General features: G+C 72.5%; 207 protein-coding genes, 2 tRNA genes, 1 rRNA gene, 3 pseudogenes and 1 riboswitch (1 of these 214 only partly in view). Of the genes and pseudogenes, 102 read left to right on the forward strand and 111 right to left on the reverse strand.

All coding sequences use genetic code 11. From position 1 onward, the window contains the following. A 5S ribosomal RNA gene (gene rrf, locus ACGFQC_RS14875) occupies positions 1–87 on the forward strand; the annotation flags it as partial. A 116-nt stretch (positions 88–203) separates the two neighbouring features. Then, complete coding sequence (locus tag ACGFQC_RS14880) at positions 204–758, forward strand: GNAT family N-acetyltransferase (protein WP_363086911.1); 555 nt, start codon at positions 204–206, stop codon at positions 756–758. A 3-nt stretch (positions 759–761) separates the two neighbouring features. On the opposite strand, the gene ACGFQC_RS14885 is transcribed toward ACGFQC_RS14880, so the two are convergent. The 8 genes from ACGFQC_RS14885 to ACGFQC_RS14920 all read right to left on the reverse strand — a co-directional run bounded on the left by ACGFQC_RS14885 (position 762) and on the right by ACGFQC_RS14920 (position 9,390). Beyond that, positions 762–2,246, reverse strand: coding sequence for a type VI secretion protein (locus tag ACGFQC_RS14885; protein ID WP_363086910.1), 1,485 nt, complete (start codon positions 2,244–2,246; stop codon positions 762–764). 14 nt (positions 2,247–2,260) lie between these two features. Then, the gene (locus ACGFQC_RS14890) at positions 2,261–3,685 is read right to left on the reverse strand and encodes an ATP-binding protein (protein ID WP_363086909.1); all 1,425 of its coding nucleotides are present in this window, start codon (positions 3,683–3,685) and stop codon (positions 2,261–2,263) included. A gap of 8 nt (positions 3,686–3,693) precedes the next feature. Then, positions 3,694–5,253: an SCO6880 family protein gene (locus tag ACGFQC_RS14895; RefSeq protein WP_363086908.1), complete on the reverse strand. Its 1,560-nt coding sequence runs from the start codon at positions 5,251–5,253 to the stop codon at positions 3,694–3,696. Then, entirely contained in the window at positions 5,250–6,596 is a 1,347-nt protein-coding gene (locus ACGFQC_RS14900; protein ID WP_363086907.1) for a hypothetical protein, read from the reverse strand. The genes ACGFQC_RS14895 and ACGFQC_RS14900 overlap by 4 nt, the downstream gene beginning before the upstream one ends. Next, positions 6,586–7,410 carry a hypothetical protein gene (locus ACGFQC_RS14905; RefSeq protein WP_363086906.1) on the reverse strand — a complete coding sequence of 275 codons (825 nt, stop codon included), beginning with the start codon at positions 7,408–7,410 and terminating at the stop codon, positions 6,586–6,588. Before ACGFQC_RS14905 ends, ACGFQC_RS14900 begins: the two co-directional genes overlap by 11 nt. A 189-nt stretch (positions 7,411–7,599) precedes the next feature. Further along, entirely contained in the window at positions 7,600–7,908 is a 309-nt protein-coding gene (locus ACGFQC_RS14910; RefSeq protein ID WP_073499096.1) for a hypothetical protein, read from the reverse strand. A 345-nt stretch (positions 7,909–8,253) separates the two neighbouring features. Then, positions 8,254–8,577 (reverse strand): DUF397 domain-containing protein, encoded by a 324-nt coding sequence (locus ACGFQC_RS14915; protein WP_363086905.1) that lies wholly within the window; start codon positions 8,575–8,577, stop codon positions 8,254–8,256. A 66-nt stretch (positions 8,578–8,643) separates the two neighbouring features. Next, the gene (locus ACGFQC_RS14920) at positions 8,644–9,390 is read right to left on the reverse strand and encodes a carbonic anhydrase (RefSeq protein ID WP_393288305.1); all 747 of its coding nucleotides are present in this window, start codon (positions 9,388–9,390) and stop codon (positions 8,644–8,646) included. 274 nt (positions 9,391–9,664) lie between these two features. Here ACGFQC_RS14920 and ACGFQC_RS14925 point away from each other — a divergent pair, with 274 nt between their 5' ends. Both ACGFQC_RS14925 and ACGFQC_RS14930 read left to right on the forward strand, forming a co-directional pair. Then, complete coding sequence (locus ACGFQC_RS14925; protein ID WP_363086903.1) at positions 9,665–10,672, forward strand: bifunctional lytic transglycosylase/C40 family peptidase; 1,008 nt, start codon at positions 9,665–9,667, stop codon at positions 10,670–10,672. 238 nt (positions 10,673–10,910) lie between these two features. Next, complete coding sequence (locus ACGFQC_RS14930) at positions 10,911–11,624, forward strand: phosphatase PAP2 family protein (protein ID WP_363086902.1); 714 nt, start codon at positions 10,911–10,913, stop codon at positions 11,622–11,624. Between the two features lie 103 nt (positions 11,625–11,727). Here the strand turns inward: ACGFQC_RS14930 and ACGFQC_RS14935 are convergent, their stop codons facing one another. Both ACGFQC_RS14935 and ACGFQC_RS14940 read right to left on the reverse strand, forming a co-directional pair. Next, positions 11,728–13,299 (reverse strand): FAD-binding oxidoreductase, encoded by a 1,572-nt coding sequence (locus tag ACGFQC_RS14935; RefSeq protein ID WP_363086901.1) that lies wholly within the window; start codon positions 13,297–13,299, stop codon positions 11,728–11,730. A gap of 87 nt (positions 13,300–13,386) precedes the next feature. Then, positions 13,387–13,560 carry a hypothetical protein gene (locus ACGFQC_RS14940; protein WP_363086900.1) on the reverse strand — a complete coding sequence of 58 codons (174 nt, stop codon included), beginning with the start codon at positions 13,558–13,560 and terminating at the stop codon, positions 13,387–13,389. 144 nt (positions 13,561–13,704) lie between these two features. On the opposite strand from ACGFQC_RS14940, the gene ACGFQC_RS14945 reads away from it, so the two are divergent. Next, entirely contained in the window at positions 13,705–14,544 is an 840-nt protein-coding gene (locus ACGFQC_RS14945; protein WP_363086899.1) for a hypothetical protein, read from the forward strand. A 159-nt stretch (positions 14,545–14,703) separates the two neighbouring features. Further along, on the forward strand, positions 14,704–14,871 hold the full coding sequence (locus ACGFQC_RS14950) for a hypothetical protein (RefSeq protein WP_363086939.1): 168 nt from the start codon (positions 14,704–14,706) through the stop codon (positions 14,869–14,871). Positions 14,872–14,924: 53 nt separating this feature from the next. On the opposite strand, the gene ACGFQC_RS14955 is transcribed toward ACGFQC_RS14950, so the two are convergent. Beyond that, positions 14,925–15,266, reverse strand: a complete 342-nt coding sequence (locus ACGFQC_RS14955) for a metal-sensitive transcriptional regulator (RefSeq protein ID WP_363086898.1) — start codon at positions 15,264–15,266, stop codon at positions 14,925–14,927. 224 nt (positions 15,267–15,490) lie between these two features. Between ACGFQC_RS14955 and ACGFQC_RS14960 the strand changes: the two genes are divergently transcribed. Next, positions 15,491–16,111: a DUF47 domain-containing protein gene (locus ACGFQC_RS14960; RefSeq protein ID WP_073496855.1), complete on the forward strand. Its 621-nt coding sequence runs from the start codon at positions 15,491–15,493 to the stop codon at positions 16,109–16,111. A 7-nt stretch (positions 16,112–16,118) separates the two neighbouring features. After that, on the forward strand, positions 16,119–17,117 hold the full coding sequence (locus ACGFQC_RS14965; RefSeq protein WP_363086897.1) for an inorganic phosphate transporter: 999 nt from the start codon (positions 16,119–16,121) through the stop codon (positions 17,115–17,117). Between the two features lie 160 nt (positions 17,118–17,277). On the opposite strand, the gene pstB is transcribed toward ACGFQC_RS14965, so the two are convergent. The 7 genes from pstB to ACGFQC_RS15000 all read right to left on the reverse strand — a co-directional run bounded on the left by pstB (position 17,278) and on the right by ACGFQC_RS15000 (position 25,683). Beyond that, positions 17,278–18,054, reverse strand: a complete 777-nt coding sequence (gene pstB / locus ACGFQC_RS14970; protein WP_363086896.1) for a phosphate ABC transporter ATP-binding protein PstB — start codon at positions 18,052–18,054, stop codon at positions 17,278–17,280. Positions 18,055–18,125: 71 nt separating this feature from the next. Continuing rightward, positions 18,126–19,190 carry a phosphate ABC transporter permease PstA gene (pstA, locus tag ACGFQC_RS14975; protein WP_363086895.1) on the reverse strand — a complete coding sequence of 355 codons (1,065 nt, stop codon included), beginning with the start codon at positions 19,188–19,190 and terminating at the stop codon, positions 18,126–18,128. Next, entirely contained in the window at positions 19,187–20,200 is a 1,014-nt protein-coding gene (pstC, locus tag ACGFQC_RS14980; protein WP_363086894.1) for a phosphate ABC transporter permease subunit PstC, read from the reverse strand. The genes pstA and pstC overlap by 4 nt, the downstream gene beginning before the upstream one ends. Positions 20,201–20,336: 136 nt before the next feature. Continuing rightward, positions 20,337–21,467: a phosphate ABC transporter substrate-binding protein PstS gene (gene pstS, locus ACGFQC_RS14985; protein ID WP_363086893.1), complete on the reverse strand. Its 1,131-nt coding sequence runs from the start codon at positions 21,465–21,467 to the stop codon at positions 20,337–20,339. Between the two features lie 275 nt (positions 21,468–21,742). Then, positions 21,743–22,177 (reverse strand): NUDIX hydrolase, encoded by a 435-nt coding sequence (locus ACGFQC_RS14990; RefSeq protein WP_363086892.1) that lies wholly within the window; start codon positions 22,175–22,177, stop codon positions 21,743–21,745. 37 nt (positions 22,178–22,214) lie between these two features. Beyond that, positions 22,215–23,345 (reverse strand): CHAD domain-containing protein, encoded by a 1,131-nt coding sequence (locus ACGFQC_RS14995; protein WP_363086891.1) that lies wholly within the window; start codon positions 23,343–23,345, stop codon positions 22,215–22,217. Next, positions 23,326–25,683: an RNA degradosome polyphosphate kinase gene (locus ACGFQC_RS15000; RefSeq protein ID WP_393288231.1), complete on the reverse strand. Its 2,358-nt coding sequence runs from the start codon at positions 25,681–25,683 to the stop codon at positions 23,326–23,328. Before ACGFQC_RS15000 ends, ACGFQC_RS14995 begins: the two co-directional genes overlap by 20 nt. A gap of 418 nt (positions 25,684–26,101) precedes the next feature. Between ACGFQC_RS15000 and ACGFQC_RS15005 the strand changes: the two genes are divergently transcribed. The 5 genes from ACGFQC_RS15005 (at position 26,102) to ACGFQC_RS15025 (ending at position 30,806) form a co-directional block, all read left to right on the forward strand. After that, a complete protein-coding gene (locus ACGFQC_RS15005) occupies positions 26,102–26,650 on the forward strand; it encodes an RNA polymerase sigma factor (RefSeq protein WP_363086889.1) in 549 nt (182 codons plus the stop codon). A 67-nt stretch (positions 26,651–26,717) separates the two neighbouring features. Further along, positions 26,718–27,557, forward strand: a complete 840-nt coding sequence (locus ACGFQC_RS15010; RefSeq protein WP_363086888.1) for a zf-HC2 domain-containing protein — start codon at positions 26,718–26,720, stop codon at positions 27,555–27,557. Positions 27,558–27,604: 47 nt separating this feature from the next. Next, positions 27,605–28,474 carry an ABC transporter ATP-binding protein gene (locus ACGFQC_RS15015; protein ID WP_363086887.1) on the forward strand — a complete coding sequence of 290 codons (870 nt, stop codon included), beginning with the start codon at positions 27,605–27,607 and terminating at the stop codon, positions 28,472–28,474. Next, positions 28,471–30,024 (forward strand): ABC transporter permease, encoded by a 1,554-nt coding sequence (locus tag ACGFQC_RS15020; RefSeq protein ID WP_363086886.1) that lies wholly within the window; start codon positions 28,471–28,473, stop codon positions 30,022–30,024. The genes ACGFQC_RS15015 and ACGFQC_RS15020 overlap by 4 nt, the downstream gene beginning before the upstream one ends. Next, complete coding sequence (locus ACGFQC_RS15025) at positions 30,012–30,806, forward strand: ABC transporter (RefSeq protein ID WP_363086885.1); 795 nt, start codon at positions 30,012–30,014, stop codon at positions 30,804–30,806. The genes ACGFQC_RS15020 and ACGFQC_RS15025 overlap by 13 nt, the downstream gene beginning before the upstream one ends. 7 nt (positions 30,807–30,813) lie before the next feature. Here the strand turns inward: ACGFQC_RS15025 and mshD are convergent, their stop codons facing one another. Continuing rightward, on the reverse strand, positions 30,814–31,740 hold the full coding sequence (gene mshD / locus ACGFQC_RS15030; protein WP_363086884.1) for a mycothiol synthase: 927 nt from the start codon (positions 31,738–31,740) through the stop codon (positions 30,814–30,816). 291 nt (positions 31,741–32,031) lie between these two features. On the opposite strand from mshD, the gene ACGFQC_RS15035 reads away from it, so the two are divergent. The 3 genes from ACGFQC_RS15035 to ACGFQC_RS15045 all read left to right on the forward strand — a co-directional run bounded on the left by ACGFQC_RS15035 (position 32,032) and on the right by ACGFQC_RS15045 (position 36,365). After that, positions 32,032–33,834: a bifunctional metallophosphatase/5'-nucleotidase gene (locus ACGFQC_RS15035; protein WP_363086883.1), complete on the forward strand. Its 1,803-nt coding sequence runs from the start codon at positions 32,032–32,034 to the stop codon at positions 33,832–33,834. A gap of 236 nt (positions 33,835–34,070) precedes the next feature. Then, positions 34,071–34,235 (forward strand): hypothetical protein, encoded by a 165-nt coding sequence (locus tag ACGFQC_RS15040; protein ID WP_363086938.1) that lies wholly within the window; start codon positions 34,071–34,073, stop codon positions 34,233–34,235. Positions 34,236–34,589: 354 nt separating this feature from the next. Next, a complete protein-coding gene (locus ACGFQC_RS15045; protein WP_363086882.1) occupies positions 34,590–36,365 on the forward strand; it encodes an ABC transporter ATP-binding protein in 1,776 nt (591 codons plus the stop codon). Positions 36,366–36,486: 121 nt separating this feature from the next. Here ACGFQC_RS15045 and ACGFQC_RS15050 read toward each other — a convergent pair whose 3' ends face one another. The 7 genes from ACGFQC_RS15050 to ACGFQC_RS15080 form a co-directional block, all read right to left on the reverse strand. Further along, positions 36,487–38,580, reverse strand: coding sequence for a pectinesterase family protein (locus ACGFQC_RS15050; protein WP_363086881.1), 2,094 nt, complete (start codon positions 38,578–38,580; stop codon positions 36,487–36,489). 201 nt (positions 38,581–38,781) lie between these two features. Beyond that, a complete protein-coding gene (locus tag ACGFQC_RS15055; RefSeq protein ID WP_363086880.1) occupies positions 38,782–40,212 on the reverse strand; it encodes a HAMP domain-containing sensor histidine kinase in 1,431 nt (476 codons plus the stop codon). Continuing rightward, positions 40,209–40,943 carry a response regulator transcription factor gene (locus tag ACGFQC_RS15060; protein ID WP_363086879.1) on the reverse strand — a complete coding sequence of 245 codons (735 nt, stop codon included), beginning with the start codon at positions 40,941–40,943 and terminating at the stop codon, positions 40,209–40,211. The genes ACGFQC_RS15055 and ACGFQC_RS15060 overlap by 4 nt, the downstream gene beginning before the upstream one ends. Before the next feature lie 55 nt (positions 40,944–40,998). Further along, complete coding sequence (locus ACGFQC_RS15065; protein WP_363086878.1) at positions 40,999–41,217, reverse strand: hypothetical protein; 219 nt, start codon at positions 41,215–41,217, stop codon at positions 40,999–41,001. Positions 41,218–41,246: 29 nt separating this feature from the next. After that, positions 41,247–42,416 (reverse strand): trypsin-like peptidase domain-containing protein, encoded by a 1,170-nt coding sequence (locus tag ACGFQC_RS15070; RefSeq protein WP_363086877.1) that lies wholly within the window; start codon positions 42,414–42,416, stop codon positions 41,247–41,249. Positions 42,417–42,606: 190 nt separating this feature from the next. Continuing rightward, positions 42,607–43,629, reverse strand: coding sequence for a LacI family DNA-binding transcriptional regulator (locus ACGFQC_RS15075; RefSeq protein WP_363086876.1), 1,023 nt, complete (start codon positions 43,627–43,629; stop codon positions 42,607–42,609). Positions 43,630–43,715: 86 nt separating this feature from the next. Then, on the reverse strand, positions 43,716–44,495 hold the full coding sequence (locus ACGFQC_RS15080; RefSeq protein ID WP_363086875.1) for a response regulator transcription factor: 780 nt from the start codon (positions 44,493–44,495) through the stop codon (positions 43,716–43,718). Positions 44,496–44,669: 174 nt separating this feature from the next. Between ACGFQC_RS15080 and ACGFQC_RS15085 the strand changes: the two genes are divergently transcribed. The 8 genes from ACGFQC_RS15085 to ACGFQC_RS15120 all read left to right on the forward strand — a co-directional run bounded on the left by ACGFQC_RS15085 (position 44,670) and on the right by ACGFQC_RS15120 (position 49,964). Next, complete coding sequence (locus tag ACGFQC_RS15085; RefSeq protein WP_363086874.1) at positions 44,670–45,509, forward strand: alpha/beta fold hydrolase; 840 nt, start codon at positions 44,670–44,672, stop codon at positions 45,507–45,509. Positions 45,510–45,578: 69 nt separating this feature from the next. Further along, positions 45,579–45,833: a MoaD/ThiS family protein gene (locus tag ACGFQC_RS15090; protein WP_363086873.1), complete on the forward strand. Its 255-nt coding sequence runs from the start codon at positions 45,579–45,581 to the stop codon at positions 45,831–45,833. 1 nt (position 45,834) lies between these two features. After that, the gene (locus ACGFQC_RS15095; protein WP_363086872.1) at positions 45,835–47,088 is read left to right on the forward strand and encodes a hypothetical protein; all 1,254 of its coding nucleotides are present in this window, start codon (positions 45,835–45,837) and stop codon (positions 47,086–47,088) included. A gap of 114 nt (positions 47,089–47,202) precedes the next feature. Next, positions 47,203–47,937: a DUF2993 domain-containing protein gene (locus ACGFQC_RS15100; RefSeq protein WP_363086871.1), complete on the forward strand. Its 735-nt coding sequence runs from the start codon at positions 47,203–47,205 to the stop codon at positions 47,935–47,937. A gap of 206 nt (positions 47,938–48,143) precedes the next feature. Then, complete coding sequence (locus tag ACGFQC_RS15105) at positions 48,144–48,227, forward strand: Ms5788A family Cys-rich leader peptide (protein WP_353850233.1); 84 nt, start codon at positions 48,144–48,146, stop codon at positions 48,225–48,227. A 139-nt stretch (positions 48,228–48,366) separates the two neighbouring features. Next, a complete protein-coding gene (locus ACGFQC_RS15110; protein WP_363086870.1) occupies positions 48,367–49,206 on the forward strand; it encodes a sulfurtransferase in 840 nt (279 codons plus the stop codon). Positions 49,207–49,251: 45 nt separating this feature from the next. Next, a complete protein-coding gene (locus tag ACGFQC_RS15115) occupies positions 49,252–49,539 on the forward strand; it encodes a DUF1416 domain-containing protein (RefSeq protein ID WP_004986406.1) in 288 nt (95 codons plus the stop codon). Positions 49,540–49,703: 164 nt separating this feature from the next. After that, on the forward strand, positions 49,704–49,964 hold the full coding sequence (locus ACGFQC_RS15120; RefSeq protein ID WP_363086869.1) for a DUF3099 domain-containing protein: 261 nt from the start codon (positions 49,704–49,706) through the stop codon (positions 49,962–49,964). 23 nt (positions 49,965–49,987) lie between these two features. Here ACGFQC_RS15120 and ACGFQC_RS15125 read toward each other — a convergent pair whose 3' ends face one another. After that, positions 49,988–50,350 carry a DsrE family protein gene (locus ACGFQC_RS15125; RefSeq protein ID WP_086770097.1) on the reverse strand — a complete coding sequence of 121 codons (363 nt, stop codon included), beginning with the start codon at positions 50,348–50,350 and terminating at the stop codon, positions 49,988–49,990. A 377-nt stretch (positions 50,351–50,727) separates the two neighbouring features. Between ACGFQC_RS15125 and ACGFQC_RS15130 the strand changes: the two genes are divergently transcribed. From ACGFQC_RS15130 to ACGFQC_RS15145, 4 genes are all read left to right on the forward strand, one after another. After that, complete coding sequence (locus tag ACGFQC_RS15130; protein ID WP_363086868.1) at positions 50,728–51,303, forward strand: FABP family protein; 576 nt, start codon at positions 50,728–50,730, stop codon at positions 51,301–51,303. Positions 51,304–51,514: 211 nt separating this feature from the next. After that, the gene (locus tag ACGFQC_RS15135; RefSeq protein ID WP_363086867.1) at positions 51,515–51,769 is read left to right on the forward strand and encodes a hypothetical protein; all 255 of its coding nucleotides are present in this window, start codon (positions 51,515–51,517) and stop codon (positions 51,767–51,769) included. A gap of 28 nt (positions 51,770–51,797) precedes the next feature. Further along, the gene (locus tag ACGFQC_RS15140) at positions 51,798–52,259 is read left to right on the forward strand and encodes a Fur family transcriptional regulator (RefSeq protein WP_363086866.1); all 462 of its coding nucleotides are present in this window, start codon (positions 51,798–51,800) and stop codon (positions 52,257–52,259) included. A gap of 10 nt (positions 52,260–52,269) precedes the next feature. Beyond that, positions 52,270–53,235 carry a folate-binding protein gene (locus ACGFQC_RS15145; protein ID WP_363086865.1) on the forward strand — a complete coding sequence of 322 codons (966 nt, stop codon included), beginning with the start codon at positions 52,270–52,272 and terminating at the stop codon, positions 53,233–53,235. Between the two features lie 21 nt (positions 53,236–53,256). Here ACGFQC_RS15145 and dtd read toward each other — a convergent pair whose 3' ends face one another. Next, positions 53,257–53,682: a D-aminoacyl-tRNA deacylase gene (gene dtd, locus ACGFQC_RS15150; protein WP_363086864.1), complete on the reverse strand. Its 426-nt coding sequence runs from the start codon at positions 53,680–53,682 to the stop codon at positions 53,257–53,259. Between the two features lie 157 nt (positions 53,683–53,839). Here dtd and ACGFQC_RS15155 point away from each other — a divergent pair, with 157 nt between their 5' ends. The 3 genes from ACGFQC_RS15155 to ACGFQC_RS15165 all read left to right on the forward strand — a co-directional run bounded on the left by ACGFQC_RS15155 (position 53,840) and on the right by ACGFQC_RS15165 (position 57,073). Next, entirely contained in the window at positions 53,840–54,418 is a 579-nt protein-coding gene (locus ACGFQC_RS15155; protein WP_363086863.1) for an aerial mycelium formation protein, read from the forward strand. Positions 54,419–54,535: 117 nt separating this feature from the next. Further along, positions 54,536–55,792, forward strand: a complete 1,257-nt coding sequence (locus ACGFQC_RS15160; RefSeq protein ID WP_363086862.1) for a GNAT family N-acetyltransferase — start codon at positions 54,536–54,538, stop codon at positions 55,790–55,792. A 396-nt stretch (positions 55,793–56,188) separates the two neighbouring features. After that, a complete protein-coding gene (locus ACGFQC_RS15165; protein WP_363086936.1) occupies positions 56,189–57,073 on the forward strand; it encodes a winged helix-turn-helix domain-containing protein in 885 nt (294 codons plus the stop codon). Here ACGFQC_RS15165 and ACGFQC_RS15170 read toward each other — a convergent pair. After that, positions 57,063–57,245: a hypothetical protein gene (locus tag ACGFQC_RS15170; RefSeq protein WP_363086861.1), complete on the reverse strand. Its 183-nt coding sequence runs from the start codon at positions 57,243–57,245 to the stop codon at positions 57,063–57,065. The two genes, ACGFQC_RS15165 and ACGFQC_RS15170, sit on opposite strands and share 11 nt — an antisense overlap. A 164-nt stretch (positions 57,246–57,409) precedes the next feature. On the opposite strand from ACGFQC_RS15170, the gene ACGFQC_RS15175 reads away from it, so the two are divergent. From ACGFQC_RS15175 to ACGFQC_RS15215, 9 genes are all read left to right on the forward strand, one after another. Continuing rightward, the gene (locus ACGFQC_RS15175) at positions 57,410–58,297 is read left to right on the forward strand and encodes a GntR family transcriptional regulator (protein WP_363086935.1); all 888 of its coding nucleotides are present in this window, start codon (positions 57,410–57,412) and stop codon (positions 58,295–58,297) included. After that, a complete protein-coding gene (locus tag ACGFQC_RS15180) occupies positions 58,297–59,049 on the forward strand; it encodes an HAD family hydrolase (protein WP_393288238.1) in 753 nt (250 codons plus the stop codon). Before ACGFQC_RS15175 ends, ACGFQC_RS15180 begins: the two co-directional genes overlap by 1 nt. Positions 59,050–59,444: 395 nt before the next feature. Further along, positions 59,445–61,616 (forward strand): phosphotransferase family protein, encoded by a 2,172-nt coding sequence (locus tag ACGFQC_RS15185; RefSeq protein ID WP_393288239.1) that lies wholly within the window; start codon positions 59,445–59,447, stop codon positions 61,614–61,616. A gap of 226 nt (positions 61,617–61,842) precedes the next feature. Continuing rightward, a complete protein-coding gene (locus ACGFQC_RS15190) occupies positions 61,843–62,490 on the forward strand; it encodes a TetR family transcriptional regulator (RefSeq protein ID WP_363086859.1) in 648 nt (215 codons plus the stop codon). Positions 62,491–62,531: 41 nt separating this feature from the next. After that, a complete protein-coding gene (locus ACGFQC_RS15195; protein ID WP_363086858.1) occupies positions 62,532–64,574 on the forward strand; it encodes an AAA family ATPase in 2,043 nt (680 codons plus the stop codon). Positions 64,575–64,595: 21 nt separating this feature from the next. Further along, positions 64,596–64,751, forward strand: a complete 156-nt coding sequence (locus tag ACGFQC_RS15200) for a hypothetical protein (protein WP_363086857.1) — start codon at positions 64,596–64,598, stop codon at positions 64,749–64,751. 222 nt (positions 64,752–64,973) lie between these two features. Then, positions 64,974–65,426, forward strand: coding sequence for a helix-turn-helix transcriptional regulator (locus tag ACGFQC_RS15205; protein WP_363086856.1), 453 nt, complete (start codon positions 64,974–64,976; stop codon positions 65,424–65,426). Positions 65,427–65,515: 89 nt separating this feature from the next. After that, positions 65,516–66,205 (forward strand): hypothetical protein, encoded by a 690-nt coding sequence (locus tag ACGFQC_RS15210; protein ID WP_363086855.1) that lies wholly within the window; start codon positions 65,516–65,518, stop codon positions 66,203–66,205. A gap of 155 nt (positions 66,206–66,360) precedes the next feature. After that, entirely contained in the window at positions 66,361–66,699 is a 339-nt protein-coding gene (locus ACGFQC_RS15215; RefSeq protein ID WP_363086854.1) for a DUF2516 family protein, read from the forward strand. Between the two features lie 85 nt (positions 66,700–66,784). Here the strand turns inward: ACGFQC_RS15215 and ACGFQC_RS15220 are convergent, their stop codons facing one another. The 3 genes from ACGFQC_RS15220 to ACGFQC_RS15230 form a co-directional block, all read right to left on the reverse strand. Next, positions 66,785–68,149, reverse strand: a complete 1,365-nt coding sequence (locus ACGFQC_RS15220) for a fused response regulator/phosphatase (RefSeq protein WP_363086853.1) — start codon at positions 68,147–68,149, stop codon at positions 66,785–66,787. Between the two features lie 402 nt (positions 68,150–68,551). Next, positions 68,552–69,640, reverse strand: coding sequence for an NlpC/P60 family protein (locus tag ACGFQC_RS15225; RefSeq protein WP_363086852.1), 1,089 nt, complete (start codon positions 69,638–69,640; stop codon positions 68,552–68,554). Positions 69,641–69,990: 350 nt separating this feature from the next. After that, positions 69,991–70,782 carry a class I SAM-dependent methyltransferase gene (locus ACGFQC_RS15230; protein ID WP_363086851.1) on the reverse strand — a complete coding sequence of 264 codons (792 nt, stop codon included), beginning with the start codon at positions 70,780–70,782 and terminating at the stop codon, positions 69,991–69,993. A gap of 288 nt (positions 70,783–71,070) precedes the next feature. Between ACGFQC_RS15230 and mshA the strand changes: the two genes are divergently transcribed. Together mshA and ACGFQC_RS15240 are read left to right on the forward strand one after the other, a co-directional pair. Next, complete coding sequence (gene mshA / locus ACGFQC_RS15235) at positions 71,071–72,408, forward strand: D-inositol-3-phosphate glycosyltransferase (protein WP_363086850.1); 1,338 nt, start codon at positions 71,071–71,073, stop codon at positions 72,406–72,408. Next, positions 72,401–72,934, forward strand: a complete 534-nt coding sequence (locus ACGFQC_RS15240) for a YbjN domain-containing protein (protein WP_393288243.1) — start codon at positions 72,401–72,403, stop codon at positions 72,932–72,934. Before mshA ends, ACGFQC_RS15240 begins: the two co-directional genes overlap by 8 nt. An 18-nt stretch (positions 72,935–72,952) precedes the next feature. Here the strand turns inward: ACGFQC_RS15240 and ACGFQC_RS15245 are convergent, their stop codons facing one another. After that, positions 72,953–73,213: a hypothetical protein gene (locus tag ACGFQC_RS15245; protein ID WP_363086849.1), complete on the reverse strand. Its 261-nt coding sequence runs from the start codon at positions 73,211–73,213 to the stop codon at positions 72,953–72,955. 69 nt (positions 73,214–73,282) lie between these two features. On the opposite strand from ACGFQC_RS15245, the gene ACGFQC_RS15250 reads away from it, so the two are divergent. After that, the gene (locus tag ACGFQC_RS15250; RefSeq protein ID WP_393288245.1) at positions 73,283–73,882 is read left to right on the forward strand and encodes a hypothetical protein; all 600 of its coding nucleotides are present in this window, start codon (positions 73,283–73,285) and stop codon (positions 73,880–73,882) included. Here ACGFQC_RS15250 and ACGFQC_RS15255 read toward each other — a convergent pair. Beyond that, positions 73,792–74,631, reverse strand: coding sequence for an AraC family transcriptional regulator (locus ACGFQC_RS15255; RefSeq protein WP_363086848.1), 840 nt, complete (start codon positions 74,629–74,631; stop codon positions 73,792–73,794). The genes ACGFQC_RS15250 and ACGFQC_RS15255 overlap by 91 nt on opposite strands. On the opposite strand from ACGFQC_RS15255, the gene ACGFQC_RS15260 reads away from it, so the two are divergent. Further along, positions 74,630–75,106, forward strand: coding sequence for a DUF2000 family protein (locus tag ACGFQC_RS15260; RefSeq protein WP_393288247.1), 477 nt, complete (start codon positions 74,630–74,632; stop codon positions 75,104–75,106). The two genes, ACGFQC_RS15255 and ACGFQC_RS15260, sit on opposite strands and share 2 nt — an antisense overlap. Positions 75,107–75,150: 44 nt before the next feature. Here the strand turns inward: ACGFQC_RS15260 and ACGFQC_RS15265 are convergent, their stop codons facing one another. Then, positions 75,151–76,629: an MFS transporter gene (locus ACGFQC_RS15265; protein ID WP_363086846.1), complete on the reverse strand. Its 1,479-nt coding sequence runs from the start codon at positions 76,627–76,629 to the stop codon at positions 75,151–75,153. Positions 76,630–76,790: 161 nt separating this feature from the next. Between ACGFQC_RS15265 and ACGFQC_RS15270 the strand changes: the two genes are divergently transcribed. Continuing rightward, on the forward strand, positions 76,791–77,552 hold the full coding sequence (locus ACGFQC_RS15270) for a phosphoglyceromutase (protein ID WP_363086845.1): 762 nt from the start codon (positions 76,791–76,793) through the stop codon (positions 77,550–77,552). A gap of 100 nt (positions 77,553–77,652) precedes the next feature. Here ACGFQC_RS15270 and ACGFQC_RS15275 read toward each other — a convergent pair whose 3' ends face one another. The 7 genes and pseudogenes from ACGFQC_RS15275 to phoU all read right to left on the reverse strand — a co-directional run bounded on the left by ACGFQC_RS15275 (position 77,653) and on the right by phoU (position 80,881). Further along, entirely contained in the window at positions 77,653–77,928 is a 276-nt protein-coding gene (locus tag ACGFQC_RS15275; RefSeq protein ID WP_363086844.1) for a ribosomal protein L7/L12, read from the reverse strand. 26 nt (positions 77,929–77,954) lie between these two features. Next, positions 77,955–78,323 (reverse strand): annotated as a pseudogene (locus tag ACGFQC_RS15280) (site-specific integrase); the annotation flags it as partial. A 157-nt stretch (positions 78,324–78,480) separates the two neighbouring features. Further along, a complete protein-coding gene (locus ACGFQC_RS15285) occupies positions 78,481–78,960 on the reverse strand; it encodes a hypothetical protein (RefSeq protein ID WP_363086843.1) in 480 nt (159 codons plus the stop codon). A gap of 223 nt (positions 78,961–79,183) precedes the next feature. Beyond that, the gene (locus tag ACGFQC_RS15290) at positions 79,184–79,504 is read right to left on the reverse strand and encodes a helix-turn-helix transcriptional regulator (protein WP_363086842.1); all 321 of its coding nucleotides are present in this window, start codon (positions 79,502–79,504) and stop codon (positions 79,184–79,186) included. Continuing rightward, on the reverse strand, positions 79,504–79,638 hold the full coding sequence (locus ACGFQC_RS15295) for a DNA-binding protein (RefSeq protein ID WP_393288249.1): 135 nt from the start codon (positions 79,636–79,638) through the stop codon (positions 79,504–79,506). Before ACGFQC_RS15295 ends, ACGFQC_RS15290 begins: the two co-directional genes overlap by 1 nt. 112 nt (positions 79,639–79,750) lie before the next feature. Then, on the reverse strand, positions 79,751–79,903 hold the full coding sequence (locus ACGFQC_RS15300) for a hypothetical protein (RefSeq protein ID WP_363086841.1): 153 nt from the start codon (positions 79,901–79,903) through the stop codon (positions 79,751–79,753). A gap of 276 nt (positions 79,904–80,179) precedes the next feature. Next, positions 80,180–80,881, reverse strand: coding sequence for a phosphate signaling complex protein PhoU (gene phoU / locus ACGFQC_RS15305; RefSeq protein ID WP_363086840.1), 702 nt, complete (start codon positions 80,879–80,881; stop codon positions 80,180–80,182). 223 nt (positions 80,882–81,104) lie between these two features. Here phoU and ACGFQC_RS15310 point away from each other — a divergent pair, with 223 nt between their 5' ends. Both ACGFQC_RS15310 and ACGFQC_RS15315 read left to right on the forward strand, forming a co-directional pair. Further along, entirely contained in the window at positions 81,105–82,460 is a 1,356-nt protein-coding gene (locus ACGFQC_RS15310; RefSeq protein ID WP_363086839.1) for an ATP-binding protein, read from the forward strand. Then, on the forward strand, positions 82,457–83,137 hold the full coding sequence (locus ACGFQC_RS15315; RefSeq protein ID WP_015659563.1) for a response regulator transcription factor: 681 nt from the start codon (positions 82,457–82,459) through the stop codon (positions 83,135–83,137). The genes ACGFQC_RS15310 and ACGFQC_RS15315 overlap by 4 nt, the downstream gene beginning before the upstream one ends. A 132-nt stretch (positions 83,138–83,269) precedes the next feature. Here the strand turns inward: ACGFQC_RS15315 and ACGFQC_RS15320 are convergent, their stop codons facing one another. After that, positions 83,270–83,923, reverse strand: coding sequence for a DUF461 domain-containing protein (locus ACGFQC_RS15320; protein WP_363086838.1), 654 nt, complete (start codon positions 83,921–83,923; stop codon positions 83,270–83,272). 650 nt (positions 83,924–84,573) lie between these two features. On the opposite strand from ACGFQC_RS15320, the gene ACGFQC_RS15325 reads away from it, so the two are divergent. From ACGFQC_RS15325 to ACGFQC_RS15350, 6 genes are all read left to right on the forward strand, one after another. Further along, positions 84,574–85,056, forward strand: a complete 483-nt coding sequence (locus ACGFQC_RS15325) for a CarD family transcriptional regulator (protein WP_003953493.1) — start codon at positions 84,574–84,576, stop codon at positions 85,054–85,056. Between the two features lie 307 nt (positions 85,057–85,363). Beyond that, positions 85,364–86,116: a 2-C-methyl-D-erythritol 4-phosphate cytidylyltransferase gene (gene ispD, locus ACGFQC_RS15330; RefSeq protein WP_363086837.1), complete on the forward strand. Its 753-nt coding sequence runs from the start codon at positions 85,364–85,366 to the stop codon at positions 86,114–86,116. Next, positions 86,106–86,621: a 2-C-methyl-D-erythritol 2,4-cyclodiphosphate synthase gene (ispF, locus tag ACGFQC_RS15335; RefSeq protein WP_363086836.1), complete on the forward strand. Its 516-nt coding sequence runs from the start codon at positions 86,106–86,108 to the stop codon at positions 86,619–86,621. The genes ispD and ispF overlap by 11 nt, the downstream gene beginning before the upstream one ends. Positions 86,622–86,871: 250 nt before the next feature. Then, positions 86,872–88,272, forward strand: a complete 1,401-nt coding sequence (gene cysS, locus ACGFQC_RS15340; RefSeq protein ID WP_363086835.1) for a cysteine--tRNA ligase — start codon at positions 86,872–86,874, stop codon at positions 88,270–88,272. 111 nt (positions 88,273–88,383) lie between these two features. Further along, complete coding sequence (rlmB, locus tag ACGFQC_RS15345) at positions 88,384–89,325, forward strand: 23S rRNA (guanosine(2251)-2'-O)-methyltransferase RlmB (protein WP_363086834.1); 942 nt, start codon at positions 88,384–88,386, stop codon at positions 89,323–89,325. Between the two features lie 216 nt (positions 89,326–89,541). Continuing rightward, positions 89,542–91,236, forward strand: coding sequence for a DoxX family membrane protein (locus ACGFQC_RS15350; RefSeq protein WP_363086833.1), 1,695 nt, complete (start codon positions 89,542–89,544; stop codon positions 91,234–91,236). A gap of 152 nt (positions 91,237–91,388) precedes the next feature. Here ACGFQC_RS15350 and ACGFQC_RS15355 read toward each other — a convergent pair whose 3' ends face one another. From ACGFQC_RS15355 to ACGFQC_RS15365, 3 genes are all read right to left on the reverse strand, one after another. Then, positions 91,389–92,120, reverse strand: coding sequence for a nucleotidyltransferase family protein (locus ACGFQC_RS15355; protein ID WP_363086832.1), 732 nt, complete (start codon positions 92,118–92,120; stop codon positions 91,389–91,391). A 116-nt stretch (positions 92,121–92,236) separates the two neighbouring features. Further along, complete coding sequence (locus tag ACGFQC_RS15360) at positions 92,237–92,704, reverse strand: hypothetical protein (protein WP_363086831.1); 468 nt, start codon at positions 92,702–92,704, stop codon at positions 92,237–92,239. 247 nt (positions 92,705–92,951) lie between these two features. Further along, on the reverse strand, positions 92,952–94,040 hold the full coding sequence (locus ACGFQC_RS15365; RefSeq protein ID WP_363086830.1) for a sn-glycerol-3-phosphate ABC transporter ATP-binding protein UgpC: 1,089 nt from the start codon (positions 94,038–94,040) through the stop codon (positions 92,952–92,954). A 243-nt stretch (positions 94,041–94,283) separates the two neighbouring features. On the opposite strand from ACGFQC_RS15365, the gene ACGFQC_RS15370 reads away from it, so the two are divergent. Both ACGFQC_RS15370 and ACGFQC_RS15375 read left to right on the forward strand, forming a co-directional pair. Then, positions 94,284–94,359, forward strand: a tRNA-Thr gene (locus ACGFQC_RS15370). 65 nt (positions 94,360–94,424) lie between these two features. Continuing rightward, complete coding sequence (locus ACGFQC_RS15375; RefSeq protein WP_363086829.1) at positions 94,425–95,822, forward strand: FAD-dependent oxidoreductase; 1,398 nt, start codon at positions 94,425–94,427, stop codon at positions 95,820–95,822. Positions 95,823–95,914: 92 nt separating this feature from the next. Here the strand turns inward: ACGFQC_RS15375 and ACGFQC_RS15380 are convergent, their stop codons facing one another. Continuing rightward, on the reverse strand, positions 95,915–96,886 hold the full coding sequence (locus tag ACGFQC_RS15380; protein WP_363086828.1) for a zinc-binding dehydrogenase: 972 nt from the start codon (positions 96,884–96,886) through the stop codon (positions 95,915–95,917). Between the two features lie 202 nt (positions 96,887–97,088). Between ACGFQC_RS15380 and ACGFQC_RS15385 the strand changes: the two genes are divergently transcribed. Continuing rightward, on the forward strand, positions 97,089–97,799 hold the full coding sequence (locus tag ACGFQC_RS15385) for a pentapeptide repeat-containing protein (protein ID WP_363086827.1): 711 nt from the start codon (positions 97,089–97,091) through the stop codon (positions 97,797–97,799). A 295-nt stretch (positions 97,800–98,094) separates the two neighbouring features. Here the strand turns inward: ACGFQC_RS15385 and ACGFQC_RS15390 are convergent, their stop codons facing one another. Next, positions 98,095–98,595, reverse strand: a complete 501-nt coding sequence (locus ACGFQC_RS15390) for a hypothetical protein (protein WP_363086826.1) — start codon at positions 98,593–98,595, stop codon at positions 98,095–98,097. A gap of 155 nt (positions 98,596–98,750) precedes the next feature. On the opposite strand from ACGFQC_RS15390, the gene ACGFQC_RS15395 reads away from it, so the two are divergent. Beyond that, entirely contained in the window at positions 98,751–100,166 is a 1,416-nt protein-coding gene (locus ACGFQC_RS15395; RefSeq protein ID WP_363086825.1) for a M1 family metallopeptidase, read from the forward strand. Positions 100,167–100,367: 201 nt separating this feature from the next. Here the strand turns inward: ACGFQC_RS15395 and ACGFQC_RS15400 are convergent, their stop codons facing one another. Next, on the reverse strand, positions 100,368–100,943 hold the full coding sequence (locus tag ACGFQC_RS15400) for a TerD family protein (protein WP_109000378.1): 576 nt from the start codon (positions 100,941–100,943) through the stop codon (positions 100,368–100,370). Positions 100,944–101,090: 147 nt separating this feature from the next. Here ACGFQC_RS15400 and arfB point away from each other — a divergent pair, with 147 nt between their 5' ends. Then, positions 101,091–101,528: an alternative ribosome rescue aminoacyl-tRNA hydrolase ArfB gene (gene arfB / locus ACGFQC_RS15405; RefSeq protein ID WP_363086824.1), complete on the forward strand. Its 438-nt coding sequence runs from the start codon at positions 101,091–101,093 to the stop codon at positions 101,526–101,528. A 40-nt stretch (positions 101,529–101,568) separates the two neighbouring features. Here the strand turns inward: arfB and ACGFQC_RS15410 are convergent, their stop codons facing one another. Next, the gene (locus ACGFQC_RS15410) at positions 101,569–102,060 is read right to left on the reverse strand and encodes a GNAT family N-acetyltransferase (protein WP_363086823.1); all 492 of its coding nucleotides are present in this window, start codon (positions 102,058–102,060) and stop codon (positions 101,569–101,571) included. A gap of 48 nt (positions 102,061–102,108) precedes the next feature. Further along, positions 102,109–102,600 (reverse strand): flavin reductase family protein, encoded by a 492-nt coding sequence (locus tag ACGFQC_RS15415; protein WP_393288308.1) that lies wholly within the window; start codon positions 102,598–102,600, stop codon positions 102,109–102,111. A gap of 443 nt (positions 102,601–103,043) precedes the next feature. Between ACGFQC_RS15415 and cdgB the strand changes: the two genes are divergently transcribed. Beyond that, positions 103,044–104,750 (forward strand): diguanylate cyclase CdgB, encoded by a 1,707-nt coding sequence (gene cdgB / locus ACGFQC_RS15420; RefSeq protein WP_363086822.1) that lies wholly within the window; start codon positions 103,044–103,046, stop codon positions 104,748–104,750. A 153-nt stretch (positions 104,751–104,903) separates the two neighbouring features. Next, a complete protein-coding gene (locus tag ACGFQC_RS15425; RefSeq protein WP_363086821.1) occupies positions 104,904–105,848 on the forward strand; it encodes a carbohydrate-binding protein in 945 nt (314 codons plus the stop codon). A gap of 6 nt (positions 105,849–105,854) precedes the next feature. Here ACGFQC_RS15425 and ACGFQC_RS15430 read toward each other — a convergent pair whose 3' ends face one another. From ACGFQC_RS15430 to ACGFQC_RS15440, 3 genes are all read right to left on the reverse strand, one after another. Beyond that, entirely contained in the window at positions 105,855–106,799 is a 945-nt protein-coding gene (locus ACGFQC_RS15430) for a 1-phosphofructokinase family hexose kinase (RefSeq protein ID WP_363086820.1), read from the reverse strand. A gap of 138 nt (positions 106,800–106,937) precedes the next feature. Then, entirely contained in the window at positions 106,938–108,149 is a 1,212-nt protein-coding gene (gene nagA, locus ACGFQC_RS15435) for an N-acetylglucosamine-6-phosphate deacetylase (RefSeq protein WP_363086819.1), read from the reverse strand. Further along, positions 108,149–109,093: an ROK family protein gene (locus ACGFQC_RS15440; RefSeq protein ID WP_363086818.1), complete on the reverse strand. Its 945-nt coding sequence runs from the start codon at positions 109,091–109,093 to the stop codon at positions 108,149–108,151. Before ACGFQC_RS15440 ends, nagA begins: the two co-directional genes overlap by 1 nt. Positions 109,094–109,298: 205 nt before the next feature. Between ACGFQC_RS15440 and ACGFQC_RS15445 the strand changes: the two genes are divergently transcribed. The 3 genes from ACGFQC_RS15445 (at position 109,299) to otsB (ending at position 111,913) form a co-directional block, all read left to right on the forward strand. Beyond that, entirely contained in the window at positions 109,299–110,522 is a 1,224-nt protein-coding gene (locus ACGFQC_RS15445) for an extracellular solute-binding protein (RefSeq protein ID WP_363086931.1), read from the forward strand. A gap of 34 nt (positions 110,523–110,556) precedes the next feature. Next, entirely contained in the window at positions 110,557–110,838 is a 282-nt protein-coding gene (locus tag ACGFQC_RS15450; RefSeq protein ID WP_363086817.1) for a DUF3263 domain-containing protein, read from the forward strand. A gap of 208 nt (positions 110,839–111,046) precedes the next feature. Then, a complete protein-coding gene (otsB, locus tag ACGFQC_RS15455; protein WP_363086816.1) occupies positions 111,047–111,913 on the forward strand; it encodes a trehalose-phosphatase in 867 nt (288 codons plus the stop codon). Between the two features lie 307 nt (positions 111,914–112,220). On the opposite strand, the gene ACGFQC_RS15460 is transcribed toward otsB, so the two are convergent. Both ACGFQC_RS15460 and ACGFQC_RS15465 read right to left on the reverse strand, forming a co-directional pair. Further along, positions 112,221–113,633, reverse strand: a complete 1,413-nt coding sequence (locus ACGFQC_RS15460; RefSeq protein WP_363086815.1) for a trehalose-6-phosphate synthase — start codon at positions 113,631–113,633, stop codon at positions 112,221–112,223. A 132-nt stretch (positions 113,634–113,765) separates the two neighbouring features. Beyond that, positions 113,766–114,710 (reverse strand): glucosyl-3-phosphoglycerate synthase, encoded by a 945-nt coding sequence (locus ACGFQC_RS15465; protein ID WP_363086814.1) that lies wholly within the window; start codon positions 114,708–114,710, stop codon positions 113,766–113,768. A gap of 169 nt (positions 114,711–114,879) precedes the next feature. Then, a riboswitch (SAM riboswitch) is annotated at positions 114,880–115,050 on the forward strand. 18 nt (positions 115,051–115,068) lie between these two features. Here ACGFQC_RS15465 and thrC point away from each other — a divergent pair. The 5 genes from thrC (at position 115,069) to ACGFQC_RS15490 (ending at position 120,693) form a co-directional block, all read left to right on the forward strand. Then, complete coding sequence (gene thrC / locus ACGFQC_RS15470) at positions 115,069–116,352, forward strand: threonine synthase (RefSeq protein ID WP_363086813.1); 1,284 nt, start codon at positions 115,069–115,071, stop codon at positions 116,350–116,352. Continuing rightward, positions 116,349–116,624 carry a MoaD/ThiS family protein gene (locus tag ACGFQC_RS15475; protein WP_363086812.1) on the forward strand — a complete coding sequence of 92 codons (276 nt, stop codon included), beginning with the start codon at positions 116,349–116,351 and terminating at the stop codon, positions 116,622–116,624. The genes thrC and ACGFQC_RS15475 overlap by 4 nt, the downstream gene beginning before the upstream one ends. 452 nt (positions 116,625–117,076) lie before the next feature. After that, positions 117,077–117,283, forward strand: coding sequence for a cold-shock protein (locus tag ACGFQC_RS15480; RefSeq protein ID WP_007493268.1), 207 nt, complete (start codon positions 117,077–117,079; stop codon positions 117,281–117,283). A 343-nt stretch (positions 117,284–117,626) separates the two neighbouring features. Continuing rightward, positions 117,627–119,249, forward strand: coding sequence for a chaperonin GroEL (groL, locus tag ACGFQC_RS15485; RefSeq protein ID WP_363086811.1), 1,623 nt, complete (start codon positions 117,627–117,629; stop codon positions 119,247–119,249). Positions 119,250–119,568: 319 nt separating this feature from the next. Then, complete coding sequence (locus ACGFQC_RS15490; protein ID WP_363086810.1) at positions 119,569–120,693, forward strand: NADH:flavin oxidoreductase; 1,125 nt, start codon at positions 119,569–119,571, stop codon at positions 120,691–120,693. A gap of 61 nt (positions 120,694–120,754) precedes the next feature. Here the strand turns inward: ACGFQC_RS15490 and ACGFQC_RS15495 are convergent, their stop codons facing one another. Then, on the reverse strand, positions 120,755–121,324 hold the full coding sequence (locus tag ACGFQC_RS15495; RefSeq protein WP_363086809.1) for a hypothetical protein: 570 nt from the start codon (positions 121,322–121,324) through the stop codon (positions 120,755–120,757). Positions 121,325–121,623: 299 nt separating this feature from the next. Here ACGFQC_RS15495 and ACGFQC_RS15500 point away from each other — a divergent pair, with 299 nt between their 5' ends. Continuing rightward, positions 121,624–122,709 (forward strand): hypothetical protein, encoded by a 1,086-nt coding sequence (locus ACGFQC_RS15500; RefSeq protein ID WP_363086808.1) that lies wholly within the window; start codon positions 121,624–121,626, stop codon positions 122,707–122,709. A gap of 42 nt (positions 122,710–122,751) precedes the next feature. Here ACGFQC_RS15500 and ACGFQC_RS15505 read toward each other — a convergent pair whose 3' ends face one another. From ACGFQC_RS15505 to ACGFQC_RS15515, 3 genes are read right to left on the reverse strand one after another with little or no spacing between them, the layout of a single operon-like run. Next, positions 122,752–124,179 (reverse strand): PTS transporter subunit EIIC, encoded by a 1,428-nt coding sequence (locus tag ACGFQC_RS15505; RefSeq protein WP_363086807.1) that lies wholly within the window; start codon positions 124,177–124,179, stop codon positions 122,752–122,754. 16 nt (positions 124,180–124,195) lie between these two features. Next, positions 124,196–125,131 carry an N-acetylmuramic acid 6-phosphate etherase gene (gene murQ, locus ACGFQC_RS15510; RefSeq protein ID WP_363086806.1) on the reverse strand — a complete coding sequence of 312 codons (936 nt, stop codon included), beginning with the start codon at positions 125,129–125,131 and terminating at the stop codon, positions 124,196–124,198. Positions 125,132–125,181: 50 nt separating this feature from the next. Next, the gene (locus tag ACGFQC_RS15515) at positions 125,182–126,066 is read right to left on the reverse strand and encodes a MurR/RpiR family transcriptional regulator (RefSeq protein WP_363086805.1); all 885 of its coding nucleotides are present in this window, start codon (positions 126,064–126,066) and stop codon (positions 125,182–125,184) included. Positions 126,067–126,121: 55 nt separating this feature from the next. Between ACGFQC_RS15515 and ACGFQC_RS15520 the strand changes: the two genes are divergently transcribed. Both ACGFQC_RS15520 and ACGFQC_RS15525 read left to right on the forward strand, forming a co-directional pair. Next, the gene (locus tag ACGFQC_RS15520; RefSeq protein ID WP_363086804.1) at positions 126,122–126,511 is read left to right on the forward strand and encodes a hypothetical protein; all 390 of its coding nucleotides are present in this window, start codon (positions 126,122–126,124) and stop codon (positions 126,509–126,511) included. A 7-nt stretch (positions 126,512–126,518) separates the two neighbouring features. After that, on the forward strand, positions 126,519–126,788 hold the full coding sequence (locus ACGFQC_RS15525; protein ID WP_363086803.1) for a DUF4031 domain-containing protein: 270 nt from the start codon (positions 126,519–126,521) through the stop codon (positions 126,786–126,788). Here ACGFQC_RS15525 and ACGFQC_RS15530 read toward each other — a convergent pair. Then, positions 126,785–127,900: a GNAT family N-acetyltransferase gene (locus ACGFQC_RS15530; RefSeq protein WP_363086802.1), complete on the reverse strand. Its 1,116-nt coding sequence runs from the start codon at positions 127,898–127,900 to the stop codon at positions 126,785–126,787. The two genes, ACGFQC_RS15525 and ACGFQC_RS15530, sit on opposite strands and share 4 nt — an antisense overlap. Before the next feature lie 27 nt (positions 127,901–127,927). Further along, positions 127,928–128,626: a hypothetical protein gene (locus ACGFQC_RS15535; RefSeq protein ID WP_363086801.1), complete on the reverse strand. Its 699-nt coding sequence runs from the start codon at positions 128,624–128,626 to the stop codon at positions 127,928–127,930. A 109-nt stretch (positions 128,627–128,735) separates the two neighbouring features. On the opposite strand from ACGFQC_RS15535, the gene ACGFQC_RS15540 reads away from it, so the two are divergent. After that, a complete protein-coding gene (locus ACGFQC_RS15540) occupies positions 128,736–129,428 on the forward strand; it encodes a copper homeostasis protein CutC (protein WP_363086800.1) in 693 nt (230 codons plus the stop codon). 55 nt (positions 129,429–129,483) lie between these two features. On the opposite strand, the gene ACGFQC_RS15545 is transcribed toward ACGFQC_RS15540, so the two are convergent. Further along, positions 129,484–131,535 (reverse strand): ATP-binding domain-containing protein, encoded by a 2,052-nt coding sequence (locus ACGFQC_RS15545; RefSeq protein ID WP_363086799.1) that lies wholly within the window; start codon positions 131,533–131,535, stop codon positions 129,484–129,486. A 338-nt stretch (positions 131,536–131,873) separates the two neighbouring features. On the opposite strand from ACGFQC_RS15545, the gene ACGFQC_RS15550 reads away from it, so the two are divergent. Next, entirely contained in the window at positions 131,874–132,092 is a 219-nt protein-coding gene (locus tag ACGFQC_RS15550; RefSeq protein ID WP_363086798.1) for a hypothetical protein, read from the forward strand. A 69-nt stretch (positions 132,093–132,161) separates the two neighbouring features. Next, positions 132,162–132,551, forward strand: a complete 390-nt coding sequence (locus ACGFQC_RS15555; protein ID WP_363086797.1) for a hypothetical protein — start codon at positions 132,162–132,164, stop codon at positions 132,549–132,551. A 231-nt stretch (positions 132,552–132,782) separates the two neighbouring features. Here the strand turns inward: ACGFQC_RS15555 and ACGFQC_RS15560 are convergent, their stop codons facing one another. Continuing rightward, positions 132,783–134,429, reverse strand: coding sequence for a DNA repair helicase XPB (locus ACGFQC_RS15560; protein ID WP_363086796.1), 1,647 nt, complete (start codon positions 134,427–134,429; stop codon positions 132,783–132,785). 97 nt (positions 134,430–134,526) lie between these two features. On the opposite strand from ACGFQC_RS15560, the pseudogene ACGFQC_RS15565 reads away from it, so the two are divergent. Beyond that, positions 134,527–135,017 (forward strand): annotated as a pseudogene (locus ACGFQC_RS15565) (NUDIX domain-containing protein). A gap of 20 nt (positions 135,018–135,037) precedes the next feature. On the opposite strand, the gene ACGFQC_RS15570 reads toward ACGFQC_RS15565, so the two are convergent. After that, on the reverse strand, positions 135,038–137,743 hold the full coding sequence (locus ACGFQC_RS15570) for a helicase-associated domain-containing protein (RefSeq protein ID WP_363086795.1): 2,706 nt from the start codon (positions 137,741–137,743) through the stop codon (positions 135,038–135,040). A gap of 273 nt (positions 137,744–138,016) precedes the next feature. Between ACGFQC_RS15570 and ACGFQC_RS15575 the strand changes: the two genes are divergently transcribed. Both ACGFQC_RS15575 and ACGFQC_RS15580 read left to right on the forward strand, forming a co-directional pair. Beyond that, positions 138,017–138,997 carry a hypothetical protein gene (locus tag ACGFQC_RS15575; RefSeq protein WP_363086794.1) on the forward strand — a complete coding sequence of 327 codons (981 nt, stop codon included), beginning with the start codon at positions 138,017–138,019 and terminating at the stop codon, positions 138,995–138,997. A 189-nt stretch (positions 138,998–139,186) separates the two neighbouring features. Then, positions 139,187–139,822 (forward strand): haloacid dehalogenase-like hydrolase, encoded by a 636-nt coding sequence (locus ACGFQC_RS15580; protein ID WP_363086793.1) that lies wholly within the window; start codon positions 139,187–139,189, stop codon positions 139,820–139,822. A gap of 41 nt (positions 139,823–139,863) precedes the next feature. Here the strand turns inward: ACGFQC_RS15580 and ACGFQC_RS15585 are convergent, their stop codons facing one another. Continuing rightward, a complete protein-coding gene (locus ACGFQC_RS15585; RefSeq protein WP_363086792.1) occupies positions 139,864–140,112 on the reverse strand; it encodes a hypothetical protein in 249 nt (82 codons plus the stop codon). A 165-nt stretch (positions 140,113–140,277) separates the two neighbouring features. On the opposite strand from ACGFQC_RS15585, the gene ACGFQC_RS15590 reads away from it, so the two are divergent. Further along, a complete protein-coding gene (locus ACGFQC_RS15590; RefSeq protein ID WP_363086791.1) occupies positions 140,278–140,661 on the forward strand; it encodes a cold-shock protein in 384 nt (127 codons plus the stop codon). A 19-nt stretch (positions 140,662–140,680) separates the two neighbouring features. Here the strand turns inward: ACGFQC_RS15590 and ACGFQC_RS15595 are convergent, their stop codons facing one another. From ACGFQC_RS15595 to ACGFQC_RS15610, 4 genes are all read right to left on the reverse strand, one after another. Continuing rightward, positions 140,681–141,559, reverse strand: a complete 879-nt coding sequence (locus ACGFQC_RS15595; RefSeq protein ID WP_363086790.1) for a 1,4-dihydroxy-6-naphthoate synthase — start codon at positions 141,557–141,559, stop codon at positions 140,681–140,683. Next, positions 141,549–142,298 carry a futalosine hydrolase gene (locus ACGFQC_RS15600; protein ID WP_363086789.1) on the reverse strand — a complete coding sequence of 250 codons (750 nt, stop codon included), beginning with the start codon at positions 142,296–142,298 and terminating at the stop codon, positions 141,549–141,551. Before ACGFQC_RS15600 ends, ACGFQC_RS15595 begins: the two co-directional genes overlap by 11 nt. After that, positions 142,268–142,747, reverse strand: coding sequence for a DUF2771 domain-containing protein (locus ACGFQC_RS15605; protein WP_382785471.1), 480 nt, complete (start codon positions 142,745–142,747; stop codon positions 142,268–142,270). Before ACGFQC_RS15605 ends, ACGFQC_RS15600 begins: the two co-directional genes overlap by 31 nt. A gap of 222 nt (positions 142,748–142,969) precedes the next feature. Next, complete coding sequence (locus ACGFQC_RS15610; RefSeq protein ID WP_363086787.1) at positions 142,970–144,403, reverse strand: MFS transporter; 1,434 nt, start codon at positions 144,401–144,403, stop codon at positions 142,970–142,972. A gap of 401 nt (positions 144,404–144,804) precedes the next feature. Between ACGFQC_RS15610 and ACGFQC_RS15615 the strand changes: the two genes are divergently transcribed. From ACGFQC_RS15615 to ACGFQC_RS15630, 4 genes are all read left to right on the forward strand, one after another. Then, the gene (locus ACGFQC_RS15615) at positions 144,805–145,731 is read left to right on the forward strand and encodes a DUF3027 domain-containing protein (protein ID WP_363086786.1); all 927 of its coding nucleotides are present in this window, start codon (positions 144,805–144,807) and stop codon (positions 145,729–145,731) included. Positions 145,732–146,221: 490 nt separating this feature from the next. Next, entirely contained in the window at positions 146,222–149,350 is a 3,129-nt protein-coding gene (locus ACGFQC_RS15620; protein ID WP_363086785.1) for a sacsin N-terminal ATP-binding-like domain-containing protein, read from the forward strand. Positions 149,351–149,594: 244 nt separating this feature from the next. Beyond that, complete coding sequence (locus ACGFQC_RS15625) at positions 149,595–150,464, forward strand: hypothetical protein (protein ID WP_363086784.1); 870 nt, start codon at positions 149,595–149,597, stop codon at positions 150,462–150,464. A 98-nt stretch (positions 150,465–150,562) separates the two neighbouring features. Then, a complete protein-coding gene (locus ACGFQC_RS15630; RefSeq protein WP_363086783.1) occupies positions 150,563–151,372 on the forward strand; it encodes a hypothetical protein in 810 nt (269 codons plus the stop codon). Between the two features lie 164 nt (positions 151,373–151,536). Here the strand turns inward: ACGFQC_RS15630 and ACGFQC_RS15635 are convergent, their stop codons facing one another. Together ACGFQC_RS15635 and ACGFQC_RS15640 are read right to left on the reverse strand one after the other, a co-directional pair. Then, on the reverse strand, positions 151,537–153,909 hold the full coding sequence (locus ACGFQC_RS15635) for an HAD-IC family P-type ATPase (protein ID WP_363086782.1): 2,373 nt from the start codon (positions 153,907–153,909) through the stop codon (positions 151,537–151,539). A 279-nt stretch (positions 153,910–154,188) separates the two neighbouring features. Beyond that, the gene (locus ACGFQC_RS15640) at positions 154,189–154,443 is read right to left on the reverse strand and encodes a DUF2530 domain-containing protein (RefSeq protein WP_363086781.1); all 255 of its coding nucleotides are present in this window, start codon (positions 154,441–154,443) and stop codon (positions 154,189–154,191) included. 150 nt (positions 154,444–154,593) lie between these two features. On the opposite strand from ACGFQC_RS15640, the gene ACGFQC_RS15645 reads away from it, so the two are divergent. Further along, the gene (locus tag ACGFQC_RS15645; RefSeq protein WP_363086780.1) at positions 154,594–156,045 is read left to right on the forward strand and encodes an NCS2 family permease; all 1,452 of its coding nucleotides are present in this window, start codon (positions 154,594–154,596) and stop codon (positions 156,043–156,045) included. A gap of 106 nt (positions 156,046–156,151) precedes the next feature. Here the strand turns inward: ACGFQC_RS15645 and ACGFQC_RS15650 are convergent, their stop codons facing one another. Further along, entirely contained in the window at positions 156,152–156,334 is a 183-nt protein-coding gene (locus ACGFQC_RS15650) for a ribbon-helix-helix protein, CopG family (protein WP_363086779.1), read from the reverse strand. A gap of 164 nt (positions 156,335–156,498) precedes the next feature. Between ACGFQC_RS15650 and ACGFQC_RS15655 the strand changes: the two genes are divergently transcribed. The 3 genes from ACGFQC_RS15655 (at position 156,499) to thpR (ending at position 158,971) form a co-directional block, all read left to right on the forward strand. After that, positions 156,499–156,936 carry a MarR family transcriptional regulator gene (locus ACGFQC_RS15655; RefSeq protein ID WP_363086778.1) on the forward strand — a complete coding sequence of 146 codons (438 nt, stop codon included), beginning with the start codon at positions 156,499–156,501 and terminating at the stop codon, positions 156,934–156,936. A gap of 24 nt (positions 156,937–156,960) precedes the next feature. After that, the gene (locus tag ACGFQC_RS15660; protein ID WP_363086777.1) at positions 156,961–158,325 is read left to right on the forward strand and encodes an MFS transporter; all 1,365 of its coding nucleotides are present in this window, start codon (positions 156,961–156,963) and stop codon (positions 158,323–158,325) included. A gap of 73 nt (positions 158,326–158,398) precedes the next feature. After that, positions 158,399–158,971, forward strand: coding sequence for an RNA 2',3'-cyclic phosphodiesterase (gene thpR / locus ACGFQC_RS15665; protein WP_363086776.1), 573 nt, complete (start codon positions 158,399–158,401; stop codon positions 158,969–158,971). 327 nt (positions 158,972–159,298) lie between these two features. Here thpR and ACGFQC_RS15670 read toward each other — a convergent pair whose 3' ends face one another. From ACGFQC_RS15670 to ACGFQC_RS15680, 3 genes are all read right to left on the reverse strand, one after another. Continuing rightward, positions 159,299–160,291, reverse strand: a complete 993-nt coding sequence (locus ACGFQC_RS15670) for an aldo/keto reductase (RefSeq protein ID WP_363086775.1) — start codon at positions 160,289–160,291, stop codon at positions 159,299–159,301. Between the two features lie 47 nt (positions 160,292–160,338). Next, positions 160,339–160,926, reverse strand: a complete 588-nt coding sequence (locus tag ACGFQC_RS15675) for a Uma2 family endonuclease (RefSeq protein WP_363086774.1) — start codon at positions 160,924–160,926, stop codon at positions 160,339–160,341. 121 nt (positions 160,927–161,047) lie between these two features. Next, entirely contained in the window at positions 161,048–161,722 is a 675-nt protein-coding gene (locus ACGFQC_RS15680) for a GDSL-type esterase/lipase family protein (RefSeq protein WP_363086773.1), read from the reverse strand. A gap of 190 nt (positions 161,723–161,912) precedes the next feature. Between ACGFQC_RS15680 and ACGFQC_RS15685 the strand changes: the two genes are divergently transcribed. From ACGFQC_RS15685 to ACGFQC_RS15715, 7 genes are all read left to right on the forward strand, one after another. Next, the gene (locus ACGFQC_RS15685) at positions 161,913–162,896 is read left to right on the forward strand and encodes a WD40 repeat domain-containing protein (RefSeq protein ID WP_363086772.1); all 984 of its coding nucleotides are present in this window, start codon (positions 161,913–161,915) and stop codon (positions 162,894–162,896) included. 243 nt (positions 162,897–163,139) lie between these two features. Continuing rightward, a complete protein-coding gene (locus ACGFQC_RS15690; protein ID WP_363086771.1) occupies positions 163,140–164,666 on the forward strand; it encodes a cellulase family glycosylhydrolase in 1,527 nt (508 codons plus the stop codon). A 252-nt stretch (positions 164,667–164,918) separates the two neighbouring features. Beyond that, positions 164,919–164,993, forward strand: coding sequence for a putative leader peptide (locus ACGFQC_RS15695; protein ID WP_350328511.1), 75 nt, complete (start codon positions 164,919–164,921; stop codon positions 164,991–164,993). Between the two features lie 283 nt (positions 164,994–165,276). Beyond that, positions 165,277–166,368: an LLM class flavin-dependent oxidoreductase gene (locus ACGFQC_RS15700; RefSeq protein ID WP_363088791.1), complete on the forward strand. Its 1,092-nt coding sequence runs from the start codon at positions 165,277–165,279 to the stop codon at positions 166,366–166,368. Positions 166,369–166,419: 51 nt separating this feature from the next. Then, positions 166,420–167,721: an extracellular solute-binding protein gene (locus ACGFQC_RS15705; protein WP_363088790.1), complete on the forward strand. Its 1,302-nt coding sequence runs from the start codon at positions 166,420–166,422 to the stop codon at positions 167,719–167,721. Continuing rightward, the gene (locus ACGFQC_RS15710; RefSeq protein ID WP_363088789.1) at positions 167,696–168,592 is read left to right on the forward strand and encodes a sugar ABC transporter permease; all 897 of its coding nucleotides are present in this window, start codon (positions 167,696–167,698) and stop codon (positions 168,590–168,592) included. Before ACGFQC_RS15705 ends, ACGFQC_RS15710 begins: the two co-directional genes overlap by 26 nt. Beyond that, the gene (locus ACGFQC_RS15715; protein ID WP_363088788.1) at positions 168,589–169,401 is read left to right on the forward strand and encodes a carbohydrate ABC transporter permease; all 813 of its coding nucleotides are present in this window, start codon (positions 168,589–168,591) and stop codon (positions 169,399–169,401) included. Before ACGFQC_RS15710 ends, ACGFQC_RS15715 begins: the two co-directional genes overlap by 4 nt. 148 nt (positions 169,402–169,549) lie before the next feature. On the opposite strand, the gene ACGFQC_RS15720 is transcribed toward ACGFQC_RS15715, so the two are convergent. The 5 genes from ACGFQC_RS15720 to ACGFQC_RS15740 all read right to left on the reverse strand — a co-directional run bounded on the left by ACGFQC_RS15720 (position 169,550) and on the right by ACGFQC_RS15740 (position 176,546). Beyond that, positions 169,550–170,560, reverse strand: coding sequence for a LacI family DNA-binding transcriptional regulator (locus tag ACGFQC_RS15720; RefSeq protein WP_363088787.1), 1,011 nt, complete (start codon positions 170,558–170,560; stop codon positions 169,550–169,552). A 301-nt stretch (positions 170,561–170,861) separates the two neighbouring features. Beyond that, the gene (locus tag ACGFQC_RS15725; protein WP_363088786.1) at positions 170,862–172,220 is read right to left on the reverse strand and encodes a GH1 family beta-glucosidase; all 1,359 of its coding nucleotides are present in this window, start codon (positions 172,218–172,220) and stop codon (positions 170,862–170,864) included. Positions 172,221–172,249: 29 nt separating this feature from the next. After that, positions 172,250–173,041, reverse strand: a complete 792-nt coding sequence (locus tag ACGFQC_RS15730) for a carbohydrate ABC transporter permease (RefSeq protein ID WP_363088870.1) — start codon at positions 173,039–173,041, stop codon at positions 172,250–172,252. Positions 173,042–173,421: 380 nt separating this feature from the next. Then, positions 173,422–175,479, reverse strand: a complete 2,058-nt coding sequence (fusA, locus tag ACGFQC_RS15735) for an elongation factor G (RefSeq protein WP_363088785.1) — start codon at positions 175,477–175,479, stop codon at positions 173,422–173,424. A gap of 380 nt (positions 175,480–175,859) precedes the next feature. Beyond that, positions 175,860–176,546, reverse strand: a complete 687-nt coding sequence (locus ACGFQC_RS15740) for a DNA polymerase beta superfamily protein (RefSeq protein WP_363088784.1) — start codon at positions 176,544–176,546, stop codon at positions 175,860–175,862. Between the two features lie 845 nt (positions 176,547–177,391). On the opposite strand from ACGFQC_RS15740, the gene ACGFQC_RS15745 reads away from it, so the two are divergent. After that, a complete protein-coding gene (locus ACGFQC_RS15745; protein WP_363088869.1) occupies positions 177,392–178,231 on the forward strand; it encodes a hypothetical protein in 840 nt (279 codons plus the stop codon). A 69-nt stretch (positions 178,232–178,300) separates the two neighbouring features. Here the strand turns inward: ACGFQC_RS15745 and ACGFQC_RS15750 are convergent, their stop codons facing one another. Further along, positions 178,301–179,797: an alpha/beta hydrolase gene (locus ACGFQC_RS15750; RefSeq protein WP_363088783.1), complete on the reverse strand. Its 1,497-nt coding sequence runs from the start codon at positions 179,795–179,797 to the stop codon at positions 178,301–178,303. A 289-nt stretch (positions 179,798–180,086) separates the two neighbouring features. Between ACGFQC_RS15750 and ACGFQC_RS15755 the strand changes: the two genes are divergently transcribed. Then, the gene (locus ACGFQC_RS15755) at positions 180,087–181,373 is read left to right on the forward strand and encodes an NAD(P)-binding domain-containing protein (protein WP_363088782.1); all 1,287 of its coding nucleotides are present in this window, start codon (positions 180,087–180,089) and stop codon (positions 181,371–181,373) included. A gap of 193 nt (positions 181,374–181,566) precedes the next feature. Here ACGFQC_RS15755 and ACGFQC_RS15760 read toward each other — a convergent pair whose 3' ends face one another. From ACGFQC_RS15760 to ACGFQC_RS15870, 23 genes are all read right to left on the reverse strand, one after another. Then, a complete protein-coding gene (locus ACGFQC_RS15760) occupies positions 181,567–182,733 on the reverse strand; it encodes a tryptophan dimethylallyltransferase family protein (protein WP_363088781.1) in 1,167 nt (388 codons plus the stop codon). 222 nt (positions 182,734–182,955) lie between these two features. Beyond that, positions 182,956–184,299: a cytochrome P450 gene (locus ACGFQC_RS15765; RefSeq protein ID WP_363088780.1), complete on the reverse strand. Its 1,344-nt coding sequence runs from the start codon at positions 184,297–184,299 to the stop codon at positions 182,956–182,958. A gap of 8 nt (positions 184,300–184,307) precedes the next feature. Then, positions 184,308–184,901: an ATP/GTP-binding protein gene (locus ACGFQC_RS15770; protein WP_363088779.1), complete on the reverse strand. Its 594-nt coding sequence runs from the start codon at positions 184,899–184,901 to the stop codon at positions 184,308–184,310. Further along, entirely contained in the window at positions 184,876–185,253 is a 378-nt protein-coding gene (locus ACGFQC_RS15775; RefSeq protein WP_363088778.1) for a DUF742 domain-containing protein, read from the reverse strand. Before ACGFQC_RS15775 ends, ACGFQC_RS15770 begins: the two co-directional genes overlap by 26 nt. Next, positions 185,250–185,651 (reverse strand): roadblock/LC7 domain-containing protein, encoded by a 402-nt coding sequence (locus ACGFQC_RS15780; RefSeq protein WP_356561669.1) that lies wholly within the window; start codon positions 185,649–185,651, stop codon positions 185,250–185,252. The genes ACGFQC_RS15775 and ACGFQC_RS15780 overlap by 4 nt, the downstream gene beginning before the upstream one ends. Continuing rightward, positions 185,648–186,826: an ATP-binding protein gene (locus ACGFQC_RS15785; RefSeq protein ID WP_363088777.1), complete on the reverse strand. Its 1,179-nt coding sequence runs from the start codon at positions 186,824–186,826 to the stop codon at positions 185,648–185,650. The genes ACGFQC_RS15780 and ACGFQC_RS15785 overlap by 4 nt, the downstream gene beginning before the upstream one ends. Before the next feature lie 442 nt (positions 186,827–187,268). Then, a tRNA-Leu gene (locus ACGFQC_RS15790) sits at positions 187,269–187,353 on the reverse strand. 249 nt (positions 187,354–187,602) lie between these two features. Further along, a complete protein-coding gene (locus ACGFQC_RS15795) occupies positions 187,603–188,640 on the reverse strand; it encodes a sugar phosphate isomerase/epimerase (protein WP_363088776.1) in 1,038 nt (345 codons plus the stop codon). 60 nt (positions 188,641–188,700) lie between these two features. After that, positions 188,701–190,080: a nucleotide pyrophosphatase/phosphodiesterase family protein gene (locus ACGFQC_RS15800; protein ID WP_363088775.1), complete on the reverse strand. Its 1,380-nt coding sequence runs from the start codon at positions 190,078–190,080 to the stop codon at positions 188,701–188,703. Next, positions 190,077–191,246, reverse strand: a complete 1,170-nt coding sequence (eboE, locus tag ACGFQC_RS15805) for a metabolite traffic protein EboE (protein WP_363088774.1) — start codon at positions 191,244–191,246, stop codon at positions 190,077–190,079. Before eboE ends, ACGFQC_RS15800 begins: the two co-directional genes overlap by 4 nt. Before the next feature lie 3 nt (positions 191,247–191,249). Beyond that, positions 191,250–192,140 carry a TatD family hydrolase gene (locus ACGFQC_RS15810; RefSeq protein WP_363088773.1) on the reverse strand — a complete coding sequence of 297 codons (891 nt, stop codon included), beginning with the start codon at positions 192,138–192,140 and terminating at the stop codon, positions 191,250–191,252. After that, positions 192,140–192,880, reverse strand: coding sequence for an EboA domain-containing protein (locus ACGFQC_RS15815; RefSeq protein WP_363088772.1), 741 nt, complete (start codon positions 192,878–192,880; stop codon positions 192,140–192,142). Before ACGFQC_RS15815 ends, ACGFQC_RS15810 begins: the two co-directional genes overlap by 1 nt. After that, the gene (locus ACGFQC_RS15820; protein WP_363088868.1) at positions 192,810–193,811 is read right to left on the reverse strand and encodes a sugar phosphate isomerase/epimerase family protein; all 1,002 of its coding nucleotides are present in this window, start codon (positions 193,809–193,811) and stop codon (positions 192,810–192,812) included. Before ACGFQC_RS15820 ends, ACGFQC_RS15815 begins: the two co-directional genes overlap by 71 nt. A gap of 365 nt (positions 193,812–194,176) precedes the next feature. Continuing rightward, a complete protein-coding gene (locus ACGFQC_RS15825) occupies positions 194,177–195,562 on the reverse strand; it encodes an SCO3242 family prenyltransferase (protein ID WP_363088771.1) in 1,386 nt (461 codons plus the stop codon). Beyond that, positions 195,559–196,734: an inositol-3-phosphate synthase gene (locus tag ACGFQC_RS15830; protein WP_363088770.1), complete on the reverse strand. Its 1,176-nt coding sequence runs from the start codon at positions 196,732–196,734 to the stop codon at positions 195,559–195,561. Before ACGFQC_RS15830 ends, ACGFQC_RS15825 begins: the two co-directional genes overlap by 4 nt. Positions 196,735–197,028: 294 nt before the next feature. Then, positions 197,029–200,745, reverse strand: coding sequence for a ThuA domain-containing protein (locus ACGFQC_RS15835; protein ID WP_363088769.1), 3,717 nt, complete (start codon positions 200,743–200,745; stop codon positions 197,029–197,031). A gap of 268 nt (positions 200,746–201,013) precedes the next feature. Further along, positions 201,014–202,012 (reverse strand): sugar phosphate isomerase/epimerase family protein, encoded by a 999-nt coding sequence (locus ACGFQC_RS15840; RefSeq protein ID WP_363088768.1) that lies wholly within the window; start codon positions 202,010–202,012, stop codon positions 201,014–201,016. A 13-nt stretch (positions 202,013–202,025) separates the two neighbouring features. After that, positions 202,026–203,288, reverse strand: a complete 1,263-nt coding sequence (locus ACGFQC_RS15845) for a Gfo/Idh/MocA family oxidoreductase (RefSeq protein WP_363088767.1) — start codon at positions 203,286–203,288, stop codon at positions 202,026–202,028. A gap of 336 nt (positions 203,289–203,624) precedes the next feature. Then, positions 203,625–204,674 carry a substrate-binding domain-containing protein gene (locus ACGFQC_RS15850; RefSeq protein ID WP_393288262.1) on the reverse strand — a complete coding sequence of 350 codons (1,050 nt, stop codon included), beginning with the start codon at positions 204,672–204,674 and terminating at the stop codon, positions 203,625–203,627. A gap of 29 nt (positions 204,675–204,703) precedes the next feature. Continuing rightward, complete coding sequence (locus ACGFQC_RS15855) at positions 204,704–205,720, reverse strand: ABC transporter permease (RefSeq protein WP_363088765.1); 1,017 nt, start codon at positions 205,718–205,720, stop codon at positions 204,704–204,706. After that, positions 205,717–207,243 carry a sugar ABC transporter ATP-binding protein gene (locus ACGFQC_RS15860; protein WP_363088764.1) on the reverse strand — a complete coding sequence of 509 codons (1,527 nt, stop codon included), beginning with the start codon at positions 207,241–207,243 and terminating at the stop codon, positions 205,717–205,719. Before ACGFQC_RS15860 ends, ACGFQC_RS15855 begins: the two co-directional genes overlap by 4 nt. A gap of 185 nt (positions 207,244–207,428) precedes the next feature. Continuing rightward, positions 207,429–208,610 (reverse strand): ROK family transcriptional regulator, encoded by a 1,182-nt coding sequence (locus ACGFQC_RS15865; protein ID WP_363088763.1) that lies wholly within the window; start codon positions 208,608–208,610, stop codon positions 207,429–207,431. Between the two features lie 586 nt (positions 208,611–209,196). Then, positions 209,197–210,144 carry a beta-ketoacyl-ACP synthase III gene (locus tag ACGFQC_RS15870; protein ID WP_363088762.1) on the reverse strand — a complete coding sequence of 316 codons (948 nt, stop codon included), beginning with the start codon at positions 210,142–210,144 and terminating at the stop codon, positions 209,197–209,199. A 125-nt stretch (positions 210,145–210,269) separates the two neighbouring features. Here ACGFQC_RS15870 and ACGFQC_RS15875 point away from each other — a divergent pair. After that, positions 210,270–210,425 (forward strand): annotated as a pseudogene (locus tag ACGFQC_RS15875) (Fe-S-binding domain-containing protein); the annotation flags it as partial. 20 nt (positions 210,426–210,445) lie between these two features. Further along, positions 210,446–211,294, forward strand: coding sequence for a formate dehydrogenase accessory sulfurtransferase FdhD (fdhD, locus tag ACGFQC_RS15880; protein ID WP_363088761.1), 849 nt, complete (start codon positions 210,446–210,448; stop codon positions 211,292–211,294). 211 nt (positions 211,295–211,505) lie between these two features. On the opposite strand, the gene ACGFQC_RS15885 is transcribed toward fdhD, so the two are convergent. Next, entirely contained in the window at positions 211,506–212,585 is a 1,080-nt protein-coding gene (locus ACGFQC_RS15885; RefSeq protein ID WP_363088867.1) for a bile acid:sodium symporter family protein, read from the reverse strand. Positions 212,586–212,752: 167 nt separating this feature from the next. Between ACGFQC_RS15885 and ACGFQC_RS15890 the strand changes: the two genes are divergently transcribed. The 3 genes from ACGFQC_RS15890 to ACGFQC_RS15900 all read left to right on the forward strand — a co-directional run bounded on the left by ACGFQC_RS15890 (position 212,753) and on the right by ACGFQC_RS15900 (position 216,894). Next, positions 212,753–213,658 carry a LysR substrate-binding domain-containing protein gene (locus ACGFQC_RS15890; protein WP_363088760.1) on the forward strand — a complete coding sequence of 302 codons (906 nt, stop codon included), beginning with the start codon at positions 212,753–212,755 and terminating at the stop codon, positions 213,656–213,658. Positions 213,659–214,132: 474 nt separating this feature from the next. Continuing rightward, entirely contained in the window at positions 214,133–215,959 is a 1,827-nt protein-coding gene (locus ACGFQC_RS15895) for an AMP-dependent synthetase/ligase (RefSeq protein WP_363088759.1), read from the forward strand. 98 nt (positions 215,960–216,057) lie between these two features. Continuing rightward, positions 216,058–216,894, forward strand: a complete 837-nt coding sequence (locus tag ACGFQC_RS15900) for an aldo/keto reductase (RefSeq protein WP_363088758.1) — start codon at positions 216,058–216,060, stop codon at positions 216,892–216,894. Positions 216,895–216,982: 88 nt separating this feature from the next. On the opposite strand, the gene ACGFQC_RS15905 is transcribed toward ACGFQC_RS15900, so the two are convergent. From ACGFQC_RS15905 to ACGFQC_RS15925, 5 genes are all read right to left on the reverse strand, one after another. Then, positions 216,983–217,138, reverse strand: a complete 156-nt coding sequence (locus ACGFQC_RS15905) for an oxidoreductase (RefSeq protein WP_363088757.1) — start codon at positions 217,136–217,138, stop codon at positions 216,983–216,985. Further along, on the reverse strand, positions 217,138–218,064 hold the full coding sequence (locus tag ACGFQC_RS15910; protein WP_363088756.1) for a methyltransferase: 927 nt from the start codon (positions 218,062–218,064) through the stop codon (positions 217,138–217,140). Before ACGFQC_RS15910 ends, ACGFQC_RS15905 begins: the two co-directional genes overlap by 1 nt. 199 nt (positions 218,065–218,263) lie before the next feature. Beyond that, on the reverse strand, positions 218,264–219,982 hold the full coding sequence (locus ACGFQC_RS15915; protein WP_363088755.1) for a glycoside hydrolase family 6 protein: 1,719 nt from the start codon (positions 219,980–219,982) through the stop codon (positions 218,264–218,266). Between the two features lie 97 nt (positions 219,983–220,079). Then, on the reverse strand, positions 220,080–220,235 hold the full coding sequence (locus tag ACGFQC_RS15920; RefSeq protein ID WP_363088754.1) for a hypothetical protein: 156 nt from the start codon (positions 220,233–220,235) through the stop codon (positions 220,080–220,082). Further along, complete coding sequence (locus ACGFQC_RS15925) at positions 220,232–220,507, reverse strand: hypothetical protein (RefSeq protein WP_363088753.1); 276 nt, start codon at positions 220,505–220,507, stop codon at positions 220,232–220,234. The genes ACGFQC_RS15920 and ACGFQC_RS15925 overlap by 4 nt, the downstream gene beginning before the upstream one ends. A 345-nt stretch (positions 220,508–220,852) precedes the next feature. Here ACGFQC_RS15925 and ACGFQC_RS15930 point away from each other — a divergent pair, with 345 nt between their 5' ends. Both ACGFQC_RS15930 and ACGFQC_RS15935 read left to right on the forward strand, forming a co-directional pair. Continuing rightward, positions 220,853–223,768, forward strand: coding sequence for a glycoside hydrolase family 48 protein (locus tag ACGFQC_RS15930; protein WP_363088752.1), 2,916 nt, complete (start codon positions 220,853–220,855; stop codon positions 223,766–223,768). A 185-nt stretch (positions 223,769–223,953) separates the two neighbouring features. Continuing rightward, positions 223,954–225,858, forward strand: the 5' portion of a protein-coding gene (locus ACGFQC_RS15935) for a cellulose binding domain-containing protein (protein ID WP_363088751.1). It continues 756 nt past the right edge of the window; the window shows 1,905 of its 2,661 coding nt (coding positions 1–1,905); it begins with the start codon at positions 223,954–223,956; its stop codon lies beyond the right edge, outside the window.

The raw sequence follows: 225,858 nt of genomic DNA on the forward strand, positions 1-225,858 counted from the left end.
GGTCACATTCCGAACCCGGAAGCTAAGCCTCACAGCGCCGATGGTACTGCAGGGGGGACCCTGTGGGAGAGTAGGACGCCGCCGAACAATCATTCCGGGAAACCCCCGTGCCAATGGCACGGGGGTTTCCTGCGTTCACGGGGACTTTTCGGGCACGGATTATTCGGGTGAGTGGGTCGATGCCCGGGCACTACGGTGGCCCCATGAGCTACCTGATCAGGTCCGTGCGTGCCGAGGAGTGGCCGGCGGTGAAGGAGCTGCGGCTCCTGGCGTTGCGGGACCCGGTCGCGCACCTCGCCTTCCTGGAGACGTACGAGCAAGGGCTGGCGCGGCCCGACTCCTTCTGGCAGGAGCGGACGGCGGGAGGGGCCGAGGGGTCCGACCGGGCGCAGCAGATCGTCGCCGAAGGGCCGGACGGGGAGTTGGTGGGGACGCTCACCGTGCTCGTCGAGGAGGCCGGGACCAAGGACTGGGCGGGCTTTCCGATCGAGCAGCGGCAGGGGCACGTCGTCGGGGTGTTCGTGCGGTCCGAGTACCGCGGGATCGGACTGACCGAGGTGCTCTTCGACGCCGGGCTCGAATGGGCGTGGACACGCGGGCTGGAGCGCGTGCGGCTCATCGTGCACGAGGACAACGGCCGGGCCCGGACCTTCTATCGCAGGGCCGGCTTCATACCGAGCGGAGTCGTCGTGTCGCTGGCCGGGAACTCCGGCGGCCGCGAGCTGGAGTACGTCCTTGAGCGGACCGAGCGGACGTAGGTGTCACACCGGCAGTTCGTGGTGGGGCCAGCGCGCTCGGGCCTGCTCGCGGGAGCGGAGCAGGGCCAGGGTGGGAAGACCGATGACGGTGCCCTCGGCCAGCAGATCGGGGAGCTGGGCGAGCGGAGCCACGGCCGCCACGTCGTCCAGGATCAGGGTCAGTGGTGGGTCGAGCCGACCGGAGGATGACCGTTCGGCCATGCGCCGGCCGCGCTCGACCACGCTTGAGACGAGGGCCGTGAGGAAGGGCATCGCGCCGGGACGCGTCCTCGGGTCCTCGATGGATTCACCGACCACATAAAGCGTTCCCCCTTCGTCGACGAAGGAATCCAAGGCGAGGGCGTCAGTTCGATGAGGAGTGCAGGCCTCGCGGACGTTCACCGTGGAGAGGGCGGCCAGGGCCCGGGTCGTCAGTTCCTGGGCGATGTCCCGCCGTTCGGGGTGGGCCGTCAGGGCGGCTTCCAGCTCGCCCGCGGAACCGGCCGCGGCCTTCGGATTCGTGCGCAGGGTGCGGACCGCTTCCTGGAGCCCGGTGCCCTGGGACCAGCGGTGCACGTGGCGGACGGTGCGGCCGTCGACGGCGGCGGCGTGCAGGTAGCTGCGCAGGAGCGTCTCGGCGGTCTCGGCGACCGCCTGGTCCAGGCGGGCGGTGGGCCGGACGGGCGTGAGGAGGGCGCTCGCACGGGCGGCCGCCGTCGCCTTGTCCTCGCAGCCCGCCGTGGGTGACCAGTGCAGGCGGGCCGGGGTGTCGCAGAGGTGGCTGGGGTCGTAGAGAAGGACCGGCCCGAGCTTGGCCCGGGCGTCCTTGGTGTCCTGCCAGAGCGCGGCGTGCGAGGTGAGGACCAGGACGGCGCCCTCGGCGTCGCGTACGGCCCGGGCCGCGGTGGTGTGGCGGGTGTCGGGCGCGGCGTAGAGGACCGTGCCCTCGGGGCGGGAAGCCGCCTCCCAGCCGACGGGCGGCTCGGTCCGGGTGACGGGAAGGGGCTCCACGGCCTGCGGTGCGGGTTCCGTCCGGGGGGTGGGCACCTCGTGCCGGGCCGGGCGGGCCACCGGCTCCGGAACCGGTGCCGGAGCCGGCAGGGGCACCTCCTGGTCGGGCCGCGTCCTGCGACCCGCCCGTACGGCCCGCCATCTCGCCACCGTGCCCAGCGCGAAGACCGTGAGCACCAGAAGGATCATCACCTGGCCGATGAACAGGCCCCAGAACAGGCCGTAGCCGGAGAGGGCCGACGGGTCGGCGGCCGGCCAGGCGCCGGCGACGTCGTGCGGCCGGCCGACGAGGTGGCGCATGGCCAGGGGCGTGCTGGGGAAGGTGACACCGGCCGGCCAGGAGCCGTGGGCGAAGAGGGCCGCGAGGCCCGTCGCCGTCCACACCAGCAGCGTCATGCCGAGCAGGAACGCGAGCAGCCCGACCAGCAGACCGTCGGGGACGCCTCCCTGGCCCTGCCTGCGGTCCTGGCCCTGGCCGCGGTGGTCGCCCGGTCTCATCGCGCCCCCCGCGCCTACGCCACCGTCGACTCGGACGAGCCGTCCAAGTCGGGCAGGTGCTGTTCCACGAAGGCCGCCGCCCGCCGCTCCTGTTCCAGCTCCGCGGCGCGCAGCGCGTCGTCCTCGGCGAGGTCGGCCGACGACTGGGTCATCGCGCGGTCGGTGAAGACCAGCGGGCGTTCCGTCTCGGTGATCAGGTGTTTGACGACCTGGACGTTGCCGTTGACGTCCCACACCGCGATGCCCGGGGTGAGGGTGGGGATGATCTCCACCGCCCAGCGGGGCAGGCCGAGCACGCGGCCCGTCGCCCTCGCCTCGTCGGCCTTCTGGGCGTAGATCGTCCGTGTCGACGCCATTTTGAGGATGGCGGCGGCCTCCTTCGCCGCCGCTCCGTCGACCACGTCGGACAGGTGGTGGACGACCGCGACGAAGGACAGGCCGAGGCGGCGGCCGAACTTCAGCAGCCGCTGGAACAACTGCGCCACGAAGGGGCTGTTGATGATGTGCCAGGCCTCCTCGACCAGGAAGATGCGCTTCTTCCGGTCGGGGCGGATCCAGGTGTGCTCCAGCCACACGCCGACGATCGCCATGAGGATCGGCATGGCGATGGAGTTGCGGTCGATGTGGGACAGGTCGAAGACGATGAGCGGGGCGTCCAGGTCGATGCCGACCGTCGTCGGGCCGTCGAACATGCCGCGCAGGTCACCGTCGACGAGGCGGTCCAGCACCAGCGCCACGTCCAGGCCCCACGCCCGTACGTCGTCTATGGCGACGTTCATCGCCTCGGCCGACTCCGGTTCGGGGTGCCGCAGCTGCTCGACGATGTCGCTGAGCACCGGCTGGCGTTCGACGATCGTCTCGTTGACGTAGGCGTGCGCGACCTTGAGGGCGAAGCCGGAGCGTTCGTCCAGGCCGTGGCCCATCGCGACCTCGATGATGGTGCGCAGCAGTGCCAGCTGGCCCGTCGTCGTGATCGACGGGTCCAGTGGGTTGAGGCGGATGCCGTGGTCCAGGGCGGCCATCGGGTCCAGGCGGATGGGGGTTATGCCGAGCGCCTGCGCGATGAGGTTCCATTCGCCGACGCCGTCCTCGCCCTGGGCGTCCAGGACGCACACCTGGCGGTCCCGGAAGCGCAGCTGGCGCAGGACGTACGTCTTCTCGAGGGCCGACTTGCCGTTGCCGGACTCCCCGAGGACCAGCCAGTGCGGGGCCGGGAGCTGTTGGCCGTACAGCTGGAAGGGGTCGTAGATGTAGCCCTTGCCCGAGTAGACCTCGCGGCCGATGATCACGCCCGAGTCGCCGAGGCCGGGGGCGGCGGTCGGGAGGTAGACCGCCTGGGCCTGGCCAGTGGAGGTGCGGACGGGCAGGCGGGTGGTCTCGACCTTGCCGAAGAGGAAGGACGTGAAGGCGTCGGTGAGGACGGACATCGGGTCCCGCATGTAAAGCCCTACCTTCGGATGCCGGTGGCGAACGGGAGGGTGTTCACGAACGCGCGGTGGTGCTCTCGGTCGCACCACTCCAGCTTGAGGTACGACTTGCCCGCGGACGCCCTGATCGTCCGCTTGTCGCGGGCCAGTGCCTCCGGATTGCGGGAGGAGACGGTGATGTAGCCGACGAGGTTGACGCCGGCCGCGCCGCTCGCGAGGTCCTCGCCGCGCTGGTCGATGCGGGAGTGGGCGGCCACGTCGCGCGGGTCCACCGTACGGTTCATCTTGGCGGCCCGGCTCGCCTCCGCCTCGTCGTTCGTCTTCTCGGTCAGCATGCGTTCGATGGCGACCTCGGTGGGTTCGAGGTCCATCGTCACGGCGACCGTCCGGATGACGTCCGGGGTGTGGACGAGGAGCGGGGCCAGGAAGTTGACGCCGACGGGCGTCATCGGCCACTCCTTCACCCAGGCCGTGGCGTGACACCAGGGGGCCCGGGTGGAGGACTCGCGGGTCTTGGCCTTGAGGTACGTCGGCTCCATGGCGTCCAGCTCGGCCGGCCAGGCGTTGCGCCGGGTCATCGCCTGGATGTGGTCGATCGGGTGGTCCGGGTCGTACATGGAGTGGATGAGCGACGACAGGCGGCCCTGGCCGAGGGGCTGGCGGACCCGGATGTCCGCCTCCTGGAGGCGGGAGCAGATGTCGGTCAGCTCGCGGGCCATGACGACGGCGAGACCGGCGTCGCGGTCCAGCTTGCGGCCGTTCTGCGGGCGGGCGGCACGGGCCATGGCGTTCGCCTCGGCGGCCAGTTCGCGCGTGTAGTGCATGCAAGCGACCAGGTAGGCGCGGTGCTGCTCGCTGCTCGTCGACACCATCGACTGGAGCTGGTCGTACGACGACTGCAGCCACGGCGGGGCCTTGTCGTCGCCGCGCTGGGTGACGTCCTTGGCGTGGGCGTCGGGGTCGGCCGGGAGGGTGCGGGCGAGCATCTGGAGGCGGGTGACGAAGCCGTCGCCGTTGGCCACGTGCTTGAGGAGCGTGCCGAAGCGGTCGACGAGGGCCTCCTGGTCCTCGCTGTCGCGCAGGCCGACGCCGGGCCCCTCGATCTCGATGGCCGCGGTGACCGTACGGCGGTCGGCGTGCAGCAGGACGGCGATCTCGTCGGGGCCGAAGGGGGCGGCCAGCCAGCTGATCCGGCCGATTCCGGGCGGCGGGCCGATCTCGATCTCCTGCCCGTCGATCCGGGTGCCCGCCTCCATGACGGCCGAGCGGTAGACCGTGCCGCGGCGCAGGGTGCGCTTGTAACTGCGGTTGATCTCGAACCACTTGTAGAACGTGCGGTGCTTGTACGGCATGTAGACCGCGGCGATCGCGATCATCGGGAAGCCGGCGAGCAGCACGATCCGCAGGGTCAGGACGGGGACGAGGAGCCCGCACATCATGCCGAGGAACGCGCCGACGACGATGAGCGCGATCTCTCCGGACTCGCGGTTGCGGCCGACGATCGCGTTCGGCCGGGCGCGGCCGATCAGATATGTACGGCGGGGCGTGACCACGTGGGACACGTGGGAATCAGTCGTCAACGCCCTTCACCTCCGGTGCGGTTGGTGCTGCTGTTGCGGTTGTTTCCGGCGTGCGGGGTGTTCACCGGGCTGCCGGCGCGGGGCGCGGGTGCGGCGGAGGGGACGGATCCGCCGCCTCCGTTCGAGGTACGCGAGCTGTGCGCGGCCACGCCGCCGGCGGTCTGGTTGGCCGGGCGCTGGCCACTGGAGGAGGACCCGCCGCCGTTGCTGTCGGCGCGGGTGCTGTGCGTCTTGATGCCCTGGGCGACGAGGGTGGCGGGGGAGCTGATGACGGCCGCGGCCTTGCGCTCGGCGCCCTGCATCATGCGGTTGTTGCGCGAGTTGGCGATCTCGTCGCCGAAGCCGGGCACGAAGCGGTAGATCATCGCGCTGGCGAAGATGGCCAGCAGGATGATGGACAGGCCGGAGACGACCGCGCCGAAGGCGTTCGGGCCGTCGTCGGCGGAGAGCGCGCCGGCCAGGCCGAGGACGATCACGACGACCGGCTTGACCAGGATGACGGCGATCATGATGCCGGCCCAGCGGCGGACGTGGCCCCACAGGTTCTTGTCGACGAGGCCCGCGTAGACGACCGTGCCGAGCAGGGCGCCGACGTAGAGCAGGGCGGCCCGCAGGACAAGCTCCAGCCACAGGACGCCGGCGGCGAGGATGGACACCAGGGAGACCACGATCAGCATGATCGGGCCGCCGCCGATGTCCTCGCCCTTCTCCAGGGCGGCGGAGAAGGTGCCGAAGAAGGTGTCGGTCTGGTTGCCGGTGGTCTTCGCCAGGGCCTCGCTGATGCCGTCGGTGGCCGAGACGACCGTGTACAGGATCAGCGGCGTGAAGGCGGAGGCGAGGACGGTGAGCCACAGGAAGCCGACGGCCTCGCCGATCGCGGTGGTGAGGGGGACTCCCCGGACGGCCCGCTTGGCGACGGCCAGCAGCCACAGCAGGAGGGTCAGGACGGTCGACGCGGCGAAGACGACGGCGTACTGCTGGAGGAACCGGGCGTTGGTGAAGTCGACGTTCGCGGTGTCCTGCACGGCGACGCTGAGCTTGTCGACGGTCCAGGCGGCGGCCTCGGCACAGCCCTTGGCCAGCGAGGAGAGGGGGTCGGCCGTGTCGGAGACGGTGGGGGTGGTGGTGCCGGAGCGGGCGTTGCCCCGCTCGCAGTACTCCTTGGCCTGACCCGGGATGAGGCTGCAGTCGACGCCGTCCGAGGCCGAGGGCGAGGCCGACGGCGAGGGCGACGGGCTGGGGGTGGGCACGGCGGCGGCGCGGGTGGCCAGCAGTACGGCCGACGCCTGGACGGCCGTGACGATCGCGGCGAGCCGGAGCACGCGGGGCGGGTTACCGGGCATACGTGAACCCTCCGTACTCCTCGATGGCCTTGCTGATCTCGTCGGAGGAGGCGGCCCTGTCGTCGCCCGGGACCGGGGCGGGGCCGTCCTGCTGTTCGTCGGCGGCGACCTTCCAGTCGCCCTCGACCCACTGGAGGTCGAAGGTCCAGGTCTTCCACGACGAGGTGACGGGGTCGGTCGACTTCTCCCCGGACATGCCGATCAGACCGAGGTACCAGACGGCGACCTTCGCGGTGGTGTCGGTGTACGCCTGGACCGTGGTGCCCACCGGGACGACGCGTGAGACGAAGGTGTTGCCCGTCGGCGCGTTGCCGTCGGCGTCGAGACCCAGCTTGGCGAGGAAGTCGGCCGAGTAGGCCCGGTCCATCGGGGCCTGGAGCCCGGCCGCCGCGGCGGCGGTGTAGACGGTGCCGACCAGGGCGTGCCGGCTCTCCTTCTGGAACATGCCGGTCGAACCCAGCGCGACGGCGTAGTTGGCGGCGGCGGACTGGGCGCCCTGCTCGGTCCGGGCGAAGCCCGACGGGACGTCGCCGGCTCTCGTCTTCACCGGCTTCGTCCCGCTCGCCGCCGTCGACGAGGTCCTCGGCTTGTCGCCGCTGCCCTCGCCCGTGGCCGCGGTGGAAGAGGAATCGTCTCCTCCACGGTTCGCGAAGGCGATCGCGGCGATCAGGAGGACGACGACGCCGACCACCATGACCAGGCTGCGCGAGGACGAGCGGGCGGGGCGGCGGGCGCCGCCGTAGGGGTCGGCTTCGGGCAGGCGCACACGGGTGCCCGCGGGCTCGCCGTAGTCGTGTTCGTCTCCGGGACTCATGCCGTGTACGCCCCCTCGATGCCGTACCGGAACACGTAGTAGTACGACGGTAGCCGTGCTGGTTCCCGCGCGGGCGCGGTGTGGTGACTCGACATCAGGGAAACGCAACCTCAGCCGGTGGGCACGACGGGTGGGTGGGGTGGAGGGGGCCGGGAGTGCCCGGAGCGGACTGGCGGTGGGCGGCGCCCGCTACACGGCCATGCCGTACACGATCGTGAACAGGGTGCCGAGGGAGCCGATGATGAAGACGCCCGTCAGCCCGGCGATGATGAGGCCCTTGCCCTGTTCCGCGCTGAAGGTGTCGCGCAGGGCCGTCGCGCCGATGCGCTGCTTGGCGGCGCCCCAGATCGCGATGCCGAGGCAGAGGAGGATGGCGATGGCCATCACCACCTCGATCATCACCTTGGCCTCGTTGCCCAGGCTGCCGAAGGGGCCCCAGTCCGGAGCGATCCCGCCGATGATGGTGTTGATGTCGCCCTTGTCGGCCGCAAAGAGCATGTAAGTCACCGCCCCTGGTGGGTAGTTCCGAGATGCCCCTGCGGTGTGCAGAGGTCACGTCTCATTGTCGCCGACAAAGCCGCCTTCGTATGTCGACTTGGCGTCATTGACGGGCGGGATTCGTACGAATGGCACGCACTCGTCACTCTGTGTATCACGGCAGGTCACGCCGGGCAATGAAGTCGGAGCGGAACCTGTCGTGCGGTTCCGTCGTTGACCCACTTCACGGCCGTGCGCCGTTTCTGACGGCTGGTCGGGTGAGCTTCCGTTTTCGATGGTCTCATGACTGAGGGCGAACGGGAGGCGGGGCTGCTGCTCGCCCTCCGCGCGCTCCCCGACCGTGTGTCAGCGGTGCGGACGGGCGGTTGTCTCGGCTTCGCCGTCCGTGTCCGCCGCGCCCGCCGTTCCGTTCACGCCGTCGGCTTCACCGGCTTCGTCCACGCCCTCCACGAAGTGGTCGAACTCCCCTGCCCGTACGCCCAGGACGAACGCGTCCCACTTGCGCCGGTTCGTCGTGACCACGTTGTCCGGGTCGTTGGTCTCCCGGAGATATACGGGGGCCTCTCCGTCGTCGCCCTCGCCGAAGGCGATCTCGATCCAGGGGCCGGGGCCGGTCGCCTCCGGCGGCGCGGCGCGAACCCACGTCAGGTCGGGGGGGATGTCGGTCACGGGAGATTCCTTCCGCACGGGCCTCGGCGACATGAGGACGATAGCCCGGCCCGGCCCGGCTCCGGGTCAGTCGATCCGGTGCACCGCCTGGGTCGTGAGCTCGTAGCGGGCGCCCACGACGGCCAGCTCGCCGGCCGTGATCCTCGCGGCGAGGTCGGGTTCGGCGGCGAGCAGGGAGCGGACGGCCAGGACGTTCGCGTCGACGGTGGCGTCGACGCGGGCGTCACCTTCCTTCGTGCGGTCGATGAAGGGGCGTATCCGGTCGGCCAGGTACTGGATGTGCGCGGGCAGCCGTTCGCCGGAGAGGTCCGCCTCGACCGCCGCGCGCACGGCGCCGCAGGACTGGTGACCGAGAACGACGACCAGCGGTATGCCCAGCTCCAGCACGCCGTAAGCGACGCTGCCGAGGACGGCTTCGTCGAGGACCTCACCGGCCGTGCGGACGGTCATCAGGTCGCCGAGGCCCTGGTCGAAGACCAGCTCGGGCGGGACGCGGGAGTCGATGCAGCCGAGGACGACGGCGAAGGGGTGCTGGCCCTGCGTCAGGCTCTGCCGGACGGAAGGGGTCTCGTCCGGGTGCCGTTCGCGGAAGGTGCGCCAGCGACGGTTGCCGGCGGCCAGTTCCCGCAGGGCCTCCGACGCGGTGGCGGGGCGGGCCGGCTTGCGGGGGGCGGGCGTGGCGGAGGCCGGCGCCGCGGTGAGGGGCGCGCCGCCCACGGTCATCGCACCGACCAGGCCGCCGCGCAGCAGGGTGCGGCGGGCGGGGGCCGGGAGGAGGGCGGCCGGGCGGGGGGAGGTGTCAACGTCAGGGATCACGGAAGGGAACGTATGCGCGAGACCCGGGATCGGTGCGGAGGTTGCCCGAACATGGGAGTCGATGGGGAATCCGCTACCGGACGATGGGCTGTGCTTGGCGTGCACCGGGAGCGGCCTTGACGCGGCCGACCGGGAGGGGCGCATCCGGCGGTGACGGGGCGGCGCCCCGTCGGGGTCGGTCCGGCCGGCGGTGGATGCGCCGGTTGCACGGGATTCCGCGGGGGAAGCTCATACACTGACGCGGGCGGAAAGCCGTACGGGCGAGGGGCGGTTGACGGTGCGTAAGGCGTGGATCCTGGCGGGTGCCGCGACTGCGGCGGGGCTCAGCTTCGTGATGCTGCTCGTCGTCGGCGTGTACGTCATCGCCGGGAACCTCGCGGGCGGCGTGGGCGGCAGGAGCGTCGGGCTGGCCAAGGGTGCCGTGCCCGCCGCCTACCAGGCGCTCGTGCAGAAGTGGGGCAACCTCTGCTCCGCGATCGACCCGGCGCTGCTCGCCGCCCAGCTCTACCAGGAGAGCGGATTCAACCCCAACGCCAAGAGCCCCGCGGCGGCCCAGGGGATAGCGCAGTTCATCCCCGGCACCTGGGCCACCCACGGCATCGACGGCGACGGGGACGGCGACCGTGACGTGTGGGACCCGAATGACGCGATTCCGTCGGCCGCGTCCTACGACTGCGAACTCGCCTCGTACGTCAAGAAGGTGCCGGGCGACCCCACCCACAACATGCTCGCGTCCTACAACGCGGGGGCCTATGCGGTCATCAAGTACGGGGGTGTGCCGCCGTACCGGGAGACCCAGAACTACGTGAAGACGATCACCACGCTGGCGAAGAGCTTCGCCGCGCCGGTCACCCGGGTCGATCCGTCCGAGCAGGCCGCCGGGGCGATCTACTTCGCCCAGAAGAAGCTGGGGACGCCGTATCTGTGGGGTGGCAACGGCACGCCTGAGCAGGGCGGACGGTTCGACTGCTCGGGGCTGACCAAGGCGGCGTACGAGAGTGTCGGGATCACCCTGCCCCGGGTGGCCAACGACCAGTACAACGCGGGGCCGCACCCCTCGCGGGACGAGCTGCTGCCGGGCGACCTGGTGTTCTTCTCGACCGATCCGACCAACTCCCGGGCCATCGACCACGTCGGCATCTACGTCGGCGGCGGGTACATGATCGACGCGCCCCGCACGGGGGCGGTCATCCGGTTCGACCCGATCGACACCCGCAAGTACTTCGGTGCCACGCGGGTCACCGAAGATGGCGCGAAAGCGCTCCCCACGAGGGTCTGAGCCGGACGGGGACCCGTAGCCTGAGCTGCGGTGACGTATCTCTCTTCGATAACGTCTGCGTGATCATTCGGTGGAGAGTGGAACGTATCAACGGGGGTCGTGCGTTCCTGTTGACGTAGCCGAGCAATGCCTGTGACCGACCGACAGAGCGGCGAACGCGGATCTACGACCACGGGGGTGGGTACGAGCGGCGTGCGTGAGGCGCGCCCGGCAGCAACGACGAAGGGGCCGCAGCACCATGGCTGGACTCGCCGCATCCGGGTCGAATCCTGACGTCGACCTGCTCTACGACATCAACGGCCTGGCCAAGGAGGCCCCGCACTGGCTGGACCGGATCGTCGAGTTCGTCGGCGAGTACGGGCTGCTCCTGGCGATGGTGCTGCTCGTGCTCTGGTGCTGGTGGACCGTGCGGCGGCGGCCCGTGTCGGCCGAGGAGGCCGCCTCCTCCGTGGCCGCGCTGGTGTGGGTGCCGTTGGCCGCCGCGGTCGCGGTCCTGGTGAACGTGCCGATACGGGGTTTCGTGGAACGGCCCCGGCCCTTCCTCGACCACCAGGGCCTGGAGGTCCTGGTCGCAGGGAAGACCGACTACTCCTTCGTGAGCGACCACGCGACGATCACCATGGCGATGGGGGTCGCGCTGTTCGTCGCCCACCGCAGGTTCGGAATCGTGGGGATCGGGCTGGGGCTGGTGGAGGGGTTCTGCCGGGTCTACATGGGGGTGCACTACCCGACGGACGTCATCGGGGGGTTCGCGCTCGGTACGGCTGTGGCGCTGCTGCTGTCGCCGGTGGCCTCGATGCTGCTCACCCCCGTGCTGAAGGCGGTGGAGCGGACCGCGTGGCTGGGATGGGCCGTGCGGGCGCGCTCCGTGCGGGGCACGGGGGAGGACGCCGTGGTCCCGGGGGCCAGGGTCGGGGCGGCCTCCGCCGAGGAGCGGGACCTGGCCGCGTAGGCGGTCGCGCGGCCGGCGCCCCGGGGCCGGGGCCGGGGGCCCGTCGGTCCCGGGGCGCCGGCCGCGGTCCGGCGGCGGGTGGTCGCGGTCCGGGCCGGCCTCGTCACAGCGACTGTGCGTACGTGAAGAAGCCGGTCGGGTCGTACTGGCGCTTCACCTCGGTGAGGTGCGGGAGCGCCGGGCCGTAGTACGCCTTCTTCCAGGTCGGCAGGGTGGGGTCGGCGTAGTTCTGGTAGGCGGCGCCCGAGGCGTGCGGTGCCATGGCGCGGTGGGCCGCGGTGAGCCAGGACCGGGCCGTCGTGCCCGTCGTGCCCGCGCGCCACGACACCAGGTACTGGGCCAGCATCCGGGAGCGGCGGTGGACGAACGCCGTGGCCGTGGGGGAGACCCGGTTGATCGCGCCGCCCAGGGCGGTGAGCGCGATGCTGCCGGAGCCGCCCCGGACGGTCCCCAGCTGCCGCAACAGGGTCTGGACGCCCGCTGCCGAGAGGGAGCGGTCGAAGAAGTCCGAGCAGGCCGCGTAGGTCTCGCGGCCCAGGGCGCCCCGCGGGGAGCGGCCGGGGGTCGGACCGGGCAGGTGGCACTGGGCGTCGGTGGCGAAGGAGGAGCATCCGGCGTAGACCTCCATGGCCTCCTCGTAGGAGCGGCGGCGCAGCGACACGGTCGTCGCGGAGGCGCCCACGCGGTCCGCGAGGCGGTCGACGGCGTTCTGCAACTGGCCGTGGGTGCCGATGCAGAAGGCGGACACGGAGATCCTCGGGGTGCCGCCGGGCGTGCCCGCCAGGTGGAGGGCGGACCAGATCTCGTCCGGCTGGGACGGGCCCCATTCCTGCCAGGCCCGCAGCACGGCCGCGGCCTTCGCCCAGGGCCAGGAGAGGCGGCCGGTCACCGCCTGGGGGGCCGGGTGGGTGGTGAAGCGGAGTTCGGTGACGACGCCGAAGTTGCCGTTGCCCGCTCCGCGCAGTGCCCAGAACAGGTCCTTGTGGTGCGTGGCGTCCGCCGTGAGCCGCCTGCCGTCCGCCGTGACGATCGTCGCCTGGGTGAGGCTGTCGCAGGTGAGGCCGTAGGCGCGGGAGACGACGCCGTGGCCGCCGCCCAGGACCAGGCCGGAGACACCGACCGTCGGGCAGGAGCCGGCCGGGATCGTCACGCCCTTGGCGGCGAGCGTGCGGTAGACGTCGATCAGTTTGGCGCCGGCGCCGACGACGGCCGAACCGCCGCTCGCGCGGACCCGGTTCAGCCGGGAGACGTCGAGGACCAGCCGGCCGTCGCCCGAGGACCAGCCGCCGTAGGAGTGGCCGCCGTTGCGGATGGCGACCTTGGTGCCGTGGGCGCGGGCGTACGCCAGGGCGGTACGGATGTCGTCGGGATGGGCGACGTAGGCGACCGCGGCCGGCCGGAGGGTGTCGAAGCGGGTGTTGTACAGCTGCCGGGCCGCCGTCCACGAGGCGTCCGCGGGGCGGATCAGGGGGCCGTCGAGGGAGCGGTCGAGGGCGGCCCAGTCGGCGGCGGCCACGGCGCGCGCGGTCCGTGGCGGGATCTTGCCGTCCGCCGTGCCGGAGAGGGCCTGGGAGACGGGGGCGGTCCCCAAGGAGCCGCCGCCGTCGACGCCCGGCCGGCACGCGGCCGTCGTGACGGCGGCCGTGCCGCCTGCGATGAACGTACGCCGATGCATGTCCGACCGTCCTGTGCCTTCCGTCGTCCCAGGGAGCCAGACGGGGTCCAGGGCCCGGGGGTTCCCCGCGGAGGGGAACGGGACGGGTCAGTCGTGGATGTGGCCGGCGGCGTCCGCTCTGGCCAGGCTTCTCGCCCTGCGCGCCGGGCCGTGCCAGCCGCAGGTGCAGCGGGCCAGGCAGAAGGGGCCGCGTTCGACGGTCGTGGTGGTGTGGGTTTCCCCGTCGCCGGGGGAGGAGACCGAACGGTCCTGCTGGGTCACGGAGTCAACCGTACCCAGTCCCGGCGGAAAGAACGCCCGCGACCGCCGTGAACCCCGCTCGCGCGTGACGGGTGCCGCCCACCCGTCGTTATCGGGAACGACAGGGGACCCGTGACGGACGTACCGGCTGGGGGTAGACAGGCGATGGCTCAGCGGCAGCAGCGGCGGTGGGGTACGGCGGTCGTCGCGGGGCTGGCGGCCGGGGTCTGGGCCGGTGCCGCCGCCGGGTGCGCCGGGCCCGGGAACGCCGCCGAGGACGCGCCGGCCGCCGACCCGGTCGAGACGCTCCGCCGGGCGGCCGACGCGCTGGTGGCGGCGGGCAGTTCGAAGGCCCGGACGTCGATGGAGATGGCCACCGGCGGGACCCGCGTGACGATCCGGGGCGAGGGCGTCTACGACTACCGCCGGCAGCTCGGGCGGCTGAAGGTGGTGCTCCCGCAGGATCCGTCCGGCGTCAGTGGGCACCGGCCCATCGTCGAACTCCTCGCGCCCGGCGCGCTGTTCATGAAGAACCGGGGCGCGGGCGTGCCCGCCGACAAGTGGGTGCGGGTGGACACGGCGACGCTGTCCGACGGGAACCTGGTGACCGGTGGCGCGACCAACCCGTACGCAGCCGCCGAGGTGCTGCGCGGGACGCGCACCGCGACCTATGTGGGGCGGGGCCGGCTGGCGGGGACCGACGTGCGGCACTTCCGCGGCACCGCCGACCTCGCGGTGGCCGCGAGGGGTGCCTCGGCGGGCGGCCGGGACTCGCTGGGGGCGGCGGCGAAGGGGTTCGCCACCGCCCGGGTCCCCTTCGACGTCTACCTCGACGACGAGGGACGCATCCGCAAGGTCCGGCACCGGTTCACCTTCGTCAACGGACGGCAGAAGGAGGCCGTCGCGGTCGCCTCGACGACGCTGCTGTACGACTTCGGGGCGCCCGTCGACGTACGGCTGCCGGTGCCCGCGGACATCTACGCCGGGCGGATCGCGGAGGAGTGAGCCGGGCCGGCGCCGCGGGGCGGGCGGCCGGTGACCGTCCGGTGGGGGCCGGATCCGGCCAGGAAACCGGTATGAGGACTAGCCCGTCCGTGCCATGCGCGGCGTGTGCGCCGCTCCCTACTCTAGGAAGTCGGTGACGGCAGGGACGAGGTGATGCGCGTGGCTCCGGTCGGTGGTACGGCGGTACAGGACCACGTGGCCCTCGCCGAGATCGAACTGTGCGGGGAGCTGATCATCGCGGCCTCCGCCGCCGAGGAGCGGCTCAGCCTGGAGAGCATCGACGAGGTGCTGAGGGTGGCCGAGGAGCGTGAGGCCCGCGCCGGCTGACGCGCGGGCCCCGGTCGGTGCCAGGGGGGACAGGCTCAGGGGCAGGGCCGGGATCAGGTCCGCAGCAGGCGGCCGATGGCCTTCGTGGCCTCCTCGACCTTCGCGTCGATCTCGTCGCCGCCCTTGACGGCCGCGTCGGCGACGCAGTGGCGCAGGTGCTCCTCCAGCAGTTGCAGCGCGAAGGACTGCAGGGCCTTGGTGGAGGCGGACACCTGGGTGAGTATGTCGATGCAGTAGGTGTCCTCCTCGACCATGCGCTGGAGGCCCCGGATCTGCCCCTCGATGCGACGCAGGCGCTTGAGGTGCTCGTCCTTCTGTTTGTGGTAGCCGTGCACACCGCGGTCGTGGTCGGTCACGGCCTCTTCGGTGGCCGCCCCGGCCTCGGTGGTCGTCATGGTGTCCTCCAGACATATACCCCTACTGGGTATATCGTACCGAACTTTGCGGGGTATGGGGCCTGGAGCTGCGGCTGCCGACGGCTCGTGGAACGGACCACCGGGCGGCCCCGCTGCCGGTCGTCGTGGTTCATGGGTGACACTGGTGGGCGGCCCATTAGCCGTGGCCGGATGATGCGCCTAGCATCAGCCTGACCGAAACCGATGCATCCTGAGGACCCCACGTGCGCTTTCGTCTGACCCCCAGGGAGACGAGCTTCTACGACATGTTCGCCGCGTCCGCGGACAACATCGTCACGGGCTCGAAACTCCTCATGGAACTGCTCGGGGCGGACACCGCCGGCCGGGCCGAGATCGCAGAGCGTATGCGGGCCGCGGAACACGCCGGTGACGACGCCACGCACGCGATCTTCCACCAGCTGAACTCCTCCTTCATCACGCCGTTCGACCGCGAGGACATCTACAACCTCGCGTCGTCCCTCGACGACATCATGGACTTCATGGAGGAGGCCGTCGACCTCGTCGTCCTCTACAACGTCGAGGAACTGCCCAAGGGCGTCGAGCAGCAGATCGAGGTGCTGGCGCGGGCGGCGGAGCTGACCGCCGAGGCCATGCCGAACCTGCGGACCATGTCCAACCTCACCGAGTACTGGATCGAGGTCAACCGGCTGGAGAACCAGGCCGACCAGATCCACCGCAAGCTGCTCGCCCACCTCTTCAACGGCAAGTACGAAGCGATCGAGGTGCTGAAGCTCAAGCAGATCGTGGACGTGCTGGAGGAGGCCGCGGACGCCTTCGAGCACGTGGCGAACACGGTGGAGACCATCGCGGTCAAGGAGTCCTGACCCCTTCATGGACACCTTCGCTCTGGTCGCGACCATCGCGGTCGCGCTCTTCTTCACGTACACGAACGGCTTCCACGACTCGGCGAACGCGATCGCGACGTCCGTGTCGACGCGGGCGCTGACGCCGCGGGCGGCGCTGGCGATGGCCGCGGTGATGAACCTCGCCGGCGCCTTCCTCGGCTCCGGGGTCGCCAAGACCGTCAGCGAGGGGCTGATCGAGACGCCCGAGGGGTCGCAGGGGATGGGGATCCTCTTCGCGGCGCTGGTGGGGGCGATCACCTGGAACCTCGTCACCTGGTACTTCGGCCTGCCGTCCTCGTCCTCCCACGCGCTGTTCGGCGGCATGGTGGGCGCGGCGCTGGCCGGCGGGACGCAGGTCTACTGGAGCGGGGTGCTGGAGAAGGTCGTCATCCCGATGTTCGTGTCGCCGGTGGTCGGCCTGCTGGTCGGCTACCTGGTGATGACGGCGATCATGTGGATCTTCCGGCGCGCCAACCCGCACAAGGCCAAGCGGGGCTTCCGCATCGCGCAGACGGTGTCGGCGGCCGGCATGGCGCTCGGGCACGGTCTGCAGGACGCGCAGAAGACGATGGGCATCGTGGTGATGGCGCTGGTCATCGCCGACGTCGAGGACTACGGCGACCCGATCCCGGTGTGGGTCAAGATCGTGTGCGCCGTGATGCTGTCGCTGGGCACCTACGCGGGTGGCTGGCGCATCATGCGCACGCTCGGCCGGAAGATCATCGAGCTGGACCCCCCGCAGGGCTTCGCGGCCGAGACGACCGGCGCCTCGATCATGTTCATCTCCGCGTTCCTCTTCAAGGCGCCGATCTCGACGACGCACGTCATCACCTCGGCGATCATGGGTGTGGGCGCGACCAAGCGGATCAACGCCGTGCGGTGGGGCGTCGCCAAGAACATCGTCCTCGGCTGGTTCATCACCATGCCGGCGGCGGCGGTCGTCGCGGCCTGCGCCTTCTGGCTCGTCAACCTGGCGTTCCTGTAGGGCACGCGGAGCCCGCCCGGCGGGTGGGGCTGCGCGGACGGTGTCCGTCCCTGCCCCCCGGCCCTTTGCGGGCAAACGCGCGAGCCCGCCCCCCGGGAGCCGGGGGGCGGGCTCTTCTGCGTCCTCGCGGTGGCACCGCCATGCAGCACCGCGAGGGGTCCTAGCCGAAGCGGCCCGAGATGTAGTCCTCGGTGGCCTGGACCGACGGGTTGGAGAAGATGCGTTCCGTGTCGTCGATCTCGATCAGCCGGCCGGGCTGCCCGACGGCCGCCAGGTTGAAGAAGGCCGTGCGGTCGGAGACGCGCGCCGCCTGCTGCATGTTGTGCGTGACGATGACGATCGTGAAGCGTTCCTTCAGCTCGCCGATCAGGTCCTCGATGGCGAGGGTGGAGATCGGGTCGAGCGCGGAGCAGGGCTCGTCCATCAGCAGGACGTTCGGCTCCACCGCGATCGCCCGCGCGATGCACAGACGCTGCTGCTGGCCGCCGGAGAGGCCCGAGCCCGGCTTGTTCAGGCGGTCCTTCACCTCGTTCCACAGGTTCGCGCCCTTGAGGGACTTCTCGACGACGTCCTGCAGTTCGCTCTTCTTGTAGTTGCCGTTCAGCCGCAGGCCCGCCGCGACGTTGTCGAAGATCGACATCGTGGGGAAGGGGTTCGGACGCTGGAACACCATGCCGACCTCGCGCCGCACCGACACCGGGTCGATGCCCTGGCCGTACAGGTCCTCGTCGTCGAGCATCACCTTGCCCTCGACGCGGCCACCGGAGGTGACCTCGTGCATGCGGTTCAGCGTGCGCAGGAACGTCGACTTGCCGCAGCCGGAGGGGCCGATGAAGGCCGTCACCGAGCGCGGCTCGACGGTCATCGAGATGTCCTCGATCGCCTTGTGGGAGCCGTAGTACGCGGTCAGTCCGCTTACGTCGATTCGCTTCGCCATGTCTTCTACTTCACTTCCAAAAGTCCGGTGGGTCGCTGTGGTCCCGCGCGGCGGCAGCCGTGTGTCGATGCTCAGCGACCGGTCTTCGGGGCCTTCCAGCGGGCGATGCCGCGGGCCACCAGGTTGAGGATCATCACGAAGGCGATCAGCGTGAGGGACGCCGCCCAGGCGCGGTCGTACGCCGCCTGAGAGCCGGCGCTCTGCGCGTACTGCTGGTAGATGTACAGCGGCAGCGACGCCTGCGCACCCTCGAAGGGGTTCGAGTTGATGAACGGGTTGCCGAAGACGAGGAGGAGGACGGGGGCGGTCTCACCCGCGATGCGGGCCACCGAGAGCATGACGCCGGTGATGATGCCGCCGATGGAGGTCGGGACGACCACCTTCAGGATCGTGCGCCACTTGGGGACGCCCAGGGCGAGGGAGGCCTCGCGCAGCTCGTTGGGGACGAGCTTGAGCATCTCCTCCGTCGAGCGTACGACGACCGGCATCATCAGGATGGCCAGGGCCAGCGAGCCCGCGAAGCCGAAGGGCTGCATGTCGAACATCAGCATGAGGCTGAGGATGAACAGACCCGCGACGATCGACGGGATGCCCGTCATGACGTCCACGAAGAAGGTGACGGCGCGGGCGAGGTTGCCGCGCCCGTACTCCACCAGGTAGATCGCGGTGAGGATGCCGATCGGGGCGCCGATCAGGGTGGCGAGGCCGACCTGCTCCAGGCTGCCGAGGATGGCGTGGTAGATGCCGCCGCCGGCCTCGGAGTCGGCGACGATGCCCATCGAGTGGGTCAGGAAGTAGACGTCCAGGACCTTGACGCCGCGCTCCACGGTCGCCCAGATCAGCGAGGCGAGCGGCACGACGGCGATCAGGAAGGCGACCCAGACGAGGGCGGTGGCGATGCGGTCCTTGGCCTGGCGGCGGCCCTCCACGCGGGCGGCGATGCCGTAGGTGGCCAGCAGGAAGAGGAGGCCGGCGATCAGGCCCCACTGCACGCGGCTGTCGAGGCCCCCGGCCAGACCGATGACCACGGCCAGGGCGATCGAACCGCCCGCGATGGCCCACGGGGACCACTTCGGCAGGGAGGCGCCGCGCAGGGTGCTGCCGGGGCGCTTGTCGTTGAGGACGGCGTGGCTCATGCGTTGGCCCCCGAGTACTCCTTGCGGCGGGCGATGATCGCGCGGGCCGCGCCGTTGACCAGCAGCGTGATGACGAACAGGACCAGGCCGGAGGCGATGAGCGCGTCCCGGCCGAACTCGTTCGCCTCGTTGAACTTGCTGGCGATGTTCTGGGCGAAGGTGCCGCCGCCCGCGTTGAGCAGGCTGGCGTGGATGTCGAAGTCGGGGGAGAGGACCGTGGCGACGGCCATCGTCTCGCCGAGGGCGCGGCCGAGGCCGAGCATCGACGCGGAGATCACACCGGAGCGGCCGAACGGCAGCACGGACATCCGCACGACCTCCCAGCGCGTGGCGCCGAGGGCCAGGGCGGCCTCCTCGTGCATCTGCGGCACCTGGCGGAAGACCTCGCGGCTGACGTTGGTGATGATCGGCAGGATCATGATCGCCAGCAGGATGCCGACGGTGAGCATCGAGCGCGGGGGGCCCTGGTCCCAGGAGAAGGCCCCCGTCCAGCCCAGGTACTCGTCCAGCCAGCTGAAGAGGCCGTTCATGTGCGGGACGAGGATCAGGGCGCCCCACAGGCCGTACACGATGGACGGCACGGCGGCGAGCAGGTCGATCACGTACGAGATCGGGTTGCGCAGCTTGCGCGGGGCGTAGTGGGTGAGGAACAGCGCGATGGCGACGGCGATCGGGACCGCGAGGACCATGGCGACGATCGAGGAGACCACCGTGCCGAAGGCGAGGACGGCGATGCCGAACTTCGGCGGCACCAGCCCGGTGTTCCACTCGAAGGTGGTGAGGAAGTTCGCTTCGTCCTCGCTGATGGCCAGCGAGGCCCGGTACGTGAGGAAGACCGCGATGGCGGCCATGATCGCGAGCAGCAGGATGCCCGACCCGCGGGAGAGACCGAGGAAGATCCGGTCACCGGGTCGGGTGGCGCCGCGCGCCGCGCGCTTCTGCTCGGCAGTGGCCGGCGACGGGGCCGTGGGTGGAGGTGCTTCGTCTGTCTTCTGCGTCGATATGTCCATGGGGTTCTCCGGTCTGCGGAGCCGCTCGTGGGTGGGCGGCTCGGGCGGGGCCGGGTATGCGTGCGGCCCCTGGCGGCGGTGCACCGGACGGTGCGGTCCGGGCCGGGCGGACCCGGCGCCGGACCGCACCTTCAGATCAGCTCAGGCCCTCGACGGTGGTGCGGACCTTGGTGATGATGGAGTCGGGGATCGGCGCGTAGTCGATGCCCGAGAGGATGCCCTGGCCCTGCTCGCTGGCCAGGTAGCGCAGGAAGGCCTTGGTGGCCGGCAGGGTGGCTGCCTTGTTGCCCTTGTCGCAGACGATCTCGTACGTCACCAGGGTGATCGGGTACGCGCCCTCGGCCTTGGAGGTGTAGTCGATCTTCAGCGCCAGGTCGTTGCCCGTGCCGACGACCTTGGCGGCCGCGACGGCCTTGGTGGCGCCCTCGGAGGAGGCCTTGACCGGGGCGGCGGCGCCCGTGTTCAGGGCGACGGTGCCGAGACCGTCCTTGGCGTACGACAGCTCCATGTAACCGATGGCGCCGTTGGTCTGCTTGACGCCCTGCGCGACGCCGGAGGAGCCGGAGGCGGACTGGCCGCCCTTGGCCTGCCAGGCCTTGCCGCCCTCGTACTTCCAGTCGTTCGGGGCGGCGGCGATCAGGTACTTGGTGAAGTTGTCCGTGGTGCCGGACTCGTCCGAGCGGTGGTACGGCTGGATCTGGAGGTCGGGAAGCTTCGCGTCGGGGTTCAGCTTCGCGATGGCCGCGTCGTTCCAGTTCTTGATCTTGCCGTCGAAGATCTTCGCCAGGGTCGGCGCGTCCAGGACGAGGTTCTCGACACCGGAGAGGTTGTACGCGACGGCGATCGGGCCGGCCACCATCGGCAGGTCGATGCCCTGGCCGCCGGTGCAGACCTCCTTGGAGGCGGTGACCTCTTCGGGCTTCAGCGCGGAGTCGGAGCCGGCGAAGGCGACCGTGCCCTGCGTGAACGCGGTGATGCCGGCGCCGGAACCGGAGCCCTTGTAGTTGACCTGGACCCCGTTGCAGGCCTGGGTGAAGTTCTTGACCCAGGCGTCGATCGCGTTCTTCTGCGCGGAGGAGCCGTCGGCGAGGAGCTGGCCCTTGGCGTCGTCGCACTTGATGTCACTGGCGCCCGCGGCGGCGGAGCTGCTGCCGCCGCCGCTCTTGGAGCCGGTGTCGTCGGAGCCGCACGCCGTGAGGGCCAGGGCGCCGGAGACGGCGAGAGCACCGAGGGTGAGGGCCCGCCGGTTCATGCGCTGAAGCTTCACTTGAGGGAGATCCTTCCGAGAGCCGCCGTCCTGAATCCGGCGGCGTGCGAAGACTGGGCGGCACGAGCGCTTCCCTGGAGTCGCGCACCGCACCGGGTAAGGCCGAAATTAGGCAGAACAGGTGAAGCCGCCTACGGGCCCAAATGAACGCGGGGTGAACCCCTGAAGGCGGTGCGGTTAGGTCACGGAACGCTCACGCCGAGGACACAGGGTGATTCCGGCCGGGCGGGGGCCGCGCCCGGTACGGGGCGGTGAGCGACGCGCCGGGCCCGGGGCTACGCCCGGTGCAGGGCGGTGAGCAGCGCGTCCACGAGGGCGCGGTCCCTCGGCTCCGTGAGGCGGGCGCGGGCGGCCGCCGGGGGCAGCCAGAGCACCCGGTCCACCTCGTCGTTCGGCGTGAAACGACCGGCGCCGGCCTCGGCCGCCCAGTAGCGGACCTCCTTCGGGCGGCCCTGGGCCAGGTAGCGGGCCGTGGGCAGCCGGGGCCCCGGGTGCGCCGTGTGGCCGGTCTCCTCGGCCACCTCGCGGACGGCGCACGCCAGCCAGTCCTCGCCGTGCTTGAGCTTCCCCTTGGGATGCGACCAGTCGTCGTACTTCGGTCGGTGGACCAGGCATACCTCCAGCTCACCGTCGATCGGCGACCGCCGCCACAGGACGCAGCCGGCTGCCCGCACGGGAACCTCTTCGGACGTGCCGTCGGGATGGCTCACCGGTCACCGCCTCCTGGACGAGTGGGGCCCTCGCGGGCTACGACGTGATCGTGCCGACGGTCTGCTTCTGCCACGAACGCTGGAAGGCGTACCGTGCCGCCTCCACCTCGTGCCGCTGGTCCGCGTGCAGCACCCCCAGCGCGTACGCCGTCGCCGGGGCGATGCGGGGCGTACGGGCCGCCTGGGCCGCGGCGGCCGCCGCCTCCGAGGCGTCGCGGTGGCGGTCGAGGGCCTGGCCGGCCGAGAGCAGCCGGACGTCGGACGGGCCGTCGTCGCCGTGCAGGACCTCCAGGGCGTACCGGTGCAGGCGCAGCAGGAGGCGGACCTGGTGCCAGGGCGCGTCCTGCGGGTGCGGGGCGGGGTCCGGGGACAGGCCGTGGATCAGCGCCTCCGCGTTGTACGGATGACCGGCGGTCACCAGGGGCAACGCGGTGACCGCGTCCGCGAGGCGCTCCTTAGCCGCGGCGGCCAGGGGCCACGGGTCGGCGGTGGCGGCGTGCGGCGCGAGGGGGACCTCGCTGGCCAGGACGGCGACCTTGTCCGCGACGGCGTGGAAGCGGGAGGAACCGAGGGCCTGGAGGGCGGTGGAGTGGGCCCGGGTGCGGGCGAGGGTGAGCTGGCGGTCCAGGAGAGCGCCCGCCTTGGCCGCGCCCACGGTCAGGTTGCCGCGGTCGGGGGCGGTGCCCGCCGCTCTCGGCGGGGCGCCCTTCCGGGAGCCGGCCACGGGCACGGCCGTCACGGTGGCCGCGCCCGTCCCCGACGCCAGGGCCTGGGGCGGTATCACCGTCGCCCCCGACAGCCGCTGCAGCGCGAGCAGCAGCCGCTCCAGGCGGGACGCGCAGGCGTGTTCCAGGGCCAGCGTGCCCGACACCCAGGCCAGTTCGGGGCGTATCTCCTCCGACCAGCCGGGGTCGAGCAGCGGGCGGAACGTGTGCAGGCTGCCGCTGATCCGGCGGGCCGAGCGGCGCAGGGCGCGCGCCGCGTCGACGGCGTCCGCCGTGCCGCCGCCCGAGCCGTTCTGCCCGCCGCCGGTCTCCCGGTGCAGGCGCAGAGCGCGGAGGAAATCGGTGGCCTGGCCCCGGAGGTAGCCGGCCAGGACCTCCCCGGTCACGGGCGGGGCGGCACGCCCGGCCGTGGAATCCGTCAGGTCATGGTGTCGCTGTGCCACGCCGGCGCCTCCGGGCGTCTATGAGCATCTCCTGGACGTTGCGCAGGGGCTGGCCGTCCGCGTCGGTCGCGTGTCGTGTCCACTCGCCGTCCGGGCCGAGGTGCCAGGACGCGGTGGAGTCCGACATGCCGGTCTCCAGAAGCCGGTTCAGGGCCGCCCGGTGGGCCGGGTCGACGACCCTGACCAGGGCTTCGATACGACGGTCGAGGTTGCGGTGCATCATGTCGGCGCTGCCGATCCACACCTCGGGTTCACCGCCGTTGCCGAAACCGAACACCCGGGAGTGCTCCAGGAAGCGGCCGAGGATCGAACGGACCCGGATGTTCTCCGACAGGCCCGGCACGCCCGGGCGCACGGCGCAGATGCCGCGCACCCAGACGTCGACCGGGACACCGGCCTGGGACGCCCGGTAGAGGGCGTCGATGAGCGCCTCGTCCACCATGGAGTTGACCTTGATGCGGACGTGGGCGGGGCGCCCGGCGCGGTGGTGCTGGACCTCCTTGTCGATGCGCGAGATCAGGCCGTCGCGCAGGGACTTGGGGGCGACCAGCAGCCGGCGGTAGGTCTCGCGGCGGGAGTAGCCGGAGAGCCGGTTGAAGAGGTCGGAGAGGTCCGCGCCGACCTGGGGGTCCGCGGTGAGCAGGCCGAGGTCCTCGTACAGCCGGGCCGTCTTCGGGTGGTAGTTGCCGGTGCCGACGTGGCTGTAACGCCGCAGGGTCTCGCCCTCCTGGCGGACCACCAGGGACAGCTTGCAGTGGGTCTTCAGGCCGACCAGGCCGTAGACGACGTGGCAGCCGGCCTCCTCCAGTTTGCGCGCCCACTTGATGTTGGCGTGCTCGTCGAAGCGGGCCTTGATCTCGACCAGCACGAGGACCTGCTTGCCGGACTCGGCGGCGTCGATGAGCGCGTCGACTATCGGGGAGTCGCCGGAGGTCCGGTACAGGGTCTGCTTGATGGCGAGGACGTCCGGGTCGGAGGCCGCCTGCTCCAGGAAGGCCTGCACGGAGGTGGAGAAGCTGTCGTACGGGTGGTGCAGCAGCACGTCCCGGTTGCGCAGGGCCGCGAAGATGTCGGGCGCGGACGCCGACTCGACCTCGGCCAGGTCGCGGTGGACGCCCGCGATGAACTTGCGGTACTTCAGCTCGGGCCGGTCCAGGCCGTGGATGCGGAACAGGCCGGTGAGGTCCAGGGGGCCCGGCAGCGGGTACACCTCGGCCTCGCCGATCTTCAGCTCGCGCACCAGCAGGTCGAGCACCTCGCGGTCGATGGACTCCTCGACCTCCAGGCGCACCGGCGGTCCGAAGCGGCGCCGCATGAGTTCCTTCTCCAGGGCCTGGAGGAGGTTCTCGGCGTCGTCCTCCTCGACCTCGAGGTCCTCGTTGCGGGTGAGGCGGAAGGCGTGGCTCTCCAGCACCTCCATGCCCGGGAACAGCTCCTCCAGGTGGGCGGCGATGACGTCCTCGACGGGGACGAACCGGCCCGGGGAGCATTCCAGGAAGCGGGACAGCAGCGGCGGCACCTTCACGCGCGCGAAGTGCTTGTGCCCGCTGACCGGGTTGCGCACGATCACCGCGAGGTTCAGGGAGAGCCCCGAGATGTACGGGAAGGGGTGTGCCGGGTCGACCGCCAGGGGCGTCAGGACGGGGAAGATCTGGTGCCGGAACAGCGTGAAGAGGCGGGCCTGCTCCTTCTCCGTCAGCTCGTTCCAGCGGACCAGGTGGATGCCCTCCTCCGCGAGTGCGGGGGCGACGTCCTCGTGGTAGCAGGCGGCGTGCCGGGCCATCAGCTCGCGGGATCGGGCCCAGATCATCTCCAGCACCTCGCGCGGCTGGAGGCCGGAGGCGGAGCGGGTGGCCACGCCGGTGGCGATGCGGCGCTTGAGTCCGGCCACCCGGACCATGAAGAACTCGTCGAGGTTGCTCGCGAAGATGGCGAGGAAGTTGGCCCGCTCGAGCAGGGGCGTGTTCGGGTCCTCGGCGAGTTCGAGGACCCGCTCGTTGAACGCCAGCCAGCTGCGCTCCCGGTCGAGGAAGCGGCCCTGCGGCAGTTGGGGCCCGTCGTACGGCGACTCCTCGTACCCGTCGAGGTCGGCGTCGATGTCGGGTTCCAGATCGGATACCGCGGCGGCCACCGTGTGCGGGCGGTGCGCGGCTATGGAGCCCACGGAGGGCTGCTCGTGCTGGACCTTGGCCTGGGCGTTCGACTGGCTCATGGACCCATTCTTCCGCGCCGACGGCGAGACAGGCGCGTCGGATCGTGCGCGGGGGAGCGCGGCAACGTTCCCGTCGAGGAGTCTGTCCTCGGGGGGCGGCGAGGGCTCGGGCACGGCGGGGTTCATTGGCTGAGCGTCGCAAGGTCGTCTGAACCAGTGGTTACGGAGACATGGCGTGCGGGATATCGGGCGGCGGCTCGCGGGGGTGAGGGGCGCGGGGGAGGGCCGGGGCGGGCGCTTCGCGGGTGGTCGGGGCGGGGTCCCGCACGGCTGTGGGTCCTTTGTGGGTGCGGGGTCTGTGCGGGTGCGGGTCCCGCAAGGTCGCGGGTCCTGCACGGCCAGGGGTCCCGCAAGGTCGTGGGTCCTGCACGGCCACGGGTCCCGTACGTCTCTGCCGGTGGGGAGGAGCGGAAGCGGGACGCGGGGTGGTACGGGGCGTGGCGGCCGGTGACACACCGCGCAGGGCCGGGGCCGCGGAGGCGGGTGGGAGGAATTCGGGTGCCGGATCGTGAACCGATCGGCGGGGCTCGTCCGATGAGGGGATGTGAGCGAAACGAGAAGCGACGGGGAGCTGCTGCGGGCCATCGCGGCAGACGGGGACCGTCACGCCTTCGAGGAGCTGTACCGGCGATACGCGCCGTGGCTGACCGCGCGCATGCGCAGCCGCTGCGCCGACGCCGCGATAGTCGACGACGTCGTCCAGGAGACGTTCCTCGCGGTGTGGCGCGGCACCGCCCGCTTCCAGGAGGGCTACTCCGAGGACGCGGCCGGCTGGCTGTGGCGCATCGGTGCCCGCCGCCTCGTCGACGCCGTGCGCGGTGACGGCGCGCGGGGGCGGCTGCGCCAGGCCCTGGCCCGGCTGCGCCATCGCGACGAGGCCTCCGCGGAGGAGCGCGTGCTCGCGGGAGTGGAGCACGGGGATCTGGCCGGTGCCCTCACCCGTCTCTCCCCGGAGCTGCGGGCGGTCCTCCAGGCCACCGTCATCGACGGACTCACCACCCGGGAGGCCGCCGTCCTGCTCGGCATCCCCGCGGGCACGGTCAAGACGCGGGCCCAGCGGGCCCGCAAGCAACTGCGGGAGGCGCTGGCATGAGGCGGCACGTGACGGAAGGGCGCCTGCGCGGACGCGCGGAGGCCGGCAGAGTGAAGGAGGCCCTGGCATGACGTGGCACGTACCGGAGGAGGACCTGCGCGCCTACGCGCGGGGCGAGCTGGTGGCGCCCCTGCTGTGGTCCGCCGACACGCATCTCACGGGGTGTGCCCCGTGCCGGTCCCGGCTCGCGGGGGCGGTCGACCCGGTCGCGCTGGACGCCGGCTGGGAGCGGCTGGACGCCGAACTGGACGCGCCGCGGCCGAGCCCGGTCGAGCGGCTGCTGGTGCGGCTCGGCGTCGCCGACCACACCGCCCGGCTGCTGACGGCCACCCCGGTGCTGCGCCGGTCGTGGCTGCTGGCGGTGGCGTCCCTGCTGGTCATGACCGTGCTGGCGGTTCACCTGGTGGACCGGCCCGCGCTGTTCCTCGCCCTCGCCCCGCTGCTCCCGCTCGGCGGGGTCGCCCTGTCGTACGGACCGGCCCTCGACCCGTCGTACGAGATGGCCGTCGTCGCCCCGATGCACGGTTTCCGCCTGCTGATGATCCGGACGGTCGCGGTGCTGACCGCGGGTCTCGCCTTCAACGGCCTGGCCACCCTCGCCCTGCCGGAGTACGGGCTGCTGGCCCTGGCCTGGCTGCTGCCCGCGCTCGCCCTGACCGCGACCGGACTGGCGCTGACCCCCCGGCTCGGCCCGGTCCTCGCGCCCGCCCTGGTGGGCGGGGCCTGGCTGACGCTGCTGGGGGTGGCGCAGTCGCAGGCGCACTCCACCACGCTCGTGCCCTTCACGGCGGCCGGGCAGTCGGCCGCGGCGGTCGTCGCGGCCCTCGCCACCGTGCTGCTCTACCAGACCCGGGACCGCTTCGACGCGCGTCCCGTGGGCGGCTTCCCGGACGGCGGGGCCGTATGACACCCGCGCCCGCCCCCGCCCACCGACCGGAATCCCAGGAGTCCCGCATGATCACCCCGCCCACCACCGTGACGGCCACCGGCCTGTCCCTGCGCTACGGCGGCACCCACGCCCTGGACGGCGTCTCACTGAGCCTGACGCGGGGCGTGACCGGCCTGCTCGGCCCCAACGGTGCCGGAAAGACCACCCTGCTGCGGGTGCTGGCCACGGCCGTGCCGCCGGACCGGGGCGAGTTCACCGCCCTGGGCCACGACCCCGGCACGCCGGCCGGCCGCCTGGCCCTGCGCCGAACGCTCGGCTATCTGCCGCAGACGCCCGGCTTCCACCCCGACTTCACGGCCTTCGAGTTCGTCGACTACGTGGCGATCCTGAAGGAACTGACCGACCGCACCGCCCGGCGCCGCGAGGTGCGGCGCGTGCTGGACGCCGTCGACCTCGCCGACGTGCGGGGCAAGCGGATCAAGCGGCTGTCCGGCGGGATGCGGCAGCGCGTGGCGCTGGCCGCCGCGCTCGTCGGCGACCCCGGTTTCCTCGTCCTGGACGAGCCGACCGTCGGCCTCGACCCCGAGCAGCGCATGCGCTTCCGCGGGCTGATCGCCGAGGCCGGTGAGGCGCGCACGGTCCTGCTGTCCACCCACCAGACCGAGGACGTGGCGATGCTCTGCCACCGGGTCGTGGTCCTCGCCCGGGGCCGCGTCCGCTTCGAGGGCACCCCCGCGGAGCTGACCGCCCGCGCGGCCGGCCGGGTCTGGAGCAGCTCGGAGCGGGACCCCGCCGCCCTGGCCGGCTGGCGTACCGGTACCGGCACCTTCCGCAATGTCGGCGATCCGCCGGAAGGCGCCGACCTTCTCGAACCCACCCTGGAGGACGGCTATCTGCTCACCCTCGACAGCGACGACCGGACGGTGACCGCATGAGCACCACGATCACGACGGTGAGGGAACCCGCCCCCGCCCTTCCGGAACCACCGGAGTCCGGCCCCCGCACCGGCGCCGTGCTCGCCCTGGCCCGCTTCGAGGCCCGCGAACTCCTCCTCCAGGTCCCGATACTGGTCTTCCTGCTCCTCTACGTCGGTCTCACCACCGCACGGCTGATGTTCCAGGACGGCATGAGCGACCACCCCGTCCTCAACACGGTCGACCGCGACACCCAGACGTCCCCCCTGCTCCTCGCCATCGCCCTGCTCGTCTGCACCAACGCCGCCGCCCTGCGGTCGCGCAAGCACGGCACGGTCCAGCAGTTCGACGTCATGGCGATGGAACCCTGGCGGCGCGTCCTCGCGCACGTCCTGTCCGCGGTGCCGTTCGCGGCGCTCACCGCGGTCGTCGTCGCGGCCGCGTTCGTCCGGGAGGCCCTGAAGCCGGGGGCGATCGGCCACGGCTCCGTCGCCGAACTGGCCGTCGGGCCGCTGGTCGTCCTGATGGCGGGGATCACCGGTGTCCTGCTGACACGGCTCCTCCCCGTGCCCTTCGCGCCCATACTCTTCGTGGTCGCCGCGTATCTGCTCATGGTCCTCGCCACCGACGCCACCGAGTCGGACGACTCACGACTGGGCTGGCTCTCCCCCGTGGTCTTCTCCGGGATCTCCGGCGGCGATCCCGTCCCCAGCGACCTCCTCGGCCGCCCGGCCGCCTGGCACGCGCTCTATCTGCTGGGTCTGTGCGCCGTGCTGACCTGCGCGGCCCTGCTGCTGTCCGGCGGCCGCACCCGCGCCGTCAAGGCGGCGACCGCCCTCGCCCTCGCGTTCACCGCGGCCGGCGCGGTCGGCCAGCTCCAGCGTGACACCGACGCCTTGGAGGCGGCACGGAAGACGGCGTCCACGGCCCCGCAGAAGGTCCAGTCGTGCACGGAGCACGGCGGGTCGACCTACTGCTCCTTCCCCGAGTGGAAGGGGGTGCGGGACGACTGGGCGGCGGTCGTCGACCGGATCCGGTCCGCGGCCGGCGGCAGCGCGGCGACGGCACCTTTGACGGTCCGCCAGCGCATCGACACCAGCGGCGGCATCGAGGTCGACTCCGCGCTGACCCCCTCCGCCGTCCCGGGCCAGGTGACGGTCGGTACCCGCTGGGGCGGCAACCGCGTCCCCGAGTTCGCGGTGGGAGCCGCCACCGTCCTCGTGGCGGGCACGGAGGACGCCACCACCCGGGACATGTGCGACGCCCGCGCGGTGACGATCATGTGGCTGGTGCTGGGAACCGACCCCACCCCGATGGCCACGTTCGAGGACGTGCGGCTGGACGACAGCACCACCGGCTCCGGCCAGGTCCTGGCCCCCACGAACGGACTGAGCCTGACGGCCCACCAGACGAAGGTCGTCGTCGAACTGCTCGCGCGGCCCCGGGCGGAGATCACCGCGCGGGTCAAGGCGCACTGGTCGGAACTGACGTCCGCGCAGACCTCGACGGCCGAGGCGGCGGAACTGCTGGGCGTCGCGGTGCCGCAGGGGGTGGAGTCGTGCGACGAATAGGAGACGCGGACGGGGCGGGGAACCCCGCCCCGGACCGCTCGGGGCACTCCGTCCCCGGCCCCGCCCCGACACCGCCCCCCGGCCACGGCCCGACCCCCCGCCTCCGCACCCTGCTCAGGTCCCTCGCCCCGCCGGTGTGGCGGTCCCTGCCCTGGGCGGCGCTGACCGCGACGGCCGGCTCGGGACTGCTGCTCGCGGCGAGTACGCGGCTGCCGGACCAGGCACCGGGGACGGCCTGGGGACTGGTGGTGCTGCGGCTGACCGCGCTGGCCGGCGGGGTGGGCCTGGCCTTCCTGCTCGACGACCCGGCCCGGCACACCACCGTCACCAGCCCGCTCGGCCGTCCCCTCCGCGCCGGCCTGCGCCTGGCGATGGCCGCACCCCTGATGGTCCTGTGGTGGACGGCGGTCCTGCTTGTGCTGCCCGGGCCGACCCGCCCGCCCCTGGGTCCGGTCACCCTGGAGGCCCTTGCCACGGCCGCCTGCGCCATCGCCCTGGCGACCACCGCCGTGCGCTTCACGGGCGGTGCGGAGGTGGGCAAGGGGACGGCGGCACGGCTCGGCGCGCTGGCGGCGGTGGCGGTGCTCGTCCCGGCACGGTGGGGACTGCTGACCCTGCCGGGTGACCGCTGGTGGGAGGAGACCCACGTGCGGTGGGCGGTGCTCCTGGCGCTGACGCTGGTGTCGACAGCACTGTGCACACCCGAACCGCTGAGACGCACTCGGGTGCGCCCCGGCCCCTCCGACGGCGCCCTCGGCGGCGCCCCCGCCGGGCGGGGGTGAGGGGCGGTCAGGTCTCCGTGCGGTACATCAGGTCCGTCTCGTACGTGACGAACCCCAGCCGTTCGTACACCGACACCGCCGCCTTGTTGTCCGCGTCGACGTAGAGCATGGCGGTGGGCAGTCGCTGGGCCGCGAGGTGCCGCAGGCCGATCGTGGTCAGGGACTTGCCGAGGCCGCCGCCCTGCGCGCCGGGGGCGACACCGAGGACGTACACCTCGCCGAGGCCCTCCTCGGCGTGGACCTTCGTCCAGTGGAAGCCGACGAGCCGGTCACCGCGGAAGGCGAGGAAGAAGCCTGCGGGGTCGAACCAGGGCTGGGCCTTGCGGTCGTCGAGGTCGCGCTGGGTGAGGGAGCCCTGTTCGGGATGGTGGGCGAAGGCGGCGGCGTTGACGGCCAGCCAGGCGACGTCGTCCTGCCCGGGGACGAAGGCCCGGACGGTCACCCCCTCGGGGAGCACCGGCTCGGGCAGGTCCAGATCGGTCAACGGCCGGCGCATCTGGCGCAGTTCGCGGAACAGCGACAGACCGAGCACCTGGGCGAGGTGCCGGGCGGCGGCGTGGCCGCCGTGGGCCCACACCCGCAGGCGTTTGCCGGAGGCGGCGAGCAGGGCGGAGCCGAGTGCCCGGCCGTGTCCGTGCCCGCGGTGCGCGGGATGGACGACCAGTTCGGCGGCCGGGGCCTCGACGGGGTCGGTGTCCTCCAGCTGTGCGTAGGCGACGAGTTCGTCGGCCACGGAGAGCAGGAGGTGGGAGACGCCCTCGCGGGGGCCGCCCCGCAGTTGCAGCCGGCCCTGTTCGGACACCGCCTGCCGGCCGTCGCTGCGGGCGGCTTCCGCGAGCAGGTCGAGGACGGCCTCGGTCTCTGCGGGGGAGAGCGCGGAGAGGGTCTCGATGGATCGCTGGCCGGGGGCCGATGCCGGGTCGTCGCTGGTCATGCGTACGAGGGTAAGGGGCGAGCCCGGCAAAGTGGCGGCATCGGGGAGGGGGACGCGGATCCATCCGGAACGGGGGTGCCGGAGCACCGGGAACCGCGAGGCGGCACGGGCGGGAGCTGGGCGGACGACCGGCGGACGGCAAAGGGAAACCAGGATGTAACCATGAACCCCCTGTCGCGCTACGCGCGTTGACTCTAGGCTGCGGCCCGACGGGGCCACCAGCTCAGACGCCTCGCAGGGCCTTCAGGCCCCGAGGACGTCGACACCACAGCAGACACCACAGGGGGGCGCATGCCAGCCACTTCCCACTCGCATCCGAGCCGCAGACGCCGCACGTACGGGCTGCTCGCGGCGGCCGCCGGTCTGGCCACCGCCGGCGCACTGGTCGCCGCCCTGCCGGCGGGTGCGCAGGACGCCCGGCACGGAAAGCCGCTGCCGAGCCGTTACCAGGACGTGCAGCTGCTGTCGTTCAACGACCTGCACGGCAACCTCGAGCCGCCGAGCGGTTCCTCCGGCCGGGTCACCGAGATCCAGGCCGACGGCACGACGAAGACGATCGACGCGGGCGGTGTGGAGTACCTGGCCACGCACCTGCGCCAGGCCCGCGAGGGCAACAAGTACTCCATCACCGCGGCCGGCGGTGACATGGTCGGCGCCTCCCCGCTGATCTCCGGCCTCTTCCACGACGAGCCCACCATCGAGGCGCTCAACAAGCTGGACCTGGACGTCACCTCGGTCGGCAACCACGAGTTCGACGAGGGTGCCAGGGAGCTGTCGCGTCTTCAGAAGGGCGGCTGCCACCCGACGGACGGCTGCTACACGGACGAGGAGTTCGGCGGCGCCGACTTCCCGTACCTCGCGGCGAACGTCCTGAACGAGGAGTCCGGCAAGCCGATCCTGAAGCCGTACTGGGTCTGGAAGAAGAAGGACGTCAAGGTCGGCTTCATCGGCGTGACCCTGGAGAACACGCCGGGCATCGTCTCCGCGGAGGGCGTCAAGGGCCTGAAGTTCAAGGACGAGGTCGAGACGATCAACAAGTACGCCAAGGAGCTCCAGCGCCAGGGCGTGAAGTCGATCGTGGCGCTGATCCACGAGGGCGGCCTGCCGGCCTCCACCTCCTACAACTACGACTGCGACGCGCCGGGCGCGGGCGACGGCATCTCGGGTCCGATCGTCGACATCGCGAAGAACGTCTCGCCGTCGGTGGACGCCCTGGTCACGGGTCACACGCACGCCGCGTACGCCTGCACGGTCAACGACCCGGCGGGCAAGCCGCGCACGGTGACCTCGGCCGCCTCGTTCGGCCGCCTCTACACGGACACCACGCTGACGTACGACCGCTTCACGGGGGACATCGCCCGTACGGCGGTGAAGTCGGCGAACCACGTGGTCACCCGGACCGTCCCCAAGGCGACGGACATGACCGAGCTCATCAGCAAGTGGAACACCCTGGCGGCGCCCATCGGCAACCGCGCGATCGGCTATGTCTCCGCCGACGTCCCCAACACGGGCGCCGAGTCCCCGATGGGCGACCTGATCGCGGACGCGCAGCTCTGGTACGGCAGGAAGCTGGACGCGGAGGCGGACCTGGCGCTGATGAACCCCGGCGGGGTGCGGGCCGGTCTGACCTACGCCGCCAAGGGCGCTGAGGGCGACGGCGTGGTCACCTACGCCGAGGGCTTCACCGTCCAGCCGTTCGCCAACACCGTGAACCTGCAGGACTTCACCGGCGCCCAGCTCATCCAGGTGCTCAAGGAGCAGGTGAGCGGGTCGAACGCGAGCGCGCCGAAGATCCTCCAGCCGTCGGCGAACCTGACGTACACGCTGGACCTGACGAAGAGCGGCGCCGACCGGGTCGTCACCGACTCCATCAAGCTGAACGGCGCCGCCGTCGACCCGGCCGCCACCTACCGCGTCGCGACGAACAGCTTCCTCGCGGGCGGCGGCGACGGCTTCACCACCCTGGGCGAGGGCACGAACGACCTCGTCGGCCTCGACGACCTGACCGCCCTGGAGCAGTACCTGACGGCCAACTCCTCGGCCGCCGCGCCGATCGCGCCGCCGGTGCCGAACCGGATCACGATCCTGCAGTAACCCCGGGGCCCTCCCAGCTCGCCCCGGGAGTTCTCCCACCGCAGAGGCGGCCGCGTCATCGACGCGGCCGCCTCTCGCGTATGCGCGTACGCCACCTCTTTGCATATGCGTGTATTAAGACCTGTGTAAGTCCGGGTCTGGTTCCCCGCGCCGCCTGAAAGTTGGTCTCAGCTCCAATTAATAGAGGTCTAAGCGGAATTGGCTTTTTCTGGCTCTCGCGTCCCGTAATGTTTTCCATGTCGAAAGCGAACGACGCAGAAGCGAACAACGCGAAGGAGAACTCGATGAGCTTCCACAAGGTCGCCCCGGTGAAGAAGACCCGCAAGGCCGCCCCGGCGCCGAAGAAGAAGGCCGCCGAGAAGACCGCCCCGAAGCGTCGCCCGGTCGCGCACAAGGGCTGACAAGTCGGTTGGCGGGGCGTACGCCTGAGTAAAGCAAGTCAATTAAAAGGTCATTGCAACCGAAAGGAAAAACCGTCATGAGCTTCCACAAGGTCGCCCCGGTGAAGAAGACCCGCAAGGCGGCCCCGGCGCCGAAGAAGAAGGCCGCCGAGAAGGCCGCCCCGAAGCGTCGCCCGGTCGCGCGCAAGGGCTGAGGCACAAGGGACAAGGGCTGGGAAACCGGCACGCCACGAGGCGGGGCCACCGGTCGGCGAGCACGACTCGCGCCGGGGGCCCCGCCTCGGCCGCGTCCGCCCTCACGCATCGAAATCCATCACGTACCGAAATTCATCACGCACCGAAAGGGAGCCGACCGTGTGGGAAGTCCGCGAGGCCTTCCGCCGCTTCTGGCCGCTGACCCGCGGCGACCGCAAGTGGCTGTCGGCGATCATCGCCTGCGTGGTGGTGTCCGCGCTCGCCGAGACCGCCTCGATCCTGCTGTTCGCCGAACTCACCGACAACGCCCTCGAGGCGGGCTCGCTCGACGCCTTCTGGGGCCCGGCCGGCGCCTGGCTGGCCGTGGCCGTGCTGGGTGCGCTGGTCGGCTACCTGGGCAACTCCCTCGCGACCTGGACCGCCGAGAGATTCGTCCTGCGACTGCGGGCCGGCGTCTTCCGGCACGTCCAGGACCTCCCCCCGCACTTCTTCCAGCGGCACCGCCGGGGTGACCTGGTGGAGCGCCTGACCGGAGACGTGGAAGCCATCGAGCAGCTGGTCGTCTCCGGCGTCGTGGGCATGGTGTCGGCGGCCTTCTCCGCCGTCTTCTACGCGGCCGCCGCCTTCTGGCTCCGCTGGGACCTGGCCCTCGTCACCTTCGTCCTCGCCCCCCTCTTCCTGCTCGCCGCCCGCCGCTTCTCCGGTCGCGTCAAGGAGGCCGCCCGGGACGAACGGGTCGCCGACGGCGCGATCACCTCGGTGGTCGAGGAGTCCCTCGGGAACGTCGTGCTGACCCAGGCCTACAACCGTCAGGCCGACGAGGCGCGGCGCCTCGACCGCGAGGCCCGCGCGTGGCTGCGGGCATCGGTCCGCGGGGCCCGGCTGAGCGAGATGTACGAGCAGTTCGTGGAGGTGGCCGAGACCATCTGCGTCCTCATGGTCATCGGCCTCGGAGTCTGGGAGATCTCGGCCGGCCGCATGACCCTGGGCGGGCTCCTCGCCTTCGCCGCCTTCGTCGGCTACCTCTACCCCCCGGTCCGCAGCCTCGGCCAGCTCGGCCTCACCCTCACCGCGGCGACCGCGGGCGCCCGGCGCCTGAACGAGATCCTCGACGCGCAGCCGTCGGTGCGGGACCCCGCCGATCCCGTCCGGGCCTGGCCGGTCCGGGGCCGGGTGGGCTTCCACGGGGTGTCGTTCCGCTACCCGGGGGCGACGCGCGAGTCGCTCGGCGAGGTGACCTTCACCGCGTCCCCCGGCGAACTGGTCCTGGTCACCGGCCCGAGCGGCGCCGGGAAGTCCACCCTGTCGAAACTCCTCACCCGCTTCTACGACCCCTCGGCGGGCGTGATCACCCTGGACGGCGTCCCGCTCCCCGACGTGGCCCTGGGCTTCCTCCGCGAACAGGTGGCCCTGCTTCCCCAGGAGACGCTGATCCTCAACGGCACCGTCCGCGAGAACATCGCGTGCGGCCGCCCCGGCGCGACCGACGAGGACGTCGAACGCGTCGCCCGCGCCGCCGCCGCGCACGACTTCGTCACCGCGCTCCCCGACGGTTACGACACCCGGATCGCCCCCGGCACCGCGGCCCTCTCCGGCGGTCAGCTCAAGCGCCTCACCATCGCCCGGGCGATGCTCCGTGCCGCTCCGGTCCTGGTCCTCGACGAACCGACGGCCGGTCTCGACTCCGTCGCCGCCCGCCAGGTCGTGCGCCCCCTGCGCCGCCTGATGTCCCACCGCACGACCGTCCTGATCACCCATGACCTGGGCCTCGCCCCGGACGCGGACCGCATCCTGGTCGTCGACGGGGGACGCCTGGTGGAGACGGGCACGCACGCGGAACTGATGGCCCGGGGCGGGACGTACGCGCGGCTGGCGGGGTGCGCGCGGGGGGTGCCGGCGGGAAGCGCGCAGGACGCCTCGACGCTGCGGATGTGAGGGGCCCGGCTCCCGCGGCGCGGTCCTCCCCGTGGCGACGTGCTTCGGCGGTCGGTCGTCCGCACGGCCGCACCGTTCCCCTTCCGCTCCGGGGCCCGGTGCGGCCGATGCCGGAGTGAGGTCAGGAAGCCGTCGGCGTCCAGTCGCCCAGCCAGTCCGCGACCTCCTGGCCCGCGGCCTGGACGTCGGTCAGCTGGGGTCGGTCGCCGCTCGCGGCGCCCGCGCCCGCCCCGGTGTTCCGGTACTCGGCGAAGCGGTCGTCCTTCCAGGAGAAGCCGCTCATGTCGGTCCAGGGGGTGGTCCGGATCGCGGCGCTGAGGGTGGTGTTGCGGACCGTGGTCTGCGGGTCGAGGGTGGCGTCGCCGCCGGCGTGCCAGGGGCGGCCGAGGTAGAAGGAGCGGTCGGAGACGTCGCCGTTGACCGTGGAGTTGGCGATCAGGATGCCCTTGCGGCCCGCCGCGGTGCTGGGGGCGGTGACGTAGCCGGCCGAGGTGCCGTTCCAGCGCTTCTTCAGCGTGATGACCGACCTGTCGATGACCGCCGTCGCCCGGCCGAAGATGAAGTCGACGTTGCCGACGACGTACGAGTTGGCCATGTAGACGCGGCCCAGCTTGTCCTTGGACGCGGTGTCCACCAGCAGGGTGTCCTGGTCGCCGCTGACGATGACGCCGTCGAGGAAGATCTTGTCGGCGGCGGTGCGCAGGGCGACCGCCTGGCCGGCGATGTCCTGGTGGGCGGCCTCGTCGAAGTCGTTGGAGATGGTCAGGTTGCGGGCCTGGAAGTCGTCCGCCTCGACGGCGACGGTGGCGCTGCCGCCGGTGCCGTACGTGCCCCCGCCGGGCTTGGGGGTGCCCGACGCGTTGTTGTAGACGATCGTGGTGTCCTTGCGGCTGCCGCCGGTGCCCTGGATGGTGACGTGCGGCTTGTTGGACGGCACCTTGACCAGCTCGCGGTACGTGCCCGGCTTGACGGCGATCACGACGCGCGAGGGGTTGTTGGCCGGCACCGCGTTCACGGCGGCCTGCACGGTCGAGTACTGCCCGCTGCCGTCCTTGGCGACGGTGAGCGTGGTGGCGGCAGCCTTGGTCGTGGCTGTCGTGGCTGTCGTGCCCGTCGCCGTGGTCACGGACGCGGTGCCGATGGTCGAGCGCGGCCCGGCACCGGCCTTGAGCAGCGCGGGCACGTCGGCGGTCCTGTCGAGCGTGTACGCGTAGAAGGCCTTCGGGTCGAAGGCGGTGCCGCCGCTCTCGTTGCGTCCGCTCGTCCCGACGAAGGTGTTGCCCTTCTGGACGATCGTCGCGGTGCTGTCCCTGGTCACGGGGTTGTTCACACCCTGGAAGTAGGAGTTCTCCAGGACCATCTTCGTCCGGCCGCGCGAGTAGTTGCCGTACGACGACTTGATCGTGGTCCCGGCCACGTCCTCGAGGAAGTTGTTGTAGAGGTGCGCGTGGGCGGCGTTGTCCGTCGACGGGTTGCGCTGCTCGGTCTCGCGGATCCAGTTGTGGTGGATGGTGATGTCGGTGACGACGTTCTCGGTCCAGCCGATGCCGAAGGCCTTGTTGTCCTCGCTCAGCTTGTTCCAGGACACGGTGACGTTGGTGCTGTCCTTGCGGACGTCGATGAGCCCGTCGGCCATGTGCCGCAGGTCGTTGTGGTCGATCCAGACGTGGTGCGCCCCGTCCATCTGGATCGCGTCGAAGTCGTGGTCCTTGTCGTTCCAGACGCCCTGGTACGCGTCCCGGATGGTCAGGTTCCGGATGATCACGTTGTGGACGCCCTGACCGAGGAAGAAGCCGCCGCCCACGATGTGCCCGGAGGTCCCGGAGCCCACGATCGTCTTGTCGGAGGCGACCTTGATCTCCTTGCCGACCGGGTTCATGGTGATCGTCGCGGCGACGACGATGACGTACGGCTCGGCGGCCGTCGCGTACTTCTCCAGATCGGCGAGCGTCTTCACGGTGACGGTCCTGCCGTCCCGGCCGCCGTACGTCCCGTTCTGACCGAGCGCGTTCACCGAGGCGAAGCCGTCGGCGGTGGCGGTCGCCCAGGCGGGGGCGGCGGTGGCGGCGGACGCGTTCGCCTGTGCCTGGGCGCCGAACAGTCCGAGGTCCGTGCCGTAGGCGAAGGTGCCGGCGGCGGTCAGCGCCAGTGGCACGCCCACCGCCACGCCGGTCCTGCGCCTGCGGTGCCGGGGTTTGCGGCCGATGTCGGTCATGTGAGGGGTTCCGTTCCGTGGGAGGAGGACCACCCGGAAGGGGTGCGGGTCACCGGGTGGTCGCCGCTCACGGCGGAAAGGTTGCCGAACCCGCCGCGACGCGTGGGGAGTACGGAGGTGTGGACGCGTGGGAAGTACGGAGGTGCGGACGCGTGGGGAGTACGGAGGTGCGGACGCGTGGGAAGTACGGCGGCGCGGGCGCTACGGCAGCTCGGGCGGAGGCGTCGGAGCGCCGGGGAGCCGTACGGTCACCAGCGTGCCGTCGCCCTCCGCGCGGGCCACCGTGATCTCGCCGCCGGCCTCGCGCACCGTGCGCGCCACGATCGACAGGCCGAGGCCCGATCCGGGGAGTGCCCGCGCGCTCGGGGAACGCCAGAACCGGTCGAAGACGTAAGGGAGTTCGTCCTCGGGGATGCCGGGTCCGTGGTCGCGGACGGTCAGGACGCCGTCGGAGAGCGCGACCTCCACGGAGCCGCCCCGCGGGCTGAACTTCACCGCGTTGTCGAGGACGTTGACCACCGCCCGCTCCAGCGTGGCCGGCTCCGCCCGCACGTACCAGGGGTCCAGCGCGGCCGTGATCGTCAGCTCCGGGCCCCGCAGCCGCGCCCGGCGCAGGGCCGACTCCACGGTGTCCTCGAGGGAGACCACCTGGACCCGCTCGCCCCGCTGCCCCTCCGAGCGGGACAGCTCCTGCAGGTCGCCGATGAGCGCGGCCAGTTCGGTCATCTGCGCCTTCACCGACGCGAGCAGCGCCTTGCGGTCCGCCTCCGGGAGGGGCCGGCGCGTCTCCTCGCTGCGGGTGAGCAGCTCGATGTTGGTGCGCAGGGAGGTGAGGGGGGTGCGGAGTTCGTGGCCCGCGTCCGCGATGAGCTGCTGCTGCAGCTCACGGGAGCTGGCCAGGGAGGCGGTCATCGAGTTGAACGACCTGGACAGGCGGGCCACCTCGTCCTCGCTGTCGTCCTCGACGGGGATGCGGATGCCGAGATCCTCGGTGCGCGCGACGTGCTCGACGGCCTCGGTCAGCTTGTCGACGGGGCGCAGACCCGCGCGGGCGACCGCCAGACCGGCGGCACCGGCACCGACGACTCCGATCCCGGACACGAGGAGGAGGATGAGGGCGAGGTCGTTGAGGGTCTTCCGGGTGCTCTTGAGGGGGGTGGCGAGGACGATCGCCACCGGCCCCGCGTTGGTCTGCACGGGCAGCGTCAGCACACGTACGGCCTCACCGTTCTCGGCGGTGCCGTCGTGGAACACGCCGTCGGAGCTGTCGTCCGCGTTCGCGATCACCTTCCGGTCGGTGGCGGAGATCTTCACCTTGCCCGCGGAGAACGGGCTGACGCAGACCGTGTCGTCCTCCGTCACGACCTGGAAGTAGCCGCTTCCCGGGTAGCCGCGGTCGGGTTGGGCCTCCTGGGGACACGTCGTGAGCGCGTTCTCGATCTGGTCGTCGAACCTCGGCTGGGCCACCGTCTTCTGCAGGTCGCCGTCCACCTGCTCGTACAGCTTCCCCTGCACGATGAACCAGCAGGTCACCGACACCGCCGCCACCGCGAACGCCACCGCCGCGGCGACCAGCATCGACAGCCGGGCCCGAATGGGAAGGGTGCGCAGCCGCCGTACGACCCGGTTCACTCCGCGCCGCCCTGCCGCAACACGTATCCCACGCCCCGCACGGTGTGCACGAGGCGCGGTTCGCCGCCCGCCTCCGTCTTGCGGCGCAGGTACATGACGTAGACGTCGAGGGAGTTGGACGAGGGCTCGAAGTCGAAGCCCCACACGGCCTTGAGGATCTGCTCGCGGGTGAGGACCTGGCGCGGGTGCGCCAGGAACATCTCCAGGAGGGTGAACTCGGTACGGGTCAGTTCCACGGCCCGCCCGGCGCGCGTCACCTCCCGCGTCGCGAGGTTCATGCGCAGGTCGGCGAAGGTGAGGACCTCGTCGTCGTCGGTGCTCGCGCCGGCGGCCGCGGCGTAGGAGCTGCGCCGCAGCAGGGCCCGTACGCGGGCGAACAGCTCGTCCAGTTCGAACGGCTTGACCAGGTAGTCGTCGGCGCCCGCGTCGAGCCCGGTGACGCGGTCGCCGACGGTGTCGCGGGCGGTCAGCATGAGGATCGGGGTGGTGTCGCCGGCCCCGCGGATGCGGCGGGCGGCGGTGAGGCCGTCCATGCGGGGCATCTGGATGTCGAGGACGACGAGGTCGGGCCGGTAGCCGGTGGCCTTCTCCAGGGCGTCCGCGCCGTCCACGGCGACCTGCGTGTCGTAGCCCTCGAAGGCGAGGCTGCGCTGGAGTGCTTCGCGCACCGCCGGCTCGTCGTCGACGATCAGGATGCGCTGGGTGTCACGGTCGCCTTCGGCGGGGCTCATGGCGTGGATTCCCTCGGGTGCGGTGGGGCGGCGGGGTGCTGGGGGCGGGGCCCTCTCAGCCTCGCATCGTAGTGAGCCGGCTCAGCGGCACCTTGCGGCGGTGCGGGCGGGCGGTGCCGGTGCGCAGGCCCATCAGCTGCGGGACGCCGACCTCCGGGGCCCGGGGCGGTGTCGTCGGGGCGTGCAGTTCGCGCGCCACGTCGAGGGCCAGGGCGAGGTCGGCCGCGCCGACGCCGGTCACCGGGTGCGAAACCTGCTTGACCTGCTTGATCATGACGTACTCCCTGAGCGCTGGAAGGGGGTTCAGCTGTCGGAGCCGCCGGCCCGCAGCGTGGCGAGGTCGGCCTTGACGGTGTTGATCGGGATGGCGAAGCCGAGGCCGACGCTGCCCGCGGTGGAGGAGGAGGTGGCGTCGGCGGCGGAGTACATCGCGGAGTTGATGCCGATGATGTTGCCGCCCGCGTCGATCAGGGCGCCGCCGGAGTTGCCGGGGTTGAGGGAGGCGTCCGTCTGGAGCGCCTTGTAGGTGGTGGTGGACGAGCCGGTGTCGCCGTTGAACTCCTGGCCGCCGAACTCGAACGGCCAGCCGCCGCCCTGCTGCTGTTGCTGCTGTCCCTGGCTCTCGTCGGTGGAGACGGTCACGTCCCGGTCGAGGGCGGAGACGATGCCGCTGGTCACGGTGCCGGTGAGGCCCTCGGGTGAGCCGATCGCCACGACCGTGTCGCCGACCTTGACGCCGTCGGAGTCACCGAGGGCGGCCGCCTTGAGGCCGGAGGCGTTCTCCAGCTTGATCAGGGCCAGGTCCTTCTTGCTGTCGGTGCCGACGACCTCGGCCGTGTACTCCTTGCCGTCGCTGGTCGACACCTTGATCGAGGAGGCGCCGGCGACGACGTGGTTGTTGGTGAGGATCTCGCCGTCACCGGTGATGATCACGCCGGAGCCGGTCGAGGAGCCGCCGCTGAGGGTGGCGTTGATCTCGACGACGCTCGGGCTGACCGCGGCGGCGATGCCGGCGACGTCACCGGTCTTGCCGGCCGGCACCACGCTGGTGGTCGTGGAGGAGGCGGCCACCTGGTCCTTGCCGGTCAGCTCCTGTATGCCGTAGGCGGTGCCGCCGCCGATCGCCGCGGCGACGATCGCCACGGCGGCGAGCAGCGCCATCGGTCCGCGTGCCGCGCGCTTCCTCGGGGGAACGGGACCGGGTCCGGCGGCCACGGGGGTCAGGAGAGCGGTGCCGCCACCGTTGCCGTCACCGGCCGCGGCGTCGTCCCGGGTGTCGGCGGGCCGGCCCGGCGTCTGCCACCCGGCGGGCTGCGGCGCGGCGGCCGGCCCGGCGGGCTGCGGCGCGGCCGGGTGGTACGCCGGCGGGGGCGGCCATTCCGGGTTCACGGGGGCAAAAGCGTGCTGCGGGGCGCCCTGGTACGGGTTCTCGTGGTTCTCGTACTCGCCGCTGCGGCGGATGCTCTCGGTCATGGAACAGAGCTTTCCGCCCGACCATGAGAGCTGCCTGAGTGCTCCCTGAGAAGCCCGGCAGAACCTCGTACGCCCGATATGAGGACGGTTCTCGGCTACGACGGTTCTCGCGCGGGACCGGCCGCTCTCAGGAAAGCCTCATACGACGCGGACGAAGGCGCGTGCGGGAGTGCCGGAAGCCCCTACGGGCTCACTCGCAGCCGCAGGAGCGGCGGACCACCAGACGTGACGGGAACACCTTGAGCCGCTCGCGGCGCGAGCCCGCGACCCGCAGCCCGTCGTCCAGGACCAGGTCGACGGCCGCGCGGGCCATCGCCGAGCGGTCGGAGGCGACCGTGGTCAGCGGCGGGTCGGCGAGCGCGGCCTCCTTGATGTCGTCGAAGCCGACCACGCCCAGCTCGCCGGGGACGTCGATGCGCAGCTCGCGCGCCGCCCGCAGCAGGCCGATCGCCTGGTCGTCGGTGGAGCAGAAGACGGCCGGCGGCCGGTCCGGGCCCGACAGCAGCTCCAGCCCCACCTTGTAGGCGTCGTAACGGTTGTAGGGGGCTTCGAAGAGCCGGCCCTCGGTGGGGAGGCCGGCCTCGTCCATGGCTCGCCGCCAGCCCTCGACGTGGTCGGAGACCGGGTCGCCGACGGAGGGCGTCTCGGCGGTGCCGCCCACGCAGGCGACGTACGGGTAGCCGTGCTCCAGGAGGTGGCGCACGGCGAGCTGGGCGCCGCCCAGGTCGTCGGTGACGACGGCGACGTCGTCGATGGCCTCGGGCCGCTCGTGGAGCAGCACCACGCGGGCGTCCCAGGCGTCGATCTCGGCGGCGGCGTTGTCGTTCAGCGCGTGGCTGACGAGGATCAGGCCGGACACCCGCATGCCCAGGAAGGCGCGCAGGTAGTGGACCTCGCGTTCGCCGACGTAGTCGGAGTTGCCGACCAGCACCATCTTCCCGCGCTCGGAGGCGGCCTGTTCGACCGCGTGCGCCATCTCCCCGAAGAAGGGCTGGCGCGCGTCCGGCACGATCAGGCCTATGAGGTCCGTGCGCCGCGACGCCATCGCCTGCGCGACCCGGTCGGGCCGGTACCCCAGCTCCTTGATGGCGGCGAGGACACGCTCGCGCGTGGCCGGGGCGACCGGCCGGGGTCCGTTGTTGATGACATAGCTGACGACGGCGGTGGAGGTCCCCGCCAGCCGTGCCACATCATCCCTGGTTACCTTGGCCACGCGCGGAGTCTACGCGGATGGATCCGCCACGGGCAGGGCGTCGAGCAGCTTCCCCGTGCGGGAGCGACGCCCGGCCTGAGCGGCGGCTATGCCTCCGCGGAGATCCCTTCGGCGCCCGCGGGCACCTCGTTGTCCGCATCTTCCGGCTTTGCCCGGTCCGCCGCGGCCTTGGCCTCCTCGGCGGCACGGTCGACCTTCTCGGGGGTAACGAATCGATAACCGACGTTGCGGACGGTTCCGATCAGCGACTCGTGCTCCGGACCGAGCTTGGCGCGCAGCCGTCGTACGTGCACGTCGACCGTCCGGGTGCCACCGAAGTAGTCGTAGCCCCAGACCTCCTGGAGGAGCTGGGCGCGGGTGAAGACGCGGCCCGGGTGCTGCGCGAGGTACTTCAGGAGCTCGAACTCCTTGAAGGTGAGGTCGAGGACCCGGCCCTTGAGCTTGGCGGAGTACGTCGCCTCGTCGACCGACAGGTCGCCGTTGCGGATCTCCATGGGGGAGTCGTCGTTGACGATCTGCTGCCGGCCCATCGCCAGCCGCAGCCGTGCCTCGACCTCCGCCGGGCCGGCGGTGTCGAGCAGGACGTCGTCGATGCCCCAGTCGGCGGTGACGGCGGCCAGACCGCCTTCGGTGACGACCAGGACGAGCGGACAGCCGGGGCCGGTGGAGCGCAGCAGCTGGCACAGGCTGCGGACCTGGGGGAGGTCGCGGCGGCCGTCGATCAGGATGACGTCGGCACCCGGAGTGTCGACGAGGGCGGGGCCCTCCGCCGGAGCCACCCGCACGTTGTGCAGCAGCAGTCCGAGCGCGGGCAGCACCTCCGTCGACGGCTGGAGGGCGTTGGTCAGGAGCAGCAGAGAACTCATACGTCTGGTTCCTCCTCGGTCCCTGCGAGGACGTTTGCGGCACTGCGGCACTGCTCTGCGCGTCCCGGGGCCCCGTACACCTGCGGTTTCCCGCTTCGTATACAACGCTTCCGAAAGCACGAAAGGACCCGGGGGCTTCGCTGCCCGAGTCCTCTGCCCAGCAGAATAGCCCACATGAGCAACGGTCCGGCTGGTCATGTGGCACATTCCACCGTTCGTCCGAACCCTGAGACGGGCACGGGGGCACCATTGCGGACGTTTCTGCCCACGGCCGACGGCGTTTCCGTCGATTCCGTATACGACCCGGGTGCGGTCGTGCACGACGCCTCCGCGTCACCTTCCCGTGGCCTGGTGTTCGTCGTGGCCCACGGTTTCACCGGGGACGTGGACCGCCCGCACGTGCGCCGGATCGCCTCGGTGCTCGCCCGGTACGGGGCCGTCGTCACCTTCTCCTTCCGCGGGCACGGCCGCTCCGGCGGCCGCTCCACCGTCGGTGACCGGGAGGTGCTCGACCTGGACGCGGCCGTCGCCTGGGCCCGCCGGCTCGGGCACGCGCGCGTGGCCACCGTCGGCTTCTCCATGGGCGGCTCGGTGGTGCTGCGGCACGCGGCCCTGCACACCGGCACGGTCGACGCGGTGGTCTCCGTCAGCGCCCCCGCCCGCTGGTACTACCGCGGCACGGCCCCCATGCGCCGGCTGCACTGGCTGGTCACCCGCCCGGCGGGCCGCCTGGTCGGCCGCTACGGCCTGCGCACCCGCATCCACCACCGCGACTGGGACCCGGTCCCGCTCTCCCCGGTCGAGGCGGTCCCCGCGATCGCGCCCGCACCCCTGCTGATAGTCCACGGCGACAGCGACGGCTACTTCCCCCTCGACCACCCCCGCATGCTGGCCGAGGCCGCGGGTGACCACGGTGAACTGTGGGTGGAGCCGGGCATGGGTCACGCCGAGCACGCCGCGGCCGACGACCTCCTGACCCGTATCGGTGCCTGGACGGCGGCCCGGGCGGGCTAGCCTGACCCTGTCGAAGCAACAGGCCGACCGAAGAAACCGGCCGACCGAGGAAACCGACCGAGGGACGAGATGGCGAAGGTCACGGTGCGCTACTGGGCGGCCGCCAAGGCCGCGGCCGGAGTCGCCGAGGAGCCGCACGACGCGGACACCCTCGCCGAGGCGCTCCGGGCCGCGCGTGAGCGACACCCCGGCGAACTCGCGCGTGTGCTGCGGCGATGCTCGTTCGTCGTCGACGGTGACCCCGTGGGCACCCGCGGGCATGAGACGGTACGGCTGGCCGACGGCGGCACGGTCGAGGTGCTCCCGCCGTTCGCAGGAGGGTGAGATGACCGACCAGCAGCCGTACGAGGGGGACCGCTACCCGCAGGGGTACGACCCGTACCAGCAGCAGGCCCCGCAGCAGGAGTGGCCGGGCCGGCAGGAGTACGGGTACGAGGACCCGCAGGCCCACCTCCAGCACACGCAGCAGTGGCAGGGCCAGACCTGGGAGACCAGCGTGCAGCCGCCCGTCGCGGCGGCGGACCCGGCCGAGACGGCGTACCTGCCCCCGCAGACGGGCGAGGCCCCGGCCTGGCAGCAGCAGGCACCCCGGTACCAGCAGGAGCAGCACCAGTACCAGCAGGAGCCGTACCAGCAGCACCAGTACCAGCAGCATCCGCACGAGCAGCAGGACCGGTACCAGACGTCGTACGGGGACCAGGCGTCGTACGGTCGGCCGCAGGCCGCCCACGCGGCGCCGCCGGCCCTCGTCGCCCCCGAGGTGCTGCCCGAGGGCGGGGCCGGCGCGTCCTACGGGCCCGCCACCATGGCCGGCAACGCGCGCGTCACCGACGCCCAGCGCGCCCGCCTCGAAGGCCGCTCGCCGATCATCGAACCCGGCATGCAGCCCGCGGCCCTCACCGCCCTCCTCGGCCTGCTGCTGTCCGGTGCGGCGGCGATCGGCACGTACGTGCTGCTCGTCCCGCTCGTCGTCCTCCAGGCCGTCACGGCGGCCGGCTGGTTCCGGCTGAACGGCATGTGGCCGGCCCGGCAGGGCATCGCCCTCGCCTTCCTCGGCGCGCTGGTCTGCGACGTGGCGCTCCTCGCGGCCGGCCGCGAGAACGCCCCGGCCGCGATCCTGGGCACCCTCGGCGTCTGGGTCCTGCTCTGTCTCGTCCTCCAGCTCCGCTCGCACGCCGACCCCGACGAGCGCATGTACGGCCTGATGGCGACGGTGGCCTCGGCCGCCCTGGCGATCCTCGCCACCGGCCACCTCGGGGCCGACCCGGACGCGGTGACGGTCGGCGCCGCCGCGGTCGCCGTCGCCGTGGTGGCCCGCGCGCTGCCGCTGCCGACGCCCGCGTCGGTGGCCGTCGCGCTGCTCGCGGCGGCGGGTGCCGGCATCGCGGTCGGCGGGATGACCGGGCTGGGCGCCGAGGGCGCGCTGCTCGGCGCGGGCGCGGCGGTCTGCGCGCTGATCGGCCACCGGGTGGCGAGCTACGACTACCCGTCGCGTTTCGTGCACTTCACGGCGGGCGTCGCCCTGCCGCTGGCCGCCGCGGCACCGGCGGTGTACGTGCTGGGACGGGCGCTGGTGTAGGGGGCGGTCGGTCGCCTGTGTCACAGGTGATCGACAAACTCCGGCCACCCTCCGCGTGCGGAGTTACCGTGAGTGGTCACTGTCTGTCGGCCGTCCGGGTGGGGGAACAACCGCATGCGAGCACTTCGAATACTGCTGGTCGTCGTCGTGGTCCTGGGCGGCCTGTTCGTGCTCGCCGACCGCCTCGCGGTGAACTTCGCCGAGGGCGAGGCCGCGGACAGGCTCCGGGCGAACGAGAACCTCGCGACCACCCCGGACGTGTCCATCAAGGGCTTCCCCTTCCTCACCCAGGTCATCGGCGGCGAGCTGGACGACGTCGAGGTCGGCATCGACGACTACGAGGCCGTCGCCGGCGCGGAGGGCCAGAAGATCCGCATCGACGATCTCCGGGCCGACATGAAGGGCGTCGAGTTCTCCGGCGACTACACCTCCGCCACCGCGGCCAGCGCCACCGGCACCGCGTCCATCAGCTACGCGGAGCTGCTGAAGACCGCCAAGTCCGAGCCCACCGAGATCGGCCCGGTCACGGCCCGGGTCGTCGGTCTCTCCGACGGCGGCAGCGGCAAGATCAAGGTCACCGTCGAGGCGAGCATCGGCGGCACCAAGCTGCCGCAGCCGGTCTCCGTGCTGAGCACGGTCACCGCCGAGGGCGACACCGTCCGGGTGCACGCCGACTCCCTGCCCAGCTTCGGTCCGTTCAAGGTCGCCGAGAACCAGGTGCGCGGCATCACCGACTTCGAGCAGAAGATCGACGACCTGCCCGGCGGCATCCGCCTCGACAAGGTCGAGGCCGCGAAGAGCGGCGTGGAGATCACGGTGAAGGGTTCGGACGTCCGCCTCGCCGGGTAGGCACCTCCGGTGGACGGCGGATGTCCGACAGGCGAGACGCCGCCGTCCGTACCGTAGATGTGACGACGGACGCAGGCGGACGAGAGCGCCCGGAGGCCGTGCGGCGACGGCCCGGGCGCTCTGCGCGTCCCAATATGCGGACGCTCGCGTCTCACCATGCGGAGCGCTGGTGACACGTCCGCCCCTACGTCCCTACGATCGACCGCATGAAGCAGCGACAGGCGGATCTCACGAAGCGGCGGGCAGTAGACCTGTGCCGCGTCGCCGCCATGCTCTGTCGCCCTGTCTGAGCGGAAGCGCCACCTGCCTTCCGCGCCCTCCCGGCGTCCTCGTTCGAGGGCGCCCTCGCGCCGGCCGCCGGCGAGACCCGGCCGCGCACCCTCCTTTCTTTGCACACCCCCGCCGCAACTGCCCCGGAGGAGAACAAGCATGAGCCGCAGCGACGTCCTGGTAGACGCCGACTGGGTCGAGGCCAACCTCGACAACCCGGACATCGCCATCGTCGAGGTCGACGAGGACACGTCCGCGTACGAGAAGAACCACATCAGGAACGCGATCCGGATCGACTGGACCCAGGACCTCCAGGACCCGGTCCGCCGTGACTTCATCGACCAGGAGGGCTTCGAGAAGCTCCTGTCGGCGAAGGGCATCGGCAACGACACCCTGGTGATCCTGTACGGCGGCAACAACAACTGGTTCGCGTCCTACGCCTACTGGTACTTCAAGCTCTACGGCCACGAGAACGTCAAGCTCCTCGACGGCGGCCGCAAGAAGTGGGAGCTGGACGCCCGCGAGCTGGTCGAGGAGGTGCCCGAGCGCCCGGAGACCACCTACCGGGCCAAGCCGCAGAACACCGCCATCCGCGCCTTCCGCGACGACGTCGTGGCGGCCATCGGCTCGCAGAACCTGGTCGACGTCCGGTCGCCCGACGAGTTCTCCGGCAAGCTGCTCGCCCCGGCCCACCTGCCGCAGGAGCAGTCGCAGCGTCCGGGCCACGTCCCGAGCGCCCGCAACATCCCGTGGTCGAAGAACGCCAACGACGACGGCACCTTCAAGTCGGACGAGGAGCTGAAGGCCCTCTACGCCGACGAGCAGGTCGACCTGGCCAAGGACACGATCGCCTACTGCCGCATCGGCGAGCGCTCGGCCCTGACCTGGTTCGTGCTGCACGAGCTGCTCGGTGTCGAGAACGTCAAGAACTACGACGGCTCCTGGACCGAGTACGGCTCCCTCGTCGGCGTGCCGATCGAGCTCGGCGCCAACAAGTAACCCGACCGACCCGACCTTCTGGTCAGACCCCCTCTGGAGAAAGTCATGTGTGGAGCGAAGGCCGGCGGCCCGGACGCCTCGACGATCAAGCCCGGTGAGACCACCATCCAGGGCCAGGTGACCCGCGACGGCGAGCCGGTGACGGGCTACGTCCGGCTGCTCGACTCGACCGGCGAGTTCACCGCGGAGGTCCCCACCTCCGCCACCGGACAGTTCCGCTTCTACGCGGCCGAAGGCACCTGGACCGTCCGCGCCCTCGTGCCCGGCGGCACCGCCGACCGCACGGTCGTCGCCCAGCAGGGCGGCCTCGCGGAGGTCGCGATCGCCGTCTGAGACGTTCGTAGACAGGCACAGACGGACACGACGTCCGCAGGGCCGCACCTCTCGGGTTGGACACCTGAGGTGCGGCCCTGCGGCCTCTCCGGCTCCCGCCCGGCCCCGGTACGGCTCCCGCCCGGCCCCGTGCCGGACCGCCCGGCCCGGCCTACCCTGGACGTATGTACGCCCGCCGTCGGCACGCCTACTTCGCCATGATGGGCACCTGCATCGCGCTGTTCGTCCTGGCCTGGGGCGTCGTACGCCTCTGGTCGGTTCCGGTGGCCGTCGGGATGTGCGTGGTCGCGATGGTCATCCCGCCGGTGGCCGCGGTCGTCGCCAACCGGCGCGGCCCCGAGGACCGTTGGTGGGACGACCCGTCCGGCGATCCGAAGTCCGACGAGTGGTGGGACGAACTGGACGGGAAGAAGCGGCACCCGTAGGCCTTCAAAGCCGCCCCGGTCCCTCAGTAGACGAGCGCCTGGGTCCCGTCCGCCAGTGCCTCCTGCACGAACACCTGCGCCCCGGCGATCCGCACGCCCTCCAGGACGTCCTTCTCGGTGATGTCCCGCCGGGCCGCGCACTGCGTGCACAGCGTGACCCGGCCGCCCAGCAGGAGCGAGTCGAGCAGGTCGGGCAGCGGGGCGGCGTGCGGCAGTTCGAACTCGGCGGCCCGCCCCGGCAGCGCGAACCAGGCGGACTCCCCGGTCAGCCACAGGGAGACCTCCACCCCGCTGGCCACGGCCACCGCCGCCACCGTGAACGCCTGCGAGCACCGTTCGGGGGCGTCGGCCCCCGCCGTCACCTTGATCACGAGCTTCTTCGCCATGGCCGCATCGTAATCACCCGGGCGGCTCCACCCGGGCGGCACCAGCCGGGCGGCATCCGACTCCGCGCGGCACCCCGCTCCGGGCCTCCCCGCTCCGGGCCTCTCCGTCCCGGGCCTCCCCGCCCCGGGTGGAGCCGGCCGCCGGGGTGACGCCGGCGAGGGCCACCTCGCAAGGAGGGCCGGTTCCCGGCCGCGTAAGCTGGGGGCCGGCCCTGTAGTACGTATCCCGAAGCACGCTCATCCGAGGAGCACCCCGTGGAGATCTTCTTCGAAGCCCTGCTGGTCCTGGTCTGCGTCGGCGTCCTCGCCTTCGCCGGGCTGACCGTGAAGAAGCTGTACCAGGGCCAGCGCTGACCCACGTCTAGGAAGTGCCACCGATGATCGAGATCCCGTCCGACCTCCACAAGGACCTCGTCCCCCTCGCCTTCCTGCTGGGCACCTGGGCGGGCGCGGGCGTGCACGACTTCCCCGGCGCCGAGAAGTGCAACTTCGGGCAGGAGGCCACCTTCACGCACGACGGCCGGGACTTCCTGGAGTACCACTCCCGCACCTGGGTCCTGGACCAGGACGGCAACAAGGTCCGCGCCCTGGAGACCGAGTCCGGCTTCTGGCGGATCGACGCCGACCGCAAGGTCGAGGTGACGATGGTCCGCGACGACGGCGTCGTCGAGGTCTGGTACGGCGAGATGGCCGACAAGAAGCCCCAGATCGACCTGGTCACGGACGCGGTGGCCCGCACGGCCGCCTCCGGCCCCTACACGGGCGGCAAGCGGCTGTACGGCTACGTCAAGAGCGACCTGATGTGGGTCGGCGAGAAGCAGACCCCCGAGGTCGAGCTGCGCCCCTACATGTCGGCCCACCTGAAGAAGGTCGTCACCCCGGAAGAGGTCGAACGCTGGGCGAAGGCCCTCCCGGACGACATGCCGGACGACGGCATCGCCTTCTTCAAGTAGGCCCCGCCTTCCTTCCGGACCCCGCTGCCCCTGTCAGCGGGGTCTGTTTCGCTCAGAGGGTTAACAGTTCGCATCGCAAGGCAATGCATTTGCGGACGGCGTGCCTGGGTGTCTGCAGTGGCAGACGTCTTCGTGGGAAGTCCGCCCATGCAAGAAGTCCCGACCGCAACACGACTGCGGTCGGGACTTCAAAAGCCGTGCCCTGAGCGGCATGCGAAGCACGGCGGCACAGGAGTGGATCAGGGCCCGGACGTCCGGCTCGGTCATCCCCTCGCTGAGCATCCGCACCCTGGGCGAGCTGCCCGTCCTCCTGCCGTCAGCCGCCGAGCAGGCGGCGATCGGTGCCACGTTCGCCGCCCTCGACGACAAGATCCAGGCACACACCGAGATCGCCCGCGCGACCCGCGCCTACCGTGGCGTGCTCGCCGACGCCCTGATGAACGGCGTCTTGTCGGCCGAGTCATGACCAGGCCCGGCCCCCTAGACTGGGGAGCGTGGTGAGCACCGACTGGAAGAGCGATCTGCGGCAGCGCGGCTACCGGCTGACCCCGCAGCGGCAACTCGTCCTCGAAGCCGTGGACACCCTGGAGCACGCGACCCCCGACGACATCCTCGTGGAAGTGAGGAAGACGGCGTCGGGGGTCAACATTTCCACCGTCTACCGCACGCTCGAGCTGCTGGAGGAGCTGGGGCTGGTCAGTCATGCCCACCTCGGGCACGGGGCGCCGACGTACCACCTCGCCGACCGGCACCACCACATCCACCTGGTCTGCCGCGACTGCGGCAACGTGATCGAGGCGGACGTGGAGGTGGCCTCCGAGTTCACGGCCAAGCTCCGCGCGACCTTCGGCTTCGACACCGACATGAAGCACTTCGCGATCTTCGGCCGCTGCGAGGACTGCGCGGCCCGCGCCACCGGGGACGCGACCGGCGAGAGTTCCCCCACCGGGTCGTAGGCTTGCGTTCATGAAGAGCCCCCTGCTGTCCCTGTCCGGCGCCGTTCCCGCCGAGGGCGTGGACGAAGGCGTCGCCGCCCACTACGGCGACCTGTTCCGCGAGCAGCGCGCCCTCGCCGAGGGCACCGGCTTCGTCGACCTCTCGCACCGCGGAGTCGTCACCGTCTCCGGCGACGACCGGCTGAGCTGGCTGCACCTCCTGCTCACCCAGCACGTCAGCGACCTGCCCACCGGCCGTGCCACCGAGGCACTGATCCTCTCCGCGAACGGCCACATCGAGCACGCCCTCTACCTGGTGGACGACGGCAGCACGGTCTGGGCCCACGTCGAACCCGGCACCCAGGACGCGCTGATCGCGTACCTGGAGTCGATGAAGTTCTTCTACCGGGTGGAGGTGGCCGACCGCACGGCCGACATCGCGGTCGTGCACCTGCCCGCCGGTTCCATAGCCGAGGTCCCCGAGGGCGTCGTCGTGCGCGAGACGGCGTACGGCCGTGATCTGTTCCTGCCGCGCGCGGACCTCGAGGCGTACGCCGCGAAGGCCGGCCCCGCCGCCGGGATCCTCGCCCACGAGGCCCTGCGCGTGGAGCAGCACCGGCCCCGCCTCGGATTCGAGACCGACCACCGCACCATCCCGCACGAGCTGGGCTGGATCGGCACCGCGGTGCACCTCCAGAAGGGCTGCTACCGCGGCCAGGAGACCGTCGCCCGCGTGCAGAACCTGGGCAAGCCGCCGCGCCGCCTGGTCTTCCTGCACCTCGACGGCAGCGACGTGCACCTGCCGCCCGCCGGGACCGAACTGCGCCGCGCCGACGAGGGCCCCGACGCCCGCAGGATCGGCTTCGTCACCACGTCGGTGCGCCACCACGAGCTGGGCCCGGTGGCGCTGGCCCTGGTGAAGCGGAACGTCCCCCTGGACGCGCCGCTGCTCGCCGACACCACGGCGGCCGCCCAGGAGGTCGTGGTCGAGCCCTGAGGCCGGGAACCCCCGGGCCGGCTACACCTCGACCAGCACGGTGAACGGGCCGTCGTTCGTCAGCGACACTCTCATCCGCGCGCCGAAACGGCCCGTCGCCACCGTCGCGCCCAGCGCGCGCAGCCGGTCGACCACCTCGTCGACGAGCGGCTCGGCCACATCGCCCGGGGCGGCCGCGTTCCAGGTGGGACGGCGGCCCTTGCGGGCATCGCCGTAGAGCGTGAACTGGCTGATCACCAGGAGCGGGGCGTCGATGTCGCTGCACGAGCGCTCGTCGCTCAGCATGCGGATCGACCACAGCTTGCGGGCCAGCCGGTCGGCCTCCTCCGCGGTGTCCTCGTGGGTGACCCCCACGAGGACGCACAGTCCCTCGCCCTCGATCGAGCCCACGGTCTCGCCGTCCACGACGACGCTCGCGCCGTCCACCCTCTGCACCACTGCACGCATGCGCCCCATCATGCCGTGCGGCCGCCGGCTCCCCGCAGGGGCATCTTTCCCGATCCCCGTGCCGCCGTCTGGGCCGTTCGGGGGCACTCGGTCACCTCCTGGCCACTGAGGGTGGCACGATGCTTCCCACACGCCGGTCGAGGGGACGGTAGAGCACATGAGCACACCGAGTACCGGGCAGCTGGGCCTGACCACCCAGCGTCCGCCCGCGCAGCGCAGGGACAGCCCGCCCTGCCCGCCGCCGACGGAACCGCCCGCGCACGACCTGGCCCGGCTGAGCCTGCCCGAGCTGCGCGCCCTGCGCCGGGACGCCCAGCGCGACGAGGCCGACCTCAGCTACGTACGACGGCTGCTGCAGGGCCGTATCGACATCCTCGGCGCGGAACTCGCCCGGCGTTCCCCGGCCGGAGCGGCGTCCGTCGTGGACCGCCTTCCGGAGATCCTCACCGACGCCCCGGCCCGGTACCGCTCCTCCGCCCGGCACGTCACGCTCGGCACCCCGCAGAGCGAGGAGTACCGGCGCCTGGCGTCGGAGATGCTCTCCGAGGTCGAACTCTCCGACCTCGGCGCCCGCACCGACCCCGAACTCCACGAGGCGATGGCCCGCCTCATCGGCTACGAGCAGTACGTCTCCCGCCGCCGCCAGCACCTCCAGCACACGGCCGACGAGTGCGGCGAGGAGGTCACCCGCCGCTACCGGGACGGCGAGGCCCAGGTGGACGACCTCCTGGTGTGAGACCGCCGTCCGGCCGCCGGACGGGACGAGGAGGGGCGCCGGACGGGGACGAGGAGGGGCGGCGGGGGCGGAAAAAAATCCCCGCCGCGCCACCCCCTCCCCGCCTACCGTGGCCCCATGACGACCACCCCCGCCGGCATCGACATACGCCGGATCACGGACGCCGAACTCCCCGCGTGGACGCGCGCGGCGAAGACCGGTTTCCTGCGCACCCCCACCGTCACCGAAGCCGACGTCACAGCCCGCCGCACCGCGCACGCCGGTTCCCGCACCTACGGCGCCTTCGACGCGGGCACGTGCGTGGCCACCTTCCGCTCCTTCCCCCAGGAGCTGACGGCGGTCGGCGGCACCACCGTCCCCGCCGACGCCATCTCCAACGTCGCCGTCCTCCCCACCCACCGCCGCCGCGGCATCCTCACCCGCCTGATGACCGAGGACCTGACCGCCGCGAAGGACCGCGGCGACGTCGTCGCCACCCTCATCGCCGCCGAGTACCGCATCTACGGCCGCTACGGCTTCGGCCCGGCGACCAGCGCCGCCGAGTGGACGATCGACGTGCCGCGCACCGGCCTCGACCCGCACTGGCCGGGCCCCGGCGACGGCGGCCGCATCGACCTCGTCGGCCCGGAGGAGGTCCGAGAGATCGGCCCCGAACTGCACGAGCGGCTGCGCCGCGGCAGGCCCGGCGCGGTCAGCCGCACCGACGTGTGGTGGGACTCGGACACCGGTGTGCTGCGCGTGTCCGGCGAGTGGAGCGAGCCGTTCTACGCCGCCTACCGCTCGGCCGACGGCGAGGTGCAGGGGCTGGTCTCCTACAAGGCGGACGACCACTGGGGCGACGCCAAGCAGCCGTTGAACACGGCGACGGTGGACTGGCTGATCGCCACGACGGCGGCCGCCGAGCGCGCCCTGTGGCGCCACCTCTGCTCGATCGACTGGGTGACACGGGTCAAGTCGGGCCCCCGCGCTCCCGACGACCTCCTCCCGCACTTCCTGCCGGACCCGCGCGCCGCGGGCATCACCACGCAGACGGACTGGCTGTGGGTGCGGATCCTGGACGTCGTACGGGCCCTGGAGGCGCGCACGTACGGCGGGTCGGGCTCGTTGGTGCTGGAGGTGACCGACCGGGCCGGGTTCACCGGGGGCCGTTTCCTGCTGGAGGCCGGCCCCGACGGGGCGTCGTGCACGCCGACCGGCCGCGGCGCCGACCTCACCCTGGACGTGGCCGTGCTGGCCTCGCTGTGGCTGGGTGACGAGACGGTGCCGCGGCTGGCGGCGCTGGGACGGCTCGGAGAAGAACGAGCGGGCGCCGCCCTGGAGGCCGACGCCCTGCTGCGCACGCCCGGGCGCCCCTGGTGCCCGGACATGTTCTGAAGTCTCCTCCCTGCCGCGACCGTGCGGCCGGCCGTTCCTGCGTGGTTCTGCATCCGTAGCTGCTCGATCGTGAACTGCTCGATCGTGGTCGTGCCGGTGGAGCTGTTCGGTTGTGGCTGTGCGCTGGTGCCCTGTGAAGTTGTGGCTGTGCGGCGCTCTGAAGTTGTGACTGTGCGTCGGTGTCGGCCTTCCGGGCTCCCGGCTCCCCTCCGGAAGGGAGCCCGACGGGCCAACCGTCTGGAAGTTTGACCATGTTGTGGAAGTTGGCAGCCAACTTCACTGTTCTTATGTCCTTTTGGAAGCGGCCTATAACCATCTCTCCGCGAACTGCCGCAAGATGGCGAGAAGTTGTACTGTTTGGACGTGGAGCCGGAACATGCCTCCGTCAAAGGGCGGATGAGACCGGAGCGGTCGCCACGACCGCAGCCGTCCCCCCGTGACGTGGCCGACGAGCTGCGCACCCGGATCAGGACCGGGGTGCTGCGGCCGGGCGAGCGCATGCCCACCCAGGCACGGCTCGCGGACGAGTTCGGCATCGAGCGCGGAGCCGTCCGCCAGGCCCTGCGCATCCTCCAGTCGGAACACCTGCTCACCAACGTCTCCAAGGGCGCGCCGGCGACGGTCGCCCCGGACCTGGGCGCCGGCTCCCTCCCGACCGGCCCCGGAGCCTCGCCGCAGCCCACGATGGCGGCCCTGACCCCGCGCATCGCGGAGGCCTTCACCGCCCCGCACGTCGAGATCGACGCCCTGTGCCTGACCGCCGTGTCGCTCACGCTGGCGATCGGCGAACCGCTGCGCCGGATCCACGCGGGGGAGCTGAAACCGGCCAAGATCGACGTCCGGGTCCTGCTGCCGTCGCGGAACATCGACCTGGCCTTCCCTGCGGCGGTGGACGGCGCGGAGACCGGGCGGCTGCAACGGCACTGGCTCGCCCACCGCAACGCCCAGGGCCAGGTGCTGCGGCACAACCTGCTGACGCTGCGCGCCACCCACGGCATCGACGTCCGCGTCAGCTTCCGCGCGCTGCCCTTCACCCCGCCGGTCAAGCTCTACCTCCTCAACGGGACGGAAGCGCTGTTCGCCTACTACACGGTCGAGCGGCACGAGCAGCAGGTCGACCACGAGCGGCTGGAGATGTACGACGCCGAGGGCACGCGCTCGGTTCTGTTCGCCTTCGCGCAGGGCGCCGGGGCACGGGACACGACGTTCGTGGAGCAGTCGATGCTGTGGTTCGACGCCCTGTGGGAGACGATCAGTTCGGAGCTGGTGCTCACGAGCTGACGGCGGGCCCGGTGACCAGGAGGGCGAGGATCACGGCGCCCGCGGAGCTGAGCGCCGGCCGTCCGGACCTGATGCCGACGGTGAGCAGGAGCAGGCCGACGGTCCCGGCGGTGCCGTACTTCCACTGGACGGCCTGTTCGAGGACGGCGGAGACGAGGGTGAGGGCGGGCACGGTGTTCCTCCCTTCGGAGGCGGGAAGCGCGGGGAGGTGCTGGGGCAGAACGTCCGCCAACTCGTCAAAGTTGGCAACCAACTTCACTTGTGTTGTCCCCACTTGGTGACAACTGCTAAACAGCTTCCAGGTAACTCCCGCCAGATGGATCGAAGTTGTACCGTTTGGTCGTGACCCAGGAGAACGTGGCAGCGAACGTGGCGGTGAACGGCAGCCGCAGGCTCTCGCCCCAGGAGATCGCCGACGTCCTGCGCGAACGCATCCGCGTCGGGGACCTCAAGGCCGGCGACCGGCTGCCCACACAGGCCGAACTCGCCGACGAGTTCGGCGTGGAGCGCGGTACCGTCCGCCAGGCCCTGCGCGCGCTCCAGGACGACGGCCTCCTCACCAACGTGAGCAAGGGCAGCCCGCCGCGCATCGCGGAGCAGGCGCCGGCCCGGGAGGAACCCCAGCCCACCATGGTGGCCCTGGCCCCCCGGCTGACCGCGGCCTTCGCCGCCCCGCACGTCCGCGTCGACGCCGCCTGCCTCACCGCCGAGAGCCTCATCCCGGCCCTCGGCGAACCCCTCCGGCTGATCCACGGCGGCAGCCTCCGGCCGCGGAAGATCGACGTCCGCATCCTGCTGCCGTCCCGCGACATCAACCTCGCCTTCCCGGTCCCGGTGGACGCGAGCGGAAGCGGCGACCCCGTCCACGAGCGCTGGCTGGCCATGCGCAACGCCCAGGGGCACGTCCTGCGCCACAACCTGCTCACGCTGCGCTCGCACGGCATCGACGTGAGCGTGTCCTTCCGGGCGCTGCCCTTCACCCCGCCGGTGAAGCTGTACCTGCTCAACGGACAGGAGGCGCTGCTGGCGTACTACATGGTGACGCGCCGGGAGGAGCCGACGGAGACCGGGGTGCTCGACATGTACGACGTGCTGGGCACCGAGTCGCTGCTGTTCTCCTTCGAGAAGGCGACCGGTGCGCGCGAGGCCACCTTCGTGGACGAATCCCAGAAGTGGTTCGACGCCCTCTGGGAAACCATCACGTCGGACCTGACACTCTCCTAGTGACTTCTGATACGACGCGGACCGAACAGGTGGCATCCGAGACCGAGAACGACAGGAAGCCGGCGCTGGACGCACTGCTCGCGCCCGCCCGCGTGGTCCTGTGGGACTTCGACGGGCCGGTCTGCCGGCTGTTCGCCGGGCACTCGGCGGAGCGGGTGGCCGTCGGCCTGGTGGAGTGGCTGGAGGGGCAGGGCCTGCGCGGCCTGCTCACGGAGAGCGAGCGGGAGTCTCCCGACCCCCACGCCGTGCTGCGCGCCGTGGACCTGCGCCACCCCGGCAGCGACCTGGTCGCGGAGCTGGAGGAGCGCCTCACCCAGGAGGAACTGAGGGCCGCCGCCTCGGCGATGCCCACGGCCTGGGCCGACCCGCTGATCCGCACACTGGCGGCGGTGGGCCGCCGGCTGGCCGTCACGACGAACAACTCGCCGCGCGTCGTCACCACGTACCTGACGAGCCGCGGCCTCACCTCCTGCTTCGCCCCCCACGTCTACGGCCGCACCCGGGACCTGCACCTCCTCAAGCCCGACCCGGACTGTCTGAACCGGGCCCTGCGCGCCGTGGGCGCGGCGCCGTCCGCCGCGCTGATGATCGGCGACACCCCGTCGGACTGCCTCGCCGCCCGGCGGGCCGGTGTCCCCTTCCTCGGCTACGCGCGCAACAAGAAGAAGGAGGAACTGCTCAGGGACGCGGGCGCGACCCACGTGGTGGACTCGCTGGAGCCGGTGCTGGCCGCGGTCAGACGTCACGCCTGAGTCGTCATCACCACCAGCACGACGGCGTGAGGGACGAGAACGCCGAGTCGCCCGGCTCGGTCTTCGTCGACAGCCGGCAGGCCTGGTCCGACTCGGTGTGGAAGTACATCGCCGAGTAGGCCGCGGGCGTGCGCTAGCATGCCCGGACCGCGCGGGGAATCCCTCTCACCCATCCGTAGAGACGGCGCTCCTGGTGATCCGTCGGGCCGGTGATCCCTACGGACCGGCGATCCGTACGAGACGGCGAACAGGCCTGTCCCGGACGATCCGGCGCGGACGAGGGTCCGGACCACCCGTTCGGCCACTTCGCCGCCGCTCCCGTTCGTTCGGCGCCCGTGGCGGCACTTACCGTTTGCCTTACCCATCCGATCGAGTGTGAGCAACCGGAGCGGCCAGTGGTCGAGCCCCTCGTTCCCCGTGACCTGCTCGGGGTTCGACCCGCCGGTGACCCGTCCGACGCCCTGTTCCAGCGTTTCGTCGCGGTCGCCGAGTCCACTCCCGCGACCAGCGGGCACCACAACCGGAACCACGTGCTGCCCCTGACGGAGGACGTGGCGGCGCTGCTGGGCCGGCCGGCCGGGACACCGGTGACCGTGCGGATCCCCCGCGCCGACGCGCTGCCGGTGGTGATCAGGACCTGGCGGGACGAGGCCGCGGTCCTCGACGCGGTCCACGAGGTCCTGCCCCACGTGCCCGAATGCCTGGTCAGACGGCCGGGCTTCGCCCTCCACAGCTATGTGGAGGGCGTTCCGCTCTCCGCCGTCTGCGGGAACGGCAAGCCCGTCGACGCCCTGCTGATAGAGGCGCTGGCCGAGCTGCTGTGCCGGATGACCGAGGTGCGCCGGGCCGCGCTGCCGCCCCTGCCGGCCGACTGGCCCGGCAACCACACCGACAGCCAGGGCTTCCTGAAGTCCCTCGCCCGCCTCGCCGACCGGCAGATCCGCCGCCCCAACCGGGAGCGGTTCGGCGGCCTCTTCAAGGCCCTCGGCATCCCCGAGGACGCCCTGTCGGCCCTCGCCGACCGGATCCCCCCGATGGCGCGGCGGCCGTACAGCCTGCTCCACGCCGACCTGCACCGGGACAACCTGATCATGTCCTACGACGGCTCCCCGCCGCTCGTCTGCGTCGACTGGGAACTGGCCACCTACGGCGACCCCCTGCACGAACTCGCCACCCACCTGGTGCGGATGCGCTACCCGGACAACCAGTGGCCGGAGGTGGTGGAGGCGTGGGCGCGCGCCATGGGCCGCTACCGCCCGGCCGCGGTCAACGGCCTCGCCAAGGACCTGCGGCACTACCTCGACTTCGAACGGGCGCAGTCGGTCTACCCGGACGTCATGCGGGCCGCACGAGCGGTCCAGGGCACCTTCACCCAGCAGAGCCTGGACGAGGTGACGGCGGAGGTGGGCCGGGCCCTGGAGGCGGCGGCGGAACCGCTGCGGCTGCGCAGCGTGCCCGGCCGCGGGGAGATCGAGGGTGCCCTCTTCCGGTGGCTGGCGTCGCGCGGCGACGTCAGCGGCCGGTCCTGGGCGGCGAAGGCCTACGACTGGCGGCCGGACCCGCGCCTGCCCGAGCGCGACGCCTTCCCGGCGTCCGCGGTCCGCGAGGCACTGCTGGCCGAGGGCGCCGCCCCGGCCGACCGCGTCTTCAAGGGCACCGCCCACCTCAACTCGGTGGTCTGGGCGGGGAACCTGGGCACCCCCGTCGTCGTACGGCGCAAGCTGCCCGGCGTCACACGGCGCGAGCCCAGCTACCTGAGCGAGCACACCGTCCTGGAGGCCATCCAGCGGTCCCGGGTGGAGGTCGCCGCGCCCCGGGTCCTCGCCCTGGGCGAGAGCTACCCGAACGAGCCGTTCGCGATCCACACCTACGTCGGCCCGCCCCGCCACCCGGTCAACGGGCTGCTCCCGCACGAGGCGGACGCCCTCGTCGACCAGCTCTGCGCGCTGACCGAGGTGGACCGCGGCCTGGTCGAGCCCGACGTCCACCAGGTCGACTTCTACCTGTGGCTCACCGAACAGCTGGTCGGCCTGGTGCGCAGCCTGCCGAAGGAGTCCCTCCAACTCGCCCGGACGCTCGGTCTGCCCGACGACGCCCGGCTGCGGCAGCTCCTGTCCCGGCACCGGCTGAGCCGCCGCGAGCCCGCCCTGCTGCACGGCGACCTCAACCCGTGGAACCTGGTGCGGCGCGACGACCGGCTGGCGCTGACCCTCATCGACTGGGAGATGGCCCTCGTCGGCGACCCCCTGTACGACCTGGTCCGGCACATGCACCTGACCCCGACCAGGCCGGAGATCCGGGAACGCATGTTCTCGCGCTGGGAGCGCAGGCTGCCCGACGCCTGCACGAGGGACTGGCGCGCCGACTGGCAGGTCTACCGGTGGATCGAGATCGTCCGCTCGGCCTACATCGACCTCGACCGGCTGCGGACCGGCGCCGGCCTGGACGCCCCCAACGTCCGCCGCGCCGTCGACTCCTACGCCGAGACCCTCGCCGCCGCGACCGCCTCCCTGGGCCTGCCCGTACCGGCCACGGCGAACCCGTTCCTGGCCCGGGCGCTGGCGTAGGACCGGCCTGTCGTCGCCTTCTCGGGCGCGGGGGCCGGGCGGGGAAGACCGGCCGTCTCCAGGACCTCCGGTCCGCCGAACGCCCGCACCTGCACCGCTCGCACGACGGCTCCCCGCCGTGGGGCCGGTGCGCGTGCGTGGACAGCCTCCGACCTCGACCCGAGTCGGAGTCAAGGCCCGCCCCGTCCGGTCGTGGGCCCGCCCCGTCCGGTCGTAGGCTCGGCCCATGAGCGAGACGGGGCTGCGCGAGCGCAAGAGGCGGCGGATGTACCAGGCGGTGTCGGACATCGCCGTCCGGCTCTTCGTCGAGCGGGGCTTCGACGCGGTGTCCGTCGCGGAGGTCGCCGCCGCGGCCGAGATCTCCAAGCCGACGCTGTTCCGGTACTTCCCGGCGAAGGAGGACCTCGTCCTGCACCGGTTCGCCGACCACGAGCGGGAGGCGGCCGAGGCGGTCGCCGCGGGGCGGGTGGCGGGGGTCGCTCCGCTGACCGCCCTGCGCCGGAACTTCCTCGCCGGGATCGCCGCGTCCGACCCGATCACCGGCGTCAACGACCACCCCGAGGTGCGTTCCTTCTGCACCCTGCTCTACGGCACCCCGGCCCTGGTCGCACGTCTCCACGCCTACCTGGAGCGGTCGGAGGCCGCGCTGGCGGAGGTCCTCGGCGGCGATCTGGACGCGCGGCTCGCGGCGGGGCAGATCGTCGCCGTCCGGCGGATCCTCGCCCAGGACAACTGGCGGCGGATCGAGGCGGGGGAGACGGTGGCCGACGTGCGGCCGGTGGCGCTGGCGGCGGCGGAGCGGGCGTTCGCCGCCCTGGAGGCGGGGCTTCCGGCGCTGACCCGAGGCCCGGAGGACACCTGGGGAACTCGGTAATAAATTTAACTCGGTAACGTTATTCGGGTAGTCTCGTCCGCATGACGTCACCCGACCCCGCCCCCGAGGACCCGGCCGACCCTCTCCCCGACTCCCTCCTGCGGGAACGCGCCCACCACGACGCCTGCCGCGCCGCGCTCGCCGCGATGCGCGCGGGCGCCGACCTCCACGTCGTCACCGGCGAGGACGTCTCCGCCTCCGGTGCCGACGCCGAGGTCCTCGGACACCGGCTGCGCAGCCGGGCCAAGGCCCTGCGCGAACTGCCCGACGGCCCCCTCTTCTTCGGCCGGCTCGACTTCGCCGAGCGGACCGGCGGAGAACACGCCGGCCTCACCCACCACATCGGCCGGGTCCGCATCGGCGAGCACCCGGCCGTCCCGCCCCTCGTCGTCGACTGGCGCGCGCCCGTCTCCCGCGCCTTCTACCAGGCGAGCGCCCGCGACCCGCAGGGCGTCGCCGTCCGCCGCCGGTTCGGCTGGGCACCGGGCAGCCGGGGCGACTCCGCCGACCTCACCGGCCTGGAGGACGAACACCTCGGCCGCGGTGAGTCCCGGCACAGCGACCTCGTCGCCCGTGAGATCGAACGGCCGCGCGTCGGCCCGATGCGGGACATCGCCGCCACCATCCAGCCCGAGCAGGACGACCTGGTCCGCGGCGAGCCGTCCGCGTCGGTGTGCGTGCAGGGCGCCCCCGGCACCGGCAAGACGGCGGTGGGCCTGCACCGGGCCGCCTACCTCCTCTACACCCACCCGCGGCGGATCCGCCGGGGCGGACTGCTCGTCCTCGGGCCCCACCGCACCTTCCTCACCTACATCGCCGAGGTGCTGCCCTCCCTCGGCGAGACCGGCGTACGGCAGTCCACCCTCTCCGACGAGATCGCCTGCCACCCGGTCACCGGCACGGACCCCGCCCCGGCGGCCGCCGTCAAGCACGACGCCCGCATGGCGCAGGTGCTGCGCCGGGCCCTCTACGGCAGGGTGACCGCCGCCGCGGACGACCTCACCGTGGCGGACGGCTCCTCCCGCCTGCGGGTCACCGGCGCGGAGATCGAGCGGATCGTGACGGACGTGCTCGCGGAGGAGCCGCCGTACGACGTGGGGCGCGAGCGGGTGCGCAGCCGGATCGCGCGGCGCCTGCTGGAACGGGCCGAACGGCACGGCGGGCCGCGCCCGGCCTCCTGGCTGCGCCGCATCGAACGGTCCCGTCCGGTGCGCGCCCGCCTGGACGCCGTGTGGCCCGCCGTGCGGCCCGAGGAGGTCGTCGCCGCCCTCCTCGGCGACCCGGCCGAACTGGCGCGGGCCGCGGACGGCCTGCTGGACCCCGGCGAGCGGGAGGCCCTGCGCTGGCCCCGGCCGCCCCGCTCGTACCGCTCCGCGCGCTGGTCGGCCGCCGACCTCGTCCTCCTCGACGAGGTGGCCGGCCTGCTGGCCCGGCCGCAGGGGTACGGCCATGTCGTCGTCGACGAGGCGCAGGACCTGTCCCCGATGGAGTGCCGGGCCGTCGCCCGCCGGGTGCCGTTCGGCTCCCTGACCGTCCTCGGCGACCTGGCGCAGGGCACCACCCCGTGGGCGGCGCGCTCCTGGCGCGTCCAACTCGCGCATCTCGGCAAGCCCGACGCGAGCGTGGTCACGCTGACCACCGGCTTCCGCGTCCCCGGCGCGGTCCTCGACCTCGCCAACCGCCTCCTGACCCGCCTCGACACCGACGTACCGCCCGCCCGTTCCCTGCGCCGCGACGGCGAACTCCGCGTCCGGCGGGCCGACGGCGACCTCACCGCCGCGGTCGTATCGGCCGTACGCGACGCCCTCACGCACGAGGGCTCCGTCGGCGTCGTCACCGCGGACGCGGACACCGCCCGCATCCGCCACGCCCTCACCACGGCCGGCCTCGACACCGACCCCCGCCTGACCGTCGTCCCGGCGACCCTGGTCAAGGGCCTGGAGTACGACCACGTCGTCGCCGTCGAACCCGCGGCCGTCGCGGCGGCCGAACGACGCGGCCTGAACCGCCTGTACGTCGTCCTGACCCGGGCGGTCTCCCGCCTGGACGTCGTGCACGCGGAAAGGCTTCCCTGGGAGGGGTGAGGCGGGGGAACCTGGCCTTCGATGCCGCTCTTCCTCGACGTGGACGGCCCGCTGATCCCCTTCGGCGGCCCTGACCCGTATCCGCGGTACGGCGGCCGGGCGGTCTCCCGCACGTCGTCCCCACGTCTCGTGGTCGGCCATGCGGCCATCCTGCCCGTGGGCGGTGCCGGGTGGTGAGCCGCGTGCGAGGCGCTGACGGCCGACCCCGCTCCGATCGGCCGAGTCGAACCCAGGTGAGCCTCACGCGGTGACGATGTCCGGCCGGACAGCCGGGGGAGGGGAGGGCCCGGGACGGGAACGGGCGGCCGTTGAGCGGATCGGGTGGTCTCCGGCGTGGCGTGGCGCACTTTTGCAAGCGAGTGCTTGCAATTGTTAGCGGAGGTGGGGCACTGTGGAGGCATGGCATCGCTCAACGTCGGCAATCTCGGTGAGTACCTGCGCGAGCAGCGGCGAAACGCCCAGCTCTCGCTGCGGCAGCTCGCCGACGCCGCCGGGGTGTCCAATCCGTACCTGAGCCAGATCGAGCGCGGGCTGCGCAAGCCGAGCGCGGAGGTGCTGCAGCAGGTCGCCAAGGCGCTGCGGATCTCCGCCGAGACGTTGTACGTCCGGGCCGGCATCCTCGATGCCGAGCGCGACCGGGACGACGTCGAGACGCGGGCCGTCGTCCTCGCCGATCCCACGCTGACCGGGCAGCAGAAGCAGGTGCTGCTGCAGATCTACGAGTCCTTCCGCAAGGAGAACGGGTTCGCGGGCGGCGACGGCGCGGTGGACGCCCAGCACGGTGAGGACGCCGTACCGGGCACCCGCACGGTCGGCGGCACCGGCACCGATCCGCAGCAGACGGCCGGTTGACCGGTCCAGGGGACCGGCCGCCAGACTGCGGACCCGCACCAACCGACATCGACGAACGCGACGAACGCGAATACGGGAGGACCATCACCATGGCCATCAACGACGACCTGCGCAAGACCCTCAGCGACCCCACCCCGTTCTACTTCGCCGCCGGCACCGCCGACCTGGCACTCAAGCAGGCGAAGAAGGTTCCGGGCCTGGTGGAGCAGCTGCGCACCGAGGCGCCCGCCCGCTTCGAGGCGGTCCGCAACACCGACCCCAAGGTCGTCCAGGAGCGGGCCGCGGCCCGCGCCAAGGAGGCCGGCGCCAAGGCGAAGGAGGCGCAGGAGACCTTCCAGGCGAAGGTCACCGAGTTCGTCGCCTCCCTCGACGGCGACCTCAAGAAGCTCGGCACCACGCTCGACGCCGACCTGAAGAAGCTCGGCGAGTCCGCCCAGGACATCGCGCTGCGCGGCGTCGGCGTCGCAGCCGAGTACGCCGTCAAGGCCCGGGAGACCTACGAGAAGGTCGCCGAGCACGGCGAGCAGGCCGTGAAGACCTGGCGCGGCGAGGCCGCCGAGGACATCGAGGAACTGGCCATCGTGGTCGAGGGCAGGAACGAGCCGGTGACCGAGCCGAAGTCCGAGCCGAAGTCCGGGCCGGTCGCGGTCAAGGACGAGCCGAAGCCCGCCGCGGCCGCCATGGCCGACGTGGACGCCGCGGCGAAGAAGGCCCCCGTCAAGAAGGCCCCGGCCGCCCGCAAGACCACCGCGAAGAAGACCACGCCCCCGGCCAAGTGAGACCGGCGGCGGACGCGCGGTGCGGAGACGGCGACGGGCCGGGCACTCGAGGAGTGCCCGGCCCGTTGTCCGGGTAGGGCGAGCGCGGTTGCGGGTACGGTGACCGCGTAAGGACGAGCGATGTCGTGCCGAGCCGGGTGGTGGACGTAGTGCTGATGGAAGGTTTCGAAGGGTTCATGTCTCTGCTGAGCCTGGCCCTGATCGTGTTCAGCGGCTTCGCCCTGTTCGACGCGGTGACCCGCCGCGAGGACGGCTTCCGGGCCGCCGACAAGCAGACCAAGCCGTTCTGGATGATCATCCTCGGGATCGCCTTCGTGGTGAACCTGATCTTTCCCATCCTGTCGTTCCTGCCGATCATCGGCCTGATCGCGACCATCGTGTACATGGTCGACGTCCGGCCCGCCCTGCGCTCCCTGCCGGGCGGCGGCCGCAGCCGCCGGGGCGGCGGCTCCAGCAGCGACGGACCGTACGGGCCGTACAACGGCGGACGCTAGGCGGCCCCGTCGTCACCTGCCGTGAAGGCCGGCCGTACCCGCCGTGAAGGCCTGCCGTGAGCGCCTGCCGCAGGTGCCGGCCGCGCTACGGCAGCCGGTCCAGCAGGACCACCGCCACGTCGTCCGTCAGCTCGCCGCCGTTCAGGTCGCGGACCTCGTTGACCGCGGACCGCAGCAGGTCCTCGCCGCGCAGGCCCGCCGCGAGCTGGCGGCGGATCATCTCCACCATGCCGTCCTGGCCCAGCCGCTCCCGGCCGTCGCCGACGCGCCCCTCTATCAGCCCGTCCGTGTAGAGCATCAGGCTCCACTCCGCGCCCAGCTCGACCTGCATGCGCGGCCAGCGGGCGCCCGGCAGCAGCCCGAGCGCCGGGCCGTTGTTGTCGTACGGCAGCAGCCGGGCCGGCTGGTCGGGGCGGGCGATCAGCGGCGCCGGGTGCCCGGCCAGGCACAGGCCGGCGCGTCGGCCGTCGGGCGCGATGTCCACCGTGCACAGCGTCGCGAAGATCTCGTCGTCGTCGCGCTCGTGCTCCAGCACCTGCTGCAGCGTGTTCAGCAGCTCGTCGCCGCACAGTCCGGCCAGGGTCAGCGCCCGCCAGGCGATCCGCAGTTCCACGCCGAGCGCCGCCTCGTCCGGGCCGTGCCCGCAGACGTCACCGATCATCGCGTGGACGGTGCCGTCCGGGGTGCGGACGGTGTCGTAGAAGTCGCCGCCCAGCAGCGCGCGTGAGCGGCCGGGGCGGTAGCGGGCGGCGAAGCGCAGCGGGGAGCCCTCCAGCAGGGGCGTGGGCAGCAGACCGCGCTCCAGGCGGGCGTTCTCCTGCGCGCGCAGCTTGCCCTCGGCGAGCCGCCGCTCGGCGGAGTCCGACCGCTTGCGCTCCACGGCGTAGCGGATGGCACGGCTCAGCAGCCGCCCGTCCAGCTCGTCGCGGAACAGGTAGTCCTGGGCGCCGACGCGCACCGCCTCCGCGCCGCGCTCGGCGTCACCGGACGCGGTGAGCGCGAGGACGGCGTGCCGGGGCGCCAGCTCCAGGACGTGCCGGAGCACGGCCAGCTCGTCGTCGGCGGCGCGGCCGGGTGCCGGCAGGGCGAGGTCCAGCAGGATGCAGTGGACGTCGTCGGTGAGCAGCCGTCCGGCCTCGGTGAGGTTGCGGGCGGTGCGCACCCGGATCGGCTTGCCGGCCGAGTCGAGCAGGTCGGGCACGATCGGGGCCGCCGTGGGGTCGTCCTCGATGAGCAGCAGTGTGAGGTTGGTGTGGCCGGGGCTCGCTCCGTGCGGGACGCCGTCGCCGGGTGCGGCGCTGTGCTCGACCTTCGCTTCCTCGCGATCGTCGGTCCGGTCGTCCGTGCGCGGGTCCACCTCCGGGGTGGGGCTCCCGCCTGCGGGCGCGGCCTGAGCCTGACCACACTCCGCGGCCGGGATCGCTCTCTGCCGCGGTACGGGTACGGGCATCGTTTCGGGTTCCTTCCCTCCCCCCGAGGGCATGGTGGGGACGAGGGACCTCGACCCACCGACGGGGACCATAGCGGCAGAAGGCGCCGCAGCGGAATGGTGTACGGCACGTCGCTTGATCTCCGGCCACTGTCATATGCCGCGATCCGTACCGCAGTTGGGCAGGCCGGTACGGGGGCGGGAATGACGAAGGTCACTTCCGTAAGGGGTTTGGCGCCGGGGGGACGTGCCCTGGGTCACGTGGTCACGGTCACGCGGGCGGGGGGCGGGGGTTCGGGTGACCGCCCGGTGTCGCGTCCGGGCCCCGTCCGGTGCCTCGTTCGGGTCCGGCCCGGTGCCTTTCCGGACGCCTCGTCCGGTGCTCCGCCCGATGCCCCCGCGCGTCACCCTCCGGCCGGTGCTCTACGCGTCGGGCCGCACCACTCCGAGGATCGGCATCGAACCCGCTCCCGCGAGGGTGACCGTCCGGCCGGGGCGCGGGGCGTGGACGATCGTGCCGTCGCCGACGTACATGCCGACGTGGCTGGCGTCGTCGAAGTAGATGACGAGGTCGCCGGGGCGCATGTCCTTCACGGCGACCCGCTTCAGCTGCCGCCACTGCTCCTGCGAGGTGCGCGGAACGGCGACGCCGGCGCCGGCCCAGGCCCGGGAGGTCAGGCCGGAGCAGTCGAAGGAGTCCGGACCCTCCGCGCCCCACACGTACGGTTTGCCGATCTGCGCGGTGGCGTACCGGACGGCCTTCGTGCCCTGCGCGGTGCCCTTGCCGGTGGTGACGCCGTCGAGTACCCCGGTGTCCAGCCAGGCGGTCTGCGCCCTCTGCGCGGCCTGTTCCTGGAGGCGGGCGAGGCGCTCCTTCTCCTCCGCCTCCAGCTCCGACTCGAGCTTCTCGGCCGCCGCGATCTGCTTCTCGATCTTCTTCTGGGCGGCGGCCCTGGCCTTGCGGTTGGCCTCCAGCTTCTGCCACTGGGCGGAGGCGTCCTTGGCGTACTGCTCCAGATCCTCCTGGGTGCGCGTCAGTTCGCCGAGCAGGCCCTCGGTGGCGCGCTGACCCTGGATCACCCGGCCGGCACCGTCGAGGAACTCGCCCGGATCGTCGCTGAGCAGCAGCTGTGCCTCGTCGGGCAGACCGCCGCCGCGGTACTGGGAGCGGGCCGCGGCACCGGCGCGGTTCTTCAGGTCGGCCAGCTTCTCGCGGCCCTTGACGATCTTCTTCGCCAGTTCGACCATCTCCGCGGACTGCTTCTTCGCCTGCTCCTCGGCCGCGTTGTAGGCGTCGGTGGCGACGGCGGCGTCGTGGTAGAGGGTGTCGAGCTTCTCGCGGACCGCCTCGAGATCCTCGTTGGTCGCGGGCGGCGGGGTCAGGTCGGGGGCGGTCGTCGGTGCCGGGGTGGGGCTCGGACTCGCGAACGCCGTGCCCGGCACCGCCAGGACGGTGACCGCGCACACCACGGTCACGGCCGTCGCGAGCAGCCCGCGCTTGCCCGTACCCATAACGTCCCCCAAAGCTGATTTACCGTCAGTAACTTACGGTCGCCCGGGGGATCGTGCCACGCCACGACGGAAAACGACAGAGGCGGTACTTCCCTCCGGTCTCACTCCGGCATGACGATCTCCCCGCTTTTGTGACGAACGCCTCACGGGGATCGTTCCCGGGGCGGGTTGGGGGTGGGCCGGAGGCTGGGCGGTCGGGGTCGTCGGAGGCTGACGAGGCGTCATCGGGGAGGGGGCTCCGTCCGGCGCCGTGCGGGATCCGTCCCGGATGCGAGGACGGGCCGCGCGGGGGACCCCGTCGCGATCCCCGCTGTGACCCCCGCCGTGATCCCGGTCGCGACTCCTGTGCGTCAACCGCGCGGCGCCAACGCCTCCCACGCCACGGTCACCTCTCCCTGCCGCCACCGCACCGGCCCGTCCGTCACCGGCCAGTCGGCGGTCAGGGCCCGCGCCGTGCGGATCCACCGCTGGCGGGCGCCGTAGGAGGCGTAGGGAGCGGCCGCGGCCCAGGCGCGGTCGAAGTCGCGCAGGAAGGCGTGCACGGGTTCGCCGGGCACGTTGCGGTGGATCAGCGCCTTCGGGAGCCGTTCGGCGAGGTCCGAGGGCCGCTCCAGGGATCCCAGCCGGGTCGCGAAGGTGACCGTGCGCGGTCCCTCCGGCCCGAGCGCGACCCACACGTGCCGCCGCCCGATCTCGTCGCACGTCCCCTCGACGAGCAGCCCGCCCCGGCACCCGCTCACGGGGTCGGCGGGGGCGAGCCGGGAGCGCAGCCGCTCCCAGACCGCGGCGACCTCGTCCTCGTCGTACTGGCGCAGCACGTTCGCGGCGCGGATGAGGTGCGGAGGCCGTGCCACCGGGACCTCGAAGCCGCCGTGCCGGAAGACGAGGCCCTCGCGCTCGTACGGCTTGGCCGCGGTCACCCGGGCCGGTTCGATCTCGACGCCCACCACGCGCGTGTGCGGTGCCACGGAACGCAGCCGGGACAGCAGCTCGACGGCCGTCCAGGGCGCGGCGCCGTAGCCCAGGTCGACGGCCACGGGATCGTCGGCGCGGCGCAGCCCCGGGCCGTGGACCGCGGCGATCCAGCGGTCCATGCGGCGCAGCCGGTTGGGGTTGGTGGTCCCGCGCGTGACCGTGCCCACGATGGGGGTCCCCCCGCCCGAGCGAAGCCGAGAGTGGGGGAGGGGCGGCGTGCGGGGAGGCATGCCTACGAGGGTATGCGGTACCCGGCGGCGGAAGCCCCGCCGGCCGCCCGCACCCCGGACGCCTCCCGCTCTCGAACGGTTGAGCGACAAACGGTAACGGCCAGGCAAAAACCACCCGGCAGCACATCCGTACGGAATGGGACTGCCTCGCTCCGGCGTTGCAACCCCTTGGAGGGCGCCCCGCACCCTCCGTCCGGCATGCCCGCAGCAAGGAGGAAACGCCACGTGAGCCAGTACGTCAGCAGGCTCGGGCGTCGCTCTTCGGCGGCACCCTCACGACTGCGGCTGCACCGTCGCCCCCGGCGTGTCGCCATGCTCTCGGTGCACACCTCGCCCCTCCACCAGCCCGGCACCGGCGACGCCGGCGGCATGAACGTATACATCGTGGAGCTGGCGCAGCGCCTCGCCGCGATCAACATCGAGGTCGAGATCTTCACCCGCGCCACCACCGGCGGCCTCCCGCCCACCGTCGAGCTGGCACCCGGAGTCCTCGTCCGGCACATCGACGCCGGCCCCTACGAGGGCCTCGCCAAGGAGGAGCTGCCCGCGCAGCTGTGCGCCTTCACGCACGGCGTGATGCAGGCCTGGGCCGGACACCGCCCCGGCCACTACGACCTCGTCCACTCGCACTACTGGCTCTCCGGCCACGTCGGCTGGCTCGCCGCCCAGCGCTGGGGCACGCCCCTGGTGCACGCCATGCACACCATGGCCAAGGTCAAGAACGCCAGCCTCGCCGCCGGCGACACCCCCGAGCCCGCCGCCCGCGTCATCGGCGAGATGCAGATCGTCGCCGCCGCCGACCGGCTCATCGCCAACACGGCCGAGGAGGCGGGGGAACTCGCCCGGCACTACGGCGCCGACCCCGGCAAGATCGCCGTCGTCCACCCCGGCGTCAACCTCGACCGCTTCCGCCCGGCCGACGGCCGGGCCGCCGCCCGCGCCCGCCTGGGCCTCCCGCCGGACGCCCTGATCCCGCTCTTCGCCGGCCGCATCCAGCCCCTCAAGGCCCCCGACGTGCTGCTGCGCGCCGTCGCCGTCCTCCTCGACCAGCGTCCCGACCTGCGGTCCAAGATGGTCGTACCGGTCGTCGGCGGCCCCAGCGGCAGTGGCCTCGCCAAACCGGAGGGCCTGCAGAAGCTGGCCGCGCGGCTCGGCATCTCCGACGTCGTACGGTTCCGGCCGCCCGTCGGACAGGACCAGCTCGCCGACTGGTTCCGGGCCGCGTCCGTGCTCGTCGTGCCGTCCTACAGCGAGTCGTTCGGGCTGGTCGCCATAGAGGCGCAGGCCACCGGCACACCGGTGCTCGCGGCCTCGGTCGGCGGGCTGCCGGTGGCCGTCCGCGACGGCGAGACCGGTTTCCTGGTGCGGGGCCACGAACCGGCCCGCTACGCGCGCGTGCTCGCCGAACTCGCCGACCACCCCGAGCTGCCCGCCCGCATGGGCGCGGCAGCCGCCCGGCACGCCCAGTCCTTCGGCTGGGACACCGCTGCCGCCGCGACCGCCGACGTCTACACGGCCGCCGTACAGTCCCACCGCCGTCACGTACGCTCCCAGCATGGGTGACGCCAGCATGAGTGATGCCAGCAGGAGCGATGCCGAGAAGACGGCCGCGCGGGTCATCGAGGACGTCCTGAAGGACGCCGAGCTGGAGTGGGAGAGCCCCGGTCCCGGCAGCTACGTCGTCCAGCTCCCCGGCACCCGCAAACTGAGGACGACCGTCTCCCTCATCGTCGGCCGCCACTCCCTGTCGCTGAACGCCTTCGTCATCCGCCACCCCGACGAGAACGAGGCGGGCGTCCACCGCTGGCTCCTGGAGCGCAACCTCAAGCTGTACGGCGTGGGTTACGCCGTCGACCCCCTCGGCGACGTCTACGTCACCGCCCGCCTGCCCCTCGCCACGGTCACCCCCGAGGAGACCGACCGGCTCCTCGGCCAGGTCCTGGAGGCCGCCGACGGCGCCTTCAACACCCTGCTGGAGCTGGGTTTCGCCTCCGCGATCCGCAAGGAGTACGCCTGGCGCGTCTCCCGCGGCGAGTCCACCCGCAACCTGGACGCGTTCCGCAACCTGACGCAACGGCCCTCCGAGTAGCACCCTTCTGACCCGTTGTCAGCCTGCCGCGACCTGACACCCCCCGGAGAAGAACGAGGTCGCGCATGCGCGCAGGCAGGTCCACCACCGTGCCGCGGTCGCGGGAGCGCTCGCCCTGACGGCGTTGGCCGCACCGGCCGCGGAGGCGGCGGACACCGGCATCACGGTGTCCGCCGTGGTCGTCAACGGCGGCGAGCCCATCGTCGTCGGCACCACCCAGGTGGTACGCCCCGGCGTCAGCTTCCGGGTGACCTGGCCCGCGGGCCACTCGCTCGCCACGATCGACGCGAATCCCTTCCTGTACCGCCCACCACCGCCGCCAAGGGCTTCACCAGCGGCGGCATCTGGATGGGCGTCATCGCCTGCGACGAGGACGGCGCGCGCGCCGCGAACTGCACGGGCGACTTCTCCATCGACCCGCCGTACCGCCTGGACTCCAACGGCGACGCCACCACCTGGAAGGTCGCCTTCAACGCGATGGTGTGGACGGCGGACGACCACCTCGAGAGCCGGGAACACCTGACGGGCCTCGGCGGCACGCAGGTCAAGCGCGCCGCGAAGGCCACCGCCAACGCCTCCCCCGAACCGGTCGTCAAGGGCAAGGCACCCACCGTCACCGGCCGCCTCACGCGCGGACCGGGTCAAGCACGCCTACGTCGGCTACGGCGGCAAGGCGGCGAAGCTCCGGTGCCGCGGGGCGGGCACCAGCACCTCCTCGACCGTCAAGATCGTCAACGCCGACTCGGCGGGCCACCTGCGCACCACGGTCGCCGCGAACGCCGACGGCTACTGGCGCCGGACCTTCGGCGAGGCGGCCACGACCGCCGGCGCCTCGGCGGCCGGCGACCACGTCGACGTCAGGTAGCCGCCGCTGAGGCCGGGGGGGCCGAGGAGCCGTACCGCCCCGGTGGCACCCCCACCAACCTGCGGAAGTGCCGGGTGAGATGAGCCTGGTCGTAGAAGCCCGCGGCCACCGCGACCTCGCCCGGCGGCAGTCCGTCGAGCAGCAGCCGGCGGGCCCGGTCCACCCGGCGGGCGGTCAGGTACTGGTGCGGCGCGATGCCGTACGCCCCGCTGAACGCCCGTACCAGATGAGCCGGATGCGCCTGGAGCAGCCCGGCCGCCGTGTCCAGCGTCAGCCCCTCCCGCACGCGCGCGTCGAGCAGTTCCCGCAGCCGGCGCGCCAGCACGGGGCCGCGGAACGGCGGCCGTACGGCCCGGCCGGGCCGCAGCAGGCCGCGCAGCCGCTCGCCGACGAACGTCAGCCGGCTGTCGGCCTCCAGCTCGTCGCCGGGCCGGGACAGCGCGCCGTGCAACCGGCCCACCCGCCGCCGCAGCACCGGATCCCGCAGATCGGGCCCGTCCACGGCCGGCCCGATCAGCTCCTCGCCGAGCACGCTCGCGTCCAGGTACAGCACCCGCTTGCGGAAGCCGTCCGGGGTGGCGGCGGCACCGTTGTGCGGCACGTGCGGCGGCAGCAGCGACACGGTGTCGTGCGGGGTGCCGTGCTCGTGCCGGTCGAGGTCGTACCGTACGGCCCCGTCGTCGACGATGAGCAGCGTCCACGCCTCGTGCACGTGCATCGGATAGGCGTAGCCGGTGAAGTGGGCGTGGAGGACCTCCACGACACCCGGGACCTGCGGGCGCCAGGCGCGGACGTCGGCGGTCGGCCGCCGGGCCGGGCGGGAAACGGCCATGCAAAGAACGTACAAGACGCCTCCGCGCGGCGGACGGCAGTCTCACGGCATGAGCACCGAACCGTTCCGCTTCGACACGAAGATCGCCGTCCTGCTGCGCGAGGACCTGGAGACCTGGCAGCGCCTGAACGTCACCGCCTTCCTGGTCAGCGGCCTGGGCACGGAGGTGCCCGAGGTCGTCGGGGAGCCGTACGAGGACGCGGACGGTGTCCCCTACCTGCCCATGTTCCGCCAGCCCGTGCTGGTCTTCCAGGGCGCCAAGGAGACCTTGACGGCGGCCCACGCGCGCGTGCTCTCCCGGTCCCTCCCGCGCGCGGTGTTCACCGGCGACCTCTTCACCACCGGCAACGACCGCGACAACCGCGCGGCGGTACGGGCCGTGCCGACGGACGCGCTGGATCTGGTGGGCCTGGCGGTGTACGGGCCGCGGAACGCGGTGGACAAGGTGCTGAAGGGAGCACGGATGCATCCGTGAGGGGAGGCGGCCGGGGCGGGCCGGGGCCGGGAGAGGGGCGCCGCTCAGGCGGTGGTGGTGGCTTCCGCCGGGGGCGCGGCGGGGCACTCGGTTGCGGCCCCGGTCCCGCTTCCGGTCCCCGTCCCGCTTCCGGTCCCGGCCCCGGGCTTGGTCCCGGCCCTGGCGGCGCGTCCGGCCGCGGGCCGGGCGGTGCGCTCGGTCAGGGCCTCGGGCCCGGCCGTGCGGCCGGCCAGCGGCCCGGACTCGGCCGTGCGCCCGGTCGCGGGCCCCTTCGCGAGCCCTTCCCCGAGCCCCTCCGCGGGCAGGCGCCGCATCAGCACCGCGTACCCGACACCCGCCACCGTCCCGACGACCGCGCACAGCCCCCACAGCCACTCCGCGCCGTACCGGTCGATGACCACACCGGACATCAGCGGGGCGACGAGCGCGGCCGCCGCCCACGACATGGTGTACATGCCCTGGTAGCGGCCGCGTCCGTGGACGGGGGAGAGGCGGACCACGAGCCCGGTCTGGGTCGGCGCGTTGACGATCTCGGCAAGCGTCCACACGCAGACGGTGAGCGCGAACACGCCGACCGATCCCGCGAAGGCGGTGAGGCCGAAGCCGTACCCCGCGAGCACGGACGAGACCACCAGCAGCCGGCCCGGATCGCGGTGCTGGATGAAGCGGGTGACGGGGATCTGGAGGACGACGATCAGGACCCCGTTGACGGCGATCGCCATGCCGTAGTCGGCCGGGGTGAAGCCGGCCGCGCCCATGGCCACCGGCAGGCCGATCGCGCCCTGCTGGAAGATGAACGCGACCAGGAACGACAGCCCGACCACCCCCATGAACCGCCGGTCGCGCAGCACGGTCCCCAGCCCGACGGCCTCCTCCGGCGCACCCTTGCCGCCCTCGCGGCCCGCGCCCCGCTGTTCCGGCCGTGACTCGGGCAGCTTGAGGAAGACGACGATCGCGCAGGCCAGGGTCATGCCGGCCTCGATCAGGAAACCGGCCAGATAACTGAACTCGGCGATGAACCCGGCGCCCATGGACGAGATCGCGAAGCCGAGGTTGATGGCCCAGTAGTTCAAGGAGAACGCCCGGACCCGGTCCTCGGGCCGCACGATGTCGGCCATCATCGCCTGCACGGCGGGCCGGGAGGCGTTGGAGGCCATGCCGACGAGGAAGGCGACGCCGGCGATGGCGAGCGGGTGGTGCACGAAGCCGAGAGCCGCCACGGACAGCGCGGTGGCGGTCTGCGCGACGAGGAGCGTGGGCCGCCGCCCCAGCCGGTCGGCCATGACACCGCCGCCGAGGGACGAGACGACCCCGCCCAGCCCGTGCAGCGCGGCGACGAGACCGGCGTACGAGGCGGAGTAGCCGCGGTCGAGGGTGAGATACAGCGCCATGAAGGTGGCGACGAAGGCGCCGAGCCGGTTCACGAGGGTGCTGGTCCACAGCCACCAGAACTCGCGGGGCAACCCGGAGACCGTCTCCCGGGCGGCATGTCGGAAGGATCTGACGGAGACGACGGACGACATGACGGATCCCCCGGGTGTAAGTGGCGCAGGCGGTGCCTAGAACTTACGAGGGGGTCGGCTCCGGCGACCACTCGATTAACAGATCCCGTCAACCGTCCGTCGGCTGTCCGCTCCTCGGGCGGGGGCACCGGCCCCCAAAACCTTGGATTACGCTCATAGCCATGGCCGACGCACCGTACAAGCTGATCCTCCTCCGCCACGGCGAGAGCGAGTGGAACGCGAAGAACCTGTTCACCGGCTGGGTGGACGTCAACCTCAACGAGAAGGGCGAGAAGGAGGCGGTCCGCGGCGGTGAGCTGCTCAAGGACGCCGGCCTGCTCCCCGACGTGGTCCACACGTCCCTCCAGAAGCGCGCGATCCGCACCGCGCAGCTGGCCCTCGAGGCCGCCGACCGCCACTGGATCCCGGTCCACCGCTCCTGGCGCCTGAACGAGCGTCACTACGGTGCCCTCCAGGGCAAGGACAAGGCCCAGACGCTCGCCGAGTTCGGCGAGGAGCAGTTCATGCTCTGGCGCCGCTCCTACGACACCCCGCCCCCGCCGCTGGACCGCGACGCCGAGTACTCCCAGTTCGACGACGCCCGCTACGCGACCCTGCCGCCGGAGCTGCGCCCCCGGACGGAGTGCCTGAAGGACGTCGTCGTCCGCATGCTCCCGTACTGGTTCGACGCCATCGTCCCCGACCTCCTCACCGGCCGCACGGTCCTGGTCGCCGCCCACGGCAACAGCCTGCGCGCCCTGGTCAAGCACCTGGACGGCATCTCCGACGCCGACATCGCGGGCCTGAACATCCCCACGGGCATCCCCCTGTCCTACGAACTGGACGCCGACTTCAAGCCGCTCACCCCGGGCGGCACCTACCTCGACCCCGAGGCGGCCGCAGCGGCCATCGAGGCGGTCAAGAACCAGGGCAAGAAGAAGTAAGCACGCACGAACAGGCCCCCTGCCTGCGGGTTCCCCGCCGGTAGGGGGCCTGTTCGGTGGGCCGGGGCCCTCTTTGGCCCGTCAGCCGGTCGGGCCGTGCTCAGTGCTTCGGGAAGTCCGCCTCCGGTTGTTCTCTCGCCTCTGCCCGGGCTCCCGCATCGCGGAGGGCCGAGACGGCTGCCGCCGCGTCCTCCTCGGGTACGCAGGCGAGAACGACGGCGGGCACCTGCGTCGCCAGAACCTTGCTGCGCCACAGGCTCAGTCCCGTCAGCCGACGCACGACCCGGACGACGTCCATCACGCGGGCACCAGGGTCGGTGAGCACCACGTCATGGGGCACGTCGTCGCACACCAACAAGAAGTACTCGTCTGTCATGGCTCCTCATCGAGGGACGTCCGTCACATGTGACCGCCGCGCGGCCCGGTGAAGATCAGCTGCTTGTTCACCGGAGGCCTGTCGGCCGCCTTCCGGGGCAAGGTGACCTCGTCAGGCGGGAACCGCTTCATGCGGGGCCGGAGGGCATCGGCGACCGGCCCGGGGAGAGGCACGTCCCGCAGCTTGCCGCCCTTCGGCGGAGCGAACACGGCCTTGCCGCGGCTCAGCTTCAGTTGCTGGACCACGTGGAGCGTGTCCGACGCGAGGTCGATCGCGTCGACGGCGACGCCGAGTATCTCGCCCTGGCGCAGCCCGCAGCCGCCGCCCAGGTCGACCATGGCCCGGAACCGCTCGGGCCTGCGGGCCTGGACGGCGAAGACCCGTCTCGGCGTCCAGGCCGTTCGTACAGTGGCACGCTCCACCTGAGTGTCAGGAACCACGCCCACCCCACGGTGCCGGGGGCGACGGCAGACGGGATGGAAGCCTGGGTGCGTCTGTGGCGGGGAGAGAAGAGCAGGTGTGAGCGGCACCGTCTCCGGGGACTGGCGATGATCACTCAATCCCGAGAGGACCGATGCCCAGGTCCTCACGCATGAGACGACGCATGTGAGCCATGGCCGTACGCCGCTGTGCTGTCAAGGGCGCCTCCTCGGCGGATCCGACAGCCACTCCCCGGGCATAGGCGTCGCGTATCGTGCGCCAGCTGTGAAACGCTCCGTTCCCTGACGTCACGACCTGTGGCGGACCCACGAGCCAGAGACGCTCACTTGCCGTGTAGATGCCTGTGCCACGGAAGGCTTCCCGCACGGCCGCATCACGCGCCGAGTCGGACAGGTGATCACCCAAGGCGACGGCGCGCATCTCTTCGCCTGCGGCTTTGAGGGCGCAAACGAACTCGGCGTACACCTCGCGTCGTACCTCCAGCGCGTGCCTGGCCTCCTCCCGCCGCCACCGGTTGCGATCGGCGATCAGAGTGGCTGCGATGCCGATGACGGCACCGGTCAGTGTGGAGAGCAGGGGCATCCAGTCCATGCGCCGCAGCCTGTCTGAACCAGCGAGCCGGCACCAGCCCCTCCCGAGCAACGGGAGAACCTCGGTTACCACGACATGCAGGGGCATTCGACGGATCGAACTCCCAAAGAGGGTGTCGCAGGGTCGAATCCTGCCGGGGGCACAGAAGAAGGGCACCCGCAGAATCTCGTAGGTGCCCTTCGGGATTCGTGGCTTTGTGGCCGACGATCCGCCTGCCGGCGGCTCAAGCGGCGTGCGGGGTGAAGGTGACATGCGGGTCGCCTTCGTCGATGAGGTTCAGCGTGCCCTCCAGGGCCTTGGCCAAGCGCCGCAGCAGCGGGGGAGTCGGCACGGTGTCGCCGCCCTCCATCCGGGAGACCTGGGGCTGAGTCATCCCGGCCAGCTCCGCCAGCTCCGCCTGGGACAGGCCGAGCTCGATCCGACGGTTGTGGACCGCCTGCCCGAGATCGCCCGCCAGCCGCGCGTCGACGTACTCCTGGTCGTACTCCGCCGCCTCACCCGCAAGCTGCCGAGCCCGGCGCGTCCTCCACGTGCTGTGATTCATCAGCTCTCCTTGCGCCGTTCGTACGTGTGCCGGGCGTGACCATGCTCGGCCTCGCAGACCTTCTGGGCCTGGTGCGCACGCTCGACTTCCGCCGCTTCACGCATCCTCGTCTCACGGAAGACCGTCAGCAGCACGATCCGTTGTCCTGGCGCGAGCCGGTACGGAGAGAACAGGGGCGTGAAGGGAGGAGGCGTGATGAGAGGGGCCCGGCGTCTTCCGCGGCCGGCCCCCTCTCGTCGTGGCGTCTCAGCCGCACTGGCAGGGGCTGCCCGACTGGCAGCCGCAGCCGCAGCCCGAACCGCAGCCGCACGCCGCGATCAGGAGCAGGTTCTTGATCTCGGCGGGTTGCTCGGTCGGGCGTTCCTGGGTGGGGTCGGGCTTGCTGGGGGCTTCGGCCATGGGTTCCTCCTGGAGGCCTGGAGGCAGGAGCGCCTGTGCCCAGTTCATGCCCGTGGGGGCGGGCGCATCAACGGCGCACGGAGGCTTCCGGGAGCCTCCGACCCGTCCCGGAGAAGGCGTGGCACGCCCCCTCCCGTGCCGCGTCGCGGACGCGTCACGGGACGGAGCGCACCCCTTCGAGAGCCTCGGAGAGGGGAACGGGACGGAACATGCCGCCTCCGGGCCCGGCCCCATGGAGCACGGAGGAGCGGACCGCCCCCCTCACCGCCGGGCCGGCTATACCTCCTCCGGCCCCGTGACCGGCTGGATCTCGGTCGGCAGGTCCTGCTGGAGGTTGTCCGCGTGTTCGCCCGTCACCAGGAACACGACACGCTTGGCGACCGCCACCGCGTGGTCGGCGAAGCGCTCGTAGTAGCGGCCGAGCAGCGTCACGTCGACGGCCGTCTCGATGCCGTGCTTCCAGCGGTCGTCGATCAGGTGCTGGAAGAGGGTGCGGTGCAGCAGGTCCATCGCGTCGTCGTCGGTCTCCAGCTGGAGCGCGAGGTCGACGTCCTTCGTGATGATCACCTCGGCCGCCTTGGCCATCAGGCGCTGCGCGAGCTGCCCCATCTCCAGGATGGTGGCGTGCAGGTCCTGCGGCACCGCCCGCTCGGGGAAGCGCAGCCGGGCCAGCTTCGCCACGTGCTGGGCGAGGTCGCCGGAGCGTTCCAGGTCGGCCGACATGCGCAGCGACGTCACGACTATGCGCAGGTCCGTCGCCACCGGCTGCTGGCGCGCGAGCAGCGCAATGGCCCGCGCCTCGAGGTCGTGCTGGAGTTCGTCGACCTTCTTGTCGGCCTCGATCACGCTCTCGGCCAGCTTGAGATCGGCATCGAGGATGGCGGTCGTGGCGCGCCCGATCGCCGACCCCACCAGCCGGGCCATCTCCACCAGACCGTCGCCGATCGAGTCCAGTTCCTCGTGGTACGCGTCCCGCATCAGGGTTCCCTCTCGTACGTGGTTCTCGGGGGTTCAGGGGGCCGGTACCGGCCGTGGAACCGGCGCTGCGAACCCCACGGTGCCACGGTCCGCCCCGTACGCGTCGGATTCCGTCACCCCAAATGAACCACCCCTGGCTCCAAGGTGAACTCTGGGCGACGAGTGTTCGAGGTCGCACCTCGATGGCTGTGGCCAGGCCGTATCGCATGCCTAACCTGGACGCATGGACGTGAACGCGGCGGTCGCCGCAGCGGCAGCGATCGCCGGGGTGCTCACCGGTGTCATCGCGATGCTGGCGTTCCGTTGGAGCGAACGCGACCAGAACCGACCCACCAGGACCTCCTTGCACACCGATCCCGTGCTTCCGCCGGGCGTGGACACCGTCCTGTCCGTGCTCCGTTCCTCGGCCGTCGTCCTCGACGAGGCCGACGCCGTCGTCAAGGCGAGTTCCGCCGCGTACGCCCTCGGGCTGGTGCGCGGCGGCAAGCTCGCCGTCGAGCCGATGCTCCTGATGGCACGCGACACGCGACGCGACGGTGAGATACGGCAGGTGGAACTTGACCTGCCCCGGCGCGGCACCGGCCGGGGCGAAGCCCTCGCGGTGTCGGCCCGGGTGGCTCCGCTCGGCTCGCGGCTCGTGCTCCTGCTCGTCGAGGACCTCACCGAGGCCCGGCGCATCGAGGCCGTCCGCCGCGACTTCGTCGCGAACGTCAGTCACGAGCTGAAGACCCCGGTCGGTGCCCTGTCCCTGCTCTCCGAGGCCGTCATGGACGCCTCCGAGGACCCCGAGGCGGTGGAGCGCTTCGCCGGCCGGATGCAGATCGAGGCGACCCGCCTGACCAACCTGGTCCAGGAGCTGATCGACCTCTCCCGGGTCCAGAACGACGACCCCCTGGAGGACGCCGAACCGGTCCGCGTCGACGAACTCGTCGCCGAGGCCATCGACCGCTGCCGGCACCAGGCCGGCGCCAAACAGATCACCATGGCCGCGAACGTGGGCCCGGCCGAAGGGCTCGAGCCCGGTGCCGGTCAACGCGTGGACGGCACCGCCGACCTGCGCATCTGGGGCAACCGCGGCCAGCTGGCAGCGGCCCTCGGCAACCTGGTCGAGAACGCCGTCAACTACTCACCCGCCCGCACCCGCGTCGGCATCGCCGCCCGCAGGGTCACCGCGCACGGCGGGAAACTGATCGAGATCGCCGTGACCGACCAGGGCATCGGCATCTCGGACAAGGACAAGGAGCGCATCTTCGAGCGCTTCTACCGGGTCGACCCCGCCCGCTCCCGTGCCACCGGCGGTACGGGCCTCGGGCTGGCGATCGTCAAACACGTGGCCGCCTCGCACGGCGGGGAGGTCGCGGTGTGGAGCGCTGAGGGACAGGGCTCCACGTTCACGCTGCGACTGCCGGAGGCGGGCGCCGCCCGTGACCGCGGCCAGCAGCCCCCCGACCCCGACCTCGACGGCGACGTGGAGGGCGGGACCTCCGCCGGCACCCCCCATGCCTCACCTGCCTCACCTGCCTCACCCCCCGAGTCAACCGCGTACCAGACGCTTTCCGCCCCGGAGGCCCATCCGTGACCCGAGTGCTCGTCGTCGAGGACGAGGAGTCCTTCTCCGACGCCCTGTCGTACATGCTCCGCAAGGAGGGCTTCGAGGTCGCCGTCGCGACCACGGGTCCCGACGGACTCGACGAGTTCGAGCGCAACGGCGCCGACCTCGTGCTTCTCGACCTGATGCTGCCGGGGCTGCCCGGCACGGAGGTCTGCCGCCAGCTGCGCGGCCGCTCCAACGTCCCCGTGATCATGGTGACCGCCAAGGACAGCGAGATCGACAAGGTGGTCGGCCTCGAGATAGGAGCCGACGACTACGTCACCAAGCCGTTCTCCTCCCGCGAGCTGGTGGCCCGCATCCGCGCGGTGCTGCGGCGCCGCGGTGAGCCGGAGGAGGTCACCCCGGCCGCCCTGGAGGCCGGCCCGGTCCGTATGGACGTCGACCGCCACGTCGTCACCGTCTCCGGCTCCAAGGTCGACCTCCCCCTCAAGGAGTTCGACCTCCTGGAGATGCTGCTGCGCAACGCGGGCCGCGTCCTGACCCGCATGCAGCTCATCGACCGCGTCTGGGGTGCCGACTACGTCGGCGACACCAAGACCCTCGACGTCCACGTCAAGCGCCTCCGCGCGAAGATCGAGCCCGACCCGGGCGCCCCGCGGTACCTGGTGACGGTGCGGGGCCTCGGCTACAAGTTCGAGCCGTGAACCGGCAGCCGCGTACCGTCAGCCGCAGACCGTGAACCGTGAGCGGTGATCTGCCGGGGCTCACGACGAAGGGGCGGTACCCCCGCGGGGGTACCGCCCCTTCGTCGTACGTACGTGACAGGCGTACGGCGCTCAGCTTCCGGCCGTCTCCGACTGCGAGACGCTCGGGGAGGCCGTGTCGGTCGGGCTCCCGCTCTCGGCGCCCGGGGTCGCGGAGGCCGACTCGTCGGCGGACGGCGACCCGGAGGCGGACTCCGCCGGGGCGCTCGGGATGTCGCTCGGGCCCCATTCGGCGAAGTAGTGCTCGGCCGGGACGACGAAGGCGCGCAGGCTCACCTCACCGGTCTCGCTGAAGGTGAAGGTGACCTTCTGGGCGTTGCCGTCCTGGATCGCCTCGGGGGTGCCGGCGAGGCTGGCGGTGGCGTTGTTCTCGCCGCCGATGACGACGGAGCCGCCGGCCGGGACCGTCAGCTTGCCGGCGCCCTTGGCGGGCTTGATCTCGGCGGTGCCGTCGGCACCGTCCACGGCGATGGACTCCAGGGTCTGCGCCTTGCTGCCGCTGTTGAAGACGGTCGCGGAGATGGCGGCGGGGCCCGTGGCCTCCGGGTCGGGCTGGGTGATGATGACGACGTTCTGCAGCTTGATGTCGCCCACGCTGGTGGCGGCGTTGTCCGGCTTGATCTGCAGTGTCTGAGCGTCGTTGCCGGCGCCGCAGGCGGCGAGCGTGGCGATCGAGAACACGAGGGCGGAGGCGGCGAGGGCGCCGCGTCGAAGGCTGCTGCTCACGGCGGCGGCAACTCCTTGGGAACGCAGGGGCAGCTCCTTGGATAAAGCCGCCCTAAGGGTCTGTCAGCGGCCTTAGGTTACCGAGCCGTTCCCGCGCGGCCGCACCCGACCCGCCTCTGGAGCGGTCCGGGCGCACATCGGCGGTCGCGCGGGGTCCCCCGTCACAGCGGTCACAACTGTCCCGGCAGCCACAAGTGACCCGCGAGTCACATTGGCTTCCAGGTGATCGCCGGGATGTGGTCGTGCATTCACATAAGCGCCGCTCACCGGGGGGCGTGGATTTTCCGGGCGGGAATGCGCGGGCGTCAGGGGAATTGATCACCGCCTGTTCGGCCGGCCGCGTGATCAATTCCGGAAACGGCTCGGATCCCGCCCCGGACACCGAACGGAGTAGCGGAAGTCGCACATCCGGAAGCGGACATTTGGTGATTTTCGGTCGTCCGGAGGGGTCTCCGGACGGGTGTGACGTGCGCGTTTCGCCCCCCGCGAAGAGCCGCTCCGACCTGCGAATACCTGCTTCCGCCACCCGGTCGCAGCACGTTCCTGTTGCTGTTGTCAAGCCCCGAGATATGCCCTGACCTGCGAAAACGTCATTCAGAACCCGCAGTTTCCGTGTTACCCTGGATAGCCACGGAAGGGGTACCTGTCACATGACGTTCAAGGTTGGCGACACCGTGGTCTATCCCCATCACGGGGCCGCGCTGATCGAGGCCATCGAAACTCGCCAGATCAAAGGCGTGGACAAGACCTACTTGGTGCTGAAGGTCGCCCAGGGTGACCTGACGGTACGTGTGCCAGCGGACAATGCGGAGTTCGTCGGCGTACGTGATGTGGTCGGTCAGGACGGGCTGGACCGGGTCTTCGAGGTGCTGCGCGCGCCGTATGCCGAGGAGCCCACGAACTGGTCGCGTCGTTACAAGGCAAATCTGGAGAAGCTCGCCTCCGGCGACGTCATCAAGGTCGCGGAAGTCGTGCGTGACCTGTGGCGCCGTGAGCGTGAGCGCGGACTCTCCGCCGGTGAGAAGCGCATGCTCGCCAAGGCCCGCCAGATCCTGGTGAGCGAGCTCGCGCTCGCGGAGAACACGAACGAGGACAAGGCCGAGGCCCTGCTCGACGAGGTCCTCGCGTCCTGACGCCGAGACCCGCCGGCCTCAGCTCAGCTCGCTCAGCGCAGTGAAAATGCCGCGGTGCCCGATGACGTATCCCCGTCGCCGGGCGCTGCGGCATGTTCATGCCCGAAACGCCGACGCGTGGACGCGTCTGCGCCCATGGCGGCGCCGCGCGTGTTCACCTCGGACGCAAGCCCCCGAAGCCCGGCGTGCCGGGCCCGGGCCGCTCACTGCCTCGACCGGTGTCACGGAAGGGTCCGGTCAGGGCGTCGCACCCGGCACGCTGTCTCCGTACCCACGTAGGCCGAGCACACAAACCTGACAGGAACCGATGTCTGACGATTCGCTTCCCGCCCCCGCCCCCGCCCGCACGGCCGCGGTGATCCCGGCCGCCGGCCGGGGCGTACGCCTCGGTCCGGGCGCCCCCAAGGCGCTCCGCACACTCGGCGGGACCCCCATGCTGATCCACGCGGTGCGGGCCCTGGCCGCCTCCCGGGCCGTCTCCCTCGTCGTCGTCGTGGCCCCGCCGGACGACGCCGCCGAGGTCAGGTCGCTGCTCGACGCGCACGCGCTCCCCGACCGCACCGACTTCGTCGTCGTCCCCGGCGGCGAGACCCGCCAGGAGTCGGTGAAACTCGGCCTCGACGCCCTGCCGCCCGGCCACGACATCGTCCTCGTGCACGACGCCGCCCGGCCGCTGGTGCCCGTCGACACCGTCGACGCCGTGATCGAGGCCGTCCGTGACGGCGCCCCCGCCGTCGTGCCGGCGCTGCCGCTGGCGGACACCGTCAAGGAGGTCGAACCGGCCGAGGTCCCCGGCACGCCCGAGCCGGTGGTCGCCACGCCCGAGCGGGCGCGGCTGCGGGCCGTGCAGACGCCGCAGGGCTTCGACCGGGCCACCCTCGTGCGCGCCCACGAGACCGTCACCGACGACGTCACCGACGACGCCGGCATGGTCGAGCGGCTCGGCCTGACCGTCGTGGCCGTCCCCGGTCACGAGGAGGCCTTCAAGGTCACCCGCCCGCTGGACCTCGTCCTCGCGGAGGCGGTCCTCGCCCGTAGGAGGCTCAACGATGGGTTCTGAGACGACCCCGGTGCCGCCCCTGCTGCCCCAGGTCGGCATCGGCACCGACATCCACGCCTTCGAGGAGGGCCGCGAACTGTGGTGCGCGGGCCTGAGGTGGGAGGGCGAAGGGCCGGGCCTGGCCGGTCACTCCGACGCGGACGTCGTCGCGCACGCCGCGTGCAACGCGCTGTTCTCCGCCGCCGGGCTCGGCGACCTCGGGCAGCACTTCGGCACCGGCCGCCCCGAGTGGTCCGGCGCCTCGGGCGTGACGCTGCTGGCGGAGGCGGCCCGGATCGTGCGCGCCGCCGGCTTCGGCATCGGCAACATCGCCGTCCAGGTCGTCGGCCCCCGCCCCAAGATCGGCAAGCGTCGCGAGGAGGCGCAGAAGATCCTCTCCGAGGCGGCGGGAGCGCCGGTTTCGGTGTCGGGCGCGACGACGGACGGGCTGGGTTTCCCCGGCCGGGACGAGGGCCTGATGGCGGTGGCGACGGCGCTGGTGGTGCGACAGGTGCGACAGGGCTGAGGGCCGCGGCCCGGGGGCCGCGCGGAGTCCGGGCCCCCCGGCCGGACGGGCGTGGCCCCCCCGGCCGGACGGGCGTGGCCCCCCCGGCCGGACGGGCGTGGCCCCCGTGGCCCCACCGGCCGGGCGGGCGTGGCCCCCGTGGCCTTGCCGGCCGTACGGGCGCGTAATCCCGGCCCGTCGGCTGCGGGCACCCCACCGGCGAAAAGGTGGAAGGTGTCGGGCACCCGCCCACGCCCACTACCCTGGAGTGGTGACCATTCGCCTGTACGACACCAGCGCCCGGCAGATCCGTGACTTCGCCCCGCTCACGCCGGGTTGCGTCTCGATCTACCTGTGTGGCGCCACCGTGCAGGCGGCCCCGCACATCGGGCACATCCGCTCCGGCCTGAACTTCGACATCATGCGCCGGTGGTTCGCCCACCGCGGCTACGACGTCACGTTCATCCGGAACGTCACCGACATCGACGACAAGATCATCGCCAAGTCGCGCGACCAGGACCGCCCCTGGTGGTCCATCGGGTACGAGAACGAGCGGGCGTTCGACGACGGCTACCGGGCCCTCGGCTGCCTCCCGCCGACCTACGAGCCGCGGGCCACCGGACACGTCCCCGAGATGATCGAGATGATGCGCGGGCTCATCGAGCGCGGCCACGCCTACGAGGCCGACGGCAGCGTCTACTTCGACGTGCGTTCCTTCCCCGGCTACCTGGCGCTGTCCAACCAGGACATCGACGACCTGCGCCAGCCGGCCGAGGACGGCATCACCGGCAAGCGCGACCCCCGTGACTTCGCGATGTGGAAGGCCGCCAAGCCGGGCGAGCCCGACTGGGAGACCCCGTGGGGCCGCGGCCGTCCCGGCTGGCACCTGGAGTGCTCGGCGATGGCCCACAAGTACCTGGGCTCCGCCTTCGACGTCCACGGCGGCGGCCTGGACCTGATCTTCCCCCACCACGAGAACGAGATCGCCCAGGCCAAGGCCTACGGCGACGAGTTCGCGCGGTACTGGGTGCACAACGCCTGGGTCACCATGAGCGGCGAGAAGATGTCCAAGTCGCTCGGGAACAGCGTCCTGGTCTCCGAGATGGTCAAGCGGTGGCGCCCCATCGTGCTGCGCTACTACCTGGGCACCCCGCACTACCGCTCGATGATCGAGTACAGCGAGGAGGCCCTGCGCGAGGCCGAGTCGGCGTTCGCGCGGATCGAGGGCTTCGTGCAGCGCGTCGTCGAGAAGGCCGGGGGAGTCGTCGAGCCCGCCGCCGACGTGCCGCCCGCCTTCGCCGAGGCGATGGACGACGACCTGGGCGTCCCGCAGGCCCTCGCCGTCCTGCACACCACCGTCCGGCAGGGCAACTCCGCCCTGGCCGCCGACGACAAGGAAGCCGCCGTGGCCCGCCTCGCCGAGGTGCGCGCCATGCTCGGCGTCCTCGGCCTGGACCCCCTCGACCCGCACTGGGCCGGGGAATCCGACCGGGGCGAGGACCTGCACGGCGTCGTCGACACCCTGGTCCGCATGGTCCTCGACCAGCGGGAGGCGGCGCGCGGCCGCAAGGACTGGGCCACCGCGGACGCCATCCGCGACCAGCTCAACCAGTCGGGGCTGTCCATCGAGGACGGCCCCCAGGGGCCGCGCTGGACGCTCGGCCCGCGCTGAGCGCACCCTTGATCGATCCTTGATGCATTCTTGATCGATTGTGCCGCCCGGGTGTCCGGGCGGCACACTGCATTACGTACGCACGCACGCTTCACGACAGACGGGTAGGTCATGGCAGCCAACAACCGCCGCATGTCCGGCAAGAAGGGCGCGCAGGTCGGCAGTGGCGGCCAGCGGCGCCGGGGCCTGGAGGGCAAGGGCCCGACCCCGCCCGCCGAGATGCGCAAGGGGCACAAGAAGAACCGCCTCGCCACCGCGAAGGCCAAGCAGTCCGCGCGCCGTCCGGTGCCGCGCGGCCGCGGCGGCAAGTCGCCCTCCGAACTGGTCGTCGGCCGCAACCCGGTCGTCGAGGCGCTGCGCGGTGGCGTGCCCGCCTCCACGCTGTACGTCCAGCAGTTCATCGACAACGACGAGCGGGTGCGCGAGGCGCTCCAGCTCGCGGCCGAGCGCGGCGGCATCAACCTCATGGAGGCCCCGCGCCCCGAGCTGGACCGCATGACCAACGGCCTCAACCACCAGGGCCTGGTCCTCCAGGTCCCGCCGTACGAGTACGCGCACCCCGAGGACCTGGCCAGCGCCGCCTACGACGACGGCGAGGACCCGCTGATCGTCGCCCTCGACGGCGTGACCGACCCGCGCAACCTCGGCGCCGTCGTCCGCTCGGTCTCCGCCTTCGGCGGCCACGGCGTCGTCGTCCCCGAGCGCCGCGCGGCCGGCATGACCGCCGGCGCCTGGAAGACGTCCGCCGGCGCGGCGGCCCGCACGCCGGTGGCCCGCGCCACCAACCTCACCCGCGCCCTGGAGGCGTACAAGAAGGCCGGCATCACGATCGTCGGTCTGGCCGCCGACGGCGAGACCGAGATCGGCGAGCTGGCGGCCCTGAGCGGCCCGGTCGTCATCGTCGTCGGCAGCGAGGGCAAGGGCCTGTCCCGTCTCGTCGGCGAGACCTGTGACCACCGGGTGCGGATCCCCATGCCGGGCGGCGCGGAATCGCTCAACGCCGGTGTGGCGGCGGGGATCGTGCTGTACGAGGCGGCTCGGCGCAGGGACTGAGACGGGTCGGAGCCAGGGCCGGGACAGGGGCTGGGACCACTCCGTCCCGGGGTCGGACCACTCCGTCCCGGGACGGGCGTCCGACGGCGGACGGGTCGCACGCCCGTCCGCCGTCTCACCCTTGCGGGGTAATCTCGGCGCGTCGGGCAACCTTGACGCTGTCCGGACAGATCCGGCGGGTCAAGGCAGTGTCCTAAGCACACGTCACTCGGTTAGATGAGTGTGGACACCAGAACACCCCGCACACCCACGGGGGACCTCTCGTCGGGCTTCGACGACGCTCCCGCGCTGAGCATGGTGAAGGTGCCGAGCGACCCGGCGCAGATCATCGTCAATCACGCGAGTTTCCGCGTGCAGCTGGGAGCGTCGGCGCGACGCAGCCAATCCCCGCGGGTCTCCCGGCACGCGGGCGTCGCCGAGGACACCGCGCGCATCCCCGTCACCGGGGCCCGTGCCGCCCGTCGCCGGCCGGTCGTCTGGAGCGGCCGGTCCGCACCGGACGACACCGGCGCCCACCGGCTGCTCCAAGCCGTGCGGGCGGGCAGCGTCGGCCACGGCGAACCGCCCGCCGACGCCGGAGCCACCCAGGTCATCCCCCGCGTGGGCATCGGTGACGGCTACGACGGCGACTTCACCGCGCACACCCTCGAAACCCCCCTCGTCGGCGCCCAGCGCACCCACGGCGACGGTGGACAGCGGCTCCTGCCGCAGATGCGCGCCGTCGGCAGCGCCTACGACGAGCCCGGCTACGACCAGTCCGGTTACGGCAGTTCCGGTTACGGCGAGTCCGGCTACGACCGGCCGGCCCACGACGACGGCCGGTTCGAGGAGTTCGCGGAGGCCGCCGCCGCGGCGGACACCGGCTCGCGCGGCAGACGGCACCACGCCGACCCGGCCCGGCACGCCTACTACCCCGGCCGCCGGATGAACCTCGGCGTCGTCCTGCTCCCGCTGCGCGTCATCCTCGGCTTCATCTCCGTCTACGCCGGCATGGGCAAGCTGTGCGATCCCGTCTACTTCGACGGCGGCGAGCGCGGCTCCATGGTGAAGTGGCTCAACACCCTGCACCCGTGGGAAGTCGCCGAGCCGCTGCGCCAGTTCGCCCTGCACCACCCCGTCGGCTCCGGTCTCGTGATCGCCTTCCTCCAGGTCGTCGTGGGCGTCCTGACGGTCCTGGGCTGCTGGCAGCGGGTCGCGGCCGGCTTCGGCGCCATGCTCTCGGCCGCGCTCCTGCTCACCGTCAGCTGGAAGACCGTCCCGGTCTACGAGACGCCCGACATCATCTACCTCGCCGCCTGGTCGCCGCTGGTCATCGCCGGCGCCCCCGTCTACTCCGTCGACGGCCGCCTCGCCGCCGGTGCCTGGCGGCGGCTCGGCCCGCGGTCCGACCTGTGGGAGCTGCGCCGTTACGTGCTGCGCCGCGGCGCCCTCGTCACCGCGATCGTCGTCGGGCTCACCCTGCTGACCGGGTCACTGCTCGGCAGCGCCGTCCGCGACGCCGACCGCGTCGTCGTCCCCGGCCCGGGCGAGGCCCCGCGCAACGAACTGCCCGGCTCGCCGCTCCCCGAGGAGTCCGACGGGCGCCGGCCGAACAGGACCCCGTCCGCGTCCACCTCGCCGACCCAGGGCAGCACCTCCGAGGCGCCGACGCGGGACGAGGAATCCGCTCCGGGCGCCACGCGGGACACCGGGACCGCCACGAGCGGCGCCCCCAGCCAGACCCAGGGCACCGGCGGCGGTGAAGCCCCGCCGGAGCGGTCCAGCCCGGTCGAGGAGGCCCCCAGCACCACCTCGGGGCCCACCTCCGGCGGCACCAGCACCTCCGGTTCCACCGGCGGCTCTGACGGCGGTTCGGACGGTGGCTCGCCGTCGGCGGACCGACCTGGACTGGTGGGCGGCATCCTGGGCTAGGACCTCTCGTCCGGACCGGATCGGATCGGACCGGATCGGACCGGACCGGCCTGATCCGGACGAAGGCCTCCGGGCGGCCATCCTCCGTACGGCGATGGGCCCCGCTCGCTCGAGGAAGCGAGCGGGGCCCATCGCTCCGGCATGTCCGGCCGTCAGCGGCCCAGCGCCGCCAGCTCCTTGGCCGCCTCCGTGAGGTCCTTCGCCGTGTCGATGGCACGCCAGTACGCGCCCTGCGGGATCGGGAAGCCGGCCAGCCGCAGCTCGCGGGCCAGCCGCGGGAACGTGGTCCGCTCGTGGTCCCCGCGCTCGGGCAGCAGCCCGGCGAACTCGGGGGAGAAGACGTAGACGCCGGCGTTGACCTCGTACGTCGTGGGCGGGGCCTCGATGAAGTCCGTGATGTGGCCGAAGCCGTCCGTCTGCACGGCCCCCCACGGGATGCGCGGCCGGGCCAGCGCGAGGGTGGCGACCGCGCCGCGCTCGGTGTGGAAGTCCGCCATGTCGCGCAGCGAGAAGCGGGTCCAGATGTCGCCGTTGGTGGCGTACCAGGGCCGCTCGGGGTGGGGCAGACGGGCGGCCGCGTACTTCAGGCCGCCGCCGCGGCCGAGGGGCTCGGTCTCGACGACCGTGGTGACCTTCAGCGGCAGGTCGGCGGAGTTCAGCCAGTTCTCGAGGACGTCGGCGAGGTGGCCGCACGAGACCACGACGTCCGTCACGCCCTCCTCGGCGAGCCAGCCCAGCTGGTGGCCGATGATCGGCGTCCCCGTCCCGGGGATCTCGACCATCGGCTTGGGCCGGTCGTCGGTGTAGGGACGCAGCCGGGACCCCTGGCCACCGGCCAGGATGACGGCTTGCGTGGGTCGGGACGCGGCGCGCGGATCGGTCATGCCCGAACTGTACGCGGCGCCCTCGACCCGTCGAGAGGCTCCCCTACGAGGCGCACGACGCCCCGCGGTCCGCCGTTCGGATCAGGCCGAGCCCGGCCTGATCCGCCGGACGGACCCTAGCCGCGCGCCGCCAGGACGCCCGAGGCGAAGGACGTGTCGCACACCGGGCGGGTGTAGGACTGGGCGCGCGAGGGGCCGTAGATGCGGACGGCGGCGCGGCCCAGGGCGCGGGCGATGGAGGTGCAGTGCTTCGCCAGGGACGGCTTGCCGTTCACCGCGGCCTGGAGGTGGGTCAGCGCGGTGCCCGGGTCCTTCTCCTGGAGCTCGGTCAGCAGCCGGTCGCGCAGGACGTCCTGCGGGGCTTTGGCGGCGCCCTGCGCGGTGCGGTGGACGGTGGAGACGTCGGAGGCGGTGAGCACCGAATCCGAGGGGTTCCCCGACCAGTTGACCCGGGTGACCGCGAGGGTTCCCGAGAGCACCATGACGACGGGCAGGACGAGGGCGAGCGAACGGCCGATCCGTCGGGCGGGGCCCTGGCCGCGTCGCGACGGTTGGGTGGCGGAGTGGTTCACGGAGTGCTTCACGCGTGTGAGGGTAGCGCGGGGTAATGGTTTGGCGACATTTAGTCACCCGGTCGGGGGATGGAGTGAGGCCTCTTTTTGGGTAAGGCGTTGACGCTCACTGCTCGAAACGCCCGTTGTGCCGGGGTTTCCGGCGTCCGTACGGATCCCGCGCGAGAAGGGCCCCGCGGCAGCTGCCGCGGGGCCCTTCTCGTCGGTGCGGGTGGCCGGTGCGGGTGCTTCGCCCGGCCGGGCGTGCTTCGGTCGTCGCTCAGTCGGAGAGGCGCGCGCCCGTGGAGGTCGAGAACACGTGGGTCTCACCGGCGCGCGGCACGACGTGCAGCGTGCTGCCCTTCTCCGGGACGTTGCGGCCGCCGACGCGGACGACGAGGTCCTTCGACTCGCCGCCGACCGTGGCGGTGCCGTAGACGAAGGCGTCGGAGCCCAGCTCCTCGACCACGTTCACGACGACCGCGAGGCCCTGGTCGGAGTCGGCGCCGGCCACGTCGAAGTGCTCGGGACGCACGCCGACGGTGACCGTCTTGTCGGTGGCGGCGGAGAGCGCGTCACGCTGCACCGGCACGACCGACTTGCCGAACTTCACGCCGCCGTCGGCGATCGGGACCTCGACGAGGTTCATCGCCGGGGAACCGATGAAGCCGGCCACGAAGAGGTTCGCCGGGCGGTCGTACATGTTGCGCGGGGTGTCGACCTGCTGGAGCAGACCGTCCTTGAGGACCGCGACCCGGTCGCCCATGGTGAGGGCCTCGACCTGGTCGTGGGTGACGTACACGGTGGTGATGCCGAGGCGGCGCTGGAGCGAGGCGATCTGCGTACGCGTCGACACGCGGAGCTTGGCGTCCAGGTTGGACAGCGGCTCGTCCATGAGGAAGACCTGCGGCTCGCGCACGATGGCGCGGCCCATCGCGACACGCTGGCGCTGACCGCCGGAGAGGGCCTTGGGCTTGCGGTCCAGGTACTCGGTGAGGTCGAGGATCTTCGCGGCCTCCTCGACCTTCTGCCGGATCTCCGCCTTGTTGACGCCGGCGATCTTGAGCGCGAAGCCCATGTTGTCGGCGACGGTCATGTGCGGGTAGAGCGCGTAGTTCTGGAACACCATGGCGATGTCCCGGTCCTTCGGCGGCAGGTGCGTGACGTCGCGGTCGCCGATGCGGATGGCGCCGCCGTTGACGTCCTCGAGCCCCGCGAGCATCCGGAGCGAGGTGGACTTGCCGCAACCCGACGGGCCGACCAGGACGAGGAACTCGCCGTCCTCGATGTCGATCTCGAGTGCGTCGACGGCGGGCTTGGTGGAACCCGGGTAGATCCGGGTCGCCTTGTCGAACGTGACAGTGGCCATGGTGATGGGCCCCCTTCTACCGGCAGGAACGTGCCGGACGATCCGTTGTAGGAAGGTGGTGAGCCGTCCCGGGCAGCACCCGAGAAGGTGTAGTCCACATGAGTGAACCGGATCTGGACGCTACCTGGCGTTCGCCCGGTCTGTCAGTACCCAGAGGCATGTGAACTTCGCGGAAATTCTCGACAGCGGCCCCCGGCGACCTGGGTACACTGCTCGGGCGCGCCCGCCGCACGCGACGCGCACGCCTCCTTAGCTCAGTTGGTAGAGCACCGCTCTTGTAAAGCGAAGGTCGTCGGTTCGAGTCCGACAGGGGGCTCCATTCCTTCCCGCCGGCGACGGAATCCGAAGGAGACACCGGCTGTTCGGGCGGGTTAGCGTCCGGCCATGAGCAGCGGTGTCGTGAACGGCGGGATCTCCTACTGGTACGCGGACGACGGCCTGCCCGCGGTGCGGGAGCCGCTCTCCGGTGACGCCTCCGCGGACGTCGTGATCGTCGGCGGCGGCTACACGGGGCTGTGGACCGCGTACTACCTGAAGAAGGCCGCGCCCTTCCTCCGGATCACCGTCCTGGAACAGCGGTTCTGCGGGTACGGCGCCTCCGGGCGCAACGGCGGCTGGCTCTACAACGGCATCGCGGGCCGCGACCGGTACGCGAGGCTGCACGGCCGGGACGCCGCCGTACGCCTGCAGCGGGCGATGAACGACACCGTCGCCGAGGTGATCCGGGTGGCCGGCGACGAGTCGATCGACGCCGACGTGCAGCGCGGCGGGGTCCTCGAAGTGGCCCGTACGCCCGCCCAGCTGGCGCGGCTGAAGGCCTTCCACGCACACGAACTGGCGTACGGCGAGCAGGACCGTGAGCTGTACGGCGCCCGGGAGACCGCCGCGCGGGTCCGGGTGGCCGGCGCGGTCGGCTCCACGTGGACCCCGCACGGGGCGCGGGTGCACCCGGTGAAGCTGGTGAAGGGGCTGGCGGCGGCCGTCGAGGCGCTGGGCGTCGTGGTGCACGAGTCGACGCCGGTCACCGAGATCCGGGCGGGGCACGCGGTGACGCCGTACGGGACAGTGCGGGCGCCGTACGTGCTGCGGTGCACCGAGGGTTTCACGGCCTCGCTGAAGGGGCAGCGGCGGACCTGGCTGCCCATGAACTCCTCGATGATCGCCACCGAGCCGCTGACCGACGGGCAGTGGGCGGCGCTCGGCTGGGACGGCCGGGAGACGCTGGGAGACATGGCGCACGCCTACATGTACGCGCAGCGCACCGCCGACGGACGGATCGCGCTGGGCGGGCGCGGGGTGCCGTACCGCTTCGGGTCCAGGACGGACCACGACGGACGGACGCGGGAGGCCACCGTCGAGGCGCTGCGCGAGATCCTCGTCGCGTTCTTCCCCGCGCTGGCCGGGGTACGGGTCGCGCACGCCTGGTCGGGGGTGCTCGGCGTGCCGCGGGACTGGTGCGCGACGGTCACCCTGGACCGTTCGACGGGCCTCGGCTGGGCGGGCGGGTACGTCGGCTCGGGCGTCGCCACCGCCAACCTCGCCGGGCGCACGCTGTGCGACCTCGTCCGGCTGGACTCCGGGCAGGGCGGGCGGACACCGCTGACGGAGCTGCCGTGGGTCGGTCACCGGGTCCGCCGGTGGGAGCCGGAGCCGCTGCGCTGGCTGGGCGTGCAGGGCATGTACGCCACCTACCGGGCGGCCGACCGCCGGGAGACGCGGACCCACAGCGCCGGGTCGTCACGGCTGGCGCGGATGGCGGACCGGGTGGCGGGACGGCACTGAGCCGGCCCGCCGGGCGGCTCGGTGCGGCTCCGGGCGGCTTCGAGCGGCCGCCGCGAGCGGCTTCGGCGAGCCGTTGAGCCGCCGCGCCCGTGTCAGGGTTCCAGGACGACCTTGCCGGTCGTCCGGCGGGTTTCCAGGGCGCGGTGGGCGGCGGCCGCCTCGCGCAGGGGGAAGCGGTGGACGGAGGGGACGAGGCGGCCCGTGGCGGCCTCGGTGAGGGCGCGCACTTCCAGGGCGCGCAGACCGCCCGCCCTCTCCAGCATCGCCGGGCCGAGGACCGACTGCGAGACACCGTCCACGAAGTGGCCCCTGCCGTCCCCGACGCCCTCCGCCGACCAGCCGAAGACGAGGTGCCTGCCGCCGGGGCCGAGCAGCGCCACCGCCTCGCGGGCGACCTCGCCGCCGACGCCGTCGAAGACGACGGTGGCGGGCCGGCCGGCCAGGAAGGCGCGGACCTTCCCCGGCCAGGACGGGTCGGTGTAGTCGACGGCGAGGTCGGCGCCGTTCTCCCGGACCAGGGCCGTCTTCGCGGGCCCGCCGGCGAGCCCGACGACCGTGGCGCCCGCGTTCTTCGCGTACTGCACGAGCAGGGTGCCGATGCCGCCCGCGGCGGCCGGGACGACGGCCACCGTGCCGGGGTCCGGTTCGGCGAACTGGAGGATCCCCAGCGCCGTACGGCCCGTGCCGATCATCGCGACCGCCCGGGCGGCGTCCAGGTTCGCCGGGATCCCGTGGAGGCGGTCGACGTCGGTGACGGCGAGTTCGGCGTAACCACCGGGAGCGAAGCCGAGGTGGGCGACGACGCGTCTGCCGAGCCACGCGCCGTCCACCCCCTCGCCGAGGGACTCGACGACCCCGGCGACCTCCCGGCCCGGGACGGTCGGCAGCACCGTCGGCTGAGGCTGCGGGCCCTGGAGGCCCTCGCGCAGGGCGGTGTCCAGCAGGTGCACGCCGGCCGCCCCGACGGCGACGCGGACCTGGCCCGGCGCGGGGAGGGGGTCCTCGACCTCCTCGAAGGTGAGGTTCTCGGCCGGGCCGAAGGCGTGCAGGCGGACGGCGTGCATGAGGTTCTCCCCGGAGTCGCTCGCGTGGACCGGCCCGGCCCCGCGCGGTCCCGCACGGTCGTGCGGGACCCTGTGCGCCCACTCTGCGACCTCGAGCACGCTTGAGGTCAAGGCCGTTCCGGCCGGGGACGAGCAGGGCGCCGGGCGGGGGCGTTCGCGCAGGTCGGCGGGGATTGTCAGTGGCGGGGTGCAGCATGGGGACATGGCGAGGACGGGCGCGGGTGGCGGGAGCAGGGCGAGGACGGCCGCGGGCGGTGGCGGCCGGGTGAAGGCCGCGCGGCGGCCGGAGGTGCGGCTGCCGCCCCTCGAGCCGTACGACGGCGCGGGGCTGGAACCCGACGGGGACTACGACGGGCTGGAGTTCCGCGGGTCGGACCTCTCCGGGCAGGACGGCGGGGGCGCCCGCTTCATGGACTGCGCGTTGTCGGGCTGCGTGCTGGACGGGGCGCGTCTGCACCACGCCCGCCTGCTCGACTCGGTCCTCACCGGCATCCGCGGCGTCGGCACCGACCTGGCCGAGGCGACCCTGCGCGACGTCGAGCTGGTCGACGCCCGCCTGGGCGGGACGCAGGTGCACGGTGCGGTGCTGGAGCGGGTGCTGATCCGCGGCGGCAAGATCGACTTTCTGAATCTGCGTCAGGCCCGGCTGCGGGACGTCGTCTTCCAGGGCTGTGTGCTGATCGAGCCGGACTTCGCGGGCGCCCGCCTGGAGCGCGTGGAGTTCGTGGACTGCGTTCTGAAGTCGGCCGACTTCACGGCGGCGACCCTGACGGACACCGACCTGCGCGGCGCGACGGAGCTGGGCATCGCGGGCGGCCTGGACCGGCTGTCCGGTGCGGTGATCAGCACGGGGCAACTGCTGGACCTGGCGCCGGTGCTGGCGGCGGAGCTGGGGATCAGGGTGGAGGACTGAGACGGGTGGGGGCGTTCTACGGAAACGTGCTGGTGGCACGGCCGCGCGAGGAGACGGTGCCGCTGCCGGCGGAGGAGGGCATGTAGGGGTTTCCGGTACCTGGCAGAGGGCGCCTGCCGCACGGCACGTCGGCGGGGTACCCGGTGACGCTCGGCGGCGGGGCGGGGCGGTGCGGTGCGGCCGACGCCGAGCGGGTGAGGGGGGCAGGCGGGGCGCGGTCCGGTCGGCCGGGGCAGGGCCCGACGAGGTGGCGGCCGGTCGGGGTGGGGCCCGGCCGGGGCGGCGTGGGTGCTGCTCAGCCCAGTCGGGGGAAGCGGGCCTGGAGGGTCCAGATCGCCGGGTTCTCGTCCAGGTCGTCGTGGAGGTCGACCAGGTCCGCGATCAGGTCGTGCAGGAAGTCGCGTGCCTCGCGGCGCAGTTCGGCGTGGGAGAAGGTCAGCGGGGCTTCCTCGGCCGGCATCCAGTCGGCCTCGATGTCGACCCAGCCGAAGCGGCGCTCGAAGAGCATGCGGTCGGTGGACTCGGTGAAGTCCAGCTCCGCGTGCTGGGGGCGGGAGGCGCGGGAGCCCCGGGGGTCCTGGTCGAGCCGCTCCACGATGTCGCACAGCGCCCACGCGAAGTCGAGCACCGGCACCCATCCCCAGGCCGTGGAGATCTCCCGGTCCGCCTTGGTGTCGGCCAGGTAGACGTCCCCGCAGAACAGGTCGTGCCGCAGCGCGTGGACGTCCGCGCGGCGGTAGTCGGTCTGCGGGGGGTCGGGGAAGCGGTTGGAGAGGGCGTAGCCGATGTCGAGCACGTAGGTGATGGTGTCACGGGTCCGAAGGGGCGGGCGCCCCTGAGATCCCCGGCATCTCCCGGTCCGCGCGGTCCCGCGATCCCCGGCATCTCCCGGTCCGCGCGGTCCCGCGATCCCTGACATGTCCTGATCCGCGCCCGCCTAGGATCGCTCACATGTCCCGATCCGCGCGCCTTGTCAGGGCCGTCGCCGTGGCCGCCGTCTGGGGTCTCGCACTGCCCCTCGCCCTCTCCGGTTGCGACGGGGGCGGGCCGGACGACGACGCCGGCGGCGCGGGGGTCGGCGACCCTTACTTCCCGAAGGCGGGCAACGGCGGCTACGACGTCCGGCACTACGGCCTCGAGCTCGCCTACGACCCCGCCGGCCGCCGCCTGTCCGGTACCGCACGCCTCACCGCCCGCGCCACCGCACCCCTCTCCGCCTTCGACCTCGACCTGACGGGCATGACGGTCGAGGAGGTCACCGTCGAGGGCCGCCAGGCGTCCTTCGAGCGCGACGGACAGGAGCTGACCGTCCGCCCCGAGGACCGCCTCCGCAAGGGCGAGACCTTCGAGGTCACCGTGCGCTACGCCGGCCGCCCCGAGACGATCACCGACCCGGACGGCTCGGAGGAGGGCTGGCTGCGGACCGCCGACGGGGCACTGGCGCTCGGCGAACCGACCGGCTCCATGGCCTGGTTCCCCGGCAACCACCACCCCTCCGACAAAGCGTCCTACGACCTCGCCGTCACCGTGCCGCGGGGCCTGACGGCCGTGTCCAACGGGGAGCCGCGCGGGGAGCGGACCACCGGCGGCCGTACGACGTTCGCCTGGCACGCCGCCGAACCCGTGGCGAGCCACGTCGCCACGCTCACGATCGGCCGGTACACCGTCACCCGGTCCCGCACCGGCGACGGCCTGCCGGTGTACGTCGCGGTCGACCCCACCCAGGCCGCCGCGAGCCGCACCGCGCTGGCCCGGCTGCCCGAGGTCGTGGAGTGGGCGGCGGACAACTTCGGCCCGTACCCCTTCTCCTCCACCGGCGCGATCGTCGAGCGCCCGCGCGACTCCGCGTACGCCCTCGAGACACAGAACCGCCCCGTCTTCCCGGGCGCCCCCGAGGTCGGACTCCTCGTCCACGAAATCGCCCACCAGTGGTTCGGCAACTCCGTGACCCCGAGGACCTGGCGGGACATGTGGCTCAACGAGGGCTTCGCGACCTACGCCGAGTGGCTGTGGACGGAGGACGAGGGCGGCCCCACCGCGGAGGAGACCTTCACCGAGTTGTACGAGCACGGTGAGGACACCTACGAGGACCTCTGGGAGTTCCCGCCCGCGCGGCCCACGAGCGCCGCCGAGATCTCCGCCGACCCCGTCTACCAGCGCGGTGCGATGGTCGTCCACAAGATCCGGCAGGCCGTCGGTGACGACGCCTTCCACGACCTCGTGCAGGGCTGGACCGCCGCCCACCGCCACGGCAACGCGGACACCGGCGACTTCACGGCGTACGTGGAGGAGCAGGTCCCGGACCAGGACTTCGAACCGCTCTGGCGCGACTGGCTGTACGGGAGGGACCGGCCGGAACGCCCCTGACCCGCGGTCAGTGGCCGCCGTGCGAAGCCTCCCGCGCGTCGAGCGGCCCGGCGGGGCCCCGCGGCCACACCGGCTCGGCCTCCTGGGCCGGTGCCCCGGTCACCTGCTCGGGCCGGATGCCCCCCGCGAACGGCAGAGCCCCCGGAAACGGCGGAGCCCCCGGCCTGCGCGGCCGAGGGCTCCGACAGGGCGTCGCGTCCGTCAGACGTTGACGCCGAAGTCCTGGGCGATGCCCACCAGGCCCGAGGCGTAACCCTGGCCGACGGCGCGGAACTTCCACTCGGCACCGTTGCGGTACAGCTCGCCGAAGACCATGGCCGTCTCGGTGGCCGCGTCCTCCGACAGGTCGTAGCGGGCGATCTCGGCGCCGCCGGCCTGGTTGACGATGCGGATGTAGGCGTTGCGGACCTGACCGAAGTTCTGCGAGCGGTTCTCCGCGTCGTAGATGGAGACCGGGAAGACGATCTTGTCGATGTCGGCGGGGAGGCCCGCGAGGTTGACGTTGATCGCCTCGTCGTCGCCCGCGCCCTCGCCGGTGCGGTTGTCACCGGTGTGGACGATGGTCTGGTCCGGCGTCTGCTTGTTGTTGAAGAAGACGAAGTGGGCGTCGGAGTAGACCTTGCCCTGCGGGTTGACCGCGATCGCCGAGGCGTCGAGGTCGAAGTCCGTGCCGGTGGTGGTGCGGACGTCCCAGCCGAGGCCCACGGTGACGGCGGTCAGGCCCGGAGCCTCCTTGGTGAGCGAGACGTTGCCACCCTTGGACAGGCTTACAGCCATTGTTGGGAGTCCTTCCCTCGTTGTGTAACAGGCACGAAGCTACAGCTACCCCTATGAACGCCGCGAGGGCACGCCAAGGTTCCCCGTGTCTTTACTTTCTTTGCCAAACCCTAATTCGCGTGACGTGGACGGGTCAGGCGGGGGAACATGTACGGCATGTCCGGTCCCCATGTCATCAGAGGCTCCGTCCGCCTTCCCGAGGCCGAGCTGGTGTGGCGTTTCTCGCGGTCCTCGGGGCCCGGCGGGCAGCACGTCAACACCAGTGACTCGCAGGTGGAGCTGCGCTTCGACCTGGCGCGCACCGAGGCGCTGCCCGAGGTGTGGAAGGCGCGCGCGCTGGAGCGGCTGGCCGGCCGCCTCGTCGACGGCGTCGTCTGCGTCCGCGCCTCCGAACACCGTTCGCAGTGGCGCAACCGTGAGGCCGCCGCCGTACGCCTGGCCTCCCTGCTCGCCGAGGCCACGGCTCCGCCGCCCAAACCGCGCCGCGCCACCCGCATCCCGCGCGGGATCAACGAACGCCGGCTGCGGCAGAAGAAGCAGCGCTCGGAGACCAAGCGCGGCAGGACGGGCCGGGACTGGGGGTGAGCGGCCTCCGGCCGGGGCCCCGCCGCCGGGGCGTCCGCCTTCACTCCCGTACACGTTCCAGTGCCAGCACCCCCACCACCTCGCCCTCGCTGCGCTCCCCCGTGTCGCGGAAGCCCAGGCCGAGGTAGAAGCCCTCGGGACCGTGGTCGCCGGGGTGCCAGGTGACGTACAGCTCCTCGCCGCCGCGGGCGCGGATCCGCCGGGCGACGGACTCGACGGCGAACCGGCCGTAGCCGCGGCCCTGTTCGCCCGCCTGGATGTTCAGCCGCCACAGGCCGGAGCGGATCACGCTGCCGTCCCCGTGCCAGTCGATGTCGAAGAAGGCCATCAGGAAGCCGACGGGCCGCCCGCCGTCGACGACGAGGCGCGGCCAGGCGACCCCGGGATGCGCGTACGCCTCCGCGAGGGACTTCACCACGGGGGAGACCGCGAATTCCTGCTCGGGGTGGACCCGAATGCCGAGAGCGGCTTCCAGATTTGCGGCGGTTATTTCTTCGAGACGGAGTGCGGAAGCCGCCGGGGGGATGGTCATGGGGCAAGCGTAGGAAGGGAGTTCCGTACGCGGCCACTGAATTGCCGTTCAGTCCAGGTGGCGGTAACGGCCCTTGAAATAGAGCAGCGGTCCGCCTTCCACGCTCGGCACGCGCGCGTGCAGCACCCGGCCGATCACCAGAGTGTGGTCCCCGGCCGCCACCCGCTGCTCGGTACGGCACTCCAGCGCGGCCAGCGCGCCTTCGAGCAGGGGTGCGCCGGTGGCCTCGCCGCGGGTGTACGGGAGGTCCCCGAAGAGGAGCCGGTCGCTGAGCCGGCCCTTCATCGCGAAGCGTCCGGCGATGTGCCGCTGGCTCTCCGACAGCACCGACACCGCCCACAGGGGCTGTTCGTCGATCAGGTCGTCCATCCGGGAGCCGGTGCGCAGGCTGACCAGCACCAGGGGCGGCTCCAGGGAGACGGACAGGAACGCCGTGGCCGTCATCCCCGCGTTCTCGCCCTCCGGTGCCCCCGGGTCGTCCGGGTCCAGCGGGGGCTCCTGCGCGGTCACCAGGACCACTCCGCCGGCCAGCCGGGACATGGCGGCACGGAACTGTTCGTCGCTCACCCCCACAGCATGCCCAAAGGGGCTGGCGGGAGCGGACGCGGCGGGTGGGTTCTTGAGCAGGTCGGCAGGCACGCTCCGCACGCTAGTCCCCGGTCCGGCCGCCCCGCATCGGACCTTCGCCCGAGTACGGTCGTAGGTCCCCGGACCGATTCCCGTACCCTCTCCGGAAGGGGAGTCGTACGCTCAGTAAACGCACAGGGAAAAACGCAGAAACTCTTCTCAATTGCTCAGGTTTTCCTGTGACTTGAGTCACAAGGGGCGGGAATTGTTGACCCTGTGTACCGAGTGGGCAGCGCGCTGTGATTCAGTGGCGGAGGCGTCACAGGTACGGACACAGCGACATGCGCAACGACAGAAACGACGTTACGCCGAAGACAACCCTTGATTCGCTGCGAAGTCTCGGGGGGAGGGCGAGCATGGAGGCCGAGTCGGAGCCTTACGTCCGTCTTGCGTCCCTGCGACAGCTGCACCAGGTCATGGCCGACATGAACACGGCCCGCAGCCTGGCCGACACGCTGCAGACGGTCGCCAACGGCGTCGTGACCGCCCTCGGATACGAACTGGCCTGCGTCAACCTCGTGCGCCCCGACGGCGACCTCGTCGTCGCCGCCCTCTGCGGGGACCCCGCCGCCGAGGCCCTCATCACCGGCCGGGTCGGCTCCCGCGACTCCTGGGAGCGCCGGCTGAGCATGGGCGAGACCTGGGGCGACCTGGTCTTCATACCCCACACCGAGGGCTGGGTCCTCGACGACGACGACGTCCCGCAGTGGTACACGGACGGGCCCGCGCCCCGCTTCGAGGACGAGTGGCACCCCTCCGACCGCCTGTTCGCCCCCATGTACACGCCCGCCGCCCCCGGCGGCAACGGCGTCTGCGGCGAACTCATCGGCGTCCTCTCCGTGGACCGCCCGCGCAACGGCCGACGGCCCGGCGCCTGGGGCCGCGAAGCCCTCCAGATGTACGCCTTCCAGGCCGCCATCGCCATCAGCAACGCGCGTCTGCGGTCCAACATGCAGCGCGCCCTGGTCCGCCTCGAACGCGAACAGCAGGCCCTGCGCGCCAGCGAGGAGAGCTTCCGCCAGGCCTTCGAGTACGCCCCCTCCGGCATGGCCATCGCCGAGATGGGCGGCGACCAGCACGGCCGGATCCTGCGCACCAACGACGCCCTGTGCCGCCTGCTGGGCCGCCCCGCCTCCGCGCTGCGCCGCTACTCCTTCTCCGACCTCGTCCACCCCGAGGACATCGGCACCCTGCTGCGGACCTCCGCCGAGGGCGGCCGCGCCGAACTGCGCCTCGGCCGCCGCGACGGGACGTACGTCTGGGTGTCGCTGCGCAACTCCGTCGTCGCCGACGCCGCCGACGGCCCCCGTTTCCTCCTCACCCACGTCGAGGACATAGAGGACCGCAAGCGCCGCGAGCTCCAGCTCGCCCACCGCGCCTCCCACGACTCCCTCACCGGCCTGCCGAACTCCGCCGAGCTGCGCTCGCGCCTGTCCTCCCGGCTCTGCGCGCGCCCGCAGTCCACCCACCCCGCCGCCGTCGATGCGATGGACGCCCAGGGGCACCCCGCCTTCGGCACCGGCGACCACGGTTTCGACACCCGCGACCGCGGCTTCGACTTCCGGACCGACGGCGCGGAGCGGTTCGACGGCGCGGACAGCCTCGACGCCTACGACCACCACGTGCACACCGTCGCCCCCGTGGACGGTGCCCGCGACGACGGCACCAAGGGGCTCGCGGTCCTCTTCTGCGACCTCGACGGCTTCAAGTCGATCAACGACCGGTACGGGCACAACGCCGGTGACGCGGTCCTCATCGAGGTCGCCCGCAGGCTCTCGCACGGCGTCCGCGACGGCGACACCGTCGCCCGGCTCGGCGGCGACGAGTTCGTGATCCTCGCCGACGGCCTCGGCCGCGCCGACGCCCAGGACCTCGCCGTACGCCTGCGCAACGAGATCATCCAGCCGATCCGCGCCGAGGGACGGGCCGTCCGGGTGGGTGCCAGCTTCGGCATCGGCTGGGCGCACTGCGGGATGACCGCGGACGAGGTGCTGAAGTCCGCCGACGAGCGGATGTACGTAGAGAAACGATCTCGTCCCAAACAGCACAGACGGGCGGGATGATCCGCAGGTCAGCGCACCGCTCCCCGGAACGGTGCGATCCGATTCACCCGTTCGGCGGGTCCGGAGCGGGTAGGCTCGCTCTCCTCCGCACGTATGGACGCGTAGGGATACGCGGACCGCATCCGCCCCGCACCTGTTGAGGAGTACGAAGGGATGACGCCCGGCAACAACGGCGCGAGCACGCCCGAGGACGACGACCCGTTCGGCTACCTCTACGCCGACGGCCAGGCCAACGGAGCCCAGCCTCCGTCCGGTGGTGGCTACGGATACCCGTCGGTCAACCGGGTGCGCCCGGTCGGCGAGCGCCAGTACGGCCAGCAGCAGAGCGCGCAGTACGGGCAGCAGGCGGTGCCGCCCCAGCAGGGTGCCTACGGCCAGCCGACCGGCCAGCACGCCGGGCCCGAGAGCTTCTCCGGCGGCGCCGGCACCCCCACCGGCAACCGGCAGCAGGGGCTCGGCGGCGGCCGGGGCCGCGGCCCCAACACCAAGGGTCTGCTGATCGGCGCGGTCGCGGTGGTCGCGGCCGTCGTCATCGGCATCGCGGTGGCGATGACGGGCGGCGACTCGGAGGACGACAACAAGGCCGGCGGCGAGGTCTCCTCCGCGCCCACCGCCTCCGAGAGCGCCTCGCCGAGCGCCTCCGGCAGCGACGAGCCCGAGAAGGAGGCCGAGCTGCCGACGATCGACGCCAAGGCCCTGCGCCTGGGCGGCGCGGCCGCACTGGCTTCCGACGTCGAGGGCGCCCAGGCGGACGGCGGCATCTACGTCGCCCTGAACCAGGTCGGCAACTCCGTCACCTGGAGCGTCGACGGCATCCCCGAGGACGGCGCGTACACGCTCTTCGCGCACTACAGCACCGCCGGCGAGGACCAGTCGATGACCCTCACGGTCAACGGCAAGAAGTTCGGCCAGCCGCTGAGCATGAAGAACTACGCGAAGGCCGCCGACAACGACTTCGCGAAGGGCTGGACCACCACCTTCGCCTGGCCCACTCTCACCAAGGGCACCAACACCATCAGCCTGTCCTGCGAGAACGGCGACAAGTGCAACGTGCTCCTGGACCAGTTCTGGCTGAAGAAGGGCCAGGTCGAGGACTGACCGCGGTCAGGCCGCGGTGACCTCCCCGGTCACCGCGACCCGGCCCAGCAGGTCCCCGTAGGCCGCCCGGTCGAACTCGCCGGCCGTCGGGGACAGGGCGGTCGCCGTGGCCAGGGCGGCCGCGCGGGCCAGGGCCTCGGGCCAGGGGAGCCGTTCGACGAGGCCGGAGAGCAGGCCCGCGGAGACCGCTTCACCGGCGCCCGCCGGGGTGCCGGGCCGACGGGCCGCCCGGGTGCCGGGCAGCCGGGTCGGTGGGGTGGCGTGCCAGCGGCCTTCCGGGGTCGCCGCGATCAGGCCCTGGGCGCCCAGGGACGCCACCACCGAGCGGGCGCCGCGCCGGCGGGCGTCCTGCGTCGCGCGCGACGGCTCGTGGGAGCCGGTCAGTTCGGCCAGCTCCTCGGCGTTCGACCTGATCAGGTCCGGGCGCGCCGCCACCGCGCGGCGCAGTGCCTCACCACCGGTGTCCAGCAGCACGGGTACGCCCGCGGCCCGCGCGGTGCGCACCAGGACCCCGTACGCGCCCACCGGCACCCCCGGCGGCAGGCTGCCGCACAGGGCCACCGCGTCGGCGCCGGCCAGCAGCCGCTCGTACGTCTCCTGGAAGGCGGACCACTCGGCGGGGGTGATGACCGGGCCCGGTTCGTCGAACCGCGTGGTCTGCCCGGTGCGTTCGTCGACCACGGTGAGCGTGCGGCGGGTCGGGGCGGCGCACGGGACGAGCGCGTCGGTCACGCCGGTGAGCCGCTCCCGTACGACGCGGCCGGTGGGGCCGCCCGTGAAGCCGGTGACCGTCACCTCGTGCCCGAGGGCGGCCAGGACACGCGCCACGTTCAGTCCCTTGCCGCCGGAACGTTCCGTCACCTCGGTCACCCGGTGCGTGGCGTGCGGGAGCAGGGCCGGGACGCGGTAGGTGACGTCCAGAGCGGTGTTCGGCGTGACCGTGAGAATCACCTGGCCCGACCTCCCCCGATCAGCGGCGTTCGGCCGCCGTTTGCTTGAATTCGCCCTTCCGGACGGCCTGATCATGCCAAAGAGACGGCGGTCGGCCCAGTCCCCGGGGCGGCCGCCGTCCCTGTGCGGGCGGAGATTTCAGCCCAGCCCGGGATCCACCACCCAAACCCCCTGCCGCATCACGCCCTTGAGGTCGAAGTCCTCGTCCAGCAGGACCAGGTCGGCGTCCTTGCCCGGTTCCAGGGAGCCCACCCGGTCGGCCATGCCCAGCAGCCGGGCCGGGTTCGCGGACAGGGCCGCGACCACGTCCTCCACCGGCAGCCGGTCCACCGTCACCGCCCGCTTGAACGCGCGGTCCAGGGTCAGCGTGGAGCCGGCGATCGCACCGCCCTCCACCAGCCGGGCCACGCCCTCGCTGACCTCGACCTCCAACGGGCCGAGCAGGTACCGGCCGTCGCCGGTGCCGGCCGCGTCCATCGCGTCCGTGATGAACGCGACCCGCCCCGCGCCCGCCCGGTGGAACGCCAGCTCCAGTGCCGCCGGATGCAGGTGGACGCCGTCGTTGATCAGCTCGACCGTCACCCGCTCGTCCTCCAGCAGCGCGGCGATCGGGCCCGGCGCGCGGTGTCCGAGCGGGGGCATCGCGTTGAAGAGGTGGGTGGCGACCGTCGCGCCCGCCCCGATCGCCGCCACCGTCTGCTCGTACGTGGCGTCCGTGTGGCCGACGGCCGCGATCACCCCGTGCTCGGCCAGCAGCCGTACGGAGTCGATGCCGCCCGGCAGTTCGGTCGCCAGGGTGACCATCTTCGCCCTGCCGCGTGCCGCGTCGATCAGCCTGCGCACCTGGGCCGGGTCCGGGTCGCGCAGCAGGCCCTCGGAGTGGGCGCCCTTGCGGCACGGCGAGATGAACGGGCCCTCGAAGTGGATGCCGGCCAGGTCGCCCTGTTCGGCCAGTTCGCTGAGCAGGCCGGCCTGCCGGACCAGGACGTCCATGTCGTCGGTGACCGTGGACGCGACGAGCGTGGTGGTGCCGTGGCGGCGGTGGGTGCGGATCGCCCGGTGCACCTCGTCGGCGGTGCCGGAGAAGGAGGCCCCGCCGCCGCCGTGGTTGTGCAGGTCGACGAAGCCGGGGACCAGCCAGTGGCCCGTCACGTCGACGACGCGGGCGGTTCCCCGCGGCGCTTCGGGGGCGATTCTCGTGCCGTCCACGGTGACGCGGCCGTCGGGCACCGTGCCGGTGGGGAGTACGACCCTGGCGCCGGTGAGTACCTGCGGGTGCGTGGTGGCCGGTCGCGCCCACGCGGCGGAGCCGCGTGGGGTGGCGTCCCGCGCCCCTGGAGGGGTGGCCATCAGGGTGTTACCTCCGTGCCGTCGGTCGTTGTGAGGAGATCCCAGGCCAGGAGCCCCGCCCCCAGGCATCCGGCGGTGTCGCCCAGCGCCGCCGGGACGATGTCCGGGAGCTTCTGGAAGGTGACCCGCCGACGGACGGCGTTCCGCAGCGGTGTGAACAAGGTTTCCCCCGCCTCGGCGAGGCCGCCACCGATGACGAGGGCGCGCGGGTCCAGCAGGGTGAGGGCGGTGACCAGGCCGTCGGCGAGCGCGTCGACCGCCTGCTGCCAGATCCGGACGGCGTTCGGGTCGCCGGACGTGACGGCCTTCGCGCAGTCCGCGGCGTCCGCCTCCGGGTCCCCGCAGGCCGCCGCCCAGGCCTCGCCGACCGCCGCCGCCGACGCGAACCGCTCCAGGCAGCCGCGCTGTCCGCAGGGGCAGGGCGTGCCGCCGGGGCGTACGACGATGTGGCCGATCTCGCCCGCGCAGCCGTGCGCGCCCGCCTCCACCCGGCCGGCCACGCCGATGGCGCCCGCGATGCCCGTGCCGAGGGCCACGAAGAGGTAGCGGTCGGCGCCCCGGCCCGCTCCGATGCGCCCCTCCGCGAGTCCGCCGGTGCGGACGTCGTGGCCGAGGGCCACCGGGATGCCGCCGAGCCGGGCGGTGAGGAGCCGGCGCAGGTCCACGTCGCGCCAGCCGAGGTTGGCGGCGTAGACGGCGACGCCGTTCGCCTCGTCGACGATGCCGGGGACGGCGACCCCGGCCGCGGCCGCGCCCTCGCCGAGGTGTTCGGCACCGTACGCGTGCAGCTCGGCGGCGAAGTCGAGGATGCCGGCGACGACCTCGTCGGGACCGCGTTCGCGGCCCGTGGCCCGGCGGGCCCGGTGCAGCAGCGCGCCGTCCGCCCCGACGAGGGCGGCTTTCATCCCGGTGCCGCCCACATCGAGGGCGATGACATGTCTCACGGGGACAGTGTGGCCCGAGGACCCGCAAGAGGTCTAGTCCACTTGCGTGGTGTAGACCTTAATCCGCATATCGGTTTCATTGGTCGGAGCAATCATGTGTGGATTGTGTGTGCACGCGGGGCCCGGCCGTCCAGGGGAGCGGGAGAACGCAGTGCAGCGGCGGGCAGCGAAGTCGGGAACGATCGCGGTGGCAGCCGCCCTGAGCATGACGGCGGCCCTCGCCGGCTGCGGGGTGACAGGCGGCTCCGGTGACGTCACCCTGACACTCGTCGCCGCCGACTACGGCGACAGCGACGCCAACAGCTCCAGGAAGTACTGGGACGCGCTGGTCGAGGCCTACGAGAAGGACCACCCCGACGTCACCGTCGAGGTCACCGTCCACTCCTGGAACGACGTCGACCGCGAGGTCAAGGAGCTGGTCGACGCGGGCAAGGCCCCCGACATGGCGCAGATCGGCGCCTATGCCGACTACGCCGCCGAAGACCTCCTCTACCGGGCGGGCGACGTCCTCTCCATCCCCGTCCAGGCCGACTTCGTGCCCCAGCTCGCCGACGCGGGCGAGGTGCGCGGCGTGCAGTACGGCATGCCGTTCGCCTCCTCCACGCGGCTGCTGTTCTACAACAAGGCCCTCTTCGCCGAGGCCGGCATCACCGCGCCGACCACCTGGGCCGAACTGGCCGAGGACGCCGAGGCGCTGAAGGCGGACGGTGTGAAGTACCCGTACGCCCTGCCGCTGGGCCCCGAGGAGGCGCAGGCCGAGACCATGCAGTGGCTGCTCAGCGGCGGGGGCGGCTACACCGAGACCGCCACCGGCTACAGCCTCGACTCCACCGGGAACGTCCACACCTTCACCTGGCTGAAGAACGAACTGGTCGGCAAGGGCCTCACCGGACCGGTCGCGCCGGGCAAGCTCAACCGGGCCGACGCGTTCGCCGCGTTCGCCGCCGGCCAGGTCGGCATGCTCAACGGGCACCCCTCGCTGATGAAGACGGCCGCGAAGAAGGGCGTGAAGTTCGGCATGGTCCCGATGCCCGGCCTCGACGGGCCGACCAAGGTCTCCATGGGCGTCGCCGACTGGATGACCGCCTTCAAGCAGAACGGCCACGCCGAGCAGATCAAGGACTTCCTGAACTTCGTCTACAGCGAGAAGAACGTCCTCGACTTCTCCCGCGAGTACGACCTGCTGCCCGTCACCAACTCCGCCTCCCAGACCATGACGGCCGCCCCCGAGGACGCCGACCTCAAGCCCTTCCTCGACCAGCTGCCGGTGTCCGAGCTGTACCCGGTGGGGCGCACCTCCTGGGCGGCGGTCAGCGCGGACGTCAAGAAGCGGATCGGCCAGGCCGTGCAGCCCGGTGGCAGCCCGGCCGAAATCCTCGGCCGGCTCCAGATGACGGCCACCGCCGCGGAGAGCGGCACCGGCGGCTGAGCCGCCTCCGGGCGGTTGGGTTACCGTGCGGGGCATGGAGCGGGCGGCAGACGACGACGGGCACGACGGGCACGACGGGCACGGCGGGCACGGAGGGCTCGGGGCGAGGGAGCGGGGCATCCTCGCCCTGGAGCGGCGTGGGTTCCAGGGGCCCGGCGCGAAGGAACGGGCGATCCGTGAGGAGCTGGACCTGTCGCCCGTGCGGTACTACCAGCTGCTCAACGCGCTGCTGGACGACGCACGGGCGCTGGCGCACGACCCGGTGACGGTGAACCGGCTCCGCCGGGTGCGGGAGGCCCGCCGGGCGGAGCGGTGAGCCCGCCGGGACGGGGAGTCCGTACGGGTGGGCAGGGGGCGCCGTCCCCGGGGACCGCCGTTCCCGGACCCCCGCTTCGGTCCTGAAGCGGCCCCGTCCTCGAAGGCCGGACCAGCCGGGTCGCCGTGCCCGGCACCGGGAAGTGCGGGCCCGTCCGGTCGTGGACCCGTCCCCCTCGCCGCCGATCCCGTCCGGTTATCGTCACCGTATGGGCACCCACGAGACGCACTCCACGGACTCCCGCTCCTCTCTCCCCACCCCCACCACCCCCCACGGCCGCGAGGCGCTCGCCGCGATCCTGGCCGCGCCGCGCACCGCGCTCGTCGCGCTCGACTTCGACGGCACGCTCGCGCCGATCGTCGAGAACCCGGAGGACGCGCGGCCGCATCCGGACGCGCTCCCCGCGCTCGCGGAGCTGGCGCCGAAGGTGGCCTCGGTCGCCGTGGTGACCGGACGGCCCGCCGCCGTGGCGGTGGGCAACGGCGGGTTCGCCGGGGTGCCGGGGCTGGAGCGGCTGGCCGTGCTCGGGCACTACGGGGCCGAGCGGTGGGACGCCCGCACCGGGACCGTCACCGCGCTCGCGCCGCATCCCGGTGTCGCGGCCGTGCGGGCCGAGCTGCCCGCCGTGCTGGAGGCGGCCGGGGCGTGGCGGGGGACCTGGGTCGAGGAGAAGGGGCGGGCCGTCGCCGTGCACACGCGGCGGGCGGAGGATCCGCAGGCCGCGTTCGAGGCGCTGCGCCGCCCGCTCGCCGACCTCGCGGCCCGGCACGGACTCATCGTCGAGCCGGGCCGGATGGTGCTGGAGCTGCGGCCGCCGGGCGTGGACAAGGGCGTGGCGCTGACGGAGTACGTCCGCGAGACCGGCGCCGGGACGGTTCTCTACGCCGGCGACGACCTCGGGGACCTGCCCGCCTTCGCCGCCGTCGAGAAGCTCCGCTCCGACGGCGTCCCCGGTCTGCTCGTGGCCAGCGGCAGCTCCGAGGTGACCGAACTGTCGGAGCGGGCGGACCTGGTCGTCGAGGGCCCCGCCGGGGTGGTGGGACTGCTGCGTGCCCTCTCGGACGAGCTGCGGTGAGAGACCGGGCACGGGTGCGCGTGTGCGGGTCCGCCGGTGGACGGGCCGGGGGAGTGGGGCCGCTGCGGGTGTCCTTCGTGGAGCTGTGGGGACGGGCGTGGGAGTGACGGTGAGGACCGTCGGGTCCTGCCGGGTCCACAGGGTGTGTGAGGGTGACGGGCGTGGGGTGACGGTGAGGTGCCGTCGGGTCCTGCCGCGTGTGTGGGGCTGGTGAGGGTGCCGGTGGGGCGGCTGCGGTGACGGACCCGGTGTGCGCGGACCCCCGGCGGGTCGGCCGGGGGCGCGGGGTGCCGCGGGTTTTCTCCGGTCAGCCGCGGCGGAGGGCCTGGAGGGCTTGGAGCTGCTCCAGGAACCACTGGGCCGGAGGGAGCGCGGTCGCGGCCGCCGTCAGCCTCTTGCTGCGCTCCGCCCGTTCCTCCGGCGCCATGGTCAGCGCCTCGTGCAGGGCATCGGCGGTCTCCAGGACGTCGTAGGGGTTCACCACGATCGCGTCCTCGCCCAGCTCCCAGTACGCCCCCGCCTCACGGGACAGCACCAGGGCGCAGCCCTCGTCGGAGACGATCGGGACCTCCTTGGCGACCAGGTTCATGCCGTCGCGGATGGGGTTGACCAGGGCCACGTCGGCGAGGCGGTACGCCGCCAGGGAGCGGGCGAAGTCGTCCTTCACGTGCAGGACGACCGGGGTCCAGCCGGGTGTGCCGTACCGCTCGTTGATCTCCCGCGCCACCCGCTGCACCTCGGCCGTGTAGTCGCGGTAGACGGCGAGGTCCTGGCGGGAGGGGTAGGCGAACGCCACGTGGACGACGCGCTCGCGCCACTCGGGGCGGTCGTCGAGGAGCTGCCGGTAGGCCAGCAGACCGCGCACGATGTTCTTCGACAGCTCGGTGCGGTCGACGCGCACGATGGCCTTGCGGCCCTCGCCGATCTCCTCGCGCAGGGCGGCGATGCGCTCCTCGACGTCGCTCTCGTGGGAGCGGGCGCGCAGGAAGTCGGCGTCGGCGCCCAGGCCGTGCACCCCGATCCCGGTGCCGCCGGTACCGCCCGCGAACTCCGCGCAGCACGCGGTGAAGGCGTCCGCCCAGCGCCTGGTCAAAAAGCCCAGGCGGTCCGCGCCGAGCATGCCGCGCAGCAGCTGCGCGCGGATGTCGGAGGGGAGCAGCGCGAAGTAGTCCACCGGCGCCCACGGCGTGTGCGAGAAGTGGCCGATGCGCAGGTCGGGCCGCAGCTCGCGGAGCATGCCCGGGACCAGGCAGAGGTGGTAGTCCTGCACCAGGACCGCCGCGCCCTGGCCGGCCTCCTCGGCGAGCGCCTCCGCGAACGCGCGGTTGTACGCCTCGTACGACGCCCACTGGCGCCGGAACTCCGCGTCGAAGACGGGCTCCAGCGGGGTCTGGTACAGCAGGTGGTGGATGAACCAGAGCACGGAGTTGGCGATGCCGTTGTACGCGTCGGCGTGCACGTCGGCCGGGATGTCGAGCATCCGGACGCCGTCCTCGCCGACCCCGCGCCGTACCGCTTCGCGGTCGTCGTCGGAGAGCGCCGAGCACACCCACAGGGCGCCCGCGTCCGGCCCGATCGCCGACAGGCCCGAGACCAGTCCGCCGCCGCCCCTTCTGGCGTGCAGCGAACCGTCCTCGCGCACCTGGTAGGAGACCGGGCCGCGGTTGGACGCGACCAGCACCTGAGCACCCTCAGCAACAGCAGCACGCGTGGAAGCCATACGCCACAACCTAGCCCGGTCCGTAAACGCTCAAACGTACGGATGCGGTCCGTGGACGGGTCGTGTCCGGCCGTACACGACCGCCGGACCGGGTGGTGCGGCGCGCGTCCGGCCGGTTGAGCGCACGGCCCGTCAGGCGACCTTGCGTTCCGCGTACTCGGCGATCTCCGCCATCGGCGGCCGTTCCTCGGTGTCCACGGAGTAGGTGCGCGGCTCGAAGCCGTCCGCGCTCCGCTCGAACTGGGTGAGGGCGGGGCGGATCAGGTGCCCGCGGGCCAGCCGGAGCTGCGCGGTGCGGTAGATCGCCGCCGCCATCCTGCCGAGCGCCTGCCCGTCCTGGTGGCGGTGCTTGCGAACGCCGACGTCGACCTGGGCGAGGGCGTCCAGGCCGACCAGGTGCAGGGCGTCGACGAGCATGCCGAGCTCCACGCCGTAGCCGACGGGGAACGGGAGCTGTTCCAGCAGGCTGCGCCGTGCCGCGTACTCGCCGCCGAGCGGCTGCACGAAGCCGGCCAGCTGCGGCCAGTGCATGTTGAGCAGGGGGCGGGCCATGAGTTCGGTGACCCGGCCGCCCTGGCCCGCAGCGCCGCCCAGCGGGCGGTCGTACATCGCCTTGACCAGGTCCACGCCGGGGTCGGTGAGCAGCGGGCCCACGATCCCCGAGACGAAGTCGGAGGAGAACTCCCTGAGGTCGGCGTCGATGAAGCAGACGATGTCCCCGGTCGTCACGAGCAGTGACCGCCACAGCACCTCGCCCTTGCCGGGCACGGCCGGTATCCGGGGCAGGATCTCGTCCCGGTGGACGACGCGCGCCCCGGCCGCCGCGGCGACCTGCGACGTACGGTCGGTGGAGCCCGAGTCGACGACGACGATCTCGTCGACGAGGGGGACCTGCCGCATCAGGTCGTGGCGGACGACCGCGACGATGTCACCGACCGTCTCCTCCTCGTTCAGGGCGGGCAGCACCACGGACACCGACTGGCCCGAGGCGCGCTTCGCGGCCAGGACGCGGTGCAGCGGTCGGTCGGTCACGGACCAGGAGCGGGTGGCCAGCCAGGCTTCAGCTTCTTTCAGCACGGTCTGCGGCTCCTCACTGTCGTGATCACACGCGGTGCACGGCGGGTGACCGTGTGATCCATCTCGCGGTTCGGACGTCTGTCTCAACTGTCCTGGCCTTCGGTTACAGTCTTGAACAACGCGGATGACCATCGCATGTCCGAGGTGGCCGCTGTTCACAACTTCATACCGCTCATCCAGAGGGGCAGAGGGATACGGCCCGATGAAGCCCCGGCAACCCTCCAGCCGCGCGCGCCGCCAGGCGTGACCGCCCACGCGTCACGTCGATGTGGCGAGGCTCCCGGCTAGGGAAGGTGCCAAATCCGTCTCACGGCGAGATGCGTCGTGAGGAAGATGAGGAGAAAGGGCCTCGCCTCACATGGCTGCGCAGACAGTTGCAAGCACCACGAACTCCGTCGACCTCGGTCCCGCCGCGGCGCTCTCCTGCCGCGAGTGCGGACACCGCGTGCCCCTCGGCCCGGTCTTCGCCTGCGAGGAGTGTTTCGGCCCGCTCGAGATCGCCTACGACTTCTCGTCCCACGAGACCGAGGAGCTCCGCAAGCGCATCGAGGCGGGCCCCGCGAACATCTGGCGCTACGCGCCGCTGCTGCCCGTCCCGGCCGACGTGGCGGACAAGCCCAACATCAATCCCGGCTGGACCAAGCTCGTCCAGGCCGACAACCTGGCCCGCGAGCTGGGCGTCGACGCCGGCAAGCTGTTCGTCAAGGACGACTCCGGCAACCCGACGCACTCCTTCAAGGACCGCGTCGTCGCCCAGGCCATCGAGGCCGCCCGCGCCTTCGGCTTCACCACCCTGTCCTGCTCCTCCACGGGTAACCTGGCCGGTGCCGTCGGCGCCGCCGCCGCCCGTGCCGGTTTCCGCTCCTGCGTGTTCATCCCGCACGACCTGGAGCAGGGCAAGGTCGTCATGGCCGCGATCTACGGCGGCGAACTCGTCGGCATCGAGGGCAACTACGACGACGTGAACCGCTTCTGCTCCGAGCTGATCGGCGACCCGGCCGGCGAGGGCTGGGGCTTCGTCAACGTCAACCTGCGGCCCTACTACGCCGAGGGCTCCAAGACACTGGCGTACGAGATCTGCGAGCAGCTCGGCTGGCGGCTCCCCGACCAGCTCGTCGTGCCGATCGCCTCCGGCTCGCAGCTCACGAAGATCGACAAGGGGCTGCAGGAGCTGATCAAGCTCGGTCTCGTCGAGGACCGGCCGTACAAGATCTTCGGTGCGCAGGCCGAGGGCTGCTCGCCGGTGTCCGTCGCCTACAAGGCGGGTCATGACGTGGTCCGGCCGCAGAAGCCGAACACCATCGCCAAGTCCCTCGCCATCGGCAACCCGGCGGACGGGCCCTACGTCCTGGACATCGCGCGCCGCACCGGCGGCGCGGTGGAGGACGTGAACGACGAGCAGGTGGTCGACGCGATCAAGCTGCTGGCGCGGACCGAGGGCATCTTCGCGGAGACCGCCGGCGGGGTGACGGTCGGTGTGACGAGGAAGCTGATCGAGAACGGTCTCCTGGACCCGACGAAGACCACCGTCGTCCTCAACACGGGGGACGGCCTCAAGACCCTCGACGCGGTGGCCGGCACCGGCCTGACCGCCACCATCCGCCCCAACCTGGACTCCTTCCGAGAGGCTGGCCTCGCATGAGCGTGACCGTCCGCATCCCGACCATCCTGCGCACCTACACCGGTGGCAAGGCCGAGGTCCCGGCCGAGGGCGCGACCCTCGGCGAGGTCATCACCGACCTGGAGAAGAACCACACCGGCATCGCCGCCCGCGTCCTGGACGACCAGGGCAAGCTGCGCCGGTTCGTCAACGTGTACGTCAACGACGACGACGTGCGCTTCGAGCAGGGGCTGGACACGGCGACCCCGGACGGCGCCGGCGTCTCCATCATCCCGGCCGTGGCCGGCGGCTGAACGGTGTTCCGTACCCGCCGGTAGTAACCGTCGGTAATGTCAATTACCGAGAGTTCATCGAATTGCCCCCTCCGCGAGAGAAGCGGAGGGGGCAATTCAGTGTGGTTGAGCGCGATAGGATTGGGGAACACGTCGCCTCTCGCATGCCGGCCGCATATGGGTTCCGCCGGGGCGGGCGATAAGAAACAGCCAAAGTGTGCATGTGTTTTGCGCCTTTCATTCCCTTTGCGGGGTCCGACTTGCCCTGAATTCGGGCGAACTCTCACTCTTCTCCGGAGCCTTCGCGTCCAGATTTCTCGTCCGATTGACCTGTTGCAGACGGCAGTCGGACAGATACATTCGGCCGCGGTCGACGCGTTCCGGCGCACGCCCCCAACCAACTGGGGGGTGAGGTCTGACCCGGATCCGCGAAGCGCGGATCTGTGCAAGGGCCAGTAATAGGGGAGTTAGGCATGGCTCAGGGCACCGTCAAGTGGTTCAACGCGGAGAAGGGGTACGGCTTCATCGCGGTCGACGGTGGTGCGGATGTTTTCGTCCACTACAGCGCGATCCAGATGGACGGATACCGCACCCTGGAAGAGGGCCAGCGGGTCGATTTCGAGATCTCGCAGGGTCAGAAGGGGCCGCAGGCGGACATGGTCCGGCTCGCGACCGGCTGAAGCACGCGCCGACTTGCAGCGACGTTCTTCTGTTCCGTCAGCGAAGGGCTCGCACCTCCCGGGGTGCGAGCCCTTCGGTGTGTCCGGAGCCGTGCCCGATCAACCGTCGGTGCCCGCCGCCACCCCCCGTTCACCTGCGGATCTCAGGGAGGCGCTTGCACTCGGCACAGGCGAGTGCTAATCATTGCGTTAGCACTCTGAAGGTGAGAGTGACAACGAAGGACCGGGTCGGTGAGGCCCGCAGGCCAGGTGGGGCAAGGAACCACGGGGCCGGCGAGCCGTCCGTCGCGGGCGCGGGCGCGGTCCGAAGGAATCACCCCCAGTCCTGGAGGGACCACTTCACATGGCCAAGATCATCGCGTTCGACGAGGAGGCGCGGCGCGGCCTCGAGCGCGGCATGAACCAGCTCGCGGACGCCGTCAAGGTGACGCTCGGCCCCAAGGGCCGCAACGTCGTCCTCGAGAAGAAGTGGGGCGCCCCCACGATCACCAACGATGGTGTCTCCATCGCCAAGGAGATCGAGCTCGAGGACCCGTACGAGAAGATCGGCGCCGAGCTGGTCAAGGAAGTCGCCAAGAAGACGGACGACGTCGCCGGTGACGGTACGACCACCGCGACCGTCCTCGCCCAGGCGCTGGTCCGCGAGGGCCTGCGCAACGTGGCGGCCGGCGCCAACCCGATGGCTCTCAAGCGCGGTATCGAGAAGGCCGTCGAGGCCGTCTCCGGTGCCCTGCTCGAGCAGGCGAAGGATGTCGAGACCAAGGAGCAGATCGCTTCGACGGCCTCCATCTCCGCCGCCGACACCCAGATCGGCGAGCTGATCGCCGAGGCCATGGACAAGGTCGGCAAGGAAGGCGTCATCACCGTCGAGGAGTCGCAGACCTTCGGTCTCGAGCTCGAGCTCACCGAGGGCATGCGCTTCGACAAGGGCTACATCTCGGCGTACTTCGCGACCGACATGGAGCGTATGGAGGCCGTCCTCGACGACCCGTACATCCTGATCGCGAACTCCAAGATCTCCAACGTCAAGGACCTGCTCCCGCTCCTGGAGAAGGTCATGCAGTCGGGCAAGCCGCTGCTGATCATCGCCGAGGACGTCGAGGGCGAGGCCCTGTCGACCCTGGTCGTCAACAAGATCCGCGGCACCTTCAAGTCCGTCGCGGTCAAGGCCCCGGGCTTCGGCGACCGCCGCAAGGCGATGCTGAACGACATCGCCATCCTCACCGGTGGCGAGGTCATCTCCGAGGAGGTCGGTCTCAAGCTCGAGAACACCTCCCTGGACCTCCTGGGCAAGGCCCGCAAGGTCGTCATCACCAAGGACGAGACCACCATCGTCGACGGGTCCGGCTCCTCGGAGCAGGTCGCGGGCCGGGTCAACCAGATCCGTGCCGAGATCGAGAACAGCGACTCGGACTACGACCGCGAGAAGCTCCAGGAGCGTCTGGCGAAGCTGGCCGGCGGCGTGGCCGTCATCAAGGCCGGCGCCGCCACCGAGGTGGAGCTCAAGGAGCGCAAGCACCGCATCGAGGACGCCGTCCGCAACGCGAAGGCGGCCGTCGAGGAGGGCATCGTCGCCGGTGGTGGCGTGGCCCTGCTGCAGGCCACCTCGGTCTTCGAGAAGCTCGACCTCGAGGGTGACGAGGCGACCGGCGCCAACGCCGTGAAGCTCGCCCTGGAGGCCCCGCTCAAGCAGATCGCCGTCAACGGTGGTCTCGAGGGTGGCGTCATCGTCGAGAAGGTGCGCAACCTGCCCGTCGGCCACGGCCTGAACGCCGCGACCGGTGAGTACGTCGACATGATCGCCGAGGGCATCATCGACCCGGCGAAGGTGACGCGCTCCGCGCTGCAGAACGCCGCGTCGATCGCCGCGCTGTTCCTCACCACCGAGGCCGTCATCGCCGACAAGCCGGAGAAGGCCGCGGCCCCGGCCGGCGGCGGCATGCCGGGCGGTGACATGGACTTCTGAGCCTGATCGAGGCTCGGGTTTCCCACCGAGGGCGGTACCCCCCGCATCAGCGGGGGGTACCGCCCTCGGGCGTTTCCGCACGCCGACGCCGACACCGTAATAGGGGGTGCGGGGTGACCGTGGGCCGCTCCGTGCGGCCGTGGGTCCGCCCCGACGGGCCCGGTCGGCGTGGTTCGGATCACAGGGGCGGTGGGGGAGCGGGCGGAATGGCGGGGGCGGGGCCGCCGTTGAGAGGGAGGGCGGTGCTTGCACGTGCACATACCGTCCGGAATGTCCGCTACTCGATGTCCGCCGCGACCTCTCCGAGGAGTCCCCTGTCGTGACTGCCACCCCCGCCGCCACCCGCGCCGCCGAGATCCTCGCGCGTCCCGTCTCCCTCAACGGCCTGACCGTTCCGAACCGCATCGTCATGGCGCCCATGACCCGCATGTTCTCGCCCGGCGGCATCCCCGGCGAGGACGTGGCGTCGTACTACGGCCGCCGCGCCGCCGCCGGTGTCGGTCTCGTCGTCACCGAGGGCACGTACGTCGGCCACGACTCGGCCGGGCAGAGCGACCGGGTGCCGCGCTTCCACGGCGAGGAGCAGCTGGCGGGCTGGGCGAAGGTCGCCGAGGCCGTGCACGCGGGGGGCGGGACGATCATGCCGCAGCTGTGGCACATCGGCATGGTGCGCAAGCAGGGCCAGCCGCCCGTCGCGGACGCCCCCGCCGTCGGCCCTTCCGGCGTTCGCACGGACGGCACCGAGGGCACCGGCAAGGCGATGACCCAGCGCGACCTGGACGACGTCATCGGCGCCTTCGCCGAGGCCGCGGCGGCCGCGGAGCGCATCGGCTTCGACGGCGTGGAGATCCACGGCGCCCACGGCTACCTGGTCGACCAGTTCCTGTGGGCGGGCACCAACCGCCGCACCGACGCCTACGGCGGCGACCCGGTCGCCCGCACCCGGTTCGCCGCCGAGATCGTCGCCGCCGTGCGCCGGGCCGTGTCGCCGCAGTTCCCGGTCGTCTTCCGCTACTCGCAGTGGAAGCAGGACGCCTACGACGCGCGCCTCGCCGAGACCCCGCAGGAGCTGGAGGCCATCCTCGCCCCGCTCGCCGCGGCCGGCGTCGACGCCTTCCACGCCTCCACGCGCCGCTACTGGGTCCCCGAGTTCGACGGTTCCGACCTCAACCTCGCGGGCTGGACGAAGAAGCTGACCGGCCGGCCCACCATCACCGTCGGGTCGGTCGGTCTCGACGGCGAGTTCTTCAAGACCTTCCAGGGCGAGGGCTCCGCCCTCAGGAGCATCGACGACCTCCTCGACCGGCTGGAGCGCGACGAGTTCGACCTGGTGGCCGTCGGCCGCGCGCTGCTCCAGGACCCGGAGTGGGCCGCCAAGGTCCTGGCCGGCCGCCTCGACGAGCTGAAGCCCTACGACGCCGCCGCGCTGAAGACCCTCAGCTGAGCGGCAACGCGCGGGTGTGGTCCGGGAGACGGGACGCCTTCCTCTCCCGGCCGGGCCCGCACTAGAGATTGCCCAGCGGCTCGATGTCGACCTTCACCGGGGTGCCCCAGATGCGCACCACCTCGTAATCGGTGAACTCGTGGACGAGACGGTAGGCCATCGCGGGGCGGGAGCCGCGGCGCAGGGCGTTGATGTACAGCTCCGCCTCGCGCCGGTCCCGCCTCGGCGTGCCGCACAGATGCCACTCCTGTCCGGTCCACAGTTCCGCGAGCCACCGCTGCTGCGGCTGCGGGCGGTCGGCGCGGGCGCCGTACCGGGAGGGGGCCGGGGCGCTGGGGGGCGCCTGCGGGGCGGGGCCGTTGTACTCGGCGCGCCGGGCCGCGCGGCGACGCGTCTCGCACAGCAGGCACAGGTCGTGCGCCGCGTTGTCGACCGGGCCGTTCGGGTGCTCGGCGCAGCGGGTGGTGGGCGCGGCTCCGACGACGCTGTCGTCCAGCAGGTCCAGGGCGCGCCGCAGATCGGCCTTGACCTCGTGCAGCCGGGCGTCGGGGGTGTCGGCGGCCAGGGCCTCGCCGTGCTCCCCGAGCAGTCGGAGAGCGCGACCGAGAGCGGTGAGCTGGGCGTGGTTCATGACACCCAGGGTAGGGCGGCCCGGCCGGACGCGGTTCCTCACCGTCAGGACGTCGGCGGCGGCAGCCCACCCGCCGCCCGTGTCCGGCCCCGCCCGGGGCTCCCGGCATCCGGGGCAGCACGGCCGCCCGGGCGCTCGCCGGGCCTCCTCAGCACACAACCGGTGCACGCACGCGCAAGTCCGGTGGGGGTTTCCTCCCTAGAGTGCTCCGGGCCCGGGCGGCGGATTCCGACCGGCAGGCGGCAGCCCGGTCCACGGACCGCCGCGGTGCGCTGACGAGGACGAGGACGAGAGGACAGATGATGAGGACAAGAGGCTTACGGACCAGGGGAACCGGACTCCTGCCGCGCGCGTGGGTGGCCCTGCTGGCCGGGCTGGCGCTGCTGCTCGGCGTGTCGGCCGGACCCGCCGCGGCCACCGAGGGATCGTGGATCAACGAGGGCGGTGACGCCAGGTCGCCCGACGCGCTGTCCGCACAGTGGTTCCGCGGAGACCTCTACGAGGTGGTACGCGGGAACGACAACCAGATCTGGTGGCGGTACCGCAACGGCGCCTGGCAGGTGATGCCGGGCGGCGCCCGCACCTACCACCGCCCCGAGGTCGTCTCGCTGCTCAACATCGGCACCGGCGGCTTGCAGGACTCCCGCCTCGTCGTCTTCCACGTCGGCACCGACGGCGTGGTCTACTACAGCATCCTCCGCGGCGCGGCGGGCAACCTGTGGTCGGACTGGGACAACGTACCGGGTAATTTCCGCACCAATAACGGCATCACCACGGCGAGCGGTATCAACAATGTCGTCCTCTACACGGTGCGCGACCAACAGGTGTACGTGCACAACATGGAGCTGTGGAACGGCGCACCGTCGTTCCCGCTGGGCGACTGGGGCACGCAGCACTCCCCGCGGGTACACGGCATGGTGGCCAGCGTGTCCACGTACAGCCGTTCCATCAGTACGAACATCATGAATTTCGAGGTCGCACGGGGGCTGAACGACCGCGTCTACGTCTCCCGTTCGCGCACCGACATGAACAGCGTGCGGAACGCGTCCTTCACCGAACTGCCCGGCGGCGGCGAGTGCGAGTCCGTCGCGGTCGGCCGCGGGGGCCCCACCTCTCCCACGACCAACACCAATGACCCCGACTACCAGGCGCAGCAGAACCTCGCCATCGGCTGCATCAGCCCCAACGACCACGAACTCTGGGTCAACCGCTCCACCGACGGCGGCCAGAACTTCACGGGCTGGTCCCGCGCCAGTACCGGGGCCGCGGCCACCGCCTCGCCCGAGATCCACGGTGCTCCCGGCGGGGAGGTCTTCGCCGTCCTGTCCTGGGGCGGGGACACCCCCTTCAAGCAGCGCATGATCGTCATGAAGCGGATCATCTGACCCGCAAGCACCCCGACGTCGGAGTGTCGGCAGCGCCGGATCTCAGGAGCGGTGCGGGTCGCGGACCGGGGTGACGGCCGCTGCCGCCGCCGCGACCCCGCCGAAGGCATAGGTCGCGGCGAACCCGACCGCGTACCCCGTCAGCAGCCCGCCCGCGTAGATCGCCGCCGTCACGCCCAGCCCTCGGTTGCCCGCCAGCAACGGGAACAGCGCCCAGCCGGACGGCCCGATCGCGGTCGCCCCCACCCTGTCCCCGAGCATTGCGAAGAACCCGACGAAGGCCCCGCCCGCCGCCCCGCCCGCACATGCGGTGAGGAAGGGTCGGCCGAGCGGCAGCGACACCCCGTAGATCAGGGGCTCGCCGACGCCCAGCAGTCCGGCCGGCAGCGCCGACCTGATCGTCGTGCGCAGGGACGTGTCGTGGCGCAGCCGGACGTACACCGCCATCGCCGCGCCGACCTGGCCCGCGCCCGCCATCGCCAGGACGGGCAGCAGCACGGTGTGGCCCTGCTGTTCGATGAGCGTGGTGTGGATGGGGATGAGGGCCTGGTGCAGCCCCAGCATCACCAGCGGGAGGAACAGCCCGCCCAGGACCAGGCCGGCGAACGCACCCGTCGTCGTCAGCAGCCAGTTCGCCGCCGTGCCGATGGCGGTCGAGACCGTGCCGGCCGCCCACATCAGGCCGTACAGCGTGGCCAGGCCCGCGACGAGGACGGTCAGGGTCGGGGTCAGCAGCACGTCCAGGGCCGCCGGGACCCGGCCCCGGCACCACCTCTCCACGCACGTCGCCAGCAGCGCCGCCGCCAGCGCGCCGAGGACCCCGCCCTGCCCGGGGGCGAGCGTCACCCCGAACGCCGTGACCTTCGCGACGCCCGGATACACCACGATCGCCGCCACCGCCCCGCCCAGTACGGGCGTGCCGCCGAACTCCTTCGCCGTGTTGACGCCGACGAACACCGCGATCAGCGCCATGAAGGCGGACGCCACGGCGGCCAGCGCCGGCGTCAGCCAGGGCAGCAGGCCGGCGTTGACCAGCAGCCCGTTGACGCCGGCGAGGACCCCACAGCCGATCAGGGCGGGGACGAGGGGCACGAAGACGGCGGCGAGGCGGCGCAGGGCGGCCCGGCCGGGCGTGGCGTCGCGCCGCTGCCGCTCGCCCTTCAACCCCGCTCCCCGCGCGGCCAGTTCCGCCGCCGCCGTCGGCCGGGCGCCGAGCAGCTCCTCGAACGCCGCCGTCACCCGCCCGACGACCCCCGGCCCGAGCACCACCTGGTACGCGCCGCCGTCCACGACGAGCCCCAGCACCCCGGGCACCGCCCGCAGCGCCTCCTCGTCCGCCCGTGACGGATCGGCGAGGCCCAGCCGCAGCCGGGTCATGCAGTGGGCGACGGAGGTCACGTTCGCGGGGCCGCCGACCAGGGGCAGGAGCGCGGCGGCGGTGGCACGGTCGGCACGGTCATCGGTAGGCACCTGCTGAGCGTGCGGGTCAGGAGCGCGCGGCGGCGAGCGCGGCGCGCAGACGGCCGCCGGACTCCTCCAGAAGGCGGGTGGCGGACGGCCCGTCGACCCCGGCGAGCAGCACGAGGACCGCGTTCTTCACCTCGCCGCCGGTGACGTCGAGGGCCCGCTCGATCTCCGCGTCGTCCGCGCCCGTCGCCAGCGAGACGATCCGCCGCGAGCGGGCCCGCAGCTTCTCGTTCGAGGCCCGCACGTCGACCATCAGGTTCCCGTACGTCTTGCCCAGCCGGATCATCGTGATCGTCGACAGCATGTTCAGCACCAGCTTCTGCGCGGTTCCCGCCTTCAGCCGGGTCGACCCGGTGAGCAGCTCGGGCCCGACGACCACCTCGATGCCGTGCTCGGCGGTCGCGGCCAGCGTGCTGCCCGGGTTGCAGGCCAGCCCGACGGTCAGGGCACCGGCCGAGCGCGCGTGCTCCACCGCGCCGATCGCGTACGGGGTGCGCCCCGAGGCGGAGATCCCGACCACCGTGTCCACGGCGGTCAGCGCGAGGCCGGCCAGGTCCGCCCGCGCCAGCTCCCGCGAGTCCTCGGCGCCCTCGACGGAGGTCACCATCGCCGGCGGCCCGCCCGCGACGAGTCCCACGACCTGGCCGGGGGCGGTGTTGAAGGTCGGCGGACACTCGGACGCGTCCAGCACACCGAGCCGCCCGGCCGTTCCCGCCCCGGCGTACACCAGCCGCCCGCCGCGCTCCATCCGGGCGGCGATCGCGTCGACGGCGGCCGCGATCTCGGGCAGTCGCGCGGCCACGGCGGCGGCCACCCGGGCGTCCTCGCCGTTCATGAGCCGGGCGATGTCGAGGGTGGGCAGCCGGTCGATCTCGGCGAGTTCGGGCCGGAAGGCCTCGGTGGTGAGCGATCCGAGCTGGGCGAGCAGGTCGTCGGGGCGGGGGGTCGAGGTCATGGCGGTGGCTCTTTCTCTCCGGCGCGGGTCGGTCGACGTGTCCCCACGGTCTACCGGTGCCGGTGCGCCAGTGCCTCGTACGACGCGGCCAGCGCCGGTGCCGCCGTGTCGTACGTGCGCTGCGCCACCCCCACGAACAGGCAGTCCACCACCAGCAGCTGACCGGTCCTGGACGACATCGCCGCGGGCCGCAGCTCGCTCTCCCGGCCCGTCGACGTCGTCAGCACCTGGTCCGCGTACCGCGCGACCGCCCCGCCCGGCCGCCCGGTGACGGCGACGGTCGTGGCACCCCGCTCGAAGGCGACCCGCAGCGGTTCGACGACGTCCCGCGTCGACCCGGAGTGCGTGATCGCGACGGCGACGTCCCCCGCCCGCAACTGCACCGCGTTCGTCACCGCGAGGTGCGGGTCGCTGTGGGCGTGGGCCACGAGCCCTGTCCGCAGCAGTTTCTGCGCGAGGTCCTGGGCGACGAGCCCGGACGCGCCGACGCCGTAGACGTCCGTCCTGCGGGCGGCGGCCACCGCCGCCACCGCCGCCCCGAGCTGCACGGTGTCGAGACCGGCGGCGGTGTCGGCGAGGGTCTGCCGTTCGTCGTGGGCGAGTTCGACGACGACGTCCGCGATCGGGTCGTCGACCGCGATGCCGGTGGTGAGGGCGGGGGCGCGGCCGGACCGCTGCTGCGCCGCGAGGCCGGCGAGGGCGAGCCGCAGTTCGCGGTGGCCGGGGTAGCCGAGCAGCCGGGCGGTGCGCACGACGGTCGCCTCGCTGGTGCCGGTGCGTTCCGCGAGGCGCGTGACGGTGAGCGCCGCGCAGCCCGCGGGGTCGCCCGCGACGGTCTCGGCGACGCGCCGCACCGAGCGGGTCATGGACGGGGCGAGCGCGCGGACCCGGACGGCGAGGGCGCCGCCGAAAATTTCCGTCACGTCCTGGGACACCCATGGAAAATATTTCCGGCCCGGTGGCACGGTCAAGAGTGCGCACAATGGATGCATGGACCCCTCCCCTTCCCGCATCAGCCCACTGGAACAGGCGTTGCACGCCGCGCGCGCCCTCGTCCTCGCCGACCTGGCCTCGGGCGAGGTGGCCGCGGCGGACGTGGTGTCCCTGGTCGAGGAGTCCGTGACGCAGCGGCGCTGGTGGGTGGAGCAGTGGCCGGACGGCGTGGCCTTCGTGGCCGGACTGGTGGCGCAGGACGTGCAGGACGCCCTGCTGGAGCGCCACGGCCGCTGGCCGATCTGCCCGGTGTGCGGCTCGGGCGACCCGCACGCGCTGGAGGTCGAGCCCGAACTCGGGCCCGACCCGCACTGGGTGTGCCACCGGGCGGGGGTGAGGGTCGCGGCGGTCGGGGCGCTGGGGTCGGCGTCCGGCCGGGCCTCGTGAGGCGCGCGTGACGATCTACGTCGACCCGCCGGACTGGCCCGGCCACGGACGGCTGTGGTCCCACCTCGTCAGCGACGTGTCCTTCGACGAACTGCATGCGTTCGCCGACAAGTTGGGCGTGCCCCGGCGGGCGTTCGAACGCGACCACTACGACATTCCCTCGCACCGGTACCCCGACGTGGTCGCGGCCGGCGCGGTGCAGGTCAGCAGCCGCGAGGTGGTACGGCTGCTGACGGCGGCCGGACTGCGGCGGCCCAAGGGGCGCCGCCTGCCCTAGAGACGGGGTGGCCCGGAGGGCCGCTGCACGCGGCGCGTGTACAGCCGTAGCGTGTCGTCCTCCAGGAGGGACTCCCGCGCCACGTCGGCCCGGACGAACCCGGCGCGGGTCAGTACGGCCTGCGAGGGGGTGTTCGCCTCCTCCACCGCCGCGCACAGCAGGCGTACGTCGTCCCGCGCGAGCGCCCACTTCGCGAGGGCGTCGACCGCCTCGGTGGCGTAGCCGTGGCCGCGGGCGGGCTCCACGAGGTCGTAGCCGATCTCGGTGCGGCCCTCCTCGTCGGGCATCCCGTGGAAGCTCAGGCTGCCGACGGCCCGGCCGTCCGCCCGCCGGACGAGGACGAACACCCCGAACTCGGGCCGGTGCACCCCGGCGTCGTACGCCTTCAGCAGGCCGGCGGCGACCTCGCGGGTGCCCTCGTAGGGGGCGTCGCCGAGCCAGCCGAAACCGCCGTCGCCGCCCGCGACCAGGTCGGCGGCGGCCGCCGGGGTGAGGCCTTCGAGGGTGAGGCGTCCGGCGGGCAGGACCAGGTTGTTGTTCCAGCGCCAGCCGGTGACCGGGGCGCGGCCGGGCAGCTCGCCGCGGCCGGTGGCCCACAGCAGGGTCGGCCAGGGCTCGGGGCCCGGCCGCACGTGCGGGAAGATCCGGGTGAGGACGTCCTCGCACAGCCCGGCGGGCGGCTCGTACGCCAGCCCCAGGCCCTCGGCGATGTCGTGGGTGTGCAGGAGGACCTCGGCGATGCCCATCGCGGCGAAGCCCTCGCGGTTCGCGCTGCGGAAGGGGTGGGGGTGGAAGGCGCGGACCCGGGGCGGGGTGGTGCGGACGGTGGCGGCGAGCAGGGCGCCGGTGGTCTCGACGACGTCCAGGACGCCCGCCTGGTCGGTGCCCTCGTCGAGGGTGATTCCGAAGGGCACGTAGGCGGTCCGTGCCCGGCCCGCCAACTGGGCGGCGTAGGAGAGGAGATCGTCCGCCACGTGCTCCGCCGTCTCCCGGCAGGTCCACTCCAGCCGGCCGGCCCGCGCACCGGTCCAGTCCCGGTCCACCGCCGTCCGCAGCAGCTCCACGCTGCCCGCGACGGCCTCCGTCACCTGATCCCCGCCCCATGCGCGCATGGCAGGCAGCGTAGCGAGCGCCGGGGCTCAGACCGACAGCATGTCCAGCTCCGCGCGCATGTTGTACCGGGCCGTCGCCTCCCATTCACGCGCCCCGTACGGGGTGCGGAACAGCCGGGGCAGGCCGAGGAGACGGCGCAGCACGTCTGCCCGGCCCTCGCGGAAGGCGTCGCCGGGGACGAAGTGGTACTCCTCGCGGATCTCTGCCGTGTAGGCGGCGTACGCGGACGGCGGCGCGGCGAGGATCGCGAGGTCGGCGTCGCACAGCACCTGGCCGTCGCGGTCGTCGTCGGCCGGGTCGTGGGTGACGGTGAGCCGGACCAGGCGGGCCACCTCGGCGGTCTTCGCCGCCGGCAGTCCGGCCTCGGGGAGCGCGCGTTCGGCGAGGCGGGCGGAGCGGTCCTCGTTCTCGGAGCGGTCGGGGAGGTGGACGGCGTCGTGGAACCAGGCGGCCAGGCGGACGACGTCCGGGTCGTCGGCGTACTCCTGGAGCGTGTCGATCCGGTCGAGGACCGCGGTGAGGTGGGTGAGCGTGTGGTAGCGGCGCTGCGGCTCCTGCCAGCGGCCCAGGAGGTCGTCGGCGTAGGGCAGGGGGTCCGGGGCGGCGGGACCGGCGGCGGAGGCCGGGGCGCGGGCGGCTTCGAGGGTGCGGCGGAAGCGGGCGCGCAGGGCTTGCGGGGCGGTGTCTCCGGCGCGGGGGTGGTCGGGTGCGGGGTGGTCGGCCATACGGTCATTCTCGCCCGGCCCGGCCGGGGACGCGGGGGTGAGCGCGGCGGCTCGCAGGCGTACTCTGGAATTGGACTAGACCTGTAGAGCCGTCGACGAATGGGGTCCCATGAGCAAGCGTGCAGTCCTGGAGGTGATCGCCCTCGACGCGCGGGACGCGGTCGCCGCCCGGGCCGGAGGCGCCGACCGCCTCGAAGTGGTCACCGACATGGCTGCCGACGGGCTCACCCCGTCCGCCGCGGCCTTCGCCGCGATCCGGGCCGCCGTCGACATCGACCTGCGCGTCATGCTCCGTCTTACCGACGGGTTCGCCGCCGGGGACGTCGGGCGGCTCGTCCGGGCCGCCGCGGCGCTGCGGGCGGCCGGGGCGGACCAGTTCGTGCTCGGCTTCCTCGACGCGGAGGGCGGCGTGGACCTGGCCGCCGTCGAGCGGGTGGTGGCGGAACTGGACGGCTGCCCGTGGACGTTCCACCGGGCCATCGACCACACGGCCGACCGGGACGCCCTGCGCAAGCAGTGCGAGGGGCTGCCCGGACTCGACACCTACCTCACGGCCGGATCGGCCGCGGGCGTCGACGACGGGCTGCCCGTGCTGGTCGCGGAGGCGGGCCGGCGCGGGGAGCAGGGGTACGAGCAGGAGGTCCTGGTGGGGGGAGGACTGCGGCTCGACCACGTGCCGGCGCTGCGGGCGGCGGGTGTCGACGCGTTCCACATCGGCGGGGCGGCCCGGCCGGACGGCTGGCGGGGGCCGGTGTCGGCGGAGGCCGTGGGGGAGTGGCGGCGGGTGCTCGACGAGGGGTGAGACGACGGGGCAGGGGCCGTCCGGGGCACCCGGACGGCCCCTGCCGGAAAATCCCCTACCGGCCCGCAAGTTGGGGCGGCAGGCCGGTGGCGTGGGTGACCACCAGCCCCGAGACGGCCCGGGTCAGCGCCACGTACAGGCGTCGCAGTCCCGTCCGTTCGTCCGGCTCGGCGTCCACCACCGCGCTCGGCTCGTCCAGGACGACGTGGTCGTACTCCAGGCCCTTGGCCAGGGAGGCCGGGACCAGGGTCAGGCGGGTCTGACGGGTGGTCTCCTCGCCCGGGGCCAGGAAGGGGATCCCCGCCGCCCCGAGGGCCTTCGCCAGCGCGGGCACGCGGGCGTCGGCCGCGATGAGGCCCGTCGACCCCTCGTTGCGGAGCGACTCCTCGCAGGCGGCGACGACGTCCCCGTCGCCCGACACCGCGCGGATCTCGAAGGAGCCGGGGTTCTCCCGGACGGAGGCGACCGGCGTCAGGCCCGGCGCGATGTGGGGCAGCAGCCGGGAGGCGTAGGCGATGACGTCCGTCGGGACGCGGAAACCTGCCGTCAGTTCCTCGATCACCGCGTCGGCCTTGCCGAGGTGGACGAGGGCCTCCTCCCAACTGCGCGTCGCCCAGGGCGTGGTGCCCTGCGCCAGATCGCCCAGGACGGTCGCGCTGCCGGTGGTGCAGCGGCGGCCGACCGCGCGGTACTGCATGGGGGACAGGTCCTGCGCCTCGTCGAGGACGACGTGGCCCAGGGAGGGCGTGCGCTCCACGAGGTCGCCGGCCTCGTCGATCAGCACCGCGTCCGCGGCGGACCACCTGGCCGACCTCACCGACCGCACCGGCTTCGCCCACAGGATCGTCTTCTGCTCGTCCCCGGTGAGGATGCCCTCCGCGTGTTCCGCGAGGAACTCCGCGTCCGTGAGCAGCCGCAGCACCAGCTTCGCCGGGTCGACGGGCGGCCAGACGGCTTTCACGGCGGCCTTGACGGCGCCGTCGCGGGCCACGGCGTCCTGCACCCGGTCGTCGGGTGCCTCCCCGGCCCGCTCCATCTGCACCAGCACGGCGTGCGCGACGCGCTGCGGGAGGGCGTCGCGGGCGGCGCCGTAGCGGATGTCGCGCTCGAGCAACTCGCGGACGATCTGCTCCAACTCGTACGCCGGGACCCGCCAGCGGCGCGAACCGCGGACGACGACGACCGGCTCGGCCGGCAGGGTGACGTGGGAGTACAGCGCTCGCCGCAGCACCTCGGCCATCCTCGCGTCGCCCTTGACGACCGCCGCGGGTGCCTCGTCCGTGCCCCGCACCTCCACCCGCGCGACGAGGTCGTCGACGGTCGCCTGGCGGACCGTCAGCTCGCCCAGGGCGGGGAGCACCTGCTCGATGTAACTGAGGAAGGACCGGTTCGGTCCGATGACCAGCGTGCCGGTGCGGGCCAGCCGCTCGCGGTGCGCGTACAGCAGGTACGCCACCCGGTGCAGGCCGACGGCCGTCTTCCCGGTGCCGGGGCCGCCCTGCACGCACACCGAGCCGCCCAGCCCGCTGCGGACGATCTCGTCCTGCTCGGGCTGGATGGTGGCGACGATGTCCCGCATCGGACCGACGCGCGGCCGCTCGATCTCCCGCTGGAGCAGCTTGCTGGTGCCGGCCGTCTCGGCCGGGTCCGAGAGGTGCTCGTCCTCGTAGGCGGTGAGGTCACCGCCGGTGTAGCCGAAGCGGCGCCTGAGGCCGACGTCCAGCGGGTCCTTCCTGGAGGCCCGGTAGAACGGCTGCGAGACCGGCGCGCGCCAGTCGACGACCATCGGGTCGCCGTCGTGGTCGTGGACGTGCCGGCGCCCGATGTAGAAGCGCTCGCCCCCGGCCCCCTCCGCCCGGTCCGCGCCCGGAGCGTGCAGGTAGTCGAGCCGGCCGAAGAACAGCGGGGTGTCGCTGAGGTCGGCGAGCGCCTTGACGCGCTCCCCGATCTGGCGCTCCAGGATCTGCGCGTTGACCCAGTTGGCGGTGACGTCGCTGATGTCGAGGGACTGGACGTCCTCGCGCATGGCGCGCAGCGCGGCGCGGGAGGCGGCGAGGTGGGAGCGCTCACCGAGGAGCGGGTCGGCGGCGGACACGGGCGTGGACAAGGGGGTGCCTCCGGGCCTGCGAAAGGGGTGACTGCGGAAAGCCGTCCGGTTTCCGTCCGGGCGGCGGCGCTCCCTGGGGAGGCGGGCAAGAGCGGAGATTCTAGGACCTCGGGGCACTGCCGGGCCAACGGGTTTCCGCCCGGCCTCCGTCCTGCCCGCCTGCCCGTCGCCCGCCTGCCGTCCGCCTTCTCCCCTTCTTCCTTCTTCTCCTCCGTCCCCTAGGGGACGGAGCCCCGCTCCCCGGAGGAACCGCTCCGCCCGAGGGCGGACGGAAAGTCCACCCGAAATGGCTCCCGAGACCGATGCCGCCCTTATGTCCGCGATCGCACCATGGAGGTATGAGCGCAGCGACCTTCACCCCAGCCCCAGCCCCAGCCCCGGGCCGCCCGCCCGGCGCGACCCCCCTCTTCGGCGGCCACCACCACCGCCTGGGCGACGCCCTGCACGCGGTACGCGTCTTCGCGGGCGCGGCCTTCGACGTGGTGATCCTCGGCGAGTACGGCGAGGAGGCAGGCGTCCGCCGCCGGGAGCCCCCGCCGCTCCCGCCACGCGACTGAGTACGCGCGGCGCCCGGCTGAGTACCCGCGCCGATGCCCGCCCGCACCGCCCGGCGGTTCACTCGGGGCATGACGACACCGCACCCCGCGTATCCGGCACCGCACGCGACCCCCGTCCCGGTCCCCGCCGACCAGGACCGCCATGCCTGGGTGGCCCCGCTCGTCGCGACCGTCCTGCTGGTCTTCCTGGGACCGGCGGCCCTGTTCCTCGGCGGCATCTCGGCGATGGCGACCGACAGCTGCGGTCCCGACGACTGCTCGTCGGCGCTGAACACGTCCCTGAAGCTGATCTACGGCATCCTCGAATTCGGCGGACCGGTCACCCTGGCCGCCTTCGTCGCCGCCTGGGCCCTGCCCTGGAGGCGCCGCTGGTCGGCCCTGCGCGCCTGCCTGGCCGCCGCGTCGCTGCTGCCGCCGCTGACCGTGCTGTTCCTGGTGCTCACCCTGCCCGCGCCGTAGTCCCCGCCCCGGTCGGGGTCTCTGCCCGCGCCGTAGTCCCCGCCCCGGTCGGGGTCTCCGTCCGCGCCGTAGTCCCCGCCCCGGTCGGGGTCTCCGTCCGCGCCGTAGTCCCCGCCCCGGTCGGGGTCTCTGCCCGCGCCGTAGTCCCCGCCCCGGTCGGGGTCTCCGTCCGCGCCGTAGTCCCCGGCCGCGGCCGGGGGTCCTCCGCCCGCGCCGTGGACCCGCTCCCGCTCAGGCGTCCTCCGCCAGGAGTTCGTCCGCGTCCATGATCCGGTAGGCGTAGCCCTGCTCGGCGAGGAAGCGCTGCCGGTGGGCGGCGAAGTCCTGGTCGAGCGTGTCGCGGGCGACGACCGAGTAGAAGTGCGCCTGGTGGCCGTCCGCCTTCGGCCGCAGCACCCGTCCCAGCCGCTGGGCCTCCTCCTGGCGCGAGCCGAAGGTGCCCGACACCTGGATGGCGACCGTCGCCTCCGGCAGGTCGATCGAGAAGTTCGCGACCTTCGACACCACCAGCACGCTGATCTCGCCCTGCCGGAACGACTCGAACAGCTTCTCGCGCTGGGCGTTGGACGTCTCGCCCTTGATGACGGGCGCGTCCAGGTGCTCCCCCAGCTCGTCGAGCTGGTCGATGTACTGCCCGATGACGAGGATCTGCTGCCCGGCGAACCGCCGCACGATCGCCTCCGTCACCTTCCGCTTGGTCTCGGTGGTGGCACAGAAGCGGTACTTCTCCTCGGCCTCGGCGGTCGCGTACGCGAGCCGCTCGGAGTCCGTCAGGTTCACCCGGACCTCGACGCAGTCCGCGGGCGCGATGTAGCCCTGCGCCTCGATCTCCTTCCACGGGGCGTCGAACCGCTTCGGCCCGATGAGGGAGAACACGTCCGACTCGCGGCCGTCCTCGCGCACCAGCGTGGCCGTCAGGCCCAGCCGGCGCCGCGCCTGGAGGTCGGCGGTGAACTTGAAGACCGGCGCCGGCAGCAGGTGCACCTCGTCGTAGACGACCAGCCCCCAGTCACGGGAGTCGAACAGCTCCAGGTGCGGGTAGACGCCCTTCCGCCGGGTCGTGAGCACCTGGTAGGTGGCGATGGTGACGGGGCGGATCTCCTTGCGCGTCCCGCTGTACTCGCCGATCTCCTCCTCGGTCAGCGACGTCCGCTTGATCAGCTCGTGCTTCCACTGCCGGGCGGAGACGGTGTTGGTGACGAGGATCAGCGTGGTCGACTTGGCCTGCGCCATCGCCCCGGCCCCGACCAGTGTCTTCCCGGCGCCGCAGGGCAGGACGACGACCCCGGACCCGCCGTGCCAGAAGTTCTCCACGGCCTGCTTCTGGTAGGGCCGCAGCGCCCAGCCGTCCTCGGCCAGCTCGATCGGGTGCGCCTCGCCGTCGACGTACCCCGCGAGGTCCTCGGCGGGCCAGCCCAGCTTCAGCAGGGTCTGCTTGATCTGCCCGCGCTCGGAGGGGTGCACGGCGACCGTGTCGGGGTCGATCCGTGCCCCGACCAGCGGGGCGACCCGCTTGGACCGCAGGATCTCCTCCAGGACCGGCCGGTCCGTGGTGGTCAGCACGAGACCGTGCGCGGGGTGCTTGCTGAGCGTCAGCCGCCCGTAGCGGTCCATCGTCTCGGCGATGTCCACCAGCAGCGCGTGCGGCACCGGGTACCGGCTGAACTCCACGAGCGCGTCCACCACCTGCTCGGCGTCGTGCCCGGCGGCGCGCGCGTTCCACAGGCCCAGCGGGGTCAGCCGGTAGGTGTGGATGTGCTCGGGCGCCCGCTCCAGCTCCGCGAACGGCGCGATGGCCCGACGGCACGCGTCGGCCCGCTCGTGGTCGACCTCCAGGAGCAGGGTCTTGTCCGACTGGACGATGAGTGGACCATTCACGCGCGGCACCCTTCCCTTCACGGCTGTGGCACGCGGCCAAACGTCCAGTGTGCCCTACCGGCCACGACCGGGGCCGGGGTGCGCCAGAGTGGCCTTCATGACAGCCACGGGCGAGCGGGTCGAACGGGTGGACGAACGGGATCGGGTGATCGGGGTGGTGGACCGCGATGAGGCCGTCGCCCGCCACTGGCTGCACCGCGTCGCCACCACCGTCCGCCGGGACGCGCACGGCCGGTTCCTGGCGCACCGGCGGCCGGAGACCGTCTCCCGCTTCCCGGCTGCCACCACCGGCTGACCGGCGGAGCCGTCGAGCCCGGCGAGTCCTACGAGCGGGCCGCCGCCCGTGAAAGCGCCGGGGAACTCGGCGCGCGGGCGCCGGTCCGGCCCCTGTTCGGGTTCCCGTGCCGGGGAGCGGTCAGCCCGTACTGACTAGGCGTCCACGAGGCCGTCGTCACCGGCGCCCTCACCCCCGGCCCGGCCGAGACCGACGGGTACGCCTGGGTCACCGGGAGCGAACTGCGGCGCATGGCCGGACGCCCGACGTTCGTCCCCGACGGCGCCGAGGCCCTGCGCCGCCACCCGGCCTGATCCGGACGGGAGGCCAGGCCCTACGCCTCGTCGTCCGCCAGCTCCGCCACTCCCGTGATCCGGTGCAGCGGGTACGTCCTGACCTCGTCCGCCGTGTGGTCGTACGCCGTCACGAAGCCGCCCTCCACCCGGACCGGGGCGATGACGCGCTGGCTGGCGGCCCCCTCGGCGTTGACGTAGCCGATCCACACGGCCTCGCCGGTGAGGACGGCGGCCTGCACGGTGGCGAGGGTCTCCGCCGGCGAGGTGCGGGGCAGCGCGCCGGGCGCCCGCGCCGCGCTGTCGTCGGCCGGCTTGCGGGGTGCCGTGGACGCCAGGTCGCCGGCGCGGATCGCCCGGACCGCGGCCGACAGCAGGGTGTCGTCGGGGACGGGCGGACCCTCCGGCACCGGCTCCGGGGCGGTGCGGGGCGGGGTGCGGTGGGCGTCGGCACGGGTGATCAGGACGTCGCCCTCCGCCGACTCGGCGGCCGGCGCGAACCCCATCGCCCGCAGCCCGTCGAGGAGGGCCGCCGGGTCGGCCCCGGCCGCCAGCACGGTCGGCGCGAGACGGCGCAGCCGCAGGGCGGCGGCCCGCTTGTCGGCGAGGATCTCGTTCAGCATCGCGTCGTCGTCGCAGCGGACGTACGCCGAGGCCGCGCCCACCCGCAGGTGCCCGTGCCGGCGCGCCACGTCGTCGATCAGGTACGCCAACGGCTGCGGGACCGGCGTGCGGGAGTGCTCCGCGAGAAAGGCGTGCAGGTCGGAGGCGGTACGGCCGGCGTCCAGGGCGCGGCGTACGGAACCGGGCGTGAAGCGGTAGACGGTCGCCCCGCCCTTCGACTCGACGTCGGCCAGCACGCCCAGCATGTCGGCGAGGGGCCGGTGCAGCGGGCCCGGCGCCACCGCGGTCAGGTCCGCCTGGAGCAGCACGTGGTCCAGCGGCTCGGGAAGCAGTGGCGTCAGCAGCCGGACGGCGGCGGCGGAGGCGACGGCCTGCTCGGCGGCCGGGAGAGGGCCGGGAGCCAGGGGCGTCGCGTCCGGGGCCGCGGTGTGGTGGGGGAAGGGAAGCCTGTCGCCGGGGCCCGGTGCGAAGTCCCCGCCTCGGGCGGCCACCAAACCTCTCGGCACCTGCGAGGACTCGGTGCCTCGCGACGGGTCCGTCTCCCGCGACCGGTCCGCGTCTCGCGGGGAGTGGCCGCTCCGCCCGGCGGTGCCTCCGGCCGCGGGGGCCGCCTCGTCCCGCCCGCCGGCCGGCCGGGCCGCCGCCGGACCGAGGAGGGCCCGGCCCTGGGACGACAGGGCCCCCCGGCCCGTGACGCCCAGCAGCTCCGCCTCCGACAGGGTCCAGCGGGCCAGCCGGGCGCGCAGGTCGTCCTCGCGCTGAGGTCCGCGCAGGGGGCGCTCCCAGCTCAGCCGGGCGAGCACCGACTCGGCGGTCGGCACGGTGCCCTCCGCGAGCCCGGCCAGCAGCACCAGCACCCGGCGGCGCACCTCCGGCGCGGCCGAGCGGTCCAGGCCCGGCCCGAGCGCCGACAGCGTCCGCTCCTTCGTGTCCCGCCCGCCGACCAGCCCGGGCGTCCGGGTCCCCGCCAGCCAGGCCTGAGCCAGCCGGACCCAGCGCTCGGCGGCCGGACGCTCCAGCCACTCGTCGTAGGCGGGGGTGGCCGCGTACCGCTCGTCGGCCTCGCCGTCGGAGGCGATCAGCCCGGCGGCGTACGCCAGCTCGACCCAGAACGCGGCCATCGGCTCCGACACGTCCAGGGCGACGGCCGTCCGCTTCAGGTCCCGCAGGCTCAGCCCGCCCGCGCGCAGCACCGCGGGGCCGCCCTCGTCCCACTCCTTCAGCAGCTCCTCGACGGTCGCCAGCGCGGTGTACGCCTGCCCCGCCGCGGCCGCGTCCACCACCCGCGGACGGTGCGTCGCGGCCGGCTCGACGGCGGGCGGCACCGGCTCGGGCGTGCGGTGCGCGCGGCCGGCCCGCAGATGCAGGGCCACCTCGCGCGGCAGGACGACCGTGCCGGGCGAGGTCGGCAGCAGCAGCCCCCGGTCCAGCAGCCAGCGCAGCCGGGCCCCCGGCTCGGCGGTGACCTGCCCGTACGGCGGTCCCCACACCAGCCGGTCCAGCACGTCGAGGGACTCGGCGGGAGCCCCGGCGAGCAGCGCGCCCATCTTCCGGCGGTCGCCGAACAGGCCGGCCAGCGCGCCGGCCGCGGAGACGGGGTCATGGGTGGACGGCAGCCCGGCGGCCGTCACGATCTCCTGGATCCGGCCCGGCGACATGCCCGCGGTGGCCTCCCGCACGGACGGGCCGAGTCCGGTCGGCGAGGGGTGCTGCGGGGACGGGACGAGCAGCTCGCGGGCGGTGCGGACCAGCCGGAGCCGGTCGTCGTCGCCCCAGACCAGGGCCTGCTCCCGCAGTACGGCCACCGCCCCCGGAAGGGCGGCCTCGACGACCGCGTCCCGTTCGTCCCCGGCCATCAGCCCCAGCAGCTCCCCGTACGCCGCCGGTTCCGCCGCCACGGCCAGCGCCTCCGCCGTCTGGAGCGTGAACCGGTCCAGCCGCTCCAGGGCCCGCAGCACCGAGGCACGGGTCCCGGCGCGGGTGGCGAGCTGGGTGAGGTCGGTGGGGACCGGCGTGACGAGGTCGGGGCGGGCGCGCAGGAGCGCGGCCAGGGACGCGTCGTCCCGGGCGCGGAGCGCCTCCGCGAGGGAACGCGGGGCCGAGGGCTTCTCGTCGCTGCTCATCCGCTCCACGGTAGCGGGTGGCGGGCCCGGGGAGAGGGCGGCGCCGGGCCCGGGGACCCGCGCGCCGGGCGGGTGGCGGACGAACCGAACATTTCCCCGGTGACCTCGGAGCCGCGGAACTTCCGCCGCGAGTACGGCGACTGAGACGACCGCCGCCGCCCGCCGGCGCCGAACTCCCGCCGCCGCCCGCCGCCATGAACGGCGGGGCGGCGGCCACGCTGCGCTAACGTCGTGTCGCGGGGTATCCAAGGCACCGGCCCCGGAGGGGACTTCGTGGGTATCGAAAGCGATCAGGTCGTCTACGAGTATCTGAGCCGCGTCGGCGACGTGGCTCAGCAGCGGCAGCTGTCGTCGGCCACGCGCATGCGGCTCGTGTCCGAACTGCGCAACGAGATCGACCGGCGCCGCGCCAAGGCGCCCGTCGACAGCCCGGCCGCCGTCCGCCGCATCCTCGACCGGCTCGGAAGCCCCGACGAGGTCGTCTCGGCGGTCGGCGGCACCCGTGGCGACGCCGCCCCGCAGGCCCCGCCCGCCGCGGTGCCCGTCCAGCGGCAGCAGGAACCGCCGGCCGCCGGACGCCGGCCCAAAGGGCTGCGGCGCGTCGTGCCCCGCCCCCGGCCGCGCCCCGACGCGCCCGCCGCCTCCCCGGAGGTCCCGTCGCCGCCGCACCGCGCGGGCGCGCACGAACTGGGCGGTGGCGGGGAGACCCCGGACTGGTGGCGCCGGGAGGCGACCCCGTTCGGGCTGGGGGAGGAGGTGCCGGGGTTCGTCGGCGGGGTGGAGATCGCGGACATGCTGAGGCCGCCGCCGCCCCCGTCGGCGCGGGAGAAGGCGCCCCCGGCGACGCCGGTACCGGAATCGGACCCGCAGGAGCCCGCCGCCCGCCGTCGCCGCTTCCTTCCGGCGCTGCCCGGCGGCCGCTGGACCAACCCGCTGCTGCTCCTGGCCGCCGCCTGCCTGGTGGCGGGCGCGGTGACCGGGAAATGGATCGTGCTGCTCGTCGGCTGGGCCATCGCCTACGCCTCCCGGCGGTTGTCCGACCGCGAGACCAAGTGGGCGGTCGTGGTCCTGCCCGGCCTCGCCGTCGCCGCGGGCGTCGGCTGGCTCTGGGGCCGCACCACCGGCCGCTGGGGCGCCCCGATCCCCGAGGGCCACATGAACGAGGCACTGGCGCAGACCTGGCCGTGGGTCCTGCGCGGCGCGGCGCTGGCCTCGGCCGCGTTCCTGGTGTGGCGGTCCCAGCGGGCCAGGTGACGGACCGCACGCCGAAGGCGGGACGATCCCACCGGCCCGGCCGGAGGCGGACTGCCCGGCCGGAGCCGGACTGCCCGGCCGGAGCCGGACTGCCCGCCCGGAGCCGGACTGCCCGGCCGGAGCCGCGACGCACCCCGACCCCGCCCTGGCCCCGGCCTCGGCCCCGCGGGGGCTCGGCAGAATGGGGGCATGACTTCCCCGCGCTCCGTCGCCCCCGTCGTCGGGTTCGATCTCGACATGACCCTCATCGACTCCCGGCCGGGCATCCACGCCGCCTACGTGGAACTGGCCGCCCGCAGTGGGACGTACATCGACGCGGATCTGGTGGTGACGAGGCTGGGGCCGCCGCTGGAGGACGAGATGGCGCAGTGGTTCCCGGCGGAGCGGGTCGCGGTGATGGCCGACCTGTACCGGGAGATCTACCCGGAGTACGCCGTCACCCGCACGTCCGCGATGCCCGGCGCACGGGAGGCGGTCGAGGCGGTGCGGGCGGCGGGCGGCCGGGCGATCGTGGTCACCGCGAAGTGGGAGCCGAACGCCGAGCTCCACCTGACGCACCTGGGCATCGAGGCGGACGCCGTCGTCGGCAACCTGTGGGCGGAGCAGAAGGCGGTGGCGCTGCGCGAGCACGGCGCCGGCGTCTACGTGGGCGACCACGTCGGGGACGTCCGCGGCGCCCGCGCCGCCGACGCGCTGTCGGTGGCCGTCCCGACGGGCCCGTGCGGCGCGGACGACCTGCGCGAGGCCGGCGCCGACGTGGTCCTCGCGGACCTGACGCACTTCCCGGCCTGGCTCACCGGACACCTGGCAGCCGGGGCGGCCTGACCGGAGGCTGCCGCGCCCCGGAGGACGGCGCGCCCCGGCGGCTACCGCGCCCCGCGCGCCTGCCGGCGCCCGGCCGCGACGGACTGCAACACTCCCGCGCCCGCGATCAGGAATCCGACGCCCATGAGCATGCTCAGACCGAACATGTACGTCGGAAACGGCGTCGTGCCGAGGAACAGCGGGGCCACGGTGACCAGTGTGGCCACGGCGCCGATGAAGAACACGATGGCACCGGCACGGATCAGTCGGTCACCGGGAGCGGCGGAATTCGTTTGGGTTTTGTCACGCACCCGACCAGGGTAGTTCCCAGCGCGAAGGAACAACCGGGAAGACGTCTTGTCACCCGGGTGAAGACCATTAGCCTTGGTGGCGGCGGGTCGAGGTCGACCCGCCGCGGTGCTGTCAAGAGCCGTTTCCCCAGCAGTTTTCCGACGAGTACGAGGACGAGGACAGACGTGCCCACCGGCAAAGTCAAGTGGTTCAACAATGAGAAGGGCTTCGGCTTTCTCTCCCGTGACGACGGCGGTGACGTCTTCGTCCATTCCTCGGTCCTCCCCGCCGGAGTCGAGACGCTCAAGCCGGGCCAGCGCGTGGAGTTCGGCGTCGTGGCCGGACAGCGCGGTGACCAGGCACTTTCGGTCGTGGTCCTCGACCCGACGCCCTCGGTCGCGGCCGCCCAGCGCAAGAAGCCGGACGAACTCGCCTCCATCGTCCAGGATTTGACGACCCTCCTCGAGAACATCACGCCGATGCTGGAGAGGGGCCGTTACCCCGAGAAGAACTCCGGCAAGCAGATCGCGGGTCTGCTGCGCGCCGTCGCCGACCAGTTGGACGTGTGACCGGAAGGCGTCGACCCGTTCACGGGAAATCGAGTGACCGCGGGCCGAGGGGCGGTACCAGTCCCTCGGCCGCCGCGCGCGTGAGGAGTCCGCGTACGGCCGCGTAGCCGTCCTCGCCGAGGTCGGCCGTGAACTCGTTGACGTACAGCCCGATGTGCCGGTCGGCGACGGCCGGGTCCATTTCCTGGGCGTGTTCCATGACGTACGGGCGCGACGCCCCGGGGTCGTCCCAGGCGGCGCGCACCGAGGCGCGGACGGCGTCGGCGAGGCCGGTCAGGGCCGCGGCGCCGAGCGACCGCTTCGCGATGATGGCGCCGAGCGGGATCGGCAGCCCGGTGGTGGACTCCCAGTGCTCGCCCATGTCCGCGAGTTTGTGCAGTCCGTAGTTCTGATAGGTGAAGCGGGCCTCGTGGATGACCAGGCCCGCGTCGACCCTGCCGTCCCGCACGGCCGGCATGATCTCGTGGAAGGGCATGACGACGATCTCGCCGACCCCGCCGGGCACCATGTCCGCCGCCCACAGCCGGAACAGCAGGTAGGCCGTCGACCGCTCGCTCGGCACGGCCACGGTCCGGCCGGTCAGTCCCGCACCGCCGGCGGCGGGCGAGGCACCCGCGGGCCCGGCCTCCGCGGTCAGCACCAGCGGCCCGCACCCCCGCCCCAGCGCGCCCCCGCAGGGCAGCAGTGCGTAGTCGTCGAGGACGTACGGCAGCACGGCGTACGACACCTTGAGCACGTCGTGCTCGCCGCGCTCGGCCATGCCGTTGGTGAGGTCGATGTCCGCGAACGTCACGTCGAGCGCGGGCGCGCCGGGGACGCGGCCGTGGGCCAGGGCGTCGAAGACGAAGGTGTCGTTCGGGCAGGGGGAGTACGCGATCTGCAAGGGGTCACCGGTCATGTGGGTTCCAACTCTCCAGGACGGGTGCGAGCTTCCCGAAGGCCGTCGTCAGGGCGGCCAGCGCCTCGCCGATCCGCCAGGCGGCGCGGTCGCGCGGGCCCACCGGGTTGGAGACCGCGCGGACCTCCAGCACGGGCACGCCGTGCGCGACGGCGGCCTCGGCGACGCCGAAGCCCTCCATGCCCTCGGCGAGGGCCCGCGGGTGGCGGGCCCGCAGCGCGGCGGCCCGGGCGGCGGTGCCGGTGACCGTGGAGACGGTCAGGACGGTGCCGGTGAGCGCTCCGGTGGCGGCCGCGGCCGACCGGACCAGGGCGGCGGGCGGGTGGTGGGTGACGGTGCCGAAGCCCAGCTCGGTCACCGGCAGGAAGCCTTCGGCGGTCTCCGCGCCCAGGTCGGCGGCGGTGATCTCGTCGGCGACGACCAGGGAGCCGACGGGCGCCTCGGGAAGGAACCCGCCGCCGATGCCGGCCGAGACGACGAGGCCGTACGGCGTGCTCTCCAGGGCGGCGGCGGTCAGGGCGGCGGAGACGGACGCGGCGGCGAGGGCGGGGCCGACACCGGCCGCGAGGAGGTCGTACGCCGCGCCGGTGCGGTGCAGGGCCGCACCCGGCCTGTGCACCGGGCGGCCGGGCTCCGGCAGGGCCCGTGCCACCGCGTCCCGTTCGGCGGGGACCGCGGTGGCCACGAGGACGCGGGCGGAGGACGTGGTCAGTCGTCCTTCTTCAGCTTGAACGACCACAGGCCGGTGACCGCCTGGCTGTCCTTCTTGCCGTCGCCCGCCTTGATGGAGACCAGGGTCGAGTCGCCCTGGGCGCCGTACTGGGCGTTGAAGAAGACGCTGCCCGGGATGGTGCGGTAGGTCTTGGTGCTGTCCTCGGTGAGCGGCTGGCCGTTCATCAGGATCGTCCAGCGCTGGTCGGCGACCTCCGGGTCGACGCCGAAGCGGACGGTCTCGTCCGGGTCGACGGTGATGGACTTGATGTCCTTGTCGGCCAGGCACTTCGTCAGCTCCGCGGCCTTGAGGACGCCGTCCTCACCGCCGCAGGTGGCCTCCGAGCTGACCGAGGAGGAGCCGACGGTGATCGTGGACAGCGGGGTCGGCTTGTCGCACGCCGACAGGACGAGCAGTCCGGCGGAAACGGCGCCGGCGGCGGCGACGGCGCGGCGGCGTCGCACAACGGATCGCATCGAGGTCATGGGGCGAAGGCTATCTGGCACGTCCGGCGCCCCCTCTACGTGGGGTGCGGCGCGGCCGCGGGTTACGCCACGCGGGCTCGGGCCCGCCCGCCCGGGCGGGCGACTTCCGATCGGAGCGGGCGCCGTGCCGGGCGGGCCGGGCGGGAGGCGGGAAGCGGGGCGCAGTGCCGGGCGGGCGGCAGAGCGCCGGGCCGGGCGGGCGGCGGGGCGAGGTCAGGCGACCTTCGCCCGGGGCGGCCCCTTGTGCCGGGCCGAGCCGATCAGGCCCCGTGCGGTGGTCGCCCAGCCGGTGGCGATGACCAGGGCGGCCACGGACAGCCCCAGGGTGCCGTTCAGCGGCATCACGATGCCGACCGCGCCCCCGACCACCCACGACATCTGCAACAGCGTCTCCGAGCGGGCGAACGCCGAGGTGCGCACCAGTTCGGGCACGTCCCGCTGGATCAGCGCGTCCAGGGACAGCTTGGACAGCGCCTGCGAGAAGCCTGCGACGGCCGCCAGGCAGGCCACCAGGAACGCCCCGAAGAAGACCGCCGCCGTGATCGCCGCGCCCAGCACGACCGCGACCACGGTCACGATGATCAGTTCCGGGGCGCGTGAGCGCAGGGCCGCGCCCACGGAGGTGCCCAGCGCGTTGCCGACGCCCGCCGAGACGGCCACGATGCCCAGCGACACCGCCGCGCCCTGCCCGGTCAGCGGGTGCTCGCGCAACAGGAACGCCAGGAAGAACGTCAGGAACCCGGACAGCCAGCGCAGGGACGCGTTGGCGCCCAGGGCGTGGGTGACCGCGCTGCCGACCGTCCGCAGACCGGGGCGCTTGACCGGGCGGAGGTGCGGGCCGTGCAGGTGCTCCTCGTCGGCCGCGAGCAGCGCCCGGTCCTCCCCCTTGGCCGAGTCCACCTTCGGGGGCAGCGAGAAGGACAGGAACGTGCCCGCGACGAAGATCACGAAGGCGCCGTAGAGCGGGTAGCGCGGGCCGAGGAGCTGGAGGGCCCCGCCCACCGGAGCGGCCACACCGGTGGCCAGGAGGCCGCCCAGGGTGACCCGGGAGTTGGCCTTGACCAGCGAGAAGTTCGGTGGCAGCAGGCGCGGCACGACGGCGCTCCTGACCACGCCGTACGCCTTCGACGCCACCAGCACGCCGAGGGCCGCCGGATACAGCTGGAGGCTGCCGCTGACGACGGCGCCGGACAGCACCAGGGCGAGGAGCGACCGCGCGGCCATCGCGCCCGCCATCGCCGCGCGGCGGCCGTGCGGCAGCTTGTCGAGGAGGGGGCCGATCACCGGGGCGAGGAGCGTGAACGGGGCCATCGTGATGGCCAGGTAGAGCGCCACCCGGCCGCGGGCCTCGTCGGTGGGGACCGAGAAGAACACGGTCGAGGCGAGCGCGATGGTGATCATCACGTCGCCCGCGCCGTTCACGGCATGCAGTTCGATCAGTTTGCCGAGACCGGACTCGCCCGCGCCGTGGGCGTGCGTGGCCTTGCGGATGCCACGGACGGTTCCGGTGAACGGCAGGTGCAGGGCACGGCCGATCGCGCGGACGGACCCGTTCACCCGGCCCGAACCGCTCACCCGGTCCCTCCCCTTGTAGCCCTTCGCCCCACCGGTCCCGGTGGCGCCCTGGGGTGTCCTCGCGGCTGCCACTCCGCCATAGTGCCCCGAGAAACCGGGATGTAGCGCGGTTACCGCACGTATGGGCGCGCACTTTCCGGTTCGCGGTCGATTTCGTGGTCGGTTTCGCGGACGGTTCGCGCACGGCGTGCCCAGGGGCCGGGTCCGGGCCGGCGCCGGGGGCCTGGGCGGGGCCGGCAGGGGGACGAGTGCGCGGAAACTCGGCGCGGAGTGCCGTAGAAGCACCGTCGGTGTGGGATGAGCGGCCGCGAACAGGTAGCGTGCGTATCTCAGCCATCCCCCACAATGGATGGCACAGGTGCGCCCGAGCGCGATCGGACGCGGACGTCGACGCGGCCCACTGGTCCGCTCCGTCCGCTCCGCCGCCGGTGGCAACCGCACCCGAGTGACGGCGTAGGAGAGAAGCGATACCTGTGAGCGCAGCGACCACGCGAAGCCGCACCCCCGACCGCCTGTGCGCCGAGGCCGTCGACCTCGCCCGCGCGGCCGCAGAGGAGGCCGCCGCGCCCGGCGTGGTCGGGGAGCACGTAGGGGTCCTCTCCGAGGGCGACCGGGTGGTGACGCACTTCTTCGAGTGCAGGGAGCTCGGCTACCGGGGCTGGCGCTGGGCGGTGACCGTCGCGCGGGCCTCGCGGGCGAAGATCGTGACCCTGGACGAGGTGGTGCTGCTGCCCGGCCCGGACGCGGTGCTGGCCCCGGAGTGGGTCCCGTGGAGCGAACGCCTGCGCCCCGGCGACATGGGCCCCGGTGACCTCCTGCCCACGGACGCGGACGACCTGCGTCTGGAACCCGGCTACACCGGCGAGGACGCCCCGCTGTCCAGCTCGCCCGTCTCGGAGGAGATGGCGGAGCTGGCGGAGGCCGAGGACGCCGAGGTGACGGCGGCGCCGCCCGCGCGGCTGCCGGCCGTCCCGTCCCGCGGCTCCATCCCCGCGGTGGCCGAGGAGCTGGGGATGCGCCGGGCGCGCGTGCTGTCGCGCTACGGCCTGCACACCGCCGCCGACCGCTGGGAGGAGGCGTTCGGGGCCAAGACCCCGATGGCGCAGGCGGCGCCGGCGTCCTGCGTCAGCTGCGGCTTCCTCACGCCGATCGGCGGCTCCCTCGGGCAGGCCTTCGGGGTCTGCGCCAACGAGTTCTCCCCGGCCGACGGGCGCGTGGTGTCGCTGGCGTACGGCTGCGGCGGGCACTCGGAGGCGGCGGTCATGCCGAAGCCGCCCCGGCCGGCCCTGCCGGTGATCGACGAGAACCGGGTGGACCCCTTCCCGCTGCGGCCGGCCCCGGACTCCGGTTCGGTACCGGTGGTGACGGACGAGGAGTCGGCGGAGCTGGGCCACTCCTAGGGCCTGTCGTTCGGATCATGCCGGGCTCGCGGGGGTCTGGTGCCGCTCCTCGCCGCGTTGTCGTCGGTCGCCAGGGCTCCGCCCCGGCTCCCTCCGCCCCGGCTCCCTCCTCCGCCTCGCGAGGCTCCCCCACTGCCCGAAAGGCGTGGGAGGTGCCCCCGGCACCGGACCGCGCTCCCTGATCCGGCCCGATCCAGACGAAGGACCCTGGGCCGCAGGGGCCGAGCCGGGAGGGCGGCCGGATCCCGGGGCCCCCGCCCCGGTCCCCGCTTCCGGTCCGGACGGCCCGTCCTCGGAACGCCGGACGGGCCGGGACACCCGAGCGTCGCCTTTCGGCTCACCGGGTCGGGTGGTGGGTGGGCACAGGTCGGGGGGCCAGGGGGCGGAGCCCTCCGGGCGGGACCGGAGGGGGACGGCCTCCACGATGCGAAACCGGCGGAGCCGCAGCGCGGTACCTTCGAGCTCACGGCGATGAGGAGAGTGAACCGACGTGAGCAAGTTCGTGCGGCCCGCGGCCGAAGGGGCAGATCCGTTCGGAACGGCCCGACTGCGGCGCGGAGTGCTGGACGCCTGGGCCACGAGTCCCGCCCGTTTCCGGGAGGACGCGAACGCCGAGGAGGATCTGGTCCTCGGCGGCTACCGGGACCGCCTCGTCGTCGAGTTGGCGCAGAACGCCGCCGACGCGGCCGCCCGCGCCGGTGTGCCCGGCCGGCTGCGCCTCACCCTGCGCGAGGGCGTGCTGGTCGCCGCGAACACCGGCGCCCCGCTGGACGCGGCCGGCGTCGAGTCGCTCTCCACCCTGCGCGCCTCCGCGAAACGCGAGGCCCACCGGTCGGCGGTCGGCCGCTTCGGCGTCGGCTTCGCCGCCGTTCTCGCCGTCACCGACGAGCCCGCCGTGATCGGCCGGCACGGCGGGGTCCGCTGGTCCCTGGCGGAGGCCCGCGTGCTGGCCTCCGAGACCGCCCGTCACAGTCCCGGCCTGGGCGACGAGATCCGCCGCCGCGAGGGCCATGTGCCGCTGCTGCGGCTGCCCTTCGCCGCCGAGGGCACCGCCCCCGAGCCCTACGACACGGCCGTCATCCTGCCGCTGCGCGACACCGCCGCCGCCGCCGATCTCGCGGAACGGCTGCTCACCGCCGTCGACGACGCCCTCGTCCTCGCCCTGCCGGGCCTGGAGGAGGTCGTGATCGAGGTCGGCGACGCGGCCCCCCGCGTCCTGCGCCGGGACACCGACGGCGACCTCACGGTCGTGTCGGACACGCGGGAGGGCACGACCCGGTGGCGGATCGCCGCCGCGCACGGGCCCCTCACGCCCGACCTGCTCGCCGACCGGCCGGTGGAGGAGCGGCTGCGGCCCCACTGGTCGTTGACCTGGGCCGTGCCGGTCGACGCGGACGGGTCCCCGGCCCGGCCCCGCACCAGCCCCGTCGTGCACGCGCCCACCCCCAGCGACGAGCCGCTCGGCGTGCCCGCGCTGCTGATCGCCTCCTTCCCCCTCGACACCACCCGGCGGCACGCGGCGCCCGGCCCGCTCACCGACCACCTCGTGCGGCGGGCGGCGGACGCGTACGCCGCACTGCTGGCCGGCTGGCGCCCGGTGACCGCCGGGCTCATCGACCTCGTGCCGGGCCCGCTGGGCAAGGGCGAGCTGGACGGTGCCCTGCGGCAGGCGATCCTGGAGCGGCTGCCGCGTACGGCGTTCCTGCCGCCCGCCGCCGAGCCGGTGGAGGGCGACGACGAGCTGCCCGAGGCGCTGCGGCCCCGGGACGCGGAGGTCGTCGAGGGCGCGGGCGCCGACACCGTACGGGTGCTCGCCGAAGTGCTGCCGACGCTGCTGCCGGCCGGGCTGGAGCGCCGGGTGGAGCTGCGCACGCTCGGGGTGGCGCGGGTCCCGCTGGCCGACGCCGTCGACCGGCTGGCCGGGCTGGAGAAGGACCCGCAGTGGTGGCACCGGCTCTACGAGAGCCTCGCCGGAGTGGACCCCGAGCGCCTCTCCGGGCTGCCGGTGCCCCTCGCCGACGGCCGGACGACGATCGGCCCCCGCCAGGTGCTGCTGCCCACCCCGGACACGGCCCGGCTCGACACCGAGGTCCTCGCCCGCCTCGGTCTCAAGGTGGCCCACCCCGATGCCGCGCATCCGCTGCTGGAGAAGCTGGGGGCGCTGCCCGCGACCCCGCGCGCGGTCCTGACCACCCCGCAGGTGCGGGCCGCCGTGGCCGCGTCCCTGGACGACGACCGCGGGGCCTGGGACGACCAGGACACCCCGGACGCCGAGGAACTGGCCGACGCCGTCCTCGCGCTGGTGCGCGACGCGGACCTGGAACCCGGCGAGGAGCCCTGGCTGGGCGCCCTGGCGCTGCCCGACGAGGAGGGCGAGCTCGCCCCGGCCGGCGAACTCGTCCTGCCCGGCAGCCCGTTCGCGCAGGTCGTTCGCGAGGGCGAACTCGCCTCCGTCGACCCGGAGCTGGCCGAGAAGTGGGGCGAGCAGCCGCTCGCCGCCTGCGGCGTCCTCGCGGACTTCGCGCTCGTGCGGGCCACGGACGTCGTCCTCGACCCGGACGAACTGGAGCCCCGCGAGGGCGACTTCGCCGAACCCGACGACGCGGGACTGCTGGACGCCGTGGACGTGTGGTGCGAGGACATCCTCGACCGCTTCCCCGACGCGCCCGTCCCGCCGGTCGCCACCGAGCTGGTCGCCGTCCGCGACCTCGACCTCGTCGACGACGACCACTGGCCGCAGGCCCTCGCCCTGCTCGCCCGGCCGCCCCTGCGCGACGCCCTCACCCAGCCGGTACGGATCCTCCTCCCGGACGGCACCCACGAGGTCGTACGCCCGTACACCGCCTGGTGGTTGCGCGGCCACCCCGTCCTCGACGGCCGCCGCCCGGCGGGCCTGCTCGCGGCCGGCGGCGACCCCCTCCTGCACGGCCTGTACGACCAGGCCGACGCGACCGGCTTCGACGACGAGCAGGTGCTGCGGGCCCTGGGCGTACGGACGTCCGTGGCCGCCCTTCTCGACGAGCCGGGCGGCGCGGCCGAACTGCTCGACCGGCTCGCGGACCCGGACCGCCCGGTGGGCGCCGCCCAACTGCACGGTCTCTACAGCGCGCTGGCCGAGCTGGACCCGGAACAGGTGACCCTGCCAGACGAGTTGAGGGCGGTCGTCGACGGCCGGGTCGAGGTCGTCGACGCGGCCGACGCGGTCGTCGTCGACTCCCCCGACCTGCTGCCCTTCACGGCGGGCGTCCCGCTGCTCCCCGTACGGCCCGCGCGGGCGGCGGAGCTGGCCGAGCTGTTCCAGGTCCGGCGCCTCAGCGAGTCCGTGACGGGCGAGATCCACTCCGAGGGCACCGAGCACGACGTCCCGGAACCGGTGCGCACCCTCCTCGGCCCGCGCACCCCCGCCGCCTACGTCGAACACGAGGAACTCGTCGTCGACGGCGTGGAGATCGACTGGCGCCTGACCGGCGACGGCGTTCTGCACGCCGCCACCCTGGAGGGCGTCGCCGCCGGCCTGGCCTGGGCGGCCGGCCAGTGGCCCCGCCGCTTCGAAGTGGCCGCCCTGCTGGAAGACCCTTCCAGGACGGGCGAGTTGGCACGGGACCGCTGGTTCGACTGAGCGATCGCCCGCACGAGCGGGGTGCCCCGGATCCACCGGGGCACCCGGGCGGATCCGTCCGCGTGCCCGGATCCCGGCGTCCGGACGGCCGTACGAAAATCTCCATCACTTTCGTACAACCCTTCACATCCGTCGTGCATCTGATCATGTGAGCCAACAGGCTCCGTGATCACCTGGGTCCTGCGCGATGGCGATCCGTGAGGAACACCGCCGGCCAGGACCCTCTCTCCTCCCAGGGGAATGCATGCGCATCCGCGCCACTGTGGCCGCCGTTTCCGGCGCCCTGGCCCTGTCCGCCCTCGCCGTGCCGGCCGCGCAGGCCGACGGCCCCTCCTACCGCGAGAGGGCCGCCGAGGCCTTCGCCGCCGCACACGGCGCCTCCGGCAGGTCCGCGTTCACCACCGCCGTCGACGGCGACCTGAACGTGTCCTTCTCCAACTTCAAGATCGCCGCCGCGGTCAAGGTCGGCACCACCGGCCACGTCGCCACCACGGTCACCTACAAGCTGACGCACGGCGCCGAGGTGGACATCCACGCCGAGGACTTCGTCACCGGCCCGTACATCTACAAGGGCGCGTTCGCCGACCCGGACAACATGCTGTTCGGCAACTACCCGGCCACCTGCACCGACACCTCGGCGACCACCGCCACCTGCAAGGGCAACATCGACGTCTACCCGGCCGACGGCGAACTGCTGAACTCCGACGCCGGCAGCTGGAAGGGCGGCGGGCTCGCCCTCGACCACGCCGGCGACGGCTACGCCGACCAGGGCGGCCTCGGCTCCACGCTGGTGCAGCGCAACTCGAAGCTGACCGTCAACGCCTCCCCGGAGCCGGTGAAGAAGGGCAAGACCATCACGGTCACCGGCAAGCTGTCCCGCGCGAACTGGGAGGACAACCTGTACCACGGGTACTCCACCCAGCCGGTGAAGCTGCAGTTCCGCAAGAAGGGCAGCACCGCCTACACCACGGTCAAGACCATCAGGACGAGCACGACGGGCGCCCTGAAGACGACCGTGAAGGCGACCGCGGACGGCTACTTCCGCTACAGCTTCGCGGGCACCTCGACCACCCCGGCCGTCAGCGCCGCGGGCGACTTCGTCGACGTGCGCTGAAGCCACTGACACCGCGGAGGGAACGGCCCGGCCCCGCACCCGGCGGGGACCGGGCCGTCCCCTCGCACCTTCCGCTCCAGATTCTCCGAGGAACCCGCATGCGCGTACGCGCCACCACCACCGTCGCCGCCGTCATCGGCGCCGTCGCCCTGTCCGCCCTCGCCGTGCCGGCCGCGCAGGCCGCGCCGGCCGGTCCGGCGGTCACCTTCTCCAACCTCAAGGTCAACGGCGGCAAGCCCGTCGTCGTCGGCCCCACGGCCCAGGTCACGGTCACCGCGACCTACACCGTGACGAAGCCCGCGAGCCTGAACCCGAACGCCCTCGGGACGGTGCCGGTCCTCTACCGCGGAGCCACGCTCGGCCTGACCTCCGACGACCTCATCGGCGGCGACGACGCCGGCACCTGCACGACGGTCTCCTCGACGGTCCTGAAGTGCACGGCCAAGATCCAGTTCCGCCCGAAGGCCACTTCCAGCGAGGACATCGACCTGGTCAACAGCCAGGCGGGCAGCTGGAAGCTGGGCGCCCTCGCGGCCAACGAGAGCGGCGGGCTCACCTGGCGGGGCGACCTCGGCACCGCCAAGCTGCTGCGCGCCTCGAAGCTGACCACCGACGCCACCCCCGAGCCGGTGAAGAAGGGCAAGACCCTCACCGTCACGGGCAAGCTGTCCCGCGCCAACTGGGACAACAACACCTACGCCGGGTACTCCACCCAGCCGGTGAAGCTGCAGTTCCGCAAGAAGGGCAGCACCGCCTACACCACGGTCAAGACCATCAGGACGAGCACGACGGGCGTCCTGAAGACGACCGTGAAGGCGACCGCGGACGGCTACTTCCGCTACACCTTCGCCGGCACCTCGACCACCCCGGCGGCCACCGCCACGGCTGACTTCGTCGACGTGCGCTGACCCGACCGGCCGGCCGGGGGCCCGGCTCCGCGACCAGCGGAGTGCGGGCCCTTCCCGTCCGCGAGGACGCGGCGCGGCGGCCCCGCGCCGGTGTCGGCCCCGCGCCGGTGTCGGGACCGCGCCGGTGTCGGGACCGCGACCGCGGGTGCGCCGCCGGGCCGGACCTAAGCCGGCACACGGCGGCCGATCCACCTCCACAGGAGTTCCAGGACGGCCGCCGCGACCGCGGCGACACCCACCGCCGTCCACGGCATGGTCATTCCGACCAGCTTCAGCGCGAAGAAGTCCTGGAGCCACGGCACCGCCAGCACGAGCACGAAGGCCGCGCCCATGGACACCACCAGCAGGACCCGCCACCAGGTGTAGGGCCGGGCGATGATCGCCAGCACCCACATCGAGATCAGGAACAGGGTCAGCGTCGCCGCGCTCGTCTCGGCCTCCAACGACCCCGCCCCGGTGTAGTGGTGCCGGGCGACCAGGTACGTCACGAAGGTCGCCACCGCGGCCAGCACCCCGCCCGGGATCGCGTACCGCATCACCCGCCGTACGAAGTGGGGCCGCGCGCGCTCCTTGTTGGGGGCGAGGGCGAGGAAGAACGCCGGGACGCCGATCGTCAGCGTCGACAGCAGGGTGAGGTGGCGGGGCAGGAACGGGTACTCCACCTGCCAGCACACCACCAGCAGCGCCAGCAGCACCGAGTACACGGTCTTCACCAGGAACAGCGTGGCCACCCGCGTGATGTTGCCGATGACCCGCCGGCCCTCCGCCACCACCGACGGCAGCGTGGCGAAGCTGTTGTTCAGCAGCACGATCTGGGCCACCGCCCGCGTGGCCTCCGAGCCGGAACCCATCGCCACGCCGATGTCCGCGTCCTTCAGGGCGAGGACGTCGTTGACGCCGTCCCCGGTCATCGCGACCGTGTGCCCGCCCGACTGGAGGGCGCCGACCATGTCCCGCTTCTGCTGCGGGGTGACCCGCCCGAACACCGTGCCCTCGTCGAGTGCGGCGGCCATCCGCTCCGGCTCGGCGGGCAGCCGGCGCGCGTCCACCGCACGGCCGTCCAGGCCCAGCTTGGCGGCCACGGCGCCCACGGACACCGCGTTGTCGCCGGAGATGACCTTGGCGCGGACGTCCTGCTCGGCGAAGTAGCGCAGGGTGTCGGCCGCGTCGGGGCGCAGTCGCTGCTCCAGGACGACCAGGGCGGTGGCGCGGGCGCCGCGGGCGGCCTCGGGGTCGTCGAGGCCGTGCGGGGTGCGGGCGAGGAGCAGCACGCGCAGGCCCTGCTCGTTGAGCCGCTCCGTCTCGGCGAGGGCGGGGTCACCGTCGGCGAGGAGGACGTCGGGGGCGCCGAGCAGCCACGTGCCGCTCGCGCCGTCGCCCTCGTCGAAGGCGGCGCCGCTGTACTTGCGGGCGGAGGAGAAGGGCAGGGACGCGGTGCGGCGCCAGTTCCCGGTGTCCGGGCAGGCGTCGATGATCGCCCGGAGGGAGGCGTTGGGCCGCGGGTCGGACGCGCCGAGCGCGCCGAGCACCGTGCGGACGTACCCGTCGTCGCCGCCGTCGAGGGCGCGGACCTCGGCGACGTCCATGCCGCCCTCGGTGAGGGTGCCGGTCTTGTCCAGGCAGACGGTGTCGACGCGGGCGAGACCCTCGATGGCCGGCAGTTCCTGGACGAGGCACTGCTTGCGGCCGAGTCGCACGACGCCGATGGCGAAGGCGACGGAGGTCAGCAGGACGAGGCCCTCCGGGACCATCGGCACGATCCCGCCGACGGTCCTCGCGATCGAACCCCTGAGGTCGTTGTCCTTGACGAAGAGCTGGGTGATCACGAGGCCGGTCGCGGCCGGGACCATCATCCACGTCACGTACTTGAGGATCGTGGAGATGCCGGTGCGCAGCTCGGAGTGGACGAGGGTGAAGCGGGACGCCTCCTCGGCGAGCTGGGCGGCGTACGCCTCGCGCCCGACCCTGGTGGCCCGGAAGGCGCCGCCGCCCGCCACCACGAAGCTGCCGGACATCACCCGGTCGCCGGGGTGCTTGACGACGGGGTCGGCCTCACCGGTGAGCAGTGACTCGTCGATCTCCAGACCGTCGGCCTCGACGCACACCCCGTCCACCACGACCTTGTCGCCGGGCCCGATCTCGACGATGTCGTCCAGGACGAGGGAGGAGGTGCCGACGGCGACGGCGACCCCGTCGCGCCGGACGGTGGGGCGGGCCTCGCCGATGACGGCCAGGGAGTCCAGGGTCTTCTTCGCCCGCCACTCCTGGACGATGCCGATGCCGGTGTTGGCGAGGATGACGTACCCGAAGAGGCCGTCCTGCACCGGCGCGACGAACAGCATGACGATCCACAGGACGCCGATGATGGCGTTGAACCGGGTGAAGACGTTGGCCCGGACGATCTCGCCGACCGAGCGGCTGCTGCGGACGGGCACGTCGTTGACCTGACCGCGCGCCACGCGCTCGGCGACCTCGGCGGTGGTGAGCCCGGTCGTCGCGGGGACCCGGGCGGTGGCGGCGGCGTCGGCGTGGGTCATGGCATCGACGGTACGTGCGGACGGGGGCGTTCACCCGCCGGAGTGGCGGAAGATCCGACCTGGGGAGGACGGCCGTCGTGCGGGGGTACTACGTGCCGCCTACGGGTCCCCCGACCCCCACCTCGACCCCGGGCCAGGGTCCGGCCGACTTCTGGCTCCGGGTCCGGGTCCGGCCGACTTCTGGCTCCGGGTCCTCCCGGCTCCCGACCTCCGGTTCCGGGTCAGCCCGACGCCCGGCTCGGGACGCTCCGGCTCCCGGCTCGGGACCCCCGCTCCCGGTCACCGCTGTTCGGCGGTGCCCCGCTTGAGCGCCGCGTCCCGCCTGCGGACGTACCAGATGCCGATGAATCCCAGACCGCCGCCCGCGAGGCAGGTCCACAGCCACCACAGGTGGCCGTGGTCGTCGAACCAGCCGTAGAAGGGCAGCTGGACGAGGAAGAGGGCGAACCAGAGGATCGTGCCGCCGGTGATGGTGGCGACCACGGGGCCCTCCAGGGGCTCCGGCGCCTCGTGCTTGGGGGTCCACTTCGCCATGGGGACAGCCTACGAGGCGATCAGTTCTACGCGCGGAGATGGTGTTCGCCGATTTATGTGTTCATACTGAATCCGTTTGCCTCTGACCATTTTCATTCGTAGGAAGCACCAAAGCGGCATGGGGGATGTCCGCCGGTGATGAGGTTCCACATGTCCACCTCGGCCCCCGCCAAGGTTCCCGCGCCCGGCGAGCCGGGCGGCGCGCCCGCCCACGGCGCGCTCGACCGCTTCTTCCGCATCTCCGAGCGGGGCAGCACGCTGCCGCGGGAGATCCGGGGCGGTTTCGCCACCTTCTTCGCGATGGCCTACATCATCGTGCTGAACCCGATCATCCTCGGCAGCGCGAAGGACATGTACGGGCACCAGCTCGACAACGGCCAGCTCGTCACCGCCACCTGCGTCACGGCCGCGTTCACGACGCTGCTGATGGGCGTCATCGGCAACGTGCCCATCGCGCTGGCCGCCGGCCTCGGCGTCAACTCCGTCGTCGCGCTCCAGCTCGCCCCCCGGATGGCCTGGCCGGACGCGATGGGCATGGTCGTCCTCGCCGGTCTCGTGGTCATGCTGCTGGTGGCGACCGGTCTGCGCGAGCGCGTCATGAACGCCGTGCCGTTCGGTCTGCGCAAGGCCATCAGTATCGGTATCGGCCTGTTCATCATGCTGATCGGTCTCGTGGACTCCGGCTTCGTCACCCGCATCCCGGACGTCGCCCAGACCACCGTCCCGCTCCAGCTCGGCGGCGACGGCCACCTCAACGGCTGGCCGGTTCTCGTCTTCGTCCTCGGCGCGCTGCTGACGCTCGCGCTGATCGTCCGCAAGGTGCCGGGCGCGATCCTCATCTCGATCGTCGCGATGACCGCGCTGGCGCTGATCATCGACGCGGTCGCCACCGTGCCGTCCTGGGGCCTGACCACCCCGAAGTGGCCCGGCAACCCCGTCGCCACCCCCGACTTCGGCCTCATCGGCGAGGTCAGCCTCTTCGGCGGCTTCGGCAAGGTCGGCGTACTGACCGGCGTCCTCTTCGTCTTCACCGTGCTGCTGTCGTGCTTCTTCGACGCGATGGGCACGATCATGGGCGTCAGCGACGAGGCCAAGCTGACCGACGCGCAGGGCCAGATGCCCGGCATCAACAAGGTCCTCTTCGTCGACGGTCTCGCCGTGGCCGCCGGTGGCGCCAGCTCCTCCTCGGCCACCACCGCCTTCGTGGAGTCCACGGCCGGTGTCGGCGAGGGTGCCCGCACCGGCTTCGCGAACGTCGTCACCGGCGGTCTCTTCACCGTCGCCCTGTTCCTGACCCCGATCGCCACGATGGTCCCCTCCCAGGCGGCCACCCCGGCCCTGCTCGCGGTGGGCTTCCTGATCCTGGCCGGCTCGGTCAAGGAGATCGACTGGGCCGACCACACGATCGCGATCCCGGCCTTCGTCACGATGGTGATGATGCCGTTCACCTACTCGATCACCAACGGCATCGGCATGGGCTTCATCACCTTCGCGGTGCTGCGCCTGGCGGCCGGCCGCGGTCGTGAGGTGCCGGTCCCGATGTACGTGGTCTCCGCCGTGTTCGCCTTCTACTACCTGATGCCGGCCCTGGGCCTGACCTGAGCCGCGTGCCTGACCTGAGCCGCGTGCCTGACCTGGGGCGCGTGCCTCGCCCGGACCGCGTGCCCGGCCCGCACCGTACGGCCTCACCCGGACCGCTTCACGCGGCTCAGGTGAGGCCGTAGAACTTCTCCGTCTCCTCGACCGCGGTCTGGAACCGCTCGTCGAAGTCATCGCGCATGAGCGTCCGGACGACGTAGTCCTGGACGCTCATGCCCCTTCTGGCGGCATGGCGCCGGAGCCGCTCCAGCAGCTCGTGGTCTATCCGCAGGCTGAGCACATCGGTCCCCATGGCTACGAGGGTCGCGGCACGATACGGGACGGCGGGTGCCGTTCCGCGCCCGAACCACCCGTTTGAGTGACATTGGGGTGATGTGGCGATTCAGTGGCGCGCGTCACGGGAAGCGGTGCGCCCCGCAGTGTTCCTTAGCCAGAGTAATGAGTTACTCTAAATACATGCCGGACCTCGAACATGGCGACGACGCTGCCGCCGTGAACTCCCTGCGATCTGCCGTGATGCGGCTGTCCCGTCGGCTCAAGCACCAGCGCGTCGACGAGTCACTGAGCCCCACCGAGATGTCGGTGCTGGGCACCCTCTCCCTGTGCGGCAGCGCCACCCCCGGTGAGCTGGCCCGCAAGGAACACGTACAGCCGCCGTCGATGACCCGCATCGTGGCGCTCCTGGAGGCCAAGGGCCTGGTCCGGCTGGAGCCTCATCCCGAGGACCGCCGCCAGAAGGTCGTCACCAAGACCGAGCAGGCCGAGGCCATGCTCGCGGAGAGCCGCGCCAAGCGGAACGCCTTCCTGGCCACCCTGGTCGACGGCCTCGACGAGGACGAGTGGGCGAAGCTGCGCGCCGCCGCCCCCGTCCTGGAGAAGCTCGCACACCTGTAGGCACTTCGCGAGGAGGCGACCCTTTTGAGTTCGGGACCCGGAGCACACTCCGCCCCCGCACCGACCACCCACGACTCTCCCCCCGGCCCGTCCGGGGGCACCCGCAGGTCCTCGATGTTCAGCTCCCTGGGGGTCAGGAACTACCGCCTGTTCTTCGCCGGCCAGGTCGTCTCCAACATCGGCACCTGGATGCAGCGCATCGCCCAGGACTGGCTGGTGCTGAGCCTCACCGGCTCCGCCACCGCCGTCGGCGTCACGACGGCCCTGCAGTTCCTGCCGATGCTCCTGTTCGGCCTCTACGGCGGCGTCCTCGTCGACCGCTGGCCCAAACGCCGCACCCTCCTCTTCACCCAGCTGGCCATGGCCGTCACCGGGATCGCGCTCGCGCTGCTCACCCTCTCCGGGCACGTCGAGGTCTGGCACGTCTACGTCGCCGCCTTCGCCGTCGGACTCGCGACCGTCCTGGACAACCCGGCCCGCCAGTCCTTCGTCTCCGAGATGGTCGGCCCCGACCAGCTCCAGAACGCGGTCAGCCTCAACTCCGCGAACTTCCAGTCCGCCCGCCTCGTCGGCCCGGCCGTCGCCGGCCTGATGATCACCGGGGTGGGCACCGGCTGGGCGTTCCTCGCCAACGGCCTGTCCTTCGTCGCGCCCATCGCCGGACTGCTGCTGATGCGGGGCCGCGACCTGCACGCCGTTCAGCGCGCCCCGCGCGGCAAGGGCCAGCTGCGGGAGGGCCTGCACTACGTCGCCGGCCGCCCGGACCTGATCTGGCCGATCGTCCTGGTCGGCTTCATCGGCACCTTCGGCTTCAACTTCCCCGTCTACCTCTCCGCCTTCGCCGACGACGTCTTCCACGCGGGCGCCGGCTCCTACAGCCTCTTCAATACGCTGATGGCCGTCGGCTCGCTCGCCGGCGCGCTGCTCGCCGCCCGCCGCGGGACCTCCCGGATGCGGGTGCTGATCGCGGCGGCCGTGGCGTTCGGCGTGATGGAACTGGTCGCCGCCGTCGCCCCGTCCCTGTGGCTGTTCGCACTGCTCATGGCGCCGATCGGCATGTTCGGCATGACGGTCAACGTCACCGCGAACACCACCATCCAGATGGGTACCGACCCGGCCATGCGCGGCCGCGTCATGGCCCTCTACATGATGGTCTTCCTCGGCGGCTCCCCGGTCGGCGCGCCGATCGCCGGCTGGATCACCGACGCGTACGGCGTCCGGGCGGGCCTCGCGGCGGGCGGCGCGGTCTCCGCGCTCGCGGCGGCGGTCGTCGGCCTGGTCCTGGCCCGCGTCGGCGGCCTGCGGCTCTCCGTCGGCTGGCGCCGCGGCCACCCGGTCCTGCGGTTCGTCCCGCGGGAACGGCGCGAGGAACTGTCGGCCGCGGTGTGACACCCCCCGGGCCGGTGTCGGTGTCGGTGTCGGTGTCGGGTCCGGTGTCGGCGGCGGAAGGCACACTGGCCCCATGAGACTCTTCGCCGCCGTGCTGCCCCCGCGGGACGTGGCCGACGAACTCGCCGCCGAGGTCGACGCGTTGCGCAGGCTGCCCGGCGCCGACCGGCTGCGCTGGACCGGCCGCCCCGGCTGGCACCTCACCCTCGCCTTCTACGGCGAGGTCGACGAGGAGGCAGTGCCCGAGCTGTCGGCACGGCTGGAGCGGGCCGCGCGGCACACCGGGCCCTTCCCGCTGGCCCTGCGCGGTGGCGGGCAGTTCGGGCACGGGCGGGCGCTGTGGGCCGGGGCCGCGGGCGGGACGGCCGCGCTGCGGCTGCTGGCGGACCGGGCGGAGGCGGCGGGCCGCAAGGCGGGCCTGGACCTCGGCGAGCACCGCCGCTACAAGGCCCACCTGACGCTGGCCCGCAGCCGCGACGCCGTCGACACCCGCCCCTACGTCGACTCGCTGCACACCTTCGCCGGCCGCGAGTGGACCGTGCGGGAGCTGACACTCGTGCGCAGCGACCTGCCGAGGTCCGGAGTGCCCGGGGAGCAGCCGCGTCACGAGCCGGTCGGCCGCTGGGCGCTCGGCGCGGCCGGTTAGGCTCCAAGGGTGGACCCGAAGACCCGGAACCGGATCATGGCCGGTGCGCTCGTACTGATGTTCGTCGTGGTGGCGGTGGCGGCGGCACTCGGCAAGTGACCGCCCGCCGCCGCGCACCGCTGCCGCGGGCCTGACGGGGGCGGCCCCCGGACGTCGGTCCGGTTGCCGCCGGGGCACCCGTGGCCGAGCCCCGGTCAGCCGGGCCGCCGCCCTCTCGGCTCGGCGACCGCCGCTCTCGGCTCACCGGCTGCGGACCCTCCGGTCAGCCGGGCCGCAGCCGTGGATCCGCCGGCAGCGGATCCACGGGCGCCCGGCCACTCCGCCGGCTCACCAGGCGAAGGCCTCCGGTGACGGGCCCGGACCGGGGAACACCTCGTCGAGGCCCGCCAGCAGCTCCTCGCTCAGTTCCAGCTCGACCGCCCGTACGGCGGACGCGAGCTGCTCCGCCGTGCGCGGGCCGACGATCGGGCCGGTCACGCCGGGCCGGGTGAGCAGCCAGGCCAGCGCGACCTCGCCGGGCTCCAGGCCGTGCTTCTCCAGCAGGTCCTCGTACGCCTGGATCTGCTCGCGTGCCTTGGTGTCCTTGAGCGTGTCGGCCGCCCGGCCGCTCGCCCGGCGCCCGCCCTCCGCCTGCTTCTTGATGACCCCGCCCAGCAGACCGCCGTGCAGCGGCGACCAGGGGATCACCCCGAGGCCGTACTCCCGCGCGGCCGGGATGACCTCCATCTCGGCGCGCCGCTCGGCCAGGTTGTAGAGGCACTGCTCGCTGACCAGGCCGATGGTGCCGCCGCGCCGGGCGGCGATCTCGTTGGCCTGGGCGATCTTGTAGCCGGGGAAGTTGGAGGAACCGACGTAGAGGATCTTGCCCTGCTGGACGAGTACGTCGACCGCCTGCCAGATCTCCTCGAAGGGGGTGTCCCGGTCGACGTGGTGGAACTGGTAGACGTCGATGTGGTCGGTCTGGAGCCGCTTCAGCGACGCGTCCACCGCCCGCCGGATGTTCAGCGCGGAGAGCTTGTCGTGGTTGGGCCAGACCTCGCCGTCGGTGCCCATGTTGCCGTACACCTTGGTGGCGAGCACGACCTTGTCGCGCCGCTCGCCGCCCTTGGCGAACCAGTTGCCGATGATGGATTCCGTACGGCCCTTGTTCTCGCCCCACCCATAGACATTTGCGGTGTCGAAGAAGTTGATGCCCGCGTCCAGCGCCGCGTCCATGATCGTGTGACTGTCGGCTTCGTCTGTCTGCGGTCCGAAGTTCATGGTCCCGAGGACCAGTCGGCTGACCTTGAGTCCGGTGCGTCCGAGCTGCGTGTACTTCATGGACCCAAGCCAACGGCTTGGAGTGGGCTCCAAGCAAGGGGAAACGGTCAGTCGCGGGGGAAGGCGTCGGTCTTGAGGGTGAGGTCGACGACGGTCGCCGTCAGGTCGACGGCTCCGCCGAAGTCGACCCTCGTGCACATGACGTAGTGGCCTTCCTTGGGATCGGTGTAGACGTAGCAACGGCCCTGATAGGGATCCACGATGAGATAGACGGGCACCTCCGCGACCGCGTAGGCGGTCTTCTTCGGGCCGTAGTCGTTGATGGCCGTGCCCTGGGAGATGACCTCGGCGACGAACTCGACATCCTCGTGGCGCCAGCGGCCTTCGTCGTCCTTCTCGGCGGAGTCCCGAAGCTTGGCCACGTCCGGACAGAAACCGTTCTCGTGGCCCGGGAAGTCGATACGGACGTCAGAGAAGACCTTGGCCTCCACCCCGAACCGATCCTCGACAGCCCGTACGATCCGGCGGATGATGCCCCAATGGGTGTCCCGTTGCGGTGTCATGAAGACGCTGCCCCCGACGATCTCGACCCTGAATCCTTCGGGGACGGGCATCTGCTCCAGCAGCTCGAACAACTCGTCCAAGCGCCTGGTGTTCGCGTCGGCCATGGCGATCCTGTCGTCTACGACGGTCATCGTGCCGCTCCTCCCCGGCTGCCCCAGCTCAGGCGCAGCCGCGCGGTACAACGATACGCATGGTGACTTGGTCACCCGGCGCACGCGGCACCGCCGCGCGCCTTGCCTGCCCGCCCGGCGTTCAGCCCCCGTACGGCCCGCCCAGCCCCCACCCCTGGTGCAGGGCCTTCGCGAAGGCCGACGCCAACCGGTGTTCGCCGTTCGCGTTCGGGTGGGTGCCGTCGTAGGTGTCGGTGGCGATGTCCCAGGTCTCCGGGACCGGGGCCAGGAGGAGGGGGGAGGCCGGCTCGTCCAGGTCGGCGGCCGTCTTCGCGAGGAGCTCGTTGAAGCGGGTGACCTGGGCGGCGAACGGCTCGTCCCGCGCGGCGCGGATGTTGGGGATCACCGGCAGGAGGACCATGCCGACCTTCGGGTTCGCCGCCCGCGCCCGCTCCACGAAGAGGTGGACGTTGCCCGCCGTCTGCTCGGCGTTGGTGTAGAAGCCCAGGTCGATCAGGCCGAGGGAGACCAGCAGGACGTCCGCCCGGCAGTCGCGGACCGCGTCTTCGACGAGCGGGGCCATGTGCAGCCAGCCCTCGCCCCAGCCGGCCAGGTGGCGGCGGGGGAAGCGGGGATCGGCGTACGCCAGCGACGTGGGGGCGTCCGCCGCCTTGTCGTACAGCGTCTCGCGGGGGCCGACGAGCGTGACCGGGCCCCCGTACGTCACGCACAGGTGCCGCCACAGGCGGTGACGCCAGGTGTGCTCGCCCGCGCTGCCGATCGTCATCGAGTCGCCGACGGGCATGATCCTGAGCATCCGCTCATCATGGGGGATGGGAGTGACGCGTGGGATGTGAGCCGGACCACGAGTCTGTGGCGCGTGGGACGTGAGCCGGGCCGCGCGTCCGTGGCGCGTGGGACGTGAGCCGGGCCGCGAGTCCGTGGCGCGCGGGACGAGGGCCCGCCCGGGAGTCCGCAACACGTGGGCGGGATGGCAGGCTTGGGGCATGCGCCGACCGTTCGCCCTCCTCGCCGGGGCCCTGCTCGTGGGTGCGCTCGCCGCGCCCGCCTCCGCCGCCGACGGGGACAAGAGCTTCACGATCGAGGATCCGAGGATCACCGAGTCCAGCGGTCTGGCCGCCTCCCGGCAGCACCCCGGCGTCTACTGGACGCACAACGACAGCGACGACGGCCCCTACCTCTACGCCGTCGACGGCTCCACGGGCAGGACGGTCGCCCGTCTCACCCTCACCGGCATCGGCACCCCGCGCGACGTCGAGGCGATCTCCGTCGGTCCGGGCAACCGGATCCTCGTCGGGGACGTCGGCGACAACCTCGGCGGCACCTGGCCGTACGTGTGGATCTACGAGCTGCCCGAGCCGAAGGAGCTGAAGGACGCGACCGTGCGCGCCACGCAGTACGTCGTGACGTACTCCGACGGCGCCCGGGACGCCGAGTCGCTGGTCGTCCACCCGAAGACGGGGCGCGTCTACATCATCGACAAGAAGGAGGACGGCGGCCACCTGTACGAGGGTCCGGCCGAGCTCTCCGCCTCCGGGAAGAACGTCTTCCGGCCGGTCGCCCCCATCGACCTGTGGGCCACCGACGCCGCCCTCTCCCCGGACGGCGAACGGCTCGCCGTGCGCGGCTACTTCGGCGGCATCGACTACGACTGGAACGCCGGCGTCCCCAAGCGGCTGGGCCGCCTCGACGTGCCGTTGCAGCGGCAGGGCGAGTCCGTCACCTTCTCCGCCGACGGCGCGAAGCTGATGTACGGCACCGAGGGCGCCGGGGGCGAGGTCCGGGCGGAGGACGCGCCGGGTGACTCGGGGTCCGAGTCGTCCTCCGGCGGCGGTGGTTCGGCGTCCTCCTCCGACGGGGGCGGGGACGGGGACTCCGGGACGAGCGGGAGCGTGAAGGCGGGCGCGGTCGCGGTGGTGGCCCTGTGCCTGGCCCTGTTCGGCATCGGCCGGCTGCGGCGCAGGCGCTGAGGCGCCCGCCCCGGCCCTGGGCCGAGGCGCACCGGGGGGCCGGAAAGCCTGTCCCGGGGCCGGGACATCACCCGCCCCCTCTCGCCCCGGGCCGGCGGGCTCGTCCCGCTCCGGGCCGAGGAGAAGTGCACCAGCTGACGTCGACCATCTTGACGTGTCCATGTGGGCCCCTCTTCCATGGGGGACGCGGTTGTGGGAGCGCTCCCACTCTTTCCGGGCCGCACCCCGAGAGGAAGCAGCGACATGTTCCGCACCCTGCGCAGGGCACTGTGCACGGCCGCCGCCGCACTCCTGCTACCGCTGATCCCCCTGGCCGCGGCCCCGCAGGCGCAGGCCGCGGACACCGGCGGAGCCGGGTACTGGCACACCAGCGGCCGCCAGATCCTGGACGCGTCCGGGCAGCCGGTCCGCGTCGCCGGCATCAACTGGTTCGGCTTCGAGACCTCCGACAACGTCGTCCACGGCCTGTGGTCCCGCGACTACAAGAGCATGATCGACCAGATCAGGACGACGGGGTACAACACCCTGCGGCTGCCGTTCAGCGACGACATCCTCAAGGCCGGCGCCGCCCCCAGCAGCATCGACTTCTCCGCCGGGAAGAACGCCGACCTGCAGGGACTCACCTCCCTCCAGGTGCTGGACAAGATCGTCGGGTACGCCGGCCAGACCGGCGTCAAGGTCATCCTGGACCGGCACCGCCCGGACGGGGCCGGCCAGTCGGCGCTCTGGTACACCTCGACGGTCCCGGAGTCGACGTGGATCGCCAACCTCAAGTCGATCGCCGGGCGTTACGCGGGAAACCCCACCGTCGTGGGCATCGACCTGCACAACGAGCCGCACGACCCCGCCTGCTGGGGCTGCGGCGACACGGCGAGGGACTGGCGGCTGGCGGCCCAGCGCGCGGGGAACGCCGTCCTCTCCGTCAACCCGGACCTGCTGATCTTCGTGGAGGGCGTGCAGACCTTCGAGGGGGTCTCCGGCTGGTGGGGCGGCAACCTGATGGGCGTCGCCCGGTACCCGGTCCAGCTCGACGTCCCGAACCGGGTCGTCTACTCCGCCCACGACTACGCCACCAGCGTGGCCCAGCAGAGCTGGTTCAGCGACCCGGCGTTCCCCGCGAACATGCCCGGGATCTGGGACAAGTACTGGGGCTACATCTTCAAGCAGAACATCGCCCCGGTGTGGGTGGGCGAGTTCGGCACCACCCTCCGGTCGACGGTCGACCAGAAGTGGCTCGCGGCACTGGTGGACTACCTGAGGCCCACGTCGACGTACGGCGCCGACTCCTTCCACTGGACGTTCTGGTCCTGGAACCCCAACTCCGGTGACACGGGCGGCATCCTGAAGGACGACTGGCAGACCGTGGACACGGCCAAGGACGGCTACCTGACGAGCGTCAAGGCGCCGGGCTTCGCGCCGGGTACCGGAGGCGGCGACCCGGGCGACCCCGGTGACCCGGGTGGCGGTACGGCGGCCTGCACCGCCGCGTACACGGTCGGCAGCGACTGGGGCGGCGGCTTCAACGCCGAGGTGAAGGTCGCCAACACCGGTACGACGGCGATCGGTTCGTGGAAGGTGACCTGGACCTGGTCCGGCTCGCAGAAGGTCACCAGCATGTGGAACGCGTCGTACACCCAGAGCGGCGCGACGGTCACCGCGACGAACGCCGCCCACAACGGGGCGCTCGCGGCGGGCGGTTCGGCGAGCTTCGGCTTCGGCGCGGCGCCGGGAGGCGGGGGCGTGCCGAGCGTGAGCTGCACGGCGGGCTGAGCTGCACGACGGCGTGAGCGGTGCGCCGTGGGCGGGGGTGTGGTGGGGCCGGACACCCCTGCCGTGGGGGGGGGGGGGGCCGCCCCCCCCCCCCCCCCCCCCCCCCCCCCGGGGCGGGCCCCCCCCCCCCCGGGGGGGCCCCCCCCGGCAGGGGTGTCCGCCGCCCGGCAACGTCGTCCGGGACGGATGACGTTGTCCACTCCGTGGGACCGGCATCTCGACCCTCGCGTGCGGTGTGTATAGTCCCGCCCCATGGAATCCGGCGTCGAGCTCGTCAAGCGCGCGCACATCGACCTGCTCAGGGTAGCCACGGCGCTCTGTAGCTGATTCCGCACGCCCGACGGGCGGCGCACGCCCGTCAGGGTCCGCGCCCGTCAGGGTCCGCTTCCCTCGTCCCACGCACTTCCGGTGTGTCCGGCGTGGTTCAACGTCGCATCGGCGTCCGTCTTCCGCCCTCGGCCCTCCGCCGTCGGCCCCACGTGACCGCCGGGGCTTCCCCGTTCACCCTCCCCCTCCGCTTCGCCCTCGCGCTTCGCCCGGCGTTCCGCTCGCGTGCCCGACCGCCGCGGCTCCGGCAACTCCGGCGACTCCGGAACCCTTTGGAGATCCCATGACCGTGCGCCTGCACTGGTTCCTGCCCACCACGGGCGACGACCGTGACGTGGTGGGCGTTACCGCCCGCGACTCCCTCCAGTCCCGCGCCACGACTCGTCCGCCCACCCTCGACTACCTCACCCAGGTGGCCCGTGCCGCCGAGTCCGCCGGGTTCGAGGCGGTGCTGACCCCCACCGGCAGCGACTGCGAGGACTCCTGGCTGACCACGGCCGCGCTGATCCCGCAGACCAGCCGGCTGAAGTTCCTGGTCGCCTTCCGGCCCGGCGTCATCGCGCCCCCGCTGGCCGCCCAGATGACCGCCACCTACCAGCGACTGTCCGGCGGGCGCCTGCTGCTCAACGTCGTCACCGGCTCCGACGCCGACGAGCAGCGCTCCTACGGCGACTTCCTCGCGCACGACGAGCGTTACGCCCGCACCGGCGAGTTCCTGCACCTGCTGCACACCGCCTGGCGCGGGGAGGCGTACGACTTCGAGGGCGACCACTACCGGGTGGCGGGCGGGCGGCTGCGCAGGCCGCCGGTGGCCCGGCCGCCGGTCTTCTTCGGCGGCTCCTCCGAGGCCGCGCTCCCGGTCGCCGCCCGGTACGCCGACACCTATCTCACCTGGGGCGAGCCCCCGGCTGCCGTCGCGCGGAAGATCGGCCGGGTGCGCGAACTGGCCGCCGCGGAAGGCCGCGAGCTGTCCTACGGCATCCGGCTGCACGTCATCAGCCGCGACACCGCGGCCGAGGCGTGGGCGGAGGCCGACCGCATCCTCGACGCCCTCGACCCGGTCGCGATCCGGGCCGCCCACGAGCGCTTCAGCCGCTCGGAGTCGGAGGGTCAGCGGGCGATGGCCGCACTGAGCGGCGGACGCACTGACCGGTTGGAGATCCACCCCAACCTGTGGGCCGGTTTCGGGCTGGTGCGCCCCGGCGCGGGCACCGCCCTCGTCGGCAGCCACGAGCAGGTCGCCGAGCGGATCGAGGAGTACGCCGCCCTCGGCATCGAGCACTTCGTCCTCTCCGGACAGCCGCACCTGGAGGAGGCGATCCGGTTCGGCGAGTGCGTCCGGCCACTGCTGACCCGGCAACTCAGCCACGTCTGAAGTTTTTTGACGCCTTCTCACTTCTCCCCTCACTTGAACAAGGACTTCGCCATGACCCGTTCCCTCGACAGAAGGTCCGCCCTGCGTCTGTTCGGCGCCGCCGGGCTCGGCCTCGGTCTCGCAGCCTGCGCAGGACCCGGTGGCGGCTCCTCCGACGCCGCGAGCGGCGCCTCCCCCTCCGGTCTCGCCACCTCCGGAGCCGTGAAGGGGACCGTCTCCTTCGCGCACTGGCGGGCCGAGGACAAGGCGGTGCTCGCCCGCCTGGTCGAGGCGTTCGTGAAGAAGCACCCGGACGCGGGCGTCGAGCAGGACATCGCCCCGTCCGCCGACTACCAGTCCACCGCCCTGCGCCGCGTCCAGGGCTCCAGGACGGGCGACGTGTTCACCGCCTTCCGGGGAGCCCAGTTCCAGCAGATCGTCAAGGCCGGGGTGTACGCGCCACTGACCGGCACCGGCGTCGTCGGCAAGTACCAGCGGAACCTCATAGGCCCCGGCGCGCAGGACGGCACACAGTACGGCCTGCCCTACCAGCTCGTCTTCAACATGCCGCTCGCCAACACCGACGCCCTCGACAAGGCCGGCCACACCGCCGCGCCCGCGGACTGGGACGGCTTCCTGCAGCTCCTGGACGACCTGAAGGCCAAGGGCTACACGCCGCTGGCCTGGCCGGGCGGCGACTCGGCCAACGCGGGCCAGCTGCTGAACGTGATGGTGATGAACAACGCGCCGAGCGACGACGCGTTCGCCCGGATCGAGTCCGGCGCCCTGAAGGTCACCGACGACTGGTTCCTCGGCACGCTGGAGCAGTACGCCGCCCTGCGTCCCTACCTCCAGGAGCGGGCCACCGGGTCGAGCACCGACGCCGTCACCCGGCTGTTCGCCGAGGGCAGGGCCGGTCTGCTGGCCACCGGCTCCTTCCAGATGGCGGGCGTGCGCGCGCTGGGGGCGAAGTTCCCCTTCGACCTCGTCGCCCCCGTCACCACCGCCGCCGGGAAGGCGAAGTACGAGGGCGTCTTCAACACCACCTTCATCCTCGGTGTCAACAGCGCCTCCACGGTGCAGCCCGCCGCCTACGCCTTCCTGGAGTTCCTCAGCGACCCCGAGAACGCCGGCGTCTACGCCAACGGCACCGGTCAGCACGTCACCGTCGAGGGCGTCGAGTACACCAACGCCGACCTGAAGGCGGTCGCGCCCTGGCTGACCCGGAAGACGCTGCTCGCGCCGCGCTTCCAGTTCCTGGACCTCGACATCCGCACGGCCGTGGAGAACGCGACCGTGGCGGTCGTCGGCGGCAAGAAGCCGGAACAGGCCGCCGAGGAGGCGCAGCGTGTCATCGACCAGAAGCGGTCGTAGGAGGCGGCGCACGGCGCGGGCACTGTGGCTGTTCCCGGTGCCCGCCCTCGCCCTCTACCTGTCCCTCTTCGCCTACCCGGTCGTCCAGGGCGTGCAGTACGCGCTGACCGACTGGGACGGCTACAGCGCCGGCTACCACGACGTCGGCCTGCGCAACTTCACCGAACTCGCCGGCGGCGACGACATGTTCAGGAACGCGGCGGAGAACAACCTCAAGCTCACCCTCAGCGTCGTCGTCGTCCAGACCGCCCTGGCGCTGCTGCTGGCCCTGTGGCTGGTGCGCACCACCCGCGCCTCGACGCTGCTGCGGGCCGTCTTCTTCCTGCCGACGGTCCTGTCGTCGGTGTCGGTCGCGTTCGTGTGGCGGTTCGTCTACGACCCCGACGGCGGCCTGCTCAACTCGGCGCTGCGGGCGGCCGGGCTGGACTCCTTCCAGTCGGTCTACCTCGGCGACCCGGACACGGCCGTGTTCTGGCTGGCGCTGACCCAGGTGTGGTTCCACGCGGGTCAGATGATGGTCGTCTTCATCGCCGGGCTCCAGGCGATACCGAAGGAGCTGTACGAGGCGGCGGAGCTGGACGGCGCCGGCCGCCTCGCCCGGTTCCGGTACGTGACCTGGCCGCTCGTCGCCCCGGCCACCGCGATCGTCGTCGCCTACACCACCGTCCAGTCGTTCAAGGCGTTCGACCTCGTCCTCGGCCTGTCGGGCAATCCGCCGGGCCCGGCCCTCGACATCCTCTCGACCCGCATCTACACGACGTTCTCCAACAACCAGTTCGGCTACGCGGCCGCCCAGTCGGTGGTGTTCATGGCACTGATCGCGCTGCTCACCCGGGTGCAGCGGCGGGCGACGGGAGGGGCGACCCGATGACCAGGACCGTACGCCCGATCGCGCTGGTGGCGGGCGCCGCCGTCGTCGTACTGCCGCTGCTGGTGGTGGTGTTCGGCACGTTCAAGACGCTGCCGCAGCTGTTCGACGCGCCGCTGGCCCCGCCGTCGTCGCCGACCCTGGACAACTACCGGCGGGCGGTGGAGGAGGGCGGTCTCGGCGCCGCGTTCGCCAACAGCGCCGTCGTCACGGCGGGCGCGGTGACGCTGACGCTGGTGGTGGCGAGCCTGGCCGCGTTCTTCTGCGCCCGGATTCCCGGCCGGGCGGGCTGGGCCGTCTTCGGCGTCCTGGTCGCCGGGCTCGCGGTGCCCGCGCAGGCGGCGATCGTCCCGCAGTACGTCCTCTTCGACCGTCTCGGGCTGACCGACAGCCTGCTCGGGCTGGTCCTCGTCGACGCGGTGACGACCCTGCCGACGGCCGTGTTCATCCTGGGCGGTTTCCTGCGCACGATCCCCGAGGAGCTGTACGAGGCCGCCGAGCTGGACGGGGCCTCGCCGCTGCGGGCGTTCCGCTCGATCGCGCTGCCGCTGACCCGGCCGGCCCTCGCCACCACCGGCATCTTCCTGTTCGTGATGGACTGGAACGACCTGCTCTACCCGCTGCTGTTCATCCGCTCCCAGGAGCACCGCACCCTGCCGCTGGCACTGCTCGAATTCCAGGGCGAGTTCCTCACGCAGTACCCCCTGCTGTTCGCGGGCGTCGTCATCGCCTCGGCCCCGGTGGTCGTCGTCTACGTCCTGCTGCAGCGCCACTTCGTGGCGGGCCTGACGACGGGGGCGGTGCGGGGGTAGGTACGGCGCGGCGCCGGTGCGGCGCGCGTCGGTAGGGCGCGGTGCCGGTGCGGGGCGGCACCGGCACCGGCACCGGCACCGGCACCGGCACCGGCGTGACGGGGCGGCACAGGCCGGGCGCCGCCCGCCGTGACGGTGCGGGAGGACGTCAGCCGCTTTCCCGCACCACCAGCCGGTGGCCCGCCACCAGCACGCGCGGCTGGGTCGCGCGGACGCCGTCGACGGTCCGCAGCAGGGCCGTCACGGCGAGGCGGGCCGGCTCCCGCTTGTCGGGGGCCACGGTGGTCAGCGGCGGCGCCGTGTAGCGGGCCGCCTCGATGTCGTCGAAGCCGACGACCGCGAGGTCGCGGGGCACGGAGAGACCGCGTTCGCGCGCCGCGTGCAGCACGCCCTCCGCCAATGTGTCGGCGAAGCAGAACACCGCGTCGGGCGGTTCGGGCAGGTCGAGCAGCGCGTGCCCGGCGGCGACGCCGTCGGCCCGGTGGTAGGCGGCGACGGCCGGGGCGAGCGCCTCGTCGTGGGCGAGGCCCGCCGCCGCGAGGGCCTGGCGGTGGCCGGTCAGCCGGGTGGCCGAGGTGGCCGCGTGCGGCGCGGTCTGCCGGCCGACCACCGCGATCCGCCGCCGCCCGCGGGCCGGCAGATGGGCGGTCGCCTCGCGGGCCGCGCCGGTGTTGTCGACGGTGACGTGCGGGCAGGGCAGGTCGTGGACGCGTTCGCCGAGCAGCACCAGCGGCGTGCGGGCCGGAACGCGGGCGGCGGCGGCCCGGTCGTCGAGCGCGAGCGGGCTGAGGATGACCCCGTCGACGAGCGGGTCCGTGCGGCCGAGCGCGATGTCCAGCTCCGCCTCGGGACGGCCGCCGGTCACCTCCACGAGCAGCGTGCAGCCGTGAGCCGCCGCCTCCCGCAGCAGGTGTCCGGTCAACTCCGCCCAGTACGGCATGGTGAGTTCGGGCACGGCCAGCAGCAGCACCCCGCTGCGGCCGGTGCGCAGGCGCCGCGCGGCCGTGTTGGGCCGGTAGCCCAGTTCCTCGACCGCGCGCTGCACCCGCTCCCGCGTCGCCTCCGAGAAACGCCCGGTGCCCCGCACCACGTTGGAGACGGTCCGCATGGACACACCGGCCCGCTCCGCGACCTCCCTGAGCCCTGTCACCGCGCGCATCGCGCCAGGCTAGAGGCGGGGCAGCCGGGCGGACACCCCTGCGCGGGGCAGGACGGGAGGCTGTCACGAGGTGTTCACGCCCGGGTGCGGCCCACCGTCACGCCCGGGCGCGGCCCACCGGTCCGTCGCTGCCGGGCGATGCCCCCGCACGGCAGCGACGAGCGCAACGGGCCCTCGTCCGGGACGGGTTGCACCCGTCACGCCGTGGCCTGCGGTGGTCCGGTCCACACCGGGTCACCTCAGGCCACGGGCCGTGGTGGCCGTGGGCTCCCGCACCCGCGGCCACCACGGCGGACCCGGGTCAGGCGGCCTTCGCCACCCCCTCCCGGTGCCTGCGGATGATGTCCGCGTAGTGGCGTCCGGTGCCCTTGATGGTGCGCGCCTGGGTGCGGTAGTCGACGTGGACCAGCCCGAAGCGCTTGTCGTAGCCGTACGCCCACTCGAAGTTGTCCAGCAGCGACCAGGCGAAGTAGCCGGCCAGCGGGGCCCCCTTGCGGGCCGCGGAGGCGCAGGCCGCGAGGTGTCCGGAGAGGTACGCCCGGCGCTCGGGGTCGTCGACGGTGCCGTCGGGGCGGACGGTGTCCGGGTAGGCGGAGCCGTTCTCCGTGACGTACAGGCGGCGGGCGCCGTACTCGTCGGTCAGGCGCAGCAGCAGTGCCTCGATGCCGCTCGGGTCGACCTCCCAGTCCATGCCGGTGCGCGGGACGCCGGCGCGGCGTACGGAACGGGCGTACGGGGCGGGGCCGTCGGGGTCGTCGGTCACGGTCGCCGGGAAGTAGTAGTTCAGGCCCAGCCAGTCGAGGGGTGCGGCGATCGTGTCCAGGTCGCCGCTCCGTTCCGGGAGTTCGACGCCGTAGACCTCGCGCATGTCGGCGGGGAAGCCGCGGCCGTGGACCGGGTCGAGCCACCAGCGGTTGGTGTGGCCGTCCACCCGGCGGGCGGCGGCGAGGTCCTCGGGGCGGCCGGAGGCGGGGTGGACGGTGGAGAGGTTGTTGACGATGCCGACCTCGGCGCCGGGCGCCGCCGCCCGGATCGCCTGGACGGCCAGGCCGTGGCCGAGGAGCAGGTGGTAGGAGGCGCGGACGGCGGCCGTCAGGTCGGTCAGGCCGGGGGCCATCGTGCCTTCGAGATGGCCGATCCACGCCGAGCACAGCGGCTCGTTGAGGGTGGCCCAGTGGGAGACCCGGTCGCCGAGCCGTCCGGCGACCACCGACGCGTACGCGGCGAAGTGCTCGGCGGTGTCGCGTTCGGGCCAGCCGCCGCGGTCCTGGAGCGCCTGCGGCAGGTCCCAGTGGTAGAGGGTGACGGACGGGGTGATGCCGGCGGCCAGCAACGTGTCGATCAACCGGTCGTAGAAGGCGAGGCCCTTGGGGTTGACCGGGCCGTCGCCGCCCGGCATCACCCGCGGCCAGGCGACCGACATCCGGTAGGCGTTGGTGCCGAGCCGGCGCATCAGGCCGATGTCCTCGCGCCAGCGGTGGTAGTGGTCGCAGGCGATGTCGCCGTGGTCGCCGCCGGCGGTCTTTCCGGGGGTGTGCGAGAAGGTGTCCCAGATCGACGGCGAACGGCCGTCCTCCGCCACGGCTCCCTCGATCTGGTAAGCCGAGGTGGCCGTGCCCCACAGAAAGTCGTGCGGGAGTGCGGCGAGGTCGATGGTCACGGAAGTCCTTTCGGGATCACGGAGGTTGTTCACTTCACCGCTCCTGCCGTCAGGCCGGCGACGAGGTAGCGCTGCAGGAGGAGGAAGCCGGCCACCACGGGCACGCTGATGACCAGCGAGGCGGCCATGATCTGGTTCCAGTACACGTCGTTGAGGGTGGAGTAGCCCTGGAGCCCGACGGCGAGGGTGCGGGTGGTGTCGTTGGTCATGACGGAGGCGAACAGCACCTCGCCCCAAGCGGTCATGAAGGCGTAGACGGCGACCGCGACGATGCCGGGGACCGCGGCCGGCACCACGACGCGGAAGAGCGCCCCGAGCGGGCCGCAGCCGTCCACCAGCGCCGCCTCGTCGAGGTCGCGCGGCACCGAGTCGAAGTAGCCGATCAGCATCCAGACGGAGAAGGGCAGGGAGAAGGTGAGGTACGTCAGGATCAGCCCGCCGCGCGAGCCGAACAGGGCGATGCCGGTGGCGTTGCCGATGTTGACGTAGAGCAGGAACAGCGGGAGGAGGAAGAGGATGCCGGGGAACATCTGGGTGGACAGGACGGTGACCGTGAACGCGCGCTTGCCGCGGAAGTCGTAGCGGCTCACCGCGTAGGCGCTGAACACCGCGATCACCACCGAGCAGACGGTCGCGGCGCCCGCCACGACCAGCGAGTTCACGAAGTAGCGGGCGAGCGGGACGGTCGACCAGATGTCGATGTACGGCCGGATCGTCAGGTCGCTCGGCAGCCAGCGGAACGTGCCCGAGACGTCCGCGAGCGGCTTCAGTGAGCTGGAGACCATCACGTACACCGGCACCAGGACGAACCGCCGCCGCAGGCCGTCACGGCCAGGGCGAGTGACATCGCGACGGCGCCTGCGGCCGCGGCTCGGAGGGTACGCATGGGTCGGCTCCCAGGTCTCTCATCATGGCTTAATTTAGGACGTGAGTTAAACCTCGGACGCGAGCCGCGTCAAGAGTTTCGACGAGGGTCGTGCAACTCGGTGCGGCTGGTGTCGCCGTCTTTGCCGGGGCTCTCGCGGCCGCTCTCGCCGCGGCTCGCGGCTCGCGGCTCTGGTCGCCACCGGCGGCGGATCTGGTCGTCACCGGCGGCGGGTCTGCGGCGCGGAGTCCGTCGCCACCCGCCCCGCGGCCTTCGTCCGTACGCCCCGGAAGGGTCGGCCTTCGGGGCGTACGGCTCCTACGGCGCCGACCGGTCCTACGGCGCCGACGCCGGTGCCGGTGCCGGTGCCGGTGCGGGGGCGTACCCCGTCGGCCGGGCCGTGAAGGTGCCGCGGCCCTGGGTGCGGCTGCGCAGCCGGGTCGCGTAACCGAACAGTTCCGCGAGCGGCACGGTGGCGGTCACCACCGCCGCGCCGCCGCGCACCTCGGAGCCGGTCACCCGGCCGCGCCGGGCGGCGAGGTCACCGAGGACCCCGCCCACGGCCTCCTCCGGCACGGTGACCGTGACCTCCACGACCGGTTCCAGCAGCACCATCGTGCAGGCCCGCAGGGCCTCGCGGAGGCCGAGCCGGCCCGCCGCGCGGAAGGCCGTCTCGGAGGAGTCCTTCACGTGGGTCGAGCCGTCGGTCAGCGTGACCCGCAGGCCGGTCACCGTGTGCCCGCCCAGGGGGCCCTCGGCGAGGGCGTCCCGGCAGCCGGCCTCGACGGCACGGACGTACTCCTGCGGCACCCGCCCGCCGATCACGGTGGACCGGAAGTCGAACCCGTCCTCCAGCGGTTCCACGTCGAGCACGACGTGCGCGAACTGACCGGCGCCGCCGTCCTGTTTGACGTGCCGGAAGACCAGCCGGGACACGCCGCGGCCGACCGTCTCCCGGTAGGTGACGCGCGGCCGGCCGACGTTGACCTCCAGCCCGTGGGCGAGGCGGATCTTCTCCACCGCGACCTCCAGGTGCAGCTCGCCCATGCCCGAGAGCACGGTCTGGCCGGTCTCGGCGTCGGTGCGGACCGTGAGCGACGGGTCCTCCTCGGCCAGCCGGGCGAGCGCAGAGGCCAGCCGGTCGGCGTCGGTGCCGCGCCGTGGTTCGACCGCGACGGAGACGACGGGATCGGCGACCCCGGGCGGTTCGAGGACCAGCGGGGCGTCCGGCGCGCACAGGGTCGAGCCCGCGCGGGCAGCCTTCAGTCCGATCACGGCCACGATGTCCCCGGCGACCGCCCGTTCCAGTTGGGCGTGCCGGTCCGCCTGGACCCGCAGGATGCGGCCGACGCGCTCGCTCCGGCCTGCGGTCGCGTCCCACAGCGCGGCTCCCTTCTCGATCGTCCCGGAGTACACCCGCAGGTAGGTGAGCCTGCCGGTGGGGGTGGCGTTGACCTTGAACGCGAGGGCCGCGAACGGTGCGGCGGGGTCGGCCGGCCGTCGCTCGTCGGCACCATCGCGCATACCGCGCACAGCCGGCACGTCCAGTGGCGACGGCAGATAGGCGACCACGGCGTCGAGCAACGGCTCGATCCCGCGGTTGCGGTAGGCCGAGCCGCACAGCACGACCACACCGTCACCGGCGTGGGTCAGGTCGCGCAGCGCCGCGGCGAGCGTCCCGGCCGACAGGGTCTCCTGGTCGCAGAACTCCTCCAGCGCGGCCGGATGCCGTTCCGCGACGGCCTCCTCCAGCAGTCGGCGGCGGCGAAGCGCCTCCTCCCGCAGTTCGTCGGGCACGGGTCCCACCACGGCCGCCCCGCCGTCGCCGTCCCAGGTCAGCGCCCGCATCCGGAGCAGGTCGACGACGCCGGTGAAGGCGTCCTCGGCGCCGATCGGCAGCTGGACGACGAGCGGGACGGGGTGCAGGCGTTCCTTGATCGACGCCACTGCCGCGTCGAGGTCGGCGCCCGTGCGGTCCAGCTTGTTGACGAACGCGATCCTCGGCACGCCGTGCCGGTCGGCCTGCCGCCACACGGACTCGCTCTGCGGCTCCACACCCGCGACGGCGTCGAACACCGCGACCGCCCCGTCCAGCACCCGCAGCGAGCGCTCCACCTCGTCGGCGAAGTCGACATGTCCCGGGGTGTCGATCAGGTTGACGCGGTGGCCGTCCCAGTCGCAGCTGACGGCCGCGGCGAAGATGGTGATCCCACGGTCGCGCTCCTGGGGGTCGAAGTCGGTGACGGTGGTGCCGTCGTGGACCTCACCGCGCTTGTGCGTGGTGCCGGTGGCGAAGAGGATCCGCTCCGTGACGGTGGTCTTGCCCGCGTCGACGTGGGCGAGGATGCCCAGGTTGCGTACGGCGGCGAGGTGACGGTCGAGGTTGTTGCGCACGGCCCATGGCCTTTCGAGGCGTGTCTCGTGAAAGGGGCAGCGCGATTACTGACGGGACTACAGTCGTCGTGACGACAGAGCCGCCACCCGGGGCACGGTGTGCCAAAGGGTGTCTCTGTGACGGTGACTGACGTTGCGTCAGACCATCCGGTGCCGGCCGCGCCGCGGGCACCGGACGGACGAGGACACGAGGATCACCTCGTAGCGGGAACGGGGAGCGGCGGCGGTGTGGTCACGCATGGCCGGGCTCCCCTCGTTCGTCGCGGTGCGGCGCGGCCCTGTTCGTGGGCGGCACTCGATGGAGTGAGTGTAGGGAGGAAGGGACCGGTGGGGCACGCGCTTTTCCCGGTCCCCCGGGAGACCCGGGTCGAACTGGGCGGTCAGGACGGGTAGAAGTGCCGTCGTACCTTCCTCAGCCACGCGTCGGCGGCCCTCTCGTCGGGCTGTTCGGGCAGCACACTGCGGGCTTCGTCGAACGCCGTCTCGTACCGGCGCAGCAGTGGAAGGGCGGCATCGGGATCGGCCGCCACCTGCTCACCGAAGCGGTGGAAGCTCTCCGGGTCGTCGACCCGGATGCCCAACGTGCCCGTGGTGTACAGCTCGTAGCCCTGTCCGCACAACCGCTTGAGGTGCCGGGCGTGCTTGGCGGTCCGCTTGCGCGTGTCCGCGGAGAACGAGCCGTCGCCGCGGCCGAGCAGCCTGCGGAACTGCTGGGTGGCGTAACCGAGGTAGGCGTCCCGGACGCGCCGGGCGCTCAGGAAGGTCGTACGGATGCCGATGAGTTCGTCGCCGAGCGGGGTGCGCACCTCGTACAACTCGTCGGGCAGCCAGGCGAGTTCCGTGACGGTGGGATTGCCGCCGAGCGCGAGCCGGCACCACTTGGCGGCCTCGTGCAGGGTCCGGTCGGGTGCCGTACTGACGTGGGACTCCTTGGGCGGGTGCAGGCCGTGCAGCTCCTCGGTGGGCGCCGCGAACAGGCCGAGCCGGTCCACGTCGGACCCGGCGTGCGCGAGCCCGTAGGCGGTCGAGCCGACCACGCCGGACAGCAGGATGTTCTGGACGGTCACGGACTCCCCCGGTGGTGATCGGCCGACGCCGCGAGAAGGCGGCGGGAGTCGTCATGATGCCCCGGCGACCGGCCCCACCACCTCGCATTTTCCGACCCGCCCCCCGGGACCCGCCGCGGGCCTGTCCGGCCACCGGGTCACCGGACGGCCGGGCCGGGATCGGAGGGCCGGGATCGGAGGGCCGGGACCGCAGGGCCGGGACCGCAGGGCCGGGACCGCAGGGCCGGAGCCGCAGGACCGGAGCCGCAGGACCGGGACCGCAGGACCGGAGCCGCAGGACCGTCGGCCGACAGCGCGACTAGGTCAGGACGCGGCACGGTCGCGCTGCCGGGCGGCGTCCCCACCCACACCGCCGCGCCCGGGGACATCGCCACTCCCTCGTACAGCCTCACCGCCGCGCCCTCGCCTCCCGTCTCCTCCCACCTCCCCCTCCTGCACCCACACCCGCACCCGCACCCGCACCCGCACCCGCACCCGCACCCGGCGTACACCCTCACCCGTATGACTCCCTGCGTTGGTCGAGCGGCCGGGCCGGTGGTGCGGTGGAGGCGAGGGGAGCCGCACGGGCACACCTGCGCCGGGAATCCGTCCCGTCCTCGCACGCCCCGTCCCGACCGTCTCATCCGTCCCATCCGTCCAGTCCCATCCGTCCCATCCGTCCCGACCGTCCTCAGGAGGCAAACGTGATCACCCCTCGCCCGACCGGCCGCCCGTCCCGACCGGCGCGCAATGCCGCCGCGTCGGACCCGGCCGTGCCGCGTACGGCCACGCCCGTCGCCGCGGTGCCCCGCACGGCGGACCGTCGGGCCCGCGCGGTCCGCCCGGTCCGTGTCCTGGCCGCCGCGATGGCCACCGGGACGCTGTTCGCCACAGCGGCCTGTGCCGGCGGGGACGACAACACGTCGGCCGAGTCGGAGACCGCCGCCACCGTCGCCGAGCGGCCCCTCGCCGCGCAGACCACCGCCTCGTCGCCGACCGCCCCCTCGACGCCGACCACCGGCAAGTCGGCCGGCGCCACCCCGTCGCCCACCGCCACCCTCTCGGAGACCGGCGCCCGGAACGCGCTGATCACCGCGGCGGACATCGAGGACGACTGGGTCCAGGTGAAGAACCCGCAGGACTGGCGCGACAAGCTGCTCATCGGGCAGGTGGACGCGGCCCAGTTCGTCACCGGCAAGACCGACGCGGCCGACTGCCAGCGCCTGGTCGACGCCCTCTACGACGAGACCCTGCTCGGCACTCCGTCCGGGGCGTCGGCGCTGAACGGCTTCCAGGAGGGCGACTCCCGGCTGCTGTACCAGGTCGCCGCCTACCAGAAGGCCACGCTGGACAAGTCGATGGACTGGCTGGGGAAGCTGCCCGAGACCTGCGACCAGTTCACCCTGACCGGCGGCGACAGCGGCGACCGTACCGTCCAGGTCGTGGAGACCTCGCTGCCCAAGGAGGGCGACGCCCGGCAGGGCCTCACCGTGACGGTGAAGGGCACCTCGAACGGCGACCCCGTGACGCTCACCCTGGACGTCGCCGTCGTCCGGGTCGGCGATGATGCCATCACGGTCACCAACGGCGGGCTCGACGGCGCCGACGAGGACACCACCAAGGCCGCCGTGGAGCAGGGCACCAAGCGGCTCGAGGAGGTCCAGGCGGGCCGTACGCCGACCCCGACGCCGAGCATGCTCGACTGATCCCCGACAGAACCCGACCCCCGAACCCGGCCGTCACCCCGCGCAGGAGCAGTCCCTCCCCCGCCGCGCTCACGCTGCCCGTGCGGGGCGGGCGGCGGGGCAACTGGTGCCCCGTGGTGGGACTGCCAGGTCGGTGAGGTAGCTGTCCACGGCGTCCTCCATGCACGGGCCGCTGGTGACGCTGCCGTGGCCGTGGCCCTCGTAGGTGAGGAGCACGCCGCTGCGGCCGAGCTGCCGGGCCACCGAGACCGCCCACGGGTAGCCGGTGGCGGGGTCGTGCAGCGCGTTGGACACCAGGATCGGCGGGGCACCGTGTACGTCCAGACGGTCCTGTGGGTTGGCGGTCGGCGCCCCCAGACACGCCACTGCCATGTGGATCGGCAGCAGGTAAGGCAGGTCGGGCGCGGTCATGTTCGTCATGGCGACGAGCAAGGCGTACTCCTGGTGGTCGCGCACTGGCAGGTGCCAGTCCGAGCAGAAGACCGGGGTGGCCGGATGCAGCGGCGCTGTCGAGGTGGGCGACGCGGGCAGCGGCTTGCTCGCGTCCATCCCCGCGATCGCCGCGGCCAGGCCCGCGTGGTCGGCCTCGTAGAACTTCCGGAACGCGATCTTGTTGACCAGGTCCGAAGACGACAGCGAGGTGCCCGGCTTCGCCGGGTCCGCCAGCTCGCCACGCCCGGCCCGGGCCAACAGGCCCTGCCAGACGGCGCGGACGTCGCGGCCGTGCAGCGCGCAGTCCGCGGCACCGTCGCACCACTTCACGAACTCCTGGAATGAATCCTGTGCCGTGGCCGCCTCGGCCTGCAGGAAGTCACGGGTGGTCGGGACGCTGTGGTCCATGACGCTCTCCAGCACCATCGCGCGCACGCGGCGCGGGTAGGTCTCGGCGTACTGCGCCCCGAGCAACGTGCCGTACGAGCTGCCGTGGAAGGTCAGTTTCCGCTCGCCGAGGGCGGCCCGGAGAGCGTCCAGGTCCCGGACCGTCTGGGCGGTGTCGAGGTGGTCGAACACCGGGCCGGTACGGGCCCGGCAGTCGGCACGGAGCCGCTTGTTGTACGCCATGGTGGCGTCGAAGTCAGCCTGGCTCTTCAGCTCCGGTGACGGCCGCTCGGCAAGCAGGCCGCCGGAGCAGGTCACCGGGTTGCTGCCGCCCACGCCGCGTGGGTCGAAGCTGACGATGTCGAACCTGCGGCGGACCTCTGGGCTGAACCGGCTGATACGGCCCACCACCATCTCCACACCCGAGTCGCCCGGCCCGCCGGGGCCGAACACCATCGAGCCGACGCGTGCGCCGGGGTCGGTGGCCTTGCGGCGGGCCACGGCCAGGTCGAGTCCCGGCCCGTCCGGGCGGGCCCAGTCGACCGGCACCGAGAGAGTGGCGCACTCGGCTCCCGGCTTCTCCGGGTCGTCACACGGCGCCCACCGCAGGACCCCGGTGGCAGACGGCGACGCGTGGACCGCGGGAGCGGTGGCGAGGCCGGTGATGACGGCCATGGCGGCTCCCATGGCCATGGCCGTGCCCCGCATGGCGATGCGCCGCAGTGCGGATCTGCCCCTCAACGGCATGGATCCTCCTCGTGGAGAGAGCGGTTGTGTCAGGCGTGCGGACCCGGCCGGGGCACAGTCGTCACGTTAGGTGCGCTGCCGCCCAAGTGGTGCCCCTGTCAGGGGCTTTTCCAGGTCGGGTCGGGGACCGCTCAGGGGCGTCGGACGCAGGGCGGAAAACGATCAGGGTCGGGTCGGTGCCATGCCATACGGCGGGCGTCTGTGATCTTTGTCGCTGGTTGGGCGGAGTGCCCGATGGGCATGCACTGCGGGTGTTCGTAAAGGTGCTGTCCTTCCTGTGGGGGAAACCGTGAGAGTGTGTGTGATCGGTGCGGGCCTGTCGGGGCTGGCCACGGCACGGGCCCTCAAGGCGGCGGGTGTCGACTTCGTGTGTCTGGAGAAGTCGGCCGACGTGGGCGGCATCTGGCGCCGCCCCGGGACGGGTGAGCGCGGCCCGGGTTACCTGTCACTGCACCTCAACACGACCAAGAAGCTGACCGCTTACGCCGACTACCCGATGCCGGACTCCTACCCGGTCTATCCCCGGCACAGCCAGATGGCCGCCTACCTGCGTTCGTTCGCCGAGTGGGCCGACGTCCTGGACCACGTCGAGCTGGAGACGGCCGTGGAGTCGGTGCGGCAGGAGGCCGACGGTTCCTGGACGGTCGCCGTCGTGGACGCCGGGGGCACGCGCGGCACGCGGAGCTTCACCCATGTCGTCGTCGCGTCGGGGCACAACACCGAGCCCTCGCTGCCCGCGCCGCCGCCCGGTGCGGACACCTTCACCGGAACGATTCTGCACGCCCTGGACTACCGCGACGGCAGCGACTACGCAGGCCAGGAGGTGGTCGTCGTCGGGCTCGGCGCCTCGGCGGTGGACATCGCGGCGGACCTCTCCCGGTACGCGGCGACCACCCTGCTCTCGGTACGCCGGGGCCTGCACATCCTGCCCAAGCAGTTGTACGGCACACCGCTCGACGAGGTGGCCGAGGCGCCGTGGTGGACGAGCATGTCGCTGGAGGAGCAGCGCCGATTCATCGAGCAGGCCCTGCTCGTGGCCCGCGGCAGGCTCTCGGACTACGGCCTGCCCGAGCCGGACCACCCGGTGTTCGCCTCGGCCGTGACCATCTCGGACGAGATCCTCACCCGCATCCGGCACGGCGGGGTCGTCCCCAGACCCGCCATCGCCTCCCTCGACGGCGACCGGGTGGTCTTCACCGACGGGACGTCCGCCCGGGCCGACGCGATCGTGCACTGCACCGGCTACCGCATGGCGTTCCCGTTCCTGCCGTCCGGCTGCCCGATCGGAGCACAGGGCTCGGTCGAGTTGTACAAGCGGGTCGTCGCACCCGGCCACGCCGGTCTGTACTTCGTCGGCCTGGTCCGTCCGCACGGCTCCATCACCCGGCTCGTGGAGGCGCAGTCGCGCTGGATCGCGCGGATCGTCACGGGAGCGGCGGTGCTGCCGGAACCGGAGGTCATGCGCAAGGAGGTCGCCACCTATCTCAGCGGCATCGCGGGCCAGTACGGCCAGGCGGAGGGCTCCTCGATCCAGGTGAACGTGGCGCCGTATCTCCAGGACCTGCAAGCGGAGTGACGATACGTCAGGCTGGGGTCGGCAGGCGGAGGGCTCCTCCGCGGGCCGGCCCCTTCGCCGTGCCGCAGCCCTCGGCTCGCGCGCTCCGCCGCCGCGTCACGTCGCCTGGTCCCCGGGTCGCGGCGGCGGGAGGGGAGCGGTCCGGCGTCATCGGCGTACGGCTCCCCGGGAAGTGTCCCCCGGTACCCGCCGGTTACCGCACGGTCGCGGGCTCGGCGGGCAGCAGGCCGACGGGCGGGCGCACCGCGTACGCCTCCGAGGAGAGGTACGTCGTGACCCGGGGCGGCTGCCCCTGCTGGTGGGCGAGCGCCAGGTAGGCGACGAGTCCCACCCCCTCCTCCGGGTCGCGGTCGGTGAGCGCGGACACGGCCGCCGACAGCGGGGCGGGGTCCTGCCCGTAGCGGCGGAGCAGGGCGGTGGCGCGGGTGAGGGCCTCGCCGTCGTGCGGCGCGTAGTCGCGGACCGGGACGTAGAGGGTGAAGCCGCTGGGCAGGCCGGACGCGCTCTCCGTGAAGGCGTGGCAGGACTGCACGGGTCGCCGCACCGCCGAAGCCGGCTCCGCGCCACTGCCGTCCGCGCCGTCCCGGCCCGCGGCGATGCGGAAGAACTCCTCGTTCTCCTCGGCCTGGGAAAGGCCACCGGTACGGGAAAGGCCACCGGTGCGGCACAGCGCGCCGGTCTCCGCGGCCGACAGGTCCTGGTGGGCGAGGTAGACCTTCACCCTGGGTTCCGCCCAGTCGCCCAGGTCCAGGGCGAAGAACAGGTGGCGGTCGTGCGGCGGCAGTGCCGCGAACGCGTCGTGGTGGCCGAGCCGCCGCAGCGCCTCGCGCACCGTCGCGGCGGCGCGTCCGCGCCCGGTGGCAGCGGGGTTGAGGTAGACCTTGACCTTGGGGACGCCGCCGGGGCGCAGTTCGAGCGCGCACCACAGGGCGAACGGGCCCTCCGGTGACGTCGGCAGGAACAGGTCCTCGAGTTCGTCGAGCCGGTCGGTGGCGACGCCCCAGCGTGCCGCCATCTCGCGGACGGCCCGCAGTCCGAGACGCCCGTTCTGCGTCAGGTCGCCGGCCGCGCAGCCCGGCTCCAGCAGCACCCGGAGCGTGGGCGCCGCGCCCGGCACGAAGGAGAGCGAGAACTCCACCGGGGTGTGGTCGTCGGAGAGGAACGTCGGGTTCGGGGGCGGCAGGTCCAGCGGCCGTGCGGCGGCCGTACCCAGCATGGCGGTGAGGGTACGCGCGTAGACCTGGGCGTCGTGGGTGGTGAGTCCCACGACCTCGCACAGGCGCAGCAGCTGGCGGGTGGTGTGGCCGCCGAGCGTGTCCGTGCCGGCGAGTACCGGCGCGCCGGACCGGGGGGCGGTCACCGGCCCTCCCGCCACGGGCCGGAGCCGACATGAAGATACCCGCCGGTGGGGGCGGGTATCTCGAGGCTCAACACTGCGGGGTGTTGGTGGGGAACGGTGTTGGTGGATATGTGGTCCACGGCAACTCCTCGGGCTGGTGGGACATGCGCATTACCGCATGGCTCACTACCCCTGAGGCTGAACCGTCATACAAGAGTGAAGAGTTGGTCGGTGTTGTGTGAATCACCTCGTCAGCCAGTTGAGGAACTGGCTCCACACTCCAGCGCGTTCGGACCGGGCGCCCGGCTGGGGCTGCTGCGGGCGGGCCGGGGCCTCGGTGTGCGCCGGGGCGGCGGGCTTGCGCGCGGCCACCGGGGTGAACCGTGCGGGCAGCGCGATGAGTCCCCGGTTGAAGGGGCCGGGGCGCCAGGTCAGGCTCTCCTCGGGGACGGCGAGTTCGACGTCGGGAAGCTGGTTGAGGAGGTTCTCCAGCGCCGTCACGGTGATCTGCCGGGCGGGGTCCTTGGACGGGCAGGCGTGCGGGCCGGCGCTCCAGGCCAGGTGGGCGCGGTTGCTGCCCGCCTGGCGGGCGGCCGTCAGCGCGGGGCCGGTGTTGGCGGCGGCGAAGCTGACCAGGACCAGGTCGCCCGCCTGGAACTTCTGACCGGCGAACTCCATGTCGGCGGCCGGGTAGTGCGGGGCGAGGTTCTGCATGGGCGGGTTCTCCCACAGCGTGTCGTCGATCGCCTCGTCGATCAGACCGCCCTGGTTGGCGTACGCGTCGTGGGTCAGCAGCCGGTGCAGGGTGTTGCCGATCAGGTTGCGCAGCGGCTCGTTGCCCCCGACCAGCAGGAGGGCGAGCTGGTGAACCATCTCCTCGTCGGTGAGGGCGGCCTGGTGCTCCATGAGCCAGGAGGTGACGTCGTCCCCCGGCTTGACCCGCTTGAGCGCGACGAGTTCGCCAACGGCGCCGAACAGCACGCCCATCGCGCGCTCGGCGTTGACTCCGTCGAACATGCCGCTGATGCCGTAGACGACGCGGTCGCCGATGTCCGGCGGGCAGCCGAAGAGTTCGTTGAACACGAACAGCGGGAGCTGCTTGGCGTAGTCGCCGAGCAGGTCCGCCGAGCCGCGGGAACCGAACTGGGAGATCAGGTAGTTGGAGACCTGCTCGGTGGTGTGGCTCAGCTTGCGTGTGTCGACGCGGGCCATGCTGTCCGTCACGGCCTGGCGCAGCCTGAGGTGTTCGGCGCCGTCGCTGAACATGCAGTTGGGCCGGTAGGCCAGCACGGGCGCGACCGGGCTGTCCGGCGAGATCTTGCCCTCGTTGAAGTGCCGCCAGCGGCGCGCGTCCTTGCGGAACGAGCCCGAGTCCTGCAGAAGTTGCAGGGCGGTGGCGTAGTCCGTGACGAGGGTGGCCTCGACGCCGGGGGCGAGTTCGACCGGGGCGGTCGGCCCGTAGTGACGCAGGTAGCTGTAGTAGGCCTGCGGGTCAGCGGCGAACTCGGGTCCGTGGAGCGGCACTCGGGCGCCGCTGTGGTGCGCCGGGCACCCGGGCGGGGGCACGGGAGCGGGGGGTTGGTCCATTTCTGCTCCTAGTGGGCACGGTCCTGCAAGTGGCGGACGAGAGTGATGAGCGCTTCGGCCGACGACCGCTCGTCCCGCGCGTCGCAGGTGACGACGGGGGTGTCGTCGAGCAGGTCCAGCGCGTCACGCAGGGCGGTCTCGTCCCGCAGGGGGGAGCCGTCGAAGTGGTTGACGGCGATGGCGTAGTCCAGCCCGTACTGCTCGATCAGGTCGATCACGGCGAACGAGTCCGCCAGCCGTTCGGGGTCGACCAGGACGAGGGCGCCGAGCGCGCCGCGGGCCATGTCCTCCCACATCTGCACGAAACGCTGCTGACCGGGCGTCCCGAACAAGTAGAGCACGACCCGGTCGCTGATGGTGAGGCGACCGAAGTCCATGGCGACCGTGGTGGTGGTCTTGCCCTGGACTCCCTTGAGGTCGTCGACGGACTCGGCGGCCCGCGTCATCGTCTCCTCGGTGGACAGCGGGGGGATCTCGGAGATCGCCCCGATGAACGTGGTCTTGCCCACCGCGAAGTGGCCGACGACGAGGATCTTCACGGCCGTCTGCGACGCGCCCTCACGGACGTACGCCTGTTCATCCAAACTTGGCCCTGAGACCATTCAGCACCTCCTCCAGGATCTCCCGGTCGGCGAGGGGCGCCCGCTGTACGGGCGGGCGGGTGATGAGGTAGCCGCCCTCGGTGAGGGCGGCGAGGAGGATCTTCACCACGCCGAGGGGCAGTTGGGTGTGCCCGGCGATCTCGGCGACCGACAGGTAGCCCGCCGAGCACAGCTCGAGCAGGCTCTGCTCCTCCGGGGACAGCCGGGTCGGCCGCTGCTGGTGGTCGGCTGCCGCCGTCACCAGGGTGATGAGGGAGAGCTGCTCCTCGTCGGGCAGTCCGCGTCCCTTGGTGATGACGTACGGACGCACTAACTCCGGTGCTTGGGGCTCCAGTTCGTCGAAGCCGGTCATGACCGCGCGCCGAGGTTCTCGCGCGGCGGTGTCGTCAGCGCCTTGCCGAGCTGGCCGACGAGCTGCTGCATCCGGAAGGTGATGTCCGCCATGTCGACGTCGGGCGAGGCGGAGACGCCGAGGTAGGCGCCCTCTCCGGCGGAGATCAGGAAGACCCAGCCGCCGTCGAACTCGACCAGTGTCTGCCGCCACCGCTGCTGGGCGTCCTCGCAGAAGAAGGCCAGGGAGCGGCTGAGCGACTGCACACCGCTCATGGCGGCGGCCACCCGGTCCGCGTCGTCCTTTCCGAAGTCCTGCGTCCGGGCCATCAGCAGGCCGTCGGCGGATATCAGGACGGCGTGCAGGGCCCCGGGTATCTCCAGGGCGCTGTCAAGCATCCATGACAGATCGTCGTTCACGAGAACTCATGCCCTTCGCTGCTTGCGCCACGTGTACTGCTGGACTGTTCCGCGGGGTCCGCAGGGGTGGCCCGCCGGCCGGACTGGGTACCGCGCTGGAAGGCGCCCATGATCGCTGCCGTCTCCGCACCCGAGCGGGAGGGAGCGGCGGCGGCCGGTGCGCTGCCGGGCACGATGGCCATCGGCCGCTTGCGGCGCCGCTTGGGCAGGCCGTCGACGGTGGTGCTCGGGGCCGGCGCGGCCTCGGGGCCGCCACGGGTGGGTGCGGCCACGGCGACGGGCGGGACGACCGGCGCCGGCTCCTTCTGCTCGGGTGCGTTGGTGAGCAGGTCGTGCGGCAGGAGCAGGACCGCGCGGACGCCGCCGTAGGGCGAGCTGGAGTCCACCGAGACCTCGAAGCCGAAACGCTCGGCGAGGACGCCGATCACCGCGAATCCGAACTGCGGCGGGTTGCCGAGCCCGGAGACGCCCGAGACGCGGTCGCTGGAGAGGAGTTTCTCCGCGCGGGTCCGCTCCTCGTCGTTCATGCCGACACCGGCGTCGTCCACGACGATGCAAATGCCCTTGGGCACGGTGCGAATGTTGATTTCGACGACGGTGTCCGGGCTGGAATAGCTGGTCGCGTTGTCGAGCAGTTCGGCGAGGGCCAGTGCGACCGGTTCCACGGCGCGGCTGGTGATGCCGAAATCGACCTGCGAGAGAATTTCCACCCGCCGGTAGTGGCGGATCCTGCCCTGGGCGCTGCGGACCACGTCGTAGACCGACGCCACCTCGCGCTGACGTCCCAGCCAGCCGTCACAGAGGACGGCGATGGACTGGGCACGGCGGCCGAACTGGGAGTTCGTGTGGTCGATCTCCAGAAGGTCCTGGAGGATGACCGACTCGCCGTACTTGTTCTGGAGCCGGGAGACGATCAACTGCTGTTCCGCGGCGAGTCCCTGAAGGGTCCGCATGGCGGACTTCAGGACTGTTTTCGTTGCCTCTTCGGCTCTTTCCTGCGCCGCCTCGACGGATTTCGCGTACCCGTTCTCCAGCTCACTGTGCTGAGCCCTGAGATCTGCGAACTCCTGCCTTAACGTCCGCGTCGCCCTCCGCTGACGAACAATGAGGGCGACGGCGACGAGTACGGCGACGAGGAGAGCCCAGAGTACCGGGTTCTGTATGTAATCAGTCATAAGACTCTCTTCAGGCGACTGACGGCCAGTTGCTGCGTTCCCGTCAATGCGGGTGGACCGGCGGGACTGCCCGCATCGGGACCACCGCCCGGACTGTCCCCGTAGTCGGGGATGTCGTCCTTCACCCATCCGCCCGCTCTACAAGCGCCGTGATCGTATCACCACGCGAAGCGGTCACAGACCGCCAACATGGGCGGTCCGGATGAACATTGACGGACCGTCAGTGAACGGGAGCCGGGCCGCTCTCGGCACAACCGATAAACGGGCTTCCGCGGCATTGAGGAGGCAATCGAGGTGTTGGGAGGGTTTCCCCGGTAGTGGACACATCCGGAGACGAGAAAACCCGCCTCCGGGAATCCCGGAGGCGGGTGACTTCTGTGCGGACACTCTCCGCGAACCTTCCCTCACCGAGTGGAACACACTCGATGCGGAGGGTGATGCGTGTCCGAGGGGGGACTTGAACCCCCACGCCCGATAAAGGGCACTAGCACCTCAAGCTAGCGCGTCTGCCATTCCGCCACCCGGACCAGGTGTCTGCCGCTGCGGGTGTTCCCCGCGGCGACATGGACAACAATACCAAGCTTTCGGAGTGCCTCTCACCCGAGTATTCGCTGGCCGGGGGCCTGCGGGGTGTCCGGGCGACGCACGCCCCGCCGCGTCGCGGAGCGTGTCGGGGCGGCCACGGACGCTCCGCTGCCGGGTCCCCGGCCCTCCCCGGCCCTCCCCTGTGCGGATCGGGGAGGGCAGGGGAGGGCCGTCTCACGCGCGCGGGGGCGTCAGCACTTCTCGCGCAGCGAGTGCAGATGCTCGCTCGAACGCCGGGCGAAGGTGAGGGAATCGACCGGGCTGTCGTGTTCCGCCTGCCAGTGGTGGGCGAGCCGCTCGCCCCGCAGCCGGGTCACGGCGGAGATGAACCGCTGGTAGTCGATGTCGCCGTCACCCACGTCGGTCATGCGGTAGCCGTAGGTGTTCGCCGGGTCGCTCACCCCGTCCTTGACGTGGAAGAGCGGGTAGCGGTGCGGCTGCCTGAGGACGTAGTCGAGCGGTTCGAACGGTGCGGGCGTGCCGTCGGGCCGCCGGGAGAAGCGGAACTGGCCCGAGTACGCCCAGAAGATGTCCATCTCGAGGAACACCAGGTCGGGGTCGGTCTCGGCGAGCAGGACGTCGTAGAGGCGGACCGTGGGATCGTCGGTGGCGAAGGAGAACTCCTCGGAGTGGTTGTGCTGGTAGAACTTCATGCCGCGGGCCCTGGCCGCCGCGCCGTAGGTGTTGAACTCCTCGGCCGCGCGCTTCCACGCGTCGACGGTGGAGCCGTAGCGGAACGGGCCGGAGGCGGTGCCGATGTGCCTGAGGCCGAGGGCCTGGGCGTCGTCGAGGACCTTGGTGAGGTTCTGGGCGAAGGTGTAGGCGTTCGGGTCGGCGGAGTGGTAGCCGACGTGGCTGCCGATGGGCGTCAGGCCGTGGTCGCGGGCCAGCCGCTTGAGCTGCGCCAGGGTGATGGGGCCGGCGGAACCCTGTGTGTATCCGGCGAACTCCACCTCGTCGTAGCCGTACTTCTCCAGTTCGGCGAAGACGGGCGCGAAGCCGAGCGTGGAGACCTTGTCCCGCAGGCTGTAGAGCTGGATGCCGAGCCGGCCGGGAGGCAGGACCGGCCGGCCGCGGCCGACGGCCGTCGTGCCGGTCGTCGTCGCGGTCGCGGGGGTGGCGGCGGCGCCCAGCAGGGCGGCGGCGGTGGCGCCCGCGGCGACGCCGAGCATGCCTCGTCTGGTGAGGCGGTGGGTGAGTTCGGGGTCGGGCTGGGAGATGCGGCTCATGCCTGGAACTCCTCGTGGTCGGAGGGCGTTGTCAGTGGTGAGTGCTCCACTTGTGACCTGTCAGGAGAGACCGGCCAGGTGCAGCAGCAAGGACTTCACATCGGTGGCCGCGACCCGGTCACCGACGGCGCGGGGGGTGGAGCAGATGAGGAGCGGGCCGTCGTCGTCGCTCGCGGGGAGGCGGCCGTGGCTGCCGCGAATAGGTGAGGGGTCCAGGGGCACGACCGCCATGCGGTAGCGCATGCCGAGTTTCTTGCGCGCCAGTGCGGTGGCCGCCTTGACCTTGACGTAGGGGTCGAGGGGATCCATGAAGAGTTCGACCGGGTCGTAGCCGGGTTTGCGGTGGATTTCGACGAGCTGCGCGAAGTCGGGCGCGCGGGCGTCGTCGAGCCAGTAGTAGTACGTGAACCAGGCGTCCGGCTCCGCGACGGCGACCAGCTCGCCGGAGCGCGGATGGTCGAGGTGGTGCGCCTTCTTGCCCTCCTCGTCGAGGAGTTCGGCGACGCCGGGCAGAGCGGCGAGGACGGCCCGGGTGGCGTCCAGGTCCTCGGGACGGCGCACGTAGACGTGGGCGATCTGGTGGTCCGCGACCGCGAAGGCGCGGGAGGTCATCGGGTCGAGGTACTCCATGCCGTCCTGGGTGTGGACCTCGAGGAGGCCGGCGCGGCGCAGGGCGCGGTTGATGTCCACGGGCCGGTTCACGCGGGTGATGCCGTACTCGGACAGGGCGACGACGGTACGGCCCTCGGCACGGGCGTCGTCCAGCAACGGGGCCGCGGCGGCGTCGAGGTCGGCGGCCGCCTTCAGGGAGCGCGGGTCGTCGGGGCCGAAGCGCTGCAGGTCGTAGTCGAGGTGGGGGAGGTAGCACAGGGCCAGGTCGGGGCGGCGGGTGCGCGTGATGTGGCGGGTGGCGTCGATGATCCACCGGCTGGAGACCAGGTCGGCGCCGGGGCCCCAGAAGTGGAACAGGGGGAACGTACCGAACTTCTCGGTCAGTTCGTCGTGCAGGGCAGGCGGCCGGGTGTAGCAGTCGGGTTCCTTGCGGCCGTCGGCGTAGTAGACGGGGCGGGGGGTGACGGTGATGTCGGTGTCGGCGCCCATGGCGTACCACCAGCAGATGTTGGCGACCGTGTAGCCGGGGTACGCCCGGCGGGCGGCGTCCCACAGCTTGTCGCCGGCGACGAGGCCGTTGTGCTGGCGCCACAGCAGCACGTCGCCGAGTTCGCGGAAGTACCAGCCGTTGCCGACGATGCCGTGTTCCGAGGGGAGGGTGCCGGTGAGGAAGGTGGACTGGGCGGCGCAGGTGACCGCGGGCAGGACGGTGTCGAGCGGGGCGCGGGAGCCGGACTGGGCCATGGACTTGAGGTGGGGCATGTGGTCGAGGAGACGGGGGGTGAGGCCGACGACGTCGAGGACGAGGAGGGGGGTGGGGCCGGTCATGGGAGCTCCTTCAGGCCGAGGTCCGTCAGGAGGTCGCGGGCCAGGGCCAGTTCGGCGGCGATGCCGTCGGCGAGCTGGGCCCGGCCGCGGGGGCGCAGCTCGGGCGGGAGGGCCTGCCAGGTGTAGGTCTCGACCTCGAGGTGGCGGGCGAGGGGGTGCGGGCCGCCGACGAGCCGGGTCAGGACGGACTTCAGGACGGGCAGCGTGGAGGTGAGGGGCGCGGCGGGGGCCGCGTGCAGCGGGACGTGGAAGTGGGAGCGCCAGGGAGCCGCGTCGGGCAGGGCGTCGTCGGCCAGGGCCTCGTCGAGGTCGTCGGTGCCGCGCAGGCCGGCGGGGGTGGAGGTGCGGGTCTGGTGCAGGAAGCGTGGTTCGGCGAAGGCGGCGAGGGCCTCGCGGACCTCGGGGAGGTGGGGATGTTCGGCGTGCAGGGCGGCGGAGAGCTGGGACTTGACCACGGGCACGCCGGCCCGGGTGAGGTTGTCCAGGGCGGTGTGCGGGTCTTCGAAGGAGGTGGCGAGGTGGCAGGTGTCGACGCAGACGCCGACGCGGTCGTGGGCGATCGCGGTGAGCGGTGCGATGGCGTCACGGGTGGTCTCGACGACGCAGCCGGGTTCCGGTTCCAGGGCGACCCGGATGGAGCGTCCGGTCAGCTCCTCAAGGGCGTCGAGGCGTTCGGCGAGGGTGCGCAGGGCGGTGCGGGCCGTCTCCGCGCGCTGCTCGTCGTAGGCGGTGCGCCAGGCCAGTGGCAGGGTGGAGATGCTGCCGTCGGTGACGTCGTCGGGGAGGAGTCCGGCGAGGACGCGGGCCAGGGAGGTGGTGTGTTCCAGGCGCTCGGGGTCGGCCCAGTCGGGTTTGTAGACCCGGTACTTGACCTCTTCCGCGCCGAAGCCCTCATAGGGGAAGCCGTTGAGGGTGACGACCTCCAGGCCGCGCCGGTCGAGTTCGCAGCGCAGTCCGCGCAGGGCGGCGGGGTCGGTGACGAGGGCGCGCGCGGCGTCCTTGGCGAGCCACAGGCCGATGCCGAGCCTGTCGCGGCCGAGGCGGCGGCGGACCGGCTCGCAGTGGTCGCGGAGCTGGGCGAGGACGCCGTCCAGGGTTTCGGCGGGGTGCACGTTGGTGCAGTAGGCGAGGTGGACGGTGGAGCCGTCGGGGTGGCGGAAGCGCATGGCTCACGCCTCCGTGGCGGGGGCGCAGGCCGGCCGGGGTTCGTCTCGCGGGGCGCCGCGCAGGACGGAGTTGCCCTCGTGGGTGGCGCCGGTGGCGTCGACGTCGAGGTTCAGGCGGCCGCTGAGCCCGTAGAAGGCGACGGGGTTGCGCCACAGCACCCGGTCGACGTCGTCGTCGGTGAAGCCCTCGGCGAGCATCAGGTCGGCGACCTTGCGGGTCTTGAGGGGGTCGCTCCTCCCCCAGTCCGCGGCGGAGTTCACCAGGACCTGCTCGGGGCCGTGGGCGCGCAGGATCGCGACCATCCGTTCCTCGTCCATCTTGGTGTCCGGGTAGACGGAGAAGCCGAGCCAGGCGCCGCTGTCCTTGGCCTCCTTGACGGTGGTCTCGTTGAGGTGGTCGACCAGGACCCGGTCGGTGGGCAGGGCGGACTCGCGGACGACGTCCAGGGTGCGGCGCAGTCCTGCGAGCTTGTCGCGGTGCGGGGTGTGCACCAGGGCGGGCAGGCCGTGGTCGGCGGCGAGCTGGAGCTGGGCGGCGAGGGCGGTGTCCTCGGCGGGGGTCATGGAGTCGTAGCCGATCTCGCCGACGGCCACCACGTTGTCCTTGACGAGATACCGGGGCAGCGCGTCGAGGACGGGCGTGCAGCGCGGGTCGTTCGCCTCTTTCGGATTGAGGGCGAGGGTGCAGTGGTGGGCGATGCCGTGCTGGGCGGCGCGGAAGGGTTCCCAGCCGAGGAGGGCGTCGAAGTAGTCGAGGAAGGAGGCCGGGGAGGTGCGGGGCTGGCCGAGCCAGAAGGAGGGCTCGACGACGGCGCGGACGCCCGCGGCGTACATGGCCTCGTAGTCGTCGGTGGTGCGCGACGTCATGTGGATGTGGGGGTCGAAGATGCGCATCAGGACTCCTTGCCGTGGGGGTCGTCCGTGCCGTGCGGCGGGGTGGCGGGGGCGGACTCGGTCAGGGCCAGGACACGGTGCAGGTCCTCGGGGACGGGGCGGCCTGCGGCGGTGCGTTCCGCGGCGTGGTCGCCGAGCATGCGGGCGAGTTCGCCGTCACCCCGGGCGCGCCGCTCCAGGTCCGCCACGTAGTGGAGGCCGACGCCGGTGAACAGGCACTTCAGGACCGCGTGCCGCCAGGCGTGGGCGTCGAGGTGCCGGGCGGCGTAGGGGCCCAGGGCAGCGGCGACGAGCCGGGTGTCGTTGGTGCGCAGGGCGTCCTCGACGAGCGGGAGGGCGGCGGGGCCGTCGGGCACGAGGTGCGGCAGGGCGTGCAGGACGGCGCGGCGTTCGTCGGCGGTGCCCTGGGAATAGACCCGGCTCAGCGCGTCGGCGTCGGCGTGGGCCGCGTGCAGGATGAGGACGCGGGCGGCGTCGGCGTGGGCGGGGCCGCAGCGGCGGCCTGCCTCGGCCAGGCGCAGCTCCCACACGGAGACGGGCCCGTGGGTGCCGGGGTGGGCGGCGGCCTCGTCCAGGGCCTGGTCGAGCCAGGCCCTGGCGGCTCCGCCCAGTCGGTCGTCGAGGCGGCGGCGCAGTTCGGCGGGCGGGGTGAAAGCAGGGGTGGTGCCGTCACCGGGGGTCACCGGTTTGCCGGTGGTGTCTGCCTCCGGGGTGGCCGGTGTGGCGTGGGGGCGGGTCATGGGGTCTGCTCCCTTCAGGGGTGGCGGAGGGATCGCCGGACGGTGGGGCGGGGACGGAAGGGGCGGCGTGGCGGAGGAACGGGAGGGAGTGGGTGGCGAAGTGGGGGCCCGCGTGGGAGTGGCGGGGCAGTTCGACGACCGTCAGGCCCTGGTAGCCGGTGGCGGCGAGGGCCGCGAGGACGGGCGGGAAGTCGATCTCGCCGTCGCCGAAGGGGAGGTGTTCGTGGACGCCGCGGCGCATGTCCTCGATCTGGACGTGGCGCAGCCAGGGGGCGGCCTCGCGCACGCAGTCGGCGGGCGGGAGGGGTTCCAGGCACTGGCAGTGGCCGAGGTCCAGGGTGAGGCCGAGGGGCTCGGGGTCGCCGAGCGTGCGGCGCAGGTGGTGGAAGTCGGCGAGGGTGGCCAGGAGGTGGCCGGGTTCGGGTTCGACGGCGAGGGGGACGCCGGTGGCGGTGGCGGCGTCCAGGACGGGGGTGAGGGTCTCGGCGAGGCGTCTCCAGGCGGTTTCCTCGTCGGTGCCGGCGGGGACGGTGCCGCTGAAGCAGTGCACGGCGTGCGCGCCGAGATCGGCGGCGACGCGGACCGCCCGCAGGAGGAGGTCGACGCGGCGGGCGCGGTCGTCCGGGTCGGCGTCCAGCAGCGAGGGGCCGTGCTTGCGGCGGGAGTCGAGCACGTAGCGGGCGCCGGTCTCCACGGTCACGCCGAGCCCGAGCGCGTCCAGCCGGTGCGCCACCCGGCGGGTGCGGGCGGCGAGGTCCGGGGCGAGCGGGTCGAGGTGCATGTGGTCGAGGGTCAGGCCCACGCCGTCGTAGCCGAGGTCGGCGAGGAGGACGAGGGCGTCGTCGAGACGGAGGTCGGCGAGTCCGTTGGTGCCGTAGCCGAAGCGGAGGGGAGTGCCGGCGCCCCGGTTCACGTCCCGGGCCCCGTCCACGCGTGCGGCTCGGCCCGTGTCCCGGCCCGTGTCCCCGCCTGGGCCGTGACCGTCGCCGCTCCCCTCCCGGCCCGTGTCCCCGCCCGGGCCGTGACCGTCCCCGGCCTCCTCCCGGCTCACGTGCCGGGCCGGGCGCCCCGTCACGTCCTGACCCACCTCCACGGCCGGGGCACGGGTGTCCCGGTTCACGTACCGGCCCGGACGGCCGTTCCCCTCCCGGCCCGTGTCCCCGCCCGGGCCGTGACCGTCGCCGCTCCCCTCCCGGCTCACGTGCCGGGCCGGGCCGCCGCTCGTGTCCCGGCTCGTCTCCGGGACACGGCCGTCCCCGGTGACGTCCCGGCGCTCGCCCTGGTTCGGGTTCCGGCTCACGTGATGCTCACCTTCCTCATGCCGGCCCTCCTCGCGAACATCCGGCCGGTCGGGGCCAGGGCCGCGACCAGGAGGGACGTGGCGGTCGCGCCGGAACGGGCGGCGAGTGCGGCCTGGAGCGGGATCGTGGCGCGGATGCCGCCGCCGACAGCGCGCTGGGTGAGCGGGGGTGAGGGGTTGAGCGCGGCGTGGAAGTAGGGCCGGGCGGCCGTGGCGGCGTAGGCGGCGCCCAGGGCGGTGGCCAGTGCCGTGGCAGGCGACGTTCGCCCGTGAAGGAGCGGCGGCCGGTGCGTGCTCTCGGCGTGCCGGCCGGAGGCCCTCGTACTGGACGTACTCGGGTCTTCGGCCGGGGCGGCCAGAGTGCGTGCCGGGCGTCGCGACGGGGCGAACGTCGCCTGTCGCGGCACTAGGACGCCGGTGGCCCGGGGCGTGCCCTCGGCCGGGTCGGAGCCCGGCAGGCCGGGGGCGGCTGCTGCCCGCCGGTCTGCCGGGAGTCGGGCGCGGCGGTGGGTGATCAGCCGGGTCAGCGCCCCCGTCGTGGCGAGGGCCGCCAGCGGGACCAGGGCCGAGCCGCCGGTGGTCTCCCGGCGGGACACGGCCGTGACCGCGAGGGTGTGGCTGCCGAGGAGCGCGGCGGAGGGCAGTGCGGCACGGGTGCCGCCACTGGTGGCCGCGGATCCCAGGAGCAGGTCGAGTCCGCGGGCGGCGGCCATGGCCGCGGGACCGGCGGGCGTGTGCTTCAGGGCGAGGTCGTAGGCCCAGACGGTTGCCGCCAGGGGCGCGGCCACCGCGAGGGCGGGCCGTCCCGCGCCGGCGGCGAGCGCCAGTCCGGCGCCGGTGAGAGCGCCGGCGGCGGTGAGGGCGGCGGCCGGAGGGATGCGACCGGACGGCAGCGGGCGGTGCGGGCGCTCCACGGCGTCCTCGGCGCGGTCCGCCCAGTCGTTCAGGGCCATACCGGCCTCGTACAGGCACATGGAGGAGCCGATCGCGAGCAGGGTCCGCGGCCCGGGGCGTGCGCCGGCCGCCGCCGCGCCGGCCAGGGCGTCGCCGGGGACGGTGAAGAGGGCGGGCAGCCTCAGCAGCTCGGCCCACGCCGCCAGGCGGTCCGAGCGGGGTCGGGACGTGCGGGGTCGGTCCGAGCGGGATCGGGACGTGCGGCGCGCGACCGCGTCCCCCGGGGCCCGGCTTTCCGTCGCCCCCGCGCCGGCCAGGGCCCCGGAGAGGGTGAACACCGCGGACAGGCGCAGCGACTTTGCCCACGTGGCCGCGCGGCCCCGGCGGGGGGTGCGGCGCGCGGGAGCGTTCCCGGGGGCCGGGCCGCCGGCCGTCGCCCCGGCCGGGGCGGGCGTGTCCCGGGGAGCCGGGGCGGGCGTGCGGCTCATCGGTGTGTCCCGCGGTCGTCGGCGTCGGCGCCGTCCCGCAGCCGCTCGGCGAAGCGCCTCAGCTCCGTGTACTGCTCGGCCAGGGACGAGGGGCCGTCCCCGACCGGGTCCTTGAAATAGAATCCCAGTTCGCCCAGCGGGCCGGTCAGGCCCTTCTGCCGGGCGCGGGCGGTCAGCCGGGCCAGGTCGAGGACGAGGGGGGCGGCGAGGGCCGAGTCGCAGCCCTGCCAGGTGGTCTGGAGGACCATCCGGGCGCCGAGGAAGCCGTCGAAGGCGATGTGGTCCCAGGCCGTCTTCCAGTCACCCAGCGCGGGCACGTCGTCGATGTGGACCTCGCCCTCGGGGGTGGCGCCGAGGGTGTCGGCGAGGACGCGTTCCTTGCCGGCGTTCTTGGCGGCGGCGGCAGCGGGGTCGGCGAGGGCGGCGCCGTCGCCGCCGCCCAGGAGGTTCGTGCCGGACCAGGCGCGCACGGCGAGGGCGCGCCGCAGGAACATCGGACCGAGCACGGAGCGCAGCAGGGTCTGCCCGGTCTTGCCGTCGCGGCCCGCGTACGGCAGGCCCGAGGAGGCGGCGAGCGGGGCCAACTCGGGGTGGTGCAGGCCCGTGGACGGGGTGAAGTTGACGTAGGGGCAGCCGGCGCGCAGGGCGGCCGCCGCGTAGAGGGAGCTGGGCGGCAGGGTGCCGTCGGTGAGGGCCGGCTCGGTGGAGGCGACGTTGATCACGACGGCGCCCGCGAGGTCCTGGCGGCGCACGAAGTCGCGGATGTCGGCCGCGAACACGTCGATCCACTGGTCCTGGGTGCGGCCGGTGTCACCGGGCGGCGGGCCGCCGGGCCTGATCTCCCGGTCGGCGGCGACGAGTTCGGCGTGCACCGCGGACGGCAGGCCGTGCGGCAGGACGCCGCCGTCGGCGAGGTGCTCGGCGCGCTTGGGCAGCGGGCAGTCGACGGTGTCGTGACCGCCGAAGACGAGGGCCGACAGCGGCGGCAGGCCGCAGGAGGTGAAGTCGGGGGTCTCGGTGACCATGCCGGTCGGCGGGTGGAGCCCGGCGGCGACGGCGGCGCAGCCCGCGATCGCGGTCGTGGCGACGGATCCGCGTGCGCCGATGAGCCAGACGCCGAGGCGGGGGGCCGAGGTGGGAGTGGGGGTGGGGAGGGACGGTTCGGCGGACATGGGCAGCCTCCTTGTCGTACGCGAACCTGGTGCGAGCGCCGGAGGGGGGGACGAGCGGGGTGCCGGGTTCGGGTCCCGGCGGGACGGCGGGCGGAGGTCCGGCGTCCTCCGCCCGCCGCCGTTCTGGTCGCCCCAGGGTCTTTCGTGCGGGTCAGGTCGGGCTCGCGGGCCCCGGCACCGCCCCTCGCCGCGTTGTCGTCGGTCGCCAGGGGTCCGCCCCGACTCCCTCCTCCGCCTTGCGGGACACGGCACCGGACCCCGCTCCCTGATCCGGCCCGACCCGAACGAAAGACCCTAGGAGGGCAGTTCCTTCAGCTGGATGTCGCGGAAGGAGACCTGGTCGCCGGCGCCGTGGTTCTGCAGGCCGATGTGGCCGTCGGTCAGGCTCCGCCCGGGGTCCTTGTTGGTGAAGTCGTTGATCTTGACTCCGTTGAGGAACACCTGGAGGCGTTCGCCCTGGACCTTGATCTCGTAGGAGTTCCACTGGCCGGGCGGGCGCAGGACCTGGTCACGGGCCTTGATGTCCGCCGACTTGAACGAGTAGACGGAGCCCGTGGTGCGGTCGGCCGCGTCCGTGGCGTCGATCTGGATCTCGTAGCCCTTGTTCACCGCGGACCAGGGGTCGTCGGAGGCCGGGAAGCCCACGAAGATCCCGGAGTTGTCGTCGCCCCGCATCTTCCAGTCGAGCTTGAGCGAGTACGACGTCAGCTCCTTGGCCTGGTACCAGAGCAGTCCCATGCCGCCCTCGGACTCCAGGGTGCCGTCCTTGACGTCGAACTTGCCGGGTCCTGCCTGCTTCCAGCCGTCCAGGGTCTGGCCGTTGAAGATCTCCCGGTAGCCCTTGTCCGGCTTGCAGTCCGCCTTCACCTGGCCGGTGGCGTACTGCATGCCGCCGAGCAGATGGGTGCGGAAGGCCTCGTCGGCGTACGACTCCTTGGTGTGGCCGCCGCCGGTGTAGAAGGACCGGCCGCCGCCGTAGCTCTGGCACCAGGCGATCGGGTGGTCGCCCTTCATGGTGCCGCCGTCGTAGGTCGTCTCGTCGAGGGTGGCGAGGACCTTGGCCTGCTCGCGCGGGTTGGTGCGGTAGTTGTACCACTCGTCGGTGCGCTCCCAGGTGTCGCCCAGGTGCGCGGTGGACGGGTGGTCGTGGTCGTGGACGCGCACGGTGGCCTTCTGGACGGCAGGGTGCGAGTCGAAGTAGGCGCCGACGAGGCCGCCGTAGAACTCCCAGTCGTACTCGGTGTCGGCGGCGGCGTGGATGCCCAGGTAGCCGCCGCCGTTCCTGACGTAGTTCTCGAACGCTTTCTGCTGTTCGGCGTTCAGGACGTCACCGGTGGTGGACAGGAAGGCCACCGCGTCGTACTTGGCGAGGTTGGCGGTGGTGAACTGCCGGGCCTCCTCGGTGGCCGTGACCGAGATGCCGGCCGGGGCGCCCAGTTCCTTCAGCGCGGCGACGCCCTCCGGGATGGAGTCGTGGCGGAAGCCGGCGGTCCTGGAGAAGACCAGGACCTTCTTGCCGGCCTTGAACGGCTCGGTGGAGAACTCGAAGTCGTCCACGTCGTACAGCGCGCCCTCACCGCCCCGGAAGACCAGGTAGATCTCCGTGGTCTTCCTCGGCAGCGACCGCAGCGGCACGTCGACGTCCTGGAACGTCTCCCAGCCGCCGGTCGGCGGGATGTACGCCGAGCCGTGCAGCGTGCCGGTGGGCGAGCCGGTGCGCAGCTCGACGAAGCCGCCCGCGCCGCCGGAGGAGGCCCGTACGGTCATCTTCTTCTGCCCGTCGAACCTGTAGGGGCTGAAGGAGATCCAGTCGCCGTCGTCGATGTCGCCGACGGTCCTGCCGCCGTTGGCGCCGGTCTTGTCGATCACCGACACGCCCTGCTGGGCGCCGAAGTGCTCGGCCTGGCGGTGCAGCGGCTGGAGCACGGTGCGGGCGGTGCCGGTCAGCGCCTCCTGGCCGTTCGCCCCGCCGTCGGTGTAACTGGCGCCGACGACGCCGTAGATGTCGGCGTTGGGGTCGTGACCGCCGTCCCCGGCGGGCGGCTTGAGGGTGCCCTCACAGCCCGTCTCGCTGGTCAGCTCGTGGGCGTGGGAGTCGTGGCCGAGGCTGTAGGCGACCTTGACCCTGGAGCAGTCGATCCGCTCCTCGGGGTCGGTGACGGTCACCTTGAACGGCACGGGCTCGCCGAAGGCGGCCAGGCTGCCGTTGCCCGGAACGGTGATCTTCACCGTGGGTTCGGTGTTGCCGACCACGATCCGGACGCTGGCGTTTCCGGTGTTGCCCTCGGGGTCCTTCGCGGTGAAGGTCGCGGTGTAGGTGCCGGCCTTCCTGTAGCGGTGGGTGGGGGTGAGGCCCTCGCCCGTGGTGCCGTCGCCGAAGTCCCAGCCGTAGGTGAGGTCCGGGGAGTCGGCGTCCTTGGCGCTGCCGGTGAACCTGACCCTCAGCCCGGCCGCGCCGGACGTCCGGTCCGCGCCGACCTCGGCGATCGGGGAGAAGCCGTCCTCGGCGTTCTCGATCCGGTACAGCGCGGAGTCCTTGTCGCCCTGGAACCAGGACAGGCCGTAGTCCAGGACGTAGAGCGCGCCGTCGGGGCCGAACTCCATGTCCATGATCTGGGTGCCGGTCCACGGGAAGTCGTTGATCTTCGCGACGGACCCGTCGTCGTTCTGCTCGATCCGCTTGATCCAGCGACGGCCGAACTCACCGGCGAAGAAGTCGCCGTCGTACGCCTCGGGGAACTTCACCGAGGACTCCAGGTCGGGGTCGTAGCGGTAGACCGGGCCGCCCATCGGGGACTCGGAGCCGCTGCCGAACTCGGGTACGGAACCGTCGTCGTAGGGGATCCAGGCGGCCTGCGCGGGCGGCAGGTCGACGAGGCCGGTGTTGTGCGGGGAGGTGTTCTCGGGAGCGGCGCAGTCGAACTTCCCGCCGGAGGCGCCGGTGGCGAAGTCATAGTCGTTGTAGGCGTCGTTGTCGCCGGTGCAGAACGGCCAGCCGAAGTTGGCGGGCCCGGTGACCTTGGCGAACTCGACCTGTCCCGCCGGGCCCCGGTTCGGGTCGGCGGCGCCGGCGTCGGGGCCGTAGTCACCCACGTAGATGGTGCCGGTCTTCTTGTCGATGTTCATCCGGAACGGATTGCGGAAGCCCATCGCGTAGATCTCGGGGCGGGTCTTCTCGGTGCCGGGGGCGAAGAGGTTGCCCTGCGGAACGGTGTACGAGCCGTCCTCGGCGACCTTGATGCGGAGGATCTTGCCGCGCAGGTCGTTGGTGTTGCCGGAGCTGCGGCGGGCGTCGAAGGCCGGGTTGCGGTTCGCCCGCTCGTCGATCGGCGTGTAGCCGTCGGAGGAGAAGGGGTTGGTGTCGTCGCCAGTGGACAGGTAGAGGTTGCCCTCGGCGTCGAAGGCGATGTCGCCGCCGACGTGGCAGCAGGTGCCGCGGGAGGCCGCGACGTCCAGGACCTTCTTCTCGCTGGCCGGGTCCAGTGTGCCGTTGGGGTTGAGGACGAACCGGGAGAGGCGGTTGACGCCGTCGAACTTCTCGAAGTCCTCGGCGGTGCCGGTCTCCGGGGCGTCGCCCGCGGGGGTGTCGAGCGGCGGGGCGTAGTAGAGGTAGATCGCCCGGTTGTTCTCGAAGTCCGGGTCGATGCCGACGCCCTGCAGGCCCTCCTCGTCGTGGCTGTAGACATCGAGCCTGCCGGCGACCTTGGTGACGCCGCCCTGGTCGGTGAGGCGCAGCGTGCCGTCGCGCGAGGTGTGCAGGACGCTGCGGTCCGGGAGCACGGCGAGCGACATCGGCTCGCCCGTCTCGGGCTCGCCCTTGGCGAGCGGCACCTGCTGGAACTGCCCCTCTGCGGCTGCCGGTTCGTCGTGCCCCGGGTGGCCGGGGTGGGCGCCGGCCACGGTCGCCGGGGTGCCCACGGCCAGCAGCAGGCCGGTGAACAGGGCGAGACCGGTGCGAAGTCGGGGTCGACGCCTCCTGGCGCCGGTGGATGTGAGTCTGCTTCTGTGCACGAAGTCCCTCCGGGAACGGAGTGGGGCCGTATGGAACAGGTGCGAAGACATGTGGTGCGTGCGGGCGCCGGGGTGCGCCGTCACCCCGGAGGTGTGGGTGTCCTGAACACTTCAGGGACGGTAACCGCGTCCTTCCGGGGCGAACACCCCTTTGACCGGGGCTGGTCAATCTTTTCCTCGACTCAGGAGAAAGCGGGATCCGGGCAGGTCGGATCCGGGGACCGGCGGATGTGCCGGTCCCCGTCCCCGACCTGCCGTCGGGCGCGACTCAGCTGTTGAACGCGGCGTCGAAGGACGCGCTGGGCGGCTCGAAGTCGTAGGCCTTGAGGTGCTTCAGCGCCTCCGGGGCGCCCTGGAGGCGGTCCATGCCGGCGTCCTCCCACTCCACGGAGACCGGACCGCGGTAGTCGATCGAGCGCAGCATCCGGAAGACGTCCTCCCAGGGGACGTCGCCGTGGCCGGCGGAGACGAAGTCCCAGCCGCGGCGCGGGTCGCCCCACGGCAGGTGGGAGCCGAGGCGGCCGTTGCGTCCGTCGAGGCGTCTGCGGGCCTCCTTGCAGTCCACGTGGTAGATGCGGTCGCGGAAGTCCCACAGGAAGCCGACCGGGTCGAGGTCCTGCCACACGAAGTGGCTGGGGTCGAAGTTGAGGCCGAAGGCCGGCCGGCGGCCGACCGCGTCCAGCGCGCGTACGGTCGTCCAGTAGTCGTAGGCGATCTCGCTCGGGTGGACCTCGTGCGCGAACCGCACGCCCTCCGCGTCGAAGACGTCGAGGATGGGGTTCCAGCGCTCGGCGAAGTCCTCGTAACCGCGCTCGATCATGGTGTCGGGGGCGGGCGGGAACATCGCCACCAGGTGCCAGATGGCCGATCCGGTGAAGCCGACGACGGTGTCGACGCCGAACGCGGCCGCCGCGCGGGCGGTGTCGGCGATCTCGGCGGCGGCCCGCTGCCGGACGCCCTCCGGTTCGCCGTCCCCCCAGATCCGGGCGGGCAGGATGGCCCGGTGGCGTTCGTCGATGATGGCGTCGCAGACGGCCTGGCCCACGAGGTGGTTGGAGACGGCCCAGCAGCGCAGGCCGTACTTGTCGAGCAGGGCCCGCCGGGAGTCCAGGTACGCCGGGTCGGCGAGGGCCTTGTCGACCTCGAAGTGGTCTCCCCAGCAGGCGAGTTCGAGGCCGTCGTAGCCGAAGTCGCGGGCCAGCCGGCAGACCTCCTCCAGGGGGAGGTCCGCCCACTGGCCGGTGAAGAGTGTGAACCTGCGCGGCATGCTGGAAGCCTCCTCAGTCGGCGATCGGGGTGTAGACGGAGTTCTTCTCGGCGCTCTCCTCGACCGCCGCGAGGACGCGCTGGACCTGGAGACCGTCGGCGAAGGAGGGCTGCGGCCTGCTGCCCTCGGCGATCGCGTGGACGAGGTCGCGGGCCTGGTGGACGAAGGTGTGCTCGTAGCCGAGGCCGTGGCCCGGCGGCCACCAGCCGTCCAGGTAGGGGTGGTCGGGCTCGGTGACGAGGATGCGGCGGAAGCCGGCGTGGCTGCCGGGCTCGGTGGCGTCGTGGAACCACAGCTCGTTGAGCCGTTCCAGGTCGAAGGCCAACGAGCCGAGTTCACCGTTGAGTTCGAGGCGCAGGGCGTTCTTGCGGCCGGTGGCGTAGCGGGTCGCCTCGAAGGAGGCGAGGGCACCGGAGGCGAAGCGACCGGTGAACACGGCGGCGTCGTCGACGGTGACCGTCCCGGTGGCGGTACCGGCGTCGGTGGCGGTACCGGTACCGGCCCCGGCGGCCAGGCCCTCGGTCGGTCCGCCGGGCAGCGGCCGCCGCCGTACGAACGTCTCGGTGAGCGCGGAGACCCCGGTCAGCCGCTCCCCCACGAGGTGCTGTGCGAGGTCGACGATGTGCGCGCCGAGGTCGCCGAGGGAGCCGGATCCCGCCCGTTCCCGGCGCAGTCGCCAAGTGAGCGGGAACTGGGGGTCGTTGAGCCAGTCCTGGAGGTACGACACCCGGACGTGCCGCAGGCGGCCGATCCGGCCCTCGGCGACCATGCGCCGGGCCAGCGCGGTGGCGGGGACGCGACGGTAGTTGAAGCCGACCATCGACAGCCGGCCCCGTGCCGCGAACGCGGTCTCGGCGGCACGTGCCATGGCCTCGGCCTCCTCGACCGTGTTCGCGAGGGGCTTCTCGCACAGGACGTGCTTGCCGGCGGCCAGCGCGGCGAGCGCGATCTCGGCGTGGCTGTCGCCGGGGGTGCAGATGTCGACGAGGTCCACGTCGTCGCGTGCGATCAGCGCCCGCCAGTCGGTCTCGGTCGTCGCCCACCCGTGCCGGTCGGCCGCCGCGCGGACGGCCGCGGCGTCACGGCCGCAGAGCGCGGCGAGCACCGGGCGCAGGGGCAGGTCGAAGACGCGGCCCGCGGTGCGCCAGCCCTGGGAGTGGGCGGCACCCATGAAGGCGTAGCCGACCATGCCGACGCGGAGCGGGGGTTTGCCGGACTCCGCGCCGGACTTCGCGCCGGCCTCCTCCGGTCCCGCTGACTGCTGCGGCTGTTCCATGCAGGTGTCCTCCTCGTCGTCGTGGCGCGGTGGGGGTGGGCCTGCCGGGCGGGTGGCTCGGGGCGGCCGTCGGTCGGTGTGCGCCCGACGCGTCGGGCCCGGCCCCGGTACGCCCCACCGGCGACACGTGCCGCACGGGGCGGGCGCCACCGGGGGCAGGCACCGTGGTGGTCCGCCCCGCACGGGGACACGTACCGCCGGTGGGACGCCGCTGCGGAACACGCACACCCGGTGGCCGCCTCGCACGAGCACGCGCACGAGCACGCGCACGCCCCGGACGCGTCTCACCGAGAACCGCCGGTGGCCGCCCCCGCTCCCCCGGGCGGAGCCCGTGTCTCACCGGAAGCCGGTGGACATGTACTGGTCGACGTTCTCCTTGTCGACCACCGCCGAGTAGAGGGTGATCGATGCGGGGATCTCGTACTCGGCGAGGCCTGTGGCCCCCTTGCCCTGGCCGAGGGCGCGGGCGAGGTCGATGGCGGAGGCGGCCATGGTGGGCGGGTACAGGACGGTGGCCTTGAGGACGCCGTCGTCCTGTTTGATCGCCTGGAACGCGGAGAGGGCACCCGCCCCGCCGACCATCATGAAGTCGTCGCGGCCGGCCTGCTCGACGGCGCGCAGCGCGCCCACGCCCTGGTCGTCGTCGTGGTTCCACAGCGCGTCGAACTTCGACTGCGCCTGGAGGAGTTGGGCCATCTTCGCCTGCCCCGACTCGACCGTGAAGTCGGCTGCCTGGCGGGCCACCTTCTTGATGTTGGGGTAGTTCTTCAGGGCGTCGTCGAAGCCCTGGGTGCGTTGCTTGGTGAGTTCCAGGTTGTCCAGGCCGGCGAGCTCGACGACCCGGGCGTCGGCCTTGCCCTTGAGTTTCTCGCCGATGTAGTGGCCGGCGTTCAGGCCCATGCCGTAGTTGTCGCCGCCGATCCAGCACCGGTACGCCTGCGGGGTGTTGAAGATCCGGTCGAGGTTGACGACGGGGATGCCCGCGCGCATCGCCTTCAGGCCGACCTGGGTGAGGGCCTTGCCGTCGGCGGGCAGGATCACCAGGACGTCGACCTTCTTGTTGATGAGGGTCTCGATCTGGCCGATCTGCTGGGCGGTGTCGTTGGAGCCCTCGGTGATCTCCAGGGTGACGTCGGAGTACTTCCCGGCCCGGCTCTTGGCGTTGTCGTTGATGGCGTTGAGCCAGCCGTGGTCGGCCTGCGGTCCGGCGAAGCCGATGGTGACCTGCTTGCCGGGCTTGTCGTCCGCGGCCGGGCGGGTGTCGGCGGCGGGTTCCTCGTCCTTGGGGTCATTGCTCGTGCAACCGGTCAGCAGGGCACCGGCCGAGACGGCGGCGGTCCCGAGGAGCAGACCTCGGCGACTGGTGAGGCGGCTCGGAAATCTCATCGGCTCTGGCATGGCGGTGAACCCTTTCCTCAGGTCGTGCTCGCGGTACGGCGCTGGACCAGCACGGCGGCGACGATGATCGCGCCCTTGGCGATCTGCTGGACGTCGCTCTGCAGGTTGTTGAGGGCGAAGATGTTGGTGATCGTGGTGAAGATCAGGACGCCGAGCACGGAACCGACGATGGTGCTGCGGCCCCCGCTGAGCAGGGTGCCGCCGATGATCGCGGCGGCGATGGCGTCGAGTTCGTAGAGGTTGCCGTTGGTGTTCTGGCCCGAGCCGGACAGGATGATCAGCAGGAAGGCGGCGATGCCGCAGCACAGTCCGGACAGCAGGTAGAGGTAGAGCCGCTGGCGGCGTACGTCGATGCCGGCCAGGCGGGCGGCCTCCGCGTTGCCGCCGACCGCGACCGTGCGCCGGCCGAAGGTGGTGCGGTTCAGCACGAGCCAGCCGATGATCGTCACGACTGCGAAGACGATGACGAGGGGCGGCACGCCGAGGACGTACGCGTCGCGCTCGCCGAGGTCGAGGATGCCGTCGGAGGTGACGATCTGCGTCTTGCCGTCGGTGATCTGCAGCGCCAGTCCGCGGGCGGAGGCCAGCATCGCGAGGGTGGCGATGAACGGGACCATCGCGCCGTAGGCGATGAGGAGGCCGTTGACGAGGCCGCAGCCGAGGCCGACGAGGACGGAGGTGAAGAGGACGCCTCCGAAGCCGTACTCCTGGGTGGCGAGCGTGGTGGCCCAGACGGAGGCGAGGGCGACGATGGCGCCGACGGAGAGGTCGATGCCGCCGGAGGTGATGACGAAGGTCATGCCGACCGTGACGACGCCGATCACCGAGGCCTGGGTGAGGACGAGTTGGAGGTTGCGGGTGTCGAGGAACTCGTCGGGTCTGGTGATGCCGCCGATCACGACGAGTACGGCGAGGACGCCGAGGAGTGACAGGGTACGGACGTCGGCGCGGGCCACCAGGCCCCGCCAGGCGGGGGGTCGGGCCCGGGGCGACTTGTCGGTGCTGTCACGCGGCGGGGAGACGGGCTGCGTCATGACGCCGGACTTCCTTCCATGACGAGGTCGAGTACGCGGTGTTCGTCCAGTTCGCGGGCGGGCGCGGTGTGGACCACGCGCCCCTCCCGGAGCACCAGGACCCGGTCGGCGAGGCCGAGGACCTCCGGTACCTCGCTGGAGACGAGCAGTACGGCGAGGCCTTCGTCGGCCAGTCGACGGACGACCGCGTACAGTTCGGCGCGGGCGCCGACGTCGACCCCGCGGGTGGGTTCGTCGAGCAGCAGGACGCGGCAGCCGCGCAGCAGCCAGCGGGCCAGCACGGCCTTCTGCTGGTTGCCGCCGGACAGGGTCCGCACCGGTGCGGACGGGTTGTCGGGGCGCAGCGACAGTTCGCGGGTCGCCGCGCGGGCCGCGCCCCGTTCGGCACCGCGGTCGATCCAGCCGCCGCGCGAGAAGCGGGAGAGGGAGGAGACGGAGACGTTGCGGGTGACGGACTCCAGCATCAGCAGGGCCTGGGCCTTGCGTTCCTCGGGGGCGAGACCCAGCCCGGCGCGTACGGCGGCCCGCACACTGCCCGGCCGCAACGGCTTTCCGTCCACCACGACGCGACCGGCCGTGGGCCGGCGGGCCCCGTAGACCGTCTCCAGGATCTCGGAGCGGCCGGAGCCGACCAGCCCGGCGAGTCCGACGATCTCCCCCGGCCGCAGGTCGAGGTCGAACGGTTCGAACTCACCCTCCCTGGCCAGCCCGCGCACCTCCAGCAGGGGCTTCCCGCGCGTCGCCGGCACGCCGGCCGCGGGCCGCTCGGGGAAGACGTACTCGACGTCGCGGCCCGTCATCAGCGCGACGACCTCGCGGGTGGGTGTCGACTTCGCGGGCAGCCCGCCGGCCACCGCCCGGCCGTCCTTGAGCACCGTGACCCGGTCGCCGATACGGCGGATCTCCTCCAGGCGGTGGGAGATGTGGACGACGGCCACCCCGTCCGCGGTCAGGTCACCGACGATGCGGAAGAGGTTGTCGACCTCGTCCGGGTCGAGGGCGGCGGACGGTTCGTCCATGACGATCAGCCGGACGTCGTGGGAGAGGGCCCGCGCCATGGAGACGACCTGCTGCTGGGCCGCGGACAACTCCCCGACCAGAGCGGCCGGATCGATCTCCGCGTGCCCGAGCCGCCGCAGCAGGGTCTCCGTCGCCCGACGGGCCGTCCTGGTGCGGACGACGAATCCCGCGGCGGTGGGTTCGTGGCCGAGGTGGACGTTCTCCGCCACCGACAGGTGCTCCACCAGGTCGAGTTCCTGGTAGATGGTGGCGATGCCGAGGCGCATGGCGGCGATCGGCGAGCGCAGGGTGACCGGTTCGCCCCGCCAGCGGATGGTCCCGCCGTCGGGCTGGTGGGCACCGGCCAGCACCTTGATGAGGGTGGACTTGCCGGCCCCGTTCTGGCCGAGCAGGCAGTGCACTTCACCGGCCTGGACGTCGAGGTCGACGCCGTCCAGGGCCCGGACGCCGGGGAACGACTTGGTGATGCCGGACATGCTGAGCAGCGGTGGTTCTGGTGCCATGTGGATTCCCCTCGGCGGGCGTGCGGGCCGGAGTCAGGGCAGAACGCCAGGAATCGGGCGCTCTTGAGGTGGCGCGGGGCAGGGGAGGGCGAGACGGGGCAGGACGCTGTGCCGGTGGTGCCGTACGAAGCGGGCTGGCGGGTTCGTCGGATGACTGAGGCGGACGGCCGGTACGAACGGAGTGGCTACGCGGGTGAGAACAGGTGGTCGCTGATGAGGCGGGCCGCGCCGATCACTCCGGCGGTGGGGCCCAACTCGCCCAGGACGATGGGCAGATTGCCGGTCGCCAGGGGCAGCGACTGGCGGTAGACCTGGGTACGGATGGCGGCCAGCAGGGTGTGGCCGAGGCCGGTCACCCCGCCGCCGATCACGACCAGGCCGGGGTTGAAGAACGAGACGAGTCCGGCGATGACCTGACCGACCCGGTCGCCGCCCTCGCGGATCAGGTCGAGGGCGGTGGCGTCGCCCGCGGCTGCCGCGGCGGCGACGTCGACGGCGGTGAGGCCGCCGTTCGTCTCCAGCCGTGCCGCGAGTTCAGCCGACAGGCCCTGCTGGGCCGCTTCCATGGCGTCACGGGCCAGGGCCGCGCCGCTGAAGTGGGCCTCCAGGCAACCACGGTTCCCGCAGGCGCAGGGCCGGCCGTCGGGCACCGCCTGGATGTGCCCGATGTCGCCCGCGCTGCCGGTGGTGCCGCGGTAGACCTGGCCGCCGACGACGATGCCGCAGCCGATGCCGGTGCCGATCTTGACGCACAGGAAGTCGGCGACGGTGCGGGCGACGCCCGCGTGCTGCTCCCCCATCGCCATGAGGTTCACGTCGTTGTCGACCATGACCGGGCAGCCGAGTTCCTGGCTGAGCGCCTCCCGCACGGGGAAGCCGTCCCAGCCCGGCATGATCGGCGGCGCGACCGGCACGCCTTCGGGGAAGCGGACCGGGCCGGGAACGCCGATGCCTGCGCCGTCGAAGCCCTCGGCGAGTCCCGTCGCCTTCAACTTCGCCGCCATGGCGAGCACTTGCTCGAAGACCGCGACCGGTCCCTCACGTACGTCAAGGGGCTGGTTGAGGTGTCCGAGCGTCTCCAGTTCGGCGTTGGTGACGGCGACGTCGACCGAGGTCGCGCCGATGTCCACGCCCAGGAAACGGAGTTGGGGATTGAGCCGGACGTTGTGCGAACGGCGGCCGCCGCGCGAGGCGGCGAGCCCGTCGGCCACGACCAGCCCCGTCTCCAGCAGCCGGTCCACCTCCACGGCCAGCTTGGACCGCGAGAGGTCGACCTGATCGCCGAGCTGTGCACGGGAGTTGGGACCTCCGTCGCGCAGCAGTCGCAGCAACCGGGCCTGATGCGCGTTCGCGGGTCGTGCCGTCATGCGTCTCACGAACCCCTCCCCGCCTCGATCGGCCGCCTGGTGTCCTGCTTTCGAGGGGAACGTAGCAGCGGTCGCCGGGAGGGGGAAGAAGTCGTGCACGGATTGCCGTCAACTTTCTCCACTCACTGGACAAAGGAGTGCTCTGCGGCGCGCCGAGGGCCCGCAGGACACGGGTGCGCGGAGGCAGGGAGGCAGGAGGGGGACGCGGAGGCAGGGGTGGCGGCAGCGGGGCCGGTCCTGGCGCGGGCTCGAGGCAGCTCCGGGTGCCGTCGGGGCGCGGGTGTGGGCGCAGGCTCGGGCGCAGGCGCGGGTGCCGTCGGGGCGCGGGTGTGAGCGCGGGTGCGGGCGCAGGCGGGGCGCGGGCGCCCGGCTACGGCTCCCTGGCGGGCTCCGTCCCCCCTCCTGGGCAGCGCCGGGCGACGGGGCCGACAGCCGGAAAGCCAGTGGTCCGTTGTTCTTCGTCCACAGTCCGCGGATCACTGTGGGCAGAGCCGGGCGGGGCCGGCCGCGTCACGCCGCCCGGATCCGCGACACGCCGTCGCCCGAATCCGCGACACGCCGCCGCCCGGATCCGCGACACCGCCCGTCACGGGCAGCGTACGACCTGCCCCGCGTACGACAGGTTGCCGCCGAACCCGAACAGCAGGACCGGATCCCCGCTGGAGATCGCGCCACGCTCCACCAGCTTGGAGAAGGCGAGCGGGATGCTCGCCGCCGAGGTGTTGCCCGATTCGGTGACATCGCGCGCGACCACGGCGTTGACGGCGCCGATCTTCGCCGCGAGGGGCTCGATGATGCGCAGGTTCGCCTGGTGCAGCACGACGGCGGCCAGGTCCTCCGGGGCGAGGCCGGCCCGCTCGCAGGCCTCACGGGCGAGCGACGGCAGCCGGGTGGTGGCCCACCGGTAGACGCTCTGCCCCTCCTGCGCGAACCGGGCCGGCTGTCCCTCGATGCGCACGGCGTGCCCCATCTCGGGCACCGACCCCCACAGCACCGGCCCGATCCCGGGCTCGGTCCCGACGGGGCAGGCCTCCACCACGGCGGCGCCCGCTCCGTCGCCGACGAGGACGCAGGTGGTGCGGTCGGTCCAGTCGGTCACCTCGGACATCTTGTCGGCGCCGATGACCAGCGCGCGGGTCGCGGCGCCCGCGCGGATCGTGTGGTCGGCGGTGGCGAGCGTGTGGGTGAATCCGGCACACACCACGTTGACGTCCAGCACGGCCGGCCCGGGGATGCCGAGCCGGGCGGCGACCCGGGCGGCCATGTTCGGCGAGCGGTCCACGGCGGTGGAGGTGGCGACCAGGACCAGGTCGATGTCCGCGGGGGTGAGACCGGCCGCCGCGAGCGCCTTGGCGGCGGCGTGCCCGGCCAACTCGTCCACCGGCTCGTCGGGGCCGGCGATGTGGCGCGTGCGGATGCCCACCCGGCTCCTGATCCACTCGTCATTGGTGTCGACCAGTTCCGCCAGGTCCTCGTTGGTGAGTACCTTGGCGGGCTGGTAGTGACCGACGGCGGTGATGCGCGAGCCGTTCATTGGGGGGTCCCCCTCGTTGCCTTGGGTAGCGGGATCCACCAGTCTGATCAGTGACTCACGGGTACGCGGGCACGTGAAGCGACAGGAAACCCGCAGCGGGCTTGTCGGCTTCCCGCTATCCCCTGACGACGGTGTGCGCGTGCCGCGGTGCGGGCCGCGAGCCGGGGCCGCACGTGCAGGACAATGAGATCGTGAAGGTCACCTCGCGGCACGACGGACCGGTGACCCGCGGCGACTTCCGCATCAAGGGCCGTTTCGGCCGCCAGCACGTACAGACACGTACAGAACCGGGGCTGACGACATGGGACGAGTCACCGAACGACGCAAGGTGCTCCGCATCCGCGACGGAGCGGTCTCCAGCCGCCCGGACACGCTGGTCGCGGAGGAGCCGCTGGAGATCCGGCTCAACGGCCGCCCCCTCGCCATCACCATGCGCACGCCCGGCGACGACTTCGCCCTGGCCGCCGGGTTCCTGGTCAGCGAAGGCGTCCTGGCGGAGGGATCCGATCTGCAGAACATCGTCTACTGCGCCGGGGCGACGGTGGACGGGTCGAACACGTACAACGTCGTCGACGTACGGACCGCACCCGGCGTCACCGTCCCCGACATCACCCTCGAACGGAACGTCTACACGACCTCGTCCTGCGGCCTGTGCGGCAAGGCCAGCCTGGACGCGGTGCGCACGACGACCCGCTGGCCCGTCGCCGACACACCGCCGCTCCGCGTCGCGCCGGAACTCCTCGCCGCCCTCCCCGACCGGCTGCGCGCGTCCCAGCGCGTCTTCGACAGCACCGGCGGCCTGCACGCGGCGGCCCTGTTCTCCGAGGACGGCGAGCTGCTGGACGTCCGCGAGGACGTCGGCCGGCACAACGCGGTCGACAAGCTGGTCGGCCGCGCCCTCCAGAACGGCGGCCTGCCGTTGTCCCGGGCGATCCTGCTCGTGTCGGGCCGGGCCTCCTTCGAGCTGGCCCAGAAGGCCGTGATGGCGGGCATCCCGGTACTCGCGGCGGTGTCGGCGCCGTCCTCCCTCGCGGTGGACCTGGCGGCGGAGACGGGACTGACGCTGGTGGGCTTCCTGCGGGGCAGTTCCATGAACGTGTACGCGGGCGAGGACCGCATAGCCCTGCGGACCGCGGCCGCGCGGGGCTAGGGTCCCTCGCCCGGCCCGAGCCCGTGAGCCCGGCCGGCCCCGGACGGGAGTCCCGGTGCGGCCGCCCGCGGCACGGCGGCGGGGCCCCGGCCGGCGGGGAGCGCACCCCGTACCCCCTGCGCTCTCCGTACCTCCTGCGCTCTCCGCGCTCCCTGCGCCGCAGCGGTCCCGCTCCGACCGCGCGCCGCCTCCGGGTGCGCGGTGTCCCGCCTCATCGCCGGTCCGTCCCCGGGTCGGTGGCCGGTGAGTGTGACGCCGGGGCCGCCGCCACGGCGTCGGCCTCCCCCTCCGCTGTCTCCGCCCCCGTCGCTGTCTCCGCCCCCGCCTCGGCCTCCGGGCCGGCCTCCGCCTCCGGGTCGTGCGAGCGGCGTTTGGCGATGACCGCGCAGACCATGAGCTGCATCTGGTGGAACAGCATCAGCGGCAGCACGGCGAGGGAGGCGTGCGCGCCGAACAGGACGCTCGCCATGGGCAGGCCGGAGGCCAGGGACTTCTTGGACCCGGCGAACTGGATCGCGATCCGGTCCGCGCGGTCGAACCGCAGCGCCTTCGCCCCGTACCAGGTCAGCGCGAGCATCACGGCGAGCAGGACGGCCTCGACGGCCAGCAGGGCGGCGAGCCGGGCCGGGCCGACCTGGTGCCAGATGCCCTGGACCATGCCCTCGCTGAACGCGGTGTAGACGACGAGGAGGATCGAGCCGCGGTCGACGTAACCGAGGACCTTCCGGTGCCGGGCGACGAACCCGCCGATCCAGCGGCGCATCACCTGTCCCGCCACGAAGGGCACGAGCAGTTGCAGCACGATCCCGACGACGGAGTCCGCGGAGAAGCCGCCGCCGCTGTTGCCGAGCAGGGCGGCCGCGAGCAGCGGTGTCACGACGATGCCGACCAGGGAGGAGAAGGAGCCGGCGCAGATCGCGGCGGGCACGTTGCCGCGGGCGATCGAGGTGAAGGCGATCGAGGACTGGATGGTCGACGGGACCAGGGTCAGGAACAGCAGCCCTTGCTGGAGGGGCTGCGTGAGGACCACCGGGACGAGGCCCCGGGTGGCCGTGCCGAGCAGCGGGAAGATCACGAAGGTGCAGGCGAGGACGGTGACGTGCAGGCGCCAGTGCCTGAGTCCGTCGAGCGCCTCCCGGGTGGACAGGCGGGCGCCGTACAGGAAGAACAGGAAGGCGATCGCGGCCGTGGAGGAGCCGGAGGCCACGTCGGCGGCGGCGCCGCGGGCCGGCAGGAGCGCCGCGAGGCCGACCGTCCCGAGCAGCAGCAGGATGTACGGGTCGATCGGCATCCGGCTCGGCCGGCGCAGGCGTTTCACGGTGCTCCACTTGCTCGTTCGTACGGGTGCCGTGGGGCGGGAGGGCCCCTGTCCATCGTCCTCCCCGGCCCCGTGATCGGGAATCCGGTACACCGCTCTCACTGTGATCGCGCGGCGTGATGACCGGTACGGTGACCGGTGTGTACGAGCCGTCTCAGCTGCGCACCTTCCTGGCGGTCGCCCAGACCCTGAGTTTCACGCAGGCCGCCCGGCGGCTGGGGCTGCGCCAGTCGACCGTCAGCCAGCACGTGCGCCGCCTGGAGGACGCCGCGGGGCGGACGCTGTTCACTCGGGACACGCACTCGGTGGAGCTGACCGAGGACGGCGAGGCGATGCTGGGTTTCGCCCGCCGGATCCTGGAGGTGCACGAGCAGGCGACGGCGTTCTTCACGGGAACGAGGCTGCGGGGCCGGCTGCGCTTCGGCGCGTCCGAGGACTTCGTGCTGACGCGGTTGCCGGAGATCCTGGAGGGCTTCCGGCACGACCACCCGGAGGTCGACCTGGAGCTGACGGTGGAGCTGTCCGGCACGCTGCACGAGCAGCTCGCGGCCGGGAAGCTGGACCTGGTGCTGGCCAAGCGGCGTCCCGCGGATCCGCACGGCGAACTGGTCCGGCACGACGAGCTGGTGTGGATCGGCGCGGACCGGCTGCGGCTGCACCCGGACCGGCCGGTGCCGCTGATCGTCTTCCCGCCGCCGGGGATCACCCGCGCCCTGGCCCTGGAGGCGCTGGAGCGGCAGGGGCGGGCGTGGCGGATCGTGTGCACGAGCGGCAGCCTGAACGGGCTCATCGCGGCGGCCCGGGCGGGCCTGGGCGTCATGGCGCACTCGCGGGGTCTGATCCCGCCGGGCCTGGTGCGGGTCCCGGAGCGGGCGGGCCTGCCCGAACTGGGCCGGGTGGAGTTCGTCCTGGTGCACGGGCGGCGGCGGACGGCGGCGCAGGGGGCGGCGGACGCCCTGGCGGCGGCGATCCTGGCGGGCGGCGACCGCCTGCACCGGCGCGGCCCCCGTCCGGCGACCGCGGACCGGCCGGACGAGCCCCGCTGAGGGACCGGCCCGGGTGGGCCGGTCCAACGGGCCGGGCGCCGGTGGGTGAGCTGCCCGACCCTGCGCGGGAAGGGCGTCGCCTCCGCGTGCCGGACGCCCTCCAGCCGTCCGAGGGGTCCGCCGAGGTAGGCGTACGGGCCCGCCGCGTCGCGGGCGACGGCGACGGCGACGGCGACGGCAACGGCAACGGCAACGGCAACGGCAACGGCAACGGCAACGGCAACGGCAACGGCAACGATGCGGAAGGGGCCGGCCACGGCGGCGTGAGCGGGCCGGGCAGATCCGGTGGAGATTACGGGACCGGAACTTACTCTTCCGTCAGTTCCCTGTCCGACCCTTCCGCATGTGGGCCCATTTTCCCGCACCGACCAGCGCGGACGAGAGCATCGCCCGCTCTCCGGCCCCCTCCCCTGCCGCGCGGGCGTGGGGTAGCTTTCACGGCGCTGTGCGGCCATGAGAGGCGGGGTGCGGGGTTTGCGCGAGTTCACCAACCCTCCGTTGGCGTCGGCGCCGCCGGTGGGCGGTCTGGCCGACGTCGTCTTCGAGCACGCCCAGGACGACCCGCGGCACGTCGCGCTGGGCCGCAAGGACGAGCGGGGCGACTGGCGGGACGTGACCTCCGCCGAGTTCCGCGACGAGGTCCTCGCCCTCGCCAAGGGACTCCTCGCCGAGGGCGTCCGGTTCGGCGACCGCGTGGCGATCATGTCCCGCACCCGCTACGAGTGGACCCTCTTCGACTACGCCCTGTGGACCATCGGCGCGCAGGTCGTCCCCGTCTACTCGACCTCCTCGGCCGAGCAGTGCTTCTGGATGCTGTACGACTCCGAGGTCACCGCCGCGGTCGTCGAGCACGAGGACCACGCGATGACCATCGCCACCGTCATCGACCGACTCCCCCGGCTGCGCCGGCTGTGGCAGCTCGACGCCGGGTGCGTGCAGGAGCTGTACGACGCCGGCGCCTCCGTCGAGGACGAGGTGGTGCACCGGCACCGGGAGGCGGTGACCCCCGAGTCGACCGCGACGGTCATCTACACGTCGGGGACGACCGGCCGTCCCAAGGGCTGTGTCGTCTCGCACGGCAACTTCATGTTCGAGGCGGACACCGTCGTCGAGCGCTGGGAACCGGTGTTCCACTCCCGCAAGGGCGACGAGGCGGCGACCCTGCTGTTCCTGCCGCTCGCGCACGTCTTCGGCCGGATGGTGCAGATCGCCGCGATCCGCGGCCGGGTCCGCTTCGGCCACCAGCCCCAGCTGCAGGCCTCCGCCCTGCTGCCCGACCTGGCCGCGTTCCGGCCGACGTTCTTCCTCGCCGTGCCCTACATATTCGAGAAGGTCTTCGACGCGGCACGCCGCAAGGCCGAGCGGGAGGGCAGGGGCGGGGCGTTCGAGAAGGCCGTCGAGGTGGCGGTGAACCACGCGGAGGCCGTCGAGGCGAAGGCGTGGGGCATCGGTCCGGGCCCCACGGCGGGGCTGCGCGTGCAGCACCAGCTGTTCGACAAGCTCGTCTACTCCAAGGTGCGCGCGGCCATGGGCGGCCGGGTCCGGCACGCCATGTCCGGCGGCTCGGCGATGGACCGCAGGCTCGGCCTGTTCTTCGCCGGCGCGGGCGTGCAGATCTACGAGGGCTACGGCCTGACCGAGACCACCGCGGCCGCCACCGCCAACCCGCCCGGACGCACCCGCTACGGCACCGTCGGCCAGGCCATCCCCGGCATGACGGTGCGCATCGCGGACGACGGCGAGATCTGGCTGCGCGGCGACAACGTCTTCCAGGGCTACCTCAACAACCCCAAGGCCACCGGCGAGGCCCTGCGGGACGGCTGGCTCGCCACCGGCGACCTGGGTTCCCTCGACGAGGACGGCTACCTCACCATCACCGGCCGCAAGAAGGAGATCCTCGTCACCTCCAGCGGCAAAAGCGTTTCACCGGGCCTGCTGGAGGAACGTGTGCGGGACCACCCGCTGGTGAGCCAGTGCATCGTCGTCGGCAACGACCGGCCGTTCGTCGCCGCCCTGGTCACCCTCGACCAGGAGGCCGTCGAACACTGGCTCCAGATGCGCGGCAGACCGCAGCCGGCACCAGCCGAACTGGTGAACGACCCGGACCTGGAGGCGGAGGTGCGCCGGGCCGTGGTGACGGCGAACACGCTGGTCTCGCAGGCCGAGTCGATCCGCACCTTCCGCATCCTCGCCCAGCCGTTCACCGAGGAGCACGGCCTGCTGACCCCGTCCCTGAAGCTGAAGCGCAGGGCGATCGAGAACACGTACGCCGACGAGGTCGACGCGCTGTACCGGACGTGATCCCCGGCCGACGGATTCCGGGGTCAGGAATGCATGACGCCCCGTGATCGTTGACCATGGGAGTACCACTTGACGGACAACCGAAGGATCAAGAGCTCGTGAGCAGCAAGGTCCCCCCGATCATCCTGAACAACGGCGTCGAGATGCCCCAGCTGGGCTTCGGCGTGTGGCAGGTGCCGGACGACGAGGCCGAGCAGGCGGTGGCCACCGCGCTGGAGGCCGGGTACCGCAGCATCGACACAGCGGCGATCTACGGCAACGAGGAGGGCACCGGCAAGGCACTCGCCGCCTCGGGCGTGGCCCGCGAGGACCTCTTCGTCACCACCAAGCTCTGGAACAGCGACCAGGGGTACGACGCGACGCTCCGCGCGTTCGACGTCTCGCTGGAGAAGCTGGGCCTCGACTACGTCGACCTGTACCTGATCCACTGGCCGCTGCCGGCCCGCGGTTCCTACGTCGACACCTACAAGGCGTTCGAGAAGCTCCTCGCGGACGGCCGCACGCGGGCCATCGGCGTGTCGAACTTCCTGCCGGAGCACCTGGAGCAGCTGATCGCCGAGACCTCGGTCATCCCCGCGGTCAACCAGATCGAGCTGCACCCGCACCTGCAGCAGCACGCCGCGCGGGAGTTCCACGCGGAGCGGGGCATCGCCACCGAGGCCTGGTCCCCGCTGGGCCAGGGCAAGGGGCTCCTGGAGGTGCCGGCGATCGTCGCCATCGCCCGCAAGCACGAGCGCACCCCGGCCCAGGTCGTGCTGCGCTGGCACCTCCAGATCGGCAACATCGTGATCCCGAAGTCCGTGACGCCGTCGCGGATCGAGGAGAACATCGAGGTGTTCGACTTCAGCCTGGACACCGAGGACCTGGCCGCGATCAGCGCGCTGAACGAGGACCGGCGCATCGGTCCCGACCCGGCCACGTTCGACATCGGCTGAGCCGCACCGGCCGGGCCCGCACCGGCCGGGCCCGCGGCCCGCACGCGCCGGAGGGCGTCCCTGTAGTCGAGGGGCGCCCTCCGGCGCGTCAGTCGGGCTGTCCGAGCGGGCGTACGTCGACTCCCTGACGACGGTGTTGACCGGGCCGGCGGATCGCCCGCACCACGGAGTCGGCGGTCTGGTCGACGGTCAGCAGACGCCCGGGCGGCAGGCTGCCGTAGCCGTCCCGGAACGGGGTCTCCACTAGACCGGCTTGACCGCGGTGTGCACCGAGTGGGCGGCCAGCACGAACACGTCCGGCCGGTGGTGCACGCCCGCCGGGTCCTGCGGATCGAGCAGCCGGTCGAGCACAGCCCGGTCGTCCGCGTCGAGCGTGTCGCCGAAGACGTCCCGGAGCCGGTCCAGGGAGGCGGCGATGTAGGCGCGGGCCCGGTCGGAGGCCGGTGCCGGCAGGTCGAGCAGGAAGCTGCGGGTGCGGGTGTGCTTCAGGCCCGCGGCGCTCAGCAGCGCGGCCCAGTCCTCGGTCTCCTCGACGGCTCCGGGCAGGTCGGCACGCATCCGGGCGAACCACTCCGCCTCCAGCGCGTCGAGCCGTGCCTCCAGGCCCGGGCGGCCGAATCCGAGGTCGCGCGGCAGGAACCGGCTCGGCAGACCGCCCTCCATGATCGCCAGCGTGCCGCCGGGCGCCAGCCGCTCGGCGAACGCGGCGAGGGCGGCGCGCTGGTCGCCCAGGTGGTGCAGACTGCGGCCGGCCCAGATCAGGTCGGCGGGGTAGTCCAACTCGTCCAGGACTCCGGGCAGCTCTCCGGTCAGCGTGCCGAAGCGGTCGGCGTGTCCGAGTCGGCCGGCCCGTGCCTGTGCCCGCTCCAGGAGCGGTCCGGAGCCGTCGACGGCCATGACCCGTGCACCGGGGAACACCTCGGCGAAGAGGCAGGACACCACACCGGGGCCGCTGCCCGCGTCGACGATCAGCCCCGGTTCGGTCACCTCCTTCCCGAGCCAGGACAGGGCCTTCTCGTACAGGGGCATGAACAGCTCGGCCTGGGCCTCCAGGTGCGGGGCCATCTCGGCCCAGTCGATCTCGGTGCCGTTGCCGTGCCCGTGCCCATGCCCATGCCCGTGCCCTGAGCCGTCGTTCTGTTCGTTCTGTTCGTGCTGTTCGTGCGCCATGGTGGTCAGCCTCTCGTCCGTGGTGCCGACAGCGTGCGTCGACGCACCGGTCGGAGGCCATCTCTGTTGCCGGGACGGCAAAAAACCGGCAACCGGATTCCCGGGAAACCCGGAGAACACCGACCGGCCGCTCCCGGTGGACGGGAGCGGCCGGTACCGCGCCGGGGGCCGGATGGTGCGCCCCCGGCGGGTCACGCGGTTACGGCAGCGGCGGGTAGGCGTTCTGCATCAGCTGCTGGAACTGGGCGGAGAACCAGTGCCCGGAGACCGGCGCGTTCGGCAGGGCGCCCGACATGTTGTTGTTGTTGCGCGGGTTGCCCGTGTACGTCGGGTCGCACATCCGGTCGAAGCCCTTGCCCTCGTCGTTCGGGATGGCGCTGCTGGAGCCGTCGGACTCGCCCGGCGGCTTCATCCAGACGTAGGCGTCGATCCCGGCCGCCGGGGCGGCCTGCGGGCGTTCGCCGAGGCCGGCACCGGACTGGTTGCACCAGTTGCCGGTGTTGAGGCGGCGGTCGTAGCGGCCGCCGTCGACGTAGGTGTCCACGCTGGTCGTGGCGCCCGGTCCGGCGGGCCGGGCGGTGCCGCCCCAGCCGTTGCGGGAGGTGTCGATCAGCATGCCGATGGTGGAGTTGAAGCCGGTGGTGACCAGCTGGTTGCGGAAGGCCTGGGCGAAGGACAGCTCGTCGACGTAGCGGTTCCAGTCGACCCACTTCGACTCGCGGACCGACTTGCCGGCCACGTTGTCGTTGATGGTGAAGTTGTTCTCCTTCAGGGCGCTGTAGTTGGCCGTGTTGGTGATGAAGCCGTGGACGTCGTTGACGGTGGCGCCCTCGGTGGTCGCCGCCTCCTTGAAGAGGGCGGCGCTGGGGGCGAAGTTGTCGTCCCAGCCGATCCAGCCGTGGTGCCCGGCGTCGATGTAGTTGTAGACGTTGGGCACGTCACCGAGCTTGTTCAGGGCGTAGCCGACGCCCTTCTGGTAGTTGCCGTTGGCCTTCATCACGTCGCACTGCGGGGTGGCCGTGGGTCGGCTGCCGGTGTTGGTGACGAGGTTGGGCAGCGAGTCGATCTCGATGGTGGTGACGATGCGCAGCCCGGCGTACTTGGAGTCGGCGAGGATGGCCTTGATCGGGTCGATGTACTGCGTCTTGTACTTGTCGATCTCCGTCGGGCCCAGCTCGCCGTTGGAGGCGAGGGCCGCGCAGTCACGTCCGGGCAGGTTGTAGATGACGAACTGGACGACGAGTTCGCCGGAGCCCTTCTGCTTCAGCGCCTCGTCGAGGTGGGCGCGCAGGCCCATCTTGCCGTTGGCGCCGTTGATCGCGGCGATGCGGTCGAGCCAGACGCCGGTGGGCTGGTTGGAGACGCGGCTGCCGCCGGGTTCGGCCGCGGCGTTCGCCGACCACTCGGGGTTCACGTACACCTTGGCGCCGGCGTAGGGGTTGTCGACCCTGGTGCCGGGGGTGCCGGGATCGGTCGGGCCGGGGTCGGTGGGGCCGCCGCCGTCGACGTTGCAGGTGACGCCGTCGAGGGTGAACGTCGTCGGGAGCGCGTTACTGCCGCTGTAGGTGCCCTGGAACCCGAAGCTGGTGGAAGCGCCCGTCGCCAGCGTGCCGTTGTAGCTCTCGTTGGCGGCGGTGACGGCCGTACCGGACTGGGTGAGCTTCGCGCTCCAGGCGCTGGTGACCTTCTGGTTCCCGGCGTACGACCACTTCACGGCCCAACTCGACTTGGCGGCAGAGTTGTTGGTGATGGTCACGTTGGCGGTGAAGCCGGTGCCCCAGTCGTTCTGCACCTTGTAGTCCACGGTGCACGGCACGGCGGCGATGCCGGCGTCACCGGGGACGACGGCGAGCGCCGTCCCGGAGGCACCGGCGACCAGCGCCAGCGCGGCGAGTATCGCAGTTCTGCTACGGCTCATGAGTGCGGTATTCCTTCTCGGTTGCGAGTGTGGGGTGGCGCGCTTTTCCCTAGAGGTCGTGGTCGTGAGGGGTCGTGGTCGTGGGGCGGTGCCGGGGTCAGCCGTTCAGGGCGCGCGGACGATCACGCGGCCCGATGCCGTACGCGGTGGGTGTCCCGTCGTGGTGCGAGATCGGGGACGGACCGGTGGAGCAGTCCCGGGTGTTCCAGGTCCAGCCCGGGTACGGCAGTCCGCGGTCGTCGAACCGCTTCATGACCCGGTCGACGAATCCGCGCGAGCGGGTGTTCTCGCCGGTCTTCCCGCCACCGGCGGAGCCCGGTCGGCGGCGGGGGCGAGTGGGGAGTTCCAGCGGCCCTCGTCGGCCCGGGAGTTGGAGTTGTACACCTGCCGGGCGGCGAGGTCGCCCGTGGGCTCGGCCGGCTCGTACGTCAGCCACTGGCCGAGGTCGTCGGAGCAGGCGATCCCGTCGGCGAGGATCGCGTGGCCGGCGCCGGCCGACCGTACGGCGTCGACCGGATCCTGCATACACGACCGGCGGCGTGGCGCCCGGGGCGAGGGCTACCGCGCCGGCGACGGCTAAAAGTACTGAACGCGGGGGGTGTCGCATGAGCGAGTCCTCACAGCTCGGGCACGTCGGTACGGACGCGTCGACTGATGGAACCGCTCCCACTGGTGCCAACGAAGCTAGCGCCAAGTGTCGGCAAAGAACAGAGGGTTGCTGACTTTCTCTCAACCTCACGTGTCGAACATTTTCGACTCTTCAAGCACCTTGACCGCCCCCCGCCACGTCCCCACTATGGGAGCGCTCCCACTGGTTCAAGGCTTGTTGCTCCTCCCCCCTTCTCCGAGCCGCAAGGAGGAACCGGCACCATGGATCCCTCACGCAGGCGCCGCACGGCGCGGCGACTGTGGACCGCCGTCGTGGCGGCCCTCGCGCTCCCCCTGGCCATGTTGGGCACGAACACAACTCCGGCCCAAGCCGCGGCACTTCAGTGCAGCGTCGACTACAAGACGAACGACTGGGGATCCGGCTTCACCGCGGATCTCACCCTCACCAACCGCGGCACGGACCCGATCAACGGCTGGACCCTGACGTACGCCTACACCGGCGACCAGAAGCTGACCAACGGCTGGAACGGCAGCTGGTCGCAGTCGGGCAAGCAGATCACGGTGACCAACGCCTCCTACAACGGGACGGTCGCCGCCGGCGCGGCGGTCGGCACCGGGGCGCAGTTCACCTACAGCGGCGGCAACGCCGCTCCCACGACTTTCTCGGTCAACGGCACCCCGTGCACCGGCGCCCACCAGCCGCCGATCACCGTGCTGACCAGCCCGGCCGCGGGCGCGGTCTACACCCAGGGTGACGCGGTGCCGCTCGCGGCCACCGCGGCCGCCGCGGACGGCGCGACCGTCTCCAAGGTCGAGTTCTACGACGACACGACCCTGCTCGGCACGGACACCAGCGCGCCGTACTCGCTGTCGGCCTCTGGCTTGACCGTGGGCAGTCATTCGCTGGTGGCGAAGGCCTACGACAGCCTGGGTGCCTCCGCGTCGTCCACGCCGGTCGGCATCACGGTCGCCTCGGGGCCGGCCGTGGTGGCCTCCACGACCCAGCTCGCCGTCCAGCAGGGCAAGACGGGGACGTACGAGCTGCGGCTCTCCACCCAGCCGTCGGCCGACGTGACCGTGACGACCGCCCGGGCGAGCGGCAACACGGGACTCACGGTGACCGGTGGCGCGAGCCTGACCTTCACCCCGTCGAACTGGAACACCGCGCAGAAGGTGACCATCACGGGCAGCGGCTCCGGCACGGGCGCGGCGACCTTCGAGTCGACGGCGAACGGGCACGCCAAGGCCGCGGTCACGGTCACCCAGATCGCCGCCACCAAGGCGTACGACGCGCGCTTCCTGGAGCTGTACGGGAAGATCACCAACCCGGCGAACGGCTACTTCTCCCCCGAGGGGATCCCGTACCACTCGGTGGAGACGCTGATCGTCGAGGCCCCGGACCACGGGCACGAGACCACGTCGGAGGCGTACAGCTACCTGCTCTGGCTGCAGGCGATGTACGGCAAGGTCACGGGCGACTGGACCAAGTTCAACGGCGCCTGGGAGATCATGGAGAAGTACATGATCCCCACCCACGCCGACCAGCCGACGAACTCCTTCTACAACGCGTCCAAGCCGGCGACCTACGCGCCGGAACTGGACACGCCCGACGAGTATCCGGCGAAGCTGGACGCCGCGGTGTCGGTGGGACCGGATCCGATCGCCGGTGAACTGAAGACCGCTTACGGCACGGACGACGTCTACGCCATGCACTGGCTCCAGGACGTCGACAATGTCTACGGCTACGGCAACTCCCCCGGCAAGTGCGAGGCCGGTCCGACCGACACCGGCCCGTCGTACATCAACACCTTCCAGCGCGGCGCGCAGGAGTCGGTGTGGGAGACGGTGCCGCAGCCGACCTGCGACGCCTTCAAGTACGGCGGGAAGAACGGCTATCTGGACCTGTTCACCGGTGACTCCTCCTACGCCAAGCAGTGGAAGTTCACCAACGCCCCGGACGCCGACGCGCGCGCCGTGCAGGCCGCCTACTGGGCGGACGTCTGGGCGGAGCAGCAGGGCAAGGGCAGCCAGGTCTCGGCCACCGTCGCCAAGGCGGCGAAGATGGGCGACTACCTGCGGTACGCGATGTACGACAAGTACTTCAAGAAGGTCGGCAACTGCGCGGGTCCGTCCACCTGCCCGGCGGGCACCGGCAAGGACTCCTCGCACTACCTGCTGTCCTGGTACTACGCGTGGGGCGGCGCCACCGACACCAGCGCCGGCTGGGCCTGGCGCATCGGTTCGAGCCACGCGCACGGCGGCTACCAGAACCCCCTGGCCGCCTACGCGCTCAGCAGCTACGCCGACCTCAAGCCCAAGTCGGCCACGGGACAGGCGGACTGGGCCAAGTCCCTGACCCGGCAAGTGGAGTTCTACCGGTGGCTCCAGTCCAGCGAAGGCGCCATCGCGGGCGGTGCGACCAACAGCTGGGCGGGCCGCTACGCGACTCCCCCGGCCGGCAAGTCGACCTTCTACGGCATGTACTACGACGAGAAGCCCGTCTACCACGACCCGCCGTCCAACCAGTGGTTCGGCTTCCAGGCGTGGTCGATGGAGCGGGTCGCCGAGTACTACCAGCAGTCGGGTGACGCCAAGGCCAAGGCCGTCCTGGACAAGTGGGTCGACTGGGCCCTGTCCGAGACGACGGTCAACCCGGACGGCACGTTCCTGATCCCCTCCACCCTCCAGTGGTCGGGCCAGCCCGACACCTGGAACGCCGCGAGCCCCGGTGCCAACACGGGACTCCACGTCACCGTCGCCGACTACACCAACGACGTCGGCGTGGCCGCCGCGTACGCCAGGACCCTGACGTACTACGCCGCCAAGTCCGGTGACGCGGAGGCGAAGGCGACCGCCAAGGCCCTGCTGGACGGCATGTGGAACAACAACCAGGACGCCCTCGGCATCGCGGTCCCCGAGACCCGCACCGACTACAACCGCTTCGACGACGCCGTGTACGTCCCGAGCGGCTGGACCGGCACCATGCCGAACGGCGACGCGATCAGCGCCTCCTCGACCTTCGACTCGATCAGGTCCTTCTACAAGAGCGACCCGTCCTGGTCGAAGATCGAGAGCTACCTCGCGGGCGGAGCCGCGCCCGTGTTCACGTACCACCGGTTCTGGGCCCAGGCGGACATCGCCATGGCCATGGGCTCGTACGCGGAGCTTCTCGAATAAGCCCCCGCTAAGGCTCCGCGTACCGCGCCGGGCGGTCCCCACCCGCACAAGGGGACCGCCCGGTCGTCGCATCCGGCCTCCCCACACGGCCCCGGCACGTTCCCGTGCCCCTCCCGCACGTCCCCGCACGTCCCCTCACGTCCCCGCACATTCCTTGACATGGCTTCTCGAGGAAGGACCCCACTGTGCGAAGAACCCGTGTCCTGACGGCCGCGCTGGCACTCGCGGCCGGCCTGCTCGCCGGCAGCCCGCCCGCGCTCGCCGCCGACAGCGCTCCGCGGACCACCCTGGCGGCGGAGTCGTACACCTGGAAGAACGCCCGGATCGACGGCGGCGGTTTCGTCCCGGGCATCGTCTTCAACCGCAAGGAGAAGAACCTCGCCTACGCCCGCACCGACATCGGCGGGGCCTACCGCTGGCAGCAGAGCAGCAAGACCTGGACGCCGCTGCTGGACTCGGTCGGCTGGGAGAGGTGGGGGCACACGGGCGTGGTGAGCCTGGCCTCCGACTCCGTCGACCCGAACCGGGTGTACGCGGCCGTCGGCACGTACACCAACAGCTGGGATCCGGGCAACGGGGCGGTGATGCGCTCGGCGGACCGGGGCGCGAGCTGGCAGCGGACGGACCTGCCGTTCAAGCTCGGCGGCAACATGCCCGGCCGGGGCATGGGCGAACGCCTCGCCGTCGACCCGAACCGCAACAGCGTGCTGTACCTGGGCGCGCCGAGCGGCAAGGGGCTGTGGCGGTCGACGGACTCGGGCGTCACCTGGTCGCAGGTGGCGAACTTCCCCAACGTCGGGAACTACGTACAGGATCCGAGCGACACGAGCGGCTACGCCTCCGACAACCAGGGCATCGTCTGGGTCACCTTCGACGAGTCGACGGGCACGTCGGGCAGCGCCACGAAGACGATCTACGTCGGGGTCGCGGACACGGACAACGCGGTGTACCGCTCCACGGACGCGGGCGCCACCTGGTCGCGGCTGGCCGGACAGCCGACGGGACACCTGGCACACAAGGGTGTACTGGACACCGTCAACGGTCAGTTGTACCTCGCTTACAGCGACAAGGGGGGCCCGTACGACGGCGGCAAGGGCCGGCTGTACCGGTACACGACGGCGACCGGGACCTGGACCGACATCAGCCCGGTCGCCGAGGCCGACACCTACTACGGCTTCAGCGGGCTGACGCTCGACCGGCAGCGCCCCGGCACGGTGATGGCGACCGCCTACAGCTCCTGGTGGCCGGACACCCAGATCTTCCGGTCCACCGACAGCGGCGGCACCTGGACGAAGGCGTGGGACTACACGTCGTATCCGAACCGCGAGAACCGGTACACGATGGACGTCTCCTCCTCGCCCTGGCTGACCTGGGGGGCCGACCCGTCACCGCCCGAGCAGACCCCGAAGCTGGGCTGGATGACGGAGTCGATGGAGATCGACCCCTTCGACTCGAACCGGATGATGTACGGCACGGGCGCGACGGTCTACGGCACGGAGAACCTCACCGAGTGGGACTCCGGCGGCACGTTCACCATCAAGCCGATGGTGCAGGGACTGGAGGAGACCGCGGTCAACGACCTCGCCTCTCCCCCGGCCGGCGCCCCGCTGCTCAGCGCGCTCGGCGACATCGGCGGCTTCCGGCACACCGACCTGACCAAGGTCCCGTCGATGATGTTCACCTCGCCGAACTTCACCACCACCACGAGCCTGGACTTCGCCGGGACCAACCCGAACACGGTCGTGCGGACCGGCAACCTCGACTCGGGCCCGCACGTGGCGTTCTCCACGGACAACGGCGCCAACTGGTTCGCGGGCACCGACCCTTCAGGAGTGAGCGGTGGCGGGACGGTGGCCGCGGCGGCGGACGGCAGCCGCTTCGTGTGGAGCCCGGCGGGCGCCGGGGTGCACCACACGACGGGCTTCGGCACCTCCTGGTCGGCGTCGAGCGGTATCCCTGCCGGCGCGGTCGTGGAGTCCGACCGCGTCGACGCCAGGACGTTCTACGGCTTCAAGTCGGGCAGGTTCTACGTCAGTTCGGACGGCGGCGCGACCTTCACCGCGTCCCCGGCGACCGGTCTGCCCAGCGGG

It is taken from the genome of Streptomyces sp. NPDC048734, assembly GCF_043198675.1.
Lineage (GTDB): Bacteria > Actinomycetota > Actinomycetes > Streptomycetales > Streptomycetaceae > Streptomyces.

Bases quoted from the DNA above. Each gene is read 5' to 3' on its own strand.
- ACGFQC_RS15720 (WP_363088787.1), bottom strand. From the start codon at position 170,560: ATGCGCGCGGTGACAGGGCTCAGGGAGGTCGCGGAGCGGGCCGGTGTG.
- ACGFQC_RS15800 (WP_363088775.1), bottom strand. From the start codon at position 190,080: ATGACCGGCCCCACCCCCCTCCTCGTCCTCGACGTCGTCGGCCTCACC.
- ACGFQC_RS15675 (WP_363086774.1), bottom strand. From the start codon at position 160,926: ATGACCGTCGTAGACGACAGGATCGCCATGGCCGACGCGAACACCAGG.
- ACGFQC_RS15680 (WP_363086773.1), bottom strand. From the start codon at position 161,722: ATGCTCAGGATCATGCCCGTCGGCGACTCGATGACGATCGGCAGCGCG.
- ACGFQC_RS15395 (WP_363086825.1), top strand. From the start codon at position 98,751: ATGTCCCGATCCGCGCGCCTTGTCAGGGCCGTCGCCGTGGCCGCCGTC.
- ACGFQC_RS15635 (WP_363086782.1), bottom strand. From the start codon at position 153,909: ATGACCCACGCCGACGCCGCCGCCACCGCCCGGGTCCCCGCGACGACC.
- ACGFQC_RS15195 (WP_363086858.1), top strand. From the start codon at position 62,532: ATGACGTCACCCGACCCCGCCCCCGAGGACCCGGCCGACCCTCTCCCC.
- ACGFQC_RS15080 (WP_363086875.1), bottom strand. From the start codon at position 44,495: ATGAGTTCTCTGCTGCTCCTGACCAACGCCCTCCAGCCGTCGACGGAG.
- murQ (WP_363086806.1), bottom strand. From the start codon at position 125,131: ATGACCTCGACCCCCCGCCCCGACGACCTGCTCGCCCAGCTCGGATCG.
- ACGFQC_RS15285 (WP_363086843.1), bottom strand. From the start codon at position 78,960: ATGGACTGGATGCCCCTGCTCTCCACACTGACCGGTGCCGTCATCGGC.
- ACGFQC_RS15640 (WP_363086781.1), bottom strand. From the start codon at position 154,443: ATGGCGAAGTGGACCCCCAAGCACGAGGCGCCGGAGCCCCTGGAGGGC.
- ACGFQC_RS15065 (WP_363086878.1), bottom strand. From the start codon at position 41,217: ATGATCAAGCAGGTCAAGCAGGTTTCGCACCCGGTGACCGGCGTCGGC.
- ACGFQC_RS15040 (WP_363086938.1), top strand. From the start codon at position 34,071: ATGTCGAAAGCGAACGACGCAGAAGCGAACAACGCGAAGGAGAACTCG.
- thpR (WP_363086776.1), top strand. From the start codon at position 158,399: ATGAGACTCTTCGCCGCCGTGCTGCCCCCGCGGGACGTGGCCGACGAA.
- ACGFQC_RS15495 (WP_363086809.1), bottom strand. From the start codon at position 121,324: ATGAACCACGCCCAGCTCACCGCTCTCGGTCGCGCTCTCCGACTGCTC.
- ACGFQC_RS15220 (WP_363086853.1), bottom strand. From the start codon at position 68,149: ATGCCCGTACCCGTACCGCGGCAGAGAGCGATCCCGGCCGCGGAGTGT.
- ACGFQC_RS15115 (WP_004986406.1), top strand. From the start codon at position 49,252: ATGTGTGGAGCGAAGGCCGGCGGCCCGGACGCCTCGACGATCAAGCCC.
- ACGFQC_RS15145 (WP_363086865.1), top strand. From the start codon at position 52,270: ATGAAGAGCCCCCTGCTGTCCCTGTCCGGCGCCGTTCCCGCCGAGGGC.
- eboE (WP_363088774.1), bottom strand. From the start codon at position 191,246: ATGCGCTTCCGCCACCCCGACGGCTCCACCGTCCACCTCGCCTACTGC.
- ACGFQC_RS15870 (WP_363088762.1), bottom strand. From the start codon at position 210,144: ATGAACGGCTCGCGCATCACCGCCGTCGGTCACTACCAGCCCGCCAAG.
- ACGFQC_RS15850 (WP_393288262.1), bottom strand. From the start codon at position 204,674: ATGAGATTTCCGAGCCGCCTCACCAGTCGCCGAGGTCTGCTCCTCGGG.
- ACGFQC_RS15020 (WP_363086886.1), top strand. From the start codon at position 28,471: ATGAGCACCACGATCACGACGGTGAGGGAACCCGCCCCCGCCCTTCCG.
- ACGFQC_RS14935 (WP_363086901.1), bottom strand. From the start codon at position 13,299: ATGCATCGGCGTACGTTCATCGCAGGCGGCACGGCCGCCGTCACGACG.
- cdgB (WP_363086822.1), top strand. From the start codon at position 103,044: ATGGAGGCCGAGTCGGAGCCTTACGTCCGTCTTGCGTCCCTGCGACAG.
- ACGFQC_RS15125 (WP_086770097.1), bottom strand. From the start codon at position 50,350: ATGGCGAAGAAGCTCGTGATCAAGGTGACGGCGGGGGCCGACGCCCCC.
- thrC (WP_363086813.1), top strand. From the start codon at position 115,069: ATGGCTGCGCAGACAGTTGCAAGCACCACGAACTCCGTCGACCTCGGT.
- ACGFQC_RS15605 (WP_382785471.1), bottom strand. From the start codon at position 142,747: ATGCGATCCGTTGTGCGACGCCGCCGCGCCGTCGCCGCCGCCGGCGCC.
- ACGFQC_RS15650 (WP_363086779.1), bottom strand. From the start codon at position 156,334: ATGGGGACCGATGTGCTCAGCCTGCGGATAGACCACGAGCTGCTGGAG.
- ACGFQC_RS14930 (WP_363086902.1), top strand. From the start codon at position 10,911: ATGGCTGGACTCGCCGCATCCGGGTCGAATCCTGACGTCGACCTGCTC.
- ACGFQC_RS15685 (WP_363086772.1), top strand. From the start codon at position 161,913: ATGCGCCGACCGTTCGCCCTCCTCGCCGGGGCCCTGCTCGTGGGTGCG.
- ACGFQC_RS14880 (WP_363086911.1), top strand. From the start codon at position 204: ATGAGCTACCTGATCAGGTCCGTGCGTGCCGAGGAGTGGCCGGCGGTG.
- ACGFQC_RS15930 (WP_363088752.1), top strand. From the start codon at position 220,853: ATGGATCCCTCACGCAGGCGCCGCACGGCGCGGCGACTGTGGACCGCC.
- ACGFQC_RS15645 (WP_363086780.1), top strand. From the start codon at position 154,594: ATGTCCACCTCGGCCCCCGCCAAGGTTCCCGCGCCCGGCGAGCCGGGC.
- ACGFQC_RS14905 (WP_363086906.1), bottom strand. From the start codon at position 7,410: ATGAGTCCCGGAGACGAACACGACTACGGCGAGCCCGCGGGCACCCGT.
- ACGFQC_RS15100 (WP_363086871.1), top strand. From the start codon at position 47,203: ATGCGAGCACTTCGAATACTGCTGGTCGTCGTCGTGGTCCTGGGCGGC.
- ACGFQC_RS15380 (WP_363086828.1), bottom strand. From the start codon at position 96,886: ATGCACGCCGTCCGCCTGCACGCCTTCGGCCCGGCCGAGAACCTCACC.
- ACGFQC_RS15690 (WP_363086771.1), top strand. From the start codon at position 163,140: ATGTTCCGCACCCTGCGCAGGGCACTGTGCACGGCCGCCGCCGCACTC.
- ACGFQC_RS15865 (WP_363088763.1), bottom strand. From the start codon at position 208,610: ATGACGGCACGACCCGCGAACGCGCATCAGGCCCGGTTGCTGCGACTG.
- ACGFQC_RS15325 (WP_003953493.1), top strand. From the start codon at position 84,574: ATGACGTTCAAGGTTGGCGACACCGTGGTCTATCCCCATCACGGGGCC.
- ACGFQC_RS15260 (WP_393288247.1), top strand. From the start codon at position 74,630: ATGCAAAGAACGTACAAGACGCCTCCGCGCGGCGGACGGCAGTCTCAC.
- ACGFQC_RS15745 (WP_363088869.1), top strand. From the start codon at position 177,392: ATGGCCACCGGGACGCTGTTCGCCACAGCGGCCTGTGCCGGCGGGGAC.
- ACGFQC_RS15825 (WP_363088771.1), bottom strand. From the start codon at position 195,562: ATGAGCCGCACGCCCGCCCCGGCTCCCCGGGACACGCCCGCCCCGGCC.
- ACGFQC_RS14885 (WP_363086910.1), bottom strand. From the start codon at position 2,246: ATGAGACCGGGCGACCACCGCGGCCAGGGCCAGGACCGCAGGCAGGGC.
- ACGFQC_RS15160 (WP_363086862.1), top strand. From the start codon at position 54,536: ATGACGACCACCCCCGCCGGCATCGACATACGCCGGATCACGGACGCC.
- ACGFQC_RS15130 (WP_363086868.1), top strand. From the start codon at position 50,728: ATGATCGAGATCCCGTCCGACCTCCACAAGGACCTCGTCCCCCTCGCC.
- dtd (WP_363086864.1), bottom strand. From the start codon at position 53,682: ATGCGTGCAGTGGTGCAGAGGGTGGACGGCGCGAGCGTCGTCGTGGAC.
- ACGFQC_RS15535 (WP_363086801.1), bottom strand. From the start codon at position 128,626: ATGGCCGACCACCCCGCACCCGACCACCCCCGCGCCGGAGACACCGCC.
- ACGFQC_RS15015 (WP_363086887.1), top strand. From the start codon at position 27,605: ATGATCACCCCGCCCACCACCGTGACGGCCACCGGCCTGTCCCTGCGC.
- ACGFQC_RS15290 (WP_363086842.1), bottom strand. From the start codon at position 79,504: ATGAATCACAGCACGTGGAGGACGCGCCGGGCTCGGCAGCTTGCGGGT.
- ACGFQC_RS15840 (WP_363088768.1), bottom strand. From the start codon at position 202,012: ATGCCGCGCAGGTTCACACTCTTCACCGGCCAGTGGGCGGACCTCCCC.
- ACGFQC_RS14945 (WP_363086899.1), top strand. From the start codon at position 13,705: ATGGCTCAGCGGCAGCAGCGGCGGTGGGGTACGGCGGTCGTCGCGGGG.
- ispF (WP_363086836.1), top strand. From the start codon at position 86,106: ATGGGTTCTGAGACGACCCCGGTGCCGCCCCTGCTGCCCCAGGTCGGC.
- ACGFQC_RS14890 (WP_363086909.1), bottom strand. From the start codon at position 3,685: ATGCGGGACCCGATGTCCGTCCTCACCGACGCCTTCACGTCCTTCCTC.
- ACGFQC_RS15540 (WP_363086800.1), top strand. From the start codon at position 128,736: ATGAGCAAGCGTGCAGTCCTGGAGGTGATCGCCCTCGACGCGCGGGAC.
- ACGFQC_RS15885 (WP_363088867.1), bottom strand. From the start codon at position 212,585: ATGCCGATCGACCCGTACATCCTGCTGCTGCTCGGGACGGTCGGCCTC.
- ACGFQC_RS15845 (WP_363088767.1), bottom strand. From the start codon at position 203,288: ATGGAACAGCCGCAGCAGTCAGCGGGACCGGAGGAGGCCGGCGCGAAG.
- ACGFQC_RS15670 (WP_363086775.1), bottom strand. From the start codon at position 160,291: ATGAAGTACACGCAGCTCGGACGCACCGGACTCAAGGTCAGCCGACTG.
- ACGFQC_RS15795 (WP_363088776.1), bottom strand. From the start codon at position 188,640: ATGAGCCGCATCTCCCAGCCCGACCCCGAACTCACCCACCGCCTCACC.
- groL (WP_363086811.1), top strand. From the start codon at position 117,627: ATGGCCAAGATCATCGCGTTCGACGAGGAGGCGCGGCGCGGCCTCGAG.
- ACGFQC_RS15715 (WP_363088788.1), top strand. From the start codon at position 168,589: ATGACCAGGACCGTACGCCCGATCGCGCTGGTGGCGGGCGCCGCCGTC.
- ACGFQC_RS14965 (WP_363086897.1), top strand. From the start codon at position 16,119: ATGGACACCTTCGCTCTGGTCGCGACCATCGCGGTCGCGCTCTTCTTC.
- ACGFQC_RS15555 (WP_363086797.1), top strand. From the start codon at position 132,162: ATGACGACACCGCACCCCGCGTATCCGGCACCGCACGCGACCCCCGTC.
- ACGFQC_RS15270 (WP_363086845.1), top strand. From the start codon at position 76,791: ATGGCCGACGCACCGTACAAGCTGATCCTCCTCCGCCACGGCGAGAGC.
- ACGFQC_RS15915 (WP_363088755.1), bottom strand. From the start codon at position 219,982: ATGAGCCGTAGCAGAACTGCGATACTCGCCGCGCTGGCGCTGGTCGCC.
- ACGFQC_RS14955 (WP_363086898.1), bottom strand. From the start codon at position 15,266: ATGACGACCACCGAGGCCGGGGCGGCCACCGAAGAGGCCGTGACCGAC.
- ACGFQC_RS15830 (WP_363088770.1), bottom strand. From the start codon at position 196,734: ATGTCCGCCGAACCGTCCCTCCCCACCCCCACTCCCACCTCGGCCCCC.
- ACGFQC_RS15355 (WP_363086832.1), bottom strand. From the start codon at position 92,120: ATGACCGATCCGCGCGCCGCGTCCCGACCCACGCAAGCCGTCATCCTG.
- ACGFQC_RS15705 (WP_363088790.1), top strand. From the start codon at position 166,420: ATGACCCGTTCCCTCGACAGAAGGTCCGCCCTGCGTCTGTTCGGCGCC.
- ACGFQC_RS15000 (WP_393288231.1), bottom strand. From the start codon at position 25,683: ATGAACCCCGCCGTGCCCGAGCCCTCGCCGCCCCCCGAGGACAGACTC.
- ACGFQC_RS15810 (WP_363088773.1), bottom strand. From the start codon at position 192,140: ATGCGCATCTTCGACCCCCACATCCACATGACGTCGCGCACCACCGAC.
- ACGFQC_RS15155 (WP_363086863.1), top strand. From the start codon at position 53,840: ATGAGCACACCGAGTACCGGGCAGCTGGGCCTGACCACCCAGCGTCCG.
- ACGFQC_RS15480 (WP_007493268.1), top strand. From the start codon at position 117,077: ATGGCTCAGGGCACCGTCAAGTGGTTCAACGCGGAGAAGGGGTACGGC.
- ACGFQC_RS15400 (WP_109000378.1), bottom strand. From the start codon at position 100,943: ATGGCTGTAAGCCTGTCCAAGGGTGGCAACGTCTCGCTCACCAAGGAG.
- ACGFQC_RS15595 (WP_363086790.1), bottom strand. From the start codon at position 141,559: ATGACCGGTGACCCCTTGCAGATCGCGTACTCCCCCTGCCCGAACGAC.
- ACGFQC_RS15475 (WP_363086812.1), top strand. From the start codon at position 116,349: ATGAGCGTGACCGTCCGCATCCCGACCATCCTGCGCACCTACACCGGT.
- ACGFQC_RS15010 (WP_363086888.1), top strand. From the start codon at position 26,718: ATGACGTGGCACGTACCGGAGGAGGACCTGCGCGCCTACGCGCGGGGC.
- ACGFQC_RS15415 (WP_393288308.1), bottom strand. From the start codon at position 102,600: ATGTCCCGGCTGGCCGGCGGAGTGGTCCTGGTGACCGCGCAGGAGCCC.
- pstA (WP_363086895.1), bottom strand. From the start codon at position 19,190: ATGAGCCACGCCGTCCTCAACGACAAGCGCCCCGGCAGCACCCTGCGC.
- ACGFQC_RS15530 (WP_363086802.1), bottom strand. From the start codon at position 127,900: ATGCGCGCATGGGGCGGGGATCAGGTGACGGAGGCCGTCGCGGGCAGC.
- ACGFQC_RS15265 (WP_363086846.1), bottom strand. From the start codon at position 76,629: ATGTCGTCCGTCGTCTCCGTCAGATCCTTCCGACATGCCGCCCGGGAG.
- mshD (WP_363086884.1), bottom strand. From the start codon at position 31,740: ATGACCAGCGACGACCCGGCATCGGCCCCCGGCCAGCGATCCATCGAG.
- ACGFQC_RS15385 (WP_363086827.1), top strand. From the start codon at position 97,089: ATGGCGAGGACGGGCGCGGGTGGCGGGAGCAGGGCGAGGACGGCCGCG.
- ACGFQC_RS15135 (WP_363086867.1), top strand. From the start codon at position 51,515: ATGCGAAGCACGGCGGCACAGGAGTGGATCAGGGCCCGGACGTCCGGC.
- ACGFQC_RS15240 (WP_393288243.1), top strand. From the start codon at position 72,401: ATGGGTGACGCCAGCATGAGTGATGCCAGCAGGAGCGATGCCGAGAAG.
- ACGFQC_RS15250 (WP_393288245.1), top strand. From the start codon at position 73,283: ATGGGCGTCATCGCCTGCGACGAGGACGGCGCGCGCGCCGCGAACTGC.
- pstB (WP_363086896.1), bottom strand. From the start codon at position 18,054: ATGGCGAAGCGAATCGACGTAAGCGGACTGACCGCGTACTACGGCTCC.
- ACGFQC_RS15425 (WP_363086821.1), top strand. From the start codon at position 104,904: ATGACGCCCGGCAACAACGGCGCGAGCACGCCCGAGGACGACGACCCG.
- ACGFQC_RS15035 (WP_363086883.1), top strand. From the start codon at position 32,032: ATGCCAGCCACTTCCCACTCGCATCCGAGCCGCAGACGCCGCACGTAC.
- ACGFQC_RS15925 (WP_363088753.1), bottom strand. From the start codon at position 220,507: ATGCAGGATCCGGTCGACGCCGTACGGTCGGCCGGCGCCGGCCACGCG.
- otsB (WP_363086816.1), top strand. From the start codon at position 111,047: ATGGGCACCCACGAGACGCACTCCACGGACTCCCGCTCCTCTCTCCCC.
- ACGFQC_RS14900 (WP_363086907.1), bottom strand. From the start codon at position 6,596: ATGCCCGGTAACCCGCCCCGCGTGCTCCGGCTCGCCGCGATCGTCACG.
- ACGFQC_RS15580 (WP_363086793.1), top strand. From the start codon at position 139,187: ATGACTTCCCCGCGCTCCGTCGCCCCCGTCGTCGGGTTCGATCTCGAC.
- ACGFQC_RS15450 (WP_363086817.1), top strand. From the start codon at position 110,557: ATGGAGCGGGCGGCAGACGACGACGGGCACGACGGGCACGACGGGCAC.
- ACGFQC_RS15070 (WP_363086877.1), bottom strand. From the start codon at position 42,416: ATGACCGAGAGCATCCGCCGCAGCGGCGAGTACGAGAACCACGAGAAC.
- ACGFQC_RS15210 (WP_363086855.1), top strand. From the start codon at position 65,516: ATGGCCATCAACGACGACCTGCGCAAGACCCTCAGCGACCCCACCCCG.
- ACGFQC_RS15860 (WP_363088764.1), bottom strand. From the start codon at position 207,243: ATGGCACCAGAACCACCGCTGCTCAGCATGTCCGGCATCACCAAGTCG.
- ACGFQC_RS15310 (WP_363086839.1), top strand. From the start codon at position 81,105: ATGGACGTGAACGCGGCGGTCGCCGCAGCGGCAGCGATCGCCGGGGTG.
- nagA (WP_363086819.1), bottom strand. From the start codon at position 108,149: ATGGCCACCCCTCCAGGGGCGCGGGACGCCACCCCACGCGGCTCCGCC.
- ACGFQC_RS15520 (WP_363086804.1), top strand. From the start codon at position 126,122: ATGGACCCCTCCCCTTCCCGCATCAGCCCACTGGAACAGGCGTTGCAC.
- ACGFQC_RS15910 (WP_363088756.1), bottom strand. From the start codon at position 218,064: ATGGCGCACGAACAGCACGAACAGAACGAACAGAACGACGGCTCAGGG.
- ACGFQC_RS15165 (WP_363086936.1), top strand. From the start codon at position 56,189: ATGAGACCGGAGCGGTCGCCACGACCGCAGCCGTCCCCCCGTGACGTG.
- ACGFQC_RS15550 (WP_363086798.1), top strand. From the start codon at position 131,874: ATGAGCGCAGCGACCTTCACCCCAGCCCCAGCCCCAGCCCCGGGCCGC.
- ACGFQC_RS15085 (WP_363086874.1), top strand. From the start codon at position 44,670: ATGAGCAACGGTCCGGCTGGTCATGTGGCACATTCCACCGTTCGTCCG.
- ACGFQC_RS15060 (WP_363086879.1), bottom strand. From the start codon at position 40,943: ATGAGCCCCGCCGAAGGCGACCGTGACACCCAGCGCATCCTGATCGTC.
- ACGFQC_RS15205 (WP_363086856.1), top strand. From the start codon at position 64,974: ATGGCATCGCTCAACGTCGGCAATCTCGGTGAGTACCTGCGCGAGCAG.
- fdhD (WP_363088761.1), top strand. From the start codon at position 210,446: ATGGGACGAGTCACCGAACGACGCAAGGTGCTCCGCATCCGCGACGGA.
- ACGFQC_RS15855 (WP_363088765.1), bottom strand. From the start codon at position 205,720: ATGACGCAGCCCGTCTCCCCGCCGCGTGACAGCACCGACAAGTCGCCC.
- ACGFQC_RS15445 (WP_363086931.1), top strand. From the start codon at position 109,299: ATGACGGCGGCCCTCGCCGGCTGCGGGGTGACAGGCGGCTCCGGTGAC.
- ACGFQC_RS15300 (WP_363086841.1), bottom strand. From the start codon at position 79,903: ATGGCCGAAGCCCCCAGCAAGCCCGACCCCACCCAGGAACGCCCGACC.
- ACGFQC_RS15655 (WP_363086778.1), top strand. From the start codon at position 156,499: ATGCCGGACCTCGAACATGGCGACGACGCTGCCGCCGTGAACTCCCTG.
- ACGFQC_RS15215 (WP_363086854.1), top strand. From the start codon at position 66,361: ATGGAAGGTTTCGAAGGGTTCATGTCTCTGCTGAGCCTGGCCCTGATC.
- ACGFQC_RS15815 (WP_363088772.1), bottom strand. From the start codon at position 192,880: ATGACCCGCCCCCACGCCACACCGGCCACCCCGGAGGCAGACACCACC.
- ACGFQC_RS15920 (WP_363088754.1), bottom strand. From the start codon at position 220,235: ATGAAGCGGTTCGACGACCGCGGACTGCCGTACCCGGGCTGGACCTGG.
- ACGFQC_RS15050 (WP_363086881.1), bottom strand. From the start codon at position 38,580: ATGACCGACATCGGCCGCAAACCCCGGCACCGCAGGCGCAGGACCGGC.
- phoU (WP_363086840.1), bottom strand. From the start codon at position 80,881: ATGCGGGACGCGTACCACGAGGAACTGGACTCGATCGGCGACGGTCTG.
- ACGFQC_RS15570 (WP_363086795.1), bottom strand. From the start codon at position 137,743: ATGAGCAGCGACGAGAAGCCCTCGGCCCCGCGTTCCCTCGCGGAGGCG.
- ACGFQC_RS15750 (WP_363088783.1), bottom strand. From the start codon at position 179,797: ATGCCGTTGAGGGGCAGATCCGCACTGCGGCGCATCGCCATGCGGGGC.
- ACGFQC_RS15770 (WP_363088779.1), bottom strand. From the start codon at position 184,901: ATGGTCTCAGGGCCAAGTTTGGATGAACAGGCGTACGTCCGTGAGGGC.
- ACGFQC_RS15700 (WP_363088791.1), top strand. From the start codon at position 165,277: ATGACCGTGCGCCTGCACTGGTTCCTGCCCACCACGGGCGACGACCGT.
- ACGFQC_RS15410 (WP_363086823.1), bottom strand. From the start codon at position 102,060: ATGACCATCCCCCCGGCGGCTTCCGCACTCCGTCTCGAAGAAATAACC.
- ACGFQC_RS15375 (WP_363086829.1), top strand. From the start codon at position 94,425: ATGAGCAGCGGTGTCGTGAACGGCGGGATCTCCTACTGGTACGCGGAC.
- ACGFQC_RS15500 (WP_363086808.1), top strand. From the start codon at position 121,624: ATGATGAGGACAAGAGGCTTACGGACCAGGGGAACCGGACTCCTGCCG.
- ispD (WP_363086837.1), top strand. From the start codon at position 85,364: ATGTCTGACGATTCGCTTCCCGCCCCCGCCCCCGCCCGCACGGCCGCG.
- ACGFQC_RS15095 (WP_363086872.1), top strand. From the start codon at position 45,835: ATGACCGACCAGCAGCCGTACGAGGGGGACCGCTACCCGCAGGGGTAC.
- rlmB (WP_363086834.1), top strand. From the start codon at position 88,384: ATGGCAGCCAACAACCGCCGCATGTCCGGCAAGAAGGGCGCGCAGGTC.
- ACGFQC_RS15190 (WP_363086859.1), top strand. From the start codon at position 61,843: ATGAGCGAGACGGGGCTGCGCGAGCGCAAGAGGCGGCGGATGTACCAG.
- ACGFQC_RS15630 (WP_363086783.1), top strand. From the start codon at position 150,563: ATGCGCGTACGCGCCACCACCACCGTCGCCGCCGTCATCGGCGCCGTC.
- ACGFQC_RS15275 (WP_363086844.1), bottom strand. From the start codon at position 77,928: ATGACAGACGAGTACTTCTTGTTGGTGTGCGACGACGTGCCCCATGAC.
- ACGFQC_RS15090 (WP_363086873.1), top strand. From the start codon at position 45,579: ATGGCGAAGGTCACGGTGCGCTACTGGGCGGCCGCCAAGGCCGCGGCC.
- ACGFQC_RS15775 (WP_363088778.1), bottom strand. From the start codon at position 185,253: ATGACCGGCTTCGACGAACTGGAGCCCCAAGCACCGGAGTTAGTGCGT.
- ACGFQC_RS15460 (WP_363086815.1), bottom strand. From the start codon at position 113,633: ATGGCTTCCACGCGTGCTGCTGTTGCTGAGGGTGCTCAGGTGCTGGTC.
- ACGFQC_RS15105 (WP_353850233.1), top strand. From the start codon at position 48,144: ATGAAGCAGCGACAGGCGGATCTCACGAAGCGGCGGGCAGTAGACCTG.
- ACGFQC_RS15225 (WP_363086852.1), bottom strand. From the start codon at position 69,640: ATGGGTACGGGCAAGCGCGGGCTGCTCGCGACGGCCGTGACCGTGGTG.
- ACGFQC_RS15785 (WP_363088777.1), bottom strand. From the start codon at position 186,826: ATGACTGATTACATACAGAACCCGGTACTCTGGGCTCTCCTCGTCGCC.
- ACGFQC_RS15365 (WP_363086830.1), bottom strand. From the start codon at position 94,040: ATGGCCACTGTCACGTTCGACAAGGCGACCCGGATCTACCCGGGTTCC.
- ACGFQC_RS15350 (WP_363086833.1), top strand. From the start codon at position 89,542: ATGAGTGTGGACACCAGAACACCCCGCACACCCACGGGGGACCTCTCG.
- ACGFQC_RS15255 (WP_363086848.1), bottom strand. From the start codon at position 74,631: ATGGCCGTTTCCCGCCCGGCCCGGCGGCCGACCGCCGACGTCCGCGCC.
- ACGFQC_RS15200 (WP_363086857.1), top strand. From the start codon at position 64,596: ATGCCGCTCTTCCTCGACGTGGACGGCCCGCTGATCCCCTTCGGCGGC.
- ACGFQC_RS15765 (WP_363088780.1), bottom strand. From the start codon at position 184,299: ATGGACCAACCCCCCGCTCCCGTGCCCCCGCCCGGGTGCCCGGCGCAC.
- ACGFQC_RS14910 (WP_073499096.1), bottom strand. From the start codon at position 7,908: ATGCTCTTTGCGGCCGACAAGGGCGACATCAACACCATCATCGGCGGG.
- pstC (WP_363086894.1), bottom strand. From the start codon at position 20,200: ATGGACATATCGACGCAGAAGACAGACGAAGCACCTCCACCCACGGCC.
- ACGFQC_RS15110 (WP_363086870.1), top strand. From the start codon at position 48,367: ATGAGCCGCAGCGACGTCCTGGTAGACGCCGACTGGGTCGAGGCCAAC.
- ACGFQC_RS15625 (WP_363086784.1), top strand. From the start codon at position 149,595: ATGCGCATCCGCGCCACTGTGGCCGCCGTTTCCGGCGCCCTGGCCCTG.
- ACGFQC_RS15120 (WP_363086869.1), top strand. From the start codon at position 49,704: ATGTACGCCCGCCGTCGGCACGCCTACTTCGCCATGATGGGCACCTGC.
- arfB (WP_363086824.1), top strand. From the start codon at position 101,091: ATGTACGGCATGTCCGGTCCCCATGTCATCAGAGGCTCCGTCCGCCTT.